Consider the following 230,686-nt stretch of genomic DNA (forward strand, 5'->3'; position numbering starts at 1 on the left):
GAATTTTTTAAAAAAATTATTGTTATAATGCTTCTTTTTTATGTATTTTATACTGATTTGTGTAGTTTAATAATTTTTTGAGTTGTTCATTAGTTGCAGTTGAAAGTGAAAGTATTGAAATAAAATATGGATGGGTTACACTTTATTGGACACTAATTACGTAGACAAGTGAACAAATTTTAGTTAAAAGAAAGGAAGTATAATTATGGCCAATATTAACTCATATTCAGATGAATTTAAAAAACAAATAGTAGCGTTATATCAAAGCGGTAAGTCAGTGTCTTGTCTTGCTAAAGAGTACAATGTTACAAGAGCAGCTACTTATAATTGAATTAAGCAATTTACTAATTCAGACAGGTTTAAAACTAAAGATAATCGTTTTTTTGAAGAAAATGAATTAATTAAATTAAGAAAAGAATTAAAACAATTAAGAATGGAAAATGATATTTTAAAGCAAGCAGCACTAATAATAGGCAGAAAATAGAAATTATTGCTAAAAATAAAGTTAAATATAAAATTCGCACAATGTGTCGTTTTTTGAAAATATCTAAATCAACATATTATTTTAATTTCAAGAAAAAAGAAAATAAAATCAAAAATAATATGTATGATGAAGCTGTTATTAGTGCTTTTAAAGAAAATAAAGAAGTTTATGGTACTAGAAGATTAAAAAAAATTTTAAAAAACCAAGAAATTTATTTATCAAGAAGAAAAATTAAAGAAATTATGAATAAGCATAATTTAATATCAAAATACACTAAATTATCATTCAAAAATCATCATAATAAAGTCAATGATAGTCAAATAACCAATCTTGTTAATAGAAACTTTAATAATAGGGTTAAAAATGAAGTTATTGTTAGTGATTTAACTTACGTTCAAGTTAATGGTAAATGAAACTATATTTGCCTATTAATAGACCTATTTAACCGAGAAATTATTGGACATAGTGTTGGAGTTAAAAAAGATGCATCATTAGTACCTACACTATATCTCCAATAATTTCGCGGTTAAATAGGAAAGGGTCGCCCCTAAGTTGCAAAAAACAATGTTTTAACTTAGTAAGGAGACTCTTTTTATGACAAGATATAGTAAGGAACTAAAATTAAAACTTAGATAAAAAAATATTTTTTGTTAAAATATAATTGATTTAATTTGATTTATGAAAGAGGTAATGATTATGAAACAATATTTAGATTTATGTCAATATGTTTTAGAAAAAGGATATAAAAAAGCTGATAGAACAGGCACTGGTACTGTTTCTACTTTTGGTTATCAAATGCGTTTTGATTTACAAAAAGGTTTTCCCATATTAACTACAAAAAAAGTTCATTTTGCTTCTATTGTTCATGAGTTATTATGATTTATTGCTGGTGATACTAATATTGAATATTTAGTTAAAAATAATGTTAGAATTTGAAATGAGTGACCTTATAAGAAATTTATGGAAAGTAAAAAATATCAAAATGAAACTTTAGAAGAATTTGTTGAAAAAATTAAAACTGATCATCAATTTGCTCTTGAATTTGGTGATTTAGGACCTGTTTATGGTAGACAATGACGTAATTTTAATGGTGTTGATCAATTGCAGGAGTTAATAGAAAATTTAAAAAACAATCCTTTTTCACGAAGACACATTTTATCAGTATGAAATCCTGCAGAAATTAAAAATATGGCACTACCACCATGTCATACTTTAATTCAATTTTACGTTTCTGATGATAAAAAATTATCTTGTCAATTATATCAACGTAGTGCAGATATTTTTTTAGGAGTTCCTTTTAATATTGCTTCTTATGCATTATTAACAATAATGTTAGCACAAATATGTGGCTATCAGCTAGGAGAATTTATTCATACTTTAGGTGATGCTCATATTTATAGTAATCATTTTTCACAAATTAATGAACAATTAAGTAGAAAACCAAAATCATTGCCAATTTTAGTTATTAATAAAAATATTACTAATTTATTTAATTTTAAATTTGAAGATTTTAAATTAGAACAATATGATCCATATCCGTTGATTAGAGGTCAGGTTGCAGTATAATGGTAATTTTAGTTTGAGCAATGACCAAAGAAAAGGTAATTGGTTTTAATAATAAATTGCCCTGAAAAATTAAAGAAGAAATGCAATATTTTCAGAGCATTACTTTAAATAAAAATGTATTAATGGGTTCAAAAACTTTTGAAAGTATTGGCAAACCACTAAAAAATCGTTACAATATAGTTGTTACTAATCATCAAGAACGTTATCAACAATTTCTAAATGATAATAATATTACTTTCACAAATGATATTATTTCATATTTAAAACAATATCAAGGTAATAAAAAAAGAGATATTTGTATTATTGGTGGTGCTGAAATTTATAAGCAGGCATGAGATTATGCTGATTATTTATATGTTTCAGTCATTAAAAATTTATATAATGGTGATCTTTTATTTCCTGTTAGTAATTTTTCTGATTTTAAATTAATCAAAACAACAGAATTTGCAGAATTTTTAGCGAATGTGTATCAAAGAAAGGAAAAAAAATAATAATGAACATTTGAAAAGCAATTTTAACTTGACCTTATTTATTACAAACTTATAGTAAATCAGGTTCAATGACAAGAAAGGTATTAAAAGACCCAAGTTTAGTTTCTGAAGCAAAACGATATATTTGATTGAAAAAACGTGTGCGTTATATTAAATGATTATATAATATTAAATTAACCGTTCATAACATTGAAAATTGACCAAAAAGAAAAGGTTGTGTAATGGTTGCCAATCATCAATCAAATTTTGATCCATTATTAGTATTATCGGTAAATGATTATAGTTTATATGCACCTTTAGGTTTTATTGCAAAAGAAGAATTAAAAAAAAGCCATTTGGCACGAAGATTTATTTTTTTAATTGATGTTTTATTTATTGATCGTAATAATCCACGCACAGCCATTACGACTTTTCAAGAAGCAAAGGAATTAATTAGAATTCCGCGTACAATGATGATTTTTCCAGAAGGAACAAGAAGTCATCAACAAGAAATGCAAGAATTTAAAGCAGGTGCTTTTAATATGGCATATCAATCTTATGTACCAATTATTCCTGTTACTATTATTAATTCTTATCAAATTTTTGATCGAAAATATAAGGGCAAAAAAGATATTCATCTTATTTTTCATAAGGCAATTGAACCAAGTGAATTTATTAAATTATCTACTGATGTATTATCAAAGCAAGTATTTAATATTATTAAAAAAGGAATTGATGATTTTAGCAATAATAAAATTTAAGTAGTAATAATAAAAGGTTGTTAGTTAACAACCTTTTATTATGTTTAAGAGTCAATAATTAATTTCTGATGTGATTTTTGTTTTTTATAATTACGTAAATTTTTTACTGATGTAATTATTAGTGAAGAAGATGTATATCAAATTATTACGATAATTAATCATAGTAGGATATTAATAAATTGTTCTTTATTTAAGCCAAGACCATTTTGTAATAATAAAAATACACTTAAGTAAGCACAAATAACACCAATTGATCCACCTAGTGTGAAAGCAATTGGTGGTTTAATTTCATAGTTTTTATCTTTAATAAAACGTGTACCAGCAACTGACATTAAAAAAGCTGCAGATCCCATCATAATTGGAAAAGCACATTCAGCGTTAAGACCTAATAAATAAGTAGTTGCCAGTGCTGGAGCATAAATACCAATGCCTAATGCCATGAAAGCACCAAGGATAAAGAATATACTAATACCAACCAAATATTTTCATCAAATATCAAGACTATTATTATTACCCGCTGTTGGCATAATTCCAATTTGTTTTTGACCTAAAAGCATGATAATTGAAACAATAAATAATAGAACACCAATAAATAATTGTGATCAACTAAGTTTATTTTATTTGCGATAATGGCGCCTAAATAGGCACCTAATGTTGCAGCAGAAATTAATGAAACTAGTGTTGGTCATGCTACTTGAATTAAAGCAATAAAAATAATTGCTTCTAAGCAAGTAGGAATACTATGACCAACATTCATAATTCCTAAAATTTTTTTATCATTACGTACCTGTTTTGTTAATTTTAATAAAATAATACTTACTGCAAATGAACCAATACCAATTGTGTCACAAAAATCAGCAATAAAACCAATTATTCCTAGTTTTCAAAATTGTTGTTTAAAATTATCTTCAAAATTATGGATATGTTCTTTATCAAATTGTGAATAACTATTTTTTATAAGATATCATGTAAAAATTGCTACTATTATTAACAAAATAGTAATAAAAATAATAGCAACAATTGAGGGTTTTCAAATATTTGTTAAAAATAAAGTAAGTAATAATACAAATAAAGAAATAGGAATTATTAATAAACTATAGTATATTGTTTTTTTATTCATAGTTTTGTTCCTTTTTCTTTTAAATTTATTTTTGTGTTATTTAGAATTTTATCATGAAAAAATACAAAAAAATATTATTATTTTTTAATTTTTATATTTCTATTTTTAAAAATTATATTTTTAAAGAATTTGATTTATCACATTTATTTGGTAAAAGATGATTTTGTAAATCTGTAGAATTTATTTGTTCTTTTCAAGAATTTGATTCATTAATTATTTTTTGTATTTCTAAATGTCCACTTCTAGTAGCTCATGTTAAAGCACTATCACCATTAGCATCTAAATGACTAATATCTACACCATTTTTTATTAAAGTGTTAACTACATCTAGATGTCCTTCTTTGGCAGCTCATATTAGAGCATTATTACCAAATTTAGTTATTATATTAATAATATCACTATTTTTTGTTAATAAAGTATCAACTATTTTTGTGTGTCCGTTTCTGGAAGCTCATATTAAGGCATTTTCACCAATATTATTTTCATGATTAATGTTAATATCATTTTTTATTAAAATTTTAACTATATCTAAGTGTCCATTTTTAGCAGCTATTATTAAAGCAGTATTATTAAATTTAGTTCTATGTAGAATTACATCAGAGTTTATTTTAATTAAAGTATCAACTATTTCTGTGTATCCGTTTCTGGTTGCTATTATTAAAGCACTATCACCATTACCATCTATGTGATTAATATCAACATTTTTTGTTTTTAGGAAATTGATAACTATTTTTGTGTGTCCGTTTTCAATAGATAATATTAAAAACGTGTTTTTATTTTTGTCTATATAATTAACATCAGCATTATGTTTTAATAAATTATTAATTATTGCTATGTGTCGATTTTCGGTGGATATTGTTAAAGCAGTATCACCAAAGTCATTTATATAATTAATAATATCACTATTTTTTGTTAATAAAGTATCAACTATTTTTGTGTGTCCGTTTCTGGCGGCACATATTAGAGCAGTATCGCCATTTATATCTTTATCATAAACATTAGCATTATTAGTTAATAGTATGTTAACTATTTCTGTGTGTCCGTTTCTGGCGGCACATATTAGAGCAGTATCATCATTTGTATCTTTATGATTAATATTAGCACCATGTGCTAGTAAAGTGTTAACAATTTTTGTATAACCATTTTCAGCTGCTCATATTAGAGCACTATCATTAAAGTCATTTGTATGATTAAGGTCAATTTCATTTTTTATTAAAGTGTTAACTACATCTAGGTGTCCTTCTTTGGCTGCTCATATTAAAGCACTATTTTTATTTTTATCTACATTATTAATGTTAGCACCATATCCTAGTAAAATTTTAACTATTTCCAAATAACCTTTTCTGGCGGCTATTATTAAAGCAGAGTCACCAAGGTTGTTTACATGATTATTAACGTCATTATCTTTTGTTATTAAAACTTTAACTGTTTCTGTGTGTCCGTTTTCAGTAGCTCATATTAGAGCAGTATCACCAAATATATTTGTATCATTAATATAAGCACCATTTTTTAATAAAGTTTTAATTGTATTTACATGCCCATTTTATGCTGCTGATATTAGAGCAGTATTACTAATTCAATTTTTGTGATTAATAATCTTACTATTTGTTGCTAATAAAGTGTTAACTACTTCTGTGTGTCCATTTTTAGCAGCCATTCTTAAAGCATCATCACCAAAATCATTTATATGGTTAATATTATCGTTATTTTTTAATAAAGTTTGAACAATTTTTAAATTACCATGTTCAGCAGATATTGTTAATGGACTATTACGATGTTCATCTACATAATTAACATCAGCGTTATTTTTTAATAAAGTTTGGGTTAATTCTAAATCATCATGTTTAGCGGCTTTAATTAATTTTTCATTTTTATTAATATTTATAGTTGTATTTAATTTAGATATTTCTTTTAAATTAGACATTTTTTTCTCCTATCAAATTAAAAAACCTATTTATTTTAAAACTAAAATAAATAGGTAAAAACTTATATTAAGTTTGAAAAAATTATAGCATAAGATTTATTTCTATAGTAAATATAGATAATTGTTATTTAAAATTGCAAACTTTAAGATTAATTAGCTGTTATAATCATTTTTTAAATACTTTAATATATCCCATTTTTATTAATTGACTTAGCACACAATAAGTCATGATTATTCCTAAAACAATTGGAATATAGACTGGCGGTGGTCCTACCATATTCATTTGATGACCAATGTAAGTATAAGGTAAACTTAATCCAATGGTACAAATAACAATTGCCATTATATTTACTGGTCAAGTACCACGACTTTGAATAAAAGGAATTTTTTCAGTTCTAAACATTTGTACTATTAATGTTTGCGTTAATAAACCTTCAATAAATCATCCTGAGTTGAACATATTAATATTTTCTGCAGAAGTATTAGCAAAGACACCAAATCCAAATCCTAAAATTGCAAAAGTAGAGATATCAAAAATGCTACTTATAGGTCCATTAATAAAAGCAAATGGTAACATTCCTTTTGGATTTCAGCGTTGTGGTTTTAATAAAAATGATGGATCAACACGATCAAAGGCAATAGTAAATTGTGAAATATCATATAATAAATTTTGAAATAATAATTGTACTGGTGACATTGGTGCAAAAGCAAATCATGCTGATGCTACTAGCACACTAAAGACATTACCAAAGTTAGAAGCAATCGTAATTTTAATATATTTTAAAATATTACCAAAAATGCGACGACCTTCAATAATCCCTTTTTCTAAAACTAATAATGATTTTTCTAATAAAATGATATCTGATGCTTCTTTTGCAATATCAGTAGCATTATCAACAGAAATTCCAACATCAGCATTTCTTAATACTAAAGCATCATTAATACCATCACCCATGAAACCAACGACGTGATCATTACTTTTTAAAGTTTGAATAATCTTTGCCTTTTGTAATGGGTTTAGTTTAACAAAAATATTATTATTTTCAACAATTCTTTTTAATTCATATTCAGTTAGGCCAGTTAATTGTTCACCAGAAATTAATCCTTTAATTTCTAGATTAACACGATTACAAATTGCTCTTGTTACTAATTGATTATCACCAGTTAATATTTTAAGATCAACACCATGTGTTTTTAGCAATTTGATCATTTTTGTTGCTGTAGGTTTTGGTGTATCAAGAAAAGTTACAAAACCAAGAAAAATTAATTTTTTTTCGTTTGTTTCATTATATTTATTATTAGTAAGATTTGTATCTTCATATGAGACACCTAAGACACGTAATCCTTGTTCATTTAATTTTGTTATTTTTTTATTAATCATTTTCATTAAATCAGAATTTAATGGTATTACTTTATCTTGATAAACTATACGATTACATGTATTAATAACTTCTTCAATTGCACCTTTACAAATTAATTTTTTATTATTTAATTTATCTTCTAAAACAACTGTTAATTTACGACGATTAAAATCAAAAGGAATTTCATCAATTTTTTGATAATAATTACTTATATTTTTTAATTTATTTTTTTCTCCAAATTCAAGTATTGAATTATCCATTGGATTTTTTATTCCTGTTTGAAAATAACTATTTAAATAAATAAACTTAATTAAATCATTATTTGTTTTATTGTCCAATGTTATATGGTTGACTACTTCAATATTATCATTAGTTAAAGTTCCTGTTTTATCAGTACATAAAATATCAATTGCACCTAAATTTTGAATAGCAGCTAGTTGTTTAACAACTACTTTTTGTTTACTCATTTTACTAGCACCTCGTGCTAGATTAGAGGTAACAATCATTGGTAGCATTTCAGGAGTCAAACCAACAGCAACCGAAATTGAAAAAATAAATGCTGCAGGTCAATCGTTTTTTAAAAGGCCATTGATAATTAACACAATGGGTACCATTACTAGCATAAAGCAAATTAACATTAAAGTAACGCGTTTAATTCCTTTGGAAAAACTGCTTAATGGACGTTGTTTATTTATTGTATCAGCAATAGTAGCGAAGTAAGTGTTAGAACCTGTTTGGAATCTTTTAAACATAATTAAACTAAAAAAGGGAATAATTATTTCTAACCTGACAGTTAATTAACATTTTATTTTCTTTGTCATTTTTTTGTTAAAAAGATTTTATCATTTGACAACTTATCGATTAAAAATTTATTTTTCAACTATAAAATAACATTTATGATATTAATTTAATCAAAAATAAGTTAAAAAAGATCCTAAACAGGTTCTTAGTAGCTGTTGCTATAACAATAGCAATTGCACTTCCAGAAACAACACTTGTTCCCATAAAACAAATATTTTGTAAATCAAATAAGTTTTGATATGCAGGATCGTTAATAGCGTGTTTTTCAGTAGGTAGTGATTCTCCTGTTAATGATGATTGATTAATAAATAAATCGTTGTTTAATAAAATTTTTAAATCAGCAGGAATTAAATCACCAGCTGATAAATAAATTAAATCACCAGGTAACAATTCATTAACATTTATTTCTTGTGCTTGTTTAATTATTTTAATTGAGTTTTCTTTAGTAATTTGATTAATGTTTATATTACGAATAACAGTAGTTGTATTTTTGACCAAAATTGTTAAATGTTTAGTAATAAAAAAAGCTCGTATTGATTGAATGTAAATTAGGGTTCCGCTTAATAAAATCATAGTTCCAACAATAATAGCGGCAACCAATGAATAAATTGAAGTATCATTTGTTGTAAAATATGAGAATAAATTATAGATAGTAATAATTGCTAAAATTATATTGAATGGTCCAAAATATGCTTTTAAAAATTCTAAAATTCAATTAAATTTTGTATTTTTTAAAGTATTAATACCATATTTTTTTCTTCTTATTTCAATTTGGTCTGTTTTAAGACCAAAATTATGTAAATCTAAATTTTTTAGTAATTGTTTTTGGTTAAATTGTGCAATTTGTTTAATATAATCACCATTTGTGTAAACTAATGGTTTTTTAAAACTAAATTGTAATTTAAAATAAATTTTGTTTAAAAAAATCTTCATAATTTCTTTACCTCCTTATTTTTCTTATTTTAAGACTTTTAAATAAGGATTTAGAAATTTATTAACACGCTAAAAAAATATTTTTTTAGTAAAAATACTAGGAGAATATTTGACTGAATCTTTATTTAAAAGTACACTTTTAAAATTACTAATTTTTAAATTAGTATTATTTTTATTATTATAAATGGAATCGCTGTCAGTCATGATATCACTCTCCTTTATCCTTTGACATTTTAACATGTTTCTCTTTAAAAAGATAACTTTTTTTAATTTATATAATTTTAGGAAAAAGATGATTACTATAAAATATTCAAATTTATTTTATGTTATTATTAATTAATGTTACGTGTTACTTTAATAATTAAAATAATAGGAGGTAAACATGAATACATTTGTAATAGTTGGTATTATTATAATAGCTATTGCTATTATTAGTTTTATGTTATTATTTAAAATTATAAAATGACTTGCTATTTGTATTATTGTTGGTGGTATCATTTTGGCTGCATTATTTTTTGGTTTTGGTATATGACCATTAGATAATATTCATTTTACTAATTTTATTAATATTAATAAAAATTAAAATAATAAATAATAATTAGTTTAAATTTTAACTATTGACTATAATATATTTTTGAATAAGAGGTAAAAAATGGAACGAATTAAGCAAGCACAATTTTTAACTAGTGCTATTAAAGAAGAACAATGGCCGCAGGATGAAATTCCTGAATTTTGTTTTGTTGGTCGCAGTAATGTTGGTAAATCAACATTTTTAAATACAATTTGTAATAATGGTAAGTTAGCTAGAGTTTCACAAACACCTGGTAAAACACAAATGCTAAATTTTTTTACAATTAATAATAATATTTGTCGCTTTGTTGATGTTCCTGGCTATGGTTTTGCTAAAGTATCAAATGAAAAAAAAATCCAATTTGCGACAATGATGGATGAATATTTTCAGTCACGAAAAAATTTAAAAGCAGTTTTTTTATTATTAGATTTAAGACATGCACCCAGTAAAGATGATATTGATATGTTGGAATATTTACAACATTATCATTTAAAAATTCATTTAATTGCTACTAAAGTTGATAAAGTTAAAAATAGTCAATTAGTAAAAAATAAAAAATTAATATTATCAACTTTAAAACTTAGCACTAATACTCCTATTATTTTATTTTCTAGTATTAGTAAACAAGGAATTGATTTAGTAATTAGTAAATTAGCAGATGATGTTAATACTGATGAAGTTGAAGTAGAAACTTAATAGTATAATATTTGTCGCTATAAAAAAAGATAAAAGTTGTTTAATATGTATATATTCTTATCTATTTATTTATATTGATTATAAACCAGTATATTTATAAATTGTATATGATAGTTTGTAATTATTAAAAATATCAATATTCAGTATAGAATAGAATATAATAATAATTAAATTTAATATAAGTTTATATAAGCTTTTAACTCATTATTTTGATAAAAATAAATGAGTTTTTATTTGAAAGGAAGATTAAAAGAAATGCCTATAAAAAATGAAATTTTACAAAATCTTGAATCAAAATCAGAAGAAAATGTAGAACAAAAACCTACAAAATGAAAAGAGTTTAAAACAAAACATCGAACACCTGGATGGGTTACACTTTATTGGACACTAATTACGTAGACAAGTGAACAAATTAGTGAAAAGAAAGGAAGTATAATTATGGCCAATATTAACTCATATTCAGATGAATTTAAAAAACAAATAGTAGCTTTATATCAAAGCGGTAAGTCAGTGTCTTGTCTTGCTAAAGAGTACAATGTTACAAGAGCAGCTACTTATAATTGAATTAAGCAATTTACTAATTCAGGTAGTTTTAAAACTAAAGATAATCGTTCTGTTGAAGAAAATGAATTAATTAAATTAAGAAAAGAATTAAAACAATTAAGAATGGAAAATGATATTTTAAAGCAAGCAGCACTAATAATAGGCAGAAAGTAGAAATTATTGCTAAAAATAAAGTTAAATATAAAATTCGCACAATGTGTCGTTTTTTGAAAATATCTAAATCAACATATTATTTTAACTTAAAGAAAAAAGAAAATAAAATCAAAAATAATATGTATGATGAAGCTGTTATTAGTGCTTTTAAAGAAAATAAAGAAGTTTATGGTACTAGAAGATTAAAAAAAATTTTAGAAAACCAAGAAATTTATTTATCACGCAGAAAAATTAAAGAAATTATGAATAAGCATAATTTAATATCAAAATACACTAAATTATCATTCAAAAATCATCATAATAAAGTCAATAATAGTCAAATAACCAATCTTGTTAATAGAAACTTTAATAATAGGGTTAAAAATGAAGTTATTGTTAGTGATTTAACTTACGTTCAAGTTAATGGTAAATGAAACTATATTTGCCTATTAATAGACCTATTTAACCGCGAAATTATTGGACATAGTGTTGGAGTTAAAAAAGATTCATTACTAGTATATCAAGCATTTATGCAATCAAATCGCTGTTTAAAAGATATCCAAATATTTCATAGTGATCGAGGTAATGAATTTAACAATAAAATTATTAATAATCTTTTATTAGCATTCAATATTACTCGATCTTTAAGCAAAAAAGGTTGTCCTTATGATAATGCTGTTGCTGAAGCAACTTTTAAAACTTTCAAAACAGAATTTATTAATGATAAAAATTTTACATCATTAATCCAATTAAAATTAGAATTATTTGATTATATCAATTGATACAACAACATAAGAATCCACAGCACTTTAAACTACTTAACTCCTATCAAATATCAAGAACAAGTGTCTACCAAAAAATAGTCCTAAAAAGTGTTGCCATTCCAACCGCAAAAATTATAAAAGTGACTAAAGGTGTTGCTACTGGTGCTGTTGGTGGAATTGTCAATGCTGTAATATTACCTGTTTGTATTCCTGTTGGTGGTGCTATTACTTTTGGCATAGATGCAGCAAAAAAATTTGATGAAAAACAAAGAAGACAAATTGAAGTTGACAATGATAAGTTTGCAGATAAAAAAACCGCTATAAATAATATAGATTCACAAATTGAAGTAAAAATAGAATCAAAGAAAATGGCCAGTTTATAATTAATTTTTAGATTTAAGATAGTCTATGTATTAAGTATCAATTAAGTATCATTTTTGTTTTGTGTTGTCAATATCGAATGAAAATTTCCTAAAAATATTTATCAAAAAATTAAATTATTTTGGAAAGTTACACTGTTAAATAAACACAAATTCCAAATAACCTTTAAAATTTTAATTCCTGTTTTTAATATAGGAATTTTTTTGTATAGTTTAATTAAACTTAATATAAGTTTTTAACTCATTGCTTTAATTTCAAAGTAAATGAGTTTTTATTTTGAAAGGATGAAAAAATGAATAAAAATTTACAAGAAGAATATGAATGAATTAATAAAGAATTGATAAAAATAATCATTGATAAAAATCAATTTACTCCAGAAATTATTAGTAATAGAGTTAATTTAGCTCAAACTACTATTGTTGATATTAATGAAAATTTAAAAAAACAAAAGATTAGCAAATTTAAAAAAATTAGTTATTTAATATTAAAAATATTTACTTTTGGAAAAATTGATAAAAATAAAATAATTAAAGAAAAAAATGATTTTTTTATAAAAATATCAAAAGAACTTTTTGGAAATATTAAAAAAGTAAAAGAATTATATATAAGAACCTGTTTGGAATCTTTTAAACATAATTAAACTAAAAAAGGGAATAATTATTTCTAACCTGACAGTTAATTAACATTTTATTTTCTTTGTCATTTTTTTGTTAAAAAGATTTTATCATTTGACAACTTATCGATTAAAAATTTATTTTTCAACTATAAAATAACATTTATGATATTAATTTAATCAAAAATAAGTTAAAAAAGATCCTAAACAGGTTCTAAGAAAATCAAATAGTGAAATAAATATAGATGTTAATAAAATTAATAATGCAACTTTAAATAATTTATTAATAAATCCGAATAAATCAAACTTACCACAAATGTAAAAACGATAGATTTCAATTACAATTTCTTTTATATTTAAAATCAATTTTAGGTCACCAAATTTGCTCATATACAAATGATTTAAAAATTTATATGTTTAGTATTCACAAAATGTAAATCTTATATAACTTTAATTAGGAATTATTAATATCCATATCTTCAAGGATGATTTTTATTGGGTATATAAACTTTTTTAGTTTTTATTAAATTTTCTTTGATAATTGGTTTTAAAGCTATTTCTTTTAGTTCATACATTTGATTATTGTAACTAAGATATAAGTCATTAATAAATGATTTAAGTACAATTACATCAGTTCTAGGTTGTATATATTGAACTTTGTTATTTTTATAAGGAAAATATTTTTTACTATAATATGTTATAGTTGAACCACTATCTGTTTTTCTTTTAGAAAATCTTGAAAGATAAATATTTATTTCTTCTTGTGTAGGAGCTTTAATCATAGCAGATTTATTATCATCAATAGGAAAAGCAAACTGTTTATTAAAAAAGTTTATGTACGTTTTAAGAAATTGATTAGCTTCTTCTAAAGTTTTAATTTTATTAAGTCTTAGTTCGCTAATTAATCGACTTTGAAGTGTTCCAAATAAGCGTTCAATTCGACCTTTAGCTTGTGGAATTGAAGTTCTAATTATTTCAACACCCAAATCATTACAGCATTTTTGAAATTGAGTATAAGTGTCATTTTCTGTGTTTATTTTACCCGCATCGATTTTTTTCTTAGAACCTGTTTGGAATCTTTTAAACATAATTAAACTAAAAAAGGGAATAATTATTTCTAACCTGACAGTTAATTAACATTTTATTTTCTTTGTCATTTTTTTGTTAAAAAGATTTTATCATTTGACAACTTATCGATTAAAAATTTATTTTTCAACTATAAAATAACATTTATGATATTAATTTAATCAAAAATAAGTTAAAAAAAGATTTTAAACAGGTTCTAATAGTTAAGTTAAGTTTACTTTTAGCTTGATGCTTAGATAATTTTTTAATAGTAATGTCGTTTATAATCTTATATTTATATTTTTCTTTCATAGTCATGCTTCTTTTCATATTTATCACCAAGTATATTTAACTTCACTTTTGGGAAATTTTTACTCGATAACTAATAGGAAATTATCACTAAATAATGACAAATGAGCAATTGCTGTATTTCAATTTTGAATGGGCATTGTTCATTTTTTTGTTATATTTTCAATTGCTAAATAAAATATTTTCAATTCTTCCATATCATTAGGAAAAACTTTTTTATTTCTGATAACTTTTCGTAATTGACTATTAACAGATTCAATAGCATTTGTGGTATAAATTACTCTTTTAATTTCTGTTGGATAACTAATAAAAACTATCAAATTTTCTCAATTTTTATATCAAGATTTAGCAATTTGAGGATATTGTTTATTTCACTTATTTTCAAATGTTTCTAAAGCCTGCATTGCTTGTTCTTCACTACATGCAGTATAAATTGGTTTTAAATCTGCAACTAGAGATTTTCTATGCTTATATGAGACATATTTCAAACTATTTCTAATTTGATGAACGATGCATAATTGATGTTCTGTTTTAGGATAAACTGATTGTATTGCTTCTGACATTCCTGTTAAATTATCACTACAAGCAATAAGAATATCATTTAAGCCTCGATTTTTCATTTCTGTGAAATTGGCTAATCAAAATTTAAAACCTTCATTTTCACTAATTCATAAGCCTAAAACATCTTTTTTACCTTCTAAATCAACTCCTAAAGCTATATACACAGATTTGTTAATAATGCGTTTATCTTGTCGTATTTTAACTACTATGCAATCAAAATAAACAATCGGATAAATACTATCTAATGGTCGATTTTGCCATGCTTTGACGTCATCAATAACATCATCAGTAATTTGACTAATAACACTTTCACTAATATCAGCACCATGATATAACTCTTGTAATTGCATTCTAATATCTGATAATGTCATACCTTTTGCATATAAAGAAAGAACTTGTTGATCAAAACCATCAAATCTTCTTTGTCTTTTTGCAATTATTACAGGATTAAAATTACTATTGCGATCTCGTGGTACATCAATCTCAATTTTACCTTGTTGAGTTATTAATTTTTTTGAACTTATACCATTACGAGCATTGTCACTATTACTATGTTGATTCTTATCATATCCTAAATAATTTTGCATCTCAGAATTCAACATTTTTTTACTAATCTTTTTGTTAATTCTTTATACAAACCTCCCTCTTTAAAAACTGTTGTTAAATCTTCAGTATTTTCTAATAATAAATCTACTGTTTTTGATATTGGATCATTATTATTAATATTTTGCTTTTTAGCCATCTGTAATTCACTCTTTCTAGGTTTATTATAGAATTAATTAAACATAGTTATTTTTGTAAGTTACACAGATTACTAAACATTACCAAAATGGTAATTTTGCAACTCTAGCATTTAAAGTATTTTTTAATACACTTTGTGTACCAATGTTATTAGAACCTGTTTAGGATCTTTTTTAACTTATTTTTGATTAAATTAATATCATAAATGTTATTTTATAGTTGAAAAATAAATTTTTAATCGATAAGTTGTCAAATGATAAAATCTTTTTAACAAAAAAATGACAAAGAAAATAAAATGTTAATTAACTGTCAGGTTAGAAATAATTATTCCCTTTTTTAGTTTAATTATGTTTAAAAGATTCCAAACAGGTTCTTAGAGTAGTAAGTCCTATTCCTATTAAAGTTCGTAATGAATATAGTTATCGTTGTTCTTATGATGATGTTTTTAAATTTAATCAATTAAATAGTAATTATGCTTTTAAAGAGTGTGATATGGTTGTTTTAGATGAGTTAGGTTTGAAAATTAATAGTAATGATTTATCACCCGAATTTAAAGAAACACAAGAAAGTTTAGGAATGTTTTGTAAGTTAATAGGTCATAATTTTAATGGAATGATGTATATGATTGAGCAACACCCCGATAGAATACCAAAGCAAGCACGTGAAAAAGTGGAATATATTGTTCAAGTTAAAAGAATGCGTATTTTGTTATTTTTAGTTAAGTTTAAACTAAATATTTATACTAATGTTGATGATTATAATAAAGTTGTATTATCTAAAAGACAAACAAAGCGAATAATTAAACGTGGTGGATTACCACCTAGTTATAGTGGTGAAACTATGACTTTTAGTTTATGATTTCCTAGGTCTTATTTACAAAGATATAATAGTCGTGCTTTAAATTATATTCATTCGTTAAAGAGTGAATTAAGTATTGTTAAAGACTATGAACAATCACAAGCATTAGATTTTACTGTTGATGATATTAGAGCAGTAGGATTAGATAAGTTGGATAATATATTACAAACTGAAAAGAAAGAAACTGAAAATACTGTATGCCGTACTTGTTATTATAGAAATAAATATTCTAAGAAAAATAAGAAAGATGTTAAAATAGAGTAAGCCTATATTATTGGTCGGAGCCAACCAGAACCTTGGTTGGTTGGCCGTGGCGTTTACGCCACTGGGGTGAGTTGCGAAGCAACTAGGGGCAAAGCCCCTATATACTTGGATTAAACATTAGAATAATGATTTAATATATTTTAATTAAAATATAGTTATTATTGTCAATTATTTAGTATTAAGAGAGGAAAAAATATATGAATCAAGATTTGCAAAAACTTTTCCATGAAATGGATTTTAATGATGTTAATAATGAATTTAATCATGCTACTATTAAAAAAGTACAATATTTTCATCATAATCAACAAGTAATAATTACCATCAACTTACCTAATTTTCTAACAACTACTACTTTAAAAAGTTTTGAACAACATTTTGAAAAATTACCTGTTTCGAATATTAGTGTCGATTTTAATGTTTCCCTTACTGCTGATGAATCAACTGTATTAACATATTTTCATTATATTAAAACTCATAAATTGCAACTATTAGCTGGCATTTATTATTCTTTACCCGACTCAGCAATTAATTATAAAAATAATATTATTACCATTACTATTCATAATAGTATTGAAGAAAAATTAATAACTAATGAATTTTTACAATTTATTAACTACTTTCAACAATATGGTTTTAAAAAAATTAAATTAAAAACTAAAATAAATAAAGCAGAGCAACCATTTATTAGTTATGAAAATGAATCTAAAGCAGAAATTAGCAAAATTACTAACAATTTAAAAACTAAAATTCCTAACAACAATATAAGTAAAAATTTTAATACAACTACTTATCGCAAAAAAGCAAAAGTTAATTTAGAAATAACAGACCTAACTCATAGCATTAAAGATATCATTGGCGATGAACCCAATATTATTATTATTAGTGGTAAAGTTTTTAAAATTAATAAATTTTTAACTAAAACTCAAAAATGATTTTATTCATTTTGAATTACTGATTATAGTGATGCAATTACTTGCAAAGCATTTATTAATAGCGATCAACCAGATGAGAAATTTGATAATATTAAAGTTGATGATTGAATAAAAATTAATGCTAATAGTCGTTATGATAATTATAGTAAAGAACAAGTACTATGAATTGATGATTTAATTATTGATTTAAATAATAAAAATACTAACAATAATGATGATGCTAAAACTAAAAGAATTGAATTTCATACTCATACTAAAATGAGTGCTATGGATGGTATTACTTCAGCAAGTGATTATATTAATCAAGTAGCTAAATGAGGACACCAAGCAATTGGTTTTACTGATCACTTAAATGTACAAGCATACCCAGATATTGCTAATGCCGCTAAAAAACATCCAAACTTAAAAGTAATGTATGGTGTTGAAATGGATTTAATCCCCAATAATATTAGTATTACTAAAAATAATATTAATACACCATTATTAGATTTAGAATACATTGTTCTTGACTTAGAAACAACTGGTTTATCAACCAATTACCACGAAATTATTGAATTTGGTTATACAATTGTTAAAGACAATATGATTTTAAAACAAGATACAATTTTAATTAAACCGAATAATCCCGTACCTGAACATATTACTGAACTTACTAGTATTACCAATGTTATGTTAAAAGATAAACAAACATTACAACAAATATTGCCAACAATTATTGAAATAATTGGCAATAAAACAATAGTTGCTCATAATGCTAACTTTGACTTTGGTTTTTTACAAGCAGCAATGAAACAATTGGGTTTTATGCCTTTAAATAATCCTGTCATTGATACTTTGCAATTATCTAGAGCAATTCTACCACAACTAAAATATTATCGATTAGGTACTATTTGTCGTACTTATGGCATTAAATATGATGATGAAATTGCCCACCGTGCTGATTATGATGCTAATGTATTAGCACAAGTATTTTTAAAAATGTTACAACAATTAAAAATAGAATTTAATTGTATTAATTTACAAGAAATTAATAACTTAATTAATGAACAAATTAATTTTAAACTTCGTGGTGAACATATTACTATTTTTGCAAAAAATCAATTAGGATTAAAAGATTTATATCAATTAGTTTCACTATCTCATACAAAGTATTTTTATAAAACACCAAAAATCATATCAGAAGCAATTAATGAAAATAGAAAAGAATTATTAATTGGTAGTAGTTGTATAAATGGTGCTGTTTTTGAAACAGCATTAAATAAAAGTGAAGAAGAACTAATTAAAATAATGAAATGATTTGATTTTATTGAAATCCAACCACCTGCTGTTTATAAACACTTAATACAGTTAGGAAATATTACTAAAGAACAATTACATGATACTATTAAAAAAATTATTAATAATGCTCTTAAATTAAATAAATTAGTAATTGCTACTAGCGATGCCCACTATTTACATCCCCATGAAAAAATGTATCGTGATGTTATTATTAATAGTAAAGCAATTGGTGGTTTGTTACACCCATTATTTGATCGTAAAGGTAAAGTTACATCATATCCCGATCAACATTTAAGAACTACTAATCAAATGTTAACAGAATTTAACTTTTTAGATGACCCTAATTTAATTAATGATATTGTTATTAATAATCCTTTGCAATTAGCAAAACAATTTGAAATGGTTAAACCAATTAAAGATGGCTTATTTACACCAAGTATTGTTAATGTTGATACTAAATTACGTAATCTTTGTTATGAACAAGCATGAAATCGTTACGGTAATCCATTACCAACATATGTAGAAAAACGTTTAACTCGCGAATTAGATGCAATTATTACTCATGGTTTTGCTGTTGTTTATTGAATTGCACACAAATTAGTAGAAAAATCTTTACAAGATGGTTATCTTGTTGGTAGTCGTGGCTCAGTTGGTTCATCTTTAGTAGCTACTTTTGCTAATATTACTGAGGTTAACCCACTACAACCACACTATTTATGCCCACAATGTAAAACTAGTGAATTTATTAGTAATGGTTCTTATAAGTGTGGTTATGATTTACCAAAAAAAATATGTTCACAATGCAATATTGATTTAATTACTGATGGTCATGATATTCCTTTTGAAACATTCTTAGGATTTGATGGTGATAAAACACCTGATATTGATTTAAACTTTTCTGGTGAATATCAAAATAAAGCTCATGATTTTACTAAAGAAATGTTTGGTGAAGAAAATGTTTTTCGTGCTGGAACAATTTCAACAATTGCCAATAAAACAGCTTATGGTTATGTTAAAGCTTATGCAGAAAAAATTGGTCAATCAGATATGCGTGCAGCAAAACTAGAGTTACTAAGTCAAGGATGTGTTGGTATTAAAAGAACAACTGGTCAACATCCTGGTGGTATTATTGTTGTACCAAAAGAATATAATATTAACGATTTTACACCAATTAATTTTCCAGCTGATGATACTAGTTCTACATGAAAAACTACTCACTTTGATTTTAATGCTATTCATGATAATTTATTAAAATTAGATATTCTAGGTCACGTTGATCCAACAGCATTAAAAATGTTAGAAAATTTAACTGGTATTGATCCAAAAACTATTCCTAATCAAGATGAAAAAGTTTTATCATTATTTTCTAATTTAAGTGCCTTAAATATTACTAGTGATGATTTACTTGGCGAAAAAACAGGAGCAATTGGTATCCCTGAATTTGGTACTGGTTTTGTTCGTAAAATGTTAAGTGATACATTACCTACTTCATTTTCTGAATTAGTACAAATATCTGGTTTATCACATGGTACTGATGTTTGATTAAATAATGCTGATGAATTAATTTCACAACAAGGTTTAAAACTAAAAGATGTAATTGGTTGTCGTGATGATATTATGACTTATTTAGTATATCAAGGCTTACCAGCAAAAATTGCCTTTAACATTATGGAAGATGTCCGTAAAGGAAAAGGCATTAAACAAGAATATGAAAAGTTAATGCAAGAAAAGAAAGTTCCTAATTGATACATTCAATCTTGCAAAAAAATTAAATATATGTTTCCTAAAGCACACGCTACTGCTTATGTATTAATGGCATGAAGAGTAGCTTGATTTAAAGTTTATTATCCGCATGAATATTATGCTACTTATTTTACAACAAGATGTGAAATTTTTGATATTAAAACTATGTTACAAGGCATTGGTGCTATTACTAATAAATTAAAAGATATTAATAACAGATTAAGAAAAAATGATGGTCAAAAAAATACAGTTACTACTAAAGAAAAAGATTTAATCCCATTATTAGAAGTAGCATTAGAAATGAATGCTAGAAATATTAAATTTAGCAATATTAGTTTAGAACATTCTGATGCTAAACTTTTTCAAGTTAAAATAATAAATGGTGAAAAACAAATTCTACCACCTTTTATTACTTTAGATGGATTGGGTGAAATTGTGGCTAATTCAATTGTTAAAGCAAGGAGTGAACAAGCAATTACTTCAAAAAATGATTTACAACTACGAACTAATATTACTAAAACTAATTATCAACTATTAAATGAGTTAGGAGTATTAGAACATTTAGAAGAAAATACACAATTAATGTTAGAATTATAATACAAAGAAAAAAGAAAAGATGTGGGATTATTATGTATAAATTAAGTAACAAAGCCAACTTTTATATACGTTTATCTGCATTAATAATGATAATTTTATTTTTAATTATTGATTTAATTAGTGCAATATATTATCCAATGGAAAAATTTGAAGATTTAGGATATGGTGAACGAGTAAGTAACTACTATGCTTTTTTTACTAATGAGAGTAATTATATGGTTGTTATTTATTTTTGTGTTTATTTATTTGATTCTTATTTTCGTGGTACTAAACCAAGTTTTCAAACTCGATTAGCAGTAACTGTTTATATTACTATTACGATGTTAGTATTTTGAATAGGTATTTTTACTGCTGAGAAAGATCCAAAACAATACAGTGCTTATAATTGAATTGCAACATTAATTTTACACTTATTAATGCCAATAATTATGATTACTAGCTTTATTGTTACATCAGGTCATCAATATATTAATATGAAACAACAACATAAAATATATTTATGATTAATTGTTATTTATCCAGCAATTTATTGTATTGTTATTCTAATTAGAGGTCATTTACGTTATTTAGATTTTATAGAAACTGGTCATCCACCAAGAGATACATGATATCCATATTTTTTCTTTGATTATTCAAATGGTGAATATGGATGATTAATCGCTGCTAGTGCCGTTGTTTTTGTTTTTGGTTTAGTTTTCAGTTTACAATATTTTTATATTTGAATTAATAACTTAATGTTCAAACGTTATCAAACTTCTGAACATCGTTTATATAATTTTTATCAAAAAATATTACGTCAACTTAATAAAAAAAAAGAAAAGCAAAATTAAAAAGAAAAGAAAAAAGTAAAAATTTAAAACATATCTTATATTCCTTACATGATAAATATTATTGATATAATTAAATAAAAAAGAAAAGTTAGGTGATTGTAATTGAAAATTAACTTGAAAACAATGTTAAAACATGCACAAATTAACAAATACGCAATCCCAAGTTTTAACTTTGATAATTTAGAAATGTTAATTGCAATTACTAATGCAGCCGAAAAACAAAAAGCACCAATATGTTTAATGATAACACCTAACACTATTAATTGTATTGATTTAAAATATGTACTTGCTATTACTAACATTGTTATTAATCGTGCAAAAGTACCAATTTTTTTACAACTAGACCACTGTCTTGATCCACACTTTATTAAAACTAAAATTACATCTGATTTTAGTTCAGTTATGTTAAATTACAGCAACTATCCAATTAAAGAAAATATTGAAAAAACTAAAGATATTGTTCATTTTGCTGCTCCTTTGGGTATTGTTGTTGAATCAGAGATTTTTTACAATAATACAAAAGGAGATATTACTAATGATATTAATTTAATTGAACAAGCAATATTATTTAGAAATAAAACTAATATTAATGGTCTTGTATTTACTGCTATCAATAGTCATCATCAAGATAATAGACAAGATTTAAAAATTTCTCTAATTAAAGAAATTGCTATTAAAATGCCTGAAATTTTTTTAGTATTACATGATAATGTTACTATTAATAATGAACAATTAGCTCTAGCAATTAAAGCTGGTATTACTAAAGTTAATATTAGCAGTGATTTAAGAAAGATTTATGTTGAAAGTCTAAAAAAAAGTTTGCAAACTAACTCTAATTTATCTAATATTAATACCTTAATAGAAAATGCAATGATAGCTATTCAGAAATTTGTTGAAGAAAAAATAATTCTCTTAGGAGCAAATAATCGATATAAATTTTAGTTTTTATACTTATAGATTTTATTTCAAAATAAAAAGTGAACAATATTGTTCACTTAAAATAGTTATTATTTTATTTTTTTAAAATATAAATAATTAAGAAAATTGCTCAAAACTTTTTCATTCAAATTTATTATCCTATTTATAATAGGATTTTATTATAAAGTAAAGATTAAAAAAATATATCTTTAATAGTAATAGCAATAAAGATAACTAAAAATAATATAGCTCCAGCAATACTGACAATAATTTTATATTTTTCATTTAATTTTTTTCTTGTTACCGCTTCAACTGCATTTTCAACAAATTTATAACCATCCAATGGCGGAATTGGTAACATATTTAATAAAAATAAATTAGATGATAATAATGCTGCTCAACGAAAATATGTACTTGCTGCTTGTGTTGATGATAAATCAAGATTTAAAAAACTATTAGTTGATTTAACAATACCAACAGGTCCTGATAAATTTTGTCAATGAAAAGTAACTAATTGTCCTAATGCTTGTAAAAGACTGTAACTATCTTTAAAAGTATCAATGATACCATTACTAATAACTTGCCCTGCATTTAAATAATAACTACCTTGACTAACACCAATGAATAGCACCCCTTTTTGTTCTACAGGTTTAAAAGTAACAGTTTTATCGTCTTTATTATCAAAAGTAATTTTGTAATCAGCAATAACTGTACCATTAGTAGTCTTTTTATTATATTTACTTAATCATGTTTGTAAATCATAATATGATTTAATTGATTGTTTAGATTCAATATCACCAGTATTATAAATACTAGTAATAGCATCAGTATCTAAAATTGGTAAACTTGGATTATCTTTATTATATTTTTGAACAGCTTCATATAATGGTCCTGTTGTTGCATAGGTTGGTGGCAAGTTAGGATCATATTTATGTGGATAAATTCCATATCCAATCATTAATAAAATAAAAGCTAATAATAAATTCATTAGTGCACCTGCACTAATGAAAGCTGCTTTTTTACCACGTTGCAAGTTTTCCATCATTCGTTTACTATCAATTACTTCATCTTCTCGTCCTTTAGGAGCATCAGCAATTTCTGAAGCAATAGAAACATAACCACCCAATGGTAATAGTCTTAAAGTATAACGTGTTTCTTTTTTACCTCACTGCAAAAGTTTTGGTCCCATACCAATAGCAAATTCATATACATATGCTCCTGATAATTTAGCAATTACAAAATGAGCAAATTCATGCAAGGTAATTAAAAATAATATTGTAAATAAACCAATTAAAATGGCTAAAAATATATACATAACTTCATCCTTAAATTTTATATATTAAGCAATAGCTGCTAGAGTAATTAGAAAACCAAAAATAACTACTGTTGAAAATGAATCTAAACGATCTAATAATCCTCCATGTCCAGGTAGAATATTTGAAAAATCCTTAACATGATAATTACGTTTCAAATAAGAAAATAATAAATCACCCATTTGACTAGCAATTGAAAGAATAAAACTAGTAGCAAAATAAGCAATATAGATTGGTGCTTTACTATTAACTTCTAAAAAAGGTAAGGGATTATAATTACTTGTTTCTAAAAAAACAGTTACTGTTATCATACTTAAAATAATTGCTGTTATTAAACCAGTAATAGCACCTTCTCAAGTTTTATTTGGTGATACACTTGGTGCCATTTTTGTTTTACCATAAATTATACCACCAATAAAAGCACCAACATCATTAGACATAACAATAATGAATAAAAACAATAATGTTGGTCATCCTAGTTTTGAAAGTTTAATTTCTGATAACATTAAAAAATTAACAGCTTTAACAACAAACACTAAATAAATAATTCAAGTAAAAATAAAAATAACATCACTTAATTGAAAATTTTTACTTCGTCAAGCAATTAAAATAAAAATACAAATGAAAAATAATAAAATTAATAAAGTCATTCAAGTTTCAAATCAATAATGATTATAAATATATGGACCAAAAGTTTCTTTACCAAGCGGAACTCATAAAAGTATGACTCCTGTTAAAATTATAGAAATTTTAAGTACAATTGATCAATTTGATTCTTTTTTTAAATTAATAATTTCTCATAAACAACCAATAAAAATTAAAGTATTAATTATCATAAATGTATAGGCTGATCACTGTGGTTTATTACCAAAAATTGGTTCTAAATAAACTGCCCCAATAAACATTCATAATACACCACAAGCAATTAACATAAAGCTTGTAAGAATACGATTTCGATAGGTTCTAAAAAAATTACTAAGTTTTGCAAAAAAAGAAACTTTAGATTTTATATTTTCTTTATTTATTATCTTTTTTTTCACAATATTTAACCCCTAACTATTTATTGCTTATTGCTAAATTTTCATTAAATCGGCTTTTTTATTGTTTTCTATTAATACAAGTTCTTTAATTTTACTATCAGTTAAATCTTGAATTGTAGTTTCTGCATGCTTTTCTTGATCTTCTGGTAATTTTATTTTTTTCAGATTTTGAACAGCATCACGTCGACAATTACGGATTTTAACTTTATATTCTTCAGTTTTTTTACTCAAATCTTTAACTAAAGTTTTACGAACGTCTTCTGTTAATTGTGGGAAAATTAAACGTATATTCTCTGCTTCGCTTTTAATTTGTAATTTCAAATCAGCTTTTGTAACAGCTTCTGTAATGTCTTTAATTAAACTACGATCATATGGTTTAATTAATAATTGATGTGCTTCTGCTACTTTAACTTGGGCAATATTACTTAAACTATCAACAGCACCATAACATCTAACATTAACTCCTTCTAAGATATTAGGATTAGCTCTTCCGGTGCGAATTTTGTTAATTTCATTTTTATAACGTAAAATTATTTCATTCATCAGATTTGTGGCTTCTAAAATAATAACTTCCATATTTGTTTTCCTCCTAGTTAATAATTTTAAGTTGTTTTTAAATCAAACTATAAAAATTATATAATAATTTTTATTAAAACCAATGGAAAACTATTTAAAAAAATAAAAAACATCATTAATTAATGATGTTTTTTATTAATATCTTTGGATTTTATTTTCATCATTGTTTAAATCAACTAATATAAAAATACCACCAATAATACCTAATGCAGCACCAAAGATAATTCCTAATATTGCTAAAGCAATTTTTTGATCAGTAGTCGCTTCACCTTTACTTACTTTTTTGTATAAAATAAAACCGGGTATTGTTCATAATAAAGGAATTATAAATATTGATTCTAAAATAAAAACAATAAATATTAATATACTTCCTGTTTTTAACATTTTTTTCTCCTTCTTTAATTTTTATAATTAATAATATCACTTAATAAAATTGAAATATACAATTGTGTCCTCACTTAAAGTTTAGTTTTTTAACTTATAAATGTTATCACTTTAATTACTATTAATTTCAAATGTCTAATTATTAATAATTTTCATTTGGGCGGTTGTCAAATTTACGAAATAATTAATTATCATATTAGTAACTTATTTCCAAAATTACCATTTAAAAATGATGATAGACAAATTAAATTCTCTTTTACCATTAAATTTATATTCGACGTATTTTAAAAAATATAGATTTTATAAGATAAAATAAAAATTATTATCAAAGGAAAAAGACAAGAAATAATCTTGTCTTTTTTTGTAATTGTAAAATTTTAAAATTTTTAAGAACCGTCTTTAACGCTATTATCAACACGTGTTAGGGAACTAAAAAAGTGAACTACAACACAGTTGTTAAAAATAGTAGCTAGCATGTGGACTTGCATGAATAAATAAAAAGTGGAGTGATACCTAATAAAATATACTAACCATTTAATGGTAATTCTTGGGGTGGGAGCGAATTGGAAACTAGTATATATAGACCTGTTGTAGGAACCTATTGTATTAATTCTATTCTTTATTTAACCAACCTTGCCACTCTCCAGTGAGCAAGTGTTGGTTTTATTTTTTATTTTTTTTGAAAAAATTTTTGGGCGAGAAAATAAATTTCAAACTTGTAAAAAAAATTGAGCGGTGCCGGTTCAATTAAAATATTAATTTGTTTAACACAAATTAAATAAATATTGAATCGAATGCCTCGATTTCTTTTTAAAATTTCACAATTTATTTTTGAGCCCAGAATTTTTGGAATTAATAAAACGAATAGTATTAATAATATAAAAATTAAAATATATGTCCTTTATGCTAGAAAGCAACAGGACATATTATGAAAGGATTATTATGGCAATAGAAATTCTTGATTATGAAGCACTAAGAAAGATTGATAATAAAATTAAAAAAAGAAGAAAAAGATGTGTTGAATGTAATGAATTATATGAAGATGACAAAATGAATATGCTTTATCGCTTTAAAACAGAATTAGAAGCAGAACAACATGATATTAAAAAATATGAAGATGATTATGATATAGAAGAGCATTTGGATTATAAAAATCCATATGGATATGTTTGTGATTGATGTGCAGATTAATATGCAAATAGAATTTAAAAAAGAACAAATTGTTAAAGATAAACCACAATCTATTCTTATTGATTATGTTGAATATAAATTATCGCTTCCAAAATGAATGATTAAAAATAATTCTTTTATTGCTGATGATAAATATACATATTGAGTTGGATGGGTTACACTTTATTGGACACTAATTACGTAGACAAGTGAACAAATTAGTGAAAAGAAAGGAAGTATAATTATGGCCAATATTAACTCATATTCAGATGAATTTAAAAAACAAATAGTAGCTTTATATCAAAGCGGTAAGTCAGTGTCTTGTCTTGCTAAAGAGTACAATGTTACAAGAGCAGCTACTTATAATTAATTAAGCAATTTACTAATTCAGGTAGTTTTAAAACTAAAGATAATCGTTCTGTTGAAGAAAATTAATTAATTAAATTAAGAAAAGAATTAAAACAATTAAGAATGGAAAATGATATTTTAAAGCAAGCAGCACTAATAATAGGCAGAAAGTAGAAATTATTGCTAAAAATAAAGTTAAATATAAAATTCGTACAATGTGTCGTTTTTTGAAAATATCTAAATCAACATATTATTTTAATTTCAAGAAAAAAGAAAATAAAATTCAAAATAATATTCATGATGAAGCTGTTATTAGTGCTTTTAAAGAAAATAAAGAAGTTTATGGAACAAGAAGAATAAAAGTTGTTCTAGAAAATAAAGGAATTTATTTATCAAGAAGAAAAATTAAAGAAATTATGAATAAGCATAATTTAATATCAAAATACACTAAATTATCATTCAAAAATCATCATAATAAAGTCAATAATAGTCAAATAACCAATCTTGTTAATAGAAACTTTAATAATAGGGTTAAAAATGAAGTTATTGTTAGTGATTTAACTTACGTTCAAGTTAATGGTAAATGAAACTATATTTGCCTATTAATAGACCTATTTAACCGCGAAATGGACATAGTGTTGGAGTTAAAAAAGATGCATCATTAGTATATCAAGCATTTATGCAATCAAATCGCTGTTTAAAAAATATCCAAATATTTCATAGCGATCGCGGTAATGAATTTAACAATAAAATGATTGATAAACTTTTATTAGCATTCAACATAACTAGATCTTTAAGCAAAAAAGGTTGTCCTTATGATAATGCTGTTGCTGAAGCAACTTTTAAAACTTTCAAAACTGAATTTATTAATGATAAAAATTTTACATCATTAATCCAATTAAAATTAGAATTATTTGATTATATCAATTGATACAACAACATAAGAATCCACAGCACTTTAAACTACTTAACTCCAGTTAAATACCAACAACAAATGTCTACCAAAAAATAGTCCTAAAAAAGGTTGCCATTCCAGTTTTCTCCCCTTTTAGATAATTTTCTAAAAAATATAAATTATTTTCTGCTATTTATTATTATTCTTAAATTGAAATTATTTTTATAATTTTAATAAATTAATAAAATTTTTTAAGTGATAAAAAAGAATATAAATTAAAAAAGATTGCAATTGCAATCTTTTAAAATATATTTAAGCTTGTGGAGTTCCAAAATCTAGAGTATTTGTAACTTTTACTTCTCCAAATTTTACGGTTAAGTATACTTTTTGATCTGTATACTTAGGTACCACTGTTTGACCTTGATCATCAGAAGTTCAAACTAATGATACTTTATCTTTGCTAAATAAATTAACTAAAGAATTATATAGATTTTTTTCTTTAGAATTAGCAGCTTTTCAAGGTAAAGACTTAAGTACATCTTTGCCTTGTTCAAATCCGTTAGCTTTAGTTAAATCCAATTTTGCTAATTCTACAAGCGTATATACTGCAGCAGGAACACCTAATGCATCTTTCTTAAGAGTATTAATAGTATATTTTTTTACAGATTTGGCATCATCTCCAGTTGCCTTATCCATAATATTAATTTGACAAGTACCAGCTTCAACTTTAAAATCAGTTGTACCAGCAGCTTCAATTTTACCTGCTTCAGTACTTTCAACTTTTGCAGATAAAGCAGTAATCTTTTTAACATCATCAGCTGAATAAAACTTCTTGCTATCAGGCGTAAATCCTAAATCCTTTAAAAAGGCTGCAGCATCATCACTTACTGCTTGAAATTTATCAGAATCAGCACCAGTACCTGCTTTTAATAATTTTTCGTTAAATTTAGTTGCTGTAATTTTTGTATTATCAGCAGCAGGAACAGAAATTGAATAACTTTCTTTACCAGCAGTATCATCCTTTTTTAATTCTTGATTAATTAAACTTGTATTTTCATTACTATATCATCCTAGTAATGTTGCATATTTGCCATTCAATGATGGCGCTTTTGTTTGAGTTCCACATGCAACAACCGAACTTGCTGCAACTGTTGTTAAAGCAGCAGCACCCATTAGTCGTAGTAATGTTTTCATGTTTCTCATATTGTTTTTCCCCCTTAGATAATTTTTCTGAAAAATATAAACTATTTTCTGCTCTTAATTATACATTCTTTTTTATTTGGTGCTCTTTTTATAATATTTTTAATTATTAAGTGTTATTTTGCTTTTTTTAAGAAAATAATTTCAAAAATGTTATGATTAAATTGTTCATTAACTGAACATTCTTATTATTTTTTATATATACTCTACAGTACTTCCAAGATTATTGAGTAATATAATATAAAAAGACCTGAAAATTTTTCAGGTCTTTTTATATTTAAAAATTAAGATAAAAAAACCTAATATTTTAACGCTATTCATAATGAACTTAAAGTATTCATCTATACAAATCAATCTTCAGTTAGTTAACCTCTGTTAATTGATATTTTTTTTACTTTGAAAATATGTTAACATTATTAATGTTAAGATAGTTTGGAATGGCAACACTTTTTAGGACTATTTTTTGGTAGACACTTGTTCTTGATATTTGATAGGAGTTAAGTAGTTTAAAGTGCTGTGGATTCTTATGTTGTTGTATCAATTGATATAATCAAATAATTCTAATTTTAATTGGATTAATGATGTAAAATTTTTATCATTAATAAATTCAGTCTTAAAAGTTTTAAAAGTTGCTTCAGCAACAGCATTGTCATAAGGACAGCCTTTTTTGCTTAAAGATCGGGTAATATTGAATGCTAATAAAAGATTATTAATAATTTATTGTTAAATTCATTACCTCGATCACTATGAAATATTTGGATATCTTTTAAACAGCGATTTGATTGCATAAATGCTTGATATACTAGTAATGCATCTTTTTTAACCAACCTATGTCCAATAATTTCGCGGTTAAATAGGTCTATTAATAGGCAAATATAGTTTCATTTATCATTAACGTGAACGTAAGTTAAATCACTAACAATAACTTCATTTTTAACCCTATTATTAAAGTTTCTATTAACAAGATTGGTTATTTGACTATTATTGATTTTATTATGATGATTTTTGAATGATAATTTAGTGTATTTTGATATTAAATTATGCTTATTCATAATTTCTTTAATTTTTCTGCGTGATAAATAAATTTCTTGGTTTTCTAAAATTTTTTTAATCTTCTAGTACCATAAACTTCTTTATTTTCTTTAAAAGCACTAATAATAGGCAGAAAGTAGAAATTATTGCTAAAAATAAAGTTAAATATAAAATTCGCACAATGTGTCGTTTTTTGAAAATATCTAAATCAACATATTATTTTAACTTAAAGAAAAAAGAAAATAAAATCAAAAATAATATGTATGATGAAGCTGTTATTAGTGCTTTTAAAGAAAATAAAGAAGTTTATGGTACTAGAAGATTAAAAAAAATTTGGGAGATTGTCAAAAATCCGGAATAAATTACTTCACACACAGTCTTATTATATTTCATACAAGAAATAATTTGGATTTTTATGAAATTGTATTTAAATAATATAATTTTTTTAAATTAAATGCAACTAAAATACTTATAATTAAATTTAGTAAGTGCCAAACTTATGGAATAAAATTAAGGAGAATTTAAAGATGACAATTAAAAAACTGAAAAAATTACAGTTAATAACTGTATCATTATTTATTTTAACTATTTTAACTTTAATTATAGGATTGTGATTAATAGGTTTATTTCATGGAAAAGAAGTAGTAATCTCGAAAGATATTTCTTTACATAAAATTTTAAAAAAAATATTTAAATATAATGGTTTTATATTATGAAGTAAATATAGTTTATATTATATTCTAAGAACCTGTTTGGAATCTTTTAAACATAATTAAACTAAAAAAGGGAATAATTATTTCTAACCTGACAGTTAATTAACATTTTATTTTCTTTGTCATTTTTTTGTTAAAAAGATTTTATCATTTGACAACTTATCGATTAAAAATTTATTTTTCAACTATAAAATAACATTTATGATATTAATTTAATCAAAAATAAGTTAAAAAAGATCCTAAACAGGTTCTAAGTAATAATAATATTTCTCTTAAAAATTTTGGAAACTATTATACTGTTCATAATTATTATCATTATTCTTTATTACAATTTAAAATTGGAATTATTTTTTGCGAGATTTTAGTACCAATTTTAATATTTATAACTATATTATTAATTTTATGAATAATTTATTTAAAAATAAAAATTAAAAATAAAAATTTTTGAGACTTTATTGCAAATTGTGAAATAATCAATAATTACTATATTCATTAAAACTATGTTTCTAAATTTATCTTATTACATTTAAAAATAACCATTTTAATATAAATTAAAATATTATATGTTCTATTACCAAGCATTTCTTTTAAAACATGTCAAATATTAGTTTCTGTAAAGCAACCAATATTTCACTTTGCACTTTGATTTTCAATACCTTGTTTATTATTTTTAAAATATTTTTTCTTTAATTTTTTATGATTATCTAATTCTTTATATAAAAAATCAATTAATTGTTCATATTGTCCATTATTAATTAAATTTTTACAGTGATTATATTCTTTTAAATATTTTCCTTTATTGCCAGCCATTATTCCAAGATATAATGTTCTAATTAAATGAAATTTATCTAAGAACATGTTTGGAATCTTTTAAACATAATTAAACTAAAAAAGGGAATAATTATTTCTAACCTGACAGTTAATTAACATTTTATTTTCTTTGTCATTTTTTTGTTAAAAAGATTTTATCATTTGACAACTTATCGATTAAAAATTTATTTTTCAACTATAAAATAACATTTATGATATTAATTTAATCAAAAATAAGTTAAAAAAGATCCTAAACAGGTTCTAAAACAAACTGGGCACCTAAATAATCAGCAATTTCTTTAATTCATCCTGCACTATCACCACAAATAATAATTTTTGCTTGTTCAATATTTTCATAAAATTTTTGACAATGTTCTTTAACAAATTCAGCAGTTTTTTTAACACGAATTGCTGTTCTTGTTGCTCTTATAATTGCTTTTACTCTTTTGTTTTGTACTTTATGATTAATATTATCTGTATATGTTACTATTAATCGCATAGAATGTTTTGTACCTTTACGTTTAAAATTTCAAAATTTTCGGTGACCATCATCAATAGCAACAAAAACAGGTTGATTTTTTTCTAATTTTACTTTTACTGGATTTGCTTTAATTACTTCTAAATTTTTAAAAACTCTATGAATAGAACTAAGACTAATATTTGCTTTTTTTATAATATCTCAAATATCTCTGTATCTTTTTCCATCAGCAAAATATTCAATAATAGTTTTTTCAATATCTTCACCAATTCTTTTATATTTTGGTAATTCTAGTATTTCATCAACTAAACAAACACGAACTCATTTTTGTATTTTTTCATTAAAATATTCATAAATTCTTCTTTTATAAGTTACTAATCCATGTATAGTTTTTCTCGTTAGATATTGATAATCAACAATTTTATATTTCTTTTTATCCCTTGTATTTTTTATTCTTCAATCTATTTTTTCTCATTTATTTGTTAGAACCTGTTTAAAATCTTTTTAATAAAATTGAAATAAAGGAAAGAACAACCATTTGTAAGCTAGTATTTAATTTTCTTTCACAATTTTTTCATAATCTTCTGCATTTTTCTAATCATGCAAAACTTCGTTCTACAACTCATCTTTTTGGCAATAATACAAAAGAATGTAATTCATTACGTTTGATAACTTCAACATTTGCATTTATGATTGTTTTGATTTTAAAAGCAAATTTTTCACCAGTATAACCAGCATCTACTAGTATTTTTTGAACTTTAGATAAATTTTCTTTTTCATTTTCAATCATTATTATAGCACTGTTACGATCTGTTTTTTCTGCTGTGGTTATGTAAATTGTATGCGGTAAACCTTGAGAATCAACAGCAATATGACGCTTTATTCCTGAAATTTTTTACCAGCATCATAACCTTTATTTTTAGCAGTATCTGTGTTCTTAACACTTTGTGAATCAATTATACAAAAACTAGTTTGTTCTTTTCTACCATTATTGATACGAACTTTTCTAACTAATTTTTTTTAAAATTACTTGTCAAGTGCTAGGTTCTTTATCACTATTTTTACTTCAAATTTGAAAATAATAATATACAGTTTGTCATTTTGGAAAATTTTTTGGTAACATTCTTCATTGACATCCACTTTTTAATACATATAAAACTGCACAAAATACTTCATATAAATCTAAATTTCTTGGTTTTGTTTTCTTTTTGCTATTTTCTAAAATTGATCTTATGTTCTCAAATTGTTCTTTAGTAACATGACTTGGATAATTTTTATGCATATATACCCCTTATCTTAAAATCAAGTATATAGGGGCTTTGCCCCTAGTTGCTTCGCAACTCACCCCAGTGGCGTAAACGCCACGGCCAACCAACCAAGGTTCTGGTTGGCTCCGACCAATAATATAGGTTTACTCTATTTTAACATCTTTCTTATTTTTCTTAGAATATTTATTTCTATAATAACAAGTACGGCATACAGTATTTTCAGTTTCTTTCTTTTCAGTTTGTAATATATTATCCAACTTATCTAATCCTACTGCTCTAATATCATCAACAGTAAAATCTAATGCTTGTGATTGTTCATAGTCTTTAACAATACTTAATTCACTCTTTAACGAATGAATATAATTTAAAGCACGACTATTATATCTTTGTAAATAAGACCTAGGAAATCATAAACTAAAAGTCATAGTTTCACCACTATAACTAGGTGGTAATCCACCACGTTTAATTATTCGCTTTGTTTGTCTTTTAGATAATACAACTTTATTATAATCATCAACATTAGTATAAATATTTAGTTTAAACTTAACTAAAAATAACAAAATACGCATTCTTTTAACTTGAACAATATATTCCACTTTTTCACGTGCTTGCTTTGGTATTCTATCGGGGTGTTGCTCAATCATATACATAATTCCATTAAAATTATGACCTATTAACTTACAAAACATTCCTAAACTTTCTTGTGTTTCTTTAAATTCGGGTGATAAATCATTACTATTAATTTTCAAACCTAACTCATCTAAAACAACCATATCACACTCTTTAAAAGCATAATTACTATTTAATTGATTAAATTTAAAAACATCATCATAAGAACAACGATAACTATATTCATTACGAACTTTAATAGGAATAGGACTTACTACTCTACCTTTATGTTTTTGTGCTAAACAACAAGCAAGAGCGGATTTACCAGTACGTGGTGGTGCTGAAATAATATAACTACCTACACGTTGTAATATCTTTATATTTTTTCTAGTTATTAAAAATGGATAAAGTATTATTAATAATATAACTCCTAAAAGTAAATAACCATATCAAGGCATTATTTCAACTCCTAACCAACTAAAAATCCTACTGCTTTTAAAAACACTCATAAAGTTAAAACTTGCTCTAAACCACTAGTAAAATCAACATTTAAAACAGAACTAATAGTATCATCAAAAATACGTCTTAATAATCCGTCAAGTTTAGTAAAAAATTCTCTTAAAGGTTCAACTGGTAAAACTTTACCAACAACTCCATAAAGTACTCATCTAAAAGCATTACGTAAATGACCAAAAACATCATATCAACTTGGTCTTTCATATTCAGGATTAAAAGGACTATTTGGTGGCACTGGAGTTATATTTTCACTTGAAAAAATATTAACTTGACCAAAAAAAACATCTGGTGAAAAAGTTGGTCTAATTGATTGACCATGAATATCAAAAAATACTGTTAAATGTCTTAAATTTGGAACACGAATAGGCATAGTAACAAAATTATATAAATCTTGCTGATAAATATCATTATCAACTTTACCTTTAAAAACATATTTTGTATCACCAACATTATCTAAAAAACTAAAAGTAAAATGAGCAGAGAAAGTTTTAAAATCATGATAAGAAAAATAAAACATAAAACCTTGAATATAAAAACTTAAAGGTTTATCAATTTCAAAATTTAACTGTGTTTGAAAATTTATAATACTTTTACCAGTATTAAGAAAACCTAAATAATTAACATTATCATTTGAAACATAATTATGATTAAACATAATACGTGAAAAGTCATCTAATTGTTTTCTATTAAAAGTATAAACACCAGTTCCCATCCTTACCACTTGTGGTAAAACACCAACTGTATCACTAAAATAACGACATGTATAAATACCCTCACCATTTCCAATAAATTCACCACTTACTAATTTTAAATCTGGTTGGTCAATGTCAAAATAAGCAGAATTTCATGGTATTGTTGCTCAATCATCAAAATTATGATATTTAACATGTTTAACCATTTCTTTTGTAATATCATAATTAACAACATTAGGGTCATTTGAAGCAATTAAACTAGTTGGTGCTTGAACAGAAGTATTTACAACAAAAAATAATTTAGCAAACTTAAATCACATAATTATTTACCAAATAAACATTTTAAAATTCACCATGAACCATAAAACAAAATAAATCCAATAAAAAACTGTGTACCATAAACTACTAAATTTCATAAAATAGTAGTAAATTGGTCAACTGGACTACCTATAAACATAGTTCAATAATCAACTATACATTGATGTATTTTATTGTAAATTTCTAAAACACTCATAATTAACACCTACCCAAACAATGACCTAAAAACAAATTTAATACTACGATAAATAAAATTAAAAAATACACCTAATACCAACCAAAAAGTCAAATTAAACAAAATATAAACTTCATCAGTAATATTTGGTTGATTTAAAAATATTTGAATATCTTTACTAGAAAATATAAAAATAAAATGCAATATACTAAAAACAAAATTAGACATAATAACACCTACTTAATATACTTAGGATTATAATAATGTTGTTCATATCCACTAGTACGAGCAACAGCAGTACCTTTTTGTTTATAAGAATAAGTACCACCTTTATAACGTTGAACTGGTTTTACACCAGATTCTCCATTACGATAAGCATTTGCAATATCTTTACCAGCACCACCACCAATAGCAACAGCAGATTTACCAATAAATTTAACACCATAACCTAAACCTAATGTTGGTAACATTAATTCGGGTAAAATAACCCTAAATGCAAATCTAAGCAAAATCAAAAATATCATTAACGTACCTAAATTAAAACCTAAATCACCAAGTGGAAAACTAAAAAACTTCATAAAAATTGAAGCAAATAATTGCATAACAGTTGTAATAAAAGGTATAAACATAATTTCACATCCTAATGTCTTGTAAATCTAAATAATCCTAAAATTAAATAAAATACAAAACTAACATTTATTAAAGCAAGAATAGGCAAAGGTAAAGTGTATAAACTATCATAAAAGAACGACTTAATAAAAAGTGTCACAGTATGTAATCCAGCAAAAGAACTTAAATACTGCATATAAATAGTTTGCACCAAAGTATTAACAACTGGTAAAAGTCTACCCAATAAAGGTAAAACAAAAACCAAACTAAAAAATAACTTTACCATTTGCTTACTTCCTTTCTAATTACTAATGTGTTCCATGGATAATATGACCAACAAACTGCTTAATAAATACAAGAACCATAAATACAATTGAAATTAACACTGGTCAATTTGTAAGTGTTCCACCATCGCCAGTAGTAAATACTCAACCAAAAATATAAGTAAAAGCATTTAATAATTGTTGGCCAACACCACCAATCATATTTAATAATGCTGATAATCCAGCAGGCATATTAATCACCCCCTTTCTCTAATTCTTTTTGTTGTTTTTCCATTTCTAATTTACGTTTCTTCTTTTCAAAATCTTTACGACAAAAAATACAATCTGGGTCATTTTCTTTTTCCTTTACATGTTTTTTATGTTTGAATTTCTGTATACACTCATGTATTCAATTACGACAAAATCAAAGTATAAGGCAAAACCCACCAATATATAAAGCATATTTAACAATCTCCTTAAAATCCATTTTAAACACCACCTAACGTATAAGCATAAGAATAATCCCAATTTAAACTTGCTCTATCTAAATTAATCTCCGACATATTATCATCATTTAAATCAACATCAACCATACTGTCATTTGTACTTTGATAATCATTAACACTAGCATTAATTAATCTTGCTCTTTCATCAGTAAATACTTCTTGTAATTCTGTATTATTATGTGTATTTCTTAACGGTAACAATAAAATATTTATAATCTCACTTGCACCGGCAATAATCGTAGGAATAGCAAAATAATTATTAAAATTATTATTAATACCCATAGCAACACCACTACTAATCAAACAACCACCAGTACCCGTATTCGCTATTTTACGTATAATTTCAAATCTATTAGGTATTAATTCAGTTAAACCACTAATAACATTTGCTATACCAAAACTATTTAAAGATATATAAGTATCTCAGTCTACAAAAGGTTTATTAACTATTGGACTAGGTGTTGGTATTGGGGTAGGAATTGGTAGTGGTGTAGGACAAGGTGGTCAAAAACATGGTTCATCTCTTAATAAAAAAACCGACTTATCTACATAATTAACAAACTTAACATAATTAACTAAACCAATTGTTCCTAATCCTAAAAATATCTTTTTATAACTATTAATAACTTTATTTTTAGTAGTTGGTCTTTGATTAATATTTCATATATCAATTGCCAACTTCTTACTAAATAACAAAGAATTAATAGAACCTAAAATTGGGTCTTTTAAATATTGACCATAATAAGCACTAACTCCTACCATAGCACTTAATGGACTTAATCCAGTTCTTAAAATTTTAGTTAAAGTATAATTACTAGTTTGTTCTAACTCATTAGGCATGTTTACTGTCTCCTCTATTTTTCACTTAATCTTTTTAAAATCTCTTGCAAATGCTTATCTTCCCTAGCATCTCTAAACGCTTTATCAATTAACATATAGTCATATTTAAACTGTTTCCTTTTTTCCATAAATAAAACTCCTTACTTTATATACTAATAAGGAGCATATTTATACTAATTAGAGTAAGGGGCAAAAATACACTAAAAAGTATATATATGCCCCTTATTTAGTTTTTATTTTTTTCTTTTATTTTCTTTTCTTATTCGTTCCATTTCATTAGCAACTCTGTAACACATTTCACAACCATATACTCTTTCATAAGTTCAATCACTACACTTATGTCTCATAATTTAACTTACTTTCTTGTTGTCTCATTGCTTTATTTAAAGCAATATCTAATATACAATTTGGACAATAATAATTTTTAGTATATAAGTTTTGTAAAACTCTTTTGGGACAAATAACTTGGTCACAAAGTTTACACATATAAATTGCTAAATGAAATGCTTGTTCACATGAACAATTATCATTTTTAGCCATAATTTAAAATTAACTCCTAACATATTAATAATTATTTAAAATTACCCTTTTAATAAATAACTATTTTCAATTAGAAAGTTTTTTAATATTACCGCTTAAATCAAGTTCAAGTGAATAAAAATTACCAACTTTTAAATCAACAGTAGATAAACAATTATTAAAATCACTAGCAAATTCTGGATTATATCATTTATCACGTGTTTGACCAGTTGGTACACTCGTTTGTTTGTTTATTTCTACAAATTTCAAAACATCAAACTTCAATGTTTGACCTTTATTATTTTTATCGGGAATAATACGCCCTTTTTCAATATTAACTAATTGAACTTTAAACATAAAAAAACTTAACCTCCGAACTTTAAGCGAACTAACGCTAGATTAAGATAATGGGTATTGATTATCTTACTTATAAATATAACATAAAATTTTAAAAATTCAATTAAAATAAAAAAATAGATATTAGTAAAAAGTTCGGTAATTACTAATATCCATTAACCATTATATATATATATATATATATATACAAGTAAAATTATAGAAAAAATTAAGTTTTTCTTCTAATGCAAAACTTTTTTCTTAAAATCTATTTTCTCAACTTTATTACCAAAAACTTTTTCTGTTCAAGTCAAAACATCTCTATCTCTTTGAATTAAATAACCTATTTCACTAGTCCGTAAATAATGCTTATGCGATAAAGCACTTAAATATACATATCGTTCATAATCTTCATACTCTTTAAAATAATCATTTACAACAGTACTTTCAATAATACCGCCAATCATAACAGTATCACCATTACTATCTTTTTGAGTTTTAAAATAAAATACATTTGTTGCATTAAAACTTGCTTTAATTATATCTCCAATTGTCAATTTCTTAATACCACGAACTATAATAGGATTTTTACAATTACGACTAAATGCATATGCTTTTATACCAACATCTTCTTGATTTAAAGACTTAACATCATCTAGTGATTTTGTAACATATTTACCTAAATATTTAATAACAAACTCATTTGTACCTTTACGAACAACTCTTAAATCATTAAAACCATGAGTTCATCATTCTGCTAACATACTTTTATGTATCTTTCTATTAAAAATTATATGAAAATGTATAGCACCACGAGATTGATACTCATAAACATAAAAATATTTTAATTCTCCTAAATGTGAAAAACGTTTAGGGTCATTTCATCATTTCTTTAATTTAAGAAAAAATAAACGAATATCTTTTTTTGCTTTTTTAACATCTTGCATATTATTACTATAAGTTAAAGTAACAAAACTCAGCATCTTACTATTATAAAAATTATGTAACGCTTTTTGAATTAAATTAGTTTTAGTACGAACGGTACTATTTCTTAATTTCTGTTTATTACCAACATAAGATTTACCTTTCTTATTTCCAATATTATTCAAAAATGAAATAGGTAATACTATATTTTTCACATAACAAGCATAGAAAATTTTTTTAATATAAAAATCTTGTTGCATATATAAAACTCCGAACTTTATTAATAATTTCATATATTTATTTAATAAGATAATCTTAACATAAAAAATTATAAAAGCAAACATAAACAAAAACGTTACTTAATATATAGTCATTTTACGTTATTTTATAAAAGATTCCAAACAGGTTCTTATATGTTTTAAAACTAATTTATCAATTTTTGCATTTTGTTCTCTAAAATTTCATTTATAATTAAAATTCAAATCTACTTCTCCTAACTATTTTAAAAAAATCAAAATTTATTGTAAATATATTTAAAAAATTAATTTACTTAATTATTATATAAATATATAAGTGTAATTTTAAATAAAATAAAAATTATTTAAAAAACCACTTTCATATTTAAAATATAATAAACAAGTAACATACAATTAATAGTATAGGTATCACAAAATAAACGCCTTTAATTTAGGCGTTATTTTGCATTTAAAAGCATACTGTCAATATCGAGTGAAAATTTCCCAAAAATATTTATCAAAAATTAAATTATTTTGGAAAGTTACACTGTTAAATAAACACAAATTCTAAATAACCCCTAAAAATTTAGTTCCTTGTTTTCATATAGGAACTTTTTTATTTACAAACCAATTTTTAATGAATATAATAAATATGAATTAAAAATAGTTTTAGAAACCTAATTGTTTTATTTTTAAACAATTAGGTTTCTAATTTTGAAAGGATTTTTAATATATGGATAAACAATTACAAGAAAGTCAAAATCAAATTTCTAAGTTAAGTAATGAATTTAGAAGTTTGGAGAAAAAGCTAGATAATGAAAAAAGAAAAGAAAAAGAAATAAATAAAAAAATATCCTGTTTAACAAATCAAGATATTAACAATAAAAATGAATTAAAAATAAGAAATGAAATAAGAAAATATGAAAATGAACATAGAATTATTTCTCAAAAAGTAAATTATTTTGAAATTAAATTTAATTCAATAAAAGAAGAATTAAAAAAAATATCAAATTTAAAAATGGAAATTTATAACAAAAATTTAGAAAAGTTAAAAATAAAAAAGTTTGATGAAGTTGAAATTAATAGCTTTGAAAATAAAAATTATAAGGGTTTTAAAATAAACTCACTAAAATTATAAAAAAGATATTGCAATTGCAATATCTTTATATATTTAAAATGAATTTTAAGGAACCAAATTTGCTCATATTCAAACGATTTAAAAATTTATATGGTTTATAGTATTCAAAAAATAAACAGCCCTTTTTAGGGCTGTTTTAAATCGAATTATTATTAATTATAAGTTATATAAATAACTTCACTTTTGGGAAATTATTACTCGATAACTAATAGGAAATTTTTACTAAATAATGACAGTTTAAAAGCATACTTGTAAAAATAATCAAAAATAGTACACTTTATAAGTAAAATCAAGGAAAAAAGGAGAAATTTATTATGAAAACATGAATAAAAACAAATTTAGCTAGAATAACATTAATATTGGCTACTTTATCATTAATTATTGCTACAACTGGTTTAATACTTGGCGCAAAGTCTAAGAACCTGTTTGGAATCTTTTAAACATAATTAAACTAAAAAAGGGAATAATTATTTCTAACCCGACAGTTAATTAACATTTTATTTTCTTTGTCATTTTTTTGTTAAAAAGATTTTATCATTTGACAACTTATCGATTAAAAATTTATTTTTCAACTATAAAATAACATTTATGATATTAATTTAATCAAAAATAAGTTAAAAAAGATCCTAAACAGGTTCTTAGAACCTGTTTGGAATCTTTTAAACATAATTAAACTAAAAAAGGGAATAATTATTTCTAACCTGACAGTTAATTAACATTTTATTTTCTTTGTCATTTTTTTGTTAAAAAGATTTTATCATTTGACAACTTATCCATTAAAAATTTATTTTTCAACTATAAAATAACATTTATGATATTAATTTAATCAAAAATAAGTTAAAAAAGATCCTAAACAGGTTCTTACTAAAATTAAATCATAATTACCAGCACCAAATATTCCACTAATTTCAATTCGATTTAAGTTATTAATCGAATTTTCAATTTGCAATTCAAATTTGGATGGGTTACACTTTATTGGACACTAATTACGTAGACAAGTGAACAAATTAGTGAAAAGAAAGGAAGTATAATTATGGCCAATATTAACTCATATTCAGATGAATTTAAAAAACAAATAGTAGTTTTATATCAAATCGGTAAGTCAGTGTCTTGTCTTGCTAAAGAGTACAATGTTACAAGAGCAGCTACTTATAATTGAATTAAGCAATTTACTAATTCAGGTAGTTTTAAAACTAAAGATAATCGTTCTGTTGAAGAAAATGAATTAATTAAATTAAGAAAAGAATTAAAACAATTAAGAATGGAAAATGATATTTTAAAGCAAGCAGCACTAATAATAGGCAGAAAGTAGAAATTATTGCTAAAAATAAAGTTAAATATAAAATTCGCACAATGTGTCGTTTTTTGAAAATATCTAAATCAACATATTATTTTAACTTAAAGAAAAAAGAAAATAAAATCAAAAATAATATGTATGATGAAGCTGTTATTAGTGCTTTTAAAGAAAATAAAGAAGTTTATGGTACTAGAAGATTAAAAAAAATTTTAGAAAACCAAGAAATTTATTTATCACGCAGAAAAATTAAAGAAATTATGAATAAGCATAATTTAATATCAAAATACACTAAATTATCATTCAAAAATCATCATAATAAAGTCAATAATAGTCAAATAACCAATCTTGTTAATAGAAACTTTAATAATAGGGTTAAAAATGAAGTTATTGTTAGTGATTTAACTTACGTTCAAGTTAATGGTAAATGAAACTATATTTTCCTATTAATAGACCTATTTAACCGCGAAATTATTGGACATAGTGTTGGAGTTAAAAAGATGCATTACTAGTATATCAAGCATTTATGCAATCAAATCGATGTTTAAAAGATATCCAAATATTTCATAGTGATCGAGGTAATGAATTTAACAATAAAATTATTAATAATCTTTTATTAGCATTCAATATTACTCGATCTTTAAGCAAAAAAGGTTGTCCTTATGATAATGCTGTTGCTGAAGCAACTTTTAAAACTTTCAAAACAGAATTTATTAATGATAAAAATTTTACATCATTAATCCAATTAAAATTATAATTATTTGATTATATCAATTGATACAACAACATAAGAATCCATAGCACTTTAAACTACTTAACTCCTATCAAATATCAAGAACAAGTGTCTACCAAAAAATAGTCCTAAAAAGTGTTGCCATTCCATAATAAACAACAATGTTTATAAAAAACAAGGAGGAGAAAAAGTGGACAAAGAAATTAGTCAAATCATTTTAAATTGCATAAATGAAATTGCTGAAGAAAAACAAATAGCAAAAGAAGATATCATTGAAGCTTTAAAAGAAGGACTAAAAAAAGCATATGAATATCAAAGTCATCGTGATGATAGTACAAATATCAGAATTGAAATTGATCAAAATAAAGGTACTATTAAAATTTTAAAGGATTTAATTGTTGTTCCAAAAGTTGAAGATCCTGAATTAGAAATTGCACTTTCAACTATTAAAACAAAGAATCCCGGCTTAACAATTGGTGATACATATACTCAAATAATTCCTAGTGATCAATTCTCTCGTTTATCAATTTTTAAATCTATTCAAGTAGTGAAACAATCAATTCGTGAAGCAGAAAAAACATCAATTTATGATGAATTTATTGATAAAAAAGATCACATATTAATTGGTACTATTGAAAGCGTTGAAGAAACTTATATGTTAATTAAAATTGGTAGAGCCTATGCTTTCTTACCAAAACAAAATCAAATCCCTAGTGAGATCTTACCAAAAAATAAACCAATCGCTAATAATACTTACATCAAATTTTATGTTGAAGATATTATTAAAAATAAAAACTATGGTCAAATTTTAGCATCAAGAACTCACGTTAATTTTTTACGTTGTTTACTAGAATTAGAAGTTCCTGAAATAGCACAAGGTGTAATCGAAGTTAAAGATATTGCTCGTATTCCTGGAATTAGAGCTAAGGTTGCAATTGTTAGTCATGATCCAAGCATTGATGGTATTGGTGCATGTATTGGTCCAAAAGGCGAAAGAACAAAATTAATTACGCAAGAATTAAGTGGCGAAAAAATTGACATTATTGCCTGAAATCCTAATATAAAAGAATATATAATTAACGCTTTAACACCAGCTAAAGTTATTTCAATTGATATTAATGAAGAAGAAAAACAAGCAAATATTATTGTTCCTACTGAACAATTATCATTAGCTATTGGTAAAAATGGTATGGCTGCTAAATTAGTTGCCGGTGTAACTCACTGAAATATTAATATTACTTCATTAGAACAAGCAAATGAAAATAATATTAAATTTACTTGAAATGGTAATATTAAAGAAAGTGAATATGAAAAGTTTATATCTGAATTATTAAAAAAAACACAATGAAAAAATAAAAATCAATAAACAATAAAGTAGGTCGTTATGAATAAAATACCTTTAATTCAACGTAAAAAAATACCAATGCGTAAATGTATAGTTACAAATACTATTTTACCTAAACGTGAATTAATTAGAATTGTTATTAATAAAGAAGGACAATTATTCATTGATAAAACTGGCAAACAAAATGGTCGAGGTGCCTACATCCAACCTAAACTTGAATTAATACCTTTGCTTATTAAAAATAAGGCATTAGAAAGAGCATTAAAAACAAAAATTCCAAATGAATTTTATGAACAACTAATTAATGAAATTAAAAAAAATTGAGATTAATTTTCCCAAGCGAAAGGCGGGATGCAAATGGCAAAAAAACGAATATCTCAACAAACACAAAATATTAATCAACAACTAAAACAAAAAACATCTCAAATTAATGAAAAAGGAGTATTTTTATATAACGAACCTTTAACTATTTCAGAATTTGCTAAAGCATTGCATCATCCAGTAACTGACATTATTAAATACTTCATGAAACAAGGCAAACTATTTAATCAAAATCAAATATTAACTCAAGAATTAATGCTTGAACTTTGTTTGGAATGAAATATTGATTTTGAAAAAGCTAAAGTGGTAACATATGAAAACTTATTAGAAAATATTAATCTCGAAGATGATAAAAAAAATTTAGTAACTCGACCACCTGTTGTTACAATTATGGGCCATGTTGATCATGGAAAAACAACGCTATTAGATACTATCCGTAATTCTAAAGTTACTAATCAAGAACACGGTGGTATTACTCAACATATTGGTGCTTATCAAATTAAAACTAATAATAAATTAATTACTTTTATTGATACCCCAGGTCATGAAGCATTTACTGAAATGCGTTCACGTGGTTCTAAAATTACTGATATTGTTGTTCTAGTAGTTGCTGGTGATGATGGTGTGATGCCGCAAACTCGTGAAGCAATTGACCATGCAAAAGTAGCTGGTGTTTCAATTATTGTTTTTGTTAATAAAATGGATAAACCAAATGTTAATACTGATCGCATTATGAATGAACTAGCTAATTGTGATTTAACTAGTGAAGAATGAGGTGGCGATACTATTTTTGTTTATGGTAGTGCTTTAAAAAATCAAGGAATTGATGAATTATTAGAAGCCATATTAGTAATTGCTGAATTAAAAGAACTAAATGCTAATCCAAATCGTTTTGCTAATGGAACTGTTATCGAATCTCATCATGATAAAAATGTTGGTTCAATTTGTACTTTATTAATACAAGGTGGAACACTAAAAGTTACTGATATTGTAGTTGCGGGTAGCGTTAAAGGAAAAATTAAACGCCTTATTAATGATACTGGTAAAATAATTACTAAAGCTGGACCTTCAATGCCTGTTCAAGTTTTAGGATTTGAAACAGCCCCTACTCCTGGTGAATCTTTTATTGTTTTTAATGATGATAAATTAGCAAGAAAAGTAGCACTAGTACGACAAACAGAAGAAACAAATAAAATTAGAAATAATCGACAAATTAGTTTAGGTAATTTAACACAAGATGTTGCTACAGGTGAATTAAAACAAATTAATGTTATTTTACGAGCAGATACTCAAGGTTCAGTGCAAGCAATCGTTCAAGCAGTAAATAAAATTAATGTTAATGATATTACTGTTAAGTTTATTAGAGCAACTATTGGTGGTATTAGTGAATCAGATATTAAACTTGCTCAAACTTCAGGAAGTATTATTTATGGTTTCAATGTTCGTCCCAATCATGTTATTCGTGAAGCTGCTAACAATGCCGGTGTTGAAATTAGATTACATAATATCATTTATAAAATAACTGAAGAATTAGAATTGGCTGCTAAAGGTTTATTAGAACCAACTTATGAAGATAAAATTCTTGGTCAAGCACGAGTTATTAAAACTTTTCATTTTTCAAAAGTAGGAACAATTGCTGGTTGTGTTGTCATTAATGGTTTCATTCAACGTAATAGCAAAGTTCATATCATTCGTGATGATGTTGTTATTTATAACGGTGAAATCAGTGGTTTAAAACATGAAAAAAATGATTTAAAAATTGCTAAAAAAGAAACTCAATGCGGTATTACTATTAAAAATTTTAATGACTTAAAAGAAAATGATATTATTGAATCATATTTAGTAGAAGAAGTGGAGACAAAATAGGATGTCTATCATTAAATTTGAACAACAAGAAAGTTTCTTAAAAAAAGAAATTACTAATATATTAAAAAAAGAATCAAAAAATATTCTTTTCAAAGATATCACTATTACTAATGTAAAAATAACAAAAGATAACAGTTATGCTACCATTTATTGAACAGTTTACTTAGATAATTTAGATATTAGAACCATTAGTAATGCTTTAGAAAAAGCGAAAGGTTTTTGTCGAAGCGCACTTGCCAAAACAAGTAATAAATATAAAGTTCCAGAATTACGCTTTAAATATGATAATACCAACACTAGAGTTAAAAACATTGAAGAAATATTAAAAAATATCAAAAATAATAATTCTTCAAATGAATAAAAAAAATTAAAATTTTTTTATAGTAATTATTTAATAATTACTATAAAAACACTATTTAAAAAAATAAAATTATTAGTATAATAAAAAAGGAATCATCAATAAAATAAGGGAATTATTCAGTAGCTACTAAGTAAGAAAGGAAAGCTACTATTAATGGCACAAAAAATTTATTCAACACCAAATAGTGATGATTTTTATGTTATTCCTGAATTTTTAGAACATCAACAATGTTGAATGGTATGACCAGAAAGAACTGATAATTGAAGTGGAATGGCAACACTTTTTAGGACTATTTTTTGGTAGACACTTGTTCTTGATATTTGATAGGAGTTAAGTAGTTTAAAGTGCTGTGGATTCTTATGTTGTTGTATCAATTGATATAATCAAATAATTCTAATTTTAATTGGATTAATGATGTAAAATTTTTATCATTAATAAATTCAGTTTTGAAAGTTTTAAAAGTTGCTTCAGCAACAGCATTATCATAAGGACAACCTTTTTTGCTTAAAGATCGAGTAATATTGAATGCTAATAAAAGATTATTAATAATTTTATTGTTAAATTCATTACCTCGATCACTATGAAATATTTGGATATCTTTTAAACAGCGATTTGATTGCATAAATGCTTGATATACTAGTAATGCATCTTTTTTAACTCCAACACTATGTCCAATAATTTCGCGGTTAAATAGGTCTATTAATAGGCAAATATAGTTTCATTTACCATTAACTTGAACGTAAGTTAAATCACTAACAATAACTTCATTTTTAACCCTATTATTAAAGTTTCTATTAACAAGATTGGTTATTTGACTATTATTGACTTTATTATGATGATTTTTGAATGATAATTTAGTGTATTTTGATATTAAATTATGCTTATTCATAATTTCTTTAATTTTTCTTCTTGATAAATAAATTTCTTGGTTTTCTAAAATTTTTTTTAATCTTCTAGTACCATAAACTTCTTTATTTTCTTTAAAAGCACTAATAACAGCTTCATCATACATATTATTTTTGATTTTATTTTCTTTTTTGGGAGCGTGGCGAAGATGTCGGTAACTAAAAAGTTTTAAAAATAGCTCCTTTCTTTTTTTACCCTTGAATTAAAAATAAATTACAAAAGACGAGAATAAAAATCTTGTCTTTTTTTTGTAATTGTAAAATTTTAAAATTTTTATTATTAACACTCTTTAAATATCTACTACACGCAGTGACCAAGTAGGAGAAAGTTAATAATTAATAACCCTCTTTAACGCTATTATCAACACGTGTTAGGGAACTAAAAAAGTGAACTACAACACAGTTGTTAAAAATAGTAGCTAGAGCATGTGGACTTGCATGAATAAATAAAAAGTGGAGTGATACCTAATAAAATATACTAACCATTAATGGTAATTCTTGGGGTGGGAGCGAATTGGAAACTAGTATATATAGACCTGTTGTAGGGACCTACTGTATTAATTCTATTCTTTATTTAACCAACCTTGCCACTCCCCAGTGAGCAAGTGTTGGTTTTATTTTTTATTTTTTTGAAAAATTTTTTGGGCGAGAAAATAAATTTCAAACTTGTAAAAAAAATTGAGCGGTGCCGGTTCAATTAAAATATTAATTTGTTTAACACAAATTAAATAAATATTGAATCGAATGCCTCAATGTTTTTTAAAATTTCACAATTTATTTTTGAGCCCAGAATTTCTGGAATGAATAAAACTAATAGTATTAATAATATAAAAATCAAAATATATATTCTTTATGCTAGAAGCAACAGAATATATTAGAAAGAATTATTATGAAAAAGTATTTTTGTTTAACATGTAAACAACATAAATTTGATTATTTATTCTTTAATACTAATGATATAAAAACAAGAAAATATTTTTTAATAGATAAAAATAGTAAAGCGATTTGTTATGACTGTATTTTAAATATTAGGTTAAGTAGGAGGTATAAATATGGATAAAGAATATTTAACTAAAAGAGTAACGATTTGCATACCAGACAGTGATGATATTGAATTTAAAATAGGACTAATTAAACTGATTGATGATTTAAAAAAAGATAATTTAGTTTGTGGTCATAAAGAATTTATTGAAGAATGTAAATATTGTTGATGTAATTGTGATTTAGAAATTATTAAAACAGTTATTAGAGGTTAACTTAATTAATGCAATATGAATTAATTATTGGAATTGACCCTGCTGGTATTGGTAATAATGGAATTGTTATATATTCAAATGAAACTAATAATATTGTTTTTAATGAAACATTCAATACATTAACTGTTTTATGAACTAAAAATATTTATAAAGAAAAATTTCAATTAATTAAAGAAAAATTTATTGATAAAAAAATATTAGTTATTGTAGAAAATTTCTTTTTAAATTCAAAACAATTATTAACTAATCCATTAGCAACTCCTAAAATTATTGGTTCATTAATGGTATTAGTACAAGATGTTATGAATTGAGATTATCTAGAAAACCAACCAAAAAATAAAAATAAAATAACAAATTATAAAGGAAATATAAAATTAACAAAACATGAACAAGATGCATATAAGCATATTCAATATTATTTAAAAAATCATAAAAAAATATTAATTTTTGACAATTATTTAAGGAAATTATAAAAATGAAAGATAAAACAAATTATGTCAAATTAACAGTAAAACTTAGTAACACTATTGAAGCAAAATATTACGAAAAAGGTAATAAAGAATTATATTATAGTGTTCGTGGTCAATGAAATGGATTAAACTATGTTACTTTAATTTTTAATAAACCAAAACTTTATAACCGATGTATTTTATTAAACAAAAATGATGAAATTTTAGTAACTGGTGAAATCTTTAATAATTGAAATATGAATATAAATCGTGCATTTTGTTCAATTAATGTTAAATGATTTAAAAAATGAAAAGAGTAAAAATGAATAAATGTAAATATTGTAATAAAATTTCATTAACTAATTATTGATGTATGAATTGTTTAGAAATATTAGTTATTAATATAAATAAAATTAAGGAGAAGAAATAATAAAATGTGTAAAGATTGTAAAGAAAATTATAATTGAGCAAATTGTCAAAATTGTTTTAAAGATCCACTACCATGTTGTTTTAGTGAAGAAGATATGATTAAAGTTGAAAATATAAGAAGAAAAATGGCTCAAAAATATATTAATGAATATAAAGAAAAATTAATTAATTTTCTTAAAGAACAAATACAAGATGAATTAGATAAAGGTAATGATGGAATACCATATATTGATGCTTTTGAGTTAATTAAAGATTTAGAAAATGAAGACATTTGATAATGAAAAAAGAAAATAGAGTTAATAAAAGTGTATTACGTAAATATATAACAGATTTAATGTTTAAGTATAAAGATAAAGCAGATTCAATATTAGTTTTACATGAAATATTTTTATGATTAAATGAAAGTTGAGTTGATAATAATGAATAAAGAAAATATACCATGTTGTTTTAGTGAAGTTAATGAAGTTGGTAAACATATAACTAATTGTACTAATTTACCAACAAAATTAGATAAAGATAATGTACAAGTAAGATATTTTTGTGAAGAACATATGATTAAAGTTGAAAATATAAGAAGAAAAATTGCTCAAAAATATATTAATGAATATAAAGAAAAATTAATTAAATATTTAAATAAATATTATAAAAATATGGAAACTGATTATGGTTATCATTTTATGGAATTTAAAAATGAACAAGATAAATATACACATTACGGGATATTATTAGCAATTAATACTATAAAAGAAAAAATAGAAAATGGAGAATTTGACTAATGATAATATTACCTACTTTGTTTGAAAATAAAGATGAAATTGAAATATTATCACCATTTCCCAAAGCAATTCATACAAGTAATGATATTAGAGCAATTATTTTAAGACAATATCCAAATGTTAAATCAAAACACATAATTGTTTCTGACCCCGAAAGTAATGTTGCATTAATAGTTGGTGATAATGATGTTTATCAAGGTTGAATTAAAGTAACAGTTAAAAAATTAGAAATTAAAGGAGAATAAAATGCCAAACGAAAATACACAATCAAATTATACTTTAACCAAATTAATTAGAACCGGTATAAGTCCTATTTGTGCAATGATTGGTACAAGTGCTTATTATGGTCAAGTAATTGCAAATCCAGTATTAGGTTCAATTAATAGTTTATTATTTGGTAAAAAATTAGGTTTAGATATTTGAAATTTAAATCAAAGACCAAATACTAAAACAAAATTAATTAATAGTTCTAAAAAAATATTACTAGGTTTAGGAACAATCGGTTTAGCAAATTATAGTAAATGAACAGAAAATAATATTAATCCTATTATTCCAACAACACCAACTCCAATAACTACTACAACTACAACTGAGGGTCCACCATGATTATTGTTAGATAAACAAGATAATCAGTCATTAATGGATTGAGATACATATATTAGTTTAAATGCTTATGGTATTTCAAATCTTATTAGTGGATTAACTGAGTTAATACCTAATAAATTTGAAACAATAAGAAAAATTTGTAATATGGCAACTGGTGGATGTTTAATATCAAGTGGTGTTGCTATGGGTATAAATAATAATTTTAATAATGCTTATGCAGTACCTACCATTATTGCTGGGGCATCTGAAATTATTCATAATTTATTACCTATGGAAACAAATCATCATGTTGAAGAAATGCAAGAAACAACATTTAATAATGAAACTACAAGATTAATTAATGATAATAGATTTTCAATTAATAGTGAAACAACCAGTCAATACGGTAGTGATAATATGAGCGAAGTACCATTAAATACTGATAATGCTTCATTAACTTGAGATTACAATCACATGAGTTTATAAAGGGGGTGAAAAGCAATGAATAAAGAAAAAATAATTGAATATTATAATCAAGAAATACAATCATATAAAGAAAGAATGGAACAATTAAATAAAGAAATATCTGTATTAGTAAAAATTATAAGTAATTCACAATCAATGATTGAAAGAATTAATGGTGGTCAATTTGATGAATAATTAAAAAATAAATAATTGAAAGGAAAATATTGAGATGAAAGAATTTTTACATGAATTAATAATTATTGGAACAAGTGTTGGAACATTAATTTGCAGAGAAATTATTGTTTTATTAAAAAGATTTATTACAACTCCAAAACATGTTAGAGCAAATAACAAAATTATAAAACATCAAAAAAAATTAGCAAAATTAAATGAAAAAATTAATAAAGGAGAAAAATAATATGACAAAAATTGAATTTAATGAAAAATATAGAAAAAATAATATCAAAATTGATAGAGATTTTGATTTAGATATAGGAAATTGTTTTAAATTTTCTGATATTGATATATTAGAAAATGCTGTTAATGATTATAAAAAACTAATAAGTGAAATGCCACAATTAGTTAAAGATTGATTATTGGGATAAGATTAGGAGAATGTTAAATGTTAGAAAATGAAAATAATGTTCAACAAACAACTGAACCTTTAACTGAAAATAATGCTTCTTCACAAGAAATAGAAAATAAAGTTAATGAAGCAGAAAATAAGTTAAATAAAATTAATCAAGAAATTAAAGAAAAAGAAATTATTAATATATTTAAAAAATATCAAGTTAAAACTGAATTTTATGATTATTTAAAATTTAAAACAAGTAATATAGAAAATTCAAAAATTGAAGAAACTATTAAAAAAATGATTAAAGAACAACCAGTATTTAAAGAAACAATTAATACAGGTGGCAAACCACAAACAATAATAACAAATCAACCAAATTCAATAAAAAGTACATTATTGGATTATAAAAATAAAAATAAATTATAAGGAAGGAAAATAAAAAATGGCAGTACCATTCAAACAAAATTTAGATAATACCGAAAAATTAGTAGAAACACCAGAATTTATAGAATTTTTTAAACAATCAAATAGTCCGTGGGCAAGTTTTTTTCCTATCGAAATGGTTAATTCAACAAGAATTGAATTTATAGTTAAAAAACCAAAAGACCCAAAAGTTAAAGTTCTTCAATGAAATGATAAAAGTAAAAGAATAGATGTTGGATATGCTGATACAGATAAAATTATTAAAGAAATTACAGAAGAAGCCGTTGCTGGCGAAACAATTGCAGCAAAAGATTTATTAGCAGAAAATGGTCAAAATTTATTACAAAGTATGCAATATGAAGTTGCTAATGATTTAGCAGATTATTTAGCTAATAACAATACTAATGTAATTGCAAAATATGCAATTAAATTTATGATTGAAAAATCAACAGAACCAAAAGCACAAGCAATTAAATATGTAGAAGCAATGTTGGGGGCATGAAATACATTATTTCAATATAGAAATATTGCAAATTGTAGATTCTTTATTACTAATTCTCTTTATGATAGTATAGTTTATTTGGCAGATAATAAAGGTTTAATTACTGATAATGAAATTGCACAACAATTAAGATTAAATGGTAATGATTTATATATTAAAGGTGTTTTATGTCAAATTGTAATGGATGACTATATGACTTTTAAAAATGATAAAAATGATGATGAAATTATGTCATTTGTTTTAGCAACACCAAGAGCAATGAAAAGATATATGTTGCAAGATACAATTATTTATGTTCAAGAAGTGGCAGATGGTAAAGTTGGAAGAATGTATTTAGTTGGTGGAGAAGTTACAGGTCAAGCCATACCTTATATTTCTAATAATGAAACAACATCGCGTTGAATGGCATGTGGAATTATTAATACTGATAAAACTGATTTAAAAACTAAAATTACAAATTTAACAACTGATATTACTGCAAATGTTAATAACAATAATAGTGAATTAAATACACAAATAAAAAGTACTAATGAACTTAAATCATTAAATCCAAATTTAACAAATCCAACTATTAAATATTTTAGTGACGCACAAGGAAAAACTAATGTAAGTAATCAAAAACAAAAAGCAGGTGACTTATATATAACTATTACTGCAAATGTTAATGACTTAAATTATAAAGGAACAACAAATCCAATTAAAATAACTCTTAAATAAAGGAAATTAATACCATGCCAATCGGTACAACTAGTACAGCAATACTTTTAAACATAAATAAACCAAAACATACTAGAACAAGTAACCAACAAGAAAATAAAAGTTTTTGATGAGAAATTTTAGAAATGATTGGTGTACAAGTTATAGCAGTAGCACTTGCTCCTTTTACTGGTGGATTAAGTGAAAGCGTAGCACTTGGATTAGGTGCAAGTGATTTAATTGCTAGTATTAGTGCTGTTGGTGTAGAGTTTTTAACTGATTTTACTATTAATCAAGTTTATGATTATTTAAAAGGAAATGTAACAAAATTAAATACTTTCTTTAATATACTTCCTGCATTTGCTGGACTTAATAAAATTAGTCGTGGTTATCGTACTACTAAATTTATTAAATTAGCAGAAAAAACTAAAACATTAGAACAAGTTGGAATTAAAGAAGCAAAAAACTTACAAGAAATTATAAGTCAAGTAAGTGGAAAAGAAATTTTAACAGATAAAATTATTGGTAATAAACGTTATTTAATGAATTATAGTTTTACTCCTAATCGTGAAACAGTATTACGAGATTTAGGTTATGTTGCTGAAAGACAATATAAAAATAATTTTCAAAAATTAGAAGCACAAGAGTTAAAAGATTACTTATTATTACAAAATACATTAACAAAATTAAGTCCTCAATTAACTCCAAAGTTTAAAATTAAAGATATTGAAAAAGCAAATAATTTTTTAAAAAAATATAATACTGATTTAAAAAAAGTACTATCTATGAATCAACATGATTGATTAAATTTAGTTCATACAATACATACAGAAAATAGATATGGAAAAACTTTAATTTTAGATTTACAAAAAATTCGTGCTAATGCTATTAAATTTAATTTTAAAAAAAGTTCAATTCATAAGATTGTTTTAAATGCAAATAAAATTTTTAAATATTTGGATATTAGATTTTATTTAAAAAAAGGTTTAAATAAATTTTGAAAAAATACATCATATTTTGAAAAATTACGAGAAAGTATATATAAATTACAAGAAAAATTTGAAAAGTTAGAAAAGCAAGCATTTGAGAAAATTAAAAAATTAAAAGAAAAAGCAACTGATTTATTTACTAGTGCAGAAAAAAGAGCAATTAAACATGCACAATTAATTCCATTAAATTCACCAGTATTTATGGGTTGTAAAATTCAACCTTTATCATTAGATAAATGTGCAATTACTATTTATTATCGTAATCCTAAATATAAACCAATTACAGTTGTTGATAGTATTCTTAAAGCAGAAACTTTTGTTGCTCAAATACATCCATTCCATTGATATCGTTGATATAGTGGTTGATACATTGGTTATGGTGGATGGGTTACACTTTATTGGACACTAATTACGTAGACAAGTGAACAAATTAGTGAAAAGAAAGGAAGTATAATTATGGCCAATATTAACTCATATTCAGATGAATTTAAAAAACAAATAGTAGCTTTATATCAAAGCGGTAAGTCAGTGTCTTGTCTTGCTAAAGAGTACAATGTTACAAGAGCAGCTACTTATAATTGAATTAAGCAATTTACTAATTCAGGTAGTTTTAAAACTAAAGATAATCGTTCTGTTGAAGAAAATGAATTAATTAAATTAAGAAAAGAATTAAAACAATTAAGAATGGAAAATGGTATTTTAAAGCAAGCAGCACTAATAATAGGCAGAAAGTAGAAATTATTGCTAAAAATAAAGTTAAATATAAAATTCGCACAATGTGTCGTTTTTTGAAAATATCTAAATCAACATATTATTTTAACTTAAAGAAAAAAGAAAATAAAATCAAAAATAATATGTATGATGAAGCTGTTATTAGTGCTTTTAAAGAAAATAAAGAAGTTTATGGTACTAGAAGATTAAAAAAAATTTTAGAAAACCAAGAAATTTATTTATCACGCAGAAAAATTAAAGAAATTATGAATAAGCATAATTTAATATCAAAATACACTAAATTATCATTCAAAAATCATCATAATAAAGTCAATAATAGTCAAATAACCAATCTTGTTAATAGAAACTTTAATAATAGGGTTAAAAATGAAGTTATTGTTAGTGATTTAACTTACGTTCAAGTTAATGGTAAATGAAACTATATTTGCCTATTAATAGACCTATTTAACCGCGAAATTATTGGACATAGTGTTGGAGTTAAAAAAGATGCATTACTAGTATATCAAGCATTTATGCAATCAAATCGCTGTTTAAAAGATATCCAAATATTTCATAGTGATCGAGGTAATGAATTTAACAATAAAATTATTAATAATCTTTTATTAGCATTCAATATTACTCGATCTTTAAGCAAAAAAGGTTGTCCTTATGATAATGCTGTTGCTGAAGCAACTTTTAAAACTTTCAAAACTGAATTTATTAATGATAAAAATTTTACATCATTAATCCAATTAAAATTAGAATTATTTGATTATATCAATTGATACAACAACATAAGAATCCACAGCACTTTAAACTACTTAACTCCTATCAAATATCAAGAACAAGTGTCTACCAAAAAATAGTCCTAAAAAGTGTTGCCATTCCAAAAAAGCATTTTTTAAGGAATGATAAAATATGATTAATAAACTTTGAACTGGTGTCAGTCTAGAAAATTATAATAACTGATATCCATTAACTGGAAAAATTACAGAAACACCACAGCAATATATACAAACATGACCAAATGTTAATGATTGATTTAAAACTTTTGCTATTCGTGCTCAAAATGATATTAATGCTTATCTTGGTTTTATTTTATCTAAATTTCCTTTTGATAGTTTTAAAGATGAATTAATTAAAGAAACATTAAGAGATATGGTTTTTGTAACCGCTGAACATTGAGTATTTAATCGTACACCAATTGAATTTAATGTTGATGCTACTATTCAGTTTAATAATGGTAGTCAATTTAGTGCAAATAGTATTCCTACAATTAATGTTTGAGATTTAGCACCAAGTAGAATGAAAATATTGGCAAGACTAACAGAATTAAAACAAATATTATCAAATTATAATGATGATGAAATAGATGTTGAAAAAATTGATTTAAAATCATTTTATACTAGAAATCAAGTTGATGAATTAATTGAACAGCAAAAAGAATTTACATTATCAAAACAAATTAAATTATATGATGATTTAGTTGATGATAATGAAAATGAAATATATAGAGGTCCTGTTAGTAAATTTGTTAATAAAGGTTATGTTGCAACTGATTATGATAAAGAAACTGAAACAATGATTTTAGATTGACCTGATGAAATTGGTACATTACCACCCGAAGCATTACAAAATAATCCACAAATTGGTGATTATACGCATGCACCAACTTGTGATTTTTCTGCTAAACAACAAAAACGAATTACTACTAATGAAAATGAAATTACCAAATTAAATACTGAATTAATTAAAGCAAATGAAAATATTAATGATGTTAAAAATAATTGATTTAATATTGAAACTAGTCCTTTATGAAAAAAAGTTGAAAATAATAATATAGAAATATTTAAATGATATTTTATTAAAATCAGTTATCAATATTCAACAGAAAATAACTTTATGAAATTTTATAAAGTAATTAAAATTTATTTAAATAATGTTTTTAATAAATTTGAATTGCTAAATGTTGATTCCATGACGTATAGTGAACAAATCCAAAATAAAACAATTTTAAATACCGGAACGATTTACTATAACAATAAAAAGAAAGAATTTAGTGGTGGCGGTAATTCTTATCCTGAACGTGGAAAAATTAATTTAATTGGTGATATAGAAGAAATATATCAATATCAAGGAATAGATACACCAACTGAATTTATAGCAGAAGAAAATACTGAACGTGATTATTATACAAAACTAGAAACTAATAATTTATTAGATAAAAAACAAGATAAATTAATTGCTGGTGACAATATTAAAATTGATGAAAATAATAAAATTAGTGCTGCTGGTGGTAGTTCAGTTGATGAAAATAGAATATTTGATGATGAAGAACAAAAAAAAGTAAGTTTACATTTTACAAATGATATTGCTATTGCTGGAAAACAAACATTTACATATATAAAAAGTCCATATTTAACAGATAAAAATGATATTCCAAATAAAAAATATATTGATGATGAAATTATAAATTTTTCTAGTAATTTAAAAGATTATTTATATGCTTTATATTTAAAATATATTCCTAGATGAGAAGAAGTTGGAAAAATAAATACCCATGAAAAAGAAATTAAATATGATTTAATAAAAAATAAATTATATAAGATAAATTATGGTTGAGGTAATGAAAAAGCAAGTAATCCAGTTATTACTAAAACTTTTATTTGACGTGGTGCTGGTAATGTTTTAGATAGTAATAATGATACACAATTAATTGTAAGGGGTGATGGTGTTTTAATAAGTGATAATAATGGTTTTTTAATTAAATTATATGAAGACCAAAGAAATGAAGAAAAAACATATTTATTATCAAGTAAAACATTAGAAATAAAATCACCAAAAATAATAAATATAGAAAAACCTATAAAAATTAATTCATATAGTTTAGAAACTAATGAAATTAGAGAAAATGAATGAGATATTGAATTAAAAAATGCACCAAGTCCAAATATTCCTCAATGAAAAGAAGTAGGAGAAGTTATAACAGATAAAAATAATAATAATCAAAATTATATAAAATATATATTTAAAGATAAAACACATTATAGAATATATATAAGTTATGGTGATTATACAACTAAAGAAAATAATAAAAATTATAGTTGACAAATAATTAATTTTTATTATCAATTAGATACAAGCGTTGTAAAAAGTAGTTTATGAATAGCAAATAATAACAATAACCAACAAACTGAAATTAATATTTATAACAATAGAATAATGTGAGGTATGGGTAGAGATTATAGTTTTAAAAAATTAGAAGAATTACAGGAATAATATTATGTTTTTTAAAATTATAAAAATTATTTTAGGTTTAATAGGAGTAATTCTATCATCAGCAACAGGGGGTTTAATTATATTTATCATTGTAAAAATAATATTAAAAATTAATCAAATATTTTAAAAAAGGTGGTGAATATTATGTTAGGTAAATTTTTAAGAAGAGATAAAAGTACTAATAATGAAGAAAAAACTAAATTAACTTTTTTAAAAGGTAAAAGTACACATGCTTCTATTTTAAGTTATTTTGGTTTTAATGATTTTAATCATGAAACTTATTTTACTGATTTTGTAGCAGAAAATAATGCTAATTTATATAATGCTCCATTAGATATTAATAATGAAACCATTAAACAATATTTAATTAATCAAGAGTTTTATAGAAAAAATTGAAATTCTATTTTTAAATTAAGTAAATTAGGAATTAGTGGTTATTTAATTTTTATTGCTAATGATGATTTATATTTTCAAGTAGTTGATATACAACAAAGAGTTTATGATATTACTGGTAAATTAATTCAATGTACTATTTTTTATGATAGTTATGAACAAAATGCACAAATTGTAAGATTATTTGAAATTTATACATTAAATAATGAACAAGTAACTATTAATCGTGCAATTTATAGTATTAGTGATAATAAAAAACAATTTCCACTAGATTTTAAATCATTCATTAATAATCCAAATTTAGAACAAGAACAAACACTAAATATTAACTATATACCAATAGCAATTATGAGAAATAAAGCAAATGAGCTAGCAGATTGTAATAAAGTAATGGATAAAATTAAAGCATTAGATGTTATTTATGAACAAATTGTTTTAGATACTATTTTAAACTCACCCAAGTTTATTTTTAATTCAGCTTATGGTAATGTAAAAGATTTATTAGAAGATGCTGTAAGAATATTAGTTACTAAAAATTATATTTTTAAAAGTGGTGGAGATAATAATGAACAAAACGAAAATATCAATATGACAAATAGTAATTTTAAAGGTAAAAATTTAACTGATATATATGATTGAAATGTTAATGAAATATTTAAACGTTGTGGTATTCATATACCAAGTCAAAAGAAATCTGCACAACAATCAGTTCCCGAAAGTACAGCTGTAAATATTTCAACCATTAATTATATTGAACAAAAATTATGGCAATTTAATATTGATATTCTTAAATTTATTCAAATATTAGTACGTTTAGATAAAGATTTATTAAATAGTAAAACATTTAATATTAATGATGAACAAGAAATTAATAATTTAACAGTTAAATTAAAATTATTTAATCCCGAAAATAACCAATTAATAGGAGAGAACAATGGAAAACAACAACAAACCACAAACGAAGTTTCCACAGAAACAAACTAAACTTAATCAAGCAGAAGTAGAAAATGATTATTTAATTGATAATATTCCTTATGACTTTACTAATATGATGCGCGCTACTAGTGATCCCGATATTAATAGAGCATACGATGAATTTAAAAAAAGAACAATTTATATTTATGAAATTGAACGTTTATTTAAAAATAATGAAAATAATAGTTTAAAATTTTCAGCAAATACTATTAAAATTGGTTTTATTGATATTGATAAAGTATTAAAAACTACTGCTGTTGAAACATCAGACTTTACTATGCAATTAAATCAAAGAGCTAGCACAAATATTAATGATAATACAATTGAATATAGTATGACTGATATTAAAAATTTAATATTTCAAGAAATAAATTTATTAAATCAATTTAAGTTATATGCCGTTAGTATTAATGAACCTTTAAGTGAAAATAATATTGATAATTTATATATCATTAATAATTATTCTCAACCTTATCAAAATCCAAAAACAAGAAGTACTAAAAGCATTACTATTATAAAAATTAAGGATTTTAAAACAAGAGATGGTTATCCAATTATTATTAAATTACAAAAACCATTAGATAAAGATACAAAAGTAATTGGTTTAAAAATTAAAGCCCCTAGAAGCATGATTTTCGGCAATATAAAGGTACTTGATGAAGTTGACAATATGGAAGTATACCCAAAATTATTTGTCAAGGATAAGATAGCATTTCCATTATTATCAATGCCTATTGAAATTCAACCAAAAGTTAGAATATTACAACAATGATTTAGTGAACAAATATTACCATGAAATTTAGCAAAACAATTTATAGGACAAGAAAAATCAGTTTTAGATTTGATTAAAATTAGTACTGGAACTGAAACAAGAAGAGAAGTTATTAAAAACGCAAGAGTTACACATGCTTGATTAGGATATGAGTTTAGTAATGTTTTAGGTGGTAAATGACCACTAAAAAGTCAAAAAGAATTAAAAGATAAAGAAGTTTGAGATTTTGTAGGTGAAAGTCAATTTTATCAATATGTTGCAACTAATAATAGATTTGATGATATTGAAATTGAAATTAAAGATGCACCAACTAATGATAGTTTACAGCAACTTTTATTAGATATGCTAAGTTATACATATAACTATAATAGAAATTTTGAAGGTGCTACATATGAAGACAAAAATGGTAAACCAAAAAATGAAATAGCAAAATTACGAGCAAAATTTGAAGGACAAAAGCCCGAAGATGTTATTACTAATTTATTTAAACAATGAAAATTAGATTATCCAAATTATATTAATTTAAAACAAATAAAAATTTTCAAGCAAATATTTATCATGTTATCAGAATATATTTATTCAATATTATCAATAAATAAAGGTTTGAATGATGATAATAAAATTTTATTACCTTATTATTTCGAATTAAAATCAAGTCCAATACATCCTACACCTGATGATATTTGACAATTTAAAGATGTAAAAGTAATATTAAAATCTGCATATTTTGATTTTACAGATATCAATAATATTAAATTAACAAATAATGATATTAGTCAAAATGAATTATTTAAATTAGATGATAATCAATTTAATTGATTATCTATTACAAATGAATTAGAAGCAAATAACATACCTTCATTAATTCCTGCTGATTGAACATTAGGTAATGGTGAATATGGAAAATATTTTACAAGAGTAATTATTGAAAAAATTAAACTTGAAAATTTATTAAATTTATATGGTTCAAATAAATCCCAATTATTTTCTAAATTAGAATTTTATAAAGAAATTTCAAAAATTGATAATAATAATGAATTTGAATTACAAATTGAAAATCCAATTACTAACTTAAATCGAGTTGAGATTAGTGGTATTTTTGGTGCTGGTAATTATGATTTACTTTTAATAACTAATAAACAAGAAATAAACTTACAAAATATTAATTTATTTGATAAATATAATGAAAATGTTTCTTATATAAATTTAGAAATTTAATTATCAAAATATCCATCAGGATAAATACCATCTCATTTTATATCAGTACTATCAAGCGGTTTAATACCAAAATATAAACTTATTTTATATTTGTCTTTTGTTTTATATGACCATATTGTTGATTTAGTCCCCCCCAGTAGACTGTATAGTCATGTCCTAAATATGATTTATAACCATTAGTTTGATTATGTGCTAGTGAACCAATTATTAAACCAGTTACTCCACTTATAGCACCAGTTAGTGCTAATGCTAATGTTATTTTACTTAAATTTGTTTTTATTCATGTTTTCATATTAAATTACTCCTTTTTTCCTTGATTTTACTTATAAATTGTACTATTTTTCATTATTTTTACAAGTATGATTTTAAATGCAAAATAACGCCTAAATTAAAGGCGTTTATTTTGTGATACCTATACTATTAATTATATTGAAATTGTTTATTATATAGCAAATGTGAAGATACTTTTTTTCACACTAGCATTATTTTTACCCCTAATTACATTTTTATATGGATACAAGGCATAAAATAATGCATCATAAGGGTCTTGATACATATTTCTGTCGGGAATGTTAGTTTTCGTCTCATCATAACGTAATTCTTCTAAACATTGAGTAGTTTTTGGTAAATCATCTTTATTAGCATAAAAGTTTCCATAACTCATAATATTTCTCATTCAAACTACTCTATTAGTTAATCCTGCTTCTTGATTTAAATTTGAAGCATGTTTAATTGCAGTTTGTATTATTAAAATAGTATTATGTTCATCTATTAATTTTTGATTTAATCAATCTATTGCTGTTCTTGCTTTATCATCATAAAAATAAATTGCTTGTTCAAAATTTTCAAAATTATCCATTAACCCTAAAATTTCATTAACATAAGCATTAATTTTTTCATTTTCATTAATAAAATCATTCGGTGTAACTACTAATTCACAAATAATATAAGCATCATAATAACCAGTATTATTATATTCTTTAAAAGCAACTACCATAAATACAGTATGGTCTTTTGGTCCCGTAGCTCAATCAATACCAACACTATAAAAATCAAATTTATACATATCTTTTTCTTGATTATAAAATTGTTTTAAATCATATGATTGTCAATATTTTACTACTTTTTGAAATGGAAAAATTGTTGCATCACTATCTAAAAATTCAAAACCATAAAAAACAGTATTATATTCATCTGGATTACTTTTTTTCATTTCTAATAAAGTTTTTTGTTGAATTTCAGGTAATTTATTTCAAAATGGTTGAATAGTAAATCTTAAAACAAATAAACCCAAACCACTAAATATGTCTTTATTTTCATAATAAACTTTGCCAATTTTTTTAAGATTTTTCGTTATTTCATCATTTAATGGTAAAAAGGGTGTACAGTATTTTAAATAAAACGGATGATACTTATCATAAGGATTACATGTAAAAGTAATAAAGAAACTTTTATAAAAATAGCGAGTAGTCTTTTTTCCAAAATTAGGACTATATATATTTTTATCAATAAAAGTTCAACTTCATTCTTTAATAGGTTCTTTTGATACTTTAATACGATTACTTCTAAACATAGAGTTTTGTAAACGTTCATATCGATATGTTAATTGTTTTTCAGTTAATGTTTCCTTTTCTTCTGCCATAATAATTTCATCTGTTCTTGAACCTAAAAAACTTGAACCACCGGCTTCTTTTCCAAAAATCTTATTACCATTAGCATAACCAATAAAGTCAATTTGTTGATTACTAGGAAAAATAATACACCCACCGTCCTTAGTAATTTTTCATTTAATACCATGTGGATTATTAGGTAATAAATTAATATTATATGTATCTAATAAAACTTGACAAACATTCATTAAAGCACCAATTGTAGTTTCACTATGAGTATTTTCATATCGTCTTACTTCTTGAACACTACTATCACTAAAATTACAACATATAAATAAATCAAATGCTAAGCAGTTTCAAGTTTTTCTTGTTCCACGTGCTGTTGGTATAAAACGATAAAAACAATTAGTAGTAAAATATTCTGCTCATTCATCACCAACAAATTGTTTAAAAATATCTCAACTAAAACCATAATTATTATCACTAAAATTAAGATTATATTTTTTATTTAGTTGTGCATAACTACTAATAAAAGCCACATTTTACTCCCTAATTTTTATAAGTAATACAATTAAATTATAACAAACAAAATTTAGAAAGGAACATTAAAAAATGTTTATATTACCATTCTCTAATCATTTTGATTGAGATAAACATGATTTTAATCAAGATGAATTAAGTTTAAAACAAACAGAAAAATTATTTACAAAAATAGATGATTATTTATGAAGTACCTGTGATAAATCTGAATATAAATCATATAGATTTAGAAAACGAAAATTAAAAGCAAAAAAAGGTTTATTAAATTATAAACGACGTATTTGTACAAAATATAACCAAAAAACACAAAAAAATGAATTTGTTTCATTGCTAGATAATTATCTTGGTGTTAAAAAATATAGTAAACTTGCACCTAATGTTATTAAACAAATTTTAAAATTTTTTGCTGATGGAAAAAAGTATCGTGATGTTTGTGATACTTTTATTGAAGATTTAATAAGTACTAGTACAGTTTGTAGAACATATCAAAAATTTGAATTACCAAAAGCTAATATCCCTAAAATAGTATTAGAAAAAAATCAAACTTTATATATAAATATTGATGATGGACATAGAAAATTTAAGTTTAATGAAAAACACAATACTAAAAATTGTAAAAAATGTTCTATGAGATTAATAGTATTTTGTACTGGTAAAAAGAAAAATGGAAAATTAATTAATAAAAGAGCAGTTTGTAAAATAAGAGTATCAAAAACAGAAATTGGTTCTGAAAAAACAGCACAATTAATTAAAAAATATGGTAATTTATATTTTGAAAACTTTGACCAAGCAAATTTAATAGTTTGTGGAGATAGTGCAAAATGAATTAGAAAAACTGCTACAATTTTAAATGCTAAATTTATTTTGGATAAATTTCATGCTTTTCATGTTTTATTTCTTGGTATAATGGCTGGAAGAAGAAAAAATAAAATTGCTAAATTACACTATGAAAATGCAATAAATTTATTTGCAAAAGGTCAATATGACGAACTAATTGATTTTTTACAATCATTAACTTTACAATATAAAAAATTAAAAGTTGGTTATTTTATTAATGCAAAAGATGGTGTACTAAATCAAGCATTAGTTGAAAATATTGGTTGCTTTACTGAAACTAATATTAAACAAATTTTAAAACATATGATTGGTGATAGAACTTATAATATTGATATATATACAAAAATGGTTAATTTTAAATGCTATCAAATAAATACTGCCATCCAGTTATTATAAATTAAAATTAAAGATTTTAAAAAAACCAAAAATAAAATAAAACTTATTAAAGTAACTATTAATAAGAATTTTTGAATTATAAAAGTAAGTATTATTATTGACTAATATTTTACAAGTGTTAAGATTAACATACAATTGCATATTGAAGTCAAAATTATTCTCGTCTAACTTTATAATTTTAAGACAAATTTGAATATTATTGACATCTTCGGTATGCTCCCTCTTTTTTCTTTAAGTTAAAATAATATGTTGATTTAGATATTTTCAAAAAACGACACATTGTGCGAATTTTATATTTAACTTTATTTTTAGCAATAATTTCTACTTTCTGCCTATTATTAGTGCTGCTTGCTTTAAAATATCATTTTCCATTCTTAATTGTTTTAATTCTTTTCTTAATTTAATTAATTCATTTTCTTCAACAGAACGATTATCTTTAGTTTTAAAACTACCTGAATTAGTAAATTGCTTAATTCAATTATAAGTAGCTGCTCTTGTAACATTGTACTCTTTAGCAAGACAAGACACTGACTTACCGCTTTGATATAAAGCTACTATTTGTTTTTTAAATTCATCTGAATATGAGTTAATATTGGCCATAATTATACTTCCTTTCTTTTCACTAATTTGTTCACTTGTCTACGTAATTAGTGTCCAATAAAGTGTAACCCATCCAAATGAATGTGATAAATCTGTATATAAATCATACAGATTCAGATAACGAAAATTAAAAGCAAAAAAAGGTTTATTAAATTATAAAAGACGTATTTGTAAATATTATAACATAGAAAAACAAAAAACTGAATATGTATCGTTATTAGATAACTATCTTGGTGTTAAAAAATATAGTAAACTTGCACCTAATGTTATTAAACAAATTTTAAAATTTTTTGCTGATGGAAAAAAGTATCGTGATGTTTGTGATACTTTTATTGAAGATTTAATAAGTACTAGTACAGTTTGTAGAACATATCAAAAATTTGAATTGCCAAAAGCAAATATCCCTAAAATAGTATTACAACCAAATCAAACTTTATATATAAATATTGATGATGGACATAGAAAATTTAAGTTTAATGAAAAACACAATACTAAAAATTGTAAAAAATGTTCTATGAGATTAATAGTATTTTGTACTGGTAAAAAGAAAAATGGAAAATTAATTAATAAAAGAGCAGTTTGTAAAATAAGAGTATCAAAAACAGAAATTGGTGCAGAAAAAACAGTTAAATTTATTCAAAAATATGGTAATTTATATTTTGAAAACTTTGACCAAGCAAATTTAATAGTTTGTGGAGATAGTGCAAAATGAATTAGAAAAACTGCTACAATTTTAAATGCTAAATTTATTTTGGATAAATTTCATGCTTTTCATGTTTTATTTCTTGGTATAATGGCAGGAAGAAGAAAAAATAAAATTGCTAAACTACATTATGAAAATGCAATAAATTTATTTGCAAAAGGTAAATATTATGAATTAATTAATTTTTTACAATTACTAACTTTACAATATAAAAAATTAAAAGTTGGTTATTTTATTAATGCCAAAGATGGTGTATTAAACCAAGCATTAGTTGAAAATATTGGTTGCTTTACTGAAACTAATATTAAACAAATTTTAAAACATATGATTGGTGATAGAACTTATAATATTGATATATATACAAAAATGGTTAATTTTAAATGCTATCAAATAAATACTGCCATCCAGTTATTATAAATTAAAATTAAAGATTTTAAAAAAACCAAAAATAAAATAAAACTTATTAAAGTAATTATTAATAAGAATTTTTGAATTATAAAAGTAAGTATTATTATTGACTAATATTTTACAAGTGTTAAGATTAACATACAATTGCATATTGAAGTCAAAATTATTCTCGTCTAACTTTATAATTTTAAGACAAATTTGAATATTATTGACAACATCGGTATGCTTCCGAAAATTTTGTAAATGATTGAAATAATATTAATAAAATATTAGAACAATTTTTTTTACCAGAAGATGAAGTTGTAGAAATTTCAGAATTAGCAGATGATCAATTAAGTCTACTAAATAATGAACAAACGCAAACAAATCGTGAAAGTGAATGTTTTCCCAAACGATGTTTAATTTTATAAAAATGAAATAAAAATTAAAAAACTTTTCTCTAATTAGAGAAAAGTTTTAATTAACATAGTGCTTTAAATTTTACTAAAATATTGATTGAGGTAATAAAGTTCCAATACTTAACATTATTAAGGCAAAGACAGTAATACCAATAGTATATGGTCAGATTGCTCGATAAAAACTTGTTAGGGGAACTTTAGCAATGGCAAGTCCTGCCATCATTACACCTGCACTTGGTGCAAATAAATTAATTCAACCACTAGCCATAACAAAAGTAGTAATCATTCCTGAACCTAATCCTAAAGGAATTACTATTTTTGAAACAATAGGGAAAACAGCTTTTGCAAATCCTGATGTTGAAGGAATAACAAAGGCAATCAAAAGAAAAGCAAAAAAACCAATAATAACAATAGCAAATCTTGGCAATTTATCAATACTTTGCAATTGACCAACAACAACATGTTGCATTCCTGAATGTTGTAATGATCAGCCAATTCCACCAGCAACAGCAATTATTAAAGCAACACCTAATAATTCTGAAGAACCACTAATAAAATTACGAACATATTGTTCTTCGCCTTTTCAATCAATTGCTGCAATGATAATTGAAACAAAGAAAAATAAGAAAGCTAACATTTCAATATTTCAGTCACCAAATGCATTAATTTGACTTGTGAAATATGGAAAATATTTAATTAATGTATTGTGAAAATCATCAAAAATAGTTGTTCCTGCAATTTTACCTCATGGAATAATACAAAGCACCATAATTAAAAATGTTAATCCAAATAGTGCTAAAATAATTTTACGACGTTTAGTAAATTCAGGTATTTCTTCTTTATTAATAAATTCTTCATGATGCTCACTATGTAAGTGAAAAACAACTGATTTTTCAGGATTACGTTTAACACGGATTGCATATCACATAACAAAAGCAATAGTACCGATAGTTGCTAAAAATCAACAAATTAAACGTCAGATGATTCCATCACCCGGATTTAAACCACTAGCTTGTGAAGCTGTGGCAATAGCAAAGGGATTAAGTGTTGAAAACATAACACCAACACCAGCACCCAATAAAATCATTAATACAGCTGTAACAACATCAAAACCAGCAGCTAACATTGCTGGAATAATAATTAAATAGTAAGGAATAGTTTCTTCACACATTCCTTCAACTGTTCCACCAATCGATAGGATAGTCATAATTGAAGGAATAATTCAAATTTCTTTTCCGTTTAGACGTTTAATTAAACGACCAATTCCTGCATCTAGTGCACCTGATTTCATGACTATGCCAATATATCCACCAATTACTAAAACAAAAACAATAATATCACTGCTACCAATGAAACCTTTAATTGGAGCCAAAAATAAGTCCATGATACCTAATGGCCCACCGTCTTGTCAGGGGTTATCAGTGCTTACAGGCTTTGATTCATCTTCTAATCATTTACCTGTTGTTCCTGGAATCCAAGAAATAATAATAATTAGAGCAATAATAAAGAATAAGACTGTAATTGCTGTTGGCATTTTAAATGGAAATAAACGAAATTTTTTCTTTTTGGTAATTCCCATATATGATTAATACCTCCTTCTTTATTTTTTTAAAAGTATTATTATATAATACACTATTTATCATGTAGAATAAAAGATGTTTAAGCTTATTTTTTAAAATAACTTATTAAAAAAGTAGTATTTTTATTTAAGTAACATTATTATAATAATAGTTTTTAAAAAAATGTTATTTTTTTATTAGTATTATTTGAAAATTTAATTAAATATTAGTAGTATTTTAAAATAAAATTAGTTATTATAAATTACATATATTTTTTTATTTTTTTGATTTTATTGACTATTTCATTAATTAATGAAATCACTTTAAAGGTATATAATTATTATAATTGAAAGGAGAATATTATGTTAAAACTTTTTAAGAAAAAAGAAAGGACAAATCATAAATTAACTTTATCAGAATTAGTCTGGTTTGGTTTTAATTATACTGTTGGAATTACTTTTACTGCTAACTTTGCAATTTTAATTAATAAAGATAGTTTAAATTTAGGTTCTCATATGATTTGAATTTTTTTAGTAGAAGGATTAATTGCAGGAACTTGTGCTTGAGCTTTCTCAAGACTTTCAAGAGTACATCCGGGTAATAATGGTGCTGCTTATATTTATGTTAGAAGTAGTTATGGTCGCTTCTGAGGTTGATTAATTTCTTTTTTACAGTATGCTACTTTACCTGTTATAGTTAGTTCACAAATTGTATCAATGATTAGAATTAACTTTACTGATCCATCTTCTTTTTTATATGCTAATTGAGGAGTATGACAACATTTAGGATTAGATTTGATTGGAATTCTAATTTATGGTTTAGCTTCTTGTGTATTATTTTTAGGAATGGCTGCATTTAAAAAATTTGTGAATATTTCTAGTTATTTAAAATGAGGAACAACTTTTTTATTAATCATAGCAACTATTATATTATTTGTGATGGCAGGAACTTCAAATTGAGATATGACTACTTCTCATCAACAATTAACTGCTAATAACTTTTCACAAGCTTTTGCCACGTGTTTCTTTTTCTTTTTAGGATTTGAAACCTATTCAACAATTGGTAAAAATGTTAGAAATCCTGAAAAAAATATTAGTCGTTCATTAGTTATTGTTATGATTTTATCTACTATTTTTTATATGGCAGTAACAATCCTTATGATTGGTGCTGTTGCTGGTAATTTTTCAGATAATCCCAACTTAAGTATTTTTAAAATTTTAGGTGATAAAGCTCATGCACAATGATTAGGAATAATTGGTATCCTTGTAATGTTAATTTGTACTATTTCATTAAAGTCTAATGCTGGAATGCAAAATGCTTTATATAGTGGTGCTATTTTAGAACCATTATCTGTTGAGGGGTATATTTCATCTAAATATAAAGAATTATCAAAAGATAACATTCCATTTAAAGCTTCTAGATTAAATTTAGTTATTACTTTTTCTTCAGCTTTTGTATGATTAATTTTACCTGATATTATTGGAGTAATAGTTGATACGTTGCATCCTGTTTATAAGGATGGACAATTAGTTTTAAGTTCGATTGTTAATTATGGAACATTAACTGCTGAAGCCGGTATTATTATGGTTATTATTTATGTTTTTGTACTTTCCATTGCAATTAAACTGTCTATAGAAAAGAAATTGAAAAAAAATATTTTTGAAATTATTATTTGACTTGCAGCAACACTTTTCTTAGTTTGACAATTTGAAGAATGATTAAGATCTTTAATCAATGGTTTAATTTCGGGTGCAAGTCTTATTGGTAAAGGTGGAACTGATATTACAAAAGGAATATCTGATATAACTTCTAATGTTTTACAATTAATTTATTTAATTGCTAGCATTGCGTTTGCTCTAATTTGATACTTTGCTTATTATAAGCCAATGCAAAGAAAAAGAATGCTTACAAATCCTAAATTACAAGAAGAATTGGATAGCGAATTTAGAGTGAAAGATGATTGACCTTTTGTTGCAAAAAATCTACAAAATGAAATTGAAAATTATTTAGTACGTAATGTTTTAATTAATGGTGATGATAAAAACCCTAATTATACAATTGCTAAAAATGTACGTAAAGAATTATTGATGTCAGAAGGCGAATGGCGTGAAGACGAAGAATAAAAAAAGTTTAAAAATGTATTGGTTATTATAACTAATACATTTTTAGTATTTATTATTTTTGATAAATTTTTATAGTAATATTAAAGGTGTTAATAATGAATATTTTTTTATATTATTATAAAGTATATTGATGGTAGAAAGTAAAATATGGTGTATAATGTTAATTGGATTCATTTCAATATTATGTTTAGAAGTAATTCTAAATTGTGGTTATTGTATTTGTAGTTCAAAAGTCATATTATTGGAGGTACTATATATGAATATGAAAAATATATTAAGATTAATGGGTGCATTAACATTAACAACAGCAGCTACTACTTCAGTTGTTGCTTGTGGTGATAAAGCTGGTGTAGCCATGAACGTAGAAGTATCAAAACAATTAGGGTTAACAGATGAAAAAGGAGAAGGTGTACAAACAGCTTCACTTGATACAACTGTCAAGGATAATATTAGTTGAGCTGTTGCTGAAGCATCAGCAATTAAAGCTAGTAAATTATTAGGAGAGGGAGATAAAGCGGCAAATCAATCATGTTTTGATTTTATTACTAATGTATTAAAAGTTAAACCAAAAGAGGGAACTACTTTTGCTGATGGAGTTTTTGATAAAGCTGTATTAGACACAATAACTGCTGAAGTTACTAATATTAAACCAGAATTAGCTAAAATGGATGATAGTAAAGATTATGCTATTACTGGTGGTACTTTTAACTTCCAATTTAAAAAAGGTAAAGAGGCACTTGGTGATGTTTATGGCATTAAGTTAAAAGTTGATAAAACAAAAGGTGTTATTGCTGCTGGTCTTGCTGCAATAGCTGGTAAAATTGAAATAGTAGATACTGATGTTGTTACAAATTCAAATATTTTATTTGTAAAAGATGGAAATATTCCACCAGGTGCTAAACAAGGAGCAGCAATAAGTATTGTTGATAAAACAGATAATGGAAAACAATTTATGGCTTTAAATACGTTAACTGGCTTAAAAATTTCTGCGCAAATGGAATCGACTGATGCTGAAGGAACATGAGCAGAAGGTAAAAAATTAGAAATAAGTTATAAAACAGGTGATGTTAATTTTGATCCTACTACTGTAAAAACTACATTAACAGTTGCATAATTTTATAAAATAAAAATAAAAATAAATTACTCCTTTTAATTTAAAAGGAGTAATTTATTTTTAAAAAATGTTTATTTTTCATATTGGAATGGCAACACTTTTTAGGACTATTTTTTGGTAGACACTTGTTCTTGATATTTGATAGGAGTTAAGTAGTTTAAAGTGCTGTGGATTCTTATGTTGTTGTATCAATTGATATAATCAAATAATTCTAATTTTAATTGGATTAATGATGTAAAATTTTTATCATTAATAAATTCAGTTTTGAAAGTTTTAAAAGTTGCTTCAGCAACAGCATTATCATAAGGACAACCTTTTTTGCTTAAAGATCGAGTAATATTGAATGCTAATAAAAGATTATTAATAATTTTATTGTTAAATTCATTACCTCGATCACTATGAAATATTTGGATATCTTTTAAACAGCGATTTGATTGCATAAATGCTTGATATACTAGTAATGCATCTTTTTTAACTCCAACACTATGTCCAATAATTTCTCGGTTAAATAGGTCTATTAATAGGCAAATATAGTTTCATTTACCATTAACTTGAACGTAAGTTAAATCACTAACAATAACTTCATTTTTAACCCTATTATTAAAGTTTCTATTAACAAGATTGGTTATTTGACTATTATTGACTTTATTATGATGATTTTTGAATGATAATTTAGTGTATTTTGATATTAAATTATGCTTATTCATAATTTCTTTAATTTTTCTGCGTGATAAATAAATTTCTTGGTTTTCTAAAATTTTTTTTAATCTTCTAGTACCATAAACTTCTTTATTTTCTTTAAAAGCACTAATAACAGCTTCATCATACATATTATTTTTGATTTTATTTTCTTTTTTCTTTAAGTTAAATAAAATAATATGTTGATTTAGATATTTTCAAAAAACGACACATTGTGCGAATTTTATATTTAACTTTATTTTTAGCAATAATTTCTACTTTCTGCCTATTATTAGTGCTGCTTGTTTTAAAATATCATTTTCCATTCTTAATTGTTTTAATTCTTTTCTTAATTTAATTAATTCATTTTCTTCAACAGAACGATTATCTTTAGTTTTAAAACTACCTGAATTAGTAAATTGCTTAATTCAATTATAAGTAGCTGCTCTTGTAACATTGTACTCTTTAGCAAGACAAGACACTGACTTACCGCTTTGATATAAAGCTACTATTTGTTTTTTAAATTCATCTGAATATGAGTTAATATTGGCCATAATTATACTTCCTTTCTTTTCACTAATTTGTTCACTTGTCTACGTAATTAGTGTCCAATAAAGTGTAACCCATCCAAATTGATGAAGTAATAAATTTTGATAATCTTGGAACTTGTATTATCACTGCTGACTCTACTAATCTTATTAAAGATAATTTGTTTAAAGAAAAGTTATTAGTTGAAGGTTCTACTGATGGTAAATGGAAAGCAAAAGATGATGATGCTGCAACCTTTTTAAGGGAATTGGGATTTACATCTGGTAATCAAGATAATGATTATTCAGAATCCGATGTTGATGCTATTACCAATTTAATTGTAACAATTAAAACTTCTGCTCCAGGTGAAATATCAGTTGCTGACACAACTGACTTTAAAGTAGCGGATGGTATTTGTCAAATTGATATTATGAGTAGCAAAACTGCTGCTAAGCTTGTTAAATCTTATAATATTAATATAAAGGCAGCAAATTTAAATGTTTCAAAGGTAATAACAAGTAATATTATAAAAGAACCTTTAACTGATTTAAAACTAACTGCTGATCAAGGATTCAAGGCCGATCAGCCAACTTCTGGTTTTAAATTAGAGTTTACTGATGAATTAAACAAAACAAAGTTTGAGTCTTTACTTAAAGTATTAAATACATCTTTTACAACTCATTTTTTTAGTTCACCTACCGGCACAGAAGAAATAAAAACTTTTAATGATGGTGAACCCGCATTTTTACAGTTACATTTTGATAGTGTTATTCTTGAAAAAAAATGGCTGTTGGAACTCCAGGCAAATAATAAATTTTCTAATTAATATAAATTAAATTTAAATCTATAATAAAATAATATATTTTATTATAGATTTACTTTATTTCTAAATAATTTAGTTGTAAAATTAAATAAGAACTAATACTTGATTGATTTATTTTTTTTAAATCTCTTTTCATTTATTTAAATTGAAAAAGGATTTATTTTATTTAAAGGTGGTAATCAAATGGCAAACAAATCATATTATGTTAATGATAACAATCAATTAAAAAATTATAAATTAGAAAAATATAAAATTGATAATGATTTAAAAATTTTATATAAAGTAACAACAACTTATAATGATACTGAACCTAAAATTTTAAAAGCATTACCAATTGAAGAGTTGGATAATAATACTATTGATTCTTTTTTTATGTTGATCAAACAAAATCAATGTGATAATTTTGCTATATATTATGAAAATAATTATGATATTAAAAAAATTAATGATTTGATTACTAATCAAGAACTAAATTTTACATTTGAACAATTAGATTTTTTAAAGCAATTTTTTATTAGTATTAAAAATGTTGCTATTACTATATTTGATATGCGTATTAAGCCAATTATAAATAATACTGTTGATAGTAATAGTAGTAATAATAATGGTATTAGTAATACTTTTCAATCTAAACCACGAATTTTAAATTAATATTTTTTTCAAAATAATTTTAGAAAAAAATATCAAAATAAAAACTAAATATTACTTAATTATAATGGGCGCATTGCAAACTTGGATACGGTTTAATAAGAAATTAAATGAGAGATAAAACTCTCATTTTTAATTGTTGAACAATTATAATTAATTATTTTGATAAATCTGTACTTTATTAAAGTAATTAATTATTACATAACTAAATAAAAATTATTAAAGGCTATAGTGCAGATATAACTAATAGTAATTTTTGTGGGAGCGTGGCGAAGATGTCGGTAACTAAAAAGTTTTAAAAATAGCTCCTTTCTTTTTTTACCCTTGAATTAAAAATAAATTACAAAAGACGAGAATAAAAATCTTGTCTTTTTTTTGTAATTGTAAAATTTTAAAATTTTTATTATTAACACTCTTTAAATATCTACTACACGCAGTGACCAAGTAGGAGAAAGTTAATAATTAATAACCCTCTTTAACGCTATTATCAACACGTGTTAGGGAACTAAAAAAGTGAACTACAACACAGTTGTTAAAAATAGTAGCTAGAGCATGTGGACTTGCATGAATAAATAAAAAGTGGAGTGATACCTAATAAAATATACTAACCATTAATGGTAATTCTTGGGGTGGGAGCGAATTGGAAACTAGTATATATAGACCTGTTGTAGGGACCTATTGTATTAATTCTATTCTTTATTTAACCAACCTTGCCACTCCCCAGTGAGCAAGTGTTGGTTTTATTTTTTATTTTTTTTGAAAAAATTTTTGGGCGAGAAAATAAATTTCAAACTTGTAAAAAAAATTGAGCGGTGCCGGTTCAATTAAAATATTAATTTGTTTAACACAAATTAAATAAATATTGAATCGAATGCCTCAATGTTTTTTAAAATTTCACAATTTATTTTTGAGCCCAGAATTTCTGGAATGAATAAAACTAATAGTATTAATAATATAAAAATCAAAATATATATTCTTTATGCTAGAAGCAACAGAATATATTAGAAAGAATTATTATGAAAAAGTATTTTTGTTGAACATGTAAACAACATAAATTAGATTATTTATTCTTTAATACTAATGATATAAAAACAAGAAAATATTTTTTAAGAGATAAAAATAGTAAAGCAATTTGTTATGACTGTATTTTAAATATTAGGTTAAGTAGGAGGTATAAATATGGATAAACAAAAATTAATTAGTTGATTAAATTTAATTTTAGATAGTGATATAGAACAATATAATAAAGAAAAAGACATATATTATTTAAATAAATTAAAAGGTTCAATTGATATTATTAAAATTTTAATTAATAAAATACAATGCAGAGAATTTGATTAATAATGAAATATGAATTAATTATTGGAATTGACCCTGCTGGTATTGGTAATAATGGAATTGTTATATATTCAAATGAAACTAATAATATTGTTTTTAATGAAACATTCAATACATTAACTGTTTTATGAACTAAAAATATTTATAAAGAAAAATTTCAATTAATTAAAGAAAAATTTATTGATAAAAAAATATTAGTTATTGTAGAAAATTTCTTTTTAAATTCAAAACAATTATTAACTAATCCATTAGCAACTCCTAAAATTATTGGTTCATTAATGGTATTAGTACAAGATGTTATGAATTGAGATTATCTAGAAAACCAACCAAAAAATAAAAATAAAATAACAAATTATAAAGGAAATATAAAATTAACAAAACATGAACAAGATGCATATAAGCATATTCAATATTATTTAAAAAATCATAAAAAAATATTAATTTTTGACAATTATTTAAGGAAATTATAAAAATGAAAGATAAAACAAATTATGTCAAATTAACAGTAAAACTTAGTAACACTATTGAAGCAAAATATTACGAAAAAGGTAATAAAGAATTATATTATAGTGTTCGTGGTCAATGAAATGGATTAAACTATGTTACTTTAATTTTTAATAAACCAAAACTTTATAGACGCTGTATTTTATTAAACAAAAACGATGAAATTATAGTAACTGGTGAAATCTTTAATACTTTAAATATTCCTAAAAATCGTGCATTTTGTTCAATTAATGTTAAATGATTTAAAAAATGAAAAGAGTAAAAAAATGATATTATGAAAAATTTTATTAATAGTACCGATATTAATAACAAGTATAACACTAATAATATTTTTAATATTTATTATTAAAGAATTAAAAAATGAATATAAAGTATTGAAAATATTAAATGAAATTGCTAATCAAATTGAAAATAAGGAGAAAAAATAATGAATAGATGTACATTTAGTCAAACTACTAAATTTACTAGTTTAATACCACCACATGATGAAAATTTTGAACAAATACAATGTGAAAATATAACAGAAGAGCAATTTGATGAATATGGTAGAGCATACTGTAAAGAACATAGAATTAAAGTTGATGAAATTAATAAATCAAGACATAAAAATTGTATTAATAAAGAAAAATTACTTGAACATATTAAAAATATAAATTTTAAAGGAATTTTTGGTTTATTAATTAAAAAAATAGAAAACGGAGAAATTAACTAATGACTAATTGTAAACATGAAGATGTAAGCATTGAATTAATATTTCGTTGTAATGATTGTTTAGCTGTTCAATTTCAACATCCAAAAAATAATAAGGAGAAATAACTAAATGAAAATGTGTAATGATTGTAAAGAAAATTATAATTGACCAAATTGTCAAAATTGTTTTAAAAATAATGATAATAAAAACTAATAATTGAAATATAACAATATCAAATCATGATGAAGCAGATAGTTTATTAATTGGTTGATATTATTTAAATAAGGAGAATAAATAATGAATAAAGAACAATTAATTAAATATTTAAATCAATATTATAAAAATATGGAAACTGATAATGAATATCACTTTATGGAATTTAAAAATGAACAAGATAAATATACACATTACGGGATATTATTAGCAATTAATACTATAAAAGAAAAAATAGAAAATGGAGAATTTGACTAATGATAATATTACCTACTTTGTTTGAAAATAAAGATGAAATTGAAATATTATCACCATTTCCAAAAGCAATTCATACAAGTAATGATATTAGAGCAATTATTTTAAGACAATACCCAAATGTTAAATCAAAACACATAATTGTTTCTGACCCCGAAAGTAATGTTGCATTAATAGTTGGTGATAATGATGTATATCAAGGTTGAATTAAAGTAACAATTAAAAAATTAGAAAATTAAAGGAGAACAAATAAATGCAAAAAGAAAAAATTAAAATTAGAAATTATGAATTTGAATTAAATTCTTATGTAGTAGATTCCTTATTAGATGTTATAAGAGAACTGATAAAAACAAATAAAGGAGATTAAATTATGTTAGATGAAATTTTACAAGTCATTTTTGATAAAGCAGATAAAAAAGAGTTAATCGATACGATAGAAAAGTTAATTAATGTTACTAACAATCGTTCAGAAACAAAAAAATGACTTATTATAAATTTTGATAAAACTAATTATGTTTTAGAAAAATTATTGAATATGAACGGAGAAATTAAATAATGCCAAATATAGAAAATCAATCAAATTATACATTAACTAAATTAATTAGAACTGGTATAAGTCCTATTTGTGCAATGATTGGTACAAGTGCTTATTATGGTCAAGTAATTGCAAATCCAGTATTAGGTTCAATTAATAGTTTATTATTTGGTAAAAAATTAGGTTTAGATATTTGAAATTTAAATCAAAGACCAAATACTAAAACAAAATTAATTAATAGTTCTAAAAAAATATTACTAGGTTTAGGAACAATCGGTTTAGCAAATTATAGTAAATGAACAGAAAATAATATTAATCCTATTATTCCAACAAAACCAACTCCAATAACTACTACAACTACAACTGAGGGTCCACCATGATTATTGTTAGATAAACAAGATAATCAGTCATTAATGGATTGAGATACATATATTAGTTTAAATGCTTATGGTATTTCAAATCTTATTAGTGGATTAACTGAGTTAATACCTAATAAATTTGAAACAATAAGAAAAATTTGTAATATGTCAACTGGTGGATGTTTGATTAGTACTGGTGTTGCTATGGGTATAAATAATAATTTTAATAATGCTTATGCAGTACCTACCATTATTGCTGGGGCATCTGAAATTATTCATAATTTATTACCTATGGAAACAAATCATCATGTTGAAGAAATGCAAGAAACAACATTTAATAATGAAACTACAAGATTAATTAATGATAATAGATTTTCAATTAATAGTGAAACAACCAGTCAATACGGTAGTGATAATATGAGCGAAGTACCATTAAATACTGATAATGCTTCATTAAATTGAGATTACAATCACATGAGTTTATAAAGGGGGTGAAAAGCAATGAATAAAGAAAAAATAATTGAATATTATAATCAAGAAATACAATCATATAAAGAAAGAATGGAACAATTAAATAAAGAAATATCTGTATTAGTAAAAATTATAAGTAATTCACAATCAATGATTGAAAGAATTAATGGTGGTCAATTTGATGAATAATTAAAAAATAAATAATTGAAAGGAAAATATTGAGATGAAAGAATTTTTACATGAATTAATAATTATTGGAACAAGTGTTGGAACATTAATTTGCAGAGAAATTATTGTTTTATTAAAAAGATTTATTACAACTCCAAAACATGTTAGAGCAAATAACAAAATTATAAAACATCAAAAAAAATTAGCAAAATTAAATGAAAAAATTAATAAAGGAGAAAAATAATATGACAAAAATTGAATTTAATGAAAAATATAGAAAAAATAATATCAAAATTGATAGAGATTTTGATTTAGATATAGGAAATTGTTTTAAATTTTCTGATATTGATATATTAGAAAATGCTGTTAATGATTATAAAAAACTAATAAGTGAAATGCCACAATTAGTTAAAGATTGATTATTGGGATAAGATTAGGAGAATGTTAAATGTTAGAAAATGAAAATAATGTTCAACAAACAACTGAACCTTTAACTGAAAATAATGCTTCTTCACAAGAAATAGAAAATAAAGTTAATGAAGCAGAAAATAAGTTAAATAAACTTAATCAAGAAATTAAAGAAAAAGAAATTATTAATATATTTAAAAAATATCAAGTTAAAACTGAATTTTATGATTATTTAAAATTTAAAACAAGTAATATAGAAAATTCAAAAATTGAAGAAACTATTAAAAAAATGATTAAAGAACAACCAGTATTTAAAGAAACAATTAATACAGGTGGCAAACCACAAACAATAATAACAAATCAACCAAATTCAATAAAAAGTACATTATTGGATTATAAAAATAAAAATAAATTATAAGGAAGGAAAATAAAAAATGGCAGTACCATTCAAACAAAATTTAGATAATACCGAAAAATTAGTAGAAGCACCAGAATTTATAGAATTTTTTAAACAATCAAATAGTCCGTGGGCAAGTTTTTTTCCTATCGAAATGGTTAATTCAACAAGAATTGAATTTATAGTTAAAAAACCAAAAGACCCAAAAGTTAAAGTTCTTCAATGAAATGATAAAAGTAAAAGAATAGATGTTGGATATGCTGATACAGATAAAATTATTAAAGAAATTACAGAAGAAGCCGTTGCTGGCGAAACAATTGCAGCAAAAGATTTATTAGCAGAAAATGGTCAAAATTTATTACAAAGTATGCAATATGAAGTTGCTAATGATTTAGCAGATTATTTAGCTAATAACAATACTAATGTAATTGCAAAATATGCAATTAAATTTATGATTGAAAAATCAACAGAACCAAAAGCACAAGCAATTAAATATGTAGAAGCAATGTTGGGGGCATGAAATACATTATTTCAATATAGAAATATTGCAAATTGTAGATTCTTTATTACTAATTCTCTTTATGATAGTATAGTTTATTTGGCAGATAATAAAGGTTTAATTACTGATAATGAAATTGCACAACAATTAAGATTAAATGGTAATGATTTATATATTAAAGGTGTTTTATGTCAAATTGTAATGGATGACTATATGACTTTTAAAAATGATAAAAATGATGATGAAATTATGTCATTTGTTTTAGCAACACCAAGAGCAATGAAAAGATATATGTTGCAAGATACAATTATTTATGTTCAAGAAGTGGCAGATGGTAAAGTTGGAAGAATGTATTTAGTTGGTGGAGAAGTTACAGGTCAAGCCATACCTTATATTTCTAATAATGAAACAACATCACGTTGAATGGCATGTGGAATTATTAATACTGATAAAACTGATTTAAAAACTAAAATTACAAATTTAACAACTGATATTACTGCAAATGTTAATAACAATAATAGTGAATTAAATACACAAATAAAAAGTACTAATGAACTTAAATCATTAAATCCAAATTTAACAAATCCAACTATTAAATATTTTAGTGACGCACAAGGAAAAACTAATGTAAGTAATCAAAAACAAAAAGCAGGTGACTTATATATAACTATTACTGCAAATGTTAATGACTTAAATTATAAAGGAACAACAAATCCAATTAAAATAACTCTTAAATAAAGGAAATTAATACCATGCCAATCGGTACAACTAGTACAGCAATACTTTTAAACATAAATAAACCAAAACATACTAGAACAAGTAACCAACAAGAAAATAAAAGTTTTTGATGAGAAATTTTAGAAATGATTGGTGTACAAGTTATAGCAGTAGCACTTGCTCCTTTTACTGGTGGATTAAGTGAAAGCGTAGCACTTGGATTAGGTGCAAGTGATTTAATTGCTAGTATTAGTGCTGTTGGTGTAGAGTTTTTAACTGATTTTACTATTAATCAAGTTTATGATTATTTAAAAGGAAATGTAACAAAATTAAATACTTTCTTTAATATACTTCCTGCATTTGCTGGACTTAATAAAATTAGTCGTGGTTATCGTACTACTAAATTTATTAAATTAGCAGAAAAAACTAAAACATTAGAACAAGTTGGAATTAAAGAAGCAAAAAACTTACAAGAAATTATAAGTCAAGTAAGTGGAAAAGAAATTTTAACAGATAAAATTATTGGTAATAAACGTTATTTAATGAATTATAGTTTTACTCCTAATCGTGAAACAGTATTACGAGATTTAGGTTATGTTGCTGAAAGACAATATAAAAATAATTTTCAAAAATTAGAAGCACAAGAGTTAAAAGATTACTTATTATTACAAAATACATTAACAAAATTAAGTCCTCAATTAACTCCAAAGTTTAAAATTAAAGATATTGAAAAAGCAAATAATTTTTTAAAAAAATATAATACTGATTTAAAAAAAGTACTATCTATGAATCAACATGATTGATTAAATTTAGTTCATACAATACATACAGAAAATAGATATGGAAAAACTTTAATTTTAGATTTACAAAAAATTCGTGCTAATGCTATTAAATTTAATTTTAAAAAAAGTTCAATTCATAAGATTGTTTTAAATGCAAATAAAATTTTTAAATATTTGGATATTAGATTTTATTTAAAAAAAGGTTTAAATAAATTTTGAAAAAATACATCATATTTTGAAAAATTACGAGAAAGTATATATAAATTACAAGAAAAATTTGAAAAGTTAGAAAAGCAAGCATTTGAGAAAATTAAAAAATTAAAAGAAAAAGCAACTGATTTATTTACTAGTGCAGAAAAAAGAGCAATTAAACATGCACAATTAATTCCATTAAATTCACCAGTATTTATGGGTTGTAAAATTCAACCTTTATCATTAGATAAATGTGCAATTACTATTTATTATCGTAATCCTAAATATAAACCAATTACAGTTGTTGATAGTATTCTTAAAGCAGAAACTTTTGTTGCTCAAATACATCCATTCCATTGATATCGTTGATATAGTGGTTGATACATTGGTTATGGAGTTAATCAAAATAAATGATTAAAAGCAATAGCATTTGCTCCGCCGGTTGTTCAACAAATAATTAGAGATAGTTTTAAAGTATATAGAGAAATATTTAGAATCGTAAGAACTTATCATAAAGTAGCAAATGTTATTAATAATCCTATTGAAAATATTAATAAATCATTTAAAAGTGTTGGTTTAAAATTTTCAGTAAATACTGTATTTGGTACTGGATTATTACATCATTTAGAAAAATTTGCATATAGTCAAGTTGTAAAAAAAGGTAAAAAGAAATTACAAAAAGAAATTATACATATATCACATAGAAAAACTAAAACAAAAACTAAACATTATAAAAAAGCATTTTTTAAGGAATGATAAAATATGATTAATAAACTTTGAACTGGTGTCAGTCTAGAAAATTATAATAACTGATATCCATTAACTGGAAAAATTACAGAAACACCACAGCAATATATACAAACATGACCAAATGTTAATGATTGATTTAAAACTTTTGCTATTCGTGCTCAAAATGATATTAATGCTTATCTTGGTTTTATTTTATCTAAATTTCCTTTTGATAGTTTTAAAGATGAATTAATTAAAGAAACATTAAGAGATATGGTTTTTGTAACCGCTGAACATTGAGTATTTAATCGTACACCAATTGAATTTAATGTTGATGCTACTATTCAGTTTAATAATGGTAGTCAATTTAGTGCAAATAGTATTCCTACAATTAATGTTTGAGATTTAGCACCAAGTAGAATGAAAATATTGGCAAGACTAACAGAATTAAAACAAATATTATCAAATTATAATGATGATGAAATAGATGTTGAAAAAATTGATTTAAAATCATTTTATACTAGAAATCAAGTTGATGAATTAATTGAACAGCAAAAAGAATTTACATTATCAAAACAAATTAAATTATATGATGATTTAGTTGATGATAATGAAAATGAAATATATAGAGGTCCTGTTAGTAAATTTGTTAATAAAGGTTATGTTGCAACTGATTATGATAAAGAAACTGAAACAATGATTTTAGATTGACCTGATGAAATTGGTACATTACCACCCGAAGCATTACAAAATAATCCACAAATTGGTGATTTTACTCATGCACCAACTTGTGATTTTTCGGCTAAACAACAAAAACGAATTACTACTAATGAAAATGAAATTACCAAATTAAATACTGAATTAATTAAAGCAAATGAAAATATTAATGATGTTAAAAATAATTGATTTAATATTGAAACTAGTCCTTTATGAAAAAAAGTTGAAAATAATAATATAGAAATATTTAAATGATATTTTATTAAAATCAGTTATCAATATTCAACAGAAAATAACTTTATGAAATTTTATAAAGTAATTAAAATTTATTTAAATAATGTTTTTAATAAATTTGAATTGCTAAATGTTGATTCCATGACGTATAGTGAACAAATCCAAAATAAAACAATTTTAAATACCGGAACAATTTACTATAACAATAAAAAGAAAGAATTTAGTGGTGGCGGTAATTCTTATCCTGAACGTGGAAAAATTAATTTAATTGGTGATATAGAAGAAATATATCAATATCAAGGAATAGATACACCAACTGAATTTATAGTAGAAGAAAATACTGAACGTGATTATTATACAAAACTAGAAACTAATAATTTATTAGATAAAAAACAAGATAAATTAATTGCTGGTGAAAATATTAAAATTGATGAAAAAACTAATACTATTAGTGCTACTGGTGGAAGTGGTGAATCATTATGATTAATAGACCCTAATTCGCCTAATATTATTCAACCTAAAGAAAAAAGAATTATTACTTCAAATAATACTAGAATTGTTTATATAGCAGACCCTACACAACCACAAGATGCTGTTAATTTAAGAACATTAAATAAAAATATCCCAGATTTAACTGATTATTATAAAAAAGAAGAAGTAGATAAAGAATTAGAAGATAAAATAGATAAAACACAATTTCAATATGCTTTTATTCTCAATACTTTTGGTACTGAAATTGCTAATTTAGAAACTAATGATAAAACTATTGCTGGTGCTATTAATGAATTAATTAAAAAAATAAAAGATTTAAAAATTGGTAAATGAAAAGATGTAGCCTTTAATATTAGTACTACTGGTATAAAAAATCAAGAAATTAGATATGATTGTAAAGAAAATAAATTATATCGTATATGATTTAATTTAAATCCAAGACAACAAAAAATAATATTACCAGATATTTATACATTTACTGATTTTGTTTATTCGTTAGGTTCTGGTATTCCACAAACTGTAACAGTATATAGTACTTATATAAAAGAGGGTGGAAGATTACAATTATTATGTTCAAGAAATGAAAATATTGATGTTTTTAAATGAGAAGACATGAATATTAGTGGTGGTAATTTATGAAAATTACAAGAATTGCAGGAATAATATTATGTTTTTTAAAATAATAAAAATTATTTTAGGTTTAATAGGAGTTTTATTATCTTCTGCTGTTGCTGGTTTAATTATATTTATTATAGTAAAAATTGTATTAAAAATTAATCAAATATTTTAAAAAAAGGTGGTGAATATTATGTTAGGTAGATTTTTAAGAAGAGATAAAAGCACTAATAATGAAGAAAAAACTAAATTAACTTTTTTAAAAGGTAAAAGTACACATGCTTCTATTTTAAGTTATTTTGGTTTTAATGATTTTAATCATGAAACATATTTTACTGATTTTGTAGCAGAAAATAATGCTAATTTATATAATGCTCCACTAGATATTAACAATGAAACTATTAAGCAGTATTTAATTCAACAAGAATTTTATAGAAAAAATTGAAATTCTATTTTTAAATTAAGTAAATTGGGAATTAGTGGTTATTTAATTTTTATTGCAAATGATGACTTATATTTTCAAGTAGTTGATATACAACAAAGAGTTTATGATATTACTGGTAAATTAATTCAATGTACTATTTTTTATGATAGTTATCAACAAAATGCACAAATTGTAAGATTATTTGAAGTTTATACATTAAATAATGAACAAGTAACTATTAATCGTGCAATTTATAGTGTTAATGATAGCAAAAAACAATTTCCACTAGATTTTAAATCGTTCATTAATAACCCTAATTTAGCACAAGAACAAATACTAAATATTAACTATATACCAATAGCAATTATGCGAAATAAAGCAAATGAATTAGCAGATTGTAATAAAGTAATGGATAAAATTAAAGCATTAGATGTTATTTATGAACAAATTGTTTTAGATACAATTTTAAACTCACCAAAGTTTATTTTTAATTCAACTTATGGTAATGTAAAAGATTTATTAGAAGATGCTGTAAGAATATTAGTTACTAAAAATTATATTTTTAAAAGTGGCGGAGATAATAACGAACAAAACGAAAATATCAATATGACAAGTAGTAATTTTAAAGGTAAAAATTTGACTGATATATACGATTGAAATGTTAATGAAATATTTAAACGTTGTGGCATTCATATTCCAAGTCAAAAGAAGTCAGCACAACAATCAGTTCCCGAAAGTACAGCTGTAAATATTTCAACTATTAATTATATTGAACAAAAGTTATGACAATTTAATATTGATATTCTTAAATTTATTCAAATATTAGTACGTTTAGATAAAGATTTATTAAATAGTAAAACATTTAACATTAATGATGAACAAGAAATTAATAATTTAACAGTGAGATTAAAATTATTTAATCCCGAAAATAACCAATTAATAGGAGAAAACAATGGACAATCAAAACAACAAACCACAAACGAAGTTTCCACAGAAACAAACTAAACTTAATCAAGCAGAAGTAGAAAATGATTATTTAATTGACAATATTCCTTATGACTTTACTAATCTTATGAGTAGCAAAGGTGACCCTGAGCTTAAAAGAGCATATGATGAATTTAAACTAAGAACTTTATATATTTATGAAATTGAACGTTTATTTAAAAATAATGAAAATAATAATTTAAGATTTTCAGCAAATACTATTAAAATTGGTTTTATTGATATTGATAAAGTATTAAAAACTACTGCTGCTGAAACATCAGACTTTACTATGCAATTAAATCAAAGAGCAAGTACAAATATTAATGATAATACTATTGAATATAGTATGACTGATATTAAAAATTTAATATTTCAAGAAATAAATTTATTAAATCAATTTAAGTTATATGCTGTATCTATTAATGAACCATTAACTGAAAATAATATTGATAATTTATATATCATTAATAACTATTCTCAACCTTATCAAAATCCAAAAACAAGAAGTACTAAAAGTATTACTATTATTAAAATTAAAGATTTTAAAACAAGAGATGGTTATCCAATTATTATTAAATTACAAAAACCATTAGACAAAGATACAAAAGTAATTGGTTTAAAAATTAAAGCCCCTAGAAGCATGATTTTCGGCAATATAAAGGTACTTGGTGAAGTTGACAATATGGAAGTATACCCAAAGTTATTTGTTAAAGATAAGATAGCATTTCCGCTATTATCAATGCCTATTGAAATTCAACCAAAAGTTAGAATATTACAACAATGATTTAGTGAACAAATATTACCATGAAATCTTGCAAAACAATTTATTGGACAAGAAAAATCAGTTTTAGATTTGATTAAAATTAGTACTGGAACTGAAACAAGAAGAGAAGTTATTAAAAACGCAAGAGTTACACATGCTTGATTAGGATATGAGTTTAGTAATGTTTTAGGTGGTAAATGACCACTAAAAAGTCAAAAAGAATTAAAAGATAAAGAAGTTTGAGATTTTGTAGGTGAAAGTCAATTTTATCAATATGTTGCAACTAATAATAGATTTGATGATATTGAAATTGAAATTAAAGATGCACCAACTAATGATAGTTTACAGCAACTTTTATTAGATATGCTAAGTTACACATATAACTATAATAGAAATTTTGAAGGTGCTACATATGATGATAAAGGTAGACCAGATAATGAAATTGCAAAGTTAAGAGCAAAATTTGAAGGACAAAAACCCGAAGAAGTAATAACTAACTTATTTAAACAATGAAAATTGGATTATCCGAATTATATAAATCTACCACAAGTTCATATTTTTAAGAAACTAGTAATTATGTTATCAAATAATATTTATTCAATTATGTCAATTAATAAAGGTTTAAATGATGATAATAAAATTTTGTTACCATATTATTTTGAATTAAAATCGAGTCCAATAAAACCTACTGGTAAAGATATTTGAAGATTTAAAGATACCAAAGTTATATTAAAATCTGAGTATTTTGATTTTACAGATATGAATAGCATTAAACTAAAAAATAACGACATTAGTCAAAATGAATTATTTAAACTAGATGATAATCAATTTAACTGATTATCTATTACAAATGAATTAGAAAGTAATAATATACCATCATTAATTCCTGCTGACTGAACATTAGGTAATGGTGAATATGGCAAATACTTTACAAGAGCAATTATTAATAAAAATAAAATTGAAAATGCTTTAAATTTATATGGTTCAAATAAATCTCAATTATTTTCTAAATTAGAATTTTATAAAGAAATTTCAAAAATTGATAATATTAGTGAATTTGAATTACAAATTGAAAATCCGATTAATAACTTAAATCGAATTGAAATTAGTGGCATATTTGGTACTGGAAATTATGATTTAGTTTTAATAACTGATAAACAAGAAATAAATTTAAATAATATTAATTTATTTGATAAATATAATGAAAATATTTCTTATATAAATTTAGAAATATAACTATTCAAAATAATTATCTGTATAAGTACCATCTCATTTTATATCTTCATCATGATGTTTAAATTTAGAAAAATATAAATCTGTTTTATTAGGATTATACCATTTATTTCATCAAATAGTTGTTGTTCCTAATACTTTTTCACCATTTGGTTTTAAATAATAATTTTCCATATTATGAGTAAGCACCCCCCATGATTAATCCTATTGTTCCAGTTGTTGCACCAGTTAGTGCTAATGCTAATGTTATTTTACTTAATTTTGTTTTTATTCATGTTTTCATAATAAATTTCTCCTTTTTTCCTTGATTTTACTTATAAATTGTACTGTTTTTGATTATTTTTACAAGTATGCTTTTAAATGCAAAATAACGCCTAAATTAAAGGCGTTTATTTTGTGATACCTATACTATTAATTATATGTAAATTGTTTACTATATAGCAAATGTGAAGATACTTTTTTTCACACTAGCATTATTTTTACCCCTAATTACATTTTTATATGGATACAAGGCATAAAATAATGCATCGTAAGGGTCTTGGTACATATTTTTATCAGGAATGTTAGTTTTGGTTTGGTCATAACGTAATTCTTCTAAACATTGAGTAGTTTTTGGTAAATCATTTTTATTAGCATAAAAGTTTCCATAACTCATAATATTTCTCATTCATACTACTCTATTAGTTAATCCGGCTTCTTGATTTAAATTTGAAGCATGTTTAATAGCAGTTTGTGTTATTAAAATAGTATTATGTTCATCTATTAATTTTTGATTTAATCAATCTATTGCTGTTCTTGCTTTATCATCATAAAAATAAATTGCTTGTTCAAAATTTTCAAAATTATCCATTAATCCTAAAATTTCATTAACATAACCATTAATTTTTTCATTTTCATTAACAAAATCATTTGGAGTAACTACTAATTCACAAATAATATAAGCATCATAATACCCAGTATTATTATATTCTTTAAATCCGACCACCATAAATACAGTATGGTCTTTGTGACCAGTTGCTCAATCAACACCAACTGAATAAAAATCAAATTTATACATATCTTTTTCTTGATTATAAAACTGTTTTAAATCATATGATTGTCAATATTTTACTGTTTTTTGAAAAGGAAAAATTGTTGCATCACTATCTAAAAATTCAAAACCATAATAAACAGTATTGAATTCATCAGGATTACTTTTTTTCATTTCTAATAATGTTCTTTTTTGAATGTCAGGTAATTTATTTCAAAAAGGTTGAATAGTAAATCTTAAAACAAATAAACCTAAACCACTAAATATGTCTTTATTTTCATAGTAAACTTTACCAACTTTTTTAAGATTTTCAATTATTTCATCATTTAATGGTAAAAATGGCGTACAGTATTTTAAATAAAATGGGTGATATTTATCATAAGGATTACATGTAAAAGTAATAAAGAAACTTTTATAAAAATAACGAGTAATTAATTTTCCAAAAGTAGGACTATATATATTTTTATCAATAAAAGTTCAACTTCATTCTTTAATTGGTTCATTTGAAACTTTAATACGATTACTTCTAAACATAGAATTTTGTAAACGCTCATATCTATATGTTAATTGCTTTTCTGTTAGTGTTTCTTTTTCTTCTGCCATTATTATTTCATCAGTACGTGAACCCAAAAAACTTGACCCACCCGCTTCTTTTCCAAAAATTTTATTACCATTAGCATAACCAATAAAATCAATTTGTTGATTATTAGGAAAAATAATACATCCACCATCTTTGGTTATTTTTCATTTAATACCATGTGGATTATTAGGTAATAAATTAATATTATATGTATCTAATAAAACTTGACAAACATTCATTAATGCACCAATTGTCGTTTCACTATGAGTATTTTCATATCTTCTTACTTCTTGAACACTACTATCACTAAAATTACAACATATAAATAAATCAAATGCTAAACAGTTTCAAGTTTTTCTTGTTCCACGTGCAGTTGGTACAAAACGATAAAAACAATTAGTTGTAAAAAATTCTGCTCATTCATCACTAACAAATTGTTTAAAAATATCTCAACTAAAACCATAATTATTATCACTAAAATTAAGATTATATTTTTTATTCAGTTGTGCATAACTACTAATAAAAGGCATATTTTACTCCCTAATTTTTATAAGCAATACAATTAAATTATAACAAACAAAATTTAGAAAGGAACATTAAAAAATGTTTATATTACCATTCTCTAATCATTTTGATTGAGATAAACATGATTTTAATCAAGATGAATTAAGTTTAAAACAAACAGAAGAATTATTTACAAAAATAGATGATTATTTATGAAGTACCTGTGATAAATCTGAATATAAATCATATAGATTTAGAAAACGAAAATTAAAAGCAAAAAAAGGTTTATTAAATTATAAACGACGTATTTGTACAAAATATAACCAAAAAACACAAAAAAATGAATTTGTTTCATTGCTAGATAATTATCTTGGTGTTAAAAAATATAGTAAACTTGCACCTAATGTTATTAAACAAATTTTAAAGTATTTTGCTGATGGAAAAAAGTATCGTGATGTTTGTGATACTTTTATTGATGATTTAATAAGTACTAGTACAGTTTGTAGAACCTATCAAAAATTTCAATTACCAAAAGCTAATATTCCTAAAATAGTATTAGAAAAAAATCAAACTTTATATATAAATATTGATGATGGACATAGAAAATTTAAGTTTAATGAAAAACACAATACTAAAAATTGTAAAAAATGTTCTATGAGATTATTAGTATTTTGTACTGGTAAAAAGAAAAATGGAAAATTAATTAATAAAAAAGCAGTTTGTAAAATAAGAGTATCAAAAACAGAAATTGGTGCTGAAAAAACAGCACAATTAATTAAAAAACATGGTAATTTATTTTTTGAAAATTTTGAACAAGCAAATTTAGTAGTTTGTGGAGATAGTGCAAAATGAATTAGAAAAACTGCTACAATTTTAAATGCTAAATTTATTTTAGATAAATTCCATGCTTTTCATGTTTTATTTCTTGGTATAATGGCTGGAAGAAGAAAAAATAAAATTGCTAAATTACACTATCAAAATGCAATAACTTTATTTGAAAAAGGCCAATATTATGAATTAATTGATTTTTTACAATCATTAGCTTTACAATATAAAAAATTAAAAGTTGGTTATTTTATTAATGCAAAAGATGGTGTATTAAACCAAGCACTAGTTGAAAATATTGGTTGCTTTACTGAAACTAATATTAAACAAATTTTAAAGCATATGATTGGTGATAGAACCTATAATATTGATATGTATACAAAAATGGTTAATTTTAAATGCTATCAAATAAATACTACCATCCAGTTATTATAAATTAAAATTAAAGATTTTAAAAAACCAAAAATAAAATAAAACTTATTAAAGTAACTATTAATAAGAATTTTTGAATTATAAAAGTAAGTATTATTATTGACTAATATTTTACAAGTGTTAAGATTAACATACAATTGCATATTGAAGTCAAAATTATTCTCGTCTAACTTTATAATTTTAAGACAAATTTGAATATTATTGACAACATCGGTATGCTCCCATTTTTGTCATGCTCTTTTAAAACTTGATATTTTTTGGTTCCCTTCCCCTAGAACCCCTACCCTCCAAAGCTTTGCTACTTACAGTAGCATAAGCCTTACGTATAGTAGTAGTATTAGTTAGTAAGTATATAAGCCTTTTATCACTATAGGTGATAAGGCTTATACGTAGAAAGGATTCGTAATGATTAATGTTAATTTAGATTTGAAAACTAAAATTAGAGAAACATATAAAGATGAAAAAAATAAAGGTGGCATATTATTAGAAATTGGTGAATATGAAACATGATTTCCTAAACAATATACTACTATTGATGAAAAAAATAAAAAAATAACATTAAAAATAATTGAAGATTTTAATTATAAATTAGGTAAAAAATCAATTACAAAAGATTGGAATGGCAACACTTTTTAGGACTATTTTTTGGTAGACACTTGTTCTTGATATTTGATAGGAGTTAAGTAGTTTAAAGTGCTGTGGATTCTTATGTTGTTGTATCAATTGATATAATCAAATAATTCTAATTTTAATTGGATTAATGATGTAAAATTTTTATCATTAATAAATTCAGTTTTGAAAGTTTTAAAAGTTGCTTCAGCAACAGCATTATCATAAGGACAACCTTTTTTGCTTAAAGATCGAGTAATATTGAATGCTAATAAAAGATTATTAATAATTTTATTGTTAAATTCATTACCTCGATCACTATGAAATATTTGGATATCTTTTAAACAGCGATTTGATTGCATAAATGCTTGATATACTAGTAATGCATCTTTTTTAACTCCAACACTATGTCCAATAATTTCTCGGTTAAATAGGTCTATTAATAGGCAAATATAGTTTCATTTACCATTAACTTGAACGTAAGTTAAATCACTAACAATAACTTCATTTTTAACCCTATTATTAAAGTTTCTATTAACAAGATTGGTTATTTGACTATTATTGACTTTATTATGATGATTTTTGAATGATAATTTAGTGTATTTTGATATTAAATTATGCTTATTCATAATTTCTTTAATTTTTCTGCGTGATAAATAAATTTCTTGGTTTTCTAAAATTTTTTTTAATCTTCTAGTACCATAAACTTCTTTATTTTCTTTAAAAGCACTAATAACAGCTTCATCATACATATTATTTTTGATTTTATGGTAATGTTTAGTAATCTGTGTAACTTACAAAAATAACTATGTTTAATTAATTCTATAATAAACCTAGAAAGAGTGAATTACAGATGGCTAAAAAACAAAATATTAATAATAATGATCCAATATCAAAAGCAGTAGATTTATTATTAGAACCTGTTTGGAATCTTTTAAACATAATTAAACTAAAAAAGGGAATAATTATTTCTAACCTGACAGTTAATTAACATTTTATTTTCTTTGTCATTTTTTTGTTAAAAAGATTTTATCATTTGACAACTTATCGATTAAAAATTTATTTTTCAACTATAAAATAACATTTATGATATTAATTTAATCAAAAATAAGTTAAAAAAGATCCTAAACAGGTTCTTAGAAAATACTGAAGATTTAACAACAGTTTTTAAAGAGGGAGGTTTGTATAAAGAATTAACAAAAAGATTAGTAGAAAAAATGTTGAATTCTGAGATGCAAAATTATTTAGGATATGATAAGAATCAACATAGTAATAGTGACAATGCTCGTAATGGTATAAGTTCAAAAAAATTAATAACTCAACAAGGTAAAATTGAGATTGATGTACCACGAGATCGCAATAGTAATTTTAATCCTGTAATAATTGCAAAAAGACAAAGAAGATTTGATGGTTTTGATCAACAAGTTCTTTCTTTATATGCAAAAGGTATGACATTATCAGATATTAGAATGCAATTACAAGAGTTATATCATGGTGCTGATATTAGTGAAAGTGTTATTAGTCAAATTACTGATGATGTTATTGATGATGTAAAAGCATGGCAAAATCGACCATTAGATAGTGTTTATCCGATTGTTTATTTTGATTGCATAGTAGTTAAAATATGACAAGATAAACGCATTATTAAAAAATCTGTGTATATAGCTTTAGGAGTTGATTTAGAAGGTAAAAAAGATGTTTTAGGCTTATGAATTAGTGAAAATGAAGGTTCTAAATTTTGATTAGCCAATTTCACAGAAATGAAAAATCGAGGCTTAAATGATATTCTTATTGCTTGTAGTGATAATTTAACAGGAATGTCAGAAGCAATACAATCAGTTTATCCTAAAACAGAACATCAATTATGCATCGTTCATCAAATTAGAAATAGTTTGAAATATGTCTCATATAAGCATAGAAAATCTCTAGTTGCAGATTTAAAACCAATTTATACTGCATGTAGTGAAGAACAAGCAATGCAGGCTTTAGAAACATTTGAAAATAAGTGAAATAAACAATATCCTCAAATTGCTAAATCTTGATATAAAAATTGAGAAAATTTGATAGTTTTTATTAGTTATCCAACAGAAATTAAAAGAGTAATTTATACCACAAATGCTATTGAATCTGTTAATAGTCAATTACGAAAAGTTATCAGAAATAAAAAAGTTTTTCCTAATGATATGGAAGAATTGAAAATATTTTATTTAGCAATTGAAAATATAACAAAAAAATGAACAATGCCCATTCAAAATTGAAATACAGCAATTGCTCATTTTATGATAAAATTTGAAGATAGAATTAATCTTAACTAGTACTTTGTAAAACAAAGATACACAGATTTCTAAAAAGCCTCGATTTTATTTTCTTTTTTCTTTAAGTTAAAATAATATGTTGATTTAGATATTTTCAAAAAACGACACATTGTGCGAATTTTATATTTAACTTTATTTTTAGCAATAATTTCTACTTTCTGCCTATTATTAGTGCTGCTTGCTTTAAAATACCATTTTCCATTCTTAATTGTTTTAATTCTTTTCTTAATTTAATTAATTCATTTTCTTCAACAGAACGATTATCTTTAGTTTTAAAACTACCTGAATTAGTAAATTGCTTAATTCAATTATAAGTAGCTGCTCTTGTAACATTGTACTCTTTAGCAATACAAGACACTGACTTACCGCTTTGATATAAAGCTACTATTTGTTTTTTAAATTCATCTGAATATGAGTTAATATTGGCCATAATTATACTTCCTTTCTTTTCACTAATTTGTTCACTTGTCTACGTAATTAGTGTCCAATAAAGTGTAACCCATCCAATATTGTTAATATTTTTTTCATTAAAAATCTCCTTTTTGTTTTTTTCTATAACTTTTATAATAATAGGTTATTTTATATTTTAAAAACGTAAAAAAGAAAATGCAATAAAAGTATCTAAAAACTAAAAAAATAGTTTAATAGTAATTTTTGAATCTTGAAAATTATAAAAAAATATGCAATTAAAAATTTTATTATTTATATTAGTTTTTTAATAATTGATTAGCGAAATATTTGGTCAATAACTCCACCACCAAGACAAATATCACCATCATAAAAAACAGCGGTTTGACCGGGCGTAATAGCGCGTATCTTTTCTGAAAATTCAACCTTAATTTCATCATTATTAATAAAATTAATAATAACAGCAATATCAGATTGACGATAGCGAAATTTTGCATTACATTTTAAAGAGTTTTTTAATGTACTATTCTTAATTCAATTCAATGATTTAACAGTACAACTGCTATTCATTAGTCATTTATTTTCATTATCATTAGCAACATAAAGGATATTATTAGTAACATCTTTTTCAACAACAAAATATGGAACTTTCATTCCTGAAAGATTAATACCTTTTCTTTGACCAAGTGTATAGTAGTAAACACCATTGTGATTACCAATAGTAGTTTTGGTATTAATATCAACAATTTTGCCAGGATTAGCTGGTAAATAATTTGTTAAAAATGTTTGAAAATTACGATTACCAATAAAACATATGCCAGTAGAATCTTTTTTTGTTGCTGTTGGTAAATTATATTTTTTTGCTAATTCCCTAACTTCAGTTTTAGTTTTATTACCTAAAGGAAATAAACTATATTTTAATTGTTTTTGTGTTAATTGACATAAAAAATAACTTTGATCTTTATTATCATCAATTCCTTTTAATAACTGATATTGTTTAGTAATTAGATTGTAGTTAATTCGTGCATAGTGCCCCATTGCAATATAATCTGCTTTTAAATTTTTTTGTGCATATTTTAAAAAAGCATCGAATTTAATATATTTGTTACATAGAATATCGGGATTAGGAGTACGACTTTTTTTAAATTCTTCAAGAAAATAAGTAAAAACATTATCTCAATATTCCTTAACAAAATCAATTCTTTCTAATTTAATATTTAATTTTTGGCAAACAGCTAAAGCATCAAGATAATCTTGTTCTTGTGGGCAAATATCTTGATTATTGTTACCTTGTAAATCATTATTTAAAAGTGAATCTCAATTACGCATAAAAAGACCAATAACTTCATGGCCTTCTGCTTGTAAAAGTGCTGCTGTTACTGATGAATCAACACCACCACTCATACCAACAACAATGCGTTTTTTTTCTGTCATTTTTTACTCCTTAATACTTTTCATAAATGCTTAATAATTGTAACAAATATATAATAAATACCCAAATAAATATTTTTAAATTATTGAATTTATATATTGATTATTAAGTAATAATCCTTTATACTAATGTTAAAACACATAAAAGCAATTTAACAAAATATGGTTTATAACCACTTTTGTAAAGTTTGTTACTAATGTGTTTTTTATGTTTTAATAAAGAAATAGAGAGAAGAGAAAAAATGCCACAAGAAGAAGAGTTATTAATAAATAATGATATAGATACCAATATAGAAACAAATACTATTAATAATAGTTGAAGTAGTTTAATATGATCAGATACTAAAAAAATAATTGGAACAGCTAGTTTATTAACAGCAGCAGTTGGTTTGAAAACTGTACAACGAGTATTTCAGGTAGCAGTTACTAGTATCGGAACATTTGATTGAAATAAAGTAAATCCTTTAAATAATTTAGTTGATTTTGGAATAACTCCAGTACAATTGGTAATTAGTACACAAGCAATGAATTTATGAAAATGGGGCGCAGAAAAAATTTGACAAGAGGGAAGAACAATATTTAATAGAACTGCTGATCAAGAAATGAGTCCGCTTTTATCTTTATATCCCGAAATTGGTGTTGAAGAAGGTTATTCATGTCTTTCAAAAACAGCTATCTTTGGAAAAATGCTAATAGCAAAAGCTGGATATTGAATTTCGAATCATTTTATGATTACGGCTTCTAGTATGTATTCAGTTGGTTCTTTAACTAGTTTAGCTGAATATTGAAGTAAAATTATTTATGGCCCAAATATTTTATCAACAATTATACGAGCAGAAGTTTTATGTTATACTTCTATCTTAATAGATAAGGGTATAGAATATTTAACAAAAACACATATGTGGTTTGCTTTCAAAAGATATTTTAACTGTTTAAATAATAATAATGAAAATGATGAGTTAGAATCATTACTTTCTCAACAATCAAAATGTATGAGTCTTTTAAAAAGTGGTGGTTATTTAACAGCAATGGTAATAGCAACTATAATAGATAATGCAATTAAAACTGCAGCTGTTATGTATACTGCTGATAGATTACCAGAATTTGAATCTACATTTTTTCAAGTTCCAATGTTTGCTATTATGTTTGGTTTAATTATCAATGATACTATTGGTAATAAAGTATTAAATAAATATGCTAAAAAACAATGACAGAAATTTTTTACGTCTACTCCAAATAATGAATTAGAGGAAATAGTAATTAATAGTAATTATATGAGTATTAATAGTAGTGATGAACGACAATTAAGTAATAACTTTAATGATGAATTGGTAAGTGTTATTAATAGTATTAATGGTCGTGCTTTTGTTGGTTGTCCTAGAACTCCTTCAATTGCATAAAATTTATTTGAATGAAAATATAAAAAAGTTAGAATAAACTATTCTAACTTTTTATATAATTTACCAATTTCTAAACTTCCCAGTGTACTAATAGCACGTACATAAATTAACATTGATTTTCATAATTCGTCAACTTTAATACATTCATTATATTGATGTTCAGTTGAGTTAGTATGATCAAATATCGCACCAAATGCTACACAATTTGGCATTGCTCTAGCATAAGTTCCACCACCAATTGCAATTGGTTTTGCTTTTTTATCACCAGTAACTTCTTGATAAATTTCCATTAATTTAATAACAATTGTTGATTCTTGTGGCATATATAATGGTTTATCATAATGTTGTTGTTTTATTGTTAAATTATAAGGTTTTAATATTTTTATTAATCTATTTAAAATTTCTTGTAAATCAGTTTTAACTGGAATACGGATATTACATCCTAATTTTGAACTTTTGCTATTAATTTCAACAATGCCAACATTAATAGTAAAACTTCCAGATTCATCATCTAAATCACCAAAATATTTTGTTAAAGCAGTATCTTCTTGTAAAATATCACCAACAAATTTAATTAGATTATGTTCAACTTTAAGTTCATTTAAAATTAATAAACTTCTTAATCCTGCATTAATTCCTTCATCTGGTCGTGACCCATGTGCTGGTTTACCATGAATGGTAATTTGTTGATTATTATTTTCAATTCGATATTTCTTATTTTTCCCAATTTTAACAAATGATTCAATATCAACACCATTAATATTACTAGTAGAACAAGTGACATTGTAAGCATCACCTGCATTAATAACAATGGATTTATGACCTGTACCAATAATATCTAAGTTAATAATTCCTTTTTCAGCATATACTAGCGGAAACATACCATCAGGAGTAAAACCAAAAGTTGGAGTACCTTCTTGCTTCATATATGTGTTAATTGAATCTCATGTTGTTTCTTCAGTTAAACCAAAGATAACTCTAATTCGACGATTTGGTTGATAGCCATGATCTTTTAAATATTTTAAACAGTATAGAATAATAATTGTTGGACCTTTATCATCTAATACACCTCGTCCATATAAAATATCATTAATAATTTCTGGCGAAAAAGGTGGAATTTTTCATTCTTCTAAATTACCTGGTGGTACAACATCAAGATGACCTAACATGGCAAATATTTCTTTACCATCACCATATTCTAAATATCCATACTTATTGTTTTTATTACGATAAGTTTTAAAACCTAATTCTTGTCCTAAATTAATAGCATAATCTAATACTTCCTTAACACCAGGCCCATAAGGTGCTGCTGTTGTGGGTGGTTGAGCATATGATTGAATTTTAACAATTTCTTTTATTTTTGTTAATGCTTGCGGAAAATATTTTTCTTTTAGCAATTTTTCATTGAATTCCATATTTATTCACTCCTTGATATATAAATTTAAATAGTAGTATTAGTTATAATATCAACTATTAAATCATTTAACAATAATCAGGAACTATTTGTGCAAGATAAATGATTATTTTTTATTTTTATTTGTTTATTTTTGATTAATTTACTAATCAGTGGCTGCTCTAGAATATTATCATTTTTGTTAAATTTTATTCCCTTTTTTAGTAATAAACCTTGTATTAATTTTTGGATTAAAATTTCATTTGTTGATAAAATACTATTTTTTTGATTGTTATTATTAATGTTATTGCTATTAGTAATTATTATTGCTTTATCTTCTGTTTTAATATATGAAACAGCATTTGGACCAATTCCATAATAGTTTTCTAATAAACAATATGCAATAATATATTTTGATTGATTATTAGTATTTTTACTATAACTATAGTATTCATAGTTATCATATTTGTGCTTTTTTAAGAAATTATTAATGTATCTTTTAATAGTAAGATTTTGTTTGTGATTATAACTATCATAGCTAATATGAGGTGTTTTTAATTGCATACATATTTGTAAATCATTATTAACATCAATTACTGTTTGATGAGGAAGATTATATTTTAAATCAATTGAGAAATTATTAATTTTTAAGTTAATAGCATCATTAATAATTTTTATACTTTGTTGACAATTAAATTTGTTATTTAATTGATTTTGAAAACTAATTATTTTTCAAATTAATCGTTTAATTTGAAATTTGGAAAATAATTGTAGAGTTGTGAAATTGGTATTATTAATAGTACATTCAAAGTTGTATTCTTTGATAGTGGTTGTTAATGGTTTAAGTATTATTAATAGTTGTTCTAAAAAATTAATTGGTAAAACTGACTTATTTTTGTTAGCAAGATAAATTGTTTTTAACTTTAATTGGTATTTATTTATTATTTTTGTTAATTCTTTTTTAATGCTTTCTATAAAATAAGAATAGTTAGTATTTACTTCATGTTTAAAATTAGGTATTTCTATATATAAATGTTCAATGGTAGTTTGTGTATTCATAAATAAATGATACTATATTTATTTTAAATTACTATTAAATATTAAATATAATAAAAAAGATTTATTTTAAAATAAATCTTTTTTATTATATTTATGTTCGTGCTTTTCAATGTTGTTCTTTTGCAATATTTTTATTTCCTTTTGAAGAAATTTTAGTTTTTCAAGAAGGGTAATTTTCACCTTTACTTTTTGCATTAACAATATTCATTGGATCTAGATTATATAATTCAGTTGTTCCTTGTTGACTAGTAGGACGATGTAGAACAATAGTTCAAGAGTAAGTTTCTAAGTTATCTGCTGCGCTATAATCAGTGGTAAATGAATCACGAAACATTCAAGCACCACCATAATCTTTACGATATAATTTATCACTAACACCATCAATTATTTCCGCTTTTTCTCAAACAGCTTCAATTTGTTCTAATGTTCAATGGTGAGTAGTAACTTTTTGCACTTCGATTGTTTCTTTTTTTGTGTTTGTGTTTGTTTTCTCTATTATTGGTTGTGTTTCTTCAACAGTTATTGTTGTTGCTTGTTCATTAAAATTAGATATTTCAGATTCAGAATAACTACTGTCTTTAACATCAAAACCACCTTGATTTTTTGGTTGGTAATTAGTTTCGCTATTAATATTACTTTCTGTTGTTGGTGATTTTGAATATATTGTTGTATCTTCTACACTTGTTTTTTCAACTGTTGGTTCTGAATATATTGTTGCATTTTCGATATTATCATTTATTTCTTCTTCATTTGTAATAGATTCGGATTTAAGATTAGTAAGAGTACCTGGTGTTGGTGAAACAGTTTCGGCATGATAAGCACCTTGCGTTGGTGTTTGTCATAGTTCATGATTAGTATAATGGACAGTTGCTGTTGAAGGGTTAGTGATTATTTTTTCTTGTGTTAGATCTTGCTTAAGAACAGTATTGTTAGTTTCTTGGTTTGCTACTTGTTGTTCTTCATTATTTTGAGGTACTGGTATTGGTACGACGTTAGGAAGCGTTATCGTATCATCAACTTCTTGTTTTGCTATTACTGTTTCTTGTTTTGCTTTTGGTTTAGCAATAGGCATTAATAGTGTATTTGATTTGTATTTAGAGGTAATATTAATAATTAATCAGAGACTGTGGATTAATAAAAGTATTGCAAATAGTTCAGCCAACATTCATGGTAAAAAAGCTATTAGAAAGTTACCAGTTGTATTTATTATTTCGCCGTCTTTTTTATTAGCTAAGAAAGTAAAAGTTTTAAATCTAAAAATAAAAAATACAATAAGAAAGATAACAAATATTGCTGAAAAAATAAAACTTATTAAACAAAAAAGTGCTGATACACTATTTTTAGTTTTTAAAAAAATAAAAGGTACGACTACTAATGCTAAAGATAAACCAGAGACTATGAAAACAATAATACTTATTATATTGAAACTAATTTGTAAATTAGAATTAGGTTGTTGTGGATTATTGAATCATTTAATATAGTTATCAATTGCATCTCGACCAATAGTTGCTCATAAAGCCCAACCTATCATTAAACTCGTAGTAATTAGAAGGCCATTAATAAGAATTGTTAATTTGCTATATAGACCAATACGATAAATTTTTGGTTCTTTCACTGAACTAGAATTTATTTCCTCTATCATAAAAATACCCCAATCTATTTTTAATATACTTACTCTTTTTATAATTATATCAAATTAAAAATTAAGATAGTGTCGTGTAATTAATTGGACTGGAAAAATGAATAATATTAATATATTATTCTATTAATATTGGTTTTTTAAATAAAATAGGAGCATACCGATGTTGTCAATAATATTCAAATTTGTCTTAAAATTATAAAGTTAGACGAGAATAATTGGTGTCATTATTTAGTAAAAATTTCCTATTAGTTATCGAGTAATAATTTCCCAAAAGTGAAGTTATTTATATAACTTATAATTAATAATAATTCGATTTAAAACAGCCCTAAAAAGGGCTGTTTATTTTTTGAATACTATAAACATATAAATTTTTAAGTCGTTTGAATATGAGCAAATTTGGTGCCTTAAAATTAATTTTAAATATATAAAGATATTGCAATTGCAATATCTTTTTTATAATTTTAGTGAGTTTATTTTAAAACCCTTATAATTTTTATTTTCAAAGCTATTAATTTCAACTTCATCAAACTTTTTTATTTTTAACTTTTCTAAATTTTTGTTATAAATTTCCATTTTTAAATTTGATATTTTTTTTAATTCTTCTTTTATTGAATTAAATTTAATTTCAAAATAATTTACTTTTTGAGAAATAATTCTATGTTCATTTTCATATTTTCTTATTTCATTTCTTATTTTTAATTCATTTTTATTGTTAATATCTTGATTTGTTAAACAAGATATTTTTTTATTTATTTCTTTTTCTTTTCTTTTTTCATTATCTAGCTTTTTCTCCAAACTTCTAAATTCATTACTTAACTTAGAAATTTGATTTTGACTTTCTTGTAATTGTTTATCCATATATTAAAAATCCTTTCAAAATTAGAAACCTAATTGTTTTATTTTTAAACAATTAGGTTTCTAAAACTATTTTTAATTCATTTTTATTGTTAATATCTTGATTTGTTAAACAAGATATTTTTTTATTTATTTCTTTTTCTTTTCTTTTTTCATTATCTAGCTTTTTCTCCAAACTTCTAAATTCATTACTTAACTTAGAAATTTGATTTTGACTTTCTTGTAATTGTTTATCCATATATTAAAAATCCTTTCAAAATTAGAAACCTAATTGTTTTATTTTTAAACAATTAGGTTTCTAAAACTATTTTTAATTCATATTTATTATATTCATTAAAAATTGGTTTGTAAATAAAAAAGTTCCTATATGAAAACAAGGAACTAAATTTTTAGGGGTTATTTAGAATTTGTGTTTATTTAACAGTGTAACTTTCCAAAATAATTTAATTTTTGATAAATATTTTTGGGAAATTTTCACTCGATATTGACAAACTTTAGAAGAAGCTAATCAATTTCTTAAAACGTACATAAACTTTTTTAATAAACAGTTTGCTTTTCCTATTGATGATAATAAATCTGCTATGATTAAAGCTCCTACACAAGAAGAAATAAATATTTATCTTTCAAGATTTTCTAAAAGAAAAACAGATAGTGGTTCAACTATAACATATTATAGTAAAAAATATTTTCCTTATAAAAATAACAAAGTTCAATATATACAACCTAGAACTGATGTAATTGTACTTAAATCATTTATTAATGACTTATATCTTAGAACCTGTTTAGGATCTTTTTTAACTTATTTTTGATTAAATTAATATCATAAATGTTATTTTATAGTTGAAAAATAAATTTTTAATCGATAAGTTGTCAAATGATAAAATCTTTTTAACAAAAAAATGACAAAGAAAATAAAATGTTAATTAACTGTCAGGTTAGAAATAATTATTCCCTTTTTTAGTTTAATTATGTTTAAAAGATTCCAAACAGGTTCTTAGTTACAATAATCAAATGTATGAACTAAAAGAAATAGCTTTAAAACCAATTATCAAAGAAAATTTAATAAAAACTAAAAAAGTTTATATACCCAATAAAAATCATCCTTGAAGATATGGATATTAATAATTCCTAATTAAAGTTATATAAGATTTACATTTTGTGAATACTAAACCATATAAATTTTTAAATCATTTGTATATGAGCAAATTTGGTGACCTAAAATTGATTTTAAATATAAAAGAAATTGTAATTGCAATCTATCGTTTTTACATTTGTGGTAAGTTTGATTTATTCGGATTTATTAATAAATTATTTAAAGTTGCATTATTAATTTTATTAACATCTATATTTATTTCACTATTTGATTTTCTTATATATAATTCTTTTACTTGGTAATGTTTAGTAATCTGTGTAACTTACAAAAATAACTATGTTTAATTAATTCTATAATAAACCTAGAAAGAGTGAATTACAGATGGCTAAAAAGCAAAATATTAATAATAATGATCCAATATCAAAAGCAGTAGATTTATTATTAGAAAATACTGAAGATTTAACAACAGTTTTTAAAGAAGGAGGTTTGTATAAAGAATTAACAAAAAGATTAGTAGAAAAAATGTTGAATTCTGAGATGCAAAATTATTTAGGATATGATAAGAATCAACATAGTAATAGTGACAATGCTCGTAATGGTATAAGTTCAAAAAAATTAATAACTCAACAAGGTAAAATTGAGATTGATGTACCACGAGATCGCAATAGTAATTTTAATCCTGTAATAATTGCAAAAAGACAAAGAAGATTTGATGGTTTTGATCAACAAGTTCTTTCTTTATATGCAAAAGGTATGACATTATCAGATATTAGAATGCAATTACAAGAGTTATATCATGGTGCTGATATTAGTGAAAGTGTTATTAGTCAAATTACTGATGATGTTATTGATGATGTAAAAGCATGGCAAAATCGACCATTAGATAGTGTTTATCCGATTGTTTATTTTGATTGCATAGTAGTTAAAATACGACAAGATAAACGCATTATTAACAAATCTGTGTATATAGCTTTAGGAGTTGATTTAGAAGGTAAAAAAGATGTTTTAGGCTTATGAATTAGTGAAAATGAAAGTTCTAAATTTTGATTAGCCAATTTCACAGAAATGAAAAATCGAGGCTTAAATGATATTCTTATTGCTTGTAGTGATAATTTAACAGGAATGTCAGAAGCAATACAATCAGTTTATCCTAAAACAGAACATCAATTATGCATCGTTCATCAAATTAGAAATAGTTTGAAATATGTCTCATATAAGCATAGAAAATCTCTAGTTGCAGATTTAAAACCAATTTATACTGCATGTAGTGAAGAACAAGCAATGCAGGCTTTAGAAACATTTGAAAATAAGTGAAATAAACAATATCCTCAAATTGCTAAATCTTGATATAAAAATTGAGAAAATTTGATAGTTTTTATTAGTTATCCAACAGAAATTAAAAGAGTAATTTATACCACAAATGCTATTGAATCTGTTAATAGTCAATTACGAAAAGTTATCAGAAATAAAAAAGTTTTTCCTAATGATATGGAAGAATTGAAAATATTTTATTTAGCAATTGAAAATATAACAAAAAAATGAACAATGCCCATTCAAAATTGAAATACAGCAATTGCTCATTTTATGATAAAATTTGAAGATAGAATTAATCTTAACTAGTACTTTGTAAAACAAAGATACACAGATTTCTAAAAAGCCTCTTTTACTTTTTTAATATTTCCAAAAAATTCTTTTGATATTTTTATAAAAAAATCATTTTTTTCTTTAATTATTTTATTTTTATCAATTTTTCCAAAAGTAAATATTTTTAATATTAAATAACTAATTTTTTTAAATTTGCTAATCTTTTGTTTTTTTAAATTTTCATTAATATCAACAATAGTAGTTTGAACTAAATTAACTCTATTACTAATAATTTCTGGAGTAAATTGTGGATGGGTTACACTTTATTGGACACTAATTACGTAGACAAGTGAACAAATTAGTGAAAAGAAAGGAAGTATAATTATGGCCAATATTAACTCATATTCAGATGAATTTAAAAAACAAATAGTAACTTTATATCAAAGCGGTAAGTCAGTGTCTTGTCTTGCTAAAGAGTACAATGTTACAAGAGCAGCTACTTATAATTGAATTAAGCAATTTACTAATTCAGGTAGTTTTAAAACTAAAGATAATCGTTCTGTTGAAGAAAATGAATTAATTAAATTAAGAAAAGAATTAAAACAATTAAGAATGGAAAATGATATTTTAAAGCAAGCAGCACTAATAATAGGCAGAAAGTAGAAATTATTGCTAAAAATAAAGTTAAATATAAAATTCGCACAATGTGTCGTTTTTTGAAAATATCTAAATCAACATATTATTTTAACTTAAAGAAAAAAGAAAATAAAATCAAAAATAATATGTATGATGAAGCTGTTATTAGTGCTTTTAAAGAAAATAAAGAAGTTTATGGTACTAGAAGATTAAAAAAAATTTTAGAAAACCAAGAAATTTATTTGTCACGCAGAAAAATTAAAGAAATTATGAATAAGCATAATTTAATATCAAAATACACTAAATTATCATTCAAAAATCATCATAATAAAGTCAATAATAGTCAAATAACCAATCTTGTTAATAGAAACTTTAATAATAGGGTTAAAAATGAAGTTATTGTTAGTGATTTAACTTACGTTCAAGTTAATGGTAAATGAAACTATATTTGCCTATTAATAGACCTATTTAACCGCGAAATTATTGGACATAGTGTTGGAGTTAAAAAAGATGCATTACTAGTATATCAAGCATTTATGCAATCAAATCGATGTTTAAAAGATATCCAAATATTTCATAGTGATCGAGGTAATGAATTTAACAATAAAATTATTAATAATCTTTTATTAGCATTCAATATTACTCGATCTTTAAGCAAAAAAGGTTGTCCTTATGATAATGCTGTTGCTGAAGCAACTTTTAAAACTTTCAAAACTGAATTTATTAATGATAAAAATTTTACATCATTAATCCAATTAAAATTAGAATTATTTGATTATATCAATTGATACAACAACATAAGAATCCACAGCACTTTAAACTACTTAACTCCTATCAAATATCAAGAACAAGTGTCTACCAAAAAATAGTCCTAAAAAGTGTTGCCATTCCAATTTAATAAAATCTATATCTAATAATAATGCAAAAATTTATTCAAAAGAAGCATTTTTTAATTTATTAAAATTAAAACAAGCAAGAATTAATAAATTAAAAGTGTTTGTTTAAATTTATAAAATTTAATAAATCTAAACCTAAATAGTTAGGAATTTTTAAATTATATTAATAAAAATGTGACACAAAATACTTTATTTTTTTTAATTAATGTGTTATAATTATTATAACAATTAATAATTTATTTTATCTTTTATTTAGAGAAAATTAAATTATATCCACATTTGAAATACGTCCAAAAAAATTTAGTTTTCAATTAAAATTTGTAATTTCTAAACCTTTGAGTTTTTATATAAAAGGTTTTATGTTTTATTTTGATTTTTTAAATTTTCTTTATTTTGGTTCAACATTTAGATTTTCTTTTTTGGATTATGATGGTAATACAGAATATGATTTTAAAGGAGAAATTGATAGTCAGTTTTGTTCAAGAAATATTTATAATTTTATTACTATGCCAGTTCGTGTTCCAAATTTAAAATATTTAACTGTTGATTTTGATGTTCTTTCTACTATTGGAAATCCACAAAAGTCAATGTCACTTAAATTTGGTCAGATGAATATTTTTTCTTCCAAAGATATTAATCCAGTACCCCCAAATAGTCCTTTTAACCTGATTATGAACGAGTTATTTGATATGATTTTTTTGGTCAATTGCGTAATGCTTTTAGATGATTACTTTATGGTGTTGTTGGTAAGGTTTTACCAGTTGAACCATTAAGACAGTTTCTTTTTACAACAGATAGTTTATTACGGCATATTTTTTCAGATACTATTAGTACTGCTTTAAATGTTGATATTGTTAGTGCAATTGAAAATATTATACCTTTGTGATTATTTGTTAGAGCAATTAGTTTAATTATAGGTTAGGAGTTGAAATAATGCCTTGATATGGTTATGTGTTATTAGTTATAGGTTTGATTATAATTATTTATCCAATTTGTATAACTATTCGTAATGTTAAAATTTTAAAACGTGTAGGTAGTTATATTATTTCAGCACCACCACGTACTGGTAAATCTGCTCTTGCTTGTTGTTTAGCACAAACTCATAAGAAACGAGTAGTTAGTCCTTTTCCTATTAAATTAAAGACTGGTTATTCTTATTTGGTTAATTATAATGATGTTTTTACTTTTAATCAGTTAGCAAGTAATTATGCTTTTGAAGAACAAGATTTAATAATTTTAGATGAATTAGCATTAAAGATAAATTCTAATGATTTAGGAATGCAGTTTAAAAATCAACAAGAAAGTTTAGGACAATTTTGTAAGTTAATAGGTCATATGTTTAATGGTACAATGTATTTGATTGAACAACATCCTAATAGAATACCAGTACAAGCAAGAGAAAAAGTAGAGTATGTTGTTCAAGTCAAAAGAATGCGTGTTTTTTTATTTTTTGTTGTGTTTAATATTAATTTATATACGAATATTGAGGATTATAATAAAGTAGTGTTTTCACGTCGTAGAACAAAGAAAATGATTAAAAGAGGTATTATGCCTCCAAGTTATAGTGGTGAAGCAATGACTATGACTTTATTTTTTCCTAGACATTGGTTAAAGAGGTACAATTCTAGGGCTTTACATTATGTACATGAACTTAAAAGTGAATTGTCACCTAAGAACCTGTTTGGAATCTTTTAAACATAATTAAACTAAAAAAGGGAATAATTATTTCTAACCTGACAGTTAATTAACATTTTATTTTCTTTGTCATTTTTTTGTTAAAAAGATTTTATCATTTGACAACTTATCGATTAAAAATTTATTTTTCAACTATAAAATAACATTTATGATATTAATTTAATCAAAAATAAGTTAAAAAAGATCCTAAACAGGTTCTAAGAAATACCTTAAAGAGGCAAGTAGCATTGATATGACTTATAGTGATATTAAATCTGCTGGTTTAGAACCTGTTTGGAATCTTTTAAACATAATTAAACTAAAAAAGGGAATAATTATTTCTAACCTGACAGTTAATTAACATTTTATTTTCTTTGTCATTTTTTTGTTAAAAAGATTTTATCATTTGACAACTTATCGATTAAAAATTTATTTTTCAACTATAAAATAACATTTATGATATTAATTTAATCAAAAATAAGTTAAAAAAGATCCTAAACAGGTTCTTAGAACCTGTTTGGAATCTTTTAAACATAATTAAACTAAAAAAGGGAATAATTATTTCTAACCTGACAGTTAATTAACATTTTATTTTCTTTGTCATTTTTTTGTTAAAAAGATTTTATCATTTGACAACTTATCGATTAAAAATTTATTTTTCAACTATAAAATAACATTTATGATATTAATTTAATCAAAAATAAGTTAAAAAAGATCCTAAACAGGTTCTTAGAACCTGTTTAGAATCTTTTAAACATAATTAAACTAAAAAAGGGAATAATTATTTCTAACCTGACAGTTAATTAACATTTTATTTTCTTTGTCATTTTTTTGTTAAAAAGATTTTATCATTTGACAACTTATCGATTAAAAATTTATTTTTCAACTATAAAATAACATTTATGATATTAATTTAATCAAAAATAAGTTAAAAAAGATCCTAAACAGGTTCTTAGAACCTGTTTGGAATCTTTTAAACATAATTAAACTAAAAAAGGGAATAATTATTTCTAACCTGACAGTTAATTAACATTTTATTTTCTTTGTCATTTTTTTGTTAAAAAGATTTTATCATTTGACAACTTATCGATTAAAAATTTATTTTTCAACTATAAAATAACATTTATGATATTAATTTAATCAAAAATAAGTTAAAAAAGATCCTAAACAGGTTCTTAGATAAATTAGATAATATTTTAAAGAAAAAGGGAGATAAAAATTAAAAAATGGCCGGAACCAACAAAGAACCTTTTGTTGGGTTGGCCGCGGGGTTTAGCCCCGCTGGGGTGAGTTGCGAAGCAACGAGGGGCAAAGCCCCTATAACTTGATTTTAAGATAAGGGGTATATATGCATAAAAATTATCCAAGTCATGTTACTAAAGAACAATTTGAGAACATAAGATCAATTTTAGAAAATAGCAAAAAGAAAACAAAACCAAGAAATTTAGATTTATATGAAGTATTTTGTGCAGTTTTATATGTATTAAAAAGTGGATGTCAATGAAGAATGTTACCAAAAAATTTTCCAAAATGACAAACTGTATATTATTATTTTCAAATTTGAAGTAAAAATAGTGATAAAGAACCTAGCACTTGACAAGTAATTTTAAAAAAAATTAGTTAGAAAAGTTCGTATCAATAATGGTAGAAAAGAACAAACTAGTTTTTGTATAATTGATTCACAAAGTGTTAAGAACACAGATACTGCTAAAAATAAAGGTTATGATACTGGTAAAAAAATTTCAGGAATAAAGCGTCATATTGCTGTTGATTCTCAAGGTTTACCACATACAATTTACATAACCACAGCAGAAAAAACAGATCGTAACAGTGCTATAATAATGATTGAAAATGAAAAAGAAAATTTATCTAAAGTTCAAAAAATACTAGTAGATTCTGGTTATACTGGTGAAAAATTTGCTTTTAAAATCAAAACAATCATAAATGCAAATGTTGAAGTTATCAAACGTAATGAATTACATTCTTTTGTATTATTGCCAAAAAGATGAGTTGTAGAACAAAGTTTTGCATGATTAGAAAAATGCAGAAGATTATGAAAAAATTGTGAAAGAAAATTAAATACTAGCTTACAAATGGTTGTTCTTTCCTTTATTTCAATTTTATTAAAAAGATTTTAAACAGGTTCTTAAAAAAATATATAAAGAAATATTTTCAACTATGTTAGTAATTGATAATAAAGATAATAAATTTTGTTTTAAAATAAATATAATTAAAACTTCTAATAAAATTAGACAAAAATACAATATTAAAAATGAAATAATCAATGACTTATTATTACCATATAAAAATGTTACTAGTTATTCTACTGAATTATTTCCACTACACTATTTATTAGAAAATATTAGCAAAGGCATTATTAACAATAATGCCTTTCAAAAAATATTAAATAAAAATATAATAAATAAAATAGAAAAAATCTATAAAAAATATCAAGATTTTGACCATGATTTTCAAAAAAGATTCTTTTATTTAGAAGTTGCCTATAATATTACAACACCTACAAGCCAATTAGAAAAGAATTTACAAAAACATGGACTTCAATCATTTAAAAATATTTTGATAAATCAAGGAACTAAACCAATTAAAGAAATTTTTAATATTCAAAATAATAAAATATTAGCAACAGATATAAATAAATTAGATAATAACTTATTACCAGTAAATAATTGTAATAATAAAAGTTTCTCTATTATATAATTCCGCTATATTTTTGAGGCTTTTTAGAAATCTGTGTATCTTTGTTTTACAAAGTACTAGTTAAGATTAATTCTATCTTCAAATTTTATCATAAAATGAGCAATTGCTGTATTTCAATTTTGAATGGGCATTGTTCATTTTTTTGTTATATTTTCAATTGCTAAATAAAATATTTTCAATTCTTCCATATCATTAGGAAAAACTTTTTTATTTCTGATAACTTTTCGTAATTGACTATTAACAGATTCAATAGCATTTGTGGTATAAATTACTCTTTTAATTTCTGTTGGATAACTAATAAAAACTATCAAATTTTCTCAATTTTTATATCAAGATTTAGCAATTTGAGGATATTGTTTATTTCACTTATTTTCAAATGTTTCTAAAGCCTGCATTGCTTGTTCTTCACTACATGCAGTATAAATTGCTTTTAAATCTGCAACTAGAGATTTTCTATGCTTATATGAGACATATTTCAAACTATTTCTAATTTGATGAACGATGCATAATTGATGTTCTGTTTTAGGATAAACTGATTGTATTGCTTCTGACATTCCTGTTAAATTATCACTACAAGCAATAAGAATATCATTTAAGCCTCGATTTTTCATTTCTGTGAAATTGGCTAATCAAAATTTAGAACTTTCATTTTCACTAATTCATAAGCCTAAAACATCTTTTTTACCTTCTAAATCAACTCCTAAAGCTATATACACAGATTTGTTAATAATGCGTTTATCTTGTCGTATTTTAACTACTATGCAATCAAAATAAACAATCGGATAAATACTATCTAATGGTCGATTTTGCCATGCTTTTACATCATTAATAACATCATCAGTAATTTGACTAATAACACTTTCACTAATATCAGCACCATGATATAACTCTTGTAATTGCATTCTAATATCTGATAATGTCATACCTTTTGCATATAAAGAAAGAACTTGTTGATCAAAACCATCAAATCTTCTTTGTCTTTTTGCAATTATTACAGGATTAAAATTACTATTGCGATCTCGTGGTACATCAATCTCAATTTTACCTTGTTGAGTTATTAATTTTTTTGAACTTATACCATTACGAGCATTGTCACTATTACTATGTTGATTCTTATCATATCCTAAATAATTTTGCATCTCAGAATTCAACATTTTTTCTACTAATCTTTTTGTTAATTCTTTATACAAACCTCCCTCTTTAAAAACTGTTGTTAAATCTTCAGTATTTTCTAATAATAAATCTACTGCTTTTGATATTGGATCATTATTATTAATATTTTGCTTTTTAGCCATCTGTAATTCACTCTTTCTAGGTTTATTATAGAATTAATTAAACATAGTTATTTTTGTAAGTTACACAGATTACTAAACATTACCATATTTTTTAACGGGCGCACAACTAATACGATGAATATCACAAATACCATAATTTTGTAATGCTATCTGATGATTTTTTGTATAATACCCTTTATGATTTTTAAACCCATAATTAGGATATTGAGTATCATAATCAATCATAATTTTATCTCTTACTACTTTAGCAATAATCGAAGCGCTAGCAATATTAAGTGATTTTTGATCACCTTTAACTATTGCTTCAACTTTTCCTAGAAAATTAGGAAATTGCGGTTTTTCAAAATCAACTAAACACACATCAGGTACTATTTTTAATTTATTAAATGCTTCTATCATTGCTAAAATACTAGTCTGCTTAGGATTATGAATATTAACAAATTGATGACTTTTAATACTAACAGCAACTGTTAGTGCATTATCAATTATAATTTGATACATTGCTATTCGTTGTTTTGCTGATAATTGTTTTGAATCTTTAATTAAAGGATGATTAAAGTTTTGTTTAAGAATAACGCTTGCAACAACAATTGGTCCTGCAATAGCTCCCCTTCCCACTTCATCAAAACCAGCAATTAATGTTCCTGATGAATAATTATCAATTTCGTATCGTAAACTACTTTTCATGTTTTAAAATCTTAGGTGGTATTTCAAATGAAATTAATCCTAGTTTCCCTACTTGTAAATCATTAATAAATAAATTCATGGCACGATGAGTATTATCTTCATCATTAGCCAATTTTAAATGATATTTTTGTGCTAATTTCTTAAAATAAAGAAATAATGTTTCATCATTAATATTTTTAATTTCAAAATTAATATTATAATATTTTACTAATCTTTCATAATAATTCTCAAGTAAAAATGTTAAAGCAAAATTAGCCATTTCTTCTAAAAATAAATGTTTAACAGGAATTGCTTTAATTAAAGCTAAAATCATTACTACTTTTTGATCATTCATTTTTGGTGGTAAAATACCAGGACTATCTAACAAATCAATCGTTGGATTTAATTTAATTCATTGTTGACCTCTAGTAACACCAGGTATATTAGCAGTTTGTGTTACTTTACGTTGTAATAAATTATTGATAAATGTTGATTTACCCGTATTTGGTAATCCCATAATTAATACCTTAATTTTTGGATTAACAATACCTTTTGCCAATTCTTTTTCCATTTGTGGTTCCATTAATTTAGTAATTAAATTTAACAACTGCGGTTTCATTTTTGTAGTTAATGATTTTGCCAATAAAACAGAAAAACCTTGACTTTCAAAAAAAGTAACTCATTCTTTAGTAAAATTATCATCTGCTAAATCAACTTTGTTAAGAACAATAATTCTTATTTTTTTCTCTAATAAACGATCTAATAAAGTACTTTTTGTTGCTAATGGTGCTCGTGCATCTAAAACTTCAATTGCAACATCAATAATTGGTAACTTAGTTTCAATTGCTTTAATGGCTTTCATCATATGACCAGGGAATCAATGAATTTGATTATGGGTACTTTCATTAGGCATTTTTTTAACTCCTTTAATACATTTTATTATTATTTTATATCAATTTAGAAAACCACCATTGATTTTAATAACGGTGGTTTAATTATTATTTAACGGGTTTTACTGTTTTAATTTCTTTAATTCTAGCAGCTTTACCGCTTAATTTACGTAAGTAGAAAATACGTGCTTTTCTTACTTTACCCTTACGAATAACGTTAATTTTATCAATTAATGGTGAATGTAAAGCAAATGTTTTTTCGACACCTTTACCACCAACAGTTTTACGAACAATAACATTTTGCGTAATTCCTGAACCTTTGCGAGCAATAACTACTCCTTCAAACATTTGAATACGTTCTTTTTTTTCTTCTTTAATTTTAGAAAAAACTTGGATTGTATCTCCAGATTTAAAATTAGGAAGATTATGATTTAGTTGACTTTCGCTAACTAATTTAATAATTGCATTTTGCATGTTTTATTTCTCCTTTCGTTTATTTTTTTTAACTGAAAATTTATATTCTTCAATTATTATTTTATCTTTTGCAGATAATTGATATTTTTTAAATAAATCAATTCTTTTTTTATAAGTATTAATTAATGCTTGTTGATGACGATATTCTGCTATCTTTTCATGGTGACCACCAATTAAAACTTCTGGAACTTTCATACCTAGTACTTCTTCTGGTCTTGTATATGTTGGATAATCCAATAATGAGTTATTAAAAGAATCATTAAGATGAGATTGATGTTGAATAACATTAGGAATTAACCTAGTAATACAATCAATAATAACCATTGCTGGTAATTCACCACCAGTTAATACATAATCACCAATTGAAATCTCTTCATCAATATAAGACATAATGCGTTCATCAATACCTTCGTAATGACCACAAACTAAAATATAATTAATATTTTTTTGACTATATTTATAAGCTAATTGTTGATTTCATTGTTGACCTTGTGGACTAAGTAAAATTGTTTTAGCCTCAGGATATTTAAGTTTTACGCTATTAATAGCATTAATTACTGGCATTGCTTGTAAAACCATACCATTGCCACCACCATAAGGAGCATCATCAACTTGTTGGTGTTTATTATTAGCAAAACTTCTAATATCAATAATATCAATGCTAATTTGTTTTTTAGTAATAGCTCGTTTGATGATTGATGTTTGCATAAAATCATTAAAAGCATTGGGAAATAAAGTTATAATTGTGAATTGGTTTTTAGTCATTATTAATTAATCCTTCAATAATATTAAAATAAACTTTTTGTTCTTCTTTATTAATTTTATTAATAAATACTTTATTATTAGGAATAAAAAAGGTTTTTTTATTAGTCATTTTTATTTCTCATAAACCTTGATGATTATTATCTAAGAAAGCAATAACTTTTCCTAAAAAAGCATTATTATTAGCATCAAATGCTTCATAATTTAGAATATCTTCATAAAATCAAGGTAAGTTGTCATTAATTATTTCTTCAGTATTAATAACTAAATTTTTATTTTTCATACCTTCTACTAACTCAATAGTATTATAATTTTCAAATGTTAATAATAAAAACTGCTTATGATTTCTTACTCTTGAAATAATTAAAGGTGTTAGTTGTTTAGTTTCTTCTAAATAAACTGTTGTTTTTTCTTTTCATGAAAATTTATTACCATAATAATTACATAAAACCTTAACTTCACCAATAAGACCATGAGTATTAACAATAGTACCTAACTCTAAATATTTCATCTTAAAACTCATTAATTACTAATTTAATAGTATTGTTTTCTAAATATGCTTTGCTTTCAATAATTGTTGATAATGCACGAATAGTATTTCCTTTTTTACCAATCAATACTGATATTAATGATTTTGGTACCATTAATATTAAATCATAGTGATTTTTTTCTACTAATTCGCGAATCTCAACTTCACAAATTTTATCAAGTAAAATTGGTTCAATTAAACGTTCTAACAATGTTACATACATATTAATTAATCACTTGTAGCATATTTTAATATTAAGTAGCGGGTGCTTCTTCTTTTTTAATAGAATCAGTAGTAGCAGTTTTTTTATTTTTTACAGTAACTTTTTTTGTTATTTTTTTAGGTTTGCTACTTTTTCTATCTTGTCTTAAATTATGAAATTTAGTCATAATTCCTTCTGTTGATAATAAACTACGAACAGTTTCTGTTGGTTGAGCACCATTTGATAAAAATTTTAATGCTTTTACTTCATCAATAGTTACTTGTTTTTCTTTGCTTGTTGGATTATAAGTACCTAATTTATCAATATATCTACCATTAAGTTTTTTTCTTGCATCAATCGCAACAATTCTGTAACTAGGTTGCACTGATTTACTTTTTCCTGTTGGTATTAAGCGTAATTTAACCATAAATTACCTCCTTCTATTAATTTGTGGCAAATAAACCTTTTTAATAATATCTTATTCACATAATGATGTCAAGTTAAAATACTTAACAGATAAAAAGATTTTAAAATAATAATTTCTTTATTTTTACTAAGTTACATATTTTTTCTAAATAAATAAGTTTTTCTATTAAAAACACTTACTGATGTAAGTATTTAAATAATTTATTTATTAATATTTAATTATTAAAATTAACAATTATTTTAATAACTATATTTATCTATTTACATTTTTGGCAAAATTGGTTTACTAAAAATACTGGTTGATTGAGAACTTACATCATCATCATTAATAAATGGATTTAATTTTTCTGGATAAGAAGATTCTTCACTATCGCTACTTGCATTTGAATCAAAACCACTATCTTGTGAACAAAATGAACTTCTTTTTTTACTTAGTACTTCAATTGCTTCCTCTGCAATTTCACATTCAGGTTCATTATTAGCTTTTTCACTGAGCATTTTTTTAAAATTCTTCTTCTAAAATGTCAACTTCTGCAAGAACACTAGTTATTTCAAACATATTTTTCTTTAGTTTTTCAATCAAAATAGTAGTTTTTTCTTGTTTTAGTTTTTCATTTTCTAATTCTTTCCCTTTTATCAATTCTTCATTATTAATTTTATAATTTTCTAATTCTTCTTGTTGAACTGTTATTTTTTTATTTCAATCTCAAAAACCAAAAGTAATAGTTTTTAAAAAATTATTTTTTCATTTAGTAATTTTTTTATTATTTAAACTTGCAATAATAATACTATATTTATTATTGACTACTAAATAATTATCAATAGTCTGTTGATTTTGATCTAAAATTTTGGAATGGCAACACTTTTTAGGACTATTTTTTGGTAGACACTTGTTCTTGATATTTGATAGGAGTTAAGTAGTTTAAAGTGCTGTGGATTCTTATGTTGTTGTATCAATTGATATAATCAAATAATTCTAATTTTAATTGGATTAATGATGTAAAATTTTTATCACTAATAAATTCAGTTTTGAAAGTTTTAAAAGTTGCTTCAGCAACAGCATTATCATAAGGACAACCTTTTTTGCTTAAAGATCGAGTAATATTGAATGCTAATAAAAGATTATTAATAATTTTATTGTTAAATTCATTACCTCGATCACTATGAAATATTTGGATATCTTTTAAACAGCGATTTGATTGCATAAATGCTTGATATACTAGTAATGCATCTTTTTTAACTCCAACACTATGTCCAATAATTTCGCGGTTAAATAGGTCTATTAATAGGCAAATATAGTTTCATTTACCATTAACTTGAACGTAAGTTAAATCACTAACAATAACTTCATTTTTAACCCTATTATTAAAGTTTCTATTAACAAGATTGGTTATTTGACTATTATTGACTTTATTATGATGATTTTTGAATGATAATTTAGTGTATTTTGATATTAAATTATGCTTATTCATAATTTCTTTAATTTTTCTGCGTGATAAATAAATTTCTTGGTTTTCTAAAATTTTTTTTAATCTTCTAGTACCATAAACTTCTTTATTTTCTTTAAAAGCACTAATAACAGCTTCATCATACATATTATTTTTGATTTTATTTTCTTTTTTCTTTAAGTTAAAATAATATGTTGATTTAGATATTTTCAAAAAACGACACATTGTGCGAATTTTATATTTAACTTTATTTTTAGCAATAATTTCTACTTTCTGCCTATTATTAGTGCTGCTTGCTTTAAAATATCATTTTCCATTCTTAATTGTTTTAATTCTTTTCTTAATTTAATTAATTCATTTTCTTCAACAGAACGATTATCTTTAGTTTTAAAACTACCTGAATTAGTAAATTGCTTAATTCAATTATAAGTAGCTGCTCTTGTAACATTGTACTCTTTAGCAAGACAAGACACTGACTTACCGCTTTGATATAAAGCTACTATTTGTTTTTTAAATTCATCTGAATATGAGTTAATATTGGCCATAATTATACTTCCTTTCTTTTCACTAATTTGTTCACTTGTCTACGTAATTAGTGTCCAATAAAGTGTAACCCATCCAAAATCTGCTATGATTAAAGCTCCTACACAAGAAGAAATAAATATTTATCTTTCAAGATTTTCTAAAAGAAAAACAGATAGTGGTTCAACTATAACATATTATAGTAAAAAATATTTTCCTTATAAAAATAACAAAGTTCAATATATACAACCTAGAACTGATGTAATTGTACTTAAATCATTTATTAATGACTTATATCTTAGTTACAATAATCAAATGTATGAACTAAAAGAAATAGCTTTAAAACCAATTATCAAAGAAAATTTAATAAAAACTAAAAAAGTTTATATACCCAATAAAAATCATCCTTGAAGATATGGATATTAATAATTCCTAATTAAAGTTATATAAGATTTACATTTTGTGAATACTAAACCATATAAATTTTTAAATCATTTGTATATGAGCAAATTTGGTGACCTAAAATTGATTTTAAATATAAAAGAAATTGTAATTGCAATCTATCGTTTTTACATTTGTGGTAAGTTTGATTTATTCGGATTTATTAATAAATTATTTAAAGTTGCATTATTAATTTTATTAACATCTATATTTATTTCACTATTTGATTTTCTTATATATAATTCTTTTACTTTTTTAATATTTCCAAAAAGTTCTTTTGATATTTTTATAAAAAAATCATTTTTTTCTTTAATTATTTTATTTTTATCAATTTTTCCAAAAGTAAATATTTTTAATATTAAATAACTAATTTTTTTAAATTTGCTAATCTTTTGTTTTTTTAAATTTTCATTAATATCAACAATAGTAGTTTGAGCTAAATTAACTCTATTACTAATAATTTCTCGAGTAAATTGATTTTTATCAATGATTATTTTTATCAATTCTTTATTAATTCATTCATATTCTTCTTGTAAATTTTTATTCATTTTTTCATCCTTTCAAAATAAAAACTCATTTACTTTGAAATTAAAGCAATGAGTTAAAAACTTATATTAAGTTTAATTAAATTATACAAAAAAATTCCTATATTAAAAACAGGAATTAAAATTTTAAAGGTTATTTGGAATTTGTGTTTATTTAACAGTGTAACTTTCCAAAATAATTTAATTTTTTGATAAATATTTTTAGGAAATTTTCATTCGATATTGACAAATTTATTTATTTTTCATAAAATTAGTTTTTTTTACTCTTATTAAAGTCAAAATACTATAATTTTAATAATCTATTTTATAATTAATTTATAGTAAAAAATGCTTTTAATTAATAATTATCGCTAATACTAAAGTTTTTTATTACAATTAATAATAATTTCCAAAAAGAAGAAGTTTCAAATATTATGTGTTAGAATAAGAATACAAGATTCACACTATCACATCTTGTCCCATAAGTGTTTAACTAAGTTTTTGATTATAAAATTAATATTTAAAAAATTAGAAAAAATATAAAAGTTTATAAAAACTTGCATAACAAATTATACTTATTTAAAAATTATTAGACTCCCTTGTATAAAGAATTTGAGATAAAATATGAGCATTACTTCAATTTTAAAGTATATGTTGATGTTATATAAATATAATAATAGTAACCTACTTTAAAATCATTAAATAATTTTAAAAATAACATTTTAGAATTTAAAGTTAATAATATTTTTTAACTCATTTAAAAAATTATTAAAATTGGTAATTTTTACTAAAATTTAAAAAAGTCATTTATAATAATAGGAGATTAAAAGAGATAACTGACTTTTAAAATATATTTTAATTAAAAGTTATCAAATTATAAAAGAAAGTTAGGTGCCAAATAATGTTAATTAATATAACAACTAATAATTGCATCATTAAAATAGAGGTTTTTATTTCAATGTTTCATTGATGCAAACTTAACTATTGAACAAAAAAATACATCTGATTATCTAATGATTTAAAAAATTTTTAAATATTTTTTCAAGTGATTTAAAAATCTAAAGTTAATAGTCATTTTTTAACTTGTTTAAAAAAAATATTAAAATTGGTAATTTTTACTAAAATTTAAAAAAGTCATTTATAATGATAGAATATTAAAGAAGATAGTTGACCTTAAAACACTTTTTAATTAAATTATTAAAACTACAAAAAAGAAAGTTAGGTGCCAAATAATGTTAATTAACAAAACAGCTGATGAGTGTATCATTGAAACTGGCGGTGCTTTATTCCAATGTTTCGTTGATACAAATTTAACTGTTGATCAAAAAAAAATGTGTATAAATTGAATTGTTTTATTTTTAAACTATCAAGATGCAGTTATTCTTTGTGATGAAGAAAAAATTAATAGTTTACAAAAAGAACTTTCAGAAACATTCACAACAGATTATTATAAAAATGCTTTAAAAGAATTTAATAATGCAAATCTTATATATAAAAAAACTATACTTACCAATTTTAAAAACGTATGTTTGGAAAATACTTCACAAGATATTATTAATATTATCACTCAATTCCATCAGTCATTTATTAAAACAATAGATGAACATAAAAAATCACTTACCTTTTTGAATTTAAATAAAATATATGAAAATCTTTTATTATTATTTTTTATAATTAACTACCATTTAGGCTATCAATTTAAACAGGAATTAATTCCAATCATTAGAAGTTTCACTAATATGATTAAAATTCCTATTTATATTGAACAAAATGATAGTCATGTTAAAATGTTATTAATGAAAAAAATTTTGCAAGATAATGAACAATTATTTGAAGATCTCGAATTAATTCAATTGAGAAATTTTATTCATAGTTTAGATGATATATTTGCTAATGGTCTTAATATTAGTAGTGCTATTGAAAAATTAATATTAACTAGACCACATAAAATAAAACATTCAATGAATATGTTATTTAAAAAACACGGTATTAAACTACAAGAAATACTTTGAAAAAATAATAAAGAAAGTAATCCTACCATTGGTAATATGATTATGCACTTATTTGCTTATGAAACATATTATGTGCAAAGAAATCACAACTATGAAACATATGAACAACTAGTATTAAATAATGTTTTAACAGATCCTCTTTTTCAAAAAATATTTATTGAATATAAAACAAAAAATCAAATTAATAAGGTTATTTAAAAATAATGATTACTTTAATTTTTTACTTAGAAAATTAAAGTATTTTTTTTACACTTTTTTTATTTATAGATCATATATAAATATTTTTAAATATCATTATAAAATTAACTTGTCACTACTATTGGTTTTTTACCCAAAGTGACATAATTAACATTTTTTATCTCGAAAGGAACAATAATAAAATGTCAACAAATAAATATGATTTTGATATTGAAAAAGATAAAAATTGAGAACAAGCAGTAAAATGTAAAGAAAATATTTTTATTAAATGCCGAACAGAAAAAAATACTATTATATGCAAATCATTAGAAGATAAAGATAAAACAGAAATGCAACAAAATGAAGTAAAAACATTTCAAACACTATTTAAAAAAAAGAACGTCAGAAAATAATAATTTATGTAATGAAAATTTAGAAAATATACAATTTGAACAAATAACTACATGAAATAAATATTTACAAAAAGAAATTAACAGTAATACCACTAATTATTTTTTTTGATAAAAAGGTAATGTTTAGTAATCTGTGTAACTTACAAAAATAACTATGTTTAATTAATTCTATAATAAACCTAGAAAGAGTGAATTACAGATGGCTAAAAAGCAAAATATTAATAATAATGATCCAATATCAAAAGCAGTAGATTTATTATTAGAAAATACTGAAGATTTAACAACAGTTTTTAAAGAGGGAGGTTTGTATAAATAATTAACAAAAAGATTAGTAGAAAAAATGTTGAATTCTGAGATGCAAAATTATTTAGGATATGATAAGAATCAACATAGTAATAGTGACAATGCTCGTAATGGTATAAGTTCAAAAAAATTAATAACTCAACAAGGTAAAATTGAGATTGATGTACCACGAGATCGCAATAGTAATTTTAATCCTTTAATAATTGCAAAAAGACAAAGAAGATTTGATGGTTTTGATCAACAAGTTCTTTCTTTATATGCAAAAGGTATGACATTATCAGATATTAGAATGCAATTACAAGAGTTATATCATGGTGCTGATATTAGTGAAAGTGTTATTAGTCAAATTACTGATGATGTTATTGATGATGTAAAAGCATGGCAAAATCGACCATTAGATAGTATTTATCCGATTGTTTATTTTGATTGCATAGTAGTTAAAATACGACAAGATAAACGCATTATTAACAAATCTGTGTATATAGCTTTAGGAGTTGATTTAGAAGGTAAAAAAGATGTTTTAGGTTTATGAATTAGTGAAAATGAAGGTTCTAAATTTTGATTAGCCAATTTCACAGAAATGAAAAATCGAGGCTTAAATGATATTCTTATTGCTTGTAGTGATAATTTAACAGGAATGTCAGAAGCAATACAATCAGTTTATCCTAAAACAGAACATCAATTATGCATCGTTCATCAAATTAGAAATAGTTTGAAATATGTCTCATATAAGCATAGAAAATCTCTAGTTGCAGATTTAAAACCAATTTATACTGCATGTAGTGAAGAACAAGCAATGCAGGCTTTAGAAACATTTGAAAATAAGTGAAATAAACAATATCCTCAAATTGCTAAATCTTGATATAAAAATTGAGAAAATTTAATAGTTTTTATTAGTTATCCAACAGAAATTAAAAGAGTAATTTATACCACAAATGCTATTGAATCTGTTAATAGTCAATTACGAAAAGTTATCAGAAATAAAAAAGTTTTTCCTAATGATATGGAAGAATTGAAAATATTTTATTTAGCAATTGAAAATATAACAAAAAAATGAACAATGCCCATTCAAAATTGAAATACAGCAATTGCTCATTTTATGATAAAATTTGAAGATAGAATTAATCTTAACTAGTACTTTGTAAAACAAAGATACACAGATTTCTAAAAAGCCTCGATAAAAAAAGAAGAAACAATACTTTTTAATCAATATTATATTAATTTTACAATAAAAATGTACCTTTAAATTTTTAGGTACATTTTTATTATTTTCTATTTTTTATTAACTTTGTATCATTCTAATTCTAAATCTTGTGCAACATCCATAACTACTTCTGACATTGTTGGATGTGGATGACAAGAAGAGGCTAATTCAACAATAGTACCTTCCGTTTGCATAATATTAACAATTTCAGCAATTATATCAGTAGCCGTTGAACATAAAATATGAGCACCTAGGATTTCTCCATATTTTTTATCAATAATTATTTTAACAAAACCATCAGTCTCATCATCAGCCAATGCCTTACCATTAATAGTAAATGATATTTTCTTCATCAAATATTCTTTACCTAAAGATTTACATTCAATTTCAGTTAAACCAACACTTGCCACTTCAGGGAATGAATAAATACAACTAGGCATTTTATTATAATCTACTTCTTGCTCTTTCAATGGCTGATTATCAGCATCCGTTCTACCTTCTTTAACTAAAATATTATTAAGTGCTGCTAATCCTTGTGTTGACGCAACGTGAGCAAGCATTCTTTGACCATTAGCATCTCCAATTACATATATATTATCAATAACATTATTGTTAGCATCTAAAGCTTCCAATTTATTATTTACGGCAAATGCTTGATTAGGCTTAATTTGAATTCCCAAATTAGTAAAACCTTCAGTAATTGGCGTTCTTCCAGTACTTAATAAAAAATAGTCGCTAGTTACTGTTAATGGTTTTTTATGTTCTTTATCGGTTGCAGCATAATAAGTTAAAGTTTTATCCTTTAATTCATTAACACTATGACCAGTAATAATATTAACACCATTTTTTTCAAGAATTTTAGTTAAAGTTGTACTAATATCTTCATCTAGTAATGCTAAAATACGATCTAAATATTCAATAATAGTAACTTTAGTACCAAGTGTACTAAATAAACAAGCAAACTCAATTCCAATAACACCACCACCAATAATAGTTAGTGTTTTTGGAACTTCTTTTAAAGAAAGAATTTCAGTCGAAGTTAATAATGTTTGGTTTGTTTTTAAATCTTTTTCACTTAAACCTTGTGGACCATTAGGATTATCAAACATTTTTACTTTTGAACCAGTAGCAATTATCATATATTTAGTAGTATATTTCTTTTCTTTACCGTCTTTAGCTTTCACTAAAATCGTATTTTTATCAATAGCACTTCCAGTTCCTAATAATTGTTCAACTTTATTAGATTTCATTAAAAAGCCAACACCACCAGTTAAACCTTTAACAACACCAGCTTTACGATCTTGCATTACTTTTCAATTAATTTCAATATTTTTTTTATCTTTAATAGCAACACCATATTTATCAGCATTTTCAATATAATGAAAAACTTTTGCGCCCTTTAGTAACGTCTTAGTAGGAATACATCCAACATTTAAACAGACTCCACCTCAGTTATCTTTTTCAACAATTGCAGTTTTTAAACCCATCTTTGCTGCTCGAGCCGCTGTTACATAACCACCAGGACCTGCCCCGATAATTATTAAATCAAAATCATAGTTAGACATCTTTTACATTTTCTCCTTAAGCTAAAATTAATGTTGGATTTTCTAATAACTCTTTAAGTCGAGAAAGGAAATAACCAGCAGGTGCACCATCAATAACACGATGATCAATTGAAAGTGATAATGGAAAGAACTTATGTTCAACAATTTTACCATCAGCAATAATTAGTTTTTTTTGCATCATTCCTAGACCCAGAATTGCTACTTCTGGATAATTAATAACTGGTGTTCCCATTTCAATTCCTGCTGAACCAAAATTAGTAATAGTAAATGATCCACCTTGCATTTCATCACCTTTTAATAGCCCCTTACGAGCTTTATCACCCAATGAATTAACTTGTCTTGCTATTTCAAATAATGAAAGTTGATCAGCATTTTTAATAACAGGAACTACTAAACCCTTTTCAGTATCAGCTGCCATACCAATGTTATAATATTTTTTAACAAGAATTTCATTATTAGCCATGTTCAAAGTTGAATTAAGTAATTTAAATCGTTCTTCTTTTAACGCTTTAGCAACAGCCTTTACAAAGAATGGCATAAATGTTAATTTAGCACTACCATCTGGATCTTTTTCCGCTGGTTCTTTTAAAGTTGCACGTAATTGTACTAAGTTTTCAGCATCAACATTAATCATTAAACTAACATGTGGTGCTGTATAAACTGATAATGACATTTGATTAGCAACAGCCTTACGAATTCCTGATAATGGTAAATGTTCAACATTACCAAAACTTTCGATTTTAGTAACATTAATACCTTGTGAACTAATAGTTGTAGCAGAAACTGAAGATATTGAATTAATAGGTGTTGTTGATGCAGTAGCACTAGTTGTTGTACCACCATTCTTGGCATTTAATAAATCATCTTTTAAAATTCTACCACGAGGACCAGTTCCTTTAATTGTTCCCATATCAACACCTAAGTCACGAGCCATTCTACGTGCTAATGGTGTTGCTAATACTTTACCCGTTTGTTGAATAGGTTGCACATTTTGTTTTGGTAATTCAACTGGTGATACTGTAGATGTACTAGCAACTGATTCAGATTTTGGTGAAGAATTTGTTGATGAAGGACTTTTATTATCACTAATTGTCCCACCAAACTCAACAATAACAGCACCTGACTTAATACTATCTCCTTCTTTAACAAGAATCTTAGAAACTTTACCATCTGCTTCGGCTTTAATACTATCTGAAGCTTTATCTGCTTCGATATCAACAACATTATCACCTTTTTTTACATTATCTCCAACTTTAACATGAATTTGAGTTACAGTAACTTCATCGATTCCATCCATATCTTTAAACTTCAATTCCATCTTTTCACTTTCCTTTCTTTAAACAACTAACTAAACTGGATAATTCATCATTAGTTTAACTTTTTCCATAATTTTATCTGGACTAATTATAAATCATTTTTCACCTTTAGACAGTGGAACAGTAATATCATAACCCGTTAATCTTGTTGGAGGACATTCTAAATATTCAAAACACTTTTCATTAACAACGGTAATAATTTCTGAGGCAACTGAAAATGAACGAACCGCTTCTGAAACAACTAATAATCTTCCTGTTTTTTTAACAGAATTAACAACTGTTTCTTCATCTCATGGTTGTAATGTTTGTAAATCAATTAATTCAATTTTAAAATTTTCTTTTTCTTCTAAAATTTTAACAGCAGCTTCACAATCATAAACTTTTGAACCATAAGTTATAATCGTTAAATCAGGTTTTTCTTCAGCCTTATATTCTTTAAGAACTTTAGCTTTACCAAGAACAGCCACTTCATAAGCATCACTAACTTCTTCTCTAACATCATATGTATAATTATTGCTAGTATAACTATTGAAATAAGTTCCTAAACATTCTAAAACAATAACAGGATCTGGACTTTCAATTGCTGCCAATAATAATTTTTTAGTATCATTAGGTTTTGAAGTCATAACTACTTTTAAACCTGGAATATGACAAAATAAAGCTTCAATTGCTTCTGAATGATGCTCCAAAGCACCATTATTACCATTATTTCAATCATATGAAGGCATACGTACTACCATTGGACAAGTGAATCTACCACGAGAACGATTTCTCATTCGTGCAGCATGACATAACAATTGTTGAAAAGCAGGGAAAGCAAATCCTGAAAATTGCATTTCAATAATTGGATTTAAACCATTAATTGCCATTCCAACGGCACTACCAGCAATAACTGCTTCAGCAATTGGTGCATCAAAACAACGATTAACGCCAAATTTTGCTTGTAAACCTTTAGTTGCTCGAAAAACACCACCAACATTACCGGCATCTTCACCATAAACAACAACATTAGGATTTTTTTTCATTGCTAATTCTAAGGCTAAAGTAATAGCTTGCACATTATTTCTTTTCATAATTATTTTTTCTCTCCTTCATTGAAGAAAGCTTTTGCTTCTGCTTTTTGTTCTATTAATTGTGGTGTTAATTTTTCATATGTATAATCAAATATTTCATCAATTGAAACACTTTCATTTTTTAATGCTCAAGTAATTGCATCATTAACCTTTTTAGTAATTTTTTTATCTAATTCTGCTTGTTTGTTGTCATCTCAAAGTTTAATTGATTTTAAATATTCTCTAATACGATCGATTGGATCTTTTTTTAATCATTCTTGTTCAATTTTATAATCTTCAGCAGAAAAATAATCTTTTTTAATATCAAAAGCAGAATGCGCATTTTGACGATAAGTAACAGCTTCAATTAATGAAGGACCCTTACCTTTTTTTGCTCTTTCAATTGCTTCTTGTGTAGCATAATAAACAGCAAAAAAATCATTACCATCAACACGAATATTAGGTACACCAAATGCTGTTCCTTTTTGTGCAAAAGTTCGACTCATTGTTGCTTTAGCAGTTGGTGTATCTAATGATCACTGATTATTTTCAACAAAGAAAACAACAGATAATTTATGAATAGCAGCAAAATTAATTGCTTCAGAAAACTCACCTTCAGAAGTACCACCATCACCAATCGTAGTAATAACAATTCCTTTATCTTTTTTATATTTTTCAGCAAAAGCAATACCTGTTGCATGTGAATATTGAGTAGCAATTGGAATATTAACTGGTAAAATATTAACACCTTTCGGCATTTGACTTCCCATTTCATTTCCTAATCAATATTGAATTACTTTTTCAACTGGATATCCAGCAGTAATTCATGCTGCATTATTACGATAAGCTGGTACTAATCAATCAATACCTGGTCGTAAGCAACTAGCATAAGCAACTTCAACACCTTCTTGACCTTTTGAAGATAAAAAGTTAATAACTTTTCCGATTACTTTTGGAATTCCATTTACTAATTTAACTTGTCCTTTTTCATCTTTTTCATAGTTTAATTCCATTTGCATTTGTTCTTGTATTCGTGAAAAACACATGTTTTCATATGCTTTTAATAAAACCTTACTATCAAATTTTTTTAAATAATCAACAAAATTAGGATTAATTGCTCCTTTTTCATTTAATATTTGAAAAATTTCTTTTTGGGGATTATCAAATTTCTCAACTCACATTTAAATTTTCCTCCTAAATATTTTAGTTAATTGCAGTTACACTTTTAATTATACTAATTTTTAAAATAATGAATGAACATACTTTTTCATTATACTACTAATAATTGTTGGTTCAAGATAATTTGTACTAAAATATTAATTTATCTGCGGTTTTATTAATATACTATTTTTTTTATTTCCTATTATCATGTAAAAATGAAAAATATATTCTAACAATAAACAAAACAGAAAAAATAATTTAAATCATAATATCATTGTTTATTTATTTTTTACAACATAAAGTCCTAATAAAATTAGGACTTTATAATAAAATTTATAATCATAAAACATTATCAAGATAATAAATATACAATAAAAATATTTTTATTTAATGTAAGAACCTGTTTGGAATCTTTTAAACATAATTAAACTAAAAAAGGGAATAATTATTTCTAACCTGACAGTTAATTAACATTTTATTTTCTTTGTCATTTTTTTTGTTAAAAAGATTTTATCATTTGACAACTTATCGATTAAAAATTTATTTTTCAACTATAAAATAACATTTATGATATTAATTTAATCAAAAATAAGTTAAAAAAGATCCTAAACAGGTTCTTATATCCAAAAACTGTTCTGTTATCAGTATAAAATGCTTTTGGTATGCCATATTTAGTTAAAATTTGATAAAAGACATTATAATAACCATCTAATGTTTCTTGATGATCAAATCATAGCCCGACAATATTGCTTGTAGCATCATCAATTGCAGCATGTAAAAATGCTTTTGGTTTATCATTACCAAATCAATGATGATTACTTGCATCCATTTGAATTAATTCACCAAAATTTGTTCTACGATTTCTTGTTGGATGTAAGTTATTTTTCTTATTTTTATGTTTTTTTGGTGAAGTGAGTTTTTCTTTAATTAATATAGTATAAGAACCTGTTTAAAATCTTTTTAATAAAATTGAAATAAAGGAAAGAACAACCATTTGTAAGCTAGTATTTAATTTTCTTTCACAATTTTTTCATAATCTTCTGCATTTTTCTAATCATGCAAAACTTCGTTCTACAACTCATCTTTTTGGCAATAATACAAAAGAATGTAATTCATTACGTTTGATAACTTCAACATTTGCATTTATGATTGTTTTGATTTTAAAAGCAAATTTTTCACCAGTATAACCAGCATCTACTAGTATTTTTTGAACTTTAGATAAATTTTCTTTTTCATTTTCAATCATTATTATAGCACTGTTACGATCTGTTTTTTCTGCTGTGGTTATGTAAATTGTATGTGGTAAACCTTGAGAATCAACAGCAATATGAAGCTTTATTCCTGAAATTTTTTTACCAGCATCATAACCTTTATTTTTAGCAGTATCTGTGTTCTTAACACTTTGTGAATCAATTATACAAAAACTAGTTTGTTCTTTTCTACCATTATTGATACGAACTTTTCTAACTAATTTTTTTTAAAATTACTTGTCAAGTGCTAGGTTCTTTATCACTATTTTTACTTAAAATTTGAAAATAATAATATACAGTTTGTCATTTTGGAAAATTTTTTGGTAACATTCTTCATTGACATCCACTTTTTAATACATATAAAACTGCACAAAATACTTCATATAAATCTAAATTTCTTGGTTTTGTTTTCTTTTTGCTATTTTCTAAAATTGATCTTATGTTCTCAAATTGTTCTTTAGTAACATGACTTGGATAATTTTTATGCATATATACCCCTTATCTTAAAATATATAGTCATTTTACGTTATTTTATAAAAGATTCCAAACAGGTTCTTAGAACCTGTTTGGAATCTTTTAAACATAATTAAACTAAAAAAGGGAATAATTATTTCTAACCTGACAGTTAATTAACATTTTATTTTCTTTGTCATTTTTTTGTTAAAAAGATTTTATCATTTGACAACTTATCGATTAAAAATTTATTTTTCAACTATAAAATAACATTTATGATATTAATTTAATCAAAAATAAGTTAAAAAAGATCCTAAACAGGTTCTAAGATAAATATTCTTCATATCCTTCTGTAATCATTTCTGATAACGGAATAAAACGTAAAACTGCTGAATTAATACAATAGCGTAAACCGCCTTCTTTTTGTGGACCATCCTTAAAAACATACCCTAAATGAATATCAGTTTTTTTAGAACGTACTTCAGTACGCTGCAACATTAGGTTAGTATTATCTTCCTTTTTAAGGATAACTATTTCACTAATTGGTCTTGTAAAACTTGGTCAGCCATGACCAAAATTACATTTATCTGATGATGCAAATAATGGTTCACCTGATAAAATATCGACATAAATTCCCTTTTCCTTATTATCTCAATATTTATTTTTAAAAGGAAGTTCCGTTACTGAATTTATAATGACCTCATATTGTAAAGTAGTTAACTCATTAATAGTTTTAATTTTTCATTTTTGTTTCATATTTTTATTACCTTTTTCTAAACAAAATATTAATTTTTAGTTGAATAATTATTTTCTAACTTTCTTAACTCATCCCTAGTATCTTTAGGTAAACTTTCACCATAATCCATAAGTTTAACCATTTCCTTAAAAGCAGCTTTAGGAATAGCTAATTTTTCAATATCTTTTTCAGTAATATGTAAATTAATTTTATCAATTTGCATAGTTTTTATTTTTCTAACAAAATCAGGTTCGGCTACAAAAACAGAAGATAATCCTATCATATCTCCATATTCTAAGGCTTCTAAACATTTATCAGGACTATTTATACCACCACTAACAATAACAGGAATACGTTGATTAATGTGTTGATAAACAACTTTATTCACTAATTGATTAAAATATTCCCCCTGAGATTGAATTTTATATTTATATATATTTCTTCCCCAACTAGCTAGTGCTAAATAATCAATTTTAATGTTTATTAATACTTGATCCATGAATTGTAAAAAATCTTCAATTGGATAACCTATTTCTTGACCTCTAGTTTCTTCAGCTGTAGCTCGATATCCTAAAATAAAATTTTCACTAGCATGCTTATCAATTGTTTCTCTTACTGCTTGTAAAATTTCTAATCCCAAACGTGAACGATTTTCTAAATTTTGATTACCATAAATGTCATTTCTTTGATTACTAATTACTGAAAAAAAGCTTGAATTAAAAGTTTTTGTGCTGAAGAAATTTCGACACCATCAAAACCAGCTTCAATAGCCCTTAAGGTAGCTTTTTGATAATCTTTAATTAATTCTTTGATTTGCTTAATACTCAGTTCTTGAACTTCATGTGGAAAAGGATACATAAAAGATTGCTTAGAAGGTCCAACTACATAACCTAAACGATTTAAACTAATTATAGAAAAACGACCTGAATGTGCTAACTGTAAAATATCTTTTGCACCTTTTGATTTCATAGCATTAGCAACTTGTTTTAATGAATCAATTGGATGGGTTACACTTTATTGGACACTAATTACGTAGACAAGTGAACAAATTAGTGAAAAGAAAGGAAGTATAATTATGGCCAATATTAACTCATATTCAGATGAATTTAAAAAACAAATAGTAGCTTTATATCAAAGCGGTAAGTCAGTGTCTTGTCTTGCTAAAGAGTACAATGTTACAAGAGCAGCTACTTATAATTGAATTAAGCAATTTACTAATTCAGGTAGTTTTAAAACTAAAGATAATCGTTCTGTTGAAGAAAATGAATTAATTAAATTAAGAAAAGAATTAAAACAATTAAGAATGGAAAATGATATTTTAAAGCAAGCAGCACTAATAATAGGCAGAAAGTAGAAATTATTGCTAAAAATAAAGTTAAATATAAAATTCGCACAATGTGTCGTTTTTTGAAAATATCTAAATCAACATATTATTTTAACTTAAAGAAAAAAGAAAATAAAATCAAAAATAATATGTATGATGAAGCTGTTATTAGTGCTTTTAAAGAAAATAAAGAAGTTTATGGTACTAGAAGATTAAAAAAAATTTTAGAAAACCAAGAAATTTATTTATCAAGAAGAAAAATTAAAGAAATTATGAATAAGCATAATTTAAGGTAATGTTTAGTAATCTGTGTAACTTACAAAAATAACTATGTTTAATTAATTCTATAATAAACCTAGAAAGAGTGAATTACAGATGGCTAAAAAGCAAAATATTAATAATAATGATCCAATATCAAAAGCAGTAGATTTATTATTAGAAAATACTGAAGATTTAACAACAGTTTTTAAAGAGGGAGGTTTGTATAAAGAATTAACAAAAAGATTAGTAGAAAAAATGTTGAATTCTGAGATGCAAAATTATTTAGGATATGATAAGAATCAACATAGTAATAGTGACAATGCTCGTAATGGTATAAGTTCAAAAAAATTAATAACTCAACAAGGTAAAATTGAGATTGATGTACCACGAGATCGCAATAGTAATTTTAATCCTTTAATAATTGCAAAAAGACAAAGAAGATTTGATGGTTTTGATCAACAAGTTCTTTCTTTATATGCAAAAGGTATGACATTATCAGATATTAGAATGCAATTACAAGAGTTATATCATGGTGCTGATATTAGTGAAAGTGTTATTAGTCAAATTACTGATGATGTTATTGATGATGTAAAAGCATGGCAAAATCGACCATTAGATAGTATTTATCCGATTGTTTATTTTGATTGCATAGTAGTTAAAATACGACAAGATAAACGCATTATTAACAAATCTGTGTATATAGCTTTAGGAGTTGATTTAGAAGGTAAAAAAGATGTTTTAGGCTTATGAATTAGTGAAAATGAAGGTTCTAAATTTTGATTAGCCAATTTCACAGAAATGAAAAATCGAGGCTTAAATGATATTCTTATTGCTTGTAGTGATAATTTAACAGGAATGTCAGAAGCAATACAATCAGTTTATCCTAAAACAGAACATCAATTATGCATCGTTCATCAAATTAGAAATAGTTTGAAATATGTCTCATATAAGCATAGAAAATCTCTAGTTGCAGATTTAAAACCAATTTATACTGCATGTAGTGAAGAACAAGCAATGCAGGCTTTAGAAACATTTGAAAATAAGTGAAATAAACAATATCCTCAAATTGCTAAATCTTGATATAAAAATTGAGAAAATTTGATAGTTTTTATTAGTTATCCAACAGAAATTAAAAGAGTAATTTATACCACAAATGCTATTGAATCTGTTAATAGTCAATTACGAAAAGTTATCAGAAATAAAAAAGTTTTTCCTAATGATATGGAAGAATTGAAAATATTTTATTTAGCAATTGAAAATATAACAAAAAAATGAACAATGCCCATTCAAAATTGAAATACAGCAATTGCTCATTTTATGATAAAATTTGAAGATAGAATTAATCTTAACTAGTACTTTGTAAAACAAAGATACACAGATTTCTAAAAAGCCTCTAATTTAATATCAAAATACACTAAATTATCATTCAAAAATCATCATAATAAAGTCAATAATAGTCAAATAACCAATCTTGTTAATAGAAACTTTAATAATAGGGTTAAAAATGAAGTTATTGTTAGTGATTTAACTTACGTTCAAGTTAATGGTAAATGAAACTATATTTGCCTATTAATAGACCTATTTAACCGAGAAATTATTGGACATAGTGTTGGAGTTAAAAAAGATGCATTACTAGTATATCAAGCATTTATGCAATCAAATCGCTGTTTAAAAGATATCCAAATATTTCATAGTGATCGAGGTAATGAATTTAACAATAAAATTATTAATAATCTTTTATTAGCATTCAATATTACTCGATCTTTAAGCAAAAAAGGTTGTCCTTATGATAATGCTGTTGCTGAAGCAACTTTTAAAACTTTCAAAACTGAATTTATTAATGATAAAAATTTTACATCATTAATCCAATTAAAATTAGAATTATTTGATTATATCAATTGATACAACAACATAAGAATCCACAGCACTTTAAACTACTTAACTCCTATCAAATATCAAGAACAAGTGTCTACCAAAAAATAGTCCTAAAAAGTGTTGCCATTCCATCATTTAACGTTAATTGAACAAAATGCACGATTTTTAGGAATATTTAAAGTATTAAAGATTTCACCAGTTACTATAATTTCATCTTTTTTGTTTAATAAAATACATCGATTATAAAGTTTTGGGTTGTTAAAAATTAAAGTAACATAGTTTAATCCATTTCATTGACCACGAACACTATAATATAATCCTTTATTACCTTTTTCGTAATATTTTGTTTCAATAGTGTTACTAAGTTTTACTGTTAATTTGACATAATTGGCTTTCTCTTTCATTTTTATAATTCCTTAAATAATATTGAATGTGCTTATATGCATCATGTTCATGTTTTGTAAATTTTATATTTCCTTTATAATTTTCTATTTTAATTTTATTTTTTGGTTCGCTTTCTTGAAATTCTCAATTCATAACGTCTTCTACTAATACCATTAATGCACCAATAATTTTAGGCGTTGCTAATGGATTAGTTAATAATTGTTTTGAAGTTAAAAAGAAATTTTCTACAATAACTAATATTTTTTTATCAAAAAATTGTTCTTTAATTATTGATAGTATTCTTTTATAACAATTTTTACTTTCAAAAACATGTGTTGTGTTGAATGTTTCCATATAAATAATCATATTTGTTTCATTTGAATATATAACAATTCCATTATTACCAATACCAGCGGGGTCAATTCCAATAATTAAGTAATATTGCATTATTAATCAAAGTCTCCATTTTCAATTAATTCCTTTAAAATAAATAAAGTTACATCAGTTCTACGTTCTGGTTCTAATTTAATTAAATTATTAATATGATTAATTAATTTTTCTTTATTCATATTTATACCTCCTACTTAACCTAATATTTAAAATACAGTCATAACAAATTGCTTTACTATTTTTATCTCTTAAAAAATATTTTATTGTTTTTATATCATTAGTATTAAAGAATAAATAATCTAATTTATTTTGTTTACATGTTCAACAAAAATACTTTTTCATTATGAGTTGAAATTTCCTTATATGAAGTGACTATATAATTAATTGGTAAATCATCATGTTTATATGGATTATTTATTTTAAAACCTTTTCTGTTTTCTTCTCACGTAATGTTATATTTAAAACAAGGATTAGTAATTTTAGTTTTGTTATCTGTTATTTCACCCATAAATCAACTATTATGCTGTTCATAAAATGCTAATGGTTCAAGTTTTATATCATTAAGATAATATTCTTTTGGAGTAGTTGGTTTATTAACAGTTATTTTTTGGTCTTTAATATATGGTTCTAATAATTTTATTAATTCATTACCACTTAATTCTCTTTTAATATTTTCTAAATTAAAAACTCAATATGTATAACTGTTATCAACAATAAAAGAATTATTTTTAATCATTCATTTTGGAAGCGATAATTTATATTCAACATAATCAATAAGAATAGATTGTGGTTTATCTTTAACAATTTGTTCTTTTTTAAATTCTATTTGCATAATAATCCTTTCCTATGCTTCTAGCATAAAGAACATATATTTTGATTTTTAGATTATTAATAATACTACTATTCGTTTTATTCATTCCATGAAAACTGGGCTCAAAAATAAATTATGAAATTTTAAAAAAACATTGAGGCATTCGATTCAATATTTATTTAATTTGCGTTTAGCAAATTAATATTTTAATTGAACCGGCACCGCTCAATTTTTTTTACAAGTTTGAAATTTATTTTCTCGCCCAAAAAATTTTTTAAAAAAAATAAAAAATAAAACCAACACTTGCTCACTGGGGAGTGGCAAGGTTGGTTAAATAAAGAATAGAATTAATACAATAGGTCCCTACAACAGGTCTATATATACTAGTTTCCAATTCGCTCCCACCCCAAGAATTACCATTAATGGTTAGTATATTTTATTAGGTATCACTCCACTTTTTATTTATCCATGCAAGTCCACATGCTAGCTACTATTTTTAAAAACTGTGTTGTAGTTCACTTTTTTAGTTCCCTAACACGTGTTGATAATAGCGTTAAAGACGGTTATTAAAAATTTTAAAATTTTACAATTACAAAAAAAGACAAGATTTTTATTCTCGTCTTTTATCATTTATTTTTAATTTAAGGGTTTAAAAAAGAAAGGAGCTATTTTTAAAACTTTTTAGTTACCGACATCTTCGCCACGCTCCCAATTAAATAAAAAAACTATTGATTTGATTTTAAGAAAATTAATAAAAACACCTATAAGTTTTATTTTAATATATAATTTTTCATATATGAAAATAACTTAAATGATATTTAACATTAAAAAAACATTTTTTTAATTTTCATAAAGGAAAAATAGTTTACAAAAAATATTAACTAGATATAGTAAATTATTATTTTTTTAACAATAATATCTGTATACTAAAATTATATGAAAAATAAAATAGTATTTTACACAAAAATGTTAACACTATATAATAAGAATTATTTTTAATATAAAAAAGGAGTAAGAAATGCGTTTTATAGATGTAACAAAATTAAAAGTTACTGCCGGCAAAGGCGGTGATGGTGTTGTTGCTTTTCGTCGTGAACTTTATGTAGCCAAAGGTGGTCCATCTGGTGGAGATGGAGGAAGAGGCGGTAATATTATCTTTATTGGTGATTCAGGTATAAATACTCTATTAGACTTACGTAAAAATAAAGAGATAACTGCTGAAGATGGTAAAAATGGTGCACCCAAAAATATGCATGGACGTAAAGGAACCAATACTTATGTAAAAGTTCCATTAGGTACTATTATTAGAGATAACAAAACTCAAAATATTCTTGGTGATATTATTAAAGATAAACAAGAAATAATAATTGCTGCCGGTGGTCTTGGTGGACGAGGAAATGCTCGTTTTGCTTCGGCAATAAATCGAGTACCTAAAATATGTGAAAAAGGAATGCCTGGACAACATTTTGAAATAATTTGTGAGTTGAAATTATTGGCCAATGCCGGATTAGTTGGGTTGCCTAACGCCGGTAAATCAACATTATTAGGAGCTATTTCTGCTTCAACTCCAACAGTTGCTGATTATCCTTTTACTACTCTTAATCCACATTTAGGTGTTGTTAGAGTTGATAAAAATAATAATTTTGTTATGGCGGATTTGCCTGGATTAATAGCAGGAGCTAGTTTAGGAAAAGGACTAGGTTTACAGTTTTTGCGTCATATTGAACGTTGTCAAGTTTTAGTACATATGATTGATATTAGTGATAAGACTCAAGATCATTTTTTAAATTATCAATTAATTATGAGTGAATTAGAAAGTTATAATAAAGATTTGACAAAAAAACCGCATTTAATTGTTGCAAATAAAATTGATTTACCAGATGCACAAACTAATTTAGAGAAATTAAAAGAACAAATTAAATTACCAATACTTGCAATTTCTGCTATGAAACATATTAGTTTGGATATATTAATTAAAGATATTGCTAAAGCCGTTGAAAAAGAACAACTGCACCAAGTTAATAATAATGAAAATAATGAAGAACATATTCTTTATGAACATATTAATAAAGAAGAAGTTCCACAAGTTATTATTACTAAATTTGCAAATAATCAATGAACTATTTCTGGTAAAACCGTTGAAGTAATATATCAAAAAAATCCTTTAAATAATTATCATAATATTTTATTATTTAAAATTAAATTACAAGATTTAGGAATTTATGATGAATTAAGAAAGCAAGGAATAAAAAAAGGTGATCATGTTAAGATTTTTAATTATGATATGATTTGAGAAGAAGAATAAAAAAAGGGCAAAGGAAAATAGGAAATGGAAATAGTAATTAGTTTATTGGTAGTTATTTTAATTATTAGTAGTATTGGTGGCTTAATAATTTATATGCAAATTAAAAAAAGTCAGAATGTTACTAGCGACCCAATTGCACAAGACTTTTTAAAAATGCAAGTAGAAACTTTAAAAGAACAATTAAATGATTTTAAAACATCATGAAATGGTTCGGATCGTGATAAAACCGAAAAATTAATTAATTTAATGAGTAATATTGATAATTTTCAAAAAAATTTAGATAAAAAAGAAGATGATTATAAACGCAATGCTGATGTCATTCAAAGACAAGTAGTAGATGTTATTAAAGATTTAGCAAAGTTACAAGAATCATCAACTGTTTTAGGAAAAATTAATGATAATATTCAAAGTTTACAAGAAGTTTTTATTAATACTAAAAAACGTGGTAATGTTGGTGAATTTGTTTTAGAAAAAATTTTGACTAATATGTTGGGTTCAAATCAAAAATTATGAGAACGACAATATAAAACAATTGATGGCAAAGTTGTTGATGCCTATGTAAAAACAGATTCTGAAAAAGAAGGAATTGCTATTGATTCAAAGTTTTCAATTGATAACTATCAAAGGTATTTAGTAAGTGAAGATATTAAAGTTAAAGAAAATTATTTAAAAGATTTTCGTAATGATATTCGTAAACGAATTGATGAAGTTGGAAAATATATTAATATTAAAAATAAGATTTCTAGCGCAGTAATGTTTATTCCTTCTGAAGAAATATTTACTTTTATTTACGGACAATTTGCTGATGATATTGTTGAATATGCTTTTAAGAAACGTGTTTGAATTACCTCTCCTACTACTTTATCTGCTGTTTTATTTACAGTTGATAAAAATCGTAAAGATATTGATTTTAATAAAAATTTAGAAAAAATGGCAAAAAAATTACGTTTATTCAAAGATGATTTTGATCGTTGGGTTGATAGATGAGAAAAAGTTAAGGCTGGTTTTGATACAACTAATAAAGCCATTGAAACTTTAGATAAAACCCATAATAAAATTGCTGGACATTATAACAATATTTTTGAAATGTCTGAAGAAATAAAAGAGAGTGAATAATTATGAATTTAGAACAATATTTAGATGAAATTATTAAATTTTTACAAAGTGAAGTAAAAAAAGCAAATGCCAAAGGTTTAATTGTTGGTTTAAGTGGTGGTGTTGACTCAGCAGTAGTAGCATTATTGATTAAAAAAGCTTTTCCTAATGATCATTTAGCATTAATTATGCCTTGTTTTTCACCAGATATTGATTTAGAATATGCAAATAATTTAGTTAATATTCATAAATTAAATGCCAAAGTAGTTAATTTAAATAATGTTTTTTTAAGTTTTAAAAAAACATTAGAAACTGAAATTAATATAGAAAAATCAAAATTAATTTTAGGCAATTTAAAAGCTAGATTAAGAATGAATGCTCTTTATGCATATGCACAAAATCATAATTATTTAGTTGTAGGAACAGATAATAGTGATGAATGACACATTGGTTATTTTACTAAATATGGTGATGGTGGTGTTGATTTATTACCAATTATTCATTTGTTAAAAAAAGATGTTTTTGCTGCAGCAAAGATATTAAAAGTTAGTGAAGAGATCATTATTCGTAAGCCAACTGCTGGTTTATGAGATGAACAAACTGATGAAATGGAAATGCAATTTAAGTATGAACAATTAGATCAATATTTACTAGGAAATAAATCATTAATACCATCATCAGTAATTAATAAAATTGAATTTATGCATCAGAATAGTGCACACAAAAGAATACCTGTACCGCAAGCTCCGAAATGAACAAGAAAAAAATAAAGGAATGAGAATATGGCTGGACATTCACAATATGCAAATATTAAACATCGTAAAGATGCCCAAGATAACAAACGTGGTAAAATTTTTCAAAAATTATCAAGAGAAATTTATGTTGCTGTTAAATTAGGTGGTGCAAATGTTGAAAATAATCCGCGATTGAAATTAATGTTAGAAAAAGCACGACGTATAAATATGCCAAAGGATAATATTAATCGTGCTATTAATAAAGCTAGTAATGAAAATGAAACAACTAATTATGAAGCAGTCACTTATGAAGGATATGGACCAAGTAATATTGCCATAATTATTCATTGTTTAACTGATAATAAAAATCGAACTGCAAGTAATATTCGAAGTTATTTTAATAAATTGGGTGGTCATTTAGCTGCTACTAATTCTGTTCGATATTTATTTCAAACAACGGGGGTAATTCAATTTTCAAGTTTATTATCAGTTGAAGAAATTTTGGAGTTAATAATTGATTTTGAAATTTTTAATATTGAAAAAAAAGAAGATATCATTGATATTGAAGTTAATCCTAAACAGTTAAATGCTGTAACTAATTTATTAGAAAAAAATAATATTAATGATTTTATTACTAACGAAATTGTTAATATTCCCCATGAATTGATTACCATTACTGATCAACAACAAATTAAATTAATTGATATATTGTTAGAAACAATTGAAAATGATGATGATGTGCTTTCAATTGAACATAATTTTAAAAAATAAAAAGGTTTATTTTTCTTTTTCATCTAATTAATAGTAAGAATAGAAAAGGAGGAATAAGTGATGGATGAATATTTTTAGGTATTATTAAAGAATTTTATGAAAATAAAATTATTTTTGAATGTTGGATGGGTTACACTTTATTGGACACTAATTACGTAGACAAGTGAACAAATTAGTGAAAAGAAAGGAAGTATAATTATGGCCAATATTAACTCATATTCAGATGAATTTAAAAAACAAATAGTAGCTTTATATCAAAGCGGTAAGTCAGTGTCTTGTCTTGCTAAAGAGTACAATGTTACAATAGCAGCTACTTATAATTGAATTAAGCAATTTACTAATTCAGACAGGTTTAAAACTAAAGATAATCGTTCTGTTGAAGAAAATGAATTAATTAAATTAAGAAAAGAATTAAAACAATTAAGAATGGAAAATGATATTTTAAAGCAAGCAGCACTAATAATAGGCAGAAAGTAGAAATTATTGCTAAAAATAAAGTTAAATATAAAATTCGCACAATGTGTCGTTTTTTGAAAATATCTAAATCAACATATTATTTTAACTTAAAGAAAAAAGAAAATAAAATCAAAAATAATATGTATGATGAAGCTGTTATTAGTGCTTTTAAAGAAAATAAAGAAGTTTATGGTACTAGAAGATTAAAAAAAATTTTAGAAAACCAAGAAATTTATTTATCACGCAGAAAAATTAAAGAAATTATGAATAAGCATAATTTAATATCAAAATACACTAAATTATCATTCAAAAATCATCATAATAAAGTCAATAATAGTCAAATAACCAATCTTGTTAATAGAAACTTTAATAATAGGGTTAAAAATGAAGTTATTGTTAGTGATTTAACTTACGTTCAAGTTAATGGTAAATGAAACTATATTTGCCTATTAATAGACCTATTTAACCGCGAAATTATTGGACATAGTGTTGGAGTTAAAAAAGATGCATTACTAGTATATCAAGCATTTATGCAATCAAATCGCTGTTTAAAAGATATCCAAATATTTCATAGTGATCGAGGTAATGAATTTAACAATAAAATTATTAATAATCTTTTATTAGCATTCAATATTACTCGATCTTTAAGCAAAAAAGGTTGTCCTTATGACAATGCTGTTGATGAAGCAACTTTTAAAACTTTCAAAACTGAATTTATTAATGATAAAAATTTTACATCATTAATCCAATTAAAATTAGAATTATTTGATTATATCAATTGATACAACAACATAAGAATCCACAGCACTTTAAACTACTTAACTCCTATCAAATATCAAGAACAAGTGTCTACCAAAAAATAGTCCAATAAAGTGTAACCCATCCAGAATTTTAAATACCGGAACGATTTACTATAACAATAAAAAGAAAGAATTTAGTGGTGGCAGTAATTCTTATCCTGAACGTGGAAAAATTAATTTAATTGGTGATATAGAAGAAATATATCAATATCAAGGAATAGATACACCAACTGAATTTATAGCAGAAGAAAATACTGAACGTGATTATTATACAAAACTAGAAACTAATAATTTATTAGATAAAAAGCAAAATAAATTAACTGCTGGTGAAAATATTAAAATTGATGAAAAAACTAATACTATTAGTGCTACTGGTGGTAGTGGTGAATCATTATGAGAATACGACCCAAATAGTTCAAATATTTTACAACCAAAAATAAAAGGTGATGTAAAACATCTAATAACATCCAATAATACTAGAATTGTTGATATAGCAGACCCTATACAACAACAAGATGCTATTAATTTAAGAACTTTAGATAAAAAAATAGAAGATACAAAATCACAATTTCCAATTGCTTTTCAAATAAATGCTGTTAGTAAAGAAATTCCTAATTTAGAAACTAAAGATAAAACTATTGCTGGTGCTATTAATGAAATAAATAAAAAAAATACAATAGAAAATTTAAAAGATGTTATTATTAATAATAAAGATGATAAAGATAGTACTACAAGATTAGTTAATGATGTTATTAAAACTAATGTTGGAGGTAAAACTTTAATTTATAGAAATAATCCAGTTATAACTGATGATTTAGATATTCCAAATAAGAAATATATAGATGATAAAATAAAAGATTTTAAAATTGGTAAATGAAAAGAAGTGGGAACAGTTAGTAGTGATAAAACAAATATTACTTATAATTTTATAAGAGATAAAAGATATAAAGTTTATTATAATTGGGGTCAATCTACTAGTCCAAATGTTATTAAAGAATTTATATTTGACGCTTCAAATAATAATTATTTAGAAAGTTTTATTGAAGAAAATAATAAAATAAGTATTCTTTGATTGCAAGATAATAAAATTTTTATTGCTCAAAAAGGTCGTAATTATGGTTTTGTTAGTAAATTAGAAGAATATCAAGAAGAAAATACTTATCAAATTAATAGTAAAACATTAGATATTATTGCTCCTGAAAAAATTGATATAGAAAAACCTTTAAAAATTAATTGATATAGTTTAGAAACTAATGAAATTAGAGAAAATGAATGAGATATTGAATTAAAAAATAATCCAACACCAAGTATTCCACAATGAAAAGAAGTAGGAACTAAGCAAGATAATAAAACTATTAATTATAATTTTATTAAAAATAAAAGATATCGTATTTATTATAATTATTGTGTTACTAGTGATAATACAGAATATTCATGAATATGTAAACAATTTATATATAGTAAAAGTAAAATACAAGAATGTTTAGAGTATTTTATGGATACGGATAGTAATCATACTTGATTAATAATAAATCAAAATATTATAAGTATGATGACAAGACCATATCCTTTTAGTTTTGGTAATTTATGAAAATTAGAAGAATTGCAGGAATAATATTATGTTTTTTAAAATTATAAAAATTATTTTAGGTTTAATTGGAGTTCTTTTGTCATCAGCAACAGCAGGTTTAATTATATTTATTATATTAAAAATTGTATTAAAAATTAATCAAATATTTTAAAAAAAGGTGGTGAATATTATGTTAGGTAGATTTTTAAGAAAAGATAAAAGTACACATGCTTCTATTTTAAGTTATTTTGGTTTTAATGATTTTAATCATGAAACATATTTTACTGATTTTGTAGCAGAAAATAATGCTAATTTATATAATGCTCCACTAGATATTAACAATGAAACTATTAAGCAGTATTTAATTCAACAAGAATTTTATAGAAAAAATTGAAATTCTATTTTTAAATTAAGTAAATTGGGAATTAGTGGTTATTTAATTTTTATTGCAAATGATGACTTATATTTTCAAGTAGTTGATATACAACAAAGAGTTTATGATATTACTGGTAAATTAATTCAATGTACTATTTTTTATGATAGTTATGAACAAAATGCACAAATTGTAAGATTATTTGAAATTTATACATTAAATAATGAACAAGTAACTATTAATCGTGCAATTTATAGTGTTAATGATAGTAAAAAGCAATTTCCACTAGATTTTAAATCGTTCATTAATAACCCTAATTTAGCACAAGAACAAACACTAAATATTAACTATATACCAATAGCAATTATGAGAAATAAAGCAAATGAGCTAGCAGATTGTAATAAAGTAATGGATAAAATTAAAGCATTAGATGTTATTTATGAACAAATTGTTTTAGATACTATTTTAAACTCACCCAAATTTATTTTTAATTCAGCTTATGGTAATGTAAAAGATTTATTAGAAAATGCTGTAAGAATATTAGTTACTAAAAATTATATATTTAAAAGTGGTGGAAATAATAACGAACAAAATGAAAATATCAATATGACAAATAGCAACTTTAAAGGTAAAAATTTAACTGATATATATGATTGAAATGTTAATGAAATATTTAAACGTTGTGGAATTCATATACCAAGTCAAAAGAAATCTGCACAACAATCAGTACCCGAAAGTACAGCAGTAAATATTTCAACTATTAACTATATTGAACAAAAATTATGACAATTTAATATTGATATTCTTAAATTTATTCAAATATTAGTACGTTTAGATAAAGATTTATTAAATAGTAAAACATTAAATATTAATGATGAACAAGAAATTAATAACTTAACAGTTAAATTAAAATTATTTAATCCCGAAAATAACCAATTAATAGGAGAGAACAATGGAAAACAACAACAAACCACAAACGAAGTTTCCACAGAAACAAACTAAACTTAATCAAGCAGAAGTAGAAAATGATTATTTAATTGATAATATTCCTTATGATTTTACTAATCTTATGAGTAGCAAAGGTGAGACCCTGAGCTTAAAAGAGCATATGATGAATTTAAACTAAGAACTTTATATATTTATGAAATTGAACGTTTATTTAAAAATAATGAAAATAATAGTTTAAAATTTTCAGCAAATACTATTAAAATTGGTTTTATTGATATTGAAAAAGTATTAAAAACTACTGCTGTTGAAACATCAGACTTTACTATGCAATTAAATCAAAGAGCTAGCACAAATATTAATGATAATACAATTGAATATAGTATGACTGATATTAAAAATTTAATATTTCAAGAAATAAATTTATTAAATCAATTTAAATTATATGCAGTATCTATTAATGAACAATTAACTGAAAATAATATTGATAATTTATATATCATTAATAACTATTCACAACCTTATCAAAATCCAAAAACAAGAAGTACTAAAAGTATAACTATTATCAAAATTAAAGATTTTAAAACAAGAGATGGTTATCCTATCATTATTAAATTACAAAAACCATTAGATAAAGATACCAAAGTTATTGGTTTAAAAATTAAAGCCCCTAGAAGCATGATTTTCGGCAATATAAAGGTACTTGGTGAAGTTGATGGAAGTATACCCTAGTTATTTGTTAAAGATAAGATAGCATTTCCGCTATTATCAATGCCTATTGAAACACAACCAAAAGTTAGAATATTACAACAATGATTTAGTGAACAAATCTTACCTTGAAATTTAGCAAAACAATTTATAGGACAAGAAAAATCAGTTTTAGATTTAATTGCTATTGGTGGTGGTAAAGAAACAAGAAGAGAAATTTTTAATAATGCAAGAGTAACTAATTTTTGAATTGGTCAATTTGCTGGTTCTAAACCAAACTGACCTTTATCAAATTCAAAACATTTAATTGATAAAGAAATCTATGGTATGGGTTCAATTGGAGCAACTGCATTATGAATTGCTACTGATAATAATTTTCAAGATGTTGAAATCGAAATAAATGATAAACCACCAGTTGACAGTCTACAACAACTATTATTAGATATGCTAAGTTACACATATAACTATAATAGAAATTTTGAAGGTGCTACATATGATGATAAAGGTAGACCAGATAATGAAATTGCAAAGTTAAGAGCAAAATTTGAAGGACAAAAACCCGAAGAAGTAATAACTAACTTATTTAAACAATGAAAATTGGATTATCCGAATTATATAAATCTACCACAAGTTCATATTTTTAAGAAACTAGTAATTATGTTATCAAATAATATTTATTCAATTATGTCAATTAATAAAGGTTTAAATGATGATAATAAAATTTTGTTACCATACTATTTTGAATTAAAATCCAGTCCAATAAAACCTACTGGTAAAGATATTTGAAGATTTAAAGATACCAAAGTTATATTAAAATCTGAGTATTTTGATTTTACAGATATAAATAATATTAAACTAAAAAACAATGACATTAGTCAAAATGAATTATTCAAACTAGATGATAACCAATTTAACTGATTATCTATAACAAATGAACTAGAAAGTAATAATATTCCCTCATTAATTCCTGCTGATTGAACATTAGGTAATGGTGAATATGGAAAATATTTTACAAGAACAATTATTGATAAAGGTAAAATTAAAAGTGCTTTAAATTTATATGGTTCAAATAAATCTCAATTATTTTCTAAATTGGAATTTTATAAAGAACTATCACAAATTGATAATAATAGTGAATTTGAATTACAAATTGAAAATCCGATTAATAACTTAAATCGGATTGAAATTAGTGGTATATTTGGTGCCAAAAATTATAATTTAATTTTAATAACTGATAAACAAGAAATTAATTTAAATAATATTAGTTTATTTGATAAATACAATGAAAATATTTCTTATATAAATTTAGAAATATAACTATTCAAAATAATTATCTGTATAAGTACCATCTCATTTTATATCTTCATCATGATGTTTAAATTTAGAAAAATATAAATATGTTTTATTAGGATTATACCATTTATTTCATCAAATTGTACCAACTCCAAAAACTCATTGATGATTTGGAGGTAATGTTTAGTAATCTGTGTAACTTAAAACCTGTTTAGGATCTTTTTTAACTTATTTTTGATTAAATTAATATCATAAATGTTATTTTATAGTTGAAAAATAAATTTTTAATCGATAAGTTGTCAAATGATAAAATCTTTTTAACAAAAAAATGACAAAGAAAATAAAATGTTAATTAACTGTCAGGTTAGAAATAATTATTCCCTTTTTTAGTTTAATTATGTTTAAAAGATTCCAAACAGGTTTTAAGTTACACAGATTACTAAACATTACCTTTTAAAACTTTCAAAACTGAATTTATTAATGATAAAAATTTTACATCATTAATCCAATTAAAATTAGAATTATTTGATTATATCAATTGATACAACAACATAAGAATCCACAGCACTTTAAACTACTTAACTCCTATCAAATATCAAGAACAAGTGTCTACCAAAAAATAGTCCTAAAAAGTGTTGCCATTCCAATTGATAAATATTATCTGGATTACAACTTCTAATTTTAATATTTTTTTTAGCATTACCTAATGCAAATGTAATTGCTTGAAATTCTGCTTGACTAAATTCATTTGCTTCTTCTTCTCATTCTATTGATAAATCAAAACCTTTTATTTCACTTCTAGATAGCCCTTTTAAAGGTATTCTATCATTACTATTTGAATATACACCCATTACTCTAATAAAAGATTTAGTTCCTTTAAATCTAAAATATGCTTGTTTATTTGGATATTTTAAATTAAAGTCTACATAATCATTAAATCCAGAAGAAATAAATACTTCATATATTTCTTTTGTTAATTCATTAATATCTTTATTTAATTTTCTAAATCCATAAATAGCAATTGATTTATTAACTTTAATTGAAATAGCAATTAATATTGCTAATTCTTCTGCAATACTATATGTTTTACTTGAATATCTGCTACCACTTAAATTATATTCACTATGAGTAAAATCACTTTTATTTAATAATCAATAACTAATTTCATGTAAATAAGTAAATTCTTTATTCATAATATTATTCCTGCAATTCTTCTAATTTTCATACATTACCTTTTAAATTACCTTTTACAGTATAAATAGTAATCAATTTTGCATGTTGAACTGATAAAATTACTATATTAGCACTATCATTAAAGATTTGTATTTGTACACCAGCAATTTTTTTATCAGTTATAATAAATTCTTGAATAGTATAAACTGGATTATATATACTTCAAGAATAATAAACTCTATAATGTTTATTCTCTTGAAAATCATAAGTAATTTGTCAATTATCTCATTTATTTTTTTCTCTTGTTCCTACTTCTTTTCAATTTGAACCACTTGGACTTGGTTGTGGTTGTTTTTCTAATATTTCATTAATTGCTTGTAATAATTTTTTATTTTGAGTTTTTAATAATTTATATTCATTATTTTCTAATAAATCTCTACAAAGTAATGAATTTTCTTCATCATTTAGTAAAATTTCATTTGTTTCAGTATTATATTTAAAATAATCATTTGAAAATTTTTTATCTTTTATTTTTTCTTTTAACTCATTAATAGCACCAACAATAGTTTTATCTTTAGTTTCTAAATTAGGAATTTCAGTACCAAAAGTATTGAGAACAAAAGCATATTGAAATTGTGTTTTATCTATTTTATCTTCTAATTCTTTATCTACTTCTTCTTTTTTATAATAATCAGTTAAATCTGGGATATTTTTATTTAATGTTCTTAAATTAACAGCATCTTGTGGTTGTGTAGGGTCTGCTATATAAACAATTCTAGTATTATTTGAAGTAATAATTCTTTTTTCTTTAGGTTGAATAATATTAGGCGAATTAGGGTCTATTAATCATAATGATTCACCACTACCGCCAGTAGCACTAATAGTATTAGTTTCTTTATCAATCTTAATATTTTCACCAGCAATTAATTTATCTTGTTTTTTATCAACATATTCTTTATTGGTTGCATCAGTTAAAAATGTAGGTGTACCAACATCAATTATTCTTTTATCATTAGCACTAATACCTTTATCATCTTTGGATTTAATAAAATTAGTATTATCTTTATCAACTTCTCATAATGAATTACCACTAGTAGCACTAATAACTTTCTTTTCTTGACCTTCTTTACCATCAACTAATTTCATAGTATCATTACTAAAATATTTAGTAAATAATTCAAGTGTTGTTAAATTATCAAATGATTTAATACCCCTAGTATCAATATCAAGTACTGAACCCATAATATTTTTTGGATGAGTAATAGTAATTTTAGTTCTATCATCACTACTTTTAATATTAGTAAATTGTACATAAATTTCTCATGGATTTTGTTCACCACCATTACCCATAATTTTTTTAAATCAATTTTGTTTTGAAGAAACATTAAGATTAAAACCTTGCATAATTGGATATTCATTTATTTCTTTTAAATAATTAAATACTTGTGGTGGTATAAAATAAGGGTCTTCTGGATTATTTTGTGAATAAGTAATACCACCTTGACCAATACTTGCTTGACCACGTGCATATTCAACACCTTTACCTAATAAAAAATTAACATAATGAGTAGTTGCAGTTTGAATATTATCTGTAAATTTAGTAGTATTTATTTCTGGTCATTTTTTTGAAATAGTAAAACCACTTAAAAAATCAATATTACTACTTGCAATTTCTATTGCATATCTAATTTCACTATCTGGTGTTGTAACTTCATCAAATAATGATTTATTAAATCCTTTTCAATTTTTAAATTCTTCAATTGTAATAAACATTAATGGGTCTTTAATAGCCATAATAATTTACTCCTTAATGTAAAATAAAGGGTATTTAAACCCTTTAAATTTTAAATTTAGTTACTTTTTTCTTATCTTTTTCACTTAATTCTTTCTTTTTAGATTTTTGTGCTATTACAAAATTATCTATTTGTTCTTGTTCTACATTAAAACTATCAAGTAATTTAGCAGTTGATGTAGTTTCTAATTGTAATTGAGAATTTATTTGTTTAATATTTGCTTTAATAAATTCTAATTCTTTATTATTTTTTAATTCTTTTGCTACATTAGATTGTTTTGATTTTTTAATAATTTTTGATAAAAATAATAAAACAATAGTAACAATTACTCCACTAGCAACTGCTCCACTTAATACTGCTGATATTACTGTTGTAGATAACTTCATTTTTTATTCCTCCAATTGTATTTTATTTGAATGTTGTTTACATAAATGACATTCTTTTTTATGTTTTCTAATATTTTTATATTGATATATTAAATAAGGACTTGTAATAATAATTGGGATTGTTATTAATATATATTTAATTAATTTTCCATAATTACCTAATTTAGTTATAATATTTAATCCAATATGACCAAACATAGGAAATAACGTTAATATTAAATGGTCAGGTCAAGTAAAATTATATTGATTAGTATAATTGCCTATTCCCATTTCTATTGGTATTTTAGGTATTAATCAAGGTGTTATTGTAAAAAATAATGTTATAAACATACCAATACTATGACTAGTTATTTTTAAAATATTTGATATTAAAATTTTAATTTTATCAATATGAGTACTATTTTTATTAAATCAAATCTTATTTAATCTTTTATATTCTTTATTATCTTTACTTAATGGATTAATAATATTTCATATACCAATTGGTTTAATTGGTTTATCTAATTCAATAATAATTACCACCTACTTTCATGTTTTATAAAAATTAGAATTTTGTTTAATTTTTATATATTTTCTTGTATGTAAAGAATTTTTTAATAATTGTTTTCTTTCATATCTTCATTGTGTACTTCCAATTTCATTTTTAGATAAAGTTTTATATTCTTTTAATTTAAAAAAACCTTTTTCTAATCTATTAATAAAATGCATAGTTTTTTGAACATTAATATTATTTGGATAAATTACATTTGTATCTTGAGACCCGTAATACTTACCTTTTTTAGCTAATTCACTTTTAACATATTTTCTTAATTGACTTGGTAATCATTTTCTATTTCAAAATTTTCAAAATATAGTTCCAGCACCAGTACCATTTTTTCCTTTTGCTTGTGTCATTAATATTCATATTTCTTGTGGAAATGCTGGATAAGTATAAGGACCATATCATATTTGTCTTTTATCATTATCACTTTGAAATAATGTTGTTAAAGTTCCAATTTTTAAATTTTTATTATCAACAATAAATCTTCCTTTTTTAAATCATGAACTTGATAATACTTCTCATGCATTTTCTGGTATTTCTTCTTCATTTTCTTTAAATAAATTATTAAATTTATTTACATAATTTTTAACAGTTCTAATTTCTGTTGGTATAATAGAATTTTTAAAACTATTTATTGGATTTTTAAATTTATTAATTTCATTTTTTAATATAGATAATTCACTTGGTTTTAATATACTTGTTAATTTTTTAAGTATATTTGGATTAAAAACACTATATGGTTGATGTATTTCTTTTTCACTAATATTTTCACTATCAAATACTGCTTTTAATGATTGATTTTTATAATAAGTTTTTAAAGCATATATACATTGCCGTAATCAAGAAAAAAATAAAAAAAACTTTATTAGTTATTGCAAATTATACTTTTCTTCAATATAATAATTAAGGTTTAGTAAATGCCCGGTTAGCTCAGCGGCAGAGCATTCGACTGTTAATCGAAGTGTCATAGGTTCAAATCCTATACTGGGCGCCATTATTCTAAACTCTTGTTTTCTACGGCTCGTTGGTGAATTGGTAAACACATAGGATTTTCATTCCTACATTACGGGTTCGATCCCCGTACGAGTCACCATTAATTAATATTTAGACTGCAAGTATTATAATTACTTGTTTTTTATTCCCCTAGATGTCTCGTTAGCTCAATTGGCAGAGCATCAGACTCTTAATCTGAGGGTTGTAGGTTCGAGGCCTATACGGGACACCAAAAATGCGGAATTGGCGAAACTGGCAGACGCACCAGATTTAGGCTCTGGCGCCGAAAGGCATGAGGGTTCAAGTCCCTTGTTCCGCACCATACATTATTTTATTAACCTTTATGTTTTTCATTAAAGGTTTTTTCTTTTTTGAAATTTTTATTTTAATTTAAGAAATTTTATTCTATGGAAATATATAGTATTTTATTATTTTATCTTTATAATATTAATAAAATAATAGAAAAAAGAAAGCAGGAAATGATTGATGGTAAAAATAATTTTTACTGATGTAGATGGTACTTTATTTGATAGTGGCAGTGCCTTAAGTGAAATTAATATTAATGCTTGTTTAAAAGCTCAAAAAAATAATATTAAAGTTGTAATTAATACAGGTAGATATGGTGAAAATGCTATTCGTGTTGGTAAAATGATTAATGCTGAAAAATATGATGGTTATATTATTGGTAATGATGGCGCTGAAATTTGATCATATACTAAACAAAAATGAATTTATTTACAACAATTAAATTCAGAAACAACAATTAAACTTTATGAATGATTAACCAAATATAATAAACAAATGATTTTACATTTTAATAGTATTGATACTTTGTATGTTAACCATGTGGCTAATAGTTGAAGTACATGAGTTGAAAATCTGCAAATTAAAATTATTAAGTTAACTAATAGTACTGATATTAAAATGCCAATTTCAAAAGTAATGGTTATTTTAGAAAAATATTGAAAGGCTAATGAAATTACAAAATTCATTAATAATTTTGAAACTAACTTTCCAGATTTAACAATTGTTCAATATCATACAAATGTTTTTTCAATTGGTAATAAAAACATTAATAAAGGTTCAGCACTACAATGATTATGTAATCATTTAAATATTGACACTAAAGATGCATTAACGATTGGTGATGGATTTAATGATTTACCAATGTTTGAAGTATCTGGTCATCCAATAGTAATGGAAAATGCTAATATTGTTTTAAAACCATATGGTAAAACTATTGCTCCAAATAATGATGAACATGGAGTTGGATATATTATTAATAATTATGTTTTTAAAAAATAAAAACTTAATATTTTTAAAAATATACTCTTATAGTTTATTAACACACTAATAATTAAAATATATTATAATAATAATATAAGAAAAGTGAAAGTAGAAGGAAAATATGGTAGCAAAAAAACCTACTGTTTTTAATATTTTTATGAAAGCTACATTGCCAAAAGTTAAAGCAGAACACCCAGAATTAAAACACACTGAGGCTTTTGGAAAAGCAGCAGCATTATGAGCTAATGCTAAAGAAAATCCTAAAAACAAATAGATAGATAGATAATTCCTTAAAAGAGTCAGATTTAAAATCTGACTCTTTTAAATATAAAAAAATATTAAAATTTTAAAAAAACACTAAAATTGCTATACAAATCAACAATGATAAAGTATAATCAAAATTGGAATGGCAACACTTTTTAGGACTATTTTTTGGTAGACACTTGTTCTTGATATTTGATAGGAGTTAAGTAGTTTAAAGTGCTGTGGATTCTTATGTTGTTGTATCAATTTATATAATCAAATAATTCTAATTTTAATTGGATTAATGATGTAAAATTTTTATCATTAATAAATTCAGTTTTGAAAGTTTTAAAAGTTGCTTCAGCAACAGCATTATCATAAGGACAACCTTTTTTGCTTAAAGATCGAGTAATATTGAATGCTAATAAAAGATTATTAATAATTTTATTGTTAAATTCATTACCTTGATCACTATGAAATATTTGGATATCTTTTAAACAGCGATTTGATTGCATAAATGCTTGATATACTAGTAATGCATCTTTTTTACCCCAACACTATGTCCAATAATTTCTCGGTTAAATAGGTCTATTAATAGGCAAATATAGTTTCATTTACCATTAACTTGAACGTAAGTTAAATCACTAACAATAACTTCATTTTTAACCCTATTATTAAAGTTTCTATTAACAAGATTGGTTATTTGACTATTATTGACTTTATTATGATGATTTTTGAATGATAATTTAGTGTATTTTGATATTAAATTATGCTTATTCATAATTTCTTTAATTTTTCTGCGTGATAAATAAATTTCTTGGTTTTCTAAAATTTTTTTTAATCTTCTAGTACCATAAACTTCTTTATTTTCTTTAAAAGCACTAATAACAGCTTCATCATACATATTATTTTTGATTTTATTTTCTTTTTTCTTTAAGTTAAAATAATATGTTGATTTAGATATTTTCAAAAAACGACACATTGTGCGAATTTTATATTTAACTTTATTTTTGACAATAATTTTTATTTTCTGCCTATTATTAGTGCTGCTTGCTTTAAAATATCATTTTCCATTCTTAATTGTTTTAATTCTTTTCTTAATTTAATTAATTCATTTTCTTCAACAGAACGATTATCTTTAGTTTTAAAACTACCTGAATTAGTAAATTGCTTAATTCAATTATAAGTAGCTGCTCTTGTAACATTGTACTCTTTAGCAAGACAAGACACTGACTTACCGATTTGATATAAAACTACTATTTGTTTTTTAAATTCATCTGAATATGAGTTAATATTGGCCATAATTATACTTCCTTTCTTTTCACTAATTTGTTCACTTGTCTACGTAATTAGTGTCCAATAAAGTGTAACCCATCCAAAAGTATATTGTCTTTTTGTTTGTACTGTTTTAAATATTTGATTATTTGGTAAATTACTAAAATCAACACCACTTGTATCATCAATTAAATAAGCATTTCAATAATCACCTATTTTATATTGTTTTGTATAAAATTCATCTTGACCATTAACTTTATGTGTTTCTTCATTAATTTTACCTTTATTTTTTTGATATATTTTTGTACTATTTTTCCAAATACATACAACTGGAGTAGTACCAGTTAATATTAATTCATATTGACCAAAATCACTTATTTTACTATTAATTGATTTATAACTCGTTTCAGTTAAAGGAATTGCACCATTATTAATAACAAATGGAAATATTTTTCAACAACTACATCTCTTTATTAATTGTTGAGTTTGCTTTAATGCTAGATGTGCTTGTTTCATTAATTGAATTCTTACTGCGTTGTTCATTATCATTTGTATTATCTCCTAAATGTTTATTTAAAAATTTATTTTCATTAATAATATGTTCTAATTTTTGTTTTGCCATTAATGTATCAATATTTTCATATAAACTAATTGCTTCAACTATTGACATTGTTCCATTATTTAATCTACTATTAATTAATTCATCTTGTACTAATTGGTCAACCATAGCAATTGGTATAAATTCAAAATTATAAGGTCTTTCACCAATACCATTTCAATATACTTTTCCATTTTCATTTTTAGAAGAAGTTACTAACATATCAAACATTTTTCAAAGAAATAAAGTACTTTTTTATTTATTATTAATTTATATATTATCTAATATTTATATTTTCTTCATTTAAAAATTAATGAATTTCCAACAACAGTTATATCAGAAAGAGCCATCGCAATTGCAGCCAACGGTGGAATAATAAATCCGACAACAGCTAGTGGAATAATGATAATATTATAACTAAATGCTCAAATAAAATTCATTCAAATATTATTTTTAGTTTTTTTAGTTAAAACAATAGCCTTATAAACAATACTAATATCATTATCAAGAATAGTAATATCACCAATTTTTTTAGCAATATCACTACCAGATCCCATTGCAATTGCTAAATCAGATTGTTCTAAGGCAATAACATCATTAATACCATCACCAACAAACGCTACTTTTTTTCCTTTTGCTTGTAAATCAGCAACAATTTGTGATTTACCTTGTGGTGTAACATTAGCAAAGTATGTTTCTATCCCAACGCGATTAGCAATAGCAAGTGTTTGTGATTCATTATCACCACTAATTAAAATAACCTCAATTCCCTGTTTTTTAACTTTTTCAATTGTTAATAATGCATTTGTTTGTAATTCATCTTCTAAAATAAAAATATTAGTAACAACTTTATTAATTGCCAATGCCAATACTTTCTGGCTAGGAGTAACTGTTTCAAAATCAAATGTTTTTAGAAATGGACTAAATGGCATTTTTGCTTTTTGTAAATTTTCAAGTGATGAAATTTGTAATTCTTCAGTTTGATATTTTGCTTTAATACCAAAACCAATCTGTTCTTTAACTTCGGTAATTGTCAATGATTGTCCAACATTATTAGTATTAGCATATAAAGAAAAAGCTAAAGCCAAAGGATGTGTTGAATGTTTTTCCATAGCAATTGCCTTATTAACATGTTTTTCTTGACCATAAATTTTAGTAATAACCAAATTACCAGTAGTTAATGTTCCTGTTTTATCAAAACAAATGGTATCAATCTTAGTAATTTTTTCAAAAGCACTAGCCTTATTATAAATGATTCCTATTTTTGCTGCTTTATTAATTCCAACAGCAACTGCTAATGGTGTTGCAATCCCTAATGCACAAGGACAAGCAATTATTAAAGTTGCAATTGCAATTTCTAATGATTCTTGCACACCATTACCTACTGCAAAATAACGAATAAGAAAAACTAAAATGGCAATTAAAATAACAGTTGGTGTAAATCACCCAGAAATTTTATCAGCCAATTTTTGTAATTTTGGTTTCTGAGATTGTGCATCTTCAACTGCCTTAATAATACTTGCTAATACTGTGTCTTTACCAATTTTAGTTGCTTTCATCCTAAAACTATCACCAACATTATTAGTTCCACCAATTAAATTTTGGTTAACTTGTTTTGTAATAACTTGCGATTCACCAGTTAACATTGATTCATTAATAAATGCTCCTTCACTAATTAATTGACCATCAGTAGGAATATTTTCACCTTTTCGAATAATTAAAATATCATTTAATTGTACATCTTCAATATTAATAAAAGTTTCTGTTTTGGTATTATAATCATATTTTAAGATTGATTTTGGTTTTAATGACATTAAACTTTCTAAGCCACTAGTAGCCCTTTTCTGTGCAACAGCACTAATTAAATCACCAAGTAAAACAATCATAATAATTGAAGCACTAACTTCAAAATATAAGTGTTCGGTTTTATTAATTATCATTAAATAAATAGAAAAAATAAATGCCGTTGTTGTTCCTAGTGCTACTAAAGTATGCATACCAGGTCATTTTTGTTTAATTAATTCTCGATAAATACCAATATAAAATTTACGACCAAAATAAAATTGAATTGGAAGTGCTACTGCAAGTTGGACATAAGGATTACGTAAACTATCAAAAAATGAAGTATTAGGTATCATAATTAATAATAATGGTAGTAACAATATTCAACCAATAATAAGTTCAATTAAATCACGTAATTTAACATTATGTTGATGATTATGATGTTGTTCTGACATATGAGATTGATGTTGTTCACTACTATGACTATGACTACTATGATGACTATGACTACTATGATCATCTGTAATATCTTTCATATCAACTTGGTGACTCGTTTTTATATCTTTAATCTCAGTTTCAAACTTACAAATTTCATATCCTAAATGATGCATTGCTTTTTTAATTTTTTTTTCATTTCAAAACTTAGGATCATAACTAAATTGTGCTTTTTTAGTAGCAAAATTGATACTAACAGTAATACCATCTTCTTTGGTAAAATGTCTTTCGATGACACTAGCACAAGAGGTACATGAAACATCTGACAGTACTGCTCTACTAATAACAAAATTATCATTTATATCACTTGTATTATTCATATTAACTTCATCTCCTCAAATTTTAATATTTTAATCTTTTTTATTATTTTTTAACACACAATATATACAAAAATAAATTATACACATTTTAATGTTAAAAAATATTAAAAACACTAAATCCCCAATAACATGATTGGGGATTTATTACCTTAAAAAGTAATCAAGTATATAGGGGCTTTGCCCCCCTAGTTGCTTCGCAACTCACCCCAGTGGCGTAAACGCCACGGCCAACCAACCAAGGTTCTGGTTGGCTCCGACCAATAATATAGGTTTACTCTATTTTAACATCTTTCTTATTTTTCTTAGAACCTGTTTAGGATCTTTTTTAACTTATTTTTGATTAAATTAATATCATAAATGTTATTTTATAGTTGAAAAATAAATTTTTAATCGATAAGTTGTCAAATGATAAAATCTTTTTAACAAAAAAATGACAAAGAAAATAAAATGTTAATTAACTGTCAGGTTAGAAATAATTATTCCCTTTTTTAGTTTAATTATGTTTAAAAGATTCCAAACAGGTTCTTAGAATATTTATTTCTATAATAACAAGTACGGCATACAGTATTTTCAGTTTCTTTCTTTTCAGTTTGTAATATATTATCCAACTTATCTAATCCTACTGCTCTAATATCATCAACAGTAAAATCTAATGCTTGTGATTGTTCATAGTCTTTAACAATACTTAATTCACTCTTTAACGAATGAATATAATTTAAAGCACGACTATTATATCTTTGTAAATAAGACCTAGGAAATCATAAACTAAAAGTCATAGTTTAACCACTATAACTAGGTGGTAATCCACCACGTTTAATTATTCGCTTTGTTTGTCTTTTAGATAATACAACTTTATTATAATCATCAACATTAGTATAAATATTTAGTTTAAACTTAACTAAAAATAACAAAATACGCATTCTTTTAACTTGAACAATATATTCCACTTTTTCACGTGCTTGCTTTGGTATTCTATCGGGGTGTTGCTCAATCATATACATAATTCCATTAAATTATGACCTATTAACTTACAAAACATTCCTAAACTTTCTTGTGTTTCTTTAAATTCGGGTGATAAATCATTACTATTAATTTTCAAACCTAACTCATCTAAAACAACCATATCACACTCTTTAAAAGCATAATTACTATTTAATTGATTAAATTTAAAAACATCATCATAAGAACAACGATAACTATATTCATTAAGAACTTTAATAGGAATAGGACTTACTACTCTACCTTTGTGTTTTTGTGCTAAACAACATGCAAGAGCAGATTTACCAGTACGTGGTGGTGCTGAAATAATATAACTACCTACACGTTGTAATATCTTTATATTTTTTCTAGTTATTAAAAATGGATAAAGTATTATTAATAATATAACTCCTAAAAGTAAATAACCATATCAAGGCATTATTTAACCACCTTACTTTTATTTTTAAACTTATTTTTAATTCAAAAACAAAACTCTACAAAATATGAACTTAAAATAAAGGGAAAAATAAAATCAAAAAAGAAAATTAAAATTTTTGAACCAAAACTAGCATTTTCAAAAAATAACTTTAATTTGTCTACATCAAAATCAAAAAATAACGCAGTAAGCGATGATATTAAAAAACAAAAAATAACTCCACTACAAATTTCAAATAAATCTTTCTTTTTCATAATAAACTCCTAACCAACTAAAAATCCTACTGCTTTTAAAAATACTCATAAAGTTAAAACTTGTTCTAAACCACTAGTAAAATCAACATTTAAAACAGAACTAATAGTATCATCAAAAATACGTCTCAATAATCCGTCAAGTTTAGCAAAAAATTCTCTTAAAGGTTCAACGGGTAAAACTTTACCAACAACACCATAAAGTACTCATCTAAAAGCATTACGCAATTGACCAAAAACATCATATCAACTAACTCGTTCATACTCAGGATTAAAAGGACTATTTGGTGGAACTGGTGTTACTTTCTCACTTGAAAAAATATTAACTTGACCAAATAAAACATCTGGTGAAATAGTTAAATCTGTAGTTCCGTGAATATCAAAAAATACAGTTAAATGTCTTAGAACCTGTTTGGAATCTTTTAAACATAATTAAACTAAAAAAGGGAATAATTATTTCTAACCTGACAGTTAATTAACATTTTATTTTCTTTGTCATTTTTTTGTTAAAAAGATTTTATCATTTGACAACTTATCGATTAAAAATTTATTTTTCAACTATAAAATAACATTTATGATATTAATTTAATCAAAAATAAGTTAAAAAAGATCCTAAACAGGTTCTTAAATTTGGAACACGCACCGGCATAGATATAAAATTATATAAATCTTGACTAAAAGTAGTATTATCAATTGCACCTTTAAAAACATATTTAGTATCACCAACATAATCTAAAAAACTAAAAGAAAAATCACCAGTAAATGTAGAAAAACCCTCATAACTAAAATAAAACATAAAACCTTGAATATAAAAACTTAAAGGTTTATCAATTTCAAAATTTAATTCAAAAAGTAAACTCAAAGGTTTAGCTCAACGATTTACATTATAAATAAGAATTTGATTTTTTTGCCATATTGAATAAAATTATGATTAAACATAATACGAGAAATGTCGGTAATGTTTAGTAATCTGTGTAACTTACAAAAATAACTATGTTTAATTAATTCTATAATAAACCTAGAAAGAGTGAATTACAGATGGCTAAAAAGCAAAATATTAATAATAATGATCCAATATCAAAAGCAGTAGATTTATTATTAGAAAATACTGAAGATTTAACAACAGTTTTTAAAGAGGGAGGTTTGTATAAAGAATTAACAAAAAGATTAGTAGAAAAAATGTTGAATTCTGAGATGCAAAATTATTTAGGATATGATAAGAATCAACATAGTAATAGTGACAATGCTCGTAATGGTATAAGTTCAAAAAAATTAATAACTCAACAAGGTAAAATTGAGATTGATGTACCACGAGATCGCAATAGTAATTTTAATCCTTTAATAATTGCAAAAAGACAAAGAAGATTTGATGGTTTTGATCAACAAGTTCTTTCTTTATATGCAAAAGGTATGACATTATCAGATATTAGAATGCAATTACAAGAGTTATATCATGGTGCTGATATTAGTGAAAGTGTTATTAGTCAAATTACTGATGATGTTATTGATGATGTAAAAGCATGGCAAAATCGACCATTAGATAGTATTTATCCGATTATTTATTTTGATTGCATAGTAGTTAAAATACGACAAGATAAACGCATTATTAACAAATCTGTGTATATAGCTTTAGGAGTTGATTTAGAAGGTAAAAAAGATGTTTTAGGCTTATGAATTAGTGAAAATGAAGGTTCTAAATTTTGATTAGCCAATTTCACAGAAATGAAAAATCGAGGCTTAAATGATATTCTTATTGCTTGTAGTGATAATTTAACAGGAATGTCAGAAGCAATACAATCAGTTTATCCTAAAACAGAACATCAATTATGCATCGTTCATCAAATTAGAAATAGTTTGAAATGGATGGGTTACACTTTATTGGACACTAATTACGTAGACAAGTGAACAAATTAGTGAAAAGAAAGGAAGTATAATTATGGCCAATATTAACTCATATTCAGATGAATTTAAAAAACAAATAGTAGCTTTATATCAAAGCGGTAAGTCAGTGTCTTGTCTTGCTAAAGAGTACAATGTTACAAGAGCAGCTACTTATAATTGAATTAAGCAATTTACTAATTCAGGTAGTTTTAAAATTAAAGATAATCGTTCTGTTGAAGAAAATGAATTAATTAAATTAAGAAAAGAATTAAAACAATTAAGAATGGAAAATGATATTTTAAAGCAAGCAGCACTAATAATAGGCAGAAAGTAGAAATTATTGCTAAAAATAAAGTTAAATATAAAATTCGCACAATGTGTCGTTTTTTGAAAATATCTAAATCAACATATTATTTTAACTTAAAGAAAAAAGAAAATAAAATCAAAAATAATATGTATGATGAAGCTGTTATTAGTGCTTTTAAAGAAAATAAAGAAGTTTATGGTACTAGAAGATTAAAAAAAATTTTAGAAAACCAAGAAATTTATTTATCACGCAGAAAAATTAAAGAAATTATGAATAAGCATAATTTAATATCAAAATACACTAAATTATCATTCAAAAATCATCATAATAAAGTCAATAATAGTCAAATAACCAATCTTGTTAATAGAAACTTTAATAATAGGGTTAAAAATGAAGTTATTGTTAGTGATTTAACTTACGTTCAAGTTAATGGTAAATGAAACTATATTTGCCTATTAATAGACCTATTTAACCGCGAAATTATTGGACATAGTGTTGGAGTTAAAAAAGATGCATTACTAGTATATCAAGCATTTATGCAATCAAATCGCTGTTTAAAAGATATCCAAATATTTCATAGTGATCGAGGTAATGAATTTAACAATAAAATTATTAATAATCTTTTATTAGCATTCAATATTACTCGATCTTTAAGCAAAAAAGGTTGTCCTTATGATAATGCTGTTGCTGAAGCAACTTTTAAAACTTTCAAAACTGAATTTATTAATGATAAAAATTTTACATCATTAATCCAATTAAAATTAGAATTATTTGATTATATCAATTGATACAACAACATAAGAATCCACAGCACTTTAAACTACTTAACTCCTATCAAATATCAAGAACAAGTGTCTACCAAAAAATAGTCCTAAAAAGTGTTGCCATTCCAGATTATTAAATAATGATTTATTTTGATCTATTGGAATGACAGGTAGTATTTTCTTTTTACTAGCAATATTATTTTTTTGAACTACTATCATCATACTATTAAACATTGTATTACTTGCTATTGTTAATGTTGTTACTGTACTTAGAGTTAATAAAAACTGTTTCATTTACAATACCTTCTTTTACTTTTTACCATTTTTAAAATCATAATTAAATTTAATAATAAATAATTAATTTAATATCAGAATATGAAGTTGATCCTAAAAAAGTAGCTGTCATTATATGTCATTTTCAATAAATATTATTATCATCATGTCAAAGTTCTAAATAAATATCAATGGCAGTTCCTACACCTCCTGGGTAATTTGGATCATATGGTGGTCACGTACTAATATTAACTTGAAAAATTGAATTATCAATATCTTTTTGTTGATTAGTTTTTATATTTGTTGTTGTGACTTGAGAATTTAGAGATTTATAGTCTTCTTTACCACTTCCCGTTGAAACTTTTAAATATGAATTAGCATCAAAATTAAAAGTTGGATATTTATTAGTAAAAGTATTTCATTGAACTAAATCAATTATATGAGTCATTTCATTTATAATTTAAGTTATTTTCTATATTTGATTTATCAAACTCATTATAATAAACTTCAATTAAATTATTATCTTTATCAAAAATATAATTAATTGAATAATTTTTATCATTTACGTTCATTGGTGCACTATATATAAAATTAAAAATATTATTATTGTTACTAATTAAATTAATAATAATATTAATTAAATTATCATTAATTTGCCCTTTTAAACTACTTTGTGTCATAAAATATTGACCTATTTTATTAGCAATAGTATTATCAATTAAATTATTTTTTGCTGCTTTTGCAATATAATACAAACCTAATGTTTCACTTAAACTATTGCTATGTTCAACTTTATCAGCACCTGCTTGTTGGGAAATATCAATATGTTTTTCAACGCCACCAAATTGAATATATTGTCAATCAGTATTATCATCACTAAAATATGTGTGAGAATATTCACTTTTACTATATGGATTATATTTATCTTTAACTGTGGTAATTTTTTATGAGTAATCATTTCTTGTTTAGTAGCATCAACTTCGACTTTATCTTTTGGTGGTATTACAGCATCCTTGTTTATAAACTAATTCACCTTTATTATCAACAGTAAATAATGTTCGTGCTGATGTCTTACCATCACTTAATAAATAATCAGCATGACTAGTATCATAACTATAATAGTTATTATCTATTTGATTAGTAATTCAAAATCACTACTACTTAAATAACCATATTGATTATTGAACACTGAAGATAAAGTATCATTTATTGATGATTTATTTGTTAATAGTTTATTAACGGTAGTGTTAGTAACATCAATAGTATTAATAATACTACTTGTTAAAGTTAATGTTGTTAATGTACTTAATGTTATTAGTAATTGTTTCATGTTACATTCTCCTTTCGTTTTAAGTTTACTAAAAATTATTTTATAAAAAATATCTGACTAATCTATACTAAATATAACACTTTATTAATTTTATTTAAGAAGATTAATAAAATGCTTATTTTAAAAACTAAATTTAGTATGTAAGTACTTAATTTCATTGAGAAATACTTTTAATATAAAATGTATTAATTAAAGAAGGATGTCATATATCTGTACCATAACAGTCAATATGAATTATTATTCCATTAACAGCCACATTATTTAAAAATTTTGTTAAATTATCTTTAAATATAGAATTTCAAAAATTTTTAAAAGTTCAATTATCACCAATTTCATGCTTCATATTACTATAATCAAATAAGTTTCCATTAATAAAATACTTATAAATTACATCTCAATTATTTTGATTATTAATTAAATAATATAAATCCTGATAATTAATATAAATATCACCTGTATAATCAACTGAAGCAAAAGGACCAGGACTAACATGAGTTTCAAAATTACTTGTATTACTTTTTTCGTAACTATAATGATTATAATTTAACTCAATAATATTATTATTATGATCAAAAATATAACTAATGACATAACTTGTATCATCATTTGAAAATGGCATATTTAACATAAAATTATAAACGTATTTATTATTAATAATTAAATCAATAATTTTAGTAATTAATTCATTATTAATTTTTCCTTTTAAACTACTTTGTGCTATAAAATATATTCCCAAATTAATAGCAACTGACTGACTAATCTTATTTTCAATTACTGCTTTAGCAATATAATATAAACCTGATGTTTCGCTTAAACTATTGCTATATTCAACTTTATCAGCACCTACTTGTTGTGAAATATCAATATGTTTTTCAATTCCACCAAATTGCAAATATTGTCAATCAGTATTATCACCACTAAAATCAGTAGATGAATACTGACTATTACTATAAGAATTGTAATTTGCTTTAACTGTAGTTATTTTTTTATGACTAATCATTTCTTGCATCGTATTTTCAATATTTAATTTTTGATCAGCAGGAATAATAACATCAGGATTATAAATTAAAGTTCCTTCATTATTTACTAAAAAAACATCTCTTGCATTAGCAAAAGTATAACTTTTTAAAGCTGATGTGTCATAACTATAAAACTTATGATCAGTTATTGATTGATTAGTTATTATATCACTATCATTTAAATAGCCATATTGATTATTAAATAATGAAGTTACAGAATCACTTATTGATGATTTATTTGCTAATAATTTATTAATGGTAGTATTAGTAGCATCAATAGTATTAATAATACTATTACTTGCCAAAGTTAATGTTGTTAATGTACTTAAAATGATTAATAATTGTTTCATATTACTTTTTCCTTTTTTTAACTTACTAACTGGTAATTAAAATTAAAATTAAAATCAGGGAATGTTAAAGTAGCACGATCACTAATAGTTTTGCCAGCAAACCTTTCTGATAAATCAAGAGTATAAAGTGTATTATCTTTAGTTGGTTGTGTTTCGCTGTCAGTAAATACTAGTTTTACATTATTTAACTCTCAACCCGATTTTGTTGTTACTGCAACATCGGTTTCTAAAAAAATACTTTTTGTTTTAGTAATTAAATCTCAAAAATTATTTGCCTTACCACCTTTAATTTCTTTACTAATATCAACTGACATACCATTTGGTTTTGTGTCACCATCTAATAAATAATTCATAGTGAACTGTCCAGTAAATGCATTCTCAACTGGATGATAAGAATTGTTATTAATTGTATTTAATAAACTATCTTTATTAGTAATTCAATTACCTAATAAATTATCTTGTTCATAAAAATGTTGACCTTCTTGTAAAATATTTGCATCTTGACCATCTTTTAATCAAATACCTTTTAATGCAAAATCTTTTGGCGAAGGATAATTACCAGTAATATTATTTTTATTATGACCATGAACAATAGCTTTAGCACTTAAAGAACCATCTAATTTATAACTATTATCAGCAGCTTTTATTGTTATTTCAATATTTTTACCTAATTTATTATTAAAAATATTATAACCAAATTTTAAATTTGTTGATATTGTATAATCACTATCTTTAATATTAAGATCTGAATAATTTTTTTGGAAATAAGATTGACAAATCTTCTTTACACTCTCAATAATTTGACTATTAACAAATTTAACATCTTCTTCTGATAATTTACTATCGGCATTAATAAAATTACCATTTTTATCTTTTTGATTATCTAAAGTAATTTGAAAGTTTTTATTATCTTTATCATTATTATATTGTGTTTCAATTTCATTAGTTAATTCTTTCATAGTACTTAAATCAGCAATATCATTTTTAACATTTATAGTGCAATTATCTTTTTTTCCTGTAAAGTTTCAAGGATTATTATCTAAAGATGTAATTGAAAATTGAACAGGAACACTTTTAGTAAAGTTTTGTGGTTCTGAACCATTTTGAAATTCAATTTTGTAATAACTAGGTTTAATTTCTTTTTTGGGTACATTTAATGCTTTACTTAAAATTGTTTCAAATTGTTCTTGAATTGTTGGAATTAATCATTTATCTTTTATTGAATCAATAGTAGCATTTTCAGGATTAGTAATATTAATAATTTTATTAAGAAAGTTAACTGGTAAACTAGCAATATTAATTGCAACTTGATTTATAATATTAATATTAATTTCGATATTAACGTTAGTATTTTTAATACCAAAAATTGATGCTTGATCATTAGTTGTTAAGTTTAAAACATAACTTTTAGACTCATTAAAATTCTTTGGCAAAGTAAAAGAAGTATTAGTTATCGACTTTTTATCCTTACCAACAGTAAAGTTAACTGCTGGATTATAATTAGCATTTAAGAAAAAATTAATTGGTAATAAAGTTGAATTATCATTATCAACATCACTTTCAATTTTAGGATCAGTTTTTTGTAAATTATTATCAATACTACTTAAAACATTTGTAAAATCAATATTACCATTATCAGCAGCATTTTCAATAACATTAAAATTAACAATATTTGTTGATTTACCAAAATAAGCAATAGTAGAATCTAAACTAATAGGTCCAGAGTTACGATGATGTTTTTGATAATATTCATCTCATAATTTATTATTAGAATTCGGATTAAATTCAGAATTATTGAAAGAAGCAGTAGTATGTAAGAGTAATATCGTAGTAACTGTTGTAGAACCAAATGCTAATAAATACAACGAAAATAATAAGATTCTTTTCTTCTTATTTTTTTTAACATTAATTGTATATATTGAATTAGATCCTGTTTTTATCTTTTTATGTTTATCCTGATTAACCATATCTTTACTCGGGCTATTACTATTTATTTTATATTTCATTTTAACAATCCTTTCCTAGCATTATTTTTAAAATAATCTAAAGTGAAAAATATAGATTAACGCTTTAACTTGCTATTTTTAACTAAAATATTAAAATAGGAAAAAATATTAAAATAGTTTAAACCTTAGTTTTAATAAAAAAAAGTAAGGTTTAAAGTAAACCAATTAAATTTAGTTTTTATATTTTAATATTAATAATTTTAATAATTATATAAACTTTGCTATACACCTATTAAAATTATAAGGAAAGAAATACTCTGTCCTTAAAAATAATATTACACTTATTATAAAAAAAGACAATATTCTTTTTAAAAAAAGATTGAATATTTTTAATTAAAAAGAACACTAATAGTAAAATAATTTTCAAAATAATTTTTCTTAATTAAGATAAAAATTAATTTTTTTTAATATTACATTCAACATGCATTGGTTGTAAATTTTCTAAACTATTATTATTTGGATCACCATCAATGTGATCAATATTTCAAGCAAATGCTGAAGTTGGTTGTTTACCTTGATAAGCACCTTTTATCATTGGCAAACAACACCACGGACAAGGAACTTGCACATTCAATGTTCAAAATTCAGATAATCCTTTAAAATATTTCTCCATTTTTTGAATAGAATAGTTTCATATTTTTTCTTTGTCTTCTTTTTCTCACTTTTTACGACGTGCCACAATGAATTAACCCCTTTCGTATTAAATTATACTATAAGTTACAATATTTTTTTATATTTTTTTAAACTTAATATTACAATTTATTTTATTAACGTGCTAATAATCTATTATAAGCGGTTTGCATTTGCGGGTCAAAACTACGAGTATATAAACCGTTAAAATATCCTTCATGATGCTTACTTGGATCTAATGGATCAGGTAATTGGCCATTTTTTGGAATATATACATGCTTTCAAATTTCTGCTGAAAAATTAGTACTAACTTCATCCATGGCTGCTTGTAAAGGTGAGGTATAACCAAATTCACTACTTAAATCAACTTGTGTTTGTTTTTGCATTATATAATTAATAAATTTAAAAGCTAAATCTTTATGAGGAGAATCTTTACTAATTACCATATCATCATTTCAAACATTAGTCCCCATATATGGTCTAACAACAAGGTACTTACCATTATAAGAATCAGGATCATCAGCAATTGCAGATAATAAATCACCATTATACATCATTGCTACATCCCACTTATTTTCATTACTAATTTCATCAACAATATCATCATTTAATAATTTTGTATTTTTATTTTTGATAACTGGTTCTAACCAGTCACTTGCATCTTTAATTTCAATTGGACTATGAGCATTAATATTATCACTAAATTCATTTCCTACTTGATTATATTGACCTGAACCGTTATTTTCTCCTCATTTATTTTTATAGTGTAAATCAGTAAGCGCAGTCATAAATAAGTTATGCATATCATCATTTAAAACGATACGTTTACCTAATTTTGCAGCATCTGTTAAAACACTTCATTGAACATTTGAACCATCAGCTTTAATACCAAGATCACTAAGATTATTTGTATTAGTAATATTAATTACTAATACAACATCACCTCAAAAATAAGGAATACTATAACTATTTAAACCAAATTCATTTAAAATTCCATCACTATTTTCAACTCGATAATTATTCATTAATTCATATAAATCATGATTAATATCTTCTTTGGGATTAAAATCAATTCTACTATCATACTCAATATCACCTGCAGAATTTTTTGATGCAATTGGAAAAAGTCTATCTTCACTTGCTAATTTAGCCACCATATAATCACTAGGAACCATTACATCATAACTAGTAGTATACAATTTAGCATACAATGATTCATTATCATCAAAAGTTGAATATTTTATTTTAACTTGATATTTATTTTCAAATTCTTTTAAAATATTGGGATTCATATACTCGCCTCAATTAGCAATTGATAAATCATAAACATTAGTATAAATGTAGAAAGCACCCAAACTAATAAAACTTGATAATAAGATGATACTAATCATAATTAATTTTCACGGTCATAGTAAAAAACGATATTTCTCTCTTCTTGATTTTGAGCGTTCTTCTTTTAACTCTTTCTTTTTTTTAATCTTATTCTTTATATGTTCAATTCAAATTGATTCCATCTCAAGTTTTGCTTCAAGTTTAGAAATTTGATTAATAAGTTTCGGGTGATTTTTAATATAATCCTGAATTTTAATAATATCTTGCTCAGTTACAATTTCAAAATTACCATCACTATATAATGATTTACGTTTTCTACCTTTACTCTTAACCTTTTTATAGTTAAAACCATTTAATTGTAAATAATATTTAGTTAACAACTTCTCAGTTTTAATAATTTTTTTATCATGATAAATACCTTTATCAATTTTTTCATTACGTTGTTTAATTTGTTTTTTGCAAAGAACATAAGTATTTCAAGAAATAATAAGTACTGCAATTAATAAAATAATTATTGTTGAAAAAGCATTAATATAAGGCTTAATTCGTTTTAAAGAATAAATAAAAGTTGAAACGTTAGAAGTATTACCGCCAGTAAAATAAGAAATTAAAAAATCATCAAAACTCATAGCAAACGCAATAGCTGCTCCAGCAATAATTGCTGGTTTAATTGTTGGTAATACAATTTTGCGTAACGTATATCAAGGGGTCGCACCTAAATCTTGACTTGCTTCTAATTGTGACATATTTATTGATCTAATTTTTGGTAAAACAGTAATAATAACATAAGGAATATTAAAAGAAATATGAGCGAAAATTAATGTTCCAAGACCAAAACTAAAACCAAATGCCATAAATAATAACATTAAAGAAACAGCAGTAACAATATCAGCATTAACTAAAGGAATATTAGTAATCCCTAAAGTAATATTACGTGTTATTTTTTTTGTTTTACTTAAACCCAAAGCAGCAAACGTACCAATAATAACAGCAACAAAAGTAGAAATAAAAGCAACAATTAATGTTACACTAACCGATTCTCAAAGTTCACTTTGTTGAAATAAATCGTAATAAGGTTGCAATGATCAAGAATTTCAACTACGAACTGAATCGCTACCATTAAAAGAGAATATCATTAAAACTAAAATTGGAGTATAAAATAATAAAAAGATAATAGCTAAATAACTATTTTTAAAAAAAGATCTCATTAATTAATACCTCCTATTTTTTTACCATTAGCTCAACTACCAATCGCTTTTAAAGTAAAAATAATAATTAAAATAATAATACCTAAAATAACAGAAATAGCAGCACCATAAGCAAAATTAGCACCACGATAAAAATATGATTCAATAATATTTGCAATTAAAATAGTTTTTCCTTCACCAATATATTTAACTACTACTAGTGAAGTCATAGCACTTAACATCATTAAAGTAAAACCAGAAACAATACCAGGCACTGAAAAACGAAAGGTAACTTTTCAAAATGTTTTCATCTTAGAAGCTCCTAAATCTTGACTTGCTTCTAATAAATTGCGATCTGTTTTTTCTAAAGAATTATAGATTGGTAAAATAACGAAAGGCATAAACATATAAACCATTGCTAAAATAATACCAATTGGAGTTCCTAATAAAACATTAGGACCTAAAATACTAAAAATAATTTGTAATCCAATTGTACGTAATAAAATGTTAATTCAAATTGGTAAAGTAACTAAAACTCAAATATTTTTTGAAGCAATTTTTGTTGACATAAAAGTCATAATATAAGCAATGGGATAACCAAAAATAACAGCAATTAAAGTGGCAACAAATGAATAACCAATTGAACGTAATAAAACCATAACATAACTATTTTCTTTAAAAAAATCATTAAAATTACTAAATGTAAAACGAAATATTCAAGCATTATTAGTTGCTTTAATAATTGAATATAAAATTACAATTAATAATGGCAATACAATTAAAATTACCATCACCAATAAATATGGATAAGCAAGCGTAACTCATGATTTAAAACCAAAATTTACTGATTTATCTTTGATTTTATTTTTAATAAAACTTATTTTTTGATTTGTTTTTTTTCAACATAACAATGCTTTTTTCTTTTTTACTCGTTTCATTTTCGATTTATTTTTTGCTACTTCTTGTAAAAAAACATTATTTTTTTTAAGTTTAAACCATTTTTTAAATCTATACTTTTTTTTATTTTGATTATCAATGATTTTTTCTGGATTTGAATTATTAACTAACATATCTTGTGATTTTAAAATTTGTGTTTTAATATTACGTTTAAACAAATTTTTCATTTTACTCTTCAATTTCCTTTCACATAACATGAATATCTTCAACATTTCATTTTAAACCAACACGGTTACCTACTTCAAAATTATCAGTAGTATGAACTATCCATTTGCGTTTATTAGCAATAATTTCAATTTCTCATAATAATCCTTTAAAAGCAATAGTTTTAATAGTTCCATCAAAAAAACCACTACCTGCATTAACTAAATCAATATCTTCTGGTCGAATAACAATATCAATATTACGTTCTTGTTCACCAAAACCAGTATCAGAGCATGCAAATTTTTTACCGTCAAAACGAACACAATAATCATTAACAAATACACCATTTTCAATAACATTCGAGCTACCAACAAACTGTGATGTTCATTTATTTTCAGGCTCATTGTAAATATCTTGTGGTGTCCCAATTTGTTGAATTTGACCTTGATTTAAAACAACTACCCGATCTGACATAATAAATGCTTCTTCTTGATCATGAGTAATAAAGATAAAAGTAATATTAATTTCTTCTTGAATTTTTTTTAATTCTACTTGCATTTGTTGACGTAATTTCAAATCCAAAGCAGCAAAAGGTTCATCTAATAATAAAATTTTAGGATTAAGAACTAATGCTCTAGCTACTGCTACTCTTTGTTTTTGACCACCAGATAAATCATTAACATCTTTATCTTCCATACCATTTAATTTAACCAAATCTAAAGCTTTTTTAACTTCTTTTTTGATTTTTTCACGATCAATTTTTCTTAACTTTAAACCATAAGCAATATTATCAAAAACATTTAAATGTGGAAATAAAGCATAATTTTGAAAAATAGTATTTATTTCTCTTTTATGAATTGGAATTTTAGTTAAATCCTTACCTTTAAACAATAATTGACCATTGTTTGGTTGTTCAAAACCAGCAATAATACTTAATAATGTTGTTTTACCACAACCACTAGGACCAAGAATGGTAAGAAATTCACCTTCATGAATATTTAAACTAATTCCTTTTAAAACAACTTTACCATCATATTCTTTGGTAATATTACGTAATTCTAAAATATTTACACTCATAATTTCCTCCTTTAAATGGTTTAAAAAATTGGTGGATTTGAAACTCATAAAATAGTTGCAATTGAATTATTGGGATTTTCTAAATAATGTTTTTCATTACCTTTAATATAAAATGCTTCATTAGCTACTGCTTTTACTCTAGTTGCACCATAATGAACAAATACTGTGCCACTTAATACATATCCAAAGACCTGACCTTGAAATGGCGGAATTTTATTTGAATTACCAAATGGTTTTAAAGTTAAAATTACTGGTTCTAATGTTAATTTTTGAGCATTAGGAATAATTCATTTTATTTGATAATCTTCTTCGTGACTAACAGTAACATCTTGTGATTTAAAAACTATTTTTTCTTTAACTTCACCAGCAAAAAAGGTTGATAATGGACAATCAAAAATATCTAAAATACTTTTTAGTGTTTCAATACTAGGTGAAGAAACATCATGCTCTAACTGACTAATAAATCCCTTTGATAAATCACAACGTTTCCCTAACTCTTCCATAGTTAAATTGTGTTTCAATCTTAAAGTTTTTAACTTTCTTCCAATTTTCATATTGATTATTTTCTCCTTTTGTTTATTTATACTAAACTTTAAGTTAAATAATACAAATAAAATTATATAATATTTTTTTAAAAAAACAATTATTTATTTTATTTATTAAAAATAAAATAAATATAAAATTATTAGTGTAAAAATGTGTAATAAAAAGAATATTTTTTTCATTTTTCTACTATAAAATTAAAATAAAATTTATTACTTTAAAATAAAGTAATAAATTTAAAAAATATATTTTATTTTTTTTAGTAAAGAAGAAATTGATGTGTTTTAATAAATTACCTTTTACATTGTTGATGTATTAGAATTGTATACACTTTTTGAAGAATATAAATTTTCTAAATTTGAATTTATAATTTTTTTTGAACCTTCAAAATCTAATTTTTGCTCTTCTTGTTTTTTATCATCTTTTTTTGCTAACATTTGACTTATTTCAAAACCACCATCGATAGCACCACTAATGGCACCAACAGCAACCAAACCAATAATAGTAGGAGTACCAAGAATAGCAACCCCTCCGGCTGCACAAGTAATAGAGGCTACATTAGTAACAATATTAGCAGCATCACCCCCATCATCACCAGTAACAATAGTAGCAACCGTAGAAGCAACTAAATTAACAGCTGCAACACCAATACCAACAACTTTTGCAGCACCAGTAACAACTCCAATAGTACTACCCGCTGCAATAAGTTCAATGGGTGTAACATTATTTTTTACTTTATTATTTAATTTTTCTCTTTTTTCTATAATGGATATATCTTTTAATCTTCCTTATTTGAAATTTAGAATAAAAAACCTATTTACTTTAAAATAAAGTAAATAGGTAAAAAACTTATATTAAGTTTGATGTTATTATAACATAATACATCAGTATATATTAAAATTCATATTATCTTTTTCATATACAATATGTAAAATAACTATAATCAATTATTAAATTAAATTTTATTTTTACATTCTTGACCAGATAAAATTACTTTTAAATTTTCATAAGTAATTTCAATCATATTTTTAACAGCTTCATCAGTATACGATCCAATATGTGGTGTCACAATAACACGTGGATATAATGATAATAATTTATTTGTAATATTATCGGGAGTTGGTTTTCCAGCAAAATCTTTAAAAAAACTTTGCTTTCATTTTCTAAAACATCCAAACCAGAACCTTTTAAATGACCACTTTTAACTGCATCATAAACTGCTTGTAAATCCATTAATTCACCACGAGCTACATTAATTAAAACTGATCCAGGCTTCATTTTTGCTAAAAAATTCTTGTCAACTAAATGGTAATTTTCTTCTTTAATATATGGACAATGTAATGAAATTAAATCCGATTCTTTAAGTAAAGTTTTTAAATCACAATAAGTTAGAATACTTTTTGCTTGATCACTTTCATAAATATCATATCCTAATACCTTTGCTCCCATTCCATGTCATGCCTTAGCTGCTTGATAACCAATACGACCAGTTCCAATAATTCCTATTGTTGAATTACGAATTTCTTTGGCAAACATAAAATCATCAATTTTAAAATTATGATTTTGTTGATGATTAGCAATATAAAATAAATTTCGAAGTAAGCCGTTTCCCATACTTACTGCTAATTCACTAACAGCATTGGGCGAATAACCAGGTACATATGCCATTTCAAAACCTAATTCATGAGCTTTTTTTAAATCAATATGATTATAACCAACAGTTCTAGTTAATAAATATTTAACGCGCCATATTCTTTCATTTTTAATAAATTTTGCTCATAACAGTCACAATTAGCACGAACCATTACTGCTTCATATCCCTTTGCCGTTTCAATATTATCCTTTGTTAAATACTCTTCAATTAACGTTAAATCATATCCATAATTTTTATTTAATGTTTCAAAAAAAATCTTTTCTGTTTTACGAACACCATAACAAACCATTTTAATTTTTTTTGCCATATTTTTATTCCCTTTCTTTTGTTTATATTTTAACTAAATAACGGTGTTGCGCCAATCGCTGTAGTAATAATTACTCAAAATGGTAATGAAATAATTGAAAATAATGTAGCAATTAATGTTAAATTACTTGTTAACAATGGCTGTTTTTTGTAAGCAATTGAATAGGCAACAATAACTGATGCTGGGGGGCTGCTAACATAATTACAATAACGCCTAATCCAACAGTATCTAATTTTCATGCTCCGGTTTCTTTTCCAATTGACCAACTGCACAAACTAATGCTAATCCAAATAATGGTGCTAAAATAATTTTCATTACCATTCCAAATCATACTTTTTTATCTTGTGCAGCATCTTTAAAATTACCTTTTGCTAAAGTAATTCCAATTGCCAATCATGCTAATGGCGTACATAATGCCTCTAAAGTTTTTGTTACTTTAAACAATGGTGGAAATGTATTATCTAATCGTAATGGTGAAAAATATTGACCACTAGTAATATCATTTTGATCGGGAACAATAGCAATTCCAGGAATTAATTGTGTAACTCAAAAAATAAATCCAACCATAGTTGCAATTAAAATTGGATTTAAAAAAATCTGCTTTACATTCTTTATTAAATTTTCTCTTTTTATTACTTTCATTTCTGATTTAATTTGTGCATATCCATCAGTATTTAGTTTTGTATCAACAATAAAATCAGCACCAGTTTGTCCTTTTGTTACTACTGCTGCTTTAATAGGTTTGCTCATTACAATAAACCCTAATGAATATAAAAATATTCGATATGGAATATTAAAAATATTAGCCAGTAAGGTGGCAGCTCCATTATCAAATAGTGCTATTACTACAGGAATTCCAAAAAATGTTGTTGAAGCAAATACAGTACACATTGCTAATGTATCTTGAATATCCTTATCATATTTAATATAAAAATATTTAGCAACTATTCCCAGTATCATATAGAATAAAAAACCAACTAGTAAAATTGCAACTTGCGTTTTAACTTGCTCTGTTGTTGTATTTGTCATAAAACCATCAAAAGCTAAAGATGGTAAACCAACAACCATAACAATTTTAATTAAAACTGCTTCTCAGTCTTTTTTAAATGTCCCTCTCTTCGTTAAAAATCAACCTAAAAAATTACAAATATCGTTGCTAAAATTGCACTTCAAAATCCTCAAGCTTTTAATGTATTTATAACAGCTTGACCAACATCAGCTTGTAAATAAAATTGCATATTTCTTTCTATTTCTCCTTTCTTTAATACTTTCTCCTTTCTCTAAAATCTAAGAACCTGTTTAGGATCTTTTTTAACTTATTTTTGATTAAATTAATATCATAAATGTTATTTTATAGTTGAAAAATAAATTTTTAATCGATAAGTTGTCAAATGATAAAATCTTTTTAACAAAAAAATGACAAAGAAAATAAAATGTTAATTAACTGTCAGGTTAGAAATAATTATTCCCTTTTTTAGTTTAATTATGTTTAAAAGATTCCAAACAGGTTCTAACACCTACCCAAATAATGACCTAAAAATAAATTTAATACTACGATAAATAAAATTAAAAAATACACCTAATACCAACCAAAAAGTCAAATTAAACAAAATATAAACTTCATTAGTAATATTTGGTTGATTTAAAAATATTTGAATATCTCTACTAGAAAATATAAAAATAAAATGCAATATACTAACTACAAAATTAGACATAACTATTTACCTACAAACTTCCCTTTTTTATTTTCAATACCCTTTGCCTTATTTCTTAAACGCTTTCTTTCATGTTGTTTAGCAATTTGCTTTCCAACAAATTCTGAACTACCCTTAATATTTTTATAACTTTGCTTTACAGTCCCCGATGTAGAAACTGGTTGAATATCAATATTTAAAAAAACTGACATAGCAAACTTTATTAAAAGAATAAAAACAACAAAAGTACCTAAATTAAAACCTAAATCTGCCATTGGCAAATTTCAAAATTTCATAAAAATTTCTCCAAATAATTCTAAGAACCTGTTTGGAATCTTTTAAACATAATTAAACTAAAAAAGGGAATAATTATTTCTAACCTGACAGTTAATTAACATTTTATTTTCTTTGTCATTTTTTTGTTAAAAAGATTTTATCATTTGACAACTTATCGATTAAAAATTTATTTTTCAACTATAAAATAACATTTATGATATTAATTTAATCAAAAATAAGTTAAAAAAGATCCTAAACAGGTTCTAAAACTTTTGAAATAAAAGCAACACCCATAATAAAAAAATCCTATATTATTTTTAATAATTTTAAAATTAAAGAAAAAGTAAAAAGTACTAAAATAATTGCTAATAATGGTGCTGGCATTGAAATTATATGTTGTGAATTATCACCAAAAATAAAACTTTTAATAACCAAAGATAAATTATGCAAACCAGAAAAATCAGTAATATAACTTTGCAAAATATTTTGCACAATATTATTTAAAGAAGGTAAAAGTTTACCTAATAAAGGAAAAACAAAAATTATTGCAAAAAATAATTTAATCATAACCATTACCTCCTAAAAATAAGTTTCATTTTTTTTCTATCTAAACCCCCTAATAATATGTCCAATAAATTCTTTAATAAACACTAATACCATAATAAATATTGGAATTAAAACCGGTCAATTTGTCATTATAGAATCACCAGCAAATACTCAATTAAATACATAACTAAAAGATTCTAATAATTTCTCACCAATGCCTCCAATCATATCAATTAAGGCACTTAAACCTTTTGGCATACTAATCACCTCCCTTCTCTAATTCTTTTCTTGCTCTTTCTTTACGCTTCTGTTCTTTACAATATCAACAATCGGGTTCAATTACTTCATGTTTTTTATGTTTAAATTTTCAAACTAACTTTTTTAATAGAATCTTTAAAAAATCAAGAAGTACCAAGAACAGTAATTATAACAACTATCCATTTAACCATTATTTTTTACCTCCTAAAAAATTATTAAAATTCATATTTTCATATAATCTCTGTTCAAAATTTCTTTTTGCTTTTTTCTTATGTAACTTTTGTTTTGACATATTTTTTCATTTTATTTTTTTCATTTTAAACAACACCTAACGTATAAACATAAGAATAATCCCAATTTAAACTTGCTCTATCTAAATTAATCTCCGACATATTATCATCATTTAAATCAACATCAACCATACCGTCATCTGTACTTTGATAATCATTAACACTAGCATTAATTAATCTTGCTCTTTCATCAGTAAATACTTCTTGTAATTCTGTATTATTATGTGTATTTCTTAACGGTAACAATAAAGTATTTATAATCTCACTTGCACCGGCAATTATAGTAGGTATTGCATAAGCATTATTAAAATCATTATTAATACCCAGCAACACCACTACTAATCAAACAACCACCAGTACCCGTATTCGCTATTTTACGTATAGTTTCAAATCTATTAGGTATTAATTCAGTTAAACCACTAATAACATTTGCTATACCAAAACTATTTAAAGATATATAAGTATCTCAGTCTACAAAAGGTTTATTAACTATTGGACTAGGTGTTGGTATTGGGGTAGGAATTGGTGGTGGTGTAGGACAAGGTGGTCAAAAACATGGTTCATCTCTTAGAACCTGTTTAGGATCTTTTTTAACTTATTTTTGATTAAATTAATATCATAAATGTTATTTTATAGTTGAAAAATAAATTTTTAATCGATAAGTTGTCAAATGATAAAATCTTTTTAACAAAAAAATGACAAAGAAAATAAAATGTTAATTAACTGTCAGGTTAGAAATAATTATTCCCTTTTTTAGTTTAATTATGTTTAAAAGATTCCAAACAGGTTCTTAATAAAAAAACTGACTTATCTACATAATTAACAAACTTAGCATAATTAACTAAACCAATTGTTCCTAATCCTAAAAATATCTTTTTATAACTATTAATAACTTTATTTTTAGTAGTTGGTCTTTGATTAATATTTCATATATCAATTGCCAACTTCTTACTAAATAACAAAGAATTAATAGAACCTAAAATTGGGTCTTTTAAATATTGACCATAATAAGCACTAACTCCTACCATAGCACTTAATGGACTTAATCCTGTTCTTAAAATTTTAGTTAAAGTATTTTAATACACCATCTTTGGCATTAATAAAATAACCAACTTTTAATTTTTTATATTGTAAAGTTAGTAATTGTAAAAAATTAATTAATTCATAATATTTACCTTTTGCAAATAAATTTATTGCATTTTCATAATGTAGTTTAGCAATTTTATTTTTTCTTCTTCCTGCCATTATACCAAGAAATAAAACATGAAAAGCATGAAATTTATCCAAAATAAATTTAGCATTTAAAATTGTAGCAGTTTTTCTAATTCATTTTGCACTATCTCCACAAACTATTAAATTTGCTTGGTCAAAGTTTTAAAATATAAATTACCATATTTTTGAATAAATTTAACTGTTTTTTCTGCACCAATTTCTGTTTTTGATACTCTTATTTTACAAACTGCTCTTTTATTAATTAATTTTCCATTTTTCTTTTTACCAGTACAAAATACTATTAATCTCATAGAACATTTTTTACAATTTTTAGTATTGTGTTTTTCATTAAACTTAAATTTTATATGTCCATCATCAATATTTATATATAAAGTTTGATTTGGTTGTAATACTATTTTAGGGATATTTGCTTTTGGCAATTCAAATTTTTGATATGTTCTACAAACTGTACTAGTACTTATTAAATCTTCAATAAAAGTATCACAAACATCACGATACTTTTTTCCATCAGCAAAAAATTTTAAAATTTGTTTAATAACATTAGGTGCAAGTTTACTATATTTTTTAACACCAAGATAGTTATCTAATAACGATACATATTCAGTTTTTTGTTTTTCTATGTTATAATACTTACAAATACGTCGTTTATAATTTAATAAACCTTTTTTTGCTTTTAATTTTCGTTCTCTGAATCTATATGATTTATATACAGATTTATCACATTCATTTCATAGTTGTTCATCTATTTTTGCAAATAATTCTTCTGTTTGTTTTAAACTTAATTCATCTTGATTAAAATCGTGTTTGTCTCAATCAAAAAGATTAAGGAATGGTAATTTTAACATTTTTAATGTTCCTTTCTTTTAAATAATTTAATTTTAACTTATATATGTTAATAAGGAGTAAATATGGCTTTTATTACTAGTTATGCACAACTAAATAAAAAATATAATCTTAATTTTAGTGATAATAATTATGGTTTTAGTTGAGATATTTTTAAACAATTTGTTGGTGATGAATGAGCAGAATTTTTCACTACTAATTGTTTTTATCGTTTTATACCAACAGCACGTGGAACAAGAAAAACTTGAAACTGCTTAGCATTTGATTTATTTATATGTTGTAATTTTAGTGATAGTAGTGTTCAAGAAGTAAGACGATATGAAAATACTCATAGTGAAACTACAATTGGTGCTTTAATGAATGTTTGTCAAGTTTTATTAGATACATATAATATTAATTTATTACCTAATAATACACATGGTATTAAATGAAAAATAACCAAAGATGGTGGATGTATTATTTTTCCTAATAATCAACAAATTGATTTTATTGGTTATGCTAATGGTAATAAAATTTTTGGAAAAGAAGCGGGTGGGTCAAGTTTTTTGGGTTCACGTACTGATGAAATAATAATGGCAGAAGAAAAAGAAACACTAACAGAAAAGCAATTAACATATAGATATGAGCGTTTACAAAATTCTATGTTTAGAAGTAATCGTATTAAAGTTTCAAATGAACCAATTAAAGAATGAAGTTGAACTTTTATTGATAAAAATATATATAGTCCTACTTTTGGAAAATTAATTACTCGTTATTTTTATAAAAGTTTCTTTATTACTTTTACATGTAATCCTTATGATAAATATCATCCATTTTATTTAAAATACTGTACGCCATTTTTACCATTAAATGATGAAATAATTAAAAATCTTAAAAAAATTGGCAAAGTTTATTATGAAAATAAAGATATATTTAGTGGTTTAGGCTTATTTATTTTAAGATTTACTATTCAACCATTTTGAAAAAAATTACCTGAAATTCAACAAAAAACTTTATTAAAAATGGAAAAAAGTAATCCTGATGAATTCAATACTGTTTTTTATGGTTTTGAATTTTTAGATAGTGATGCAACAATTTTTCCATTTCAAAAAACAGTAAAATATTGACAACCATATGATTTAAAACAATTTTATAATCAAGAACAAGATATGTATAAATTTGATTTTTATTCAGTTGGTATTGCTTGAGCTACGGGACCAAAAGACCATATTGTATTTATGATAGTTGGTTTTAAAGAATATAATAATACTGGATATTATGACCCTTATGTTATTTGTGAATTAGTAGTTACACCCAATGATTTTATTAATGAAAATGAAAAAATTAATGCTTATGTAAATGAAATTTTAGGATTAATGGATAATTTTGAAAATTTTGACCAAGCAATTTATTTTTATGATGATAAAGCAAGAACAGCAATTGATTATAGTAAAAAATATTTTCCAAAAATAACAAAGTTCAATATATACAACCTAGAACTGATGTAATTGTACTTAAATCATTTATTAATGACTTATATCTTAGTTACAATAATCAAATGTATGAACTAAAAGAAATAGCTTTAAAACCAATTATCAAAGAAAATTTAATAAAAACTAAAAAAGTTTATATACCCAATAAAAATCATCCTTTAAGATATGGATATTAATAATTCCTAATTAAAGTTATATAAGATTTACATTTTGTGAATACTAAACCATATAAATTTTTAAATCATTTGTATATGAGCAAATTTGGTGACCTAAAATTGATTTTAAATATAAAAGAAATTGTAATTGCAATCTATCGTTTTTACATTTGTGGTAAGTTTGATTTATTCGGATTTATTAATAAATTATTTAAAGTTGCATTATTAATTTTATTAACATCTATATTTATTTCACTATTTGATTTTCTTATATATAATTCTTTTACTTTTTTAATATTTCCAAAAAGTTCTTTTGATATTTTTATAAAAAAATCATTTTTTTCTTTAATTATTTTATTTTTATCAATTTTTCCGAAAGTAAATATTTTTAATATTAAATAACTAATTTTTTTAAATTTGCTAATCTTTTGTTTTTTTAAATTTTCATTAATATCAACAATAGTAGTTTGAGCTAAATTAACTCTATTACTAATAATTTCTGGAGTAAATTGATTTTTATCAATGATTATTTTTATCAATTCTTTATTAATTCATTCATATTCTTCTTGTAAATTTTTATTCATTTTTTCATCCTTTCAAAATAAAAACTCTGGATGGGTTACACTTTATTGGACACTAATTACGTAGACAAGTGAACAAATTAGTGAAAAGAAAGGAAGTATAATTATGGCCAATATTAACTCATATTCAGATGAATTTAAAAAACAAATAGTAGCTTTATATCAAAGCGGTAAGTCAGTGTCTTGTCTTGCTAAAGAGTACAATGTTACAAGAGCAGCTACTTATAATTGAATTAAGCAATTTACTAATTCAGGTAGTTTTAAAACTAAAGATAATCGTTCTGTTGAAGAAAATGAATTAATTAAATTAAGAAAAGAATTAAAACAATTAAGAATGGAAAATGATATTTTAAAGCAAGCAGCACTAATAATAGGCAGAAAGTAGAAATTATTGCTAAAAATAAAGTTAAATATAAAATTCGCACAATGTGTCGTTTTTTGAAAATATCTAAATCAACATATTATTTTAACTTAAAGAAAAAAGAAAATAAAATCAAAAATAATATGTATGATGAAGCTGTTATTAGTGCTTTTAAAGAAAATAAAGAAGTTTATGGTACTAGAAGATTAAAAAAAATTTTAGAAAACCAAGAAATTTATTTATCACGCAGAAAAATTAAAGAAATTATGAATAAGCATAATTTAATATCAAAATACACTAAATTATCATTCAAAAATCATCATAATAAAGTCAATAATAGTCAAATAACCAATCTTGTTAATAGAAACTTTAATAATAGGGTTAAAAATGAAGTTATTGTTAGTGATTTAACTTACGTTCAAGTTAATGGTAAATGAAACTATATTTGCCTATTAATAGACCTATTTAACCGCGAAATTATTGGACATAGTGTTGGAGTTAAAAAAGATGCATTACTAGTATATCAAGCATTTATGCAATCAAATCGCTGTTTAAAAGATATCCAAATATTTCATAGTGATCGAGGTAATGAATTTAACAATAAAATTATTAATAATCTTTTATTAGCATTCAATATTACTCGATCTTTAAGCAAAAAAGGTTGTCCTTATGATAATGCTGTTGCTGAAGCAACTTTTAAAACTTTCAAAACTGAATTTATTAATGATAAAAATTTTACATCATTAATCCAATTAAAATTAGAATTATTTGATTATATCAATTGATACAACAACATAAGAATCCACAGCACTTTAAACTACTTAACTCCTATCAAATATCAAGAACAAGTGTCTACCAAAAAATAGTCCTAAAAAGTGTTGCCATTCCAATATCAGCATCAAAAATTAAAGGTTTAGTAATGATTGGTGTAGAAAAAGTATTATCAACAATTACTTGAATTTGTGGATTATATTGATGGACAATATCACTAATTGCTTTAATATCTAAAATTTCTAAAGTAGGATTAGCTGGTGTTTCGAAAAAACAACTTTAGTATTTGGTTTTAAATTTTTTTTAATTTCATCAAGTTTAGTAAAATCAGCAAAATCAACTTCAATTTGAAAGCGTGATATTTTTTTTCAATAAGTGAATGAGTACCACCATAAATTGTTTTTGATGATAATAAATGGTCAGTAGCATTCAATAATGTTCAAAAAGTAGATGCAATGGCCCCCATACCCGATGAGAAAGCAATTGCTTTTTCTGATCCTTCTAAATGTGCCATTCGTTTTTCTAAAACAGTTGTTGTTGGATTACCAATTCTTGTATAAACATATCCTTCTTCTTGTAAATTAAATATCCTACCACCTTGTTCGGCACTATCAAAAGCAAAAGTTGTTGATAGATAAATAGGAGGTAGAGCGGCTCCAAATTTATCATTATAATTACCACAATGAACTAATTTAGTTGCAATGTGGTAATTATTTTTATTTTTTTTAATTTTTGTCATAATTATCTCCTTATAGATATAAATTTATTTTATTTTTATGTTATTTCCATTTAATTTGTATTTTAAAACTACCTTTTATATAAATAAAGGTAGCAAGTTTATATTAAAGTATATAAATATCTTAGATTAATGTTAACAATCCTGTTTTAAAAAAGTAGTTATAATCTAATATTCAATTTTTATATGAAAATACTACAATATCTTTTTGTTATTTTATAGTAAATTTTTTTTAATAAAAAAGGTTACCTTTTTACTAGTAATCTTTAAATTCATATTTTAAATTCAATACTTATTATAGTTTTTATTAATTAACATAATTTTAGTTTATTATTGATATTTTATATAGATTAAGATTTATTTAGAATGTATTTTATTATTGTTTTAAGTATAAAATATTTAGAATTTTGAGAAAAGTGTGAAATTGTAGTAAGAATATTAAATTGGAAAGTGTAGTAATGTATCATTAAAAATGATATTAGTTTATTTTACTAATATCATTATTATATGAATAAAACTTTTTAAATTTTAAAGTACTTTTTCTAAATAAATCTTGACTTAATTTTATAGTTAAAAATTTAGATATGCAATAAAAAAATAAAATTAGAAAAATTATTTTAAATAAGCAATTGCTTCAATTTCAATTAATGCATCTTTGGGAATTCTAGCAACTTGAACTGCTGCTCTTGCTGGAGCGTGTGTACCAAATATTTCTTCATAAACTTTATTCATTTCAACAAAGTGATTTAAGTCTTTTAAGAAAATATTAACTTTTACAATATTATTTAAAGTAATATTAGCAGCTTCACAAATTGCTTTAATATTTAATAAACTTTGCTTAGTTTGTGAAGAAATGTCAGTGCCAATAAATTCACCTGTTTTACTATTAATTGGTAATTGTCCAGAAATATATAAAAAGTCACCTGCAATTATTGCTTGACTATATGGCCCAATAGCAGCAGGAGCATTAGGCGTATGGATAATATTTTTCATAGTTTATCACTCTTTCTAAAATTATTATGTTTTTGCATCATTGAATATATTAGTAAAATGTAGCGTTATTTTTAAGTTATTTACGTGGTATTAAATAATTAATTAGTAATATAAAATTAGCATCATTAATTATTAAAACTTGAACAACTATAAATATATTTTACATGTTTTTCTTTTCGTTTTTTTAATAATTATTTTTCATTTTAATATTTTTTCATTTTAATTTTAATTAAATATTTATTTAATATTTTATTATCAGTATTGAAAATTAAATATTATTTTTATTTTTTAACCTTTATAAGTTTAAAAAAAATATTATTCAAATAATTTTATCATTTTTTTAGAAAAAAAATACATTTTATGGTTCACTTTATAAAATGTTATTATATAATTTGATTACAGACCAGTAACATTTTTAAATTGGTTTGAAGATAACGTAGTTATAATAATATCTATAATAGACATTATAATTATAATTCTTAAAACATTAGGAGGAAATTTTTTATGGCAAAAAGTAATTCTAAAACAAAGACAGAAATTATTAAGATAGTGGCGCAAAAGTCTGACGTCACAATTGCCTTAGCGACTAATATTATTGATTTATTTTTTGAAGAGATAAAAGTTGAAGTTGCAAATGGTGGTAAAATTAATATACCAAAATTTGGAATATTTGAAACTATTATTCGTGAAGCAAGAACAGGTCGTAATCCCCAAACTGGTGAATCTATTGTAATTAGTGCTTCTAAAGCACCTAAATTTAAAGCGAGTTCTGAATTTAAAAAACATACTAATCAACAAACAGAAACTTTAGCTTCTTAAATTAAAAATTTTAAAAAATCAAGATAAAATGGATATATAATTTCTAATTTATATCCATTTTGTTCTACTTTTTTATATGTCAGTGCTTTTTTTTGAACTTTTAAAAATTTTAATTTTTCTCAAAAAACTAAAAAAAAGGCATTATGTTCTGAAAAATAAATAATAACAAAACTAATAGCATTAAGATAAAAAGCATTTTCTAAGTATTCAAGTTGATGTTTTTTAAAATTATTTCATGGTAATGTTAAAGACTTAGTACTTTTTGCTTCAAAACAAAAATATTTACCATGATAAACTCCATGATAATCAACATTACTTTTTTCTTTAAAAATTTTATTGTTTTGATATAAAATTGATGGATTTTGTTTAAAAATTAGTGCTTGTTTTTCATTATTTATAATTTCAATAGTATAATTAATTATAGTTTCAAGAAACATTCCACGGTTAGCATAAAACATTATTTTAATTCCCCCTTACATATAGAATATTACTAACTTTGGAATAGTTTTCCTTTTAATTAAAGGAGGTATAAGTATGAATATTTGTAAAAAGGATATTATAGATAAAGAATTTACTGTTGATTATAAAGGCTATGATTCTAAAGAAGTAGATTTATTTCTTGATTTAGTAGCTACTAATTATGAAATACTAGAAGAATTTGTAAATAAACTAAAAAAGCAAAATGCAATTTTAGAAAATAATAATTACAAGTTACTTAAAGAAATTGATGTTTTAAAAACACAAATTTTAGTTTTAAAACAAGAAAAACAAAAATTAGAAGAAAAAGGTGTAGAAAATGTTGATATTATTACGAGGTTAAGCAAATTAGAAAGTATTGTACATGAAGAATAAATATGTTATAATTTTTTTCTAAAAGAATAAAAAATGAGCTAATCGCTGCATTAGTATGTAGAGGAAAGTCCACGCTCGCACTTTCTGCGATGAAAGTAATGTTTGTGTTAGAGAAAACAATAACTCTAAGCAGTAATTCTGACGGCTGACAAAAACCTAAGTTTTTTATTAAATAAGGTTCTAGTCTATAAAAGTGTCATAGAGACGAGTTTTAAGGAAACTTAAAAGCTGGAACGAGATAAACCCCACAAGCGAGAAACCCAAATTTAGGTAGGGGCATTGGTTTATTAGAAATGAATAATAAACCGAACTATTGTTTACAATAGTAGATAAATGGTTAGCACTTGCAAGAAGCAAGAACAGAACGTGGCTTATGATTTTTTTATTCTTTTTTTGTATTGTAAATTATTTGATTGAAGGGTTAAAAATGACTGAACTTTTAGTTTTATTAGATAAATTTAATTTTAGAATTAGTTGTTGTGAAAGTATTACTGGTGGACTTTTTGCTCAAGAGATTACTAGTATTGCTGGTACTTCTAAATATTTTAGTGGTGGTTTTTTATAACGTATACTAATGAATCAAAAATCAATATTGTTAAAATTAAAAAAACAACCATTGAAAAATATGGTGTAATAAGTAAACAATGTGCTATAGAAATGGCTTTAAATACACAAAAAATTTTAAAAACAAATATTGCTATTAGTTTTACTGGAAATGCAGGACCTAATGCTCTAGAAAATAAACCGGTTGGTTTAGTATATGTAGGTATTGTTATCAATGATAATGTTTGATGTGAAGTGTTAAATATTTCAGGTAATAGAAACGAAATTAGATCAACTATAGTAGCAAAAGCAGTAGTTATTTTAAAAAAAATTTTATTAAGTTTTTAAATTTTAAAAAGGAATTATCTTAGAACCTGTTTGGAATCTTTTATAAAATAACGTAAAATTACTATATATTTTAAGATAAGGGGTATATATGCATAAAAATTATCCAAGTCATGTTACTAAAGAACAATTTGAGAACATAAGATCAATTTTAGAAAATAGCAAAAAGAAAACAAAACCAAGAAATTTAGATTTATATGAAGTATTTTGTGCAGTTTTATATGTATTAAAAAGTGGATGTCAATGAAGAATGTTACCAAAAAATTTTCCAAAATGACAAACTGTATATTATTATTTTCAAATTTGAATTAAAAATAGTGATAAAGAACCTAGCACTTGACAAGTAATTTTAAAAAAAATTAGTTAGAAAAGTTCGTATCAATAATGGTAGAAAAGAACAAACTAGTTTTTGTATAATTGATTCACAAAGTGTTAAGAACACAGATACTGCTAAAAATAAAGGTTATGATGCTGGTAAAAAAATTTCAGGAATAAAGCGTCATATTGCTGTTGATTCTCAAGGTTTACCACATACAATTTACATAACCACAGCAGAAAAAACAGATCGTAACAGTGCTATAATAATGATTGAAAATGAAAAAGAAAATTTATCTAAAGTTCAAAAAATACTAGTAGATGCTGGTTATACTGGTGAAAAATTTGCTTTTAAAATCAAAACAATCATAAATGCAAATGTTGAAGTTATCAAACGTAATGAATTACATTCTTTTGTATTATTGCCAAAAAGATGAGTTGTAGAACGAAGTTTTGCATGATTAGAAAAATGCAGAAGATTATGAAAAAATTGTGAAAGAAAATTAAATACTAGCTTACAAATGGTTGTTCTTTCCTTTATTTCAATTTTATTAAAAAGATTTTAAACAGGTTCTTACAGAGTTATTAATATTTTGTAGGGTGATTTTATGGAAATAAATATTAAAGAAAAAGAGCAATTATTAGAAAAGGCCATTAAGCAAATTGAAAAAGAATTTGGCAAAGGTGCTATTATGTTATTAAGTGATAGTAGTATTTTGGCGATATTGAAGTTATTAGTTCAGGAAGTATATTATTAGATGATATTTTAGGTGTTAAAGGTTTTCCAAAAGGTCGTATTATTGAAGTTTATGGACCAGAATCGGCAGGTAAAACTAGGGAGCATACCGAAGATGTCAATAATATTCAAATTTGTCTTAAAATTATAAAGTTAGACGAGAATAATTTTGACTTCAATATGCAATTGTATGTTAATCTTAACACTTGTAAAATATTAGTCAATAATAATACTTACTTTGTCATTATTTAGTAAAAATTTCCTATTAGTTATCGAGTAATAATTTCCCAAAAGTGAAGTTATTTATATAACTTATAATTAATAATAATTCGATTTAAAACAGCCCTAAAAAGGGCTGTTTATTTTTTGAATACTATAAACCATATAAATTTTTAAATCGTTTGAATATGAGCAAATTTGGTTCCTTAAAATTCATTTTAAATATATAAAGATATTGCAATTGCAATATCTTTTTTATAATTTTAGTGAGTTTATTTTAAAACCCTTATAATTTTTATTTTCAAAGCTATTAATTTCAACTTCATCAAACTTTTTTATTTTTAACTTTTCTAAATTTTTGTTATAAATTTCCATTTTTAAATTTGATATTTTTTTTAATTCTTCTTTTATTGAATTAAATTTAATTTCAAAATAATTTACTTTTTGAGAAATAATTCTATGTTCATTTTCATATTTTCTTATTTCATTTCTTATTTTTAATTCATTTTTATTGTTAATATCTTGATTTGTTAAACAGGATATTTTTTTATTTATTTCTTTTTCTTTTCTTTTTTCATTATCTAGCTTTTTCTCCAAACTTCTAAATTCATTACTTAACTTAGAAATTTGATTTTGACTTTCTTGTAATTGTTTATCCATATATTAAAAATCCTTTCAAAATTAGAAACCTAATTGTTTAAAAATAAAACAATTAGGTTTCTAAAACTATTTTTAATTCATATTTATTATATTAATTAAAAATTGGTTTGTAAATAAAAAAGTTCCTATATGAAAACAAGGAACTAAATTTTTAGGGGTTATTTAGAATTTGTGTTTATTTAACAGTGTAACTTTCCAAAATAATTTAATTTTTGATAAATATTTTTGGGAAATTTTCACTCGATATTGACATAATAATACTTACTTTTATAATTCAAAAATTCTTATTAATAGTTACTTTAATAAGTTTTATTTTATTTTTAGTTTTTTAAAATCTTTAATTTTGATTTATAATAACTGGATGGCAGTATTTATTTGATAGCATTTAAAATTAACCATTTTTGTATACATATCAATATTATAAGTTCTATCACCAATCATATGCTTTAAAATTTGTTTAATATTAGTTTCAGTAAAGCAACCAATATTTTCAACTAATGCTTGATTTAGTACACCATCTTTTGCATTAATAAAATAACCAACTTTTAATTTTTTATATTGTAAAGTTAATGATTGTAAAAAATCAATTAGTTCGTCATATTGACCTTTTGCAAATAAATTTATTGCATTTTCATAGTGTAATTTAGCAATTTTATTTTTTCTTCTTCCAGCCATTATACCAAGAAATAAAACATGAAAAGCATGAAATTTATCCAAAATAAATTTAGCATTTAAAATTGTAGCAGTTTTTCTAATTCATTTTGCACTATATCCACAAACTATTAAATTTGCTTGGTCAAAGTTTTCAAAATATAAATTACCATATTTTTTAATTAATTGTGCTGTTTTTTCAGAACCAATTTCTGTTTTTGATACTCTTATTTTACAAACTGCTCTTTTATTAATTAATTTTCCATTTTTCTTTTTACCAGTACAAAATACTATTAATCTCATAGAACATTTTTTACAATTTTTAGTATTGTGTTTTTCATTAAACTTAAATTTTCTATGTCCATCATCAATATTTATATATAAAGTTTGATTTTTTTCTAATACTATTTTAGGGATATTAGCTTTTGGTAATTCAAATTTTTGATATGTTCTACAAACTGTACTAGTACTTATTAAATCTTCAATAAAAGTATCACAAACATCACGATACTTTTTTCCATCAGCAAAAAATTTTAAAATTTGTTTAATAACATTAGGTGCAAGTTTACTATATTTTTTAACACCAAGATAATTATCTAGCAATGAAACAAATTCATTTTTTTGTGTTTTTTGGTTATATTTTGTACAAATACGTCGTTTTTAATTTAATAAACCTTTTTTTGCTTTTAATTTTCGTTTTCTAAATCTATATGATTTATATTCAGATTTATCACAGGTACTTCATAAATAATCATCTATTTTTGTAAATAATTCTTCTGTTTGTTTTAAACTTAATTCATCTTGATTAAAATCATGTTTATCTCAATCAAAATGATTAGAGAATGGTAATATAAACATTTTTTAATGTTCCTTTCTAAATTTTGTTTGTTATAATTTAATTGTATTACTTATAAAAATTAGGGAGTAAAATGTGGCTTTTATTAGTAGTTATGCACAACTGAATAAAAAATATAATCTTAATTTTAGTGATAATAATTATGGTTTTAGTTGAGATATTTTTAAACAATTTGTTGGTGATGAATGAGCAGAATTTTTCACTACTAATTGTTTTTATCGTTTTATACCAACAGCACGTGGAACAAGAAAAACTTGAAACTGCTTAGCATTTGATTTATTTATATGTTGGATGGGTTACACTTTATTGGACACTAATTACGTAGACAAGTGAACAAATTAGTGAAAAGAAAGGAAGTATAATTATGGCCAATATTAACTCATATTCAGATGAATTTAAAAAACAAATAGTAGCTTTATATCAAAGCGGTAAGTCAGTGTCTTGTCTTGCTAAAGAGTACAATGTTACAAGAGCAGCTACTTATAATTGAATTAAGCAATTTACTAATTCAGGTAGTTTTAAAACTAAAGATAATCGTTCTGTTGAAGAAAATGAATTAATTAAATTAAGAAAAGAATTAAAACAATTAAGAATGGAAAATGATATTTTAAAGCAAGCAGCACTAATAATAGGCAGAAAGTAGAAATTATTGCTAAAAATAAAGTTAAATATAAAATTCGCACAATGTGTCGTTTTTTGAAAATATCTAAATCAACATATTATTTTAACTTAAAGAAAAAAGAAAATAAAATCAAAAATAATATGTATGATGAAGCTGTTATTAGTGCTTTTAAAGAAAATAAAGAAGTTTATGGTACTAGAAGATTAAAAAAAATTTTAGAAAACCAAGAAATTTATTTATCACGCAGAAAAATTAAAGAAATTATGAATAAGCATAATTTAATATCAAAATACACTAAATTATCATTCAAAAATCATCATAATAAAGTCAATAATAGTCAAATAACCAATCTTGTTAATAGAAACTTTAATAATAGGGTTAAAAATGAAGTTATTGTTAGTGATTTAACTTACGTTCAAGTTAATGGTAAATGAAACTATATTTGCCTATTAATAGACCTATTTAACCGAGAAATTATTGGACATAGTGTTGGAGTTAAAAAAGGATGCATTACTAGTATATCAAGCATTTATGCAATCAAATCGCTGTTTAAAAGATATCCAAATATTTCATAGTGATCGAGGTAATGAATTTAACAATAAAATTATTAATAATCTTTTATTAGCATTCAATATTACTCGATCTTTAAGCAAAAAAGGTTGTCCTTATGATAATGCTGTTGCTGAAGCAACTTTTAAAACTTTCAAAACTGAATTTATTAATGATAAAAATTTTACATCATTAATCCAATTAAAATTAGAATTATTTGATTATATCAATTGATACAACAACATAAGAATCCACAGCACTTTAAACTACTTAACTCCTATCAAATATCAAGAACAAGTGTCTACCAAAAAATAGTCCTAAAAAGTGTTGCCATTCCAATGTTGTAATTTTAGTAATAGTAGTGTTCAAGAAGTAAGACGATATGAAAATACTCATAGTGAAACTACAATTGGTGCTTTAATGAATGTTTGTCAAGTTTTATTAGATACATATAATATTAATTTATTACCTAATAATACACATGGTATTAAATGAAAAATAACCAAAGATGGTGGATGTATTATTTTTCCTAATAATCAACAAATTGATTTTATTGGTTATGCTAATGGTAATAAAATTTTTGGAAAAGAAGCGGGTGGGTCAAGTTTTTTGGGTTCACGTACTGATGAAATAATAATGGCAGAAGAAAAAGAAACACTAACAGAAAAGCAATTAACATATAGATATGAGCGTTTACAAAATTCTATGTTTAGAAGTAATCGTATTAAAGTTTCAAATGAACCAATTAAAGAATGAAGTTGAACTTTTATTGATAAAAATATATATAGTCCTACTTTTGGAAAATTAATTACTCGTTATTTTTATAAAAGTTTCTTTATTACTTTTACATGTAATCCTTATGATAAATATCATCCATTTTATTTAAAATACTGTACGCCATTTTTGCCATTAAATGATGAAATAACGAAAAATCTTAAAAAAATTGGTAAAGTTTATTATGAAAATAAAGACATGTTTAGTGGTTTAGGCTTATTTATTTTAAGATTTACTATTAAACCATTTTGAAAAAAATTACCTGAAATTCAACAAAGAACATTATTAGAAATGGAAAAAAGTAATCCTGATGAATTTAATACTGTTTTTTATGGTTTTGAATTTTTAGATAGTGACGCAACAATTTTTCCATTTCAAAAAACTGTAAAATATTGACAATCATATGATTTAAAACAATTTTATAATCAAGAAAAAGATATGTATAAATTTGATTTTTATAGTATTGGTATTGATTGAGCTACGGGACCAAAAGACCATACTGTATTTATGGTAGTTGCTTTTAAAGAATATAATAATACTGGTTATTATGATGCTTATATTATTTGTGAATTAGTAGTTACACCGAATGATTTTATTAATGAAAATGAAAAAATTAATGCTTATGTTAATGAAATTTTAGGGTTAATGGATAATTTTGAAAATTTTGAACAAGCAATTTATTTTTATGATGATAAAGCAAGAACAGCAATAGATTGATTAAATCAAAAATTAATAGATGAACATAATACTATTTTAATAATACAAACTGCAATTAAACATGCTTCAAATTTAAATCAAGAAGCAGGATTAACTAATAGAGTAGTTTGAATGAGAAATATTATGAGTTATGGAAATTTTTATGCAAATAAAAATGATTTACCAAAAACTACTCAATGTTTAGAAGAATTACGTTATGACCAAACAAAAACTAACATTCCTGATAAAAATATGTATCAAGACCCATATGATGCTTTGTTTTATGCACTATATCCATACAAAAATGTAATTAGGGGTAAAAATAATGCTAGTGTGAAAAAAAGCATCTTCACATTTGCTATATAATAAACAAGTTGAATATCATTAATAGTATAGGTATCACAAAATAAACGCCTTTAATTTAGGCGTTATTTTGCATTTAAAAGCATACTTGTAAAAATAATCAAAAATAGTACAATTTATAAGTAAAATCAAGGAAAAAAGGAGAAATTTAAAATGAAAACATGAATAAAAACAAATTTAAGTAAAATTACATTAGCATTAGCACTAACTGGTGCTACAACTGGAACAATAGGATTAATCATGGGGGTGCTTACCCATAATCTTAGTGGACTTAAATATTATTTAAATTCATATAAAGAACCTATAATGGGTGTTCAAAAAATATGAATGTCTGACATTCATAATATTTCAGTTTCTATAAAAAGTGAATTTAAAATATATTTTGCTGATAGTCCTAAAAAAACAAAATTTTATAATGGAGGAAATAACATCGAAAGAACAGATATACCATGAGATGGTAATTATCCTGATGGGTATTTGGTAATGTTTAGTAATCTGTGTAACTTACAAAAATAACTATGTTTAATTAATTCTATAATAAACCTAGAAAGAGTGAATTACAGATGGCTAAAAAGCAAAATATTAATAATAATGATCCAATATCAAAAGCAGTAGATTTATTATTAGAAAATACTGAAGATTTAACAACAGTTTTTAAAGAGGGAGGTTTGTATAAAGAATTAACAAAAAGATTAGTAGAAAAAATGTTGAATTCTGAGATGCAAAATTATTTAGGATATGATAAGAATCAACATAGTAATAGTGACAATGCTCGTAATGGTATAAGTTCAAAAAAATTAATAACTCAACAAGGTAAAATTGAGATTGATGTACCACGAGATCGCAATAGTAATTTTAATCCTGTAATAATTGCAAAAAGACAAAGAAGATTTGATGGTTTTGATCAACAAGTTCTTTCTTTATATGCAAAAGGTATGACATTATCAGATATTAGAATGCAATTACAAGAGTTATATCATGGTGCTGATATTAGTGAAAGTGTTATTAGTCAAATTACTGATGATGTTATTGATGATGTAAAAGCATGGCAAAATCGACCATTAGATAGTATTTATCCGATTGTTTATTTTGATTGCATAGTAGTTAAAATACGACAAGATAAACGCATTATTAACAAATCTGTGTATATAGCTTTAGGAGTTGATTTAGAAGGTAAAAAAGATGTTTTAGGCTTATGAATTAGTGAAAATGAAGGTTCTAAATTTTGATTAGCCAATTTCACAGAAATGAAAAATCGAGGCTTAAATGATATTCTTATTGCTTGTAGTGATAATTTAACAGGAATGTCAGAAGCAATACAATCAGTTTATCCTAAAACAGAACATCAATTATGCATCGTTCATCAAATTAGAAATAGTTTGAAATATGTCTCATATAAGCATAGAAAATCTCTAGTTGCAGATTTAAAACCAATTTATACTGCATGTAGTGAAGAACAAGCAATGCAGGCTTTAGAAACATTTGAAAATAATTGAAATAAACAATATCCTCAAATTGCTAAATCTTGATATAAAAATTGAGAAAATTTGATAGTTTTTATTAGTTATCCAACAGAAATTAAAAGAGTAATTTATACCACAAATGCTATTGAATCTGTTAATAGTCAATTACGAAAAGTTATCAGAAATAAAAAAGTTTTTCCTAATGATATGGAAGAATTGAAAATATTTTATTTAGCAATTGAAAATATAACAAAAAAATGAACAATGCCCTGCCCATTCAAAATTGAAATACAGCAATTGCTCATTTTATGATAAAATTTGAAGATAGAATTAATCTTAACTAGTACTTTGTAAAACAAAGATACACAGATTTCTAAAAAGCCTCTTAATAAATTTTTAATATCAAGTTCAAGTAAATCAATTTTATCTAATATTTCTTTATTTTTTTCTTCAAAATCAAATATTTTTTGTTCTAAATCCTTAATTTGAATTACTGAGAAACTAATACTATCAAATAATTCTGTATCACCATCTTCTTCAAAAGGATTTTTCTTAGATGGATATTTAGATGGATATATAGAATGTTCTAATTCTTCAAAGTTTTTATTTTTTAAAATAAAATCTAATTGTTCAAATATTTCTTTATATCTCTTAACTTTATTTTCATATAACTGACCTTGTAAATCAATAATTTCTTTTAAAATATTTAATTTTGAATTTTTAAATGGTTGTGCATTTTTTTCATTTTCATCAATTTCTTCTATTAAAGTTTTTATATTTAATTCTGTTTCTTTAATTTGTTTATTAATATTTGAAAATAGTTGTATTTTTTTGATTTTTTTAGTTTTTTTAAACGTTTAATTTTATTTTCTAAAGATTCAATTTGTTCAACTATTTCTTCACTTTTTTTCTCAATAAAAAATATTTCTTTATCCAAGTCTTCTTTTGCTTTTTTTAATATATTAATTTTTTCAATTAACATTTTTTTCTCCTTTAAAAATTAAAAAACCCATTTACTTATAAATAAAGCAATAGGTTAAAAACTATATTTAGTTTATAAAGTAAATATAGTTACTTTTTTATTTTTAATTATTATTTTTTTCACTAATATGTTTTAAAAAAAGTATTTTAACTAGTTAAAATACTTTGTTGTAAAATAGGAGGTACTGTAGAAAAACTTTTCGCAAAATTATTTATTAAATTTTGACTAAAACAACAACTTCCAAATATTTTAGCATCTTCTTCTTCCACTGATTTAGAAAGTACTTCAATATCACTGCCATCATCATCTTCATTAAAAGTACTATCGCTACTTGAAGATGTTATTGTAATTTCTTCTTCTGGTATATCTGATAATTGTCTTTCAAAATTGATACTGCTTGACTTTGAATATATTTTTAGATTATCATTTTCTTGTTCTAATTCAGAAAGTACTTCAATATCACTATCATCATCACTATTATATCCAGAAGAATTTTGTTCTAATGAAGAATCATTATTAATAGGAACTACTATTTTTTTTGCTATTTGATTTTTTAAATTATCTAACTGTTGAAAAAATTCTTTATTAATTTTAATTAATCGATTGTTAACAAAAAATAAGTTTTTTAAAAGAATATTAGTTTTTTTAATAATTTTTAATTTTTTAATTTTTAACAATTTAATAATATTTTTATTATTATTTATCCTTTGTTTCAAATATTCTCTATTAATTTTTATTTCTTTAATTTGCTTATCAATATTTTTATTTTTATAATATTTAAAAATACCAAAAGTAAATACATTTAAAAAAGTTAGTTTTCAATTTTTTTGGTTTTTTTGTTTTTCTAGAACTTTAATATTTTTTTCTAATACTTTAATTTCTCCAATTAATTTTATATTTTTATCTTCTTCATCAAATATTTGTCAAGTTAATTCATTAATTTCTTCATCTAATGTAAAAAATTCCTCCTCTTTGATTAATGAAATATTCAATTTTAATTCTGTATTTTTTTTATCAATATAAGATATTTTTTCATCTAATTCTTTAATTTCTTTATCTAATATTAAAAAAGATTCTTCTTTAGTTAATGGCATATATACTTCTCCTTTTTAAAAACAAAAGAACCCATTTGCTTTAAAAAAAACAATGGAAAAACTTATATTAAGTTTATTAAAGTATATTATACTTTATTTTTTTATTTTTTAACTATTAATTTTTAAAAAATAGTTATATTGAACAAAAATATTGGATTATAAAATAAAAAACTATCTTTAAAATAATATAGTATATTTATATTAGAAATATAGTTATTAACTAAATTCAATCATATACTAGTTATAATTACTTATTTATTTTATCTAAAACACCATTAATGTATTTATAAGCATCATTTGGACAATAAGCTTTAGTTATAATAATAGCTTCATTAATAATAATTTTTTTATCTGTTTTAGTATGGACAATTTCATACACTGCTAAAATTAAAATTGCTTGTTCAATTGGTTTTAAATTTTCAAAATCTCATCCTTGTTTTAAATTATTATTGATTAAATCTATTAAATCATATTCATAATCAATTATTTTATTTAATATCTCGCATTGTTCAGTAATTAAACTCTTACCTTCTTCTTCAAAAAGAAATTGTTTAAACGCTTGTTGTGATTGGCCTTCAAGGAAATATTGATATAATACTTCCATCATGCCAATTCTTTTATGATGCTGGGTTATCTTCTTTTGTTCTTGCATTGTTGATTTCTACTTCCTTAGTTTGAGCAATAAATATTATATGAATATTTAATAAAAATAAATTTAAATCTGATTCAGTACGTCTTAAAATTAAATTATTAATTTTATTTTTTAAATTTACTAAATCTTCATTTGGATTAACAATTAATTTTATTCGGACAACAATATTATTATTAATAGCAGTAATATCATTTGTTTCTAACATTAGAACTTCAACATCTTCTAATGTTAATTGATAGTTATCATTAATTAATAACATATAAATAAATTTTTTAATAACTAACGAAGATAATTTTAATGTTCCAACTTTACTTTCTTCAATAAGTATTTCCATAATATTCACCTTTCTTAAGCGCGAGTTTTGTATTTCCCTTCATCTGTACTTACTACAATTTTATCACCATTATTAATAAACATTGGTACTTGTAATTGTAAACCAGTTTCTAAAATAGCTGTTTTTGTCGTATTAGAAACACTATTTCCCTTTACTCCTGGTGGAGCATCAACAACCGCTAATACTACCGAAGGAGGTAAATCAATACCTAATATTTCTAAATTTTTATAAACCCTTAATGATACTTCATTACCAGGAACTAAAAATTTTTTTTCTCATGATAAGCGTGATTGATCAATCCTAATTTCATTATAATCTTCATTATCCATAAAAACTGAATACATACCATCATCATAACTATAAATTGCTGGTCGTTTATCAATAATAGCTGGATAAACTGTATCACCACCAGTAAAAGTAATACTAATAATAGCTTGTGTTCTTAAATTTTTTGCTTTTACTTTCACATGCGCTTGTCCACGTCCACTTTTAGAATGTGCTGATTCAATAACTATTAAAATATCAGTTTTATTATGTAAAAAAGTAATTCCTGGTTTAAAATCATTAACGTTAATCATTTTTATTTTTTCTCCTTTCAAATATCAATTTCACGAGATGATTTTGTTAAAATTTGATAACCATCTTTGGTAACTAAAATATCATCTTCAATTCTAACACCACCTAAATTAGGAATATAAATACCTGGTTCAACAGTAATAACCATTCCCGGAACTAAAATAGTAGATTCATTTTTAATAACTCAAGGTGATTCATGAATTTCAATACCAAGTCCATGACCAGTACCATGAGTAAAATATTGTTCATAACCCTTTTCTTTAATATATTCTCTACAAATCTTATCAATTTCACCAATAGCTATACCCGGCTTTACAGCCTTAATTCCTGCCATTTGTGCTGACTTAACTATTTCATGAATTTCAATTAATTTTGGATTAACTTTACCAATCGCAAAAGTTCTAGTCATATCTGAACAAAAACCTTCATATACACAACCAAAATCACAAGTAATTAACTCATTATTGCCAATTTTTTTATTACTGGCTTTACCATGAGGCATTGCTCCTCTTTCTCCAGAAGCAACAATAGTATCAAATGATGCTTTTGTTGCACCATTTTTAACAAATGAACGTAATATTATATCTTCAACATCTTTTTCACTAACACCAGGTCGGATAAAGTTTAAAACTTCATTAAAAGCCAAATCACCAATAGCACAAGCTTTTGCAATTCGTGCAATTTCGATTTCATCTTTAATCATTCTTAGTGAACTAACATAAATTGGAACAAATTCAATATCTTTAATTTCTTGCTTTCAACTTTCTAGTTGAGCAATAGTAATATATTCTGCTTCAAAACCAATTTTTTTAATTTTTTGTGATTTTAATAAATCTTTCAATGAAGAAAAAATATTACTAAATTGAATGCATTTAACATTTTTGGCATTTTCTTTTCCCTCAGTAATATATCTTCCATCTAATAATAAATTTGCATCATTTTTGCTAATCAATAAATAACCTAACGTTGAAATAAAATCACTATATCAAAAGCGATTTTCTGGAGAATAAAATAACATAGCATCTATTTTATTTTTGGTTAATATTGTTTCAATAATTTCTTTTTTATTTAAATTTTTCATTTTAAATTCAATCCTTTTAATAAATCATTAATTAATAACTAAGTATATTGTACTGCAAATTAAAGAAAAGAAATAAGTTTTACTTATTTCTTTTCTTTATGTAGTGTATGTTGATTACAACGAGAACAATGTTTTTTTGTTTCTAATTTTTCAGGCTTAGTTTTTTTATTACGATCAGCAATATAATTTTCTTCTTTGCAAACTTCACATCTTAAAGTTAATCCATCACGCATTGTGCGCCTCCTTAATAATAATTGAGTTATATACAATACAATATTATTGCATAATTAAATAGTTAGTTCAATTAAATAAAGGAATTATTTTTAAACTTCCTTATATGAAAAAATGTTACTAATATTAAAAATAAAAAATATCAGTAACTAGGTAATTATTTAAATAATATTATTTAAAACACTTGATATCAATATAAGTCATCAGTTTTATACTGTGTAAAAATACTAACTGTTTTATTATATCTATTAATTTCGCCATTCATTCCATCAGGAATACTTTTAGTATTAACTTCTAAATTCTCAATTTTGTTTATATTTGCATCAATATTAAGAACATAATTTGTATTATTTAATGTTTTAACGAAAAAATTAGTTGAAGATTTACCCTTATTTTCTTGATTATTTAATAATTTTATTTCACTTATTTCATTAGTTAAATTAATTGTTTTTAATACAACTAATTCATTTTCAGAATTAAGATTTCTCTCAATTATTCTAACTGTCATTTTTTTTGTCGATCAAATAAAAGTAATAATTGACTATTAATATTCAATAAATCATAATCATCAGAAATTTCAAAATTATATTTTCCTTTAATGACTTGACCTGATGAATCAATAATTTGAATATTTTTACTATCTGATTTTAAAATATATGTTTTACTATTTAATCTAATAATATCAATTCCATAAAGATCTAATTCAGAATATGTATTACTTACATAATCATAAATTAATACTTGATTATTATCATCTTTAATTACTCAAACTTCCCTATTAGTTTTAAAAAAATATTTTGCTGTTCACGATAATTTATTAATAGTAAAATTGGAATTACTTATTAAAAGACTATAGTCTCCATTATCTGACTTAATAATAACTTCATCATCACGAATATAGTTAATTTCTTTTATTGCATGAAACAAAGAAACAAATTTTAATGGCATTAATTTTTGATCTTTTATTTCTCCAAGAGTAAGTATAGTGTGATTTAAAATTTTTGTTTCAATTAAAAATTTTGTATTACTAATTGCTGTTACTTTGCCATAAAGATTAAATTCTTTAAATATTTCTATTTTTAATGAAGTTAAAACATCATTAGAAGTTAATAAATACAGGTTTTTGGTAGATTTTTCTGTTAAAATTCCGTAATTTCCTCCTTGACCATTAGTGAATTCAGTGAATCTTATATGATCAGGATTAGAAATTTCTTGAAACTTCTTATCTTTATCTAAAAATCATAATTGATTTCCATTAATCACTAAACCAAGATTATTATTAAAAAAATAAAATTTACCTTTTTTATTCAAATTAATTAAAGAAATATCATCTTTATTTTGTTGAAGATTACATTTTAAATCTTGTAACTGATTAGCATTCGTACCTATATTATTAGTATTTAAAATAATACTTAAACTGCTAACAGTTGTTGCAAGTGTTAAAACACTTAATGTTTTTAATAATGCTTTCATGATGAAAACCCCCTTTTTTCCCCATTAACTTCTTAAATTTAAGAAGTTAATTACATTTTAATTTTCAAAAAAAATAAATGCAATAAAAAATTAAGGGAGATTGTCAAAAATCCGGAATAAATTACTTCATACACAGTCTTATTATATTTCAGACAAGAAATAATTTGGATTTTTATGAAATTGTATTTAAATAATATAATTTTTTTAAATTAAATGCAACTAAAATACTTATAATTAAATTTAGTAAGTGCCAAACTTATGGAATAAAATTAAGGAGAATTTAAAGATGACAATTAAAAAACTGAAAAAATTACAGTTAATAACTGTATCATTATTTATTTTAACTATTTTAACTTTAATTATAGGATTGTGATTAATAGGTTTATTTCATGGAAAAGAAGTAGTAATCTCGAAAGATATTTCTTTACATAAAATTTTAAAAAAAATATTTAAATATAATGGTTTTATATTATGAAGTAAATATAGTTTATATTATATTCTAAGTAATAATAATATTTCTCTTAAAAATTTTGGAAACTATTATACTGTTCATAATTATTATCATTATTCTTTATTACAATTTAAAATTGGAATTATTTTTTGCGAGATTTTAGTACCAATTTTAATATTTATAACTATATTATTAATTTTATGAATAATTTATTTAAAAATAAAAAATAAAAATTTTTGAGACTTTATTGCAAATTGTGAAATAATCAATAATTACTATATTCATTAAAACTATGTTTCTAAATTTGTCTTATTACATTTAAAAATAACCATTTTAATATAAATTAAAATATTATATGTTCTATTACCAAGCATTTCTTTTAAAACATGTCAAATATTAGTTTCTGTAAAGCAACCAATATTTCACTTTGCACTTTGATTTTCAATACCTTGTTTATTATTTTTAAAATATTTTTTCTTTAATTTTTTATGATTATCTAATTCTTTATATAAAAAATCAATTAATTGTTCGTATTGCCCATTATTAATTAAATTTTTACAGTGATTATATTCTTTTAAATATTTTCCTTTATTGCCAGCCATTATTCCAAGATATAATGTTCTAATTAAATGAAATTTATCTAAAACAAACTGGGCACCTAAATAATCAGCAATTTCTTTAATTCATCCTGCACTATCACCACAAATAATATTTTTTGCTTGTTCAATATTTTCATAAAATTTTTGACAATGTTCTTTAACAAATTCAGCAGTTTTTTTAACACCAATTGCTGTTCTTGTTGGTCTTATAATTGCTGGAGGCTGGATGGGTTACACTTTATTGGACACTAATTACGTAGACAAGTGAACAAATTAGTGAAAAGAAAGGAAGTATAATTATGGCCAATATTAACTCATATTCAGATGAATTTAAAAAACAAATAGTAGCTTTATATCAAAGCGGTAAGTCAGTGTCTTGTCTTGCTAAAGAGTACAATGTTACAAGAGCAGCTACTTATAATTGAATTAAGCAATTTACTAATTCAGGTAGTTTTAAAACTAAAGATAATCGTTCTGTTGAAGAAAATGAATTAATTAAATTAAGAAAAGAATTAAAACAATTAAGAATGGAAAATGATATTTTAAAGCAAGCAGCACTAATAATAGGCAGAAAGTAGAAATTATTGCTAAAAATAAAGTTAAATATAAAATTCGCACAATGTGTCGTTTTTTGAAAATATCTAAATCAACATATTATTTTAACTTAAAGAAAAAAGAAAATAAAATCAAAAATAATATGTATGATGAAGCTGTTATTAGTGCTTTTAAAGAAAATAAAGAAGTTTATGGTACTAGAAGATTAAAAAAATTTTAGAAAACCAAGAAATTTATTTATCACGCAGAAAAATTAAAGAAATTATGAATAAGCATAATTTAATATCAAAATACACTAAATTATCATTCAAAAATCATCATAATAAAGTCAATAATAGTCAAATAACCAATCTTGTTAATAGAAACTTTAATAATAGGGTTAAAAATGAAGTTATTGTTAGTGATTTAACTTACGTTCAAGTTAATGGTAAATGAAACTATATTTGCCTATTAATAGACCTATTTAACCGCGAAATTATTGGACATAGTGTTGGAGTTAAAAAAGATGCATTACTAGTATATCAAGCATTTATGCAATCAAATCGCTGTTTAAAAGATATCCAAATATTTCATAGTGATCGAGGTAATGAATTTAACAATAAAATTATTAATAATCTTTTATTAGCATTCAATATTACTCGATCTTTAAGCAAAAAAGGTTGTCCTTATGATAATGCTGTTGCTGAAGCAACTTTTAAAACTTTCAAAACAGAATTTATTAATGATAAAAATTTTACATCATTAATCCAATTAAAATTAGAATTATTTGATTATATCAATTGATACAACAACATAAGAATCCACAGCACTTTAAACTACTTAACTCCTATCAAATATCAAGAACAAGTGTCTACCAAAAAATAGTCCTAAAAAGTGTTGCCATTCCATTTCCAATTCGCTCCCACCCCAAGAATTACCATTACTGGTTAGTATAATTTATTAGGCATCATCCACTTTTTATTTATTCATGCAAGTCCACATACTAGCTACTATTTTTAACAACTGTGTTGTAGTTCACTGTTTTAGTTCCTTAACACGTGTTGATAATAGCGTTAAAGACGGTTATTAAAAATTTTAAAATTTTACAATTACAAAAAAAGACAAGATTATTTCTTGTCTTTTTCCTTTGAGAATAATTTTTATTTTATCTTATAAAATCTATATTTTTTAAAATACGTCGAATATAAATTTAAATTTAAGGGTAAAAGAGAATTTAATTTGTCTATCATCATTTTTAAATGGTAATTTTGGAAATAAGTTACTAATATGATAATAAATTATTTCGTAACTTTGACAACCGCCCAAAAATTAATATTCATGGTATTCTAATCTATTTTCTAAAAAATATTTTTTATCAAAACCATTCTCCTTTTTAAAATCTTTAATTCGACAAATTTTAAAATATACTTATCAAATAACTTCTATTTACAATTAATTTATTTTCATAAAATTAATAAATCCATTACTTTAATTTTAAGTAATGGATTTATTTTTATATTAAACTAATAATATATTTATAATGTTATTTTTGGTAATTCTTTTCTAAAGATTAAATAATACATACCAGGTAATAAAATACCACCACCAATAAAATTACCAAATAAGGTTGGAAGTTGTACTTGATAACCAAATTGTAAAAAGTCATTAAATCGACTATGAATTCCATAAATATTAAACAAAGGTCCTAATCCTCAAACATAAGAATTTGCTACAAAGTGAGAAAAACCAGATAAGGCAAAAACCATAATTACTAATCCTATTAATAAAAATTTAGCAGTAGATGAACTAGTAGCATGAGAAATATAAACACTTCCTGCTACTAAAAATTACATAATATACCACTAAAAAAGGCTTTTCATCAAGACATTACTAATTTATGATTAAAAATACTAACAGCATTATCCAAAAAAGCTTGATTATCAAAAAATCCTGCTCATCATGTAAATAATGAAAGAATAAAACAACCTATAAAATTACCAATTAATACTACTAGTAAGTTAATTAACATTCTTGTTAACTTAACTTGTTTTTTTATTAATGGCATAAATATCATGGAATTAGAAGTAAAAAGTTCACCACCCATAAAGACAATCATAGTAATTGCTAAAGTAAAAATAAAACCAAATGTTAAATTTTTAATACCATTATCACTTAATCCTCTACTACCAAAAATAGCCGCAATATAAGCAATACCAACAAAAAGTCCGACCGCAATACCCATTAAAAAAGTTTTTAATAACGGACTTTGTGCTTTCTTTAATGCATACTTATAAACAGCAATATAAGTTTCAATACTTGTTAATGTTTCTTCATTATTCATATTTTCTACACTTGTATTCACGAATAAACTACTCCTATCTTTTATTTAATAGCAGCAAAAGCTGTTTCTAAAGTTTCTTTAATAATTGCACAAGATTTATCAAATGCCGTTTGCTCTTCTTTCGTTAATGGTAACTGAACTACTCTTTTTCAACCTTTTTCGTAAAGTATTGTTGGTACACCAATATAAAAACCTTGCTGTCCATATTCTCCTTGTAAATAAGCACCCGCTACTAAAACGTGATTTTGTCCTTCAAGGATATTTCTTACTAATAATGCCAATGCTGCACCAATACCATAAAAAGTTGCACGTTTTAATTTAATAATTTTATAAGCTCTTTGTGCTACTTCTTTTCTTAATTCTTCTAAATCTTTTTCTTTAATTCTACCTTCAGTAATTTGTTGATAAATAGTTTTATTACCTACCGAAACCGAACTTCAAGGAATCATTGAAGAATCACCGTGTTCACCAATTACATAAGCAGCAACTGACTTTGGATTAACTGCAATTTTTTCTCCAATTAAATATTGTAAACGTAAGGTATCTAAAATCGTACCAGAACCTAATACTTGATGATAATCAAATTGTGTAATTTTTTGATAAACAGTTGTCATTATATCAACAGGATTAGATGCAATAATAGTAACACCTTTAAATCCTGATTTTTTAATTTCTAAAGCAATGCTCTTCATAATTTTGACATTATCTGCTACCATATTTAATCTTGTTTCACCATCTTTTTGTGGTCTTCCAGCAGTAATAACAATAATATCAGCATCTTTACAATCGCTGTAATTTCCAGCCTTAATTGAAATAAAAGGATGATCTAAAGCTGCTTGACAATCAGCAAAATCAATTGCATTACCTTCAGCTATACCTTCAAAAGCATCAATTAATACATATTCTTGGGCTAAACCTTGATTAATGGCACTGTAAATAAAACTACTACCAACAGCTCCACATCCAACAAGTACAATTTTTCGTTTTGCCATATTTACCTCCATATTTTTTGCATTTCATGTAACAGTACTTTATCCTCGGCACTATTTTAATAACTTACTTTTTAAAATAAAAGTTACAATGATATGTAATATTTTTATTATGCTTTTTATATAAGAATGTTAAAAAAATAAAAATCTAATTAACAAGGACAAAAATTTATTACATTTTTATCTTACCACTATTTTAATAAAAAAATAAGTTTTATTTTTTCTTTTAAATTTTTGTTTTTCAATTAATAACAATACCTTTTGGTCTAGTAAAAGCAAGTAACGAAGGACGAATACCTTGTACGCCAAGACCTGAATCCTTAACACCAACAAAAGAAAAGTGATCGGGACCACGTTGTGACTGATCGTTAATATTAACACTTCCAACTTCTAATAATTTAGCAATACTCATTGCACTATTAATATTAGTAGTAAAAACAGAAGCTTGTAAACCATATTGTGAATCATTTGCAATATTAATTGCTTCTTTTACTTCATCAAAAATAATAATCGGCAACAATGGTGCAAAAGGTTCTTCTCATGCTAAATTCATTTTTGTTGTTACGTCAGTAATAATAGTTGGTCACATTAAATTTTCTTTAAATTTATTACCAATTAAACAATTGGCTCCTTTATCTAAAGCATCTTTAATTAATTTTTTAGCATTATCAACTGTTGGTTGATCAATAACAGGAGTAATATCACAATCATCTGTGGGCAAACCAACAGTTAATTTTTCAACTTTTTCTTTTAAAATTGGAATTAATTTGCTACTAATTGTTCTTTGCACTAACACTCTCTTAATAGCAGTACATCGTTGTCCTGAATAACTAAATGCACCTTTAATAATTTTGGTTGCTGTATCTTCAAGATCAGCATCATTAAGCACTATTGCTGGATCTTTACCTCCTAATTCTAAAATCAAATCAGCTTTTAAAGATTTCTGTGAAATACGATTACCAACAACAGCACTACCAGTAAAAGAAATAACATTAATTGCTTCATTTTCAACTAAACTATCACCAATTTCACTACCTTTACCACTTATAGAATTAAAAACACCATTAGGAATGTTAGCTTCTTTGGCTAATTTAGCTAAGTGTAATCCCGCCAATGATCCTTGTGTTGCGGGTTTAAAAACAACACTATTACCGGTCACAAGTGCTGGAAATATTTTAGAGACTGATAAATTTATCGGATAATTAAAAGGAGAAATAGCAAGAACAATTCCTTTTGGTACGTATTGAAAAATAGCTAATTTGTTCATACTTCCTCAACTATCACCTGTATAAGATTCAGGATGAAGACGTAATGCTTCTTGTAAAGTATATTCAATATATTCAACTGTTCTATTAATTTCACTGCAAGCCGCTTTTGTGCCTTTAGCAATTTCATTGGTCATTAATTCAGCAAGTATTAATTTATCGCGAATAATTAATTGTTTTCAAGAATTTAAAAAAGAAATTCTTTTTAAAATAGGCATTTGTTCTCAATTTTTTTGAGCAAATTTTGCAGATTCATATACTTTTTTAATTTCAACTTTAGTTAAGGCAGGAACTTGGCCTACTATTTTATTAGTAGTGGGGTTGATAACTGATATTCAATTACCATTTTCATACAACTCACCATTAATTAGAGATTGATATTTAATAATATTATTTGTCATCTATACTTCCTCCTTAAATCACTACTATAATAATTATAGCATTGATATAAGTCCTATCCTATTCACTCTTAACTAAAATTATTATTTAAATTTATATTATGAAATTCAAAAAACTAATTCTTTAAAAAAGTTCATAATTTTCAATAAAAAAGTTTATTTTAAATACCATTTGCTTTCTTTTGTATTAAAATTTTCTGATATTGATGATATATCAGTATCAATAACATCAGTTTTTAAATCAATCACTAAATTATTACCACCAGCAATAATATCATCAGCAACTACTTTGCCAGTTCCTTCATTTACCTTGCTAAGATTAATGTCACTTGCTTTAATCACTAATCATTTTTCTTTTTTCGTTAATATATTAATAAAAGATGTTGCTGGTGATAAGAAGGTTTTAATAATACTAATACTTTTACTTTTAGGAACTTTTATTACTTTATTACCTTTTGTTGTTCGTGAAGTTTGTTCAATAGTATTGAATAACATTCGTTTAATTGTTCCAACTGATGTTAACATTGCATAAATATCATTACTATTACCACAAGCCATTCCTACCACTTCATCTTCTTCAGAATTAATTTTCAAAGCTTTAACACCTGTTGCAGTTTTAGTTAATAATGGAACTTTCGTTTCTAAATATTTTAAAGTCATACCCTTGCGAGTACTAATAACAATAAAATCATGACCGGTAGTACTATTAACACTAATAACACTATCGTTCTCTTTTAACTTAACATATTTGGCGGTTTTATTAAATCTAGTAGTTGCTAACTCTAAAAGTGGCATTCTTTTAATTAAACCATATCTAGTAGCGACTACTATATTTACATTTGGCTGTTCAAAACTATTAACTTGCGCAACACTAATAATTTTTTCATTTCCTTCAAGTTTACATAACGTATTAACATGAATACCATTATCTTTTCATTTATTTTCTTCTAATTTAAAAATTGGTATTAAAAAATAATTACCTTTATTTGTAAAAAATAATAAATTATTAAAATTATTGAACATTGCTCCACCAATAATAACATCATTTGGCTTACGTCCAAAATCTTGATAATCAAGATTTTGTAAAAATACTTTACTACTTATTACCTTAATTCAACCATCATAACTAATACTAACAAATACATTTTCTTGTCGCAATGTTGCTTTTTCATCAATTGTAATTTCAGAAATTTCACCTTGAATTTGTGATTTTCTTAGTCCAGAAAAATGAGAATTAATTTGTTCTAACTCAGTAATAATAACTTGACGTAGTGAATTTTCATTATTAAGAATTTCTTGTAAAACAATAATTTTACTTTCAATATCTGCTTTTTCTAAAACTAATGATTGAATATCAGTAGCAGTTAAACGATACAAACGCAATTGTACAATTGCTTCTGCTTGAATATCAGTAAAATTAAAAGCTGATATTAAATTTAATTTTGCTTGCATACGGTCAGTTGATGTTCTAATAATTTTAATTACTTTATCAACTTCACTTAATGCAATAACTAAACCATTAACAATCTCTAATCTTCGTTCTAATTGTGCTAAGTCATATTGTGAACGCTTAGTAACAACATCAATTTGATGATTAATATAAAAATCTAACATATTAATTAAACTCATTTGTACTGGTTTTTTGTTAGCGATTGCTACTAAATTAAAGTTATAATAAATTTGTAAATTGGTATTTTTAAATAAATAATTTAAAATTTCTTGCGGTTTACTATCTTCTACTAAATCAATAACTATTCGTAAACCAAAACGATCCGTTTCATCACGTACTTCTTTAATACCATGAATTTTTGCTAATGTTTTAACATCATCAATTTTTTTAATCAAATCTTGTTTAATAACTTCAAATGGAATTTCGGTAATAATTATTTGTGGAATTTCACCTTCATTATTAATATGAGTTTTAGCACGAATTGCAATTCGCCCTTTACCAGAACGATAAGCTTCTTTAATACCTTTAATACCTTGAATAATTCCTCCGGTTGGAAAGTCAGGACCCTTAATAACACGCATTAATTCGCTTAAATTACATTGTGGATTATTAATTCTCATGACAATTGCATTAATTACTTCTTGTAAACTATGAGGTGGAATATTAGTTGCCATTCCAACAGCAATTCCAGAAGCACCATTTACTAATAAATTAGGAAAATAGGCAGGTAAAACTGTTGGTTCTGTTTCTGATTCATCAAAATTTTTAATTAAACTAACAGTATTTTTCTTAATATCCTTCAATAATAATTCTGAAATTAATGATAAACGCGCTTCTGTATATCGCATCGCAGCAGGATTATCACCATCAATTGAACCTTTATTACCATGCATTTGTACTAATGGTCATGCTACCTTTCACTCTTGTGCCATTCTACACATCGCAGCATAAACCGCTGTATCACCATGAGGATGATATTTACCAATTACTTCTCCAACAACACGAGCTGCTTTTTTATATGCTTTATCATTGGTTAAACCCAAATCATTCATAGCATGCAAAATTCGACGTTGAACTGGTTTCAAACCATCACGGACATCGGGCAATGCTCGTTCTAAAATAATATATTTGGCATATCGACCAAAACGTTCTGCAACAATATCATCAATAGGATAAGATAAAATTTGTTCATTATTTTGTTGAATCTCTTCTTTACTATTCATAACTTATAAACTCCTTTTTCTTAATAATCACTATCTTCAAAAGAAATATTTTCTTCAATTCATTTTCGTCTTTTTTCTGGTTTATCACCCATTAATATTTGAATTTCTGTTTCTGCTGATAGAGCATCCTCAATAGTAATTTTAATTAATTGACGGACATTTGGATCCATAGTTGTTTCTCATAATTGTTCAGCATTCATTTCTCCTAAACCTTTATAACGTTGCAGGTCATATTTACCTTTAATTGTTTCAACTTTATCTTTTAATTCTAACTCATTTCAAACATATACATGTTTCTCTTGCTCTTCTTCTTTAAAAGAAATTTTAAATAAAGGCGGTAATGCAATATAAATATTACCCGAAGTAATTAAATCTCGCATATAACGATAGAAAAAAGTTAGTAATAAAATTTGAATATGGGCACCATCAGTATCGGCATCAGTCATAATAATGACTTTATTATAATTACAAGTTTCAATACTAAATTCGTTACCAACACCAGCACCAATCGCATTAATAATCATACTAATTTCCTCATTATTAAAAAGATCAATTACTTTAGTTTTTTCGGCATTAATTACTTTTCCTTTTAACGGTAATATCGCTTGGAACTTACGATCACGACCTGACTTGGCACTGCCACCAGCGGAATCTCCTTCCACTAAAAATAATTCATTAATGTTAGGATTTTTACTTTGTGCAGGCACCAATTTACCTACTAAAAATTTTTGCGTATCTTTACTTTTATTACGCAATGATTCGCGTTCTTTTCTTAAAGCATTACGAATATCACGAGCCTTAATGGCTTTATCAATAATTTTTTTAGCAGCATCACTATTTTCGTGAAGTCAAAATGAAAATCTTTCATTAACAATATTATCAACAACAATTCTTGCTTCGGGCGTTCCTAATTTACCTTTTGTTTGACCTTCATATTGAATTAAATTTTCAGGAATACGCAACGAAACAATAGCAACCAAACCTTCTCGCAAATCATTACCTTCTAAATTTTTATCTTTTGCTTTTAATAATTCTTGTTTTCTTGCATATTCATTAATAGCTTTCGTTAAACCACTTTTAAAACCAACTAAATGACTTCCACCATCAACAGTTTTAACATTATTAGCAAACCCTACTAACGTTTCACTATAATCTTCAGTATATTGTAATACAATTTCAACGTCAATATTATTTTGTTTACCTTTTAAACTAACAATTGGTGATAAATTTTTTTTATCTTTATTTAAATATTGCATGAAAGCAACTAAGCCATTTTCATAATGAAAAGTTTCTTCAGTACCTGTCCTCTTATCAATTAATTGAATACTTAAATCATTAATTAAAAAAGCACTTTCACGTAAATGTTGTTCAAATAAATGAACATTTCAATCACAACCTAGAAAAACACGATGAAAATCAGGTAAAAATTGTACCCTAGTTCCTGTTTTATAAGTGCTACCAATCATTTTTAAACTTTGATCAATCTTACCACCATTTTTAAATTTAATTTCATGAATTTTTTTATCACGATGAATAGTAACAATCATTCAATTACTTAAAGCATTTACTACTGAAGCACCAACACCATGTAAACCACCCGAGGTTTTATAACTATTAGTGTCAAATTTTCCACCAGCATGTAAAACCGTATAAATAACTTCGGGAGTACTTTTTTTTGAAGCATGCATACCAGTTGGAACACCACGACCATTGTCTTCAACAGTAACTGACTTATCAACATTAATAGTAACAACAATACTAGTACAAAAGCCAGCTAATGCTTCATCAATACCATTATCAACAATTTCTCAAACTAGATGATGAAGACCACGATTATCAGTAGAACCAATATACATTCCAGGTCTTTTTCTAACTGCTTCTAGACCTTCTAAAATTTGAATTGATGATTCATTATAAACACTGCTTTTTGGTTTATTTGCCATGAAAAAAACTCCTTACTACAATTTATTTCATTTTCATTTTATCATATATTTATTTATTTAAAAATAATGTCGATAAAAGAACTAAATCAATTTTATAATTTAAAGTTAAAGGTTTCTATACAAAATTTAATATAATAGATTTAAAATAAATATTTATCTAATAATTTTTAATTATTAATAAAACAGTTATAAAATAAATATAATAATCTTAGAACCTGTTTGGAATCTTTTAAACATAATTAAACTAAAAAAGGGAATAATTATTTCTAACCTGACAGTTAATTAACATTTTATTTTCTTTGTCATTTTTTTGTTAAAAAGATTTTATCATTTGACAACTTATCGATTAAAAATTTATTTTTCAACTATAAAATAACATTTATGATATTAATTTAATCAAAAATAAGTTAAAAAAGATCCTAAACACGTTCTTATAAAGATTATAGAATTTTATCGCTTACTTATTTTAATATTTGGGAGCATACCGATGTTGTCAATAATATTCAAATTTGTCTTAAAATTATAAAGTTAGACGAGAATAATTTTGACTTCAATATGCAATTGTATGTTAATCTTAACACTTGTAAAATATTAGTCAATAATAATACTTACTTTTATAATTCAAAAATTCTTATTAATAATTACTTTAATAAGTTTTATTTTATTTTTGGTTTTTTTAAAATCTTTAATTTTAATTTATAATAACTGGATGGCAGTATTTATTTGATAGCATTTAAAATTAACCATTTTTGTATATATATCAATATTATAAGTTCTATCACCAATCATATGTTTTAAAATTTGTTTAATTGGAATGGCAACACTTTTTAGGACTATTTTTTGGTAGACACTTGTTCTTGATATTTGATAGGAGTTAAGTAGTTTAAAGTGCTGTGGATTCTTATGTTGTTGTATCAATTGATATAATCAAATAATTCTAATTTTAATTGGATTAATGATGTAAAATTTTTATCATTAATAAATTCAGTTTTGAAAGTTTTAAAAGTTGCTTCAGCAACAGCATTATCATAAGGACAACCTTTTTTGCTTAAAAATCGAGTAATATTGAATGCTAATAAAAGATTATTAATAATTTTATTGTTAAATTCATTACCTCGATCACTATGAAATATTTGGATATCTTTTAAACATCGATTTGATTGCATAAATGCTTGATATACTAGTAATGCATCTTTTTTAACTCCAACACTATGTCCAATAATTTCGCGGTTAAATAGGTCTATTAATAGGCAAATATAGTTTCATTTACCATTAACTTGAACGTAAGTTAAATCACTAACAATAACTTCATTTTTAACCCTATTATTAAAGTTTCTATTAACAAGATTGGTTATTTGACTATTATTGACTTTATTATGATGATTTTTGAATGATAATTTAGTGTATTTTGATATTAAATTATGCTTATTCATAATTTCTTTAATTTTTCTGCGTGATAAATAAATTTCTTGGTTTTCTAAAATTTTTTTTAATCTTCTAGTACCATAAACTTCTTTATTTTCTTTAAAAGCACTAATAACAGCTTCATCATACATATTATTTTTGATTTTATTTTCTTTTTTCTTTAAGTTAAAATAATATGTTGATTTAGATATTTTCAAAAAACGACACATTGTGCGAATTTTATATTTAACTTTATTTTTAGCAATAATTTCTACTTTCTGCCTATTATTAGTGCTGCTTGCTTTAAAATATCATTTTCCATTCTTAATTGTTTTAATTCTTTTCTTAATTTAATTAATTCATTTTCTTCAACAGAACGATTATCTTTAGTTTTAAAACTACCTGAATTAGTAAATTGCTTAATTCAATTATAAGTAGCTGCTCTTGTAACATTGTACTCTTTAGCAAGACAAGACACTGACTTACCGCTTTGATATAAAGCTACTATTTGTTTTTTAAATTCATCTGAATATGAGTTAATATTGGCCATAATTATACTTCCTTTCTTTTCACTAATTTGTTCACTTGTCTACGTAATTAGTGTCCAATAAAGTGTAACCCATCCACAATGTATCAACCACTATATCAACGATATCAATGGAATGGATGTATTTGAGTAACAAAAGTTTCTGCTTTAAGAATACTATCAACAACTGTAATTGGTTTATATTTAGGATTACGATGATAAATAGTAATTGCACATTAAAGGTTGAATTTTACAACCCATAAATACTGGGGAATTTAATGGAATTAATTGTGCATGTTTAATTGCTTTTTTCTCTGCACTAGTAAATAAATCAGTTACTTTTTCTTTTAATTTATTAATTTTCTCAAATGCTTGTTTTTCTAATTTTTCAAATTTTTCTTGTAATTTATATATACTTTCTCGTAATTTTTCAAAATATGATGTATTTTTTCAAAATTTATTTAAACCTTTTTTTAAATAAAATCTAATATCCAAATATTTAAAAATTTTATTTGCATTTAAAACAATCTTATGAATTGAACTTTTTTTAAAATTAAATTTAATAGCATTAGCACGAATTTTTTGTAAATCTAAAATTAAAGTTTTTCCATATCTATTTTCTGAATGTATTGTATGAACTAAATTTAATCAATCATGTTGGTTCATAGATAGTACTTTTTTTAAATCAGTATTATATTTTAAAAAGTTATTTGCTTTTTCAATATCTTTAATTTTAAATTTAGGAGTTAATTGTGGACTTAGTTTTATTAATGTATTTTGTAATAATAAGTAATCTTTTAATTCTTGTGCTTCTAATTTTTGAAAATTATTTTTATATTGTCTTTCAGCAACATATCCTAAATTTTGGATTATTGTTTCACGATTAGGAGCAAAACTATAATTAAATAAATAACGTTTATTACCAATAATTTTATCTGTTAAAATTTCTTTTCCACTTACTTGACTTATAATTTCTTGTAAGTTTTTTGCTTCTTTAATTCCAACTTGTTCTAATGTTTTAGTTTTTTCTGCTAATTTAATAAATTTAGTAGTACGATAACCACGACTAATTTTATTAAGTCCAGCAAATGCAGGAAGTATATTAAAGACAGTATTTAATTTTGTTACATTTCCTTTTAAATAATCATAAACTTGATTAATAGTAAAATCAGTTAAAAACTCTACACCAACAGCACTAATACTAGCAATTAAATCACTTGCACCTAATCCAAGGGCTACACTTTCACTTAATCCACCAGTAAAAGGGGCAAGTGCTACTGCTATGACCTGTACACCAATCATTTCTAAAATTTCTCATCAAAAACTTTTATTTTCTTGCTGTTTACTTATTCTAGTATGTTTGGGTTTATTTATGTTCAAAAGTATTGCTGTACTAGTTGTACCGATTGGCATGGCATTTATTTTCCTTTATTTAAGAGTTATTTTAATTGGATTTGTTGTTCCTTTATAATTTAAGTCATTAACATTTGCAGTAATAGTTATATACAAATCACCTGCTTTTTGTTTTTGATTACTTACATTAGTTTTCCCTTGTGCATCACTAAAATATTTAATAGTTGGATTTGTTAAATTTGGATTTAATGATTTAAGTTCATTAGTACTTTTTATTTGTGTATTTAATTCACTATTATTGTTATTAACATTTGCAGTAATATCAGTTGTTAAATTTGTAATTTTAGTTTTTAAATCAGTTTTATCAGTATTAATAATTCCACATGCCATTCAACGTGATGTTGTTTCATTATTAGAAATATAAGGTATGGCTTGACCTGTAACTTCTCCACCAACTAAATACATTCTTCCAACTTTACCATCTGCCACTTCTTGAACATAAATAATTGTATCTTGCAACATATATCTTTTCATTGCTCTTGGTGTTGCTAAAACAAATGACATAATTTCATCATCATTTTTATCATTTTTAAAAGTCATATAGTCATCCATTACAATTTGACATAAAACACCTTTAATATATAAATCATTACCATTTAATCTTAATTGTTGTGCAATTTCATTATCAGTAATTAAACCTTTATTATCTGCCAAATAAACTATACTATCATAAAGAGAATTAGTAATAAAGAATCTACAATTTGCAATATTTCTATATTGAAATAATGTATTTCATGCCCCCAACATTGCTTCTACATATTTAATTGCTTGTGCTTTTGGTTCTGTTGATTTTTCAATCATAAATTTAATTGCATATTTTGCAATTACATTAGTATTGTTATTAGCTAAATAATCTGCTAAATCATTAGCAACTTCATATTGCATACTTTGTAATAAATTTTGACCATTTTCTGCTAATAAATCTTTTGCTGCAATTGTTTCGCCAGCAACGGCTTCTTGTTTAATTTCTTTTAAAATTTTAATAGTTTCAGCGTAACTAACATCTAATCCTTTGCTTTTATCATTTCATTGAAGAACTTTAACTTTTGGGTCTTTTGGTTTTTTAACTATAAATTCAATTCTTGTTGAATTAACCATTTCGATAGGAAAAAAACTTGCCCACGGACTATTTGATTGTTTAAAAAATTCTATAAATTCTGGTGCTTCTACTAATTTTTCGGTATTATCTAAATTTTGTTTGAATGGTACTGCCATTTTTTATTTTCCTTCCTTATAATTTATTTTTATTTTTATAATCCAATAATGTACTTTTTATTGAATTTGGTTGATTTGTTATTATTGTTTGTGGTTTGCCACCTGTATTAATTGTTTCTTTAAATACTGGTTGTTCTTTAATCATTTTTTTAATAATTTCTTCAATTTTTGAATTTTCTAAATTATTAGTTTTAAATTTTAAATAATCATAAAATTCATTTTTAACTTGATATTTTTTAAATATATTAATTATTTCTTTTTCTTTAATTTCTTGATTAAGTTTATTTAATTTATTTTCTGCTTCATTAACTTTATTTTCTATTTCTTGTGAAGAAGCATTATTTTCAGTTAAAGGTTCAGTTGTTTGTTGAACATTATTTTCATTTTCTAACATTTAACATTCTCCTAATCTTATCCCAATAATCAATCTTTAACTAATTGTGGCATTTCACTTATTAGTTTTTTATAATCATTAACAGCATTTTCCAATATTTCAATATCATAAAATTTAAAACAATTATCAATATGTAAATCAAAATCTCTATCAATACTGATATCTTGTTTTCTATATTTTTCATTAAATTCAATTTTTGTCATATTATTTTTCTCCTTTATTAATTTTTTCGTTTAATTTTTCTAATTTTTTTTGGTGTTTTATAATTTTGTTATTTGCTCTAACATGTTTTGGAGTTGTAATAAATCTTTTTAATAAAACAATAATTTCTCTGCAAATTAATGTTCCAACACTTGTTCCAATAATTATTAATTCATGTAAAAATTCTTTCATCTCAATATTTTCCTTTCAATTATTTATTTTTTAATTATTCATCAAATTGACCACCATTAATTCTTTCAATCATTGATTGTGAATTACTTATAATTTTTACTAATACAGATATTTCTTTATTTAATTGTTCCATTCTTTCTTTATATGATTGTATTTCTTGATTATAATATTCAATTATTTTTTCTTTATTCATTGCTTTTCACCCCCTTTATAAATTCATGTGATTATAATCTCAAGTTAATGAAGCATTATCATTATTTAATGGTACTTCGCTCATATTATCACTACCATATTGACTGGTTGTTTCACTATTAATTGAAAATCTATTATCATTAATTAATCTTGAAACTTCATTTGTAAATGTTGTTTCTTGCATTTCTTCATTATGATGTGTAGTTTCCATTGGTAAAAGATTATGTATAATCTCACATGCACCAGCAATAATGGTAGGTACTGCATAAGCATTATTAAAATCATTATTTATACCCATAGCAACACCACTTGATATTAAACATCCACCAGTAGCCATATTACAAATCTTTCTTATTGCTTCAAATTTATTAGGTATTAATTCAGTTAATCCACTAATAAGATTTGAAATACCATAAGCATTTAATGAAATATAAGTATCTCAATCCATTAATGACTGATGTTCTTGTTTATTTAATAGTAATCATGGTGGACCTTGTGTAGTTGTTGTTGTAATTTCTGTTGTTGTAGTTATAGGAATAGATGTTGTAGTTGTTATTGGACTTTCAGTTGGATTAGGAATAATATCTGTATTAATAAATTTTGCATAATTTACTAATCCAATTGTTCCTAATCCTAATAATATTTTTTTAGAACTATTAATTAATTTAGTTTTTACACTTGGCATTTGGTTTAAATTTCATATATCTAAACCTAATTTTTTACCAAATAATAAACTATTAATTGAACCTAATACTGGATTTGCAATTACTTGACCATAATAAGCACTTGTACCAATCATTGCACAAATTGGACTTATACCAATTCTAATTAATTTAGTTAAAGTATAATTATTTGTTTCCATTTTATTCTCCTTTAATTTCTAATTTTTTAATTGTTACTTTAATTCAACCTTGATAAACATCATTATCACCAACTATTAATGCAACATTACTTTCTGGGTCAGAAACAATTATGTGTTTTGATTTAACATTTGGATATTGTCTTAAAATAATTGCTCTAATATCATTACTTGTATGAATTGCTTTTGGAAATGGTGATAATATTTCAATTTCATCTTTATTTTCAAACAAAGTAGGTAATATTATCATTAATTATTTCTCCTTATTTTTAATTTGATTAGCAATTTCACTTAATATTTTTAATACTTTATATTCATTTTTTAATTCTTTAATAATAAATATTAAAAATATTATTAGTGTTATGCTTGTTATTAATATTGGTACTATTAATAAAATTTTTCATAATATCATTTTTTTACTCTTTTCATTTTTTAAATCATTTAACATTAATTGAACAAAATGCACGATTTTTAGGAATATTTAAAGTATTAAAAATTTGACCAGTTACTAAAATTTCATCATTTTTGTTTAATAAAATACATCGTTTATAAAATTTTGGGTTATTAAAAATTAAAGTAACATAGTTTAATCCATTTCATTGACCTCTAACACTATAATATAATTCTTTATTACCTTTTTCGTAATATTTTGCTTCAATAGTATTACTTAGTTTTACTGTTAATTTGACATAATTTGCTTTTTCTTTCATGTTTATAATTCCTTAAATAATTATCAAAAATTAATATTTTTTTATGATTTTTTAAATAATATTGAATATGCTTATAAGCATCTTGTTCATGTTTTGTTAATTTTATATTTCCTTTATAATTTGTTATTTTATTTTTATTTTTTGGGTAGTTTTCTAGATAATCTCAGTTGAAAACATCTTGTACTAATACCATTAATGAACCAATAATTTTAGGAGTTGCTAATGGATTAGTTAATAATTGTTTTGAATTTAAAAAGAAATTTTCTACAATAACTAATATTTTTTTATTAATAAATTTTTCTTTAATTAATTGAAATTTTTCTTTATAAATATTTTTAGTTCATAAAACAGTTAATGTATTGAATGTTTCATTAAAAATAATATTATTAGTTTCATTTGAATATATAACAATTCCATTATTACCAATACCAGCAGGGTCAATTCCAATAATTAAGTCATATTTCATTATTAATCAAATTCTCTGCATTGTATTTTATTAATTAAAATTTTAATAATATCAATTGAACCTTTTAATTTATTTAAATAATATATGTCTTTTTCTTTATTATATTGTTCTATATCACTATCTAAAATTAAATTTAATCAACTAATTAATTTTTCTTTATCCATATTTATACCTCCTACTTAACCTAATATTTAAAATACAGTCATAACAAATTGCTTTACTATTTTTATCTCTTAAAAAATATTTTCTTGTTTTTATATCATTAGTATTAAAGAATAAATAATCAAATTTATGTTGTTTACATGTTCAACAAAAATACTTTTTCATTATGAGTTGAAAGTTCCTTATAAGAAGTAACTATATAATTAATTGGTAAATCATCATATTTATATGGATTATTTATTTTAAAACCTTTTCTGTTTTCTTCTCACGTAATGTTATATTTAAAACAAGGATTAGTAATTTTAGTTTTGTTATCAGTTATTTCACCCATAAATCAACTATTATGCTGTTCATAAAATGTTAATGGTTCAAGTTTTATATCATTAAGATAATATTCTTTTGGAGCAATTGGTTTATTAACAATTATTTTTTGGTCTTTAATATATGGTTCTAATAATTTTATTAATTCATTACCACTTAATTCTCTTTTAATATTTTCTAAATTAAAAACTCAATACGTGTAACTGTTGTCAACAATAAAAGAATTATTTTTAATCATTCATTTTGGCAGTGATAATCTATATTCAACATAATCAATAAGAATAGATTGTGGTTTATCTTTAACAATTTGTTCTTTTTTAAATTCTATTTGCATAATAATCCTTTCCTAAATATGTCCTGTTGCTTCCTAGCATAAAGGATATATAATTTGATTTTTAGATTATTAATAATACTACTATTCGTTTTATTAATTCCATCAATTCTGGGCTCAAAAATAAATTGTGAAATTTTAAAAAGAAATCGAGGCATTCGATTCAATATTTATTTAATTTGCGTTTAGCAAATTAATATTTTAATTGAACCGGAACCGCTCAATTTTTTTTTACAAGTTTGAAATTTATTTTCTCGCCCAAAAATTTTTCAAAAAAAATAAAAAATAAAACCAACCCTTGCTCACTGGAAAGTGGCAAGGGTTGGTTAAACAAGGTTGGTTAAATAAAGAATAGAATTAATATAGTAGGTCCCTACAACAGGTCTATATATACTAGTTTCCAATTCGCTCCCACCCCAAGAATTACCATTAATGGTTAGTATAATTTATTAGGTATCACTCCACTTATTATTTATCCATGCAAGTCCACATGCTAGCTACTATTTTTAACAACTGTGTTGTAGTTCACTGTTTTAATTCCCTAAGAACCTGTTTGGAATCTTTTAAACATAATTAAACTAAAAAAGGGAATAATTATTTCTAACCTGACAGTTAATTAACATTTTATTTTCTTTGTCATTTTTTTGTTAAAAAGATTTTATCATTTGACAACTTATCGATTAAAAATTTATTTTTCAACTATAAAATAACATTTATGATATTAATTTAATCAAAAATAAGTTAAAAAAGATCCTAAACAGGTTCTAACACGTGTTGATAATAGCGTTAAAGACGGTTCTTAAAAATTTTAAAATTTTACAATTACAAAAAAAAGACAAGATTTTTATTCTCGTCTTTTGTCATTTATTTTTAATTCAAGGGTAAAAAAAGAAAGGAGCTATTTTTAAAACTTTTTAGTTACCGACATCTTCGGTACGCTCCCATATATTATTCAAAACTATGTAATTCTTTTCATAGTTTTTCTAAAATTACTTTTGATTTAACTAATGATGAAAGTTGTGTTTTTGTAGCATTTTGCAATAATTGTCAAGTTGGAAATTGCTGTAATATTTTATTTTGTAATTGTAAACCAATTCCTGGTACTGATGATAAAACACTACTTATCATTGATTGACTTCGTTTTGTTTTATGATATTTAATTGCATAATTATGAACTTGATCTTGTAATTTACTCAAAAATAAAAAACAAGCATCAGTTTTAGGAATATTAATAATTTGCATTTTATCATTTATAATTTTATCAGTTTGATGTTTTTTATTTTTAACTAATCCAATAATAGGAATTGTTAAGTTTAATAGTGTTAGTTGTTCTAATGTAGCACTAATTTGTGGTTTTCCACCATCAACAATAATTAAATCAGGAAGTGGCAATTTATTAATAACTAAGTGATGATATCTACGATAAATCATTTCACAAAAACGATGATAATCATCAATAATTTTTGGATCTAATAAAAATTTGCGATAATCATTAAAACTAGGATTACCATTCTTATAAACAATCATACCGCCAACACTAGCACTTTGTTGAAGATTAGAAACATCAAAAACCTCTAAATGATTTAAATTAGGAATTTTTAATCATTGTGATAATACTTTCATCATATTTAACGGTGCATTAAATTGATTAGTTTGTAAATAATTATTTCATGCGTAAATGGCATTGGTTTTTGCCAATGTTAAAATATGTTCTTTTGTTCCTTTAATTGGATTAATAAATTTTATTTGTGGAAATAATAATTTTAATTGTTTTAAATCAATATTTGATGGTAAATATATTTCATTTGGCAATGTATTTTTACTATATAGTTGTTGACAATAATTACGAATTAAATCTTGAATTTCTAAGTAATTATTTTGAACTATTTGTTCATCTTTAGCTTGCAATTTACCATTACGATAAAATAAAGTAATTAAAACAACCATTTCATCTTCAATTAAAAAATTAATAAAATCGCGATTTCCATAATCTTGAAACTCAACAACTTGTTGTGATAAAAATAAATCTATTTTTGATAACAAAATTTTAATACGATTAGCATTTTCAAATTGTAAGTTTTCAACACTAATATTCATATTATTAATTAATATTTTTTTAACAGCAGTAACATTCCCTTTGAAAAATTGATCAATTTTACTAATCATATCTTCATAATAAGTAATAGGTACTGATTTAAAACAAGCACCAGAACATTGCTGTAAATGATAATATAAACAAGGTTTACCAAGATTACCAGCACATTTTCGTAATGGAAAAATTCGTTCCAATAACTTTAAAATTTCACGCGCACCAGTACCATCTGGAAATGGTCCATAATAATGTCCCTCTTTTTTAGTAGCACTACGTACATAACGATATTGTGGATCACGATTATTAGTAATTTGAATATAAGGATATTTTTTATCATCTGCTAACAAAATATTATATTTAGGATGATGTTTTTTAATCAATGTTTGTTCTAAAATTAAAGCCTCTTTTTCATTAGATGTCGTAATGTATTCAACATCATGAATATCATTAACTAATAACATTGTTTTAAAATTACTGGCTTTATTTAAATATGAAGTTACTCGTTTTTTTAATGAATTAGCTTTACCAACATAAATTAAATTATTATGTATATCTTTAAATAAATAACATCCAGCAATATTAGGTAAAAGTTTAATTTTCATTTGTAGTAAAGATTTTTCTGCCATTAGTTCACCTAAATTTATTAACAAATTAAAAGATACTTTGATTTTAACATTAATATAATGTTTTATCCTAAAGTAAACTCTTAATTTTATTCATTATTAATTACTTATGATTCGTTATTAATAATAGTTTCGTTATCATTAAGAATTTCACGATTTAAAATACTATCTTCTAAACTTTTTTTAACTACCAGAGTACCTTTGCTATTACTCATTACATCTTTTTGTTTTTCAGGGTCAATTTTACCAAAAGGAGTTAAATAACTATTTTCATTAAAATAAACAATAGGCGAAGAAGGTTTATTGATAATGTCACTATTATCATTTTGTTTTATTTCTGCTTTTTTTACTGGTGATATAAGTGGTTCTTTCTTTGATTCCTTATTGAAATTATTTTCTTTTCTAAAAGATTTTTTAACTTGTTTATCAATTAATAATTTTTCTTTTTTTAACTTAATATGTTTTTGTTTTAAATCAGCATTTATTTTATTTTTTTGCTTTTTATTTTTATTATTAATAATAATTTGTTTAATACTTTGTTTCATTTTGCTAAAGAAAATAAAAGGTTTATTAAAAATAAATAAACAAGTTAAAGAAAAAATACTAATAAAGTTTGCAATTAAATTAGTAACAAAAAAACCATAATTAAAAATACCTATTAAAACATTACTAATAATGCCACCAGTAGCATATGCTGGAAAAAAGGTTTCAACACTAAAATCTTTAAAAGAAATTGGTGAAGCAAAAAAACCTAGATAATTATTTATACCATTTGTATTTCATCATGTTTTAACGTATATTTCACTAATATTTAATAGGTTTAAATTATAATAACTAGTTCATAAATTATTCTTTCCTAAAATTATTAAAGTTAAAGTTTGCGTTGTCCAACAACTAATCACTAAAAATAAAAAATAAACAAAAATATACTTCAATTTAAATTGCATGTGATAACCAAAAGCTAAAGGAATAATTATTAAAAAAAGAAAGAAATAAACAGCATATTTCATTCACCCAAATAAAAAAGAAAAAAGAAAATCATCAAGTACTTTACCAATTATTGAAAATCTAGTTAAACTAACTATTAGGAAAAAGAAGATTACTAATAAGAAAAAAAGTAATCCAACTTCATCACCACGAGATTGAGATTTTGATATTTTAATGCCATTTTTAATCATAAGAACATCACCTCTTAACATTCTCCACAAAATAACTTATAAAAATAGTATAACATAATTGATATATGTAATATCTTTCTATAATCGATTTTTGATTTATTATTGCAAAAAACAATATTAATTTTTTAATACTTTTATCATAAAAAATGTATTATTTAAATTTCATATTCATTATTTTCTAGATTTTAAAAATTTAAAATAAATCATTTTTCTTATTTATATTTATTTAACAATTAATTTATATAATATTATATAATCATTGTAAACTTAATATAAGTTTTACCCGTTGCTTTATTTAAAGTAAAATGGGTTTTTATTTTCTAATTTTAAAGGGGACATAAACAATGTGGGGTTTTAATAAAAATAAAAAAGAAGAACAAGAAAGACAAAGAGAAGCCGAAAAACAAGCAGAACAACTACGAAAAATTGAAAGAGACCAAGCTAGATTAAAAGCCGAAAGAGAAGAAAGACAAAAACAAAAAGAAGAAAGAGAAAGAGAAGAAAAAAATAGAAAAGCTGAAGAAGAAAGCCAACTTGTAAAAGAAGCAAATTAATATATGGAAAAACAAAGAATAGAAAGAGAAGCAAAACGAGAAAAAATTTTTCAAGAAAAATTAAAAGAAGATCGAGCTAAAGAATTAAGAGAACGCGCCAGAGCAGCTGAAGAAGATGAAAGACAAAAAAGAGAACGTGCAGAAGCAGAAAATGCAGCAAAAATAAAAGGTAAAGGACATTATAATCCATGAAATTTTTAAATTTTAAATTTTTCTATTAATTTATATAATGTAGTTTACAAAGTTATTAGATTTTTAATTAATAAAATAAAAAATTTCTTCAACCAAAACGGTAATGTTTAGTAATCTGTGTAACTTACAAAAATAACTATGTTTAATTAATTCTATAATAAACCTAGAAAGAGTGAATTACAGATGGCTAAAAAGCAAAATATTAATAATAATGATCCAATATCAAAAGCAGTAGATTTATTATTAGAAAATACTGAAGATTTAACAACAGTTTTTAAAGAGGGAGGTTTGTATAAAGAATTAACAAAAAGATTAGTAGAAAAAATGTTGAATTCTGAGATGCAAAATTATTTAGGATATGATAAGAATCAACATAGTAATAGTGACAATGCTCGTAATGGTATAAGTTCAAAAAAATTAATAACTCAACAAGGTAAAATTGAGATTGATGTACCACGAGATCGCAATAGTAATTTTAATCCTGTAATAATTGCAAAAAGACAAAGAAGATTTGATGGTTTTGATCAACAAGTTCTTTCTTTATATGCAAAAGGTATGACATTATCAGATATTAGAATGCAATTACAAGAGTTATATCATGGTGCTGATATTAGTGAAAGTGTTATTAGTCAAATTACTGATGATGTTATTGATGATGTAAAAGCATGGCAAAATCGACCATTAGATAGTATTTATCCGATTGTTTATTTTGATTGCATAGTAGTTAAAATACGACAAGATAAACGCATTATTAACAAATCTGTGTATATAGCTTTAGGAGTTGATTTAGAAGGTAAAAAAGATGTTTTAGGCTTATGAATTAGTGAAAATGAAGGTTCTAAATTTTGATTATCTAATTTCACAGAAATGAAAAATCGAGGCTTAAATGATATTCTTATTGCTTGTAGTGATAATTTAACAGGAATGTCAGAAGCAATACAATCAGTTTATCCTAAAACAGAACATCAATTATGCATCGTTCATCAAATTAGAAATAGTTTGAAATATGTCTCATATAAGCATAGAAAATCTCTAGTTGCAGATTTAAAACCAATTTATACTGCATGTAGTGAAGAACAAGCAATGCAGGCTTTAGAAACATTTGAAAATAAGTGAAATAAACAATATCCTCAAATTGCTAAATCTTGATATAAAAATTGAGAAAATTTGATAGTTTTTATTAGTTATCCAACAGAAATTAAAAGAGTAATTTATACCACAAATGCTATTGAATCTGTTAATAGTCAATTACGAAAAGTTATCAGAAATAAAAAAGTTTTTCCTAATGATATGGAAGAATTGAAAATATTTTATTTAGCAATTGAAAATATAACAAAAAAATGAACAATGCCCATTCAAAATTGAAATACAGCAATTGCTCATTTTATGATAAAATTTGAAGATAGAATTAATCTTAACTAGTACTTTGTAAAACAAAGATACACAGATTTCTAAAAAGCCTCAAAAGTTTTTAAAAAAGAATAACTTTAATATGTGTAGAAATATATGATATATTCATATAGTTTAAAGATAATTTTATAATGATTGTTAGTTGTTTAATAGTAAAAATAAAAGTACTTTAATTATTAATCAAAGTGAAAAATTTTCTTAGACCACACTTTATATATAATTTGATAAAATAGACTTAGAAAATATTAGAGTTAGGAGTAGAAAATGAAGAAAATTATTTTAAATCCAAATATTTGTGCTGATGAGATTGAACTTACTATTAAAAAACAAGGTTGAGAAATTATTGATAAAAAATATGATTTTTATCAACCATACGTTAGTATTTTTGATAATTTAAATTATGAAGCAAAAGTAGATTTATATATTGCTTTTAAAACTGCAGGTAACTTTGTTCATAAGGTATATTGCTATTTTTTAGAATTTGATACAAATAATATTTTTAAA

253 protein-coding genes, 4 tRNA genes, 1 other RNA gene and 22 pseudogenes (1 of these 280 cut by a window edge) are annotated in these 230,686 nt (G+C 24.0%); 133 read left to right on the top strand and 147 right to left on the bottom strand.

The window, feature by feature from the left end:
- The first annotated feature begins 205 nt into the window (after nt 1-205).
- The 5 genes from ACXUB0_RS02955 to ACXUB0_RS02975 all read left to right on the top strand — a co-directional run bounded on the left by ACXUB0_RS02955 (nt 206) and on the right by ACXUB0_RS02975 (nt 3,281).
- Nucleotides 206-484, top strand: a complete 279-nt coding sequence (locus ACXUB0_RS02955; RefSeq protein WP_458257708.1) for a transposase — start codon at nt 206-208, stop codon at nt 482-484.
- Nucleotides 485-525: 41 nt separating this feature from the next.
- On the top strand, nt 526-1,002 hold the full coding sequence (locus ACXUB0_RS02960) for an IS3 family transposase (protein WP_458257709.1): 477 nt from the start codon (nt 526-528) through the stop codon (nt 1,000-1,002).
- Between the two features lie 178 nt (nt 1,003-1,180).
- Nucleotides 1,181-2,050: a thymidylate synthase gene (gene thyA, locus ACXUB0_RS02965; protein ID WP_458257710.1), complete on the top strand. Its 870-nt coding sequence runs from the start codon at nt 1,181-1,183 to the stop codon at nt 2,048-2,050.
- Entirely contained in the window at nt 2,050-2,541 is a 492-nt protein-coding gene (locus ACXUB0_RS02970; protein ID WP_458257711.1) for a dihydrofolate reductase, read from the top strand. Before thyA ends, ACXUB0_RS02970 begins: the two co-directional genes overlap by 1 nt.
- Nucleotides 2,542-2,543: 2 nt before the next feature.
- Nucleotides 2,544-3,281 (top strand): lysophospholipid acyltransferase family protein, encoded by a 738-nt coding sequence (locus tag ACXUB0_RS02975; protein WP_338959498.1) that lies wholly within the window; start codon nt 2,544-2,546, stop codon nt 3,279-3,281.
- Between the two features lie 44 nt (nt 3,282-3,325).
- Here the strand turns inward: ACXUB0_RS02975 and ACXUB0_RS02980 are convergent, their stop codons facing one another.
- The 6 genes and pseudogenes from ACXUB0_RS02980 to ACXUB0_RS03005 all read right to left on the bottom strand — a co-directional run bounded on the left by ACXUB0_RS02980 (nt 3,326) and on the right by ACXUB0_RS03005 (nt 9,420).
- A complete protein-coding gene (locus tag ACXUB0_RS02980; protein ID WP_458257712.1) occupies nt 3,326-3,808 on the bottom strand; it encodes a hypothetical protein in 483 nt (160 codons plus the stop codon).
- 20 nt (nt 3,809-3,828) lie between these two features.
- The gene (locus ACXUB0_RS02985; protein ID WP_458257713.1) at nt 3,829-4,401 is read right to left on the bottom strand and encodes a TSUP family transporter; all 573 of its coding nucleotides are present in this window, start codon (nt 4,399-4,401) and stop codon (nt 3,829-3,831) included.
- A 112-nt stretch (nt 4,402-4,513) separates the two neighbouring features.
- Nucleotides 4,514-5,926, bottom strand: a complete 1,413-nt coding sequence (locus ACXUB0_RS02990) for an ankyrin repeat domain-containing protein (protein WP_458258785.1) — start codon at nt 5,924-5,926, stop codon at nt 4,514-4,516.
- An 18-nt stretch (nt 5,927-5,944) separates the two neighbouring features.
- A complete protein-coding gene (locus ACXUB0_RS02995) occupies nt 5,945-6,325 on the bottom strand; it encodes an ankyrin repeat domain-containing protein (RefSeq protein ID WP_458257714.1) in 381 nt (126 codons plus the stop codon).
- A 160-nt stretch (nt 6,326-6,485) separates the two neighbouring features.
- Nucleotides 6,486-8,420, bottom strand: a pseudogene (mgtA, locus tag ACXUB0_RS03000) (magnesium-translocating P-type ATPase); the annotation flags it as partial.
- A 160-nt stretch (nt 8,421-8,580) separates the two neighbouring features.
- Nucleotides 8,581-9,420 (bottom strand): P-type ATPase, encoded by an 840-nt coding sequence (locus ACXUB0_RS03005; RefSeq protein WP_458257715.1) that lies wholly within the window; start codon nt 9,418-9,420, stop codon nt 8,581-8,583.
- 382 nt (nt 9,421-9,802) lie between these two features.
- On the opposite strand from ACXUB0_RS03005, the gene ACXUB0_RS03010 reads away from it, so the two are divergent.
- From ACXUB0_RS03010 to ACXUB0_RS03035, 6 genes are all read left to right on the top strand, one after another.
- Nucleotides 9,803-10,003, top strand: a complete 201-nt coding sequence (locus ACXUB0_RS03010) for a hypothetical protein (RefSeq protein ID WP_252320689.1) — start codon at nt 9,803-9,805, stop codon at nt 10,001-10,003.
- Between the two features lie 69 nt (nt 10,004-10,072).
- Nucleotides 10,073-10,687 (top strand): ribosome biogenesis GTP-binding protein YihA/YsxC, encoded by a 615-nt coding sequence (gene yihA, locus ACXUB0_RS03015; RefSeq protein WP_338986744.1) that lies wholly within the window; start codon nt 10,073-10,075, stop codon nt 10,685-10,687.
- A 255-nt stretch (nt 10,688-10,942) separates the two neighbouring features.
- Complete coding sequence (locus tag ACXUB0_RS03020) at nt 10,943-11,086, top strand: hypothetical protein (protein WP_458257716.1); 144 nt, start codon at nt 10,943-10,945, stop codon at nt 11,084-11,086.
- Nucleotides 11,087-11,125: 39 nt separating this feature from the next.
- A protein-coding gene (locus tag ACXUB0_RS03025) for an IS3 family transposase (RefSeq protein ID WP_458257345.1) occupies nt 11,126-12,246 on the top strand; the annotation gives its coding sequence in 2 pieces (ribosomal slippage) (nt 11,126-11,402 and nt 11,402-12,246; 1,122 coding nt in all).
- Nucleotides 12,247-12,287: 41 nt separating this feature from the next.
- Nucleotides 12,288-12,530: a hypothetical protein gene (locus ACXUB0_RS03030; protein WP_458257717.1), complete on the top strand. Its 243-nt coding sequence runs from the start codon at nt 12,288-12,290 to the stop codon at nt 12,528-12,530.
- A 290-nt stretch (nt 12,531-12,820) separates the two neighbouring features.
- Nucleotides 12,821-13,168 carry a hypothetical protein gene (locus tag ACXUB0_RS03035; protein WP_458257718.1) on the top strand — a complete coding sequence of 116 codons (348 nt, stop codon included), beginning with the start codon at nt 12,821-12,823 and terminating at the stop codon, nt 13,166-13,168.
- A gap of 144 nt (nt 13,169-13,312) precedes the next feature.
- Here ACXUB0_RS03035 and ACXUB0_RS03040 read toward each other — a convergent pair whose 3' ends face one another.
- The 4 genes and pseudogenes from ACXUB0_RS03040 to ACXUB0_RS03055 all read right to left on the bottom strand — a co-directional run bounded on the left by ACXUB0_RS03040 (nt 13,313) and on the right by ACXUB0_RS03055 (nt 15,818).
- Nucleotides 13,313-13,531 (bottom strand): hypothetical protein, encoded by a 219-nt coding sequence (locus tag ACXUB0_RS03040; RefSeq protein ID WP_458257719.1) that lies wholly within the window; start codon nt 13,529-13,531, stop codon nt 13,313-13,315.
- Between the two features lie 74 nt (nt 13,532-13,605).
- A pseudogene (locus ACXUB0_RS03045) lies at nt 13,606-14,208 on the bottom strand (ISNCY family transposase); the annotation flags it as partial.
- Between the two features lie 163 nt (nt 14,209-14,371).
- Nucleotides 14,372-14,536, bottom strand: a complete 165-nt coding sequence (locus tag ACXUB0_RS03050; RefSeq protein WP_458257720.1) for a hypothetical protein — start codon at nt 14,534-14,536, stop codon at nt 14,372-14,374.
- Between the two features lie 41 nt (nt 14,537-14,577).
- Nucleotides 14,578-15,818: pseudogene (locus tag ACXUB0_RS03055) on the bottom strand (IS256 family transposase).
- Between the two features lie 491 nt (nt 15,819-16,309).
- On the opposite strand from ACXUB0_RS03055, the gene ACXUB0_RS03060 reads away from it, so the two are divergent.
- The 4 genes from ACXUB0_RS03060 to ACXUB0_RS03075 all read left to right on the top strand — a co-directional run bounded on the left by ACXUB0_RS03060 (nt 16,310) and on the right by ACXUB0_RS03075 (nt 23,261).
- The gene (locus tag ACXUB0_RS03060) at nt 16,310-16,939 is read left to right on the top strand and encodes a hypothetical protein (RefSeq protein ID WP_458257721.1); all 630 of its coding nucleotides are present in this window, start codon (nt 16,310-16,312) and stop codon (nt 16,937-16,939) included.
- Nucleotides 16,940-17,136: 197 nt separating this feature from the next.
- Nucleotides 17,137-21,489, top strand: a complete 4,353-nt coding sequence (locus ACXUB0_RS03065; protein WP_458257722.1) for a PolC-type DNA polymerase III — start codon at nt 17,137-17,139, stop codon at nt 21,487-21,489.
- 32 nt (nt 21,490-21,521) lie between these two features.
- Nucleotides 21,522-22,319, top strand: coding sequence for a Pr6Pr family membrane protein (locus ACXUB0_RS03070; protein ID WP_458257723.1), 798 nt, complete (start codon nt 21,522-21,524; stop codon nt 22,317-22,319).
- A gap of 102 nt (nt 22,320-22,421) precedes the next feature.
- Nucleotides 22,422-23,261 carry a class II fructose-bisphosphate aldolase gene (locus ACXUB0_RS03075; protein WP_458257724.1) on the top strand — a complete coding sequence of 280 codons (840 nt, stop codon included), beginning with the start codon at nt 22,422-22,424 and terminating at the stop codon, nt 23,259-23,261.
- A 169-nt stretch (nt 23,262-23,430) separates the two neighbouring features.
- Here ACXUB0_RS03075 and ACXUB0_RS03080 read toward each other — a convergent pair whose 3' ends face one another.
- The 4 genes from ACXUB0_RS03080 to ACXUB0_RS03095 all read right to left on the bottom strand — a co-directional run bounded on the left by ACXUB0_RS03080 (nt 23,431) and on the right by ACXUB0_RS03095 (nt 26,550).
- Complete coding sequence (locus ACXUB0_RS03080) at nt 23,431-24,552, bottom strand: site-2 protease family protein (protein ID WP_458257725.1); 1,122 nt, start codon at nt 24,550-24,552, stop codon at nt 23,431-23,433.
- 24 nt (nt 24,553-24,576) lie between these two features.
- Nucleotides 24,577-25,590 carry a phosphatidate cytidylyltransferase gene (locus ACXUB0_RS03085; RefSeq protein WP_252319731.1) on the bottom strand — a complete coding sequence of 338 codons (1,014 nt, stop codon included), beginning with the start codon at nt 25,588-25,590 and terminating at the stop codon, nt 24,577-24,579.
- Nucleotides 25,591-25,623: 33 nt separating this feature from the next.
- Nucleotides 25,624-26,166, bottom strand: coding sequence for a ribosome-recycling factor (locus tag ACXUB0_RS03090; RefSeq protein WP_458257726.1), 543 nt, complete (start codon nt 26,164-26,166; stop codon nt 25,624-25,626).
- Between the two features lie 135 nt (nt 26,167-26,301).
- A complete protein-coding gene (locus ACXUB0_RS03095) occupies nt 26,302-26,550 on the bottom strand; it encodes a hypothetical protein (protein WP_458257727.1) in 249 nt (82 codons plus the stop codon).
- 942 nt (nt 26,551-27,492) lie between these two features.
- Between ACXUB0_RS03095 and ACXUB0_RS03100 the strand changes: the two genes are divergently transcribed.
- The 3 genes and pseudogenes from ACXUB0_RS03100 (at nt 27,493) to ACXUB0_RS03110 (ending at nt 29,080) form a co-directional block, all read left to right on the top strand.
- Nucleotides 27,493-27,741 carry a hypothetical protein gene (locus ACXUB0_RS03100; protein WP_339046891.1) on the top strand — a complete coding sequence of 83 codons (249 nt, stop codon included), beginning with the start codon at nt 27,493-27,495 and terminating at the stop codon, nt 27,739-27,741.
- 1 nt (nt 27,742) lies between these two features.
- Nucleotides 27,743-27,925, top strand: coding sequence for a hypothetical protein (locus tag ACXUB0_RS03105; RefSeq protein ID WP_458257728.1), 183 nt, complete (start codon nt 27,743-27,745; stop codon nt 27,923-27,925).
- A 39-nt stretch (nt 27,926-27,964) separates the two neighbouring features.
- A pseudogene (locus ACXUB0_RS03110) lies at nt 27,965-29,080 on the top strand (IS3 family transposase).
- 195 nt (nt 29,081-29,275) lie between these two features.
- Here ACXUB0_RS03110 and ACXUB0_RS03115 read toward each other — a convergent pair.
- Together ACXUB0_RS03115 and ACXUB0_RS03120 are read right to left on the bottom strand one after the other, a co-directional pair.
- The gene (locus ACXUB0_RS03115) at nt 29,276-30,136 is read right to left on the bottom strand and encodes a hypothetical protein (protein ID WP_458257729.1); all 861 of its coding nucleotides are present in this window, start codon (nt 30,134-30,136) and stop codon (nt 29,276-29,278) included.
- Between the two features lie 483 nt (nt 30,137-30,619).
- Nucleotides 30,620-31,011, bottom strand: a pseudogene (locus ACXUB0_RS03120) (transposase); the annotation flags it as partial.
- Nucleotides 31,012-31,376: 365 nt separating this feature from the next.
- Here ACXUB0_RS03120 and ACXUB0_RS03125 point away from each other — a divergent pair.
- Nucleotides 31,377-31,556, top strand: coding sequence for a transposase (locus ACXUB0_RS03125; protein ID WP_458257730.1), 180 nt, complete (start codon nt 31,377-31,379; stop codon nt 31,554-31,556).
- A 166-nt stretch (nt 31,557-31,722) separates the two neighbouring features.
- Entirely contained in the window at nt 31,723-31,971 is a 249-nt protein-coding gene (locus tag ACXUB0_RS03130; protein ID WP_458257731.1) for a hypothetical protein, read from the top strand.
- A gap of 435 nt (nt 31,972-32,406) precedes the next feature.
- Here ACXUB0_RS03130 and ACXUB0_RS03135 read toward each other — a convergent pair whose 3' ends face one another.
- The 14 genes and pseudogenes from ACXUB0_RS03135 to ACXUB0_RS03200 form a co-directional block, all read right to left on the bottom strand.
- Entirely contained in the window at nt 32,407-32,718 is a 312-nt protein-coding gene (locus ACXUB0_RS03135; protein ID WP_458257732.1) for a hypothetical protein, read from the bottom strand.
- Nucleotides 32,719-32,968: 250 nt separating this feature from the next.
- On the bottom strand, nt 32,969-33,217 hold the full coding sequence (locus ACXUB0_RS03140) for a hypothetical protein (protein WP_458257733.1): 249 nt from the start codon (nt 33,215-33,217) through the stop codon (nt 32,969-32,971).
- A gap of 472 nt (nt 33,218-33,689) precedes the next feature.
- A pseudogene (locus ACXUB0_RS03145) lies at nt 33,690-34,478 on the bottom strand (IS5 family transposase).
- Between the two features lie 129 nt (nt 34,479-34,607).
- Nucleotides 34,608-35,531 (bottom strand): hypothetical protein, encoded by a 924-nt coding sequence (locus tag ACXUB0_RS03150; protein ID WP_458257601.1) that lies wholly within the window; start codon nt 35,529-35,531, stop codon nt 34,608-34,610.
- An 11-nt stretch (nt 35,532-35,542) separates the two neighbouring features.
- On the bottom strand, nt 35,543-36,601 hold the full coding sequence (locus ACXUB0_RS03155) for a hypothetical protein (protein ID WP_458257600.1): 1,059 nt from the start codon (nt 36,599-36,601) through the stop codon (nt 35,543-35,545).
- Between the two features lie 2 nt (nt 36,602-36,603).
- Nucleotides 36,604-36,795, bottom strand: coding sequence for a hypothetical protein (locus tag ACXUB0_RS03160; RefSeq protein WP_458257599.1), 192 nt, complete (start codon nt 36,793-36,795; stop codon nt 36,604-36,606).
- A 215-nt stretch (nt 36,796-37,010) separates the two neighbouring features.
- Nucleotides 37,011-37,403 carry a hypothetical protein gene (locus ACXUB0_RS03165; RefSeq protein ID WP_458257598.1) on the bottom strand — a complete coding sequence of 131 codons (393 nt, stop codon included), beginning with the start codon at nt 37,401-37,403 and terminating at the stop codon, nt 37,011-37,013.
- Between the two features lie 11 nt (nt 37,404-37,414).
- Entirely contained in the window at nt 37,415-37,669 is a 255-nt protein-coding gene (locus ACXUB0_RS03170) for a hypothetical protein (RefSeq protein WP_174480864.1), read from the bottom strand.
- A 22-nt stretch (nt 37,670-37,691) separates the two neighbouring features.
- On the bottom strand, nt 37,692-37,898 hold the full coding sequence (locus tag ACXUB0_RS03175) for a hypothetical protein (RefSeq protein ID WP_174480363.1): 207 nt from the start codon (nt 37,896-37,898) through the stop codon (nt 37,692-37,694).
- A 1-nt stretch (nt 37,899) separates the two neighbouring features.
- On the bottom strand, nt 37,900-38,133 hold the full coding sequence (locus ACXUB0_RS03180) for a hypothetical protein (protein ID WP_458257597.1): 234 nt from the start codon (nt 38,131-38,133) through the stop codon (nt 37,900-37,902).
- Between the two features lies 1 nt (nt 38,134).
- A complete protein-coding gene (locus tag ACXUB0_RS03185; RefSeq protein ID WP_458257734.1) occupies nt 38,135-38,992 on the bottom strand; it encodes a hypothetical protein in 858 nt (285 codons plus the stop codon).
- Between the two features lie 336 nt (nt 38,993-39,328).
- Nucleotides 39,329-39,532: a hypothetical protein gene (locus ACXUB0_RS03190; protein WP_458257735.1), complete on the bottom strand. Its 204-nt coding sequence runs from the start codon at nt 39,530-39,532 to the stop codon at nt 39,329-39,331.
- Nucleotides 39,533-39,592: 60 nt separating this feature from the next.
- Nucleotides 39,593-39,868 (bottom strand): hypothetical protein, encoded by a 276-nt coding sequence (locus ACXUB0_RS03195; protein ID WP_281748222.1) that lies wholly within the window; start codon nt 39,866-39,868, stop codon nt 39,593-39,595.
- Between the two features lie 221 nt (nt 39,869-40,089).
- Nucleotides 40,090-41,031, bottom strand: a complete 942-nt coding sequence (locus ACXUB0_RS03200) for a rolling circle replication-associated protein (protein ID WP_458257736.1) — start codon at nt 41,029-41,031, stop codon at nt 40,090-40,092.
- 709 nt (nt 41,032-41,740) lie between these two features.
- Between ACXUB0_RS03200 and ACXUB0_RS03205 the strand changes: the two genes are divergently transcribed.
- Both ACXUB0_RS03205 and ACXUB0_RS03210 read left to right on the top strand, forming a co-directional pair.
- Nucleotides 41,741-42,145, top strand: a complete 405-nt coding sequence (locus ACXUB0_RS03205; RefSeq protein ID WP_458257569.1) for a hypothetical protein — start codon at nt 41,741-41,743, stop codon at nt 42,143-42,145.
- Nucleotides 42,146-42,459: 314 nt separating this feature from the next.
- Nucleotides 42,460-42,585: a hypothetical protein gene (locus ACXUB0_RS03210; protein ID WP_458257737.1), complete on the top strand. Its 126-nt coding sequence runs from the start codon at nt 42,460-42,462 to the stop codon at nt 42,583-42,585.
- A 377-nt stretch (nt 42,586-42,962) separates the two neighbouring features.
- Here ACXUB0_RS03210 and ACXUB0_RS03215 read toward each other — a convergent pair whose 3' ends face one another.
- Nucleotides 42,963-43,094 (bottom strand): hypothetical protein, encoded by a 132-nt coding sequence (locus ACXUB0_RS03215; RefSeq protein ID WP_458257738.1) that lies wholly within the window; start codon nt 43,092-43,094, stop codon nt 42,963-42,965.
- 84 nt (nt 43,095-43,178) lie between these two features.
- On the opposite strand from ACXUB0_RS03215, the pseudogene ACXUB0_RS03220 reads away from it, so the two are divergent.
- The 6 genes and pseudogenes from ACXUB0_RS03220 to ACXUB0_RS03245 all read left to right on the top strand — a co-directional run bounded on the left by ACXUB0_RS03220 (nt 43,179) and on the right by ACXUB0_RS03245 (nt 48,368).
- Nucleotides 43,179-44,298 (top strand): annotated as a pseudogene (locus ACXUB0_RS03220) (IS3 family transposase).
- A gap of 64 nt (nt 44,299-44,362) precedes the next feature.
- Nucleotides 44,363-45,538 carry a transcription termination factor NusA gene (nusA, locus tag ACXUB0_RS03225; RefSeq protein ID WP_458257739.1) on the top strand — a complete coding sequence of 392 codons (1,176 nt, stop codon included), beginning with the start codon at nt 44,363-44,365 and terminating at the stop codon, nt 45,536-45,538.
- Nucleotides 45,539-45,556: 18 nt separating this feature from the next.
- On the top strand, nt 45,557-45,847 hold the full coding sequence (gene rnpM / locus ACXUB0_RS03230; protein WP_338957115.1) for an RNase P modulator RnpM: 291 nt from the start codon (nt 45,557-45,559) through the stop codon (nt 45,845-45,847).
- A gap of 27 nt (nt 45,848-45,874) precedes the next feature.
- On the top strand, nt 45,875-47,704 hold the full coding sequence (gene infB / locus ACXUB0_RS03235) for a translation initiation factor IF-2 (protein ID WP_233214952.1): 1,830 nt from the start codon (nt 45,875-45,877) through the stop codon (nt 47,702-47,704).
- A 1-nt stretch (nt 47,705) separates the two neighbouring features.
- The gene (gene rbfA, locus ACXUB0_RS03240) at nt 47,706-48,065 is read left to right on the top strand and encodes a 30S ribosome-binding factor RbfA (RefSeq protein WP_458257740.1); all 360 of its coding nucleotides are present in this window, start codon (nt 47,706-47,708) and stop codon (nt 48,063-48,065) included.
- Nucleotides 48,066-48,218: 153 nt separating this feature from the next.
- Nucleotides 48,219-48,368, top strand: coding sequence for a hypothetical protein (locus ACXUB0_RS03245; RefSeq protein WP_458257741.1), 150 nt, complete (start codon nt 48,219-48,221; stop codon nt 48,366-48,368).
- Here the strand turns inward: ACXUB0_RS03245 and ACXUB0_RS03250 are convergent.
- A complete protein-coding gene (locus tag ACXUB0_RS03250; protein WP_458258786.1) occupies nt 48,355-49,143 on the bottom strand; it encodes an IS3 family transposase in 789 nt (262 codons plus the stop codon). The genes ACXUB0_RS03245 and ACXUB0_RS03250 overlap by 14 nt on opposite strands.
- A gap of 879 nt (nt 49,144-50,022) precedes the next feature.
- Between ACXUB0_RS03250 and ACXUB0_RS03255 the strand changes: the two genes are divergently transcribed.
- The 18 genes from ACXUB0_RS03255 (at nt 50,023) to ACXUB0_RS03340 (ending at nt 63,462) form a co-directional block, all read left to right on the top strand.
- Nucleotides 50,023-50,226, top strand: a complete 204-nt coding sequence (locus ACXUB0_RS03255; protein ID WP_458257742.1) for a hypothetical protein — start codon at nt 50,023-50,025, stop codon at nt 50,224-50,226.
- An 8-nt stretch (nt 50,227-50,234) separates the two neighbouring features.
- Nucleotides 50,235-50,699 carry a hypothetical protein gene (locus ACXUB0_RS03260; RefSeq protein WP_458257743.1) on the top strand — a complete coding sequence of 155 codons (465 nt, stop codon included), beginning with the start codon at nt 50,235-50,237 and terminating at the stop codon, nt 50,697-50,699.
- A gap of 2 nt (nt 50,700-50,701) precedes the next feature.
- Nucleotides 50,702-50,995, top strand: a complete 294-nt coding sequence (locus ACXUB0_RS03265) for a hypothetical protein (protein WP_458257744.1) — start codon at nt 50,702-50,704, stop codon at nt 50,993-50,995.
- 114 nt (nt 50,996-51,109) lie between these two features.
- Nucleotides 51,110-51,382 (top strand): hypothetical protein, encoded by a 273-nt coding sequence (locus ACXUB0_RS03270; protein WP_458257745.1) that lies wholly within the window; start codon nt 51,110-51,112, stop codon nt 51,380-51,382.
- Entirely contained in the window at nt 51,382-51,531 is a 150-nt protein-coding gene (locus tag ACXUB0_RS03275; RefSeq protein WP_338987125.1) for a hypothetical protein, read from the top strand. Before ACXUB0_RS03270 ends, ACXUB0_RS03275 begins: the two co-directional genes overlap by 1 nt.
- Nucleotides 51,524-51,880: a hypothetical protein gene (locus ACXUB0_RS03280; protein WP_458257746.1), complete on the top strand. Its 357-nt coding sequence runs from the start codon at nt 51,524-51,526 to the stop codon at nt 51,878-51,880. The genes ACXUB0_RS03275 and ACXUB0_RS03280 overlap by 8 nt, the downstream gene beginning before the upstream one ends.
- On the top strand, nt 51,880-52,125 hold the full coding sequence (locus ACXUB0_RS03285; protein WP_286640816.1) for a hypothetical protein: 246 nt from the start codon (nt 51,880-51,882) through the stop codon (nt 52,123-52,125). The genes ACXUB0_RS03280 and ACXUB0_RS03285 overlap by 1 nt, the downstream gene beginning before the upstream one ends.
- A 1-nt stretch (nt 52,126) precedes the next feature.
- Nucleotides 52,127-52,951 carry a hypothetical protein gene (locus ACXUB0_RS03290; RefSeq protein ID WP_458257747.1) on the top strand — a complete coding sequence of 275 codons (825 nt, stop codon included), beginning with the start codon at nt 52,127-52,129 and terminating at the stop codon, nt 52,949-52,951.
- Between the two features lie 15 nt (nt 52,952-52,966).
- Nucleotides 52,967-53,125 carry a hypothetical protein gene (locus ACXUB0_RS03295; protein ID WP_458257360.1) on the top strand — a complete coding sequence of 53 codons (159 nt, stop codon included), beginning with the start codon at nt 52,967-52,969 and terminating at the stop codon, nt 53,123-53,125.
- A gap of 34 nt (nt 53,126-53,159) precedes the next feature.
- Nucleotides 53,160-53,348, top strand: a complete 189-nt coding sequence (locus tag ACXUB0_RS03300; protein ID WP_174481134.1) for a hypothetical protein — start codon at nt 53,160-53,162, stop codon at nt 53,346-53,348.
- 1 nt (nt 53,349) lies between these two features.
- Nucleotides 53,350-53,535: a hypothetical protein gene (locus ACXUB0_RS03305; RefSeq protein ID WP_458257413.1), complete on the top strand. Its 186-nt coding sequence runs from the start codon at nt 53,350-53,352 to the stop codon at nt 53,533-53,535.
- Between the two features lie 17 nt (nt 53,536-53,552).
- Nucleotides 53,553-53,930, top strand: coding sequence for a hypothetical protein (locus ACXUB0_RS03310; RefSeq protein ID WP_458257748.1), 378 nt, complete (start codon nt 53,553-53,555; stop codon nt 53,928-53,930).
- Between the two features lie 16 nt (nt 53,931-53,946).
- Nucleotides 53,947-55,146: a hypothetical protein gene (locus ACXUB0_RS03315; protein WP_458257749.1), complete on the top strand. Its 1,200-nt coding sequence runs from the start codon at nt 53,947-53,949 to the stop codon at nt 55,144-55,146.
- A gap of 14 nt (nt 55,147-55,160) precedes the next feature.
- Nucleotides 55,161-56,531, top strand: coding sequence for a hypothetical protein (locus ACXUB0_RS03320; protein WP_458257750.1), 1,371 nt, complete (start codon nt 55,161-55,163; stop codon nt 56,529-56,531).
- Between the two features lie 39 nt (nt 56,532-56,570).
- A protein-coding gene (locus ACXUB0_RS03325; RefSeq protein ID WP_458257751.1) for an IS3 family transposase occupies nt 56,571-57,691 on the top strand; the annotation gives its coding sequence in 2 pieces (ribosomal slippage) (nt 56,571-56,847 and nt 56,847-57,691; 1,122 coding nt in all).
- A gap of 52 nt (nt 57,692-57,743) precedes the next feature.
- Nucleotides 57,744-60,104, top strand: a complete 2,361-nt coding sequence (locus ACXUB0_RS03330; protein WP_458257752.1) for a hypothetical protein — start codon at nt 57,744-57,746, stop codon at nt 60,102-60,104.
- A 144-nt stretch (nt 60,105-60,248) separates the two neighbouring features.
- Nucleotides 60,249-61,481, top strand: a complete 1,233-nt coding sequence (locus ACXUB0_RS03335) for a hypothetical protein (RefSeq protein WP_458257753.1) — start codon at nt 60,249-60,251, stop codon at nt 61,479-61,481.
- On the top strand, nt 61,432-63,462 hold the full coding sequence (locus ACXUB0_RS03340; protein WP_458257754.1) for a hypothetical protein: 2,031 nt from the start codon (nt 61,432-61,434) through the stop codon (nt 63,460-63,462). The genes ACXUB0_RS03335 and ACXUB0_RS03340 overlap by 50 nt, the downstream gene beginning before the upstream one ends.
- 79 nt (nt 63,463-63,541) lie before the next feature.
- Here the strand turns inward: ACXUB0_RS03340 and ACXUB0_RS03345 are convergent, their stop codons facing one another.
- Nucleotides 63,542-63,754, bottom strand: coding sequence for a hypothetical protein (locus ACXUB0_RS03345; protein ID WP_458257755.1), 213 nt, complete (start codon nt 63,752-63,754; stop codon nt 63,542-63,544).
- Between the two features lie 150 nt (nt 63,755-63,904).
- A complete protein-coding gene (locus ACXUB0_RS03350) occupies nt 63,905-65,611 on the bottom strand; it encodes a hypothetical protein (protein ID WP_458257756.1) in 1,707 nt (568 codons plus the stop codon).
- Between the two features lie 73 nt (nt 65,612-65,684).
- Here ACXUB0_RS03350 and ACXUB0_RS03355 point away from each other — a divergent pair, with 73 nt between their 5' ends.
- Nucleotides 65,685-66,845 (top strand): Mbov_0401 family ICE element transposase-like protein, encoded by a 1,161-nt coding sequence (locus ACXUB0_RS03355; protein ID WP_458257757.1) that lies wholly within the window; start codon nt 65,685-65,687, stop codon nt 66,843-66,845.
- Nucleotides 66,846-67,166: 321 nt separating this feature from the next.
- Here the strand turns inward: ACXUB0_RS03355 and ACXUB0_RS03360 are convergent, their stop codons facing one another.
- Nucleotides 67,167-67,445, bottom strand: coding sequence for a transposase (locus ACXUB0_RS03360; RefSeq protein WP_353306568.1), 279 nt, complete (start codon nt 67,443-67,445; stop codon nt 67,167-67,169).
- A 127-nt stretch (nt 67,446-67,572) separates the two neighbouring features.
- On the opposite strand from ACXUB0_RS03360, the gene ACXUB0_RS03365 reads away from it, so the two are divergent.
- On the top strand, nt 67,573-68,565 hold the full coding sequence (locus ACXUB0_RS03365) for an Mbov_0401 family ICE element transposase-like protein (protein WP_458258787.1): 993 nt from the start codon (nt 67,573-67,575) through the stop codon (nt 68,563-68,565).
- A gap of 474 nt (nt 68,566-69,039) precedes the next feature.
- Here the strand turns inward: ACXUB0_RS03365 and ACXUB0_RS03370 are convergent, their stop codons facing one another.
- Entirely contained in the window at nt 69,040-70,338 is a 1,299-nt protein-coding gene (locus ACXUB0_RS03370) for a YfcC family protein (protein WP_458257758.1), read from the bottom strand.
- Between ACXUB0_RS03370 and ACXUB0_RS03375 the strand changes: the two genes are divergently transcribed.
- The 3 genes from ACXUB0_RS03375 to ACXUB0_RS03385 all read left to right on the top strand — a co-directional run bounded on the left by ACXUB0_RS03375 (nt 70,337) and on the right by ACXUB0_RS03385 (nt 73,750).
- Nucleotides 70,337-70,543: a hypothetical protein gene (locus ACXUB0_RS03375; RefSeq protein ID WP_458257759.1), complete on the top strand. Its 207-nt coding sequence runs from the start codon at nt 70,337-70,339 to the stop codon at nt 70,541-70,543. The genes ACXUB0_RS03370 and ACXUB0_RS03375 overlap by 2 nt on opposite strands.
- A 332-nt stretch (nt 70,544-70,875) precedes the next feature.
- Nucleotides 70,876-72,636 (top strand): APC family permease, encoded by a 1,761-nt coding sequence (locus ACXUB0_RS03380; protein ID WP_458257760.1) that lies wholly within the window; start codon nt 70,876-70,878, stop codon nt 72,634-72,636.
- A 256-nt stretch (nt 72,637-72,892) separates the two neighbouring features.
- Nucleotides 72,893-73,750 carry a hypothetical protein gene (locus tag ACXUB0_RS03385; RefSeq protein ID WP_458257761.1) on the top strand — a complete coding sequence of 286 codons (858 nt, stop codon included), beginning with the start codon at nt 72,893-72,895 and terminating at the stop codon, nt 73,748-73,750.
- Between the two features lie 107 nt (nt 73,751-73,857).
- Here the strand turns inward: ACXUB0_RS03385 and ACXUB0_RS03390 are convergent.
- Nucleotides 73,858-74,982, bottom strand: a pseudogene (locus tag ACXUB0_RS03390) (IS3 family transposase).
- A gap of 155 nt (nt 74,983-75,137) precedes the next feature.
- On the opposite strand from ACXUB0_RS03390, the gene ACXUB0_RS03395 reads away from it, so the two are divergent.
- From ACXUB0_RS03395 to ACXUB0_RS03500, 22 genes are all read left to right on the top strand, one after another.
- Complete coding sequence (locus ACXUB0_RS03395) at nt 75,138-75,782, top strand: hypothetical protein (protein WP_458257762.1); 645 nt, start codon at nt 75,138-75,140, stop codon at nt 75,780-75,782.
- Nucleotides 75,783-75,962: 180 nt separating this feature from the next.
- Nucleotides 75,963-76,430: a hypothetical protein gene (locus ACXUB0_RS03400; RefSeq protein ID WP_458257763.1), complete on the top strand. Its 468-nt coding sequence runs from the start codon at nt 75,963-75,965 to the stop codon at nt 76,428-76,430.
- A gap of 1,176 nt (nt 76,431-77,606) precedes the next feature.
- Nucleotides 77,607-77,768, top strand: a complete 162-nt coding sequence (locus ACXUB0_RS03405; protein WP_458257487.1) for a hypothetical protein — start codon at nt 77,607-77,609, stop codon at nt 77,766-77,768.
- 2 nt (nt 77,769-77,770) lie between these two features.
- Nucleotides 77,771-78,235, top strand: a complete 465-nt coding sequence (locus ACXUB0_RS03410; RefSeq protein WP_458257488.1) for a hypothetical protein — start codon at nt 77,771-77,773, stop codon at nt 78,233-78,235.
- A gap of 2 nt (nt 78,236-78,237) precedes the next feature.
- Entirely contained in the window at nt 78,238-78,531 is a 294-nt protein-coding gene (locus ACXUB0_RS03415; protein ID WP_458257489.1) for a hypothetical protein, read from the top strand.
- 4 nt (nt 78,532-78,535) lie between these two features.
- Complete coding sequence (locus tag ACXUB0_RS03420) at nt 78,536-78,697, top strand: hypothetical protein (RefSeq protein WP_342266587.1); 162 nt, start codon at nt 78,536-78,538, stop codon at nt 78,695-78,697.
- A complete protein-coding gene (locus tag ACXUB0_RS03425; RefSeq protein WP_458257490.1) occupies nt 78,697-78,981 on the top strand; it encodes a hypothetical protein in 285 nt (94 codons plus the stop codon). Before ACXUB0_RS03420 ends, ACXUB0_RS03425 begins: the two co-directional genes overlap by 1 nt.
- Before the next feature lie 121 nt (nt 78,982-79,102).
- Nucleotides 79,103-79,258: a hypothetical protein gene (locus ACXUB0_RS03430; protein WP_458257491.1), complete on the top strand. Its 156-nt coding sequence runs from the start codon at nt 79,103-79,105 to the stop codon at nt 79,256-79,258.
- Entirely contained in the window at nt 79,258-79,431 is a 174-nt protein-coding gene (locus ACXUB0_RS03435) for a hypothetical protein (protein WP_458257492.1), read from the top strand. The genes ACXUB0_RS03430 and ACXUB0_RS03435 overlap by 1 nt, the downstream gene beginning before the upstream one ends.
- Nucleotides 79,431-79,667, top strand: a complete 237-nt coding sequence (locus tag ACXUB0_RS03440) for a hypothetical protein (RefSeq protein ID WP_174480108.1) — start codon at nt 79,431-79,433, stop codon at nt 79,665-79,667. Before ACXUB0_RS03435 ends, ACXUB0_RS03440 begins: the two co-directional genes overlap by 1 nt.
- 131 nt (nt 79,668-79,798) lie before the next feature.
- Nucleotides 79,799-79,984, top strand: a complete 186-nt coding sequence (locus tag ACXUB0_RS03445; protein ID WP_458257529.1) for a hypothetical protein — start codon at nt 79,799-79,801, stop codon at nt 79,982-79,984.
- Nucleotides 79,984-80,808, top strand: coding sequence for a hypothetical protein (locus tag ACXUB0_RS03450; RefSeq protein ID WP_458257528.1), 825 nt, complete (start codon nt 79,984-79,986; stop codon nt 80,806-80,808). The genes ACXUB0_RS03445 and ACXUB0_RS03450 overlap by 1 nt, the downstream gene beginning before the upstream one ends.
- 15 nt (nt 80,809-80,823) lie before the next feature.
- A complete protein-coding gene (locus tag ACXUB0_RS03455; RefSeq protein WP_458257360.1) occupies nt 80,824-80,982 on the top strand; it encodes a hypothetical protein in 159 nt (52 codons plus the stop codon).
- Nucleotides 80,983-81,016: 34 nt separating this feature from the next.
- Entirely contained in the window at nt 81,017-81,205 is a 189-nt protein-coding gene (locus ACXUB0_RS03460) for a hypothetical protein (protein WP_174481134.1), read from the top strand.
- 1 nt (nt 81,206) lies between these two features.
- Nucleotides 81,207-81,392: a hypothetical protein gene (locus tag ACXUB0_RS03465; RefSeq protein ID WP_458257413.1), complete on the top strand. Its 186-nt coding sequence runs from the start codon at nt 81,207-81,209 to the stop codon at nt 81,390-81,392.
- A 17-nt stretch (nt 81,393-81,409) separates the two neighbouring features.
- Nucleotides 81,410-81,787 (top strand): hypothetical protein, encoded by a 378-nt coding sequence (locus ACXUB0_RS03470; RefSeq protein ID WP_458257496.1) that lies wholly within the window; start codon nt 81,410-81,412, stop codon nt 81,785-81,787.
- A 16-nt stretch (nt 81,788-81,803) separates the two neighbouring features.
- Nucleotides 81,804-83,003 carry a hypothetical protein gene (locus tag ACXUB0_RS03475; protein ID WP_458257497.1) on the top strand — a complete coding sequence of 400 codons (1,200 nt, stop codon included), beginning with the start codon at nt 81,804-81,806 and terminating at the stop codon, nt 83,001-83,003.
- 14 nt (nt 83,004-83,017) lie between these two features.
- Entirely contained in the window at nt 83,018-84,715 is a 1,698-nt protein-coding gene (locus ACXUB0_RS03480; protein ID WP_458257527.1) for a hypothetical protein, read from the top strand.
- A gap of 3 nt (nt 84,716-84,718) precedes the next feature.
- Complete coding sequence (locus ACXUB0_RS03485; protein ID WP_458257526.1) at nt 84,719-86,791, top strand: hypothetical protein; 2,073 nt, start codon at nt 84,719-84,721, stop codon at nt 86,789-86,791.
- A 4-nt stretch (nt 86,792-86,795) separates the two neighbouring features.
- Nucleotides 86,796-86,918, top strand: a complete 123-nt coding sequence (locus ACXUB0_RS03490; RefSeq protein WP_255495889.1) for a hypothetical protein — start codon at nt 86,796-86,798, stop codon at nt 86,916-86,918.
- An 18-nt stretch (nt 86,919-86,936) separates the two neighbouring features.
- Nucleotides 86,937-88,172 (top strand): hypothetical protein, encoded by a 1,236-nt coding sequence (locus ACXUB0_RS03495; protein ID WP_458257525.1) that lies wholly within the window; start codon nt 86,937-86,939, stop codon nt 88,170-88,172.
- Nucleotides 88,120-90,150 (top strand): hypothetical protein, encoded by a 2,031-nt coding sequence (locus ACXUB0_RS03500; RefSeq protein ID WP_458257524.1) that lies wholly within the window; start codon nt 88,120-88,122, stop codon nt 90,148-90,150. Before ACXUB0_RS03495 ends, ACXUB0_RS03500 begins: the two co-directional genes overlap by 53 nt.
- On the opposite strand, the gene ACXUB0_RS03505 is transcribed toward ACXUB0_RS03500, so the two are convergent.
- Both ACXUB0_RS03505 and ACXUB0_RS03510 read right to left on the bottom strand, forming a co-directional pair.
- Complete coding sequence (locus ACXUB0_RS03505) at nt 90,151-90,321, bottom strand: hypothetical protein (RefSeq protein ID WP_458257523.1); 171 nt, start codon at nt 90,319-90,321, stop codon at nt 90,151-90,153. It lies immediately after the preceding gene.
- Nucleotides 90,322-90,580: 259 nt separating this feature from the next.
- The gene (locus tag ACXUB0_RS03510) at nt 90,581-92,287 is read right to left on the bottom strand and encodes a hypothetical protein (RefSeq protein ID WP_458257522.1); all 1,707 of its coding nucleotides are present in this window, start codon (nt 92,285-92,287) and stop codon (nt 90,581-90,583) included.
- A 73-nt stretch (nt 92,288-92,360) separates the two neighbouring features.
- On the opposite strand from ACXUB0_RS03510, the gene ACXUB0_RS03515 reads away from it, so the two are divergent.
- Complete coding sequence (locus ACXUB0_RS03515; protein WP_458257521.1) at nt 92,361-93,521, top strand: Mbov_0401 family ICE element transposase-like protein; 1,161 nt, start codon at nt 92,361-92,363, stop codon at nt 93,519-93,521.
- Between the two features lie 402 nt (nt 93,522-93,923).
- Entirely contained in the window at nt 93,924-94,154 is a 231-nt protein-coding gene (locus ACXUB0_RS03520) for a hypothetical protein (protein ID WP_458257764.1), read from the top strand.
- A 2-nt stretch (nt 94,155-94,156) separates the two neighbouring features.
- On the opposite strand, the gene ACXUB0_RS03525 is transcribed toward ACXUB0_RS03520, so the two are convergent.
- Complete coding sequence (locus tag ACXUB0_RS03525) at nt 94,157-94,879, bottom strand: IS3 family transposase (RefSeq protein WP_458257765.1); 723 nt, start codon at nt 94,877-94,879, stop codon at nt 94,157-94,159.
- Nucleotides 94,880-94,980: 101 nt separating this feature from the next.
- Between ACXUB0_RS03525 and ACXUB0_RS03530 the strand changes: the two genes are divergently transcribed.
- Both ACXUB0_RS03530 and ACXUB0_RS03535 read left to right on the top strand, forming a co-directional pair.
- Nucleotides 94,981-95,118 carry a hypothetical protein gene (locus ACXUB0_RS03530; RefSeq protein ID WP_458257766.1) on the top strand — a complete coding sequence of 46 codons (138 nt, stop codon included), beginning with the start codon at nt 94,981-94,983 and terminating at the stop codon, nt 95,116-95,118.
- Between the two features lie 109 nt (nt 95,119-95,227).
- A complete protein-coding gene (locus ACXUB0_RS03535) occupies nt 95,228-96,442 on the top strand; it encodes an IS256 family transposase (RefSeq protein WP_458258788.1) in 1,215 nt (404 codons plus the stop codon).
- Between the two features lie 151 nt (nt 96,443-96,593).
- Here ACXUB0_RS03535 and ACXUB0_RS03540 read toward each other — a convergent pair whose 3' ends face one another.
- Nucleotides 96,594-96,872: a transposase gene (locus ACXUB0_RS03540; RefSeq protein WP_458257767.1), complete on the bottom strand. Its 279-nt coding sequence runs from the start codon at nt 96,870-96,872 to the stop codon at nt 96,594-96,596.
- Nucleotides 96,873-97,168: 296 nt separating this feature from the next.
- Nucleotides 97,169-98,284, bottom strand: a complete 1,116-nt coding sequence (mnmA, locus tag ACXUB0_RS03545; RefSeq protein ID WP_458257768.1) for a tRNA 2-thiouridine(34) synthase MnmA — start codon at nt 98,282-98,284, stop codon at nt 97,169-97,171.
- 239 nt (nt 98,285-98,523) lie between these two features.
- Here mnmA and ACXUB0_RS03550 point away from each other — a divergent pair, with 239 nt between their 5' ends.
- Nucleotides 98,524-99,681: a hypothetical protein gene (locus ACXUB0_RS03550; RefSeq protein WP_458257769.1), complete on the top strand. Its 1,158-nt coding sequence runs from the start codon at nt 98,524-98,526 to the stop codon at nt 99,679-99,681.
- A gap of 38 nt (nt 99,682-99,719) precedes the next feature.
- Here ACXUB0_RS03550 and ACXUB0_RS03555 read toward each other — a convergent pair whose 3' ends face one another.
- The 5 genes from ACXUB0_RS03555 to ACXUB0_RS03575 form a co-directional block, all read right to left on the bottom strand.
- Complete coding sequence (locus tag ACXUB0_RS03555) at nt 99,720-101,096, bottom strand: Sapep family Mn(2+)-dependent dipeptidase (protein ID WP_458257770.1); 1,377 nt, start codon at nt 101,094-101,096, stop codon at nt 99,720-99,722.
- A gap of 26 nt (nt 101,097-101,122) precedes the next feature.
- Entirely contained in the window at nt 101,123-102,133 is a 1,011-nt protein-coding gene (locus ACXUB0_RS03560; RefSeq protein ID WP_458257771.1) for a hypothetical protein, read from the bottom strand.
- A gap of 91 nt (nt 102,134-102,224) precedes the next feature.
- Nucleotides 102,225-103,775: a hypothetical protein gene (locus ACXUB0_RS03565; RefSeq protein ID WP_458257772.1), complete on the bottom strand. Its 1,551-nt coding sequence runs from the start codon at nt 103,773-103,775 to the stop codon at nt 102,225-102,227.
- A gap of 453 nt (nt 103,776-104,228) precedes the next feature.
- Nucleotides 104,229-104,633 (bottom strand): hypothetical protein, encoded by a 405-nt coding sequence (locus tag ACXUB0_RS03570; RefSeq protein ID WP_458257569.1) that lies wholly within the window; start codon nt 104,631-104,633, stop codon nt 104,229-104,231.
- A gap of 52 nt (nt 104,634-104,685) precedes the next feature.
- Nucleotides 104,686-104,868, bottom strand: a complete 183-nt coding sequence (locus ACXUB0_RS03575) for a hypothetical protein (RefSeq protein WP_458257773.1) — start codon at nt 104,866-104,868, stop codon at nt 104,686-104,688.
- 250 nt (nt 104,869-105,118) lie between these two features.
- Between ACXUB0_RS03575 and ACXUB0_RS03580 the strand changes: the two are divergent.
- The 7 genes and pseudogenes from ACXUB0_RS03580 to ACXUB0_RS03610 form a co-directional block, all read left to right on the top strand.
- A pseudogene (locus ACXUB0_RS03580) lies at nt 105,119-105,403 on the top strand (ISNCY family transposase); the annotation flags it as partial.
- A 701-nt stretch (nt 105,404-106,104) separates the two neighbouring features.
- Nucleotides 106,105-107,343 carry an IS256 family transposase gene (locus ACXUB0_RS03585; RefSeq protein WP_458257774.1) on the top strand — a complete coding sequence of 413 codons (1,239 nt, stop codon included), beginning with the start codon at nt 106,105-106,107 and terminating at the stop codon, nt 107,341-107,343.
- 348 nt (nt 107,344-107,691) lie between these two features.
- Nucleotides 107,692-108,812 (top strand): IS3 family transposase gene (locus ACXUB0_RS03590; RefSeq protein ID WP_458257775.1). Its coding sequence is split into 2 segments (ribosomal slippage): nt 107,692-107,968 and nt 107,968-108,812, totalling 1,122 coding nucleotides; the frame shifts between segments, so codons are not numbered across the junction.
- Nucleotides 108,813-109,545: 733 nt separating this feature from the next.
- On the top strand, nt 109,546-109,761 hold the full coding sequence (locus ACXUB0_RS03595) for a hypothetical protein (protein WP_458257776.1): 216 nt from the start codon (nt 109,546-109,548) through the stop codon (nt 109,759-109,761).
- A gap of 11 nt (nt 109,762-109,772) precedes the next feature.
- On the top strand, nt 109,773-110,534 hold the full coding sequence (locus ACXUB0_RS03600; protein ID WP_458257777.1) for a hypothetical protein: 762 nt from the start codon (nt 109,773-109,775) through the stop codon (nt 110,532-110,534).
- 1,327 nt (nt 110,535-111,861) lie between these two features.
- Nucleotides 111,862-112,651, top strand: a protein-coding gene (locus ACXUB0_RS03605; RefSeq protein ID WP_458257778.1) for an IS5 family transposase whose coding sequence is annotated in 2 segments (ribosomal slippage) — nt 111,862-112,122 and nt 112,124-112,651 — 789 coding nt in all. Because the reading frame shifts where the segments join, the coding sequence is not laid out codon by codon here.
- Nucleotides 112,652-112,691: 40 nt separating this feature from the next.
- Nucleotides 112,692-113,231, top strand: a complete 540-nt coding sequence (locus ACXUB0_RS03610) for a hypothetical protein (protein ID WP_458257779.1) — start codon at nt 112,692-112,694, stop codon at nt 113,229-113,231.
- Nucleotides 113,232-113,287: 56 nt separating this feature from the next.
- On the opposite strand, the gene ACXUB0_RS03615 is transcribed toward ACXUB0_RS03610, so the two are convergent.
- The 11 genes from ACXUB0_RS03615 to ACXUB0_RS03665 all read right to left on the bottom strand — a co-directional run bounded on the left by ACXUB0_RS03615 (nt 113,288) and on the right by ACXUB0_RS03665 (nt 120,468).
- Nucleotides 113,288-114,526 (bottom strand): IS256 family transposase, encoded by a 1,239-nt coding sequence (locus ACXUB0_RS03615; RefSeq protein WP_458257780.1) that lies wholly within the window; start codon nt 114,524-114,526, stop codon nt 113,288-113,290.
- A 72-nt stretch (nt 114,527-114,598) separates the two neighbouring features.
- Nucleotides 114,599-115,213 (bottom strand): ribonuclease HII, encoded by a 615-nt coding sequence (locus tag ACXUB0_RS03620; RefSeq protein WP_458257781.1) that lies wholly within the window; start codon nt 115,211-115,213, stop codon nt 114,599-114,601.
- Nucleotides 115,203-116,105, bottom strand: coding sequence for a ribosome biogenesis GTPase YlqF (gene ylqF / locus ACXUB0_RS03625; protein ID WP_252319417.1), 903 nt, complete (start codon nt 116,103-116,105; stop codon nt 115,203-115,205). The genes ACXUB0_RS03620 and ylqF overlap by 11 nt, the downstream gene beginning before the upstream one ends.
- A gap of 85 nt (nt 116,106-116,190) precedes the next feature.
- A complete protein-coding gene (gene rplS / locus ACXUB0_RS03630) occupies nt 116,191-116,556 on the bottom strand; it encodes a 50S ribosomal protein L19 (RefSeq protein ID WP_458257782.1) in 366 nt (121 codons plus the stop codon).
- A 3-nt stretch (nt 116,557-116,559) separates the two neighbouring features.
- Nucleotides 116,560-117,321: a tRNA (guanosine(37)-N1)-methyltransferase TrmD gene (gene trmD / locus ACXUB0_RS03635; protein ID WP_458257783.1), complete on the bottom strand. Its 762-nt coding sequence runs from the start codon at nt 117,319-117,321 to the stop codon at nt 116,560-116,562.
- Entirely contained in the window at nt 117,314-117,829 is a 516-nt protein-coding gene (rimM, locus tag ACXUB0_RS03640; RefSeq protein WP_252319423.1) for a ribosome maturation factor RimM, read from the bottom strand. The genes trmD and rimM overlap by 8 nt, the downstream gene beginning before the upstream one ends.
- A gap of 1 nt (nt 117,830) precedes the next feature.
- Nucleotides 117,831-118,070 carry a KH domain-containing protein gene (locus ACXUB0_RS03645; RefSeq protein WP_174481612.1) on the bottom strand — a complete coding sequence of 80 codons (240 nt, stop codon included), beginning with the start codon at nt 118,068-118,070 and terminating at the stop codon, nt 117,831-117,833.
- Nucleotides 118,071-118,101: 31 nt separating this feature from the next.
- Nucleotides 118,102-118,476 carry a 30S ribosomal protein S16 gene (gene rpsP, locus ACXUB0_RS03650; protein ID WP_458257784.1) on the bottom strand — a complete coding sequence of 125 codons (375 nt, stop codon included), beginning with the start codon at nt 118,474-118,476 and terminating at the stop codon, nt 118,102-118,104.
- A gap of 260 nt (nt 118,477-118,736) precedes the next feature.
- Nucleotides 118,737-118,973: a hypothetical protein gene (locus tag ACXUB0_RS03655; protein ID WP_458257785.1), complete on the bottom strand. Its 237-nt coding sequence runs from the start codon at nt 118,971-118,973 to the stop codon at nt 118,737-118,739.
- 4 nt (nt 118,974-118,977) lie between these two features.
- On the bottom strand, nt 118,978-119,115 hold the full coding sequence (locus ACXUB0_RS03660) for a hypothetical protein (RefSeq protein WP_458257786.1): 138 nt from the start codon (nt 119,113-119,115) through the stop codon (nt 118,978-118,980).
- Nucleotides 119,116-119,347: 232 nt separating this feature from the next.
- Nucleotides 119,348-120,468 (bottom strand): IS3 family transposase gene (locus ACXUB0_RS03665; protein ID WP_458257787.1). Its coding sequence is split into 2 segments (ribosomal slippage): nt 119,348-120,192 and nt 120,192-120,468, totalling 1,122 coding nucleotides; the frame shifts between segments, so codons are not numbered across the junction.
- 76 nt (nt 120,469-120,544) lie between these two features.
- On the opposite strand from ACXUB0_RS03665, the pseudogene ACXUB0_RS03670 reads away from it, so the two are divergent.
- Nucleotides 120,545-120,871, top strand: a pseudogene (locus tag ACXUB0_RS03670) (ISNCY family transposase); the annotation flags it as partial.
- Nucleotides 120,872-121,014: 143 nt separating this feature from the next.
- On the opposite strand, the gene ACXUB0_RS03675 reads toward ACXUB0_RS03670, so the two are convergent.
- Nucleotides 121,015-121,434, bottom strand: coding sequence for a hypothetical protein (locus tag ACXUB0_RS03675; protein WP_458257788.1), 420 nt, complete (start codon nt 121,432-121,434; stop codon nt 121,015-121,017).
- A gap of 1,208 nt (nt 121,435-122,642) precedes the next feature.
- Here ACXUB0_RS03675 and ACXUB0_RS03680 point away from each other — a divergent pair.
- The 3 genes and pseudogenes from ACXUB0_RS03680 to ACXUB0_RS03690 all read left to right on the top strand — a co-directional run bounded on the left by ACXUB0_RS03680 (nt 122,643) and on the right by ACXUB0_RS03690 (nt 125,450).
- The gene (locus ACXUB0_RS03680) at nt 122,643-123,620 is read left to right on the top strand and encodes a hypothetical protein (protein WP_458257789.1); all 978 of its coding nucleotides are present in this window, start codon (nt 122,643-122,645) and stop codon (nt 123,618-123,620) included.
- Nucleotides 123,621-123,802: 182 nt separating this feature from the next.
- Nucleotides 123,803-124,012 carry a hypothetical protein gene (locus ACXUB0_RS03685; protein WP_458257790.1) on the top strand — a complete coding sequence of 70 codons (210 nt, stop codon included), beginning with the start codon at nt 123,803-123,805 and terminating at the stop codon, nt 124,010-124,012.
- 199 nt (nt 124,013-124,211) lie between these two features.
- Nucleotides 124,212-125,450 (top strand): annotated as a pseudogene (locus ACXUB0_RS03690) (IS256 family transposase).
- A gap of 137 nt (nt 125,451-125,587) precedes the next feature.
- Here the strand turns inward: ACXUB0_RS03690 and lpdA are convergent.
- From lpdA to ACXUB0_RS03730, 8 genes and pseudogenes are all read right to left on the bottom strand, one after another.
- Nucleotides 125,588-127,084, bottom strand: a complete 1,497-nt coding sequence (gene lpdA / locus ACXUB0_RS03695; protein WP_458257791.1) for a dihydrolipoyl dehydrogenase — start codon at nt 127,082-127,084, stop codon at nt 125,588-125,590.
- Nucleotides 127,085-127,100: 16 nt separating this feature from the next.
- The gene (locus tag ACXUB0_RS03700) at nt 127,101-128,402 is read right to left on the bottom strand and encodes a dihydrolipoamide acetyltransferase family protein (RefSeq protein ID WP_252320586.1); all 1,302 of its coding nucleotides are present in this window, start codon (nt 128,400-128,402) and stop codon (nt 127,101-127,103) included.
- Nucleotides 128,403-128,432: 30 nt separating this feature from the next.
- Nucleotides 128,433-129,473 (bottom strand): alpha-ketoacid dehydrogenase subunit beta, encoded by a 1,041-nt coding sequence (locus ACXUB0_RS03705; protein WP_458257792.1) that lies wholly within the window; start codon nt 129,471-129,473, stop codon nt 128,433-128,435.
- A 2-nt stretch (nt 129,474-129,475) separates the two neighbouring features.
- Nucleotides 129,476-130,633: a thiamine pyrophosphate-dependent enzyme gene (locus ACXUB0_RS03710; protein WP_458257793.1), complete on the bottom strand. Its 1,158-nt coding sequence runs from the start codon at nt 130,631-130,633 to the stop codon at nt 129,476-129,478.
- Between the two features lie 596 nt (nt 130,634-131,229).
- Nucleotides 131,230-131,553 (bottom strand): annotated as a pseudogene (locus ACXUB0_RS03715) (ISNCY family transposase); the annotation flags it as partial.
- A gap of 9 nt (nt 131,554-131,562) precedes the next feature.
- Nucleotides 131,563-132,352 (bottom strand): IS5 family transposase gene (locus tag ACXUB0_RS03720; protein ID WP_458257794.1). Its coding sequence is split into 2 segments (ribosomal slippage): nt 131,563-132,090 and nt 132,092-132,352, totalling 789 coding nucleotides; the frame shifts between segments, so codons are not numbered across the junction.
- A 288-nt stretch (nt 132,353-132,640) separates the two neighbouring features.
- A complete protein-coding gene (gene msrB, locus ACXUB0_RS03725) occupies nt 132,641-133,072 on the bottom strand; it encodes a peptide-methionine (R)-S-oxide reductase MsrB (RefSeq protein WP_458257795.1) in 432 nt (143 codons plus the stop codon).
- 29 nt (nt 133,073-133,101) lie between these two features.
- Nucleotides 133,102-134,021 (bottom strand): annotated as a pseudogene (locus tag ACXUB0_RS03730) (oxidoreductase).
- Nucleotides 134,022-134,127: 106 nt separating this feature from the next.
- On the opposite strand from ACXUB0_RS03730, the gene ACXUB0_RS03735 reads away from it, so the two are divergent.
- The 4 genes from ACXUB0_RS03735 (at nt 134,128) to ACXUB0_RS03750 (ending at nt 136,620) form a co-directional block, all read left to right on the top strand.
- Nucleotides 134,128-134,406, top strand: a complete 279-nt coding sequence (locus ACXUB0_RS03735; RefSeq protein ID WP_353306568.1) for a transposase — start codon at nt 134,128-134,130, stop codon at nt 134,404-134,406.
- Between the two features lie 41 nt (nt 134,407-134,447).
- Complete coding sequence (locus ACXUB0_RS03740; RefSeq protein WP_458257796.1) at nt 134,448-134,672, top strand: IS3 family transposase; 225 nt, start codon at nt 134,448-134,450, stop codon at nt 134,670-134,672.
- Nucleotides 134,673-134,751: 79 nt separating this feature from the next.
- Complete coding sequence (locus ACXUB0_RS03745) at nt 134,752-135,990, top strand: IS256 family transposase (RefSeq protein ID WP_458257797.1); 1,239 nt, start codon at nt 134,752-134,754, stop codon at nt 135,988-135,990.
- A 159-nt stretch (nt 135,991-136,149) separates the two neighbouring features.
- On the top strand, nt 136,150-136,620 hold the full coding sequence (locus ACXUB0_RS03750) for a transposase (protein WP_458258789.1): 471 nt from the start codon (nt 136,150-136,152) through the stop codon (nt 136,618-136,620).
- A gap of 2 nt (nt 136,621-136,622) precedes the next feature.
- Here the strand turns inward: ACXUB0_RS03750 and ACXUB0_RS03755 are convergent, their stop codons facing one another.
- From ACXUB0_RS03755 to ACXUB0_RS03765, 3 genes are all read right to left on the bottom strand, one after another.
- Nucleotides 136,623-136,916, bottom strand: coding sequence for a hypothetical protein (locus ACXUB0_RS03755; protein ID WP_458257798.1), 294 nt, complete (start codon nt 136,914-136,916; stop codon nt 136,623-136,625).
- Nucleotides 136,873-137,343 (bottom strand): hypothetical protein, encoded by a 471-nt coding sequence (locus ACXUB0_RS03760; protein WP_458257799.1) that lies wholly within the window; start codon nt 137,341-137,343, stop codon nt 136,873-136,875. The genes ACXUB0_RS03755 and ACXUB0_RS03760 overlap by 44 nt, the downstream gene beginning before the upstream one ends.
- Nucleotides 137,344-137,599: 256 nt before the next feature.
- Nucleotides 137,600-138,118, bottom strand: coding sequence for a hypothetical protein (locus ACXUB0_RS03765; protein ID WP_458257673.1), 519 nt, complete (start codon nt 138,116-138,118; stop codon nt 137,600-137,602).
- Nucleotides 138,119-139,115: 997 nt separating this feature from the next.
- Here ACXUB0_RS03765 and obgE point away from each other — a divergent pair.
- The 11 genes from obgE (at nt 139,116) to ACXUB0_RS03820 (ending at nt 149,770) form a co-directional block, all read left to right on the top strand.
- A complete protein-coding gene (gene obgE, locus ACXUB0_RS03770) occupies nt 139,116-140,402 on the top strand; it encodes a GTPase ObgE (RefSeq protein ID WP_458257800.1) in 1,287 nt (428 codons plus the stop codon).
- A 24-nt stretch (nt 140,403-140,426) separates the two neighbouring features.
- Nucleotides 140,427-141,518: a DNA recombination protein RmuC gene (locus ACXUB0_RS03775; RefSeq protein ID WP_458257801.1), complete on the top strand. Its 1,092-nt coding sequence runs from the start codon at nt 140,427-140,429 to the stop codon at nt 141,516-141,518.
- A 2-nt stretch (nt 141,519-141,520) separates the two neighbouring features.
- The gene (gene nadE, locus ACXUB0_RS03780; protein WP_458257802.1) at nt 141,521-142,267 is read left to right on the top strand and encodes an NAD(+) synthase; all 747 of its coding nucleotides are present in this window, start codon (nt 141,521-141,523) and stop codon (nt 142,265-142,267) included.
- Between the two features lie 12 nt (nt 142,268-142,279).
- Nucleotides 142,280-143,002, top strand: coding sequence for a YebC/PmpR family DNA-binding transcriptional regulator (locus ACXUB0_RS03785; protein ID WP_458257803.1), 723 nt, complete (start codon nt 142,280-142,282; stop codon nt 143,000-143,002).
- A gap of 198 nt (nt 143,003-143,200) precedes the next feature.
- Nucleotides 143,201-144,321 (top strand): IS3 family transposase gene (locus ACXUB0_RS03790; protein ID WP_458257804.1). Its coding sequence is split into 2 segments (ribosomal slippage): nt 143,201-143,477 and nt 143,477-144,321, totalling 1,122 coding nucleotides; the frame shifts between segments, so codons are not numbered across the junction.
- An 820-nt stretch (nt 144,322-145,141) separates the two neighbouring features.
- Nucleotides 145,142-145,873: a hypothetical protein gene (locus ACXUB0_RS03795; protein ID WP_458257805.1), complete on the top strand. Its 732-nt coding sequence runs from the start codon at nt 145,142-145,144 to the stop codon at nt 145,871-145,873.
- 145 nt (nt 145,874-146,018) lie between these two features.
- On the top strand, nt 146,019-147,203 hold the full coding sequence (locus ACXUB0_RS03800) for a hypothetical protein (RefSeq protein WP_458257806.1): 1,185 nt from the start codon (nt 146,019-146,021) through the stop codon (nt 147,201-147,203).
- Nucleotides 147,154-147,327, top strand: coding sequence for a hypothetical protein (locus ACXUB0_RS03805; RefSeq protein WP_458257807.1), 174 nt, complete (start codon nt 147,154-147,156; stop codon nt 147,325-147,327). Before ACXUB0_RS03800 ends, ACXUB0_RS03805 begins: the two co-directional genes overlap by 50 nt.
- A 146-nt stretch (nt 147,328-147,473) precedes the next feature.
- The gene (locus ACXUB0_RS03810) at nt 147,474-147,878 is read left to right on the top strand and encodes a hypothetical protein (protein ID WP_458257808.1); all 405 of its coding nucleotides are present in this window, start codon (nt 147,474-147,476) and stop codon (nt 147,876-147,878) included.
- A gap of 39 nt (nt 147,879-147,917) precedes the next feature.
- Entirely contained in the window at nt 147,918-149,171 is a 1,254-nt protein-coding gene (locus ACXUB0_RS03815; protein ID WP_458257809.1) for a hypothetical protein, read from the top strand.
- Between the two features lie 485 nt (nt 149,172-149,656).
- Nucleotides 149,657-149,770 carry an IS3 family transposase gene (locus ACXUB0_RS03820; protein WP_458258790.1) on the top strand — a complete coding sequence of 38 codons (114 nt, stop codon included), beginning with the start codon at nt 149,657-149,659 and terminating at the stop codon, nt 149,768-149,770.
- Here ACXUB0_RS03820 and ACXUB0_RS03825 read toward each other — a convergent pair.
- The 5 genes from ACXUB0_RS03825 to ACXUB0_RS03845 are packed head-to-tail and all read right to left on the bottom strand — an operon-like array spanning nt 149,726 to nt 153,393.
- Entirely contained in the window at nt 149,726-150,340 is a 615-nt protein-coding gene (locus ACXUB0_RS03825; RefSeq protein ID WP_458257810.1) for a hypothetical protein, read from the bottom strand. The two genes, ACXUB0_RS03820 and ACXUB0_RS03825, sit on opposite strands and share 45 nt — an antisense overlap.
- Nucleotides 150,341-150,344: 4 nt before the next feature.
- Nucleotides 150,345-152,114 (bottom strand): hypothetical protein, encoded by a 1,770-nt coding sequence (locus ACXUB0_RS03830; protein ID WP_458257811.1) that lies wholly within the window; start codon nt 152,112-152,114, stop codon nt 150,345-150,347.
- Between the two features lie 43 nt (nt 152,115-152,157).
- Nucleotides 152,158-152,499: a hypothetical protein gene (locus ACXUB0_RS03835; protein ID WP_458257812.1), complete on the bottom strand. Its 342-nt coding sequence runs from the start codon at nt 152,497-152,499 to the stop codon at nt 152,158-152,160.
- Between the two features lie 3 nt (nt 152,500-152,502).
- Entirely contained in the window at nt 152,503-153,021 is a 519-nt protein-coding gene (locus ACXUB0_RS03840) for a hypothetical protein (protein WP_458257813.1), read from the bottom strand.
- A complete protein-coding gene (locus ACXUB0_RS03845) occupies nt 153,022-153,393 on the bottom strand; it encodes a hypothetical protein (protein WP_458257814.1) in 372 nt (123 codons plus the stop codon).
- 566 nt (nt 153,394-153,959) lie between these two features.
- On the opposite strand from ACXUB0_RS03845, the gene ACXUB0_RS03850 reads away from it, so the two are divergent.
- The 6 genes from ACXUB0_RS03850 (at nt 153,960) to ACXUB0_RS03875 (ending at nt 155,594) form a co-directional block, all read left to right on the top strand.
- Nucleotides 153,960-154,034: transfer RNA gene (locus tag ACXUB0_RS03850), tRNA-Asn, on the top strand.
- Nucleotides 154,035-154,058: 24 nt separating this feature from the next.
- Nucleotides 154,059-154,133: transfer RNA gene (locus tag ACXUB0_RS03855), tRNA-Glu, on the top strand.
- Nucleotides 154,134-154,189: 56 nt separating this feature from the next.
- Nucleotides 154,190-154,265, top strand: a tRNA-Lys gene (locus tag ACXUB0_RS03860).
- Between the two features lie 5 nt (nt 154,266-154,270).
- Nucleotides 154,271-154,355: transfer RNA gene (locus ACXUB0_RS03865), tRNA-Leu, on the top strand.
- A 164-nt stretch (nt 154,356-154,519) separates the two neighbouring features.
- On the top strand, nt 154,520-155,338 hold the full coding sequence (locus ACXUB0_RS03870) for a Cof-type HAD-IIB family hydrolase (RefSeq protein ID WP_458257815.1): 819 nt from the start codon (nt 154,520-154,522) through the stop codon (nt 155,336-155,338).
- 103 nt (nt 155,339-155,441) lie between these two features.
- Complete coding sequence (locus tag ACXUB0_RS03875) at nt 155,442-155,594, top strand: hypothetical protein (protein WP_458257816.1); 153 nt, start codon at nt 155,442-155,444, stop codon at nt 155,592-155,594.
- A 151-nt stretch (nt 155,595-155,745) separates the two neighbouring features.
- Here ACXUB0_RS03875 and ACXUB0_RS03880 read toward each other — a convergent pair.
- From ACXUB0_RS03880 to ACXUB0_RS03925, 10 genes and pseudogenes are all read right to left on the bottom strand, one after another.
- Nucleotides 155,746-156,865, bottom strand: a pseudogene (locus ACXUB0_RS03880) (IS3 family transposase).
- A gap of 39 nt (nt 156,866-156,904) precedes the next feature.
- Nucleotides 156,905-157,387 carry a hypothetical protein gene (locus ACXUB0_RS03885; protein ID WP_458257817.1) on the bottom strand — a complete coding sequence of 161 codons (483 nt, stop codon included), beginning with the start codon at nt 157,385-157,387 and terminating at the stop codon, nt 156,905-156,907.
- Nucleotides 157,299-157,667, bottom strand: a complete 369-nt coding sequence (locus ACXUB0_RS03890; RefSeq protein WP_458257818.1) for a hypothetical protein — start codon at nt 157,665-157,667, stop codon at nt 157,299-157,301. Before ACXUB0_RS03890 ends, ACXUB0_RS03885 begins: the two co-directional genes overlap by 89 nt.
- 50 nt (nt 157,668-157,717) lie before the next feature.
- The gene (locus ACXUB0_RS03895; protein WP_458257819.1) at nt 157,718-160,033 is read right to left on the bottom strand and encodes a heavy metal translocating P-type ATPase; all 2,316 of its coding nucleotides are present in this window, start codon (nt 160,031-160,033) and stop codon (nt 157,718-157,720) included.
- Nucleotides 160,034-160,536: 503 nt separating this feature from the next.
- Nucleotides 160,537-160,809 (bottom strand): hypothetical protein, encoded by a 273-nt coding sequence (locus ACXUB0_RS03900; RefSeq protein ID WP_458257820.1) that lies wholly within the window; start codon nt 160,807-160,809, stop codon nt 160,537-160,539.
- 3 nt (nt 160,810-160,812) lie between these two features.
- On the bottom strand, nt 160,813-160,944 hold the full coding sequence (locus tag ACXUB0_RS03905; RefSeq protein WP_458257821.1) for a hypothetical protein: 132 nt from the start codon (nt 160,942-160,944) through the stop codon (nt 160,813-160,815).
- Nucleotides 160,932-161,450, bottom strand: coding sequence for a hypothetical protein (locus ACXUB0_RS03910; RefSeq protein WP_458257822.1), 519 nt, complete (start codon nt 161,448-161,450; stop codon nt 160,932-160,934). Before ACXUB0_RS03910 ends, ACXUB0_RS03905 begins: the two co-directional genes overlap by 13 nt.
- A complete protein-coding gene (locus ACXUB0_RS03915) occupies nt 161,450-161,701 on the bottom strand; it encodes a hypothetical protein (protein ID WP_174481476.1) in 252 nt (83 codons plus the stop codon). Before ACXUB0_RS03915 ends, ACXUB0_RS03910 begins: the two co-directional genes overlap by 1 nt.
- A 9-nt stretch (nt 161,702-161,710) precedes the next feature.
- Nucleotides 161,711-161,926 (bottom strand): hypothetical protein, encoded by a 216-nt coding sequence (locus ACXUB0_RS03920; protein WP_458257823.1) that lies wholly within the window; start codon nt 161,924-161,926, stop codon nt 161,711-161,713.
- A 352-nt stretch (nt 161,927-162,278) separates the two neighbouring features.
- Complete coding sequence (locus ACXUB0_RS03925; RefSeq protein ID WP_458257824.1) at nt 162,279-162,560, bottom strand: hypothetical protein; 282 nt, start codon at nt 162,558-162,560, stop codon at nt 162,279-162,281.
- Between the two features lie 176 nt (nt 162,561-162,736).
- Between ACXUB0_RS03925 and ACXUB0_RS03930 the strand changes: the two are divergent.
- Together ACXUB0_RS03930 and ACXUB0_RS03935 are read left to right on the top strand one after the other, a co-directional pair.
- A pseudogene (locus ACXUB0_RS03930) lies at nt 162,737-163,570 on the top strand (IS256 family transposase); the annotation flags it as partial.
- A 64-nt stretch (nt 163,571-163,634) separates the two neighbouring features.
- A protein-coding gene (locus ACXUB0_RS03935; RefSeq protein ID WP_458257825.1) for an IS3 family transposase occupies nt 163,635-164,755 on the top strand; the annotation gives its coding sequence in 2 pieces (ribosomal slippage) (nt 163,635-163,911 and nt 163,911-164,755; 1,122 coding nt in all).
- Here the strand turns inward: ACXUB0_RS03935 and ACXUB0_RS03940 are convergent.
- The 12 genes from ACXUB0_RS03940 to ACXUB0_RS03995 all read right to left on the bottom strand — a co-directional run bounded on the left by ACXUB0_RS03940 (nt 164,711) and on the right by ACXUB0_RS03995 (nt 175,992).
- The gene (locus ACXUB0_RS03940) at nt 164,711-164,944 is read right to left on the bottom strand and encodes a hypothetical protein (protein ID WP_458257826.1); all 234 of its coding nucleotides are present in this window, start codon (nt 164,942-164,944) and stop codon (nt 164,711-164,713) included. The genes ACXUB0_RS03935 and ACXUB0_RS03940 overlap by 45 nt on opposite strands.
- 49 nt (nt 164,945-164,993) lie before the next feature.
- Nucleotides 164,994-165,371 carry a hypothetical protein gene (locus ACXUB0_RS03945; protein ID WP_458257827.1) on the bottom strand — a complete coding sequence of 126 codons (378 nt, stop codon included), beginning with the start codon at nt 165,369-165,371 and terminating at the stop codon, nt 164,994-164,996.
- Complete coding sequence (locus tag ACXUB0_RS03950; RefSeq protein WP_458257828.1) at nt 165,328-165,678, bottom strand: hypothetical protein; 351 nt, start codon at nt 165,676-165,678, stop codon at nt 165,328-165,330. Before ACXUB0_RS03950 ends, ACXUB0_RS03945 begins: the two co-directional genes overlap by 44 nt.
- Nucleotides 165,679-166,052: 374 nt before the next feature.
- Nucleotides 166,053-166,253 (bottom strand): hypothetical protein, encoded by a 201-nt coding sequence (locus ACXUB0_RS03955; protein WP_458257829.1) that lies wholly within the window; start codon nt 166,251-166,253, stop codon nt 166,053-166,055.
- 148 nt (nt 166,254-166,401) lie between these two features.
- Nucleotides 166,402-167,622 (bottom strand): hypothetical protein, encoded by a 1,221-nt coding sequence (locus ACXUB0_RS03960; protein ID WP_458257830.1) that lies wholly within the window; start codon nt 167,620-167,622, stop codon nt 166,402-166,404.
- A 17-nt stretch (nt 167,623-167,639) separates the two neighbouring features.
- Nucleotides 167,640-169,628 (bottom strand): hypothetical protein, encoded by a 1,989-nt coding sequence (locus ACXUB0_RS03965; protein WP_458257831.1) that lies wholly within the window; start codon nt 169,626-169,628, stop codon nt 167,640-167,642.
- 394 nt (nt 169,629-170,022) lie between these two features.
- Nucleotides 170,023-170,307, bottom strand: coding sequence for an HNH endonuclease signature motif containing protein (locus ACXUB0_RS03970; RefSeq protein ID WP_458257832.1), 285 nt, complete (start codon nt 170,305-170,307; stop codon nt 170,023-170,025).
- An 88-nt stretch (nt 170,308-170,395) separates the two neighbouring features.
- Nucleotides 170,396-172,798, bottom strand: coding sequence for an extracellular solute-binding protein (locus ACXUB0_RS03975; protein ID WP_458257833.1), 2,403 nt, complete (start codon nt 172,796-172,798; stop codon nt 170,396-170,398).
- Complete coding sequence (gene potB, locus ACXUB0_RS03980; RefSeq protein ID WP_458257834.1) at nt 172,798-173,901, bottom strand: spermidine/putrescine ABC transporter permease; 1,104 nt, start codon at nt 173,899-173,901, stop codon at nt 172,798-172,800. The genes ACXUB0_RS03975 and potB overlap by 1 nt, the downstream gene beginning before the upstream one ends.
- 1 nt (nt 173,902) lies before the next feature.
- Nucleotides 173,903-174,955, bottom strand: coding sequence for a spermidine/putrescine ABC transporter ATP-binding protein (potA, locus tag ACXUB0_RS03985; protein ID WP_458257835.1), 1,053 nt, complete (start codon nt 174,953-174,955; stop codon nt 173,903-173,905).
- A 20-nt stretch (nt 174,956-174,975) separates the two neighbouring features.
- A complete protein-coding gene (locus ACXUB0_RS03990) occupies nt 174,976-175,509 on the bottom strand; it encodes a helix-turn-helix domain-containing protein (protein WP_458257836.1) in 534 nt (177 codons plus the stop codon).
- Between the two features lie 288 nt (nt 175,510-175,797).
- Nucleotides 175,798-175,992: a hypothetical protein gene (locus ACXUB0_RS03995; RefSeq protein ID WP_458257837.1), complete on the bottom strand. Its 195-nt coding sequence runs from the start codon at nt 175,990-175,992 to the stop codon at nt 175,798-175,800.
- Between ACXUB0_RS03995 and ACXUB0_RS04000 the strand changes: the two genes are divergently transcribed.
- Nucleotides 175,973-176,329, top strand: a complete 357-nt coding sequence (locus tag ACXUB0_RS04000) for a hypothetical protein (protein ID WP_458257838.1) — start codon at nt 175,973-175,975, stop codon at nt 176,327-176,329. The genes ACXUB0_RS03995 and ACXUB0_RS04000 overlap by 20 nt on opposite strands.
- 124 nt (nt 176,330-176,453) lie before the next feature.
- Here ACXUB0_RS04000 and ACXUB0_RS04005 read toward each other — a convergent pair.
- The 10 genes and pseudogenes from ACXUB0_RS04005 to ACXUB0_RS04050 all read right to left on the bottom strand — a co-directional run bounded on the left by ACXUB0_RS04005 (nt 176,454) and on the right by ACXUB0_RS04050 (nt 182,601).
- Nucleotides 176,454-177,459, bottom strand: a pseudogene (locus ACXUB0_RS04005) (NAD(P)-dependent oxidoreductase).
- A 228-nt stretch (nt 177,460-177,687) separates the two neighbouring features.
- Complete coding sequence (locus ACXUB0_RS04010) at nt 177,688-178,632, bottom strand: AEC family transporter (protein ID WP_458257839.1); 945 nt, start codon at nt 178,630-178,632, stop codon at nt 177,688-177,690.
- 544 nt (nt 178,633-179,176) lie between these two features.
- On the bottom strand, nt 179,177-179,449 hold the full coding sequence (locus ACXUB0_RS04015) for a hypothetical protein (protein ID WP_458257840.1): 273 nt from the start codon (nt 179,447-179,449) through the stop codon (nt 179,177-179,179).
- A 286-nt stretch (nt 179,450-179,735) separates the two neighbouring features.
- Nucleotides 179,736-179,996 carry a hypothetical protein gene (locus ACXUB0_RS04020; RefSeq protein ID WP_458257841.1) on the bottom strand — a complete coding sequence of 87 codons (261 nt, stop codon included), beginning with the start codon at nt 179,994-179,996 and terminating at the stop codon, nt 179,736-179,738.
- 36 nt (nt 179,997-180,032) lie between these two features.
- On the bottom strand, nt 180,033-180,233 hold the full coding sequence (locus tag ACXUB0_RS04025; RefSeq protein WP_458257842.1) for a hypothetical protein: 201 nt from the start codon (nt 180,231-180,233) through the stop codon (nt 180,033-180,035).
- Nucleotides 180,234-180,423: 190 nt separating this feature from the next.
- Nucleotides 180,424-180,549 (bottom strand): hypothetical protein, encoded by a 126-nt coding sequence (locus ACXUB0_RS04030; RefSeq protein ID WP_458257843.1) that lies wholly within the window; start codon nt 180,547-180,549, stop codon nt 180,424-180,426.
- 1 nt (nt 180,550) lies between these two features.
- Complete coding sequence (locus ACXUB0_RS04035) at nt 180,551-180,856, bottom strand: hypothetical protein (protein WP_458257844.1); 306 nt, start codon at nt 180,854-180,856, stop codon at nt 180,551-180,553.
- A gap of 425 nt (nt 180,857-181,281) precedes the next feature.
- Nucleotides 181,282-181,551 (bottom strand): hypothetical protein, encoded by a 270-nt coding sequence (locus tag ACXUB0_RS04040; protein ID WP_458257845.1) that lies wholly within the window; start codon nt 181,549-181,551, stop codon nt 181,282-181,284.
- 34 nt (nt 181,552-181,585) lie between these two features.
- Complete coding sequence (locus ACXUB0_RS04045; RefSeq protein ID WP_458257846.1) at nt 181,586-181,768, bottom strand: hypothetical protein; 183 nt, start codon at nt 181,766-181,768, stop codon at nt 181,586-181,588.
- Nucleotides 181,769-181,875: 107 nt separating this feature from the next.
- On the bottom strand, nt 181,876-182,601 hold the full coding sequence (locus tag ACXUB0_RS04050) for a UPF0236 family transposase-like protein (RefSeq protein WP_458257847.1): 726 nt from the start codon (nt 182,599-182,601) through the stop codon (nt 181,876-181,878).
- A 1,419-nt stretch (nt 182,602-184,020) separates the two neighbouring features.
- Here ACXUB0_RS04050 and ACXUB0_RS04055 point away from each other — a divergent pair.
- A pseudogene (locus ACXUB0_RS04055) lies at nt 184,021-184,247 on the top strand (ISNCY family transposase); the annotation flags it as partial.
- A gap of 143 nt (nt 184,248-184,390) precedes the next feature.
- Here ACXUB0_RS04055 and ACXUB0_RS04060 read toward each other — a convergent pair.
- A complete protein-coding gene (locus tag ACXUB0_RS04060; protein WP_458257688.1) occupies nt 184,391-184,810 on the bottom strand; it encodes a hypothetical protein in 420 nt (139 codons plus the stop codon).
- Nucleotides 184,811-184,913: 103 nt separating this feature from the next.
- On the opposite strand from ACXUB0_RS04060, the gene ACXUB0_RS04065 reads away from it, so the two are divergent.
- Nucleotides 184,914-186,034, top strand: a protein-coding gene (locus ACXUB0_RS04065; protein WP_458257454.1) for an IS3 family transposase whose coding sequence is annotated in 2 segments (ribosomal slippage) — nt 184,914-185,190 and nt 185,190-186,034 — 1,122 coding nt in all. Because the reading frame shifts where the segments join, the coding sequence is not laid out codon by codon here.
- Here ACXUB0_RS04065 and ACXUB0_RS04070 read toward each other — a convergent pair.
- The 3 genes from ACXUB0_RS04070 to ACXUB0_RS04080 all read right to left on the bottom strand — a co-directional run bounded on the left by ACXUB0_RS04070 (nt 186,021) and on the right by ACXUB0_RS04080 (nt 187,668).
- Entirely contained in the window at nt 186,021-186,185 is a 165-nt protein-coding gene (locus ACXUB0_RS04070) for a PLP-dependent transferase (RefSeq protein ID WP_458258791.1), read from the bottom strand. The genes ACXUB0_RS04065 and ACXUB0_RS04070 overlap by 14 nt on opposite strands.
- Nucleotides 186,186-186,231: 46 nt before the next feature.
- Nucleotides 186,232-186,678, bottom strand: a complete 447-nt coding sequence (locus tag ACXUB0_RS04075; RefSeq protein WP_458257848.1) for a PLP-dependent transferase — start codon at nt 186,676-186,678, stop codon at nt 186,232-186,234.
- A 609-nt stretch (nt 186,679-187,287) separates the two neighbouring features.
- Nucleotides 187,288-187,668, bottom strand: coding sequence for a RidA family protein (locus ACXUB0_RS04080; RefSeq protein WP_252320861.1), 381 nt, complete (start codon nt 187,666-187,668; stop codon nt 187,288-187,290).
- Between the two features lie 504 nt (nt 187,669-188,172).
- On the opposite strand from ACXUB0_RS04080, the gene ACXUB0_RS04085 reads away from it, so the two are divergent.
- Entirely contained in the window at nt 188,173-188,487 is a 315-nt protein-coding gene (locus ACXUB0_RS04085) for an HU family DNA-binding protein (protein WP_252320859.1), read from the top strand.
- Here the strand turns inward: ACXUB0_RS04085 and ACXUB0_RS04090 are convergent.
- Complete coding sequence (locus ACXUB0_RS04090; RefSeq protein ID WP_252320857.1) at nt 188,484-188,945, bottom strand: Holliday junction resolvase RecU; 462 nt, start codon at nt 188,943-188,945, stop codon at nt 188,484-188,486. The two genes, ACXUB0_RS04085 and ACXUB0_RS04090, sit on opposite strands and share 4 nt — an antisense overlap.
- 76 nt (nt 188,946-189,021) lie before the next feature.
- On the opposite strand from ACXUB0_RS04090, the gene ACXUB0_RS04095 reads away from it, so the two are divergent.
- The 6 genes and pseudogenes from ACXUB0_RS04095 to ACXUB0_RS04120 form a co-directional block, all read left to right on the top strand.
- Nucleotides 189,022-189,339, top strand: coding sequence for a DivIVA domain-containing protein (locus ACXUB0_RS04095; RefSeq protein ID WP_338959370.1), 318 nt, complete (start codon nt 189,022-189,024; stop codon nt 189,337-189,339).
- Nucleotides 189,340-189,368: 29 nt separating this feature from the next.
- Nucleotides 189,369-189,718: RNase P RNA component class B (gene rnpB, locus ACXUB0_RS04100), an RNA gene on the top strand.
- A 48-nt stretch (nt 189,719-189,766) separates the two neighbouring features.
- A complete protein-coding gene (locus ACXUB0_RS04105; protein WP_458257849.1) occupies nt 189,767-189,904 on the top strand; it encodes a CinA family protein in 138 nt (45 codons plus the stop codon).
- 50 nt (nt 189,905-189,954) lie between these two features.
- Nucleotides 189,955-190,230: a CinA family protein gene (locus ACXUB0_RS04110; RefSeq protein ID WP_458258792.1), complete on the top strand. Its 276-nt coding sequence runs from the start codon at nt 189,955-189,957 to the stop codon at nt 190,228-190,230.
- An 88-nt stretch (nt 190,231-190,318) separates the two neighbouring features.
- Nucleotides 190,319-191,108 (top strand): IS5 family transposase gene (locus ACXUB0_RS04115; protein ID WP_458257850.1). Its coding sequence is split into 2 segments (ribosomal slippage): nt 190,319-190,579 and nt 190,581-191,108, totalling 789 coding nucleotides; the frame shifts between segments, so codons are not numbered across the junction.
- 42 nt (nt 191,109-191,150) lie between these two features.
- A pseudogene (locus tag ACXUB0_RS04120) lies at nt 191,151-191,377 on the top strand (recombinase RecA); the annotation flags it as partial.
- Nucleotides 191,378-191,752: 375 nt separating this feature from the next.
- On the opposite strand, the gene ACXUB0_RS04125 reads toward ACXUB0_RS04120, so the two are convergent.
- The 3 genes from ACXUB0_RS04125 to ACXUB0_RS04135 all read right to left on the bottom strand — a co-directional run bounded on the left by ACXUB0_RS04125 (nt 191,753) and on the right by ACXUB0_RS04135 (nt 193,666).
- On the bottom strand, nt 191,753-192,157 hold the full coding sequence (locus ACXUB0_RS04125; RefSeq protein WP_458257569.1) for a hypothetical protein: 405 nt from the start codon (nt 192,155-192,157) through the stop codon (nt 191,753-191,755).
- 348 nt (nt 192,158-192,505) lie between these two features.
- Nucleotides 192,506-193,459, bottom strand: coding sequence for an Mbov_0401 family ICE element transposase-like protein (locus tag ACXUB0_RS04130; RefSeq protein ID WP_458258793.1), 954 nt, complete (start codon nt 193,457-193,459; stop codon nt 192,506-192,508).
- Between the two features lie 9 nt (nt 193,460-193,468).
- The gene (locus ACXUB0_RS04135) at nt 193,469-193,666 is read right to left on the bottom strand and encodes a hypothetical protein (RefSeq protein ID WP_458257851.1); all 198 of its coding nucleotides are present in this window, start codon (nt 193,664-193,666) and stop codon (nt 193,469-193,471) included.
- A 73-nt stretch (nt 193,667-193,739) separates the two neighbouring features.
- Here ACXUB0_RS04135 and ACXUB0_RS04140 point away from each other — a divergent pair, with 73 nt between their 5' ends.
- The 5 genes and pseudogenes from ACXUB0_RS04140 to ACXUB0_RS04160 all read left to right on the top strand — a co-directional run bounded on the left by ACXUB0_RS04140 (nt 193,740) and on the right by ACXUB0_RS04160 (nt 198,475).
- Nucleotides 193,740-194,006 (top strand): hypothetical protein, encoded by a 267-nt coding sequence (locus ACXUB0_RS04140; protein WP_458257852.1) that lies wholly within the window; start codon nt 193,740-193,742, stop codon nt 194,004-194,006.
- A 22-nt stretch (nt 194,007-194,028) separates the two neighbouring features.
- Nucleotides 194,029-195,150 (top strand): annotated as a pseudogene (locus tag ACXUB0_RS04145) (IS3 family transposase).
- A gap of 9 nt (nt 195,151-195,159) precedes the next feature.
- The gene (locus tag ACXUB0_RS04150; protein ID WP_458257853.1) at nt 195,160-196,671 is read left to right on the top strand and encodes a hypothetical protein; all 1,512 of its coding nucleotides are present in this window, start codon (nt 195,160-195,162) and stop codon (nt 196,669-196,671) included.
- Between the two features lie 150 nt (nt 196,672-196,821).
- Nucleotides 196,822-197,184, top strand: a complete 363-nt coding sequence (locus ACXUB0_RS04155; protein ID WP_458257854.1) for a hypothetical protein — start codon at nt 196,822-196,824, stop codon at nt 197,182-197,184.
- 47 nt (nt 197,185-197,231) lie between these two features.
- Nucleotides 197,232-198,475 (top strand): annotated as a pseudogene (locus ACXUB0_RS04160) (IS256 family transposase).
- A 434-nt stretch (nt 198,476-198,909) separates the two neighbouring features.
- Here ACXUB0_RS04160 and ACXUB0_RS04165 read toward each other — a convergent pair.
- The 9 genes from ACXUB0_RS04165 to ACXUB0_RS04205 form a co-directional block, all read right to left on the bottom strand.
- Nucleotides 198,910-199,113 carry a hypothetical protein gene (locus tag ACXUB0_RS04165; protein ID WP_458257855.1) on the bottom strand — a complete coding sequence of 68 codons (204 nt, stop codon included), beginning with the start codon at nt 199,111-199,113 and terminating at the stop codon, nt 198,910-198,912.
- A 146-nt stretch (nt 199,114-199,259) separates the two neighbouring features.
- Nucleotides 199,260-200,207, bottom strand: coding sequence for a hypothetical protein (locus tag ACXUB0_RS04170; RefSeq protein ID WP_458257856.1), 948 nt, complete (start codon nt 200,205-200,207; stop codon nt 199,260-199,262).
- A 247-nt stretch (nt 200,208-200,454) separates the two neighbouring features.
- Complete coding sequence (gene nusB, locus ACXUB0_RS04175) at nt 200,455-200,859, bottom strand: transcription antitermination factor NusB (protein WP_339046318.1); 405 nt, start codon at nt 200,857-200,859, stop codon at nt 200,455-200,457.
- Entirely contained in the window at nt 200,825-201,193 is a 369-nt protein-coding gene (locus tag ACXUB0_RS04180; RefSeq protein ID WP_458257857.1) for a hypothetical protein, read from the bottom strand. The genes nusB and ACXUB0_RS04180 overlap by 35 nt, the downstream gene beginning before the upstream one ends.
- A gap of 14 nt (nt 201,194-201,207) precedes the next feature.
- On the bottom strand, nt 201,208-201,771 hold the full coding sequence (gene efp, locus ACXUB0_RS04185) for an elongation factor P (RefSeq protein ID WP_174481165.1): 564 nt from the start codon (nt 201,769-201,771) through the stop codon (nt 201,208-201,210).
- A 2-nt stretch (nt 201,772-201,773) separates the two neighbouring features.
- Nucleotides 201,774-202,850 carry a M24 family metallopeptidase gene (locus ACXUB0_RS04190; RefSeq protein ID WP_252320433.1) on the bottom strand — a complete coding sequence of 359 codons (1,077 nt, stop codon included), beginning with the start codon at nt 202,848-202,850 and terminating at the stop codon, nt 201,774-201,776.
- Nucleotides 202,851-202,933: 83 nt separating this feature from the next.
- The gene (gene rpmG, locus ACXUB0_RS04195) at nt 202,934-203,083 is read right to left on the bottom strand and encodes a 50S ribosomal protein L33 (protein WP_174481164.1); all 150 of its coding nucleotides are present in this window, start codon (nt 203,081-203,083) and stop codon (nt 202,934-202,936) included.
- Between the two features lie 173 nt (nt 203,084-203,256).
- Nucleotides 203,257-203,589, bottom strand: coding sequence for a hypothetical protein (locus tag ACXUB0_RS04200; RefSeq protein ID WP_458257858.1), 333 nt, complete (start codon nt 203,587-203,589; stop codon nt 203,257-203,259).
- A complete protein-coding gene (locus tag ACXUB0_RS04205) occupies nt 203,574-204,554 on the bottom strand; it encodes a hypothetical protein (RefSeq protein ID WP_458257859.1) in 981 nt (326 codons plus the stop codon). The genes ACXUB0_RS04200 and ACXUB0_RS04205 overlap by 16 nt, the downstream gene beginning before the upstream one ends.
- A 286-nt stretch (nt 204,555-204,840) precedes the next feature.
- Between ACXUB0_RS04205 and ACXUB0_RS04210 the strand changes: the two genes are divergently transcribed.
- The gene (locus tag ACXUB0_RS04210; RefSeq protein ID WP_458257860.1) at nt 204,841-205,293 is read left to right on the top strand and encodes a hypothetical protein; all 453 of its coding nucleotides are present in this window, start codon (nt 204,841-204,843) and stop codon (nt 205,291-205,293) included.
- 2 nt (nt 205,294-205,295) lie between these two features.
- On the opposite strand, the gene ACXUB0_RS04215 is transcribed toward ACXUB0_RS04210, so the two are convergent.
- A complete protein-coding gene (locus ACXUB0_RS04215) occupies nt 205,296-205,607 on the bottom strand; it encodes a hypothetical protein (RefSeq protein ID WP_458257861.1) in 312 nt (103 codons plus the stop codon).
- Nucleotides 205,608-205,903: 296 nt separating this feature from the next.
- Between ACXUB0_RS04215 and ACXUB0_RS04220 the strand changes: the two are divergent.
- A pseudogene (locus tag ACXUB0_RS04220) lies at nt 205,904-207,023 on the top strand (IS3 family transposase).
- A 650-nt stretch (nt 207,024-207,673) separates the two neighbouring features.
- Here ACXUB0_RS04220 and ACXUB0_RS04225 read toward each other — a convergent pair.
- The 22 genes and pseudogenes from ACXUB0_RS04225 to ACXUB0_RS04330 all read right to left on the bottom strand — a co-directional run bounded on the left by ACXUB0_RS04225 (nt 207,674) and on the right by ACXUB0_RS04330 (nt 228,026).
- Nucleotides 207,674-208,479: pseudogene (locus ACXUB0_RS04225) on the bottom strand (formate/nitrite transporter family protein).
- Between the two features lie 41 nt (nt 208,480-208,520).
- Nucleotides 208,521-209,471 (bottom strand): L-lactate dehydrogenase, encoded by a 951-nt coding sequence (locus tag ACXUB0_RS04230; protein ID WP_458257862.1) that lies wholly within the window; start codon nt 209,469-209,471, stop codon nt 208,521-208,523.
- A gap of 223 nt (nt 209,472-209,694) precedes the next feature.
- Entirely contained in the window at nt 209,695-211,134 is a 1,440-nt protein-coding gene (locus ACXUB0_RS04235; protein ID WP_458257863.1) for an NADP-dependent glyceraldehyde-3-phosphate dehydrogenase, read from the bottom strand.
- A gap of 153 nt (nt 211,135-211,287) precedes the next feature.
- Nucleotides 211,288-213,804: a DNA topoisomerase IV subunit A gene (gene parC / locus ACXUB0_RS04240; protein WP_458257864.1), complete on the bottom strand. Its 2,517-nt coding sequence runs from the start codon at nt 213,802-213,804 to the stop codon at nt 211,288-211,290.
- 20 nt (nt 213,805-213,824) lie between these two features.
- Nucleotides 213,825-215,747, bottom strand: coding sequence for a DNA topoisomerase IV subunit B (gene parE / locus ACXUB0_RS04245; protein ID WP_458257865.1), 1,923 nt, complete (start codon nt 215,745-215,747; stop codon nt 213,825-213,827).
- 696 nt (nt 215,748-216,443) lie between these two features.
- The gene (locus tag ACXUB0_RS04250) at nt 216,444-216,665 is read right to left on the bottom strand and encodes a hypothetical protein (RefSeq protein WP_458257866.1); all 222 of its coding nucleotides are present in this window, start codon (nt 216,663-216,665) and stop codon (nt 216,444-216,446) included.
- Nucleotides 216,581-217,701, bottom strand: a protein-coding gene (locus ACXUB0_RS04255) for an IS3 family transposase (RefSeq protein ID WP_458257867.1) whose coding sequence is annotated in 2 segments (ribosomal slippage) — nt 216,581-217,425 and nt 217,425-217,701 — 1,122 coding nt in all. Because the reading frame shifts where the segments join, the coding sequence is not laid out codon by codon here. Before ACXUB0_RS04255 ends, ACXUB0_RS04250 begins: the two co-directional genes overlap by 85 nt.
- 186 nt (nt 217,702-217,887) lie before the next feature.
- A complete protein-coding gene (locus ACXUB0_RS04260) occupies nt 217,888-219,090 on the bottom strand; it encodes a hypothetical protein (protein WP_458257868.1) in 1,203 nt (400 codons plus the stop codon).
- A gap of 15 nt (nt 219,091-219,105) precedes the next feature.
- Nucleotides 219,106-220,305, bottom strand: a complete 1,200-nt coding sequence (locus ACXUB0_RS04265; RefSeq protein ID WP_458257869.1) for a hypothetical protein — start codon at nt 220,303-220,305, stop codon at nt 219,106-219,108.
- A gap of 16 nt (nt 220,306-220,321) precedes the next feature.
- Nucleotides 220,322-220,699: a hypothetical protein gene (locus tag ACXUB0_RS04270; protein ID WP_338987194.1), complete on the bottom strand. Its 378-nt coding sequence runs from the start codon at nt 220,697-220,699 to the stop codon at nt 220,322-220,324.
- Nucleotides 220,700-220,716: 17 nt separating this feature from the next.
- Entirely contained in the window at nt 220,717-220,902 is a 186-nt protein-coding gene (locus tag ACXUB0_RS04275) for a hypothetical protein (RefSeq protein WP_458257870.1), read from the bottom strand.
- 1 nt (nt 220,903) lies between these two features.
- Nucleotides 220,904-221,092, bottom strand: a complete 189-nt coding sequence (locus ACXUB0_RS04280) for a hypothetical protein (RefSeq protein WP_338987613.1) — start codon at nt 221,090-221,092, stop codon at nt 220,904-220,906.
- Nucleotides 221,093-221,126: 34 nt separating this feature from the next.
- On the bottom strand, nt 221,127-221,285 hold the full coding sequence (locus tag ACXUB0_RS04285) for a hypothetical protein (RefSeq protein ID WP_458257360.1): 159 nt from the start codon (nt 221,283-221,285) through the stop codon (nt 221,127-221,129).
- A 15-nt stretch (nt 221,286-221,300) separates the two neighbouring features.
- Nucleotides 221,301-222,146 carry a hypothetical protein gene (locus tag ACXUB0_RS04290; RefSeq protein ID WP_458257871.1) on the bottom strand — a complete coding sequence of 282 codons (846 nt, stop codon included), beginning with the start codon at nt 222,144-222,146 and terminating at the stop codon, nt 221,301-221,303.
- Nucleotide 222,147: 1 nt separating this feature from the next.
- Nucleotides 222,148-222,393 (bottom strand): hypothetical protein, encoded by a 246-nt coding sequence (locus ACXUB0_RS04295; protein WP_338973415.1) that lies wholly within the window; start codon nt 222,391-222,393, stop codon nt 222,148-222,150.
- Nucleotides 222,394-222,396: 3 nt separating this feature from the next.
- The gene (locus ACXUB0_RS04300) at nt 222,397-222,555 is read right to left on the bottom strand and encodes a hypothetical protein (RefSeq protein WP_174480107.1); all 159 of its coding nucleotides are present in this window, start codon (nt 222,553-222,555) and stop codon (nt 222,397-222,399) included.
- 4 nt (nt 222,556-222,559) lie between these two features.
- A complete protein-coding gene (locus ACXUB0_RS04305) occupies nt 222,560-222,853 on the bottom strand; it encodes a hypothetical protein (RefSeq protein WP_458257366.1) in 294 nt (97 codons plus the stop codon).
- A complete protein-coding gene (locus tag ACXUB0_RS04310) occupies nt 222,807-223,319 on the bottom strand; it encodes a hypothetical protein (RefSeq protein WP_458257872.1) in 513 nt (170 codons plus the stop codon). Before ACXUB0_RS04310 ends, ACXUB0_RS04305 begins: the two co-directional genes overlap by 47 nt.
- Nucleotides 223,320-223,321: 2 nt before the next feature.
- A complete protein-coding gene (locus ACXUB0_RS04315) occupies nt 223,322-223,483 on the bottom strand; it encodes a hypothetical protein (RefSeq protein WP_338960339.1) in 162 nt (53 codons plus the stop codon).
- 134 nt (nt 223,484-223,617) lie between these two features.
- Complete coding sequence (locus tag ACXUB0_RS04320) at nt 223,618-224,136, bottom strand: hypothetical protein (RefSeq protein WP_458257873.1); 519 nt, start codon at nt 224,134-224,136, stop codon at nt 223,618-223,620.
- A gap of 945 nt (nt 224,137-225,081) precedes the next feature.
- A complete protein-coding gene (gene uvrC / locus ACXUB0_RS04325) occupies nt 225,082-226,851 on the bottom strand; it encodes an excinuclease ABC subunit UvrC (protein ID WP_458257874.1) in 1,770 nt (589 codons plus the stop codon).
- A 104-nt stretch (nt 226,852-226,955) separates the two neighbouring features.
- The gene (locus ACXUB0_RS04330; protein ID WP_458257875.1) at nt 226,956-228,026 is read right to left on the bottom strand and encodes a hypothetical protein; all 1,071 of its coding nucleotides are present in this window, start codon (nt 228,024-228,026) and stop codon (nt 226,956-226,958) included.
- Between the two features lie 344 nt (nt 228,027-228,370).
- Here ACXUB0_RS04330 and ACXUB0_RS04335 point away from each other — a divergent pair, with 344 nt between their 5' ends.
- From ACXUB0_RS04335 to ACXUB0_RS04350, 4 genes are all read left to right on the top strand, one after another.
- Complete coding sequence (locus ACXUB0_RS04335; RefSeq protein WP_458257876.1) at nt 228,371-228,580, top strand: hypothetical protein; 210 nt, start codon at nt 228,371-228,373, stop codon at nt 228,578-228,580.
- Nucleotides 228,581-228,583: 3 nt separating this feature from the next.
- On the top strand, nt 228,584-228,781 hold the full coding sequence (locus ACXUB0_RS04340; protein WP_338973819.1) for a hypothetical protein: 198 nt from the start codon (nt 228,584-228,586) through the stop codon (nt 228,779-228,781).
- Nucleotides 228,782-228,955: 174 nt separating this feature from the next.
- Nucleotides 228,956-230,194 (top strand): IS256 family transposase, encoded by a 1,239-nt coding sequence (locus ACXUB0_RS04345; RefSeq protein ID WP_458257877.1) that lies wholly within the window; start codon nt 228,956-228,958, stop codon nt 230,192-230,194.
- Nucleotides 230,195-230,446: 252 nt separating this feature from the next.
- Nucleotides 230,447-230,686, top strand: the 5' end (the start) of a protein-coding gene (locus ACXUB0_RS04350) for a hypothetical protein (RefSeq protein WP_252320214.1). The gene runs 576 nt beyond the window's last position; the window shows 240 of its 816 coding nt (coding positions 1-240); its start codon is at nt 230,447-230,449; its stop codon lies beyond the right edge, outside the window.

This window comes from Spiroplasma endosymbiont of Dactylopius coccus, assembly GCF_977110965.1.